The organism is Micromonospora sp. NBRC 110009, assembly GCF_030518795.1.
In the GTDB taxonomy this organism is placed as follows: Bacteria; Actinomycetota; Actinomycetes; order Mycobacteriales; family Micromonosporaceae; genus Micromonospora.
Map to the genome: position 1 here is coordinate 4223448 of NZ_CP130427.1, position 230686 is coordinate 4454133.

Sequence of the window (230686 nt, forward strand, 5' to 3'; positions counted from 1 at the left end):
GCTACCTGCGGGCCGCGGCGGCCGAGCTGACCGGGCTGGCCGCGCCGGCCGGCCCGGGGCCGGGCGACTACGCCCTGGTCTCCTTCGCCGCGTACCTGACGCCCGCGCAGGCGGCGACCGCGCTGGGTGCCACACCCGCCTCGGCGGTGGTCGCCCGGGTGCCGCTGCCCGGCCGGCAGACCGAGATCGTCCGGATCGCCGTGATGCGGGTCCCCGACGACGTGATCGCCGGCATGGCCGAGGTGGCCGCGCGCAAGGACCGGGAGGCCGCCGACTACCGGACCCGGGCCGCCGCCCCGGCGGCCTCCGCCGATCCCGAGCTGCGCCGGGTGTACGCCACCGGCGCGGCCGTCTCGGCCCGGGAGGCGGCCGCCTACCGGGCTGCCTGCGCCTGCGTGTACGCCGCGGTGGTCCGGGACGCCCCGGCGGCGCTGCGCGCCCTGGCCGGCCGCCCCGGCGTCCGCGTGGTCGACCCGGCACCGGAGGTGACGCGGCTGGACCGCACCGTGTTCACCCCGCCGCTGCCGGAGCAGCGGGAGGTGGCCCGACCGCCGGCCGACAGCGCGCTGGCCGAGCCCGCCGGCGGCCCCGGGATGGGCGATTCGTCGGAAGCCGCACCGACGGTGAGCGGATCCTCACCGGCCGCGGGCGCGGCCCCGGCCGCCCCCGGATCGCCGAATCCGGCTCCCACCTCCTGAGACATTCCGTCGGCGGGCCGCTGCCCGAATCGACCGTGAGGAGAGCCACCGGGGGGATGTGCGGATAGGGGTGTGGTCCGAATAGGGTTTCGTTCGTAGCCTGTCAGGCGGAGATCGATGGGCTGGGGAGGACGAAGCCTTGGACGGCAGCGAGACCGGCTGGAGTCGGCAGGCTGAGCCGGCACCGCGGTGGCGGGCGCTGCTCGACCGGGCCCGGCTCAGCGGCCGTGGCGCGGAGCAGACCGAGGCGGAGCGCCACGCCGACGAGCCGCCGCCCGTCGTGCCGCTGCCCCGGCGCGGCGCCGGCACCGGCTGGACTGGCCGGGCGTCGGCCCCCGACCCGCCGGGCGACCGGTCCTACGGCGCGGAGCCGGCCTACCGGGTCGAGGCGAGCTACCGGGTGGAGCCGGCCTACCGGGCCGAACCGGGCTACGGCGGCGAGCCGGCCTACCGGGCGGAGCCCGCCTACCGCGGCGAGCCGGACCACCGTGCCGAGCCGTCCTGGCGGGCCGAGCCGACCTACCGGAGCGAGCCGGAGCAGCCGCAGCCGGAGCCGCGCGGCCGGGGCACCGCCTCCGTCGAGTCCCGCTACGCGCTGCTCGACAACGGCGGCTACCGGCCCGAGCCGCCCCCGGCGGAGTCCCGCTACGCACTGCTGGAGCGGGGCCGCTACCAGCCGGACTCCCTCGCGCCGGCCGAGCCGGCCTACCCGGAGCCGGCCGCGCCGGTCCCGGCCTATTCGCCGGCCCGCGTCGAGTGGCGCGCCCCGGAGCCGGACAATGAGCTGGAGCGGGCCGCCGGCGTCCTCCGCCGCGAGCTGGGCGGCCCCCGGGTGCTCGCCTTCGCCAACCCCAAGGGCGGCGTGCACAAGACCACCGCCACCGTGCTCGGCGCGGCCACCGTCGGCAGCGTCCGCGGGCGCGGCGTGCTCGCCTGGGACGACAACGAGCTGCGCGGCACCCTCGGCCTGCGCGCCGGCAGCGCCCGGCACGCCCGCACCATCCGGCACCTGGTCCAGGACCTCGCGCAGATCGAGATCCTGGAGGGCAACACCCTGCTCGAGCACCTCGACGACTACCTGCGGCACGCCTCCGACGGCTCGTACGACGTGCTCGCCGGCGAGGAGAGCCCGCGGTTCGCCCAGCGGCTGGACCAGTTCACCGTCAAGCGGGTGCTGGAGCTGCTGCGCCGCACCCACGAGGTGGTCTGCGTGGACACCGGCAACAACGTGGAGAGCCCGAACTGGCGCACCGTCATGCAGGCCGCCGACCAGCTGGTGGTCACCACCGTGCCGCGGGAGGACGCCGCGTTCAGCGCGGACTGGATGCTCGACCTGCTGCACGAGGTGGGGATGGGCGAGCTGGCCGACAACGCGGTGACCCTGATCTCCTGCCCGACGCCGGGGCGCAGCCCGCTCCAGGACGACCTGGAGCGGCACTTCGCCACCCGGACCCGGGCGGTCGCGGTGGTGCCCTACGACCCCGCGCTGGAGACCGGCTCCTCGATCGAATACCACCAGCTCCAGGCCGAGACCCGACAGGCGTGGCTCAGGGCCGCCGCGGTGATGCTGGAACCGTTCACCCGCTGACCGCCACCGCCGCCCCGCGGCCGCCCGCCGCCTGAGAGGATCACCGGGTGAGTCCGGACACCCCTGATCCCGAACGGGCCGCCGACCGTCCCGGCGAGCCCGGTGCCGCCGACCGCCCGTCCGGCGGCCCGGAGCCGTCCCCGAGTCCCGCCCCGGAGGCCGGCCCACCCGCGCCGGCCGGCACCGGGCGTCCGGCCGGCTCCGACCCGGCCGGGCCGGATCTGCCCGACTGGCCGGCGGGTCTGCCGGTGCCGGCCGGCACCCCGGTCACCGCGCCGGGCGCGGACCCGCTCGCGGGGTACCCGGGGGTCGCCGGCCCGGCGACCGTCCCGGTTCGTCGCCGGGGCCGGGCGCGGGCGGTCGGGACCACCCTCGTCGTCGCGCTGCTGCTCAGCGCGCTCGGTGCGCCGCTGGGGCTGCTCTGGGCCGGCGTGGCGCCGGACACCCCGGTGCAGAAGACCGCCGAGGGGGCGATCTACGCCACCACCCAGCCGGAGCAGCCGATCGCCGCCGACGGCTGGTTCAGCCTGCTCGGGCTCGGCTTCGGGGTGCTCGCCGCGATCGCGCTCTGGTTCGTGCTGCGCCGCCGCCGCGGCCCGCTCGGCCTGCTCGCCGGGGTGCTCGGCGGCCTCGGTGCGGCGGTGGTGGCCTGGCAGGTCGGCCGCCGCATCGGGCTCGGCACCTACCACCGGCTGCTGGACACCGCGCCGGACGACACGCTCTTCGGCAAGCCGGCCGACCTGCGCGCGGGCGGGGTGGACTGGTTTCTCGGCGTGCTCCCCGTGCCGCACGGCGACCTGCTGCTGCCCGCGTTCGGCGTGGCCGTGACGTACACCCTGCTGGCCGGCTGGTCGCGGTGGCCGTCGCTGCGCCCGGAGCCGGAGCCCGACGGCCCGTGGCCGCCGGCCGGTCCGGGGTTCGGTGGCGGCTGGCCGCCGGCCGGCCCGGGGATCAGTTCGGCACCGGGGGACCGGCCAGCTCGCTGAGCGGCACCGGGACGGCCCGGACCTGGCGCAGCAGGGCGGTCTCCCGGTTGAGCAGGCGCAGCTCGGCCCGGAGTCGGGCGGCGGTGTCGTCGATGGCGAGCAGCCGCTGCCGGTCGGCGACGGTGAGCGCGGCGGTCGCGGCGACCAGGTGCGACAGCACGGTGGGATCCTCCGGCAGCTGCTCGGAGATCTCCTGCGGGTCGGGCCGGACCAGGCCGAGGTACTGGCGGAACACCGAGATCACCCGGGCGGCCAGCAGCTCGGCCACCTCGTCGGTGCCGGCCGGCTCCGGCAGCCACTCCACCGCCGCGGTCAGGTACGGCGCGGCGCTCTCCTCGACCTCGGCGATCCGGAACCGCCGCCGCCCCACGGTGACGATGTCGAACCCGCCGTCGGCCAGTTCGGTGACCTGCCGCAGCTCGGCGGTGCAGCCCACCTCGTGCAGCGTGACCTCCCCGCCGCCGAGGGCCGGCCGGCCCGGCGGCCCGGCCGGGGCGACCTCCCAGCCGGCTTGGATCGCCACCACGCCGAACTCCCGGGGCGCCCCCTCGGGCAGCCCGACCAGGTGGCGCACCAGCGCCCGGTAGCGCTCCTCGAAGATGTGCAGCGGGAGGACCAGCCCGGGGAAGAGGACCGTCCCGAGCGGGAACACCGGCAGCCGTGCGGTCACGGGTCCGAGGGTATCCCGACCGTGCCCGCGCGGCGTGTCCCGGCTCACCGTCCCGGCCTACGGGCGGCGCGGGCCTGCTCCGGGGCGGGCGGCCTAGACTCGCAAGGGTGCTGAATCGGATCGACCTGCGCGGCGGGGTGCCTGACCCGCGCCGCCTGCTGCCCCGTGCCCAGCTCGACGTCTCCGTGGCCGTCGAGAGGATCCGCCCCCTCGTGGAGGCGGTCCGGGAGCATGGGTACCCGGCGATCCGGGAGGCGAGCGAGCGGTTCGACGGCGTCTCGCCGGAGCACCTGCGGGTGCCGGTGGAGACCATCCGGGCCGCCGAGGGCAGCCTCGACCCGCAGGTCCGGGCCGCGCTGCTCGAGTCGATCAACCGGGCCCGCAAGGTGCACGCCGACCAGCGCCGCACCGACCACACGACCAAGGTGGTGCCGGGCGGCACGGTGACCGAGCGCTGGGTGCCGGTCGACCGGGTCGGCCTCTACGTCCCCGGCGGCCTGGCCATGTATCCGTCGACCGTGGTGATGAACGTGGTCCCGGCCCAGGCGGCCGGGGTGCGCTCGCTGGTGGTGGCCAGCCCGCCGCAGCAGGACAACGGCGGCCTGCCGGACGAGCGGGTCCTGGCCGCCTGCGCGTTGCTCGGCGTCGACGAGGTCTACGCGGTCGGCGGCGCCCAGGCGGTGGCCATGCTGGCCTTCGGCGCGACGGTCGGCCCGGCCGGCGCCGAGCGCTGCGAGCCGGTCGACATGATCACCGGCCCGGGCAACATCTGGGTCACCGCCGCCAAGCGCCTGCTGCGCGGGGTGGTCGGCATCGATGCCGAGGCCGGACCCACCGAGATCGCCATCCTCGCCGACGACACCGCCGACCCGGCGCACGTCGCCGCCGACCTGATCAGCCAGGCCGAGCACGACCCCCTCGCGGCCAGCGTGCTGGTCACCCCGTCGCCGGCGCTCGCCGAGGCGGTCGACGCGGAGCTGGTCCGGCAGGTGCCGGCGGCCAAGCACAGCGAGCGGATCGCCACCGCGCTCGGCGGTGAGCAGAGCGGCGTCGTCCTGGTCGACGACCTCGAGGCGGGGCTGCGGGTGGTCGACGCGTACGCGGCCGAGCACCTGGAGATCCAGACCGCGGACGCCCGGGAGTGGGCGCTGCGGGTGCGCAGCGCCGGGGCGATCTTCGTCGGCGCCTGGTCGCCGGTGTCGCTCGGCGACTACTGCGCCGGCTCCAACCACGTGCTGCCCACCGGCGGCTGCGCGCGGCACTCCTCCGGGCTGTCCGTGCAGTCGTTCCTGCGCGGCATCCACCTCGTGGAATACAGCCGGGACGCGCTGCGCGAGGTGGCCCCGCACGTGGTCACCCTGTCCGGCGTGGAGGACCTGCCGGCCCACGGCCAGGCGGTCAGCGTGCGCTTCCCGGGGGAGCAGCCGTGACCACGCTGGACGACCTTCCGCTCCGCGACGACCTGCGGGGCCTGCAGCCGTACGGGGCGCCGCAGCTCGACGTGCCGGTCCGGCTGAACACCAACGAGAACTCCTACCCGGTGCCCGAGCCGGTGGTGGACGCGCTCGCCAAGGCCCTCGCGGCCGAGCTGCGCGACCTCAACCGCTACCCGGACCGGGACGCCGTGGCGCTCCGCGCCGACCTGGCCGGCTACCTCGGCCACGGGCTCACCGTCGACCAGGTCTGGGCGGCCAACGGCTCCAACGAGATCCAGCAGCAGCTGCTCCAGGCGTTCGGCGGCCCCGGGCGGACGGCGCTGGGCTTCACCCCGGCCTACTCGATGCACCCGCTGCTGGCGCTCGGCACCGGCACCGGCTGGATCCCCGCCACCCGCGGCGCCGACTTCGGACTCACCGCCGCCGACGCGGTCGCCCAGGTCCGTGCGCACCGGCCCGACGTGGTGTTCCTCTGCTCGCCGAACAACCCGACCGGGACCTCGCTCGACCCGGCCGTGGTCGCCGCCGTGCTGGACGAGGCGCCCGGCATGGTGATCGTCGACGAGGCGTACGCCGAGTTCGCCCGGCCGGGCACGGTCAGCGCGCTCGCCGTGCTGCCCGACCACCCCCGGCTGGTGGTCACCCGCACCATGAGCAAGGCGTTCGGCTTCGCCGGCGGGCGGCTCGGCTACCTGGCCGCCGACCCGGCGGTGGTGCAGGCGGTGCAGCTCGTCCGGCTGCCGTACCACCTCTCCGCGCTCACCCAGGCCGCCGCCCGTGCGGCGCTGGCCCACCGGGACGCCCTGCTCGGCACGGTCGCCGCGATCAAGGAGCAGCGGGACCGGATCGTGGCCGAGCTGCGGGCCCGGGGGCGCCGGGTCGCCGACAGCGACGCCAATTTCGTGCTGTTCGAGGTCGGTGGCGACCAGTCCGCCGCGTGGCGCACGCTGCTCGACGCCGGCGTGCTGGTCCGCGACGTCGGCCTGCCCGGCTGGCTCCGGGTCACCGCCGGCACCCCCGCCGAGACCGACGCCTTCCTGTCCGCCCTGGAGAAGCTTTCATCATGAGTCGCACCGCCCGCGTGGAGCGGATCACCAAGGAGACCAAGGTCCTCGTCGAGATCGACCTCGACGGCACCGGCAAGGCCGACATCGAGACCGGCGTCGGCTTCTACGACCACATGCTCAACCAGATCGCCCGGCACGGTGGCTTCGACCTGACCGTGCACACCATGGGCGACCTGGAGATCGACGCCCACCACACGATGGAGGACACCGCGCTCGCCCTGGGCGCCGCGTTCGACCAGGCGCTGGGGGACAAGGCCGGCATCCGGCGGTACGGCTCGGCCACCGTCCCGATGGACGAGGTCCTGGTCCGGGCCGCGGTCGACCTCTCCGGCCGGCCGTACGTGGTGCACGACGAGCCGGTGCTCGCGCCGTACATCGGGCCGGTCTACCCGACCAGCATGACCCGGCACATCTGGGAGTCGTTCGGCCAGGCGGCCCGGATCACCCTGCACGTGGACGTGCTTCGGGCGGCCCGTCCCGGCGGCCACCCGGACGCGCACCACGTGGTCGAGGCGCAGTTCAAGGCGGTCTCCCGGGCGCTGCGCGAGGCCAGCGGGCTCGACCCGCGCAACGCGGGCGTGGTCCCCAGCACCAAGGGCGCGCTCTGATGGGGGCGGCACTGCCGACGCTGCTGCTGATTCTGGCCGGTGTGCTGGTCGGCGGGACGTGGTCGTTGTACAAGCAGGGCGCCCCGCGTGCGGCGGTGGTGATCACCGGCCTGCTGGCCGCGCTGGCCACCGTCGGCGGGCTGCTCCGGCTGCTCCCCGGGGAGGGCGCATGAGCAAGCGCGTCGTCGTGATCGACTACGGATCGGGCAATCTGCGGTCGGCCGAGCGGGCCCTGGAGCGGGCCGGCGCCGACGTCACCGTGACCGACGACCTGGCCGCCGCCGCCGAGGCGGAGGGCCTGGTGGTGCCGGGCGTGGGCGCGTTCGCCGCCTGCATGGCCGGGATCGAGGCGCTGGGCGCCGGCCCGGTCATCGCCGAGCGGGTCGCCGCCAACCGGCCGGTGCTCGGCATCTGCGTGGGCATGCAGGTGCTCTTCGAGCACGGCGACGAGCACGGCGTGGTGACCAAGGGGCTCGGGCTGCTGCCCGGCGGGGTGACGAAGCTGCCCGCCGAGCGGCTGCCGCACATGGGCTGGAACACCGTCGACGCCGCGGCGGGCTCGGTGCTCTTCGCGGGCCTTCCCGCCGACGCCCGGTTCTACTTCGTCCACTCGTACGCGGTGACCGACGTGGCCGGGCTGGCCGCCGGCGGTGCCGCGGTCACCACGGCCCGGCACGGCGCCGACTTCGTCGCCGGGGTGGAGCGGGGGGCGCTCTCGGCGGCGCAGTTCCACCCGGAGAAGTCGGCCGACACGGGTGCGGTGCTGCTGCGCAACTGGCTCAGCACGCTGTGAGCGGGGCGCGCGTGCGGGGGGCGCGGTGAGCAAGGAGCGGGCCCGCCGGCGGGAGGCCCGCCAGGCCCAGGTGGCCGCCGAGCGGGCGGCGCGGGCGCGCCGGGTGGCCCGCCGGGAGCGGCGCCGGGCCGTGCTGCGCCGGCTGACGCCGACGCTGCGCCGCGGCCGGACCGGCCGGCTGCACCGGCACAGCCGGGGCGAGCGGGCGGCGATCGTGCTGCTCACCGGGGCGGCGCTGGCCGGCATCTGGAGTTTCGTCGACGACCTGGCGCTGCGGCTGGCGCTGGTCGTGCTGTTGCTGCTGGTCCTGCCGGCGATCGTGGTGATCGCCCTGGACCGTCGTACCTGAACCGAGGAGAAGAGCGTTGAGCCTCACCCTGTTGCCCGCCGTGGACGTCGCCGACGGCCAGGCCGTCCGGCTCGTGCAGGGCGCCGCCGGTAGCGAGACCGCGTACGGCGACCCGCTGGAGGCGGCCCTCGCCTGGCAGTCCGACGGCGCGGAGTGGATCCACCTGGTCGACCTGGACGCCGCCTTCGGCCGGGGCTCCAACGCCCACCTGCTGGCCGAGGTGGTCCGGCAGCTCGACGTGAAGGTCGAACTCTCCGGCGGGATTCGCGACGACGAGTCGTTGCAGGCCGCGCTGGGCACCGGGGCGGCCCGGGTCAACATCGGCACCGCCGCGCTGGAGGACCCGCAGTGGTGCGACCGGATCTGCGGCGAGTACGGCGACCGGGTGGCGATCGGGCTGGACGTGCGCGGCCGTACCCTCGCGGCGCGCGGCTGGACCCGCGACGGTGGCGACCTGTACGAGGTGCTGGCGCGGCTGGACAAGGCCGGCGCCGCGCGGTACGTGGTCACCGACATCACCAAGGACGGCACCATGCGCGGGCCGAACCTGGACCTGCTCCGCGAGGTCTGCGCGCGCACCGACGCGCCGGTGATCGCCTCGGGCGGCGTCTCCACCCTGGACGACCTGCGGGCCCTGGCCACCCTCGAACCGGTCGGCGTGGAGGGTGTGATCGCCGGCAAGGCGCTGTACGCGGGCGCGTTCACCGTCGCCGAGGCGCTGGCGACGCTGCGGGCCGCGGCGTGACCGCCGTCGCCGGCGACGGCTCCGGGCCGATGCCGGGTGGCGGCCCGATCGTCACCCGGCTCGGCTCGGGCGGGCCCTGGGAGGCCCGGTTCGGCTACTCGCGGGTGGTCCGGGTGGGGCCGCTGGCGCTCACCGCCGGCTGCACCTCGACGGTGGACGGCCGGGTGGCGCACGTGGGGGACGCCGCGGCGCAGACCGCCCAGGCGTTGCGGATCGGCCTGGCCGCGCTCGCCGAGGTGGGCGCCGAGCCGGCCGACGTGATCCGGACCCGGATGTACGTGACCGACCGGAGCTACGCCGACGAGGTGGGCCGGGCCCACAACGCGGTGTTCGGGGCGGTCCGGCCGGCGGCGACGATGGTGGTGGTGGCCGGGCTGATCGACCCGGAGCACCTGGTCGAGGTCGAGTTGGAGGCGTACGTCGGCGAGCGGTGACCCGGCCGCTCCCGGTGTGGGCGCGGCCACCCCGCGGCCGATTAGATTGTGCACAACTCAATTGGGCGCTACTGTTCGGGGGTGACCGATGACCTGGTACTGCGCCGGCAGGTGTGCTTCGCCCTCTACGCGGCGTCGCGCGCCCTCACCGACGTCTACCGGCCCATCCTCGACGAGCACGGCCTGACCTACCCGCAGTACCTGGTGCTGCTGGTGCTCTGGGAGCGCGGCGACGACGCGCCCACGGTCTCCGAGCTGGGCAACCGGCTCCGACTGGACTCCGGCACCCTCTCCCCGCTGCTGAAGCGGCTGGAGTCCGCCGGCCTGGTGGTGCGAACCCGCTCCCCGCGGGACGAGCGCCGGGTCGAGGTGGGCCTCACCGCGCCGGGCCGGGCCCTGCGGGAGCGGATGGACGAGGTGCCGCGACGGGTGGCCCGCGCCACCGGCCTCACCGAGGCCGAGCTGGTCGGCCTGCGCGACACCCTCACCCGGGTCACCGAGACGATCCACCGACAGAAGGAGCAGTGACCACCATGCAGGTGCTCTACACCGCGTCCGCGCGGGCGACCGGGGACGGCCGGGACGGCCGGGTCCGCACCTCCGACGGCACCCTGGAGCTGGACCTGGCGATCCCGAAGGAGATGGGCGGCGCCGGTGGCGCGGCCAACCCCGAGCAGCTCTTCGCCGCCGGCTACGCGGCCTGCTTCCACTCGGCGCTGCGACTCGTCGCCCGCAAGGCCAGGGCGGACGTCTCCGGCTCCGTCGTCGAGGCCGAGGTGGGCATCGGCCCGAACGGCAGCGGTGGCTTCGGCCTGACCGTCACCCTCGTGGTGGACCTGCCCGCCGTCGAGCGGACCGCCGCCGAGCAGCTCGTCGCGCAGGCCCACCAGGTCTGCCCGTACTCGAACGCGACCCGGGGCAACATCGAGGTCGCCCTCACCGTCCGGGAGTCGCGGTGACCACCAACCGGGAGATCCACCTGGCCTCGCGCCCGCAGGGCTGGCCGACCGGGGACAACTTCCGCCTCGTCAACGCCGAGGTGCCGACGCCGGGCCCGGGCCAGCTCCTGGTCCGCAACCAGTTCATGTCGGTCGACCCGTACATGCGCGGCCGGATGAACGACGTGAAGTCCTACGTGCCGCCGTTCCAGCTCGACGCCCCGCTCGACGGCGGCGCGGTCGGCGAGGTGGTGGCCAGCGAGGCCGACGGGTTCCGGCCCGGCGACACCGTGCTGCACGGTCTGGGCTGGCGCGAGTACGCGCTGCTCGACGCCAAGGCGGCGCGCAAGGTCGACCCGACCCTCGCCCCGGTCACCGCCTACCTCGGGGTGCTCGGCATGACCGGGCTCACCGCGTACGCGGGCCTGCTCGACGTGGCCGCCATGCAGCCGGGCGAGACCGTCTTCGTCTCCGGCGCGGCCGGCGCGGTGGGCAGCATGGTCGGCCAGATCGCCAAGCTGCGCGGCGCGGCCCGGGTGGTCGGTAGCGCCGGCTCGCCGGCCAAGGTCGAGCGGCTCCGGGCGCTCGGCTTCGACGCCGCCTTCGACTACCACGACGGCCCCGTCAGGGACCAGCTCAAGGCCGCCGCCCCGGACGGGATCGACGTGTACTTCGACAACGTCGGCGGCGAGCACCTGGAGGCCGCCATCGGGGCGATGAACCTGCACGGCCGGGCCGCCATCTGCGGCATGATCGCGCAGTACAACGCCACCGAGCCGCCGGCCGCCCCGCGCAACCTGGCGCTGCTGATCGGCAAGCGGCTCACCCTGCGCGGCTTCCTCGTCGGCGACCACGGTCACCTGCGCGAGCAGTTCGTCCATGAGACGGCCGGCTGGCTGCGCGACGGGAAGATCTCGTACGACGAGACGGTGATCGACGGCATCGAGAACGCCCCGGAGGCGTTCCTCGGCCTGCTGCGCGGGGAGAACCTGGGCAAGATGCTCGTCCGGGTGTGACCCCGGACTCGTTCGCGGCGGTCGGCCCGCTCGGGTCGGCCGCCGTGCCGCGCCCGTTGGATAGGCTCGCGACATGACGGTGGCGGTACGGGTGATCCCCTGTCTGGACGTGGACGCCGGGCGGGTGGTCAAGGGGGTCAACTTCCTCGACCTGCGCGACGCCGGCGACCCGGTCGAGCTGGCCGCGGCCTACGACCGGGCCGGCGCGGACGAGCTGACCTTCCTCGACGTCACCGCCTCCGCCAGCGACCGGGGGACCATGCTCGACGTGGTCCGGCGCACCGCCGAGTCGGTCTTCATCCCGCTCACCGTCGGCGGCGGCATCCGCCGGGTCGCCGACGTCGACACCCTGCTGCGGGCCGGCGCGGACAAGGTCGGGGTGAACACCGCCGCGATCGCCCGGCCGGAGCTGATCGCCGAGATCGCCGACCGGTTCGGCCGGCAGGTGCTGGTGCTCTCCCTCGACGTGCGGCGCGCCCCGGCGGGCACCACGCCGAGCGGCTTCGAGGTGACCACCCACGGCGGCCGCCGGGGCACCGGCCTCGACGCGGTGGAGTGGGCCCGGCGCGGCGCCGAGCTGGGCGCGGGGGAGATCCTGCTCAACTCGATGGACGCCGACGGCACCAAGACCGGCTTCGACCTGCCGCTGATCCAGGCCGTCCGGGAGGTCGTCGACGTGCCGGTGATCGCCAGCGGCGGCGCCGGCGCGGTGGCGCACTTCCCGCCGGCCGTCGGCGCGGGCGCCGACGCGGTGCTCGCGGCCAGCGTCTTCCACTTCGGCGAGCTGACCGTCGGCGAGGTCAAGGACGCCCTGCGCGGCGCCGGCCACCCGGTCCGCTGACCGGCCCGCCCGGCACCGACCGGGCCGGGTGCAGGATCGCCCCGGACGGCACGACGCGCGACCCGGTCAGGGCCGGCCGGAGTTGCCCTCCGGGGAGCGACGCGGCATCGGGATCGAGCGAACCACGTACTCCTGCACGGCGGCGGCGTGGTCGTCCTCGTCCAGGCTCCAGTCGGCCTCACCCGGCGTGTGCCGCCGGATCAGCGCGCCCTGCACGGTGTCCACCATGGTCCCCACCCCGGCGCTCGGCCGGGTGCGCCAGAGCTGCTCGCCGTCGGGGGTGATCCGGAACCAGCCGTCGGAGACGGTGACCAGGCCGGCCCCGACGAGCCGCCGGACCGCGGTCTCCACCTCGTGCCGGTCGGGGATGGCCCGATTGAGGTGATCGGCGGTGGACAGCACGTCAGCCAGGCGGACCCCCTCGGGCCGCCGGGTCGCGGCCGACCGGCGGTGCCGGCCGGCGCCGCTCGCGATCACCAGTGAGACGAAGATCCAGGCGTCGGTCCAGCGCCATCCGTTCTCCCCCATGAACGAATGATGCCCGGCGTCGACGGCGGAGAAAACACCCGCTTTCGCCCTGGCACGTCAGCGCAGCTCAGCGCGGTGCCGGCCGTCCCATCCCGTGGCCGTCGGCCCGCCCGCGGTGACGCTGGGTGCTCGGCGCCGGGTCCGGGCGCGCCGGGCGCCGACCGGCTCGGCCGGGCCGGTGCGCCCGGACCGGGTCAGGCCGCCTCGCCGGCGGGCCGGGCGGCGCACCCCACCGCCGGCTCCGCGGCGGCCGGCTCCGCGGGCACCGCGAAGAGGGGGATGAACAGCTGGGCGAGCGGCCCGATGGCCAGCGCGTACGCGACGGTGCCGAGGCCGACCGTGCCGCCGAGCAGCCAGCCGAGCGCCAGCACGGTGACCTCGATGACGGTCCGGACCAGCCGGATCGAGCGGCCGGGGCGGCGGGCGACGTACCCGGTCATCAGGCCGTCACGCGGGCCGGGGCCGAGGGCCGCGCCCAGGTAGAGCCCGGTGGCCGCGCCGTTGGCGACGATCCCGACGACCAGCAGGCCGATCCGGACCGGCATCCCGTTGCCCTCCGGCAGCAGGGCCAGGGTGGCGTCCACCACCAGGCCGATCACCACGACGTTGCTGACCGTGCCGAGTCCGGGGCGTTGCCGCAGCGGGATCCAGAGCAACAGTACGAGGGCGCCGACCGCGATGGTCACCGTGCCGATGGAGAACCCGGTCTGCCGGGCCAGCCCCTGGTGGAACACGTCCCACGGATCGAGGCCGAGCCCGGACCGGACCATCAGCGCCATGCTGACGCCGTAGAGGACGAGCCCGGCGTAGAGCTGGATGAGCCGCCGGGTCGGCCGGTACCGGAGATTGCCAATCGCTGCCATGCATGCCACCCTAGGGGCCAATCGGGGCCGTAACAGAGCCAATTTCGGAGGGGTGGCCATGACGAGTCAGGTGCGTGGCGTCCAATTGGCGCGTCTCCTCGGTCAGTGGCACGCGCTTCCCGGCCGCCGGCGCAGTCCCGACTACGCCGCGCTCGCCGCCGCCGTCCGCGGCCTGCTCGCCGACGGCCGGCTCCCCCTCGGGGTGCGCCTGCCGGCCGAGCGGGAGCTGGCCGAGGCGCTGCGGATCAGCCGGACCACCGTCACCGCCGCCTACCGCGAGCTGCGCGAGAGCGGGCACCTGGCCAGCCGGCGGGGCGCCGGGAGCTGGACCATGCTCCCCGGCACGCACCGGGTGGCCAGCACCGGGCTCTGGACCCCGCTGGACGACCGGGACATGATCGACCTGGGGGTGGCCGCGCTCTCCGCCCCGCCCCAGCTGGCGACCGCGGCCCGGGCGGCCGCCGAGGACCTGCCCCGCTACCTGGGCGGGGCCGGCTACCACCCGACCGGCATCATCGAGCTGCGCGAGGCGGTGGCCCGCTCGTACACCGAGCGGGGGCTGCCGACCAGCCCGGAACAGATCATGGTCACCAGCGGCACCCAGCACGCGCTCGACCTGGTGCTGCGGCTCGCCCTGTCGCCCGGCGGCGGGGTGCTGGTGGAGTCCCCCACCTACCCCAACGCGCTCGCCGCGCTCTCCGCCCGGCGGGCCCGGATCACCACCCACGGCCTCGCCGCCGACGGTGACGGCTGGGACGCCGACCTGCTGCTGGGCAGCATCCGGCAGAGCCGGCCGAAGCTCGCGTACCTGATCCCGGAGTTCCAGAACCCCACCGGCCACCTGATGGCGGCCGACCTGCGCGAGCGGCTGGTCGGCGCCGCCCACGCGGCCGGGACCGACCTGGTCGTCGACGAGTCCTTCGTGGATCTGCCGCTGGACGGCACCGAGCTGCCCCCGCCGGTCGCCACCTTCGACCGGCACAGCCGGGTGATCAGCATCGGCGGGATGAGCAAGCCCTACTGGGGCGGGCTGCGGATCGGCTGGGTCCGCGCGTCCGCGCCCCAGGTGCAGCGGCTGGCCGCCGCCCGGGTGGGCGTCGACATGGCCAGCCCGGTGCTCGACCAGCTCGTCGCGGTGCACCTGCTCGCCGACGCGCCGGCCATCGTGGCCGCCCGGCGGACCCAGCTCGCCGCCCAGCGGGACGCCCTCGTCGGGGCGCTCGCCGAGCGGCTGCCCGACTGGCGGGTGGCCGCGCCGCGCGGCGGCGTCACGCTCTGGGTCGAGCTGGACGGCCCGATCTCCAGCGCCCTGGCCCGGGCGGCCGAGGAGGTCGGCGTACGCCTGGCGCCCGGACCACGGTTCGGTCTGGACGGCACCCTCGAGCGGTTCCTGCGGCTGCCCTTCACCCTGCCCGCCGCGGACCTGGTCGAGGCCGTCGGCCGGCTCGCCGCGGTGCGTTACGACCTGGACCGGACGGGCCGTCCGCAGTGGCGGGAGCCCTCGGTCATCGCCTGACCGCCGCGGGCCCCGATCCGGTACGGTTCCGTGGGTTCGGCGCCGGTCCGGTCGCCGTTCCCCACAGACTGCCCGGGTGGGGAACGGCGGCGGTACCCGGTGGTCGCGGGCGGTCCGGCCCGGCGCACCGGGGTCCCGGACCACCCGGCTGGAGCTCTTCTACGACCTGGTGTTCGTCCTGGCGTTCCTCAGCGACACCAGCCTGACCGCCACCCACCCCAGTCCGGCCAACCTCTACCGCTTCCTGCTGGTGCTGGCGCTGCTCTGGTGGTGCTGGACCGGCTTCGCCGGGCTGGGCAATGTGGTCCGGGCCGACCAGGGCGTGCTGCCACTGGTCGGCTTCGTCACGATCGCCGCCACCTTCCTGCTGGTGCTGAGCACGCCGGGAGCGTTCGCCGACATCCCGGGCGGACTGCACGGGCCGGTGGTGTTCGCCCTCTGCTACTTCGTGATCCGCGCCGCGCAGCTCGTGGTGTTCGGTTGGGTGGCCCGCGACGATCCGGACCGCCGCCGGCGACTGCTGTGGCTCGCGCTCCTGCCGGTGGTGGCCACCGCGCTCCTGATCACCGCCGGGACGGTGCCGCCGCGGATGGCCGACCGACCCACGGCGATCGCACTTCAGCTCGCGCTCTGGACCGTGGCGTTGCTGATCGAGTACGTGGGCGGGGTGATCCTGGCCCGGCCGTGGTGGGTGGTGCTCTCCGCCGGGCACTGGGCGGAACGGCACGCCCTCATGGTGCTGATCGCCCTCGGCGAGTCGATCATCGCGCTGGGTCTCGGGCCGAAGTTCCTCAGCGGCCTGCCGCTCACCGTGCCGGTGGTGATCGGTGCCGTGCTCGGCATCGCGATCGTGGCGGTGCTCTGGTGGGCGTACTTCGACACCCTGGCGTTCGCCCTCGAGCAGAAGCTGCACCAGACGCGGGATCCGGACGCCCGGGTCCGGGTGGCCCGGGACGTCTACACGTACCTGCACCTGCCGCTGATTGCCGGGATCATCATCTTTGCCCTCGGCCTCAAGGACCTGCTCGGCGAGGCGGCCCAGCCGGATTCGCCGGCGTGGGGTCTGCCGCTGGGCGGCTTCTGGATCAGCGTGCTCTACGGCGGGGTCGCGCTCTACCTGCTCAGCCTCGCCGCTTGCGCGCTGGTGGGGCTGCACACCGTGCGCTGGCCGGTGCTGGTGGCGGTGGTGGCGATTGTCGCGGTGGCCCCGCTGGCCGCCCTGCTGCCCGAGCTGATCGCCCTCGTCGTGCTGGCGGTGCTCACCGTGACCGCCGTGGTGGTGGAGACGCGGAGCGAGGACGGCCGGCGGCGGCAGATCCGGCAGCTCGCCCTGGAGGAGCAGCTCGCCGCCGAGGAGGAACAGAGCCGGTGGCGCCAACGCCACCTGTGACCCGGCCGCCGTCCGGCGGCCGGAAACGCGCCGACGGCCGTGCCCCGGGACGGTGGGGCACGGCCGTCGGGCGCTAGGGGACTTACAGCTCGGCGAGGGTGCCCGCGTACATCTTCTCGATCTCGGTAGCGAAGTTGCTCTCGACGCTGCGGCGCTTGATCTTCAGCGACGGGGTGACCTCACCGTCCTCGATGGTGAGGTCGCGGGGGAGGATGGTCACCTTCTTGATCGTCTCCCAGCGGTTGAGCTTGGCGTTCAGCTCGGCCACGTGGCCCTCGACCATCGCCTGCGCCTCCGGCGAGGTGACGATGTCGGCGTAGTCGCGCCCCTCCAGCGGGCCGCCGGCCGCCCACCCCTTGATCGCGTCCGGGTCGAGCGTGATCAGCATGGTGCAGTAGTTGCGGGCCTGCCCGATCACCACCGCCTGCGAGGTGTACGGGCAGATGGCCTTGAACATGCCCTCGATGTGCGACGGCGCGATGTACTTCCCGCCGGAGGTCTTGACCAGGTCCTTCTTCCGGTCGGTGATGCGCAGGTAGCCGTCGTCGTCCAGGCTGCCGATGTCCCCGGTGCGGAAGAAGCCGTCCTCGGTGAAGGCGGCGGCGGTCTCCTCGGGCAGGTTGTGGTAGCCCCGCATCACCGGCCGGCCGCGGACCAGGATCTCGCCGTCGGTGTCGATCCGGCACTCCAGGTCACCCATGGCCCTGCCGACGGTGCCGATGCGCAGCCCGTTCGGCGGGTTCACGAAGTTCCCGGCGCTGGTCTCGGTGAGCCCGTACCCCTCGGAGATGGGCAGGTTGGCGGCGGCGAAAAAGGTGCCGATCTCCTCGCTCAGCGGGGCCGCGCCGGAGACGAGCACCCGGATCCGGCCGCCGAGCCGGGCCTGGAGCTTGCTGAAGACCAGCTTCTCGGCCACCGCGTACTTGAGCCGCAGGCCGGCCGGCACCGGCTTGCCGGCCTGCTCCAGCGCCACCTTCTCCTTGCCCACCGCGACGCCCCACGCGAAGATCTTCGCCTTCGCGCCGCCGGCGCCCTGGGCGGTGGTGACCACCTTGTTGTAGACCTTCTCGAAGATCCGGGGCGCGCCGCACATCAGCGTCGGCCGGACCACCGCGAGCTGTTCGACCAGCTTGTCCACCCGGCCGTCCACGTAGGTGGGCAGGCCGACGTGGGTGGCGCCGCAGAGCAGCGTCTTGCCGAAGGAGTGGGACAGCGGCAGCCAGAGGTACTGGAGGTCGTCGGCGTGCAGCAGCCCCAGCTCCGCCTGCGCCACCCCCTCCCAGCACCAGCCGCCGTGCAGCAGCTCGACGCCCTTGGGCCGCCCGGTGGTGCCGGAGGTGTAGATCAGCGTGGCCAGGTGGTCCGGGCCGATGCCGGCGACCAGCATGTCGATCAGGTCGGGCTCGTTCGCCAGGGCCTGCGTCCCCCGCTCCTCCAACTCGGCCAGGCTGAGCTGCGGGACGGCGGCGGCCGGGTCCGGCTCGCCGTCGAAGAGCACCACGTGGGTCAGCGCCGGCAGCGTCGCACCGGCGAGCTTGGCCGCCTGGGCCGGGTTCTCGGCGAAGAGCACCCGGGACCCGGAGTCCGCCACGATGTACGCCGCGTCCTCCGGTTCGGTGGTCGGGTAGACGGTCGTCGTGGCCCCGCCGGCGCACATGATCGCGAAGTCGGCGAGCACCCACTCCAGCCGGGTGTTCGCCAGGATCGCCACCGGATCCTCCAGGCCGACACCGAGCCCGTGCAGCCCGGCCGCCACCGCCTTGGCGCGCCGCCCGACCTGCGCCCAGCTCAGCCAGACCGGCCCGGAGTCGTCCGCGGCCGGGTGGGCGAACGCCGGCCGGTCGGGGGTCGCCGCGACACGCTTGAGGAACATGTCGGGGATGGAACGGTACGGTACATCGAGAGCCATCGCTGTAGCCGCCTTCGGGGGATGGAGGGACGTGACGGGGGTCACGCCATTCTGCGGTTACCGAAGAGTATTGCCTGCACCGGGGCAGGGGCTAGCCCTCCCGGGCCGAGCCGACCGGTGTCCCGGAGACTGGAACGTCCGGATCAGGCGTACCGGGAGGCGGCGAGGGACCAGTCGTAGGTGGCCCGGATCCAGTTGCGGCGGGTCACCAGGAAGGCGTGGACCCCCTCGTCGCCCGCCGCGTCCAGCGCGGCGTCCCGCTCCGCGTACGCGGCCAGGCCCGCGTTGAACCGGGCGGCCGCCGCGCGCAGCGCGTCCCGCTCGTCCTGCCCGCTCTCCCCGATGATCGTGGTGACCAGGTTGTGCCCGTCCGGGGAGCCGGTGCGCTCCTTGCCGTACGAGAAGACGTCGTTGCACCAGCAGACCAGGTCGGCGGCGAGCGCGTCCAGGGCGGCCAGGGCCGGGTCCGCCCGCCGGCCCGCCCCCGGCAGCGTGCCGTGCGCCAGGTCGGTGACGGTGAAGCTGGGTCGTGCCCCGCCGGTGTGCCGGCGCATCTGCACGTACTCGGCCACCCCGGGCACCCGCCGGTGCTCCCGGTTGGCCGCCTCCCACAGCAGCGCCAGCAGATAGTCGCGCAGCTGGCCGACCAGGCGCAGCAGCAGCGCCGGCCGCTGCCGGGCGCGGACCCGCCGGCACAGGTCGTCCAGCGCGACGCCGAGCGGCCCGGCACCGGCCGGCTGCGGCGCGTCCGGGTCGCCGTGCCGGTCCAGCACCGTCAGCAGCTCCGCCACCGTGGGCGCGAGCCGGCTCGGGCTGCCGCCCAGGCCGTCCTCGTCGCAGGCGTCGTCCATCACGAACAGCCAGGAGATCAGGTCGGTGAGCAGTCGCAGCCGGTCCACCGGCCCGTCCGGGCAGGCCCGGCCGGCCAGCTCCGCCGCGCTGGCCCCGCCCAGCCGCCGTAGTCCGGCGGGGGTGCCGATCAGACCCAGGTCGCGGACCCAGCCGAGGCTCTCCGCGGCGACCAGCTCGACGGCGGCATGCCGGTGCGCCGGGAAGGGGGGTTCGCGCAGGGCCGAGACCGCGAAGCTCCGCATCGTCTCCCTCGTCCCACCGCCGGGGTGAGGCGGCGGGCAGGAGCGTACGGCACCGAGGTGCGGCCGGGCCGACGGGGGAAGCCCGGTCCCGGGCCGGTTCGTGACCGGTTCCGCACCCCCCCGGTCAGAAGCCCAGGTTGGCCGCCCGTAACCGCTCGGCCGGCGCGGCCGGGCCGGCCACCTGCACCCGGGCGGCCCGCTGTCGGCCGGAGAGGAAGAGCACCAGCTCGCCCGGGGCGCCCACCAGCCGCAGCCGCTCGCCGCCCCGGCCCACCGTGCGCTCGCCGAACCCGGGCGCCTGGACCAGCAGGTCGGCCGGGAAGCGGCGCAACGCCGCGCGGGCCAGCAGCGCGCCCCGCCGCCAGAGCGCGGCCTGCAGCCCCGCCGGCAGGTCGCGGGGCAGCCAGCCCGGCTGCGCCCGGCGCACGTCCTCGTGATGGATGAAGAACTCGAGGGTGTTGGCCAACTCGTCGGTGAGCCGGTTGCTCACCGGGCTCCACACCGGCGGCCGGCGGAGCCGGGCGACCAGGTCGGCGTACGGGCCGGCGGCCACCCGGCGGCGGACCGCCTCGCCGTGCCCGCGCAGCGGCGGGAGCAGGATGCCCCCCGCGGCGTCCGGCCGGCGTTCCCGCACCAGCAGGTGCGCCGCCAGGTCGCGGGTGCTCCAGCCCTCGTTGAGCGTCGGCGCGTCCGGTCCCAGGTCCAGCAGCAGATCGGCGAGCGCCTCGCGCTCCGATCGGGCGTACCGCGGCATCCACCGATGGTAGGCCCGGCGCGGTTCCCGCGCGGGGTGGGCGCGGCGCGGCCGCGTGCCGGGGGTGGCGCGGCCGGCCCGGCGCGCGGCCAACGGTGCTGGTCGGCACCGTCCGGGCCGGAACGTGATGGTGGACATATGCCGGCCGGGTCGGCGGAGGTGGCGTCGACCGGTAAGGATGAGGGAGAAAATTGCGGCTTACGGCGGGGGAGAGCGTTGGCGAGCGGGACAAGTCGGGACGTCCTCGGCAAGGGGCTGCGGGTGCTCGGCCGGGCCATCCGGGAACAACCGCGTATCTTCGCGGTCGCGGTGGCCGGCAGCGTGCTGTTCGGGCTCATGGTCATCGCCAGCGCGTACGTGGTCGGCGGGGTGGTCGGCAAGGTCGTCGTCCCCGCCATCGCCCGCGGGTCGGTGGCCGGCGGCGCGCTCGCGCTGGCGGCGACCGCGCTGTTCGGGATCAGTGTGCTGCGGGTGGTCGGCATCTTCGGCCGCCGGCTCGGCGCGGGCTACATGCAGTACCGGCTCCAGGCCGCCTACCGCCGCCGGGTCACCCGCCGCTACCTCGACCTGCCGCTGGCCTGGCACCACCGCAACGCCACCGGCACCCTGCTCTCCAACGCCAACTCGGACGTGGAGGCCGCCTGGTACCCGATCGCGCCGCTGCCCTTCGCGGTCGGCACCCTGGTGATGCTGGTCGGCGCGGTGGTCTCGCTCTTCCTCACCGACTGGGCGCTCGCCCTGGTCGGCCTCGCGGTCTTCCCGGCGCTGTTCGCGCTCAACGTGGTTTACTCCCGCCAGATGGCGCCCCGCCAGGCCCGCGCCCAGCGGCTGCGCGCCGAGGTCAGCGGCATCGCCCACGAGAGCTTCGACGGCGCCCTGGTGGTCAAGACGATGGGCCGGGAGGCGCAGGAGACCGACCGGTTCGCCGCCCGCGCCGGCGAGCTGCGCGACGCGCTGATCGCCGTCGGCAAGCTGCGCGGCGTCTTCGACCCGATGCTGGAGACCCTGCCCAGCCTGGGCACCCTCGCCGTGCTGGTGGTCGGCGCGGTGCGGCTGCGGCAGGGCGCGATCAGCGTGACCGAGCTGGTCAGCGTCGCCTTCCTCTTCACCGTCCTGGCCTTCCCGGTGCGCGCCATCGGCTGGGTGCTGGCCGAGCTGCCGCGCAGCGTCGCCGGCTGGGACCGGTTGCGCCGGGTCCTCGACGCCACCGGCGAGATGCCGTACGGCGCGGTGACCCTCGACCCGGCCACCCCGACCCCGGCCACCCTCGCCTTCCACGACGTCCACTTCGGCTACGAGCCGGCCGAGGCCCACCTGCCCGGCACGGAGGTGCTCGGCGAGGTGACCTTCACCGTGCCGGCCGGGAAGACGGTCGCCCTGGTCGGGCCGACCGGGGCCGGCAAGTCCACCATCACCTCCCTGGCCGTACGCCTGGTCGACCCGCGCACCGGCACCGTCACCCTCGACGGCGTCGACGTCCGCGACCTCACCGCCGCCTCGCTCGCCTCGACCGTGGCCCTGGTCGCCCAGGTGCCGTTCGTCTTCGACGACACCGTCCGGGCCAACATCGCCCTGGACCGCCCCGGCATCGGTGACGAGGAGGTCTGGGCCGCCCTGCGGCTGGCCGAGGCGGACGGCTTCGTGGCCGCCCTCCCCGACGGGCTGGACACCATGGTCGGCGAGCGCGGCACCTCCCTCTCCGGCGGGCAGCGGCAGCGGCTCACCCTGGCCCGGGCGCTCGCCGGCCGGCCCCGGCTGCTGGTGCTCGACGACGCCACCAGCGCCGTCGACCCGCGGGTCGAGGCCGCCATCCTGGCCGGGCTGCGCGCCCCCGAGGGGGGCGGCGCGCCCGCGTCGATCCTGGTGGTCGCCTACCGGCGGGCCACCATCGCCCTCGCCGACGAGGTGATCTACGTGGAGCACGGGCGGGTGGTCGCCCGCGGCACGCACAACGAGCTGCTCGCCACCGTGTCCGGCTACGCCGACCTGGTCACCGCGTACGAGCAGGCCGAGCACGAACGCGAGCAGTCCCGCCCGTACGACGAGGTCACCCCGCTGACCTCCGGCCTGGAAGTCGAGGTTGACCGGTGAGCGCGAGCACGACGACGGCCGAGGCGACCGAGTCGACCTGGCGGACGCTGCGGCGCGGCCTTGCGCTCTCCCCGGAGCTGAGGACCGGGCTGGCCGGCACGGTCGGGCTGGCGCTGATCTACATGATCGGTCGGGTGGCCGTCCCGGTGGCCGTGCAGCGCGGCATCGACCACGGCATCGTCGGCGGGCTCGACCTGGACGTGGTCACGCTGACGGTGGTCGTCACCGCCGCCGTGCTGACGGTCACCACCTGCTGCGGCTACCTGATGATGCGCCGGCTCTTCACGGTCAGCGAGACCGCGCTCGCCGGGGTGCGCACCCGGGCGTTCCGGCACGTGCACGACCTGTCCATGCTGCACCAGCAGTCGGAACGGCGCGGCTCGCTGGTCTCCCGGGTCACCAGCGACGTCGACCAGATCACCCAGTTCCTCCAGTGGGGCGGCGTGATCCTCATCGTCAACCTCGGCCAGCTGGTGGTCACCACCGCGGTGATGCTGGCGTACTCCTGGCAGCTGACCCTGGTGGTGCTCGTCGCGTTCGCCCCGGCGGTGCTGGTCATCCGGCTGCTCCAGCGCCGGCTCGGCGGTGCGTACGGGCTGGTCCGCCAGCGGATGGGCACGCTGCTCGGCACCATCGGCGAGAGCGTGGTCGGCGCACCGGTGATCCGGGCGTACGGGATCGCGGGGCGGACCGCCCGGCGGCTGGACGCGGCGATCGAGGGGCAGCGGCAGGCCCAGCAGAAGGCCATCCGGATCAGCATCCTGGGCAGCTCGGTCGGCGAGCTGGCCGCCGGCCTGGCGCTGGCCGGCGTGGTGGTGGTCGGGGTGAACCTGGGCGTGGACCGCACCCTCTCCATCGGCCAGCTCACCGCGTTCCTGTTCCTGGTGACGCTCTTCATCCAGCCGGTCCAGATCGCCACCGAGGTGCTCAACGAGGCGCAGAACGCGATCGCCGGCTGGCGCCGGGTGCTGGACGTGCTGGACGTCGCGCCCGACGTGGCCGACCCGGGGGAGCAGGGGCGGGAGCTGCCGCCCGGCCCGCTGGACATCCGGTTCGCCGGGGTGAGCTTCGCCTACCCGGGCGGGCCGCCGGTGCTGCACGACGTGACCCTGGAGATCCCGGCGAAGAGCCGGGTGGCCGTGGTGGGCGAGACCGGCAGCGGCAAGACCACCTTCGCCAAGCTGCTCACCCGGCTGATGGACCCGACCGAGGGCGAGGTGCTGCTCTCCGGCGTGGCGCTGCGCCAGGTGCGGTTCGACTCGCTGCGCTCCCGGGTGGTGATGGTGCCGCAGGACGGCTTCCTCTTCGACACCACCGTGGGGGAGAACGTCCGCTTCGCCCGGCCCGAGCTGACCGACGCGCAGCTCACCGCGGCCTTCACCGAGCTGGGCCTGGCCGACTGGCTGGACGGGCTGCCGGCCGGGCTGGACACCCCGGTGGGGGAGCGCGGCGAGGCGCTCAGCGTCGGCGAGCGGCAGCTGGTCGCGCTGGCCCGCGCGTACGTCGCCGACCCCGACCTGCTGGTGCTGGACGAGGCGACCAGCGCCGTCGACCCGGCCACCGAGGTACGCCTGCAGCGCACCCTGGACGCGGTCACCCGGGGCCGGACCACGCTCGCCATCGCGCACCGGCTCTCCACCGCCCAGGCGGCCGACGAGGTGATCGTGGTGGACCGGGGCCGCATCGTGCAGCGCGGTCCCCACGACGAGCTGCTGAAGGACCCGGACTCGGTCTACGCCCTGCTCTACGCCTCCTGGCTGGAACAGACCCGCTGACCTCTGCTCGTGCCGGGTCAGCGCGGCAGGTCGCCGGTGATGTAGCGCTGGACGGTCGGGCCGATCGTCGTCACCAGCGTCTCCGTGGGCGCGGACGCGACCGGCTCCAGCTTGATGACGTACCGCGTCATGGCCAGCCCCATCAGTTGACTGGCCACCAGTGAGCCGCGCAGCGGCAGTTCGGCCGGGTCGACGTCGAGGTGGTCGAGGACCCGGCGCAGCACCTGGGTGGTCAGGAATTCCCGGAGCAGCCGGGCGCCCCACTCGTTGCCGACCGCCGAGCGCAGCAGCGCCACCCCGGCGGTGCCCGCCGGCGAGTCCCACACCGCGAGGAACATCCGGACCAGCCGCTCACCGATCCCCTCACGGCCACCGGCGATCACCTTCGGCAGCAGTTCCCGAGGATCGGCCGGGAAGTTCATGGCCGCCAGGAAGAGCTGGTCCTTGCTGCCGAAGTAGTGGTGCACCAGCGCCGGGTCCACCTGTGCGGCGGCGGCGATGGCCCGGATGGACGCGCCGTCGAAGCCGCGCTCGGCGAACGCGGCCCGGGCCGCGTCGAGGATCGCCTCCCGGGTGCCCGGGTTGCCCGGTCGCCGTCCGGTACGCCGCGCCATCGCCGCCCTTCGCTCGTTCCGTCAGTCCGCCCGTGGCCCGGTCCCGGCGGGACCGGGCCACCGCCAGCGTCAGCCGCTGCGTCGACGCAGCGTGGCTGCGGCGAGCACCAGCGCCAGCAGCGCCGCCCCGGCGACGATCGCCACGTCCCGCCACATCGTCCCGGTCGGCTCGGCATGCGCGCCGACCTCCTGCAACGCCTCGACGGCGTACGACAGGGGCAGCACGTCGCTGATCGCCTGGAGCCAGCCGGCCATCTGGTCCCGGGGCACGAAGAGCCCGCAGAGCAGCAGCTGGGGGGCGACCACCACCGGCATGAACTGTACGGCTTGGAACTCGGTGCGGGCGAAGGCGCTGCAGAACAGCCCGAGGGCGACCGCGAGCACCGCGTTGATCGCGGCGATCATGATGACGAGCCCGATGCTGCCGGCGGTGGTCAGGTCGAACACCCAGTACGCCACGGCCGAGGCGATGGTGGCCTGGACGACGCCGGCCAGGCCGAACGCCACGCCGTAGCCGAAGAGCAGGTCGAGCTTGCCCAGCGGGGTGGTGAGCAGCCGCTCCAGGGTGCCGGTGGTGCGCTCCCGCAGCATGGCGATGCTGGTGACCAGGAACATGATGATGAACGGGAAGAAGCCCAGCATGATCAGCGCCACCCGATCGAAGACGGTGGGCCGGCCCGGCGGACTGGGCTGGTCGACGTACATGAAGTAGACCAGGGTGAGCAGCACGATGGGGACCACCACCAGCAGTGCGACGGTGCGCCTGTCGTGCCGCAGTTGGCGCAGGATGCGCCCGATGGTCGCGCCCAGGATCCGCGCACTCACGACCGGCCCTCCTCGCTCGCTCTGATCAGCCGGAGGAACGCCTCCTCCAGGTCGTGCACGCCGGTGGCGGCGCGAACCGCGTCCGGGGTGTCGTCGGCGATCAGCCTGCCGTCCCGGATCAGCAGCAGCCGGTCGCAGCGCGCCGCCTCGTCCATCACGTGGCTGGACACCAGCAGCGTCGTTCCGGCGGCGGCCATGGCGTGGAACCGGGCCCACAGGTCGGCCCGGAGCACCGGGTCCTGGCCGACGGTGGGCTCGTCCAGGATGACCAGCTCCGGGTCGCCGACCAGGGCGCAGGCCAGCGAGGCCCGGCTGCGCTGGCCGCCGGAGAGGGTGGCGACCAGCTGGTCGGCGGCCTCGGACAGCCCCACGTCGGCCACCGCGCCGTCCGCGTCGGCCCGCCCGCGCCCGTGCAGGGCGGCGAAGTAGCGCGCGTTCTCCCGGACGGTCAGGTCGGCGTAGACGCTGGGCGCCTGGGTGAGGTAGCCGACCCGGCGGCGCAGTTCCGCCGTGCCGGCCGGGCGGCCGAGCACGGTGACGCTGCCCGAACCGACCGTCTGCACCCCGACGATCGCGCGCATCAGGGTGGTCTTGCCGCTGCCGCTGGGCCCGAGCAACCCGGTGACCGCGCCGCGGGGGACCGTGCAGGAGATGCCCTTGAGCACCCGCCGGCCGCCCCGGTCGACCACCAGGTCACGGACCACGACCGCGTCGTCCATGCCCGCCTCCAAAACTCATCATGCGTTGAACTCAACGCTAGTTGAGTTGAGCGCCTCGGCGCAAGGTTGACTTCGAGTGCCCTCGAACTGGAAGCCTGGGGTGCGTGGACATCAGCACGCGGGAGATGAGCCTCACCGTCGGTGAGGCGGCGGAACGGGTCGGCCTGACCACCTACACCCTGCGCTGGTACGAGCAGGAGGGCCTGGTCGCCCCGGTCGGGCGGGACTCCTCCGGCCGCCGGCGCTACACCGAGTCCGACATCAACTGGCTGTTCCTGCTCACCCGGCTGCGTCGGACCGGGATGCCGGTGCGGGACATGCGCCGCTACGCCGAGCTGGCGCGCCAGGGCGACCGGACGCTCGGCGCCCGGCGAGCGCTCTTCGAGGCGCACCGGGCCCGGGTGCTGGCCCGGATGGCCGAACTGAAGGAGGACCTCAAGGTGCTCGACTACAAGATCGACGCGTACCGCAGGGCGGAGGAGGAACTGGCATGATCCGGCGACGAGTGGGTGCGACCGGTCCGGAGGTCTCGGCGATCGGCCTCGGCTGCATGGGCATGAGCTTCGCGTACGGCGGGGCCGACGACGCCGAGTCGACGCGGACCCTGCACCGGGCGCTCGACCTCGGGGTCAACCACCTCGACACCGCCGACATGTACGGCTTCGGGGCGAACGAGCGGCTGCTCGCCCCGGTGCTGCGGGCGCGGCGGGACGAGGTCTTCCTCGCCACCAAGTTCGGCAACCGCACCAGCGGCGACAGCTTCGGCGGCACCGGCACCCCCGGCGCGTACGTGGACAGCAGCGCCGCCTGGGCCCGGCAGGCCTGCGACGCCTCGCTGGGCCGGCTCGGGGTGGAGACCATCGACCTGTACTACCTGCACCGGCGCAACCCGGAGACGCTGATCGAGGAGACCGTCGGCGCGCTGGCCGGCCTCGTCGAGGCCGGCAAGGTGCGGCTGATCGGCCTCTCCGAGGTCAACCCGGCGACGCTGCGCGCGGCGCACGCCGTGCATCCGATCTCGGCGGTGCAGATGGAGTACTCGCTGTTCACCCGGGACGTCGAGGGGGAGATGCTGGCCACCTGCCGGGAGCTGGGGGTGTCCCTGGTGGCGTACTCGCCGGTCGGGCGGGGGCTGCTCACCGGGGCGATCACCAGCCGCGAGCAGCTCGCCGAGGACGACTGGCGGCGGAACGTGCCCCGCTTCGCCGACGGCAACTTCGACGCCAACCTGAAGCTGGCCGAGGCGGTGCGCGAGGTGGCGGCCGAGATCGGCTGCACGCCGGCCCAGGCCGCGCTGGCCTGGCTGCTCGCCCAGGGCGAGGACATCCTGCCCATCCCGGGCACCAAGCGGGTCCGCTACCTGGAGGAGAACGCGGCGGCGGCCGACCTGCGGCTGACCCCGGAGCAGCAGGCCCGGCTCGGCGCGGCGGTGCCGGCCGGGGCGGTGGCCGGGGAAAGGTATACCGCGGCAGGAATGCGAACGGTCGGGCACTAGCCCCTCGCCTCGGACAGCGGTCAGCCACCCCCGGATCCGGGGGTGGCTGGCCGCGCCGCTGGACCGGCCGGCGCCCGCCTCGCGGGACACGTCGGCGGCGCCCGGGCCGCGTGCGGGAGAATGGCTGACTGTGCCCGCCTCTGACGCGCCGGTGACCGGCGCCTCCGCCAGTTCCGGCGGCGCCGTGGCCGCCGGCCCGGCCCGCCCCTCCCGGCTCGACCCGGCCATCGCCGCCCGGCTCCGCCGCACCCCGGACGGCCTGGTGGCCGCCGTGGTGCGCGAGCACGACTCGGGCGAGGTGCTGATGGTCGCCTGGATGGACGACGAGGCGCTGCACCGCACCCTGACCACCGGCCGGGCCACCTACTGGTCGCGCAGCAGGCAGGAGTACTGGGTGAAGGGCGCCACCTCCGGCCACCACCAGTACGTCCGCTTGGTGGCCCTGGACTGCGACGGGGACGCCCTGCTGGTCAGCGTCGACCAGGTCGGCGCGGCCTGCCACACCGGGCACCGCACCTGCTTCTTCACCGAGCTACCGGTCAGTTCCCCGGAGGCGGCCTCATGACGGACGGCACGGTCAGCCCCGACCTGGCCACCTTCGCCGACCTGGCGGCCCGCTGGCGGGTCGTGCCGGTCACCCGCCGGCTGCTCGCCGACGCCGAGACCCCGGTCGGCGTCTACCGCAAGCTGGCCGGCGGTCCGGGCACCTTCCTGCTGGAATCCGCCGAGCAGGGCGTCGGCTCCGCCGGCATGGCCTGGTCGCGCTATTCGTTCATCGGCGTGCGCAGCGCCGCCACGCTCACCGAGCGGGACGGCACGGCGGTCTGGGCCGGCGCGCCGCCGGTCGGCGTACCGGCCTCCGGCGACCCGGTGGCGGTGCTCCGGGAGACGGTCGCGGCCCTGGCCGGCCCGGCCTGGGACCCGGCCAGCGGCATGCCGCCGCTGACCGGCGGCATGGTCGGCTACCTCGGCTACGACCTGGTCCGCCGCTTCGAGCGGCTGCCCGAGCTGACCGAGGACGAGCTCGGCGTGCCCGAGCTCGGCATGATGCTCGCCACCGACCTGGTGGTGCTCGACCACTACGACGGCTCGGCGATCCTGGTCGCCAACGCGGTGCTGCCGCCGCTCGACGCCCCCGACCGGGCGGCCCTCGTCGCGGCGGCCTACCACCACGCGGTCGGGCGGCTGGACGCGATGACCACCGCCCTGTCCCGACCGATTCCGCCCATGATCTCGACAGTCGCCCGGCCCGCGGTCGGCGACGTGGTCAGCCGGACGCCGGACGGCGGCTATCCGAAGGCGGTGGAGGCGGCCAAGGAGGCGATCCGGGCCGGCGAGTGCTTCCAGATCGTGCTCAGCCAGCGCTTCGAGCGGCCGACCCACGCCGACCCGCTCGACGTCTACCGGGTGCTGCGCACCACCAACCCGAGCCCGTACATGTACCTGCTGCGCTTCGACGGCTTCGACATCGTCGGCTCCTCGCCGGAGGCGCACCTCAAGGTGAGCACCGGCGCGGACGGGCGGCGGCGGGCGCTGCTGCACCCGATCGCCGGCACCCGGCCGCGCGGCGGTTCACCGGAGGCCGACGCCCGGCTCGCCGCCGAGCTGCTCGCCGACCCGAAGGAGCGCGCCGAGCACGTCATGCTGGTCGACCTGGGCCGCAACGACCTGGGCCGGGTCTGCCGGCCGGGCACGGTCGAGGTGCCGGAGTTCGCCACCATCGAGCGCTACAGCCACGTCATGCACATCGTCTCGACGGTCGTCGGGGAGCTGCGCGAGGACCGCACCGCGTTCGACGCGCTCGCCGCGACGTTCCCGGCCGGCACCCTCTCCGGCGCGCCGAAGGTGCGGGCCATGGAGATCATCGAGGAGCTGGAGCCGGCCCGGCGCGGTCTCTACGGCGGCACCGTCGGCTACTTCGGCTTCGGCGGCGACCTGGACATGGCGATCGCCATCCGGACCGCGCTGATCCGGGACGGCCGGGCCTACGTCCAGGCCGGGGCGGGGGTGGTGGCCGATTCCGATCCCGCCGCCGAGGACCAGGAGACCCGCAACAAGGCGGCCGCGGTGCTCGCCGCGATCGCCGCCGCCGAGACGCTGAGGCCGGCGCGATGAGCGAGCCCACGGTCGCGGCCACCGCGCCGTCGCCGGCCGCCCGGGGCCGGCGCGAGCTGACGTACGCGGTGTTGCTCTGCCTGGCCGGCGCGGGCCTGGCCCTCTGGGCGGTGACCCGGACCTGGTCGGTCGAGCTGACCGCCCGGGGGTCACTGCCGCCGGCGCGGCACGCCCGCACGGGCGTGGACCTGCTGCCCTGGGTCTCCGCGCTGGCCCTGGTCGGGCTGGCCGGTGGGGGCGCGGTGCTGGCCACCCGGGGGCGGGTCCGCCGCCTGCTGGGCGGCCTGCTGGCCCTGGTGGGGCTGGCCGTGGCGGCCGGCGGCGGCTACGGCCTGACCGGCTCCTTCGAGGGCGGGGTGAGCCGGCAGTGGCCGGCGCTGGTGCTGGCCGGCGGCCTGGTCGCGGCGGTCGGCGGGGCGCTCACCGCGGTGCGCGGCGCCGGCTGGCCGGCGATGGGTGCCCGGTACGAGCGACCGGCCCGATCGGCGGCCCCGCCGGGTGCGGACCGGCCGGCGGTCGAGCGGGGCACCCGGGACGCCTGGGAGGCGCTCGACCGGGGCGAGGACCCGACGGTCAGCTGACCGCGCGTCCCGCGCCTCGGGGCGTTCCCGGGTTGGTCAGCTGACCGGCGTGGCGTCGCGCGCGTCGCGGCGCTCGCGGACCGCGGCCCCGGCTGCGGCCCGGGCGGCGGCCAGCTCGGCCACCAGGCGGTCCAGTTCGCGGCGCTGCGCGGCCCGGGCCCGGTCGGCGCAGACCGCCTCCCAGGCGTTGCCGCGGGCGGTCCGCATCCGGCCGTCGCCGGCCATGGCGCGTTCGAGGGTGTGCACCACGCCGACGGCGAGCGACGCGACGCTCCGGGAGATCGTGGTGAAGTCGATGGTCTGGTTCGGCCCGCTGGTGCTCATGGTCACCCCGCACGAGATCGTTGGCGACGATTGGCAGCCGCCTCGTCGAGTCTGCCCGAGCCCGATGCTGCCGGGCTCACGTTTCGCCGCCATGAAGCGCAGGTCAACTCTCCGTCAGCCCCGGCGACCTGGGCAGGGCCGTTCGTCCTTGAGCTTGGTCACAGCATCGAGGGACGTCACCGTCCTGCGCGGCCGGGACGGGCGTGGTGAGATAGGTCATGGGCCACTGTCGATGCCATGGCCGCGGGTGCGGGGCGTGCCCGGGCGGCGGCCGATCGACACGGTGGCGCTGCGTGACACCGTGTTCACCGGAAGTCGGTCATCATGCCACAGCCCATTTCGTGAGGAGCGCCATACCCCCGGGACTTGTCGCCAGGTGGCGCCACCTAGCATCGGCCCATGACACCCGGAGAGGGGAGTCCGTTGGTGACTGCTGAGCATGCGCACGCGGAGGGGGACGACGCCGGTTCGGCGGCGTCCGCAAGCGTGCTCGACGAGATCCTGGCCGGCGTCCGCGAGGACGTGGCCCGGCGACAGGCGCAGGTTCCGCTGGAGCGGATCCGGGAGCTGGCCGCCGCCGCACCGCCGCCGCTGGACGCGTACGCCGCCCTGCGCCGGCCCGGCGTGGCCGTGATCGCCGAGGTCAAGCGTTCGTCGCCGTCCAAGGGCCGGATCGCCGAGATCGCCGACCCGGCCGACCTGGCCGGCGAGTACGCGGCCGGCGGCGCGCGGGCGATCAGCGTGCTGACCGAGGGGCGCTGGTTCGGCGGGTCGCTGGACGACCTGGCCGCCGTGCGCGCCGCGGTGCAGGTGCCGGTGCTCCGCAAGGACTTCGTGATCTCCAGCTACCAGGTGCACGAGGCGCGGGCCCACGGCGCCGACCTGGTGCTGCTGATCGTCGCCGCGCTGGAGCAGAACGCGCTGGTCGGGCTCCTGGAGCGGATCGAGTCGCTCGGCATGACCGCGCTGGTCGAGGTGCACACCGAGGAGGAGGCCGACCGGGCCCTGGAGGCCGGCGCGCAGGTGATCGGGGTCAACGCCCGTGACCTGCGTACCCTTGAGGTCGACCGCTCGGTGTTCGAGCGGATCGCGCCCGGCCTGCCGAGCAGCGTCGTCAAGATCGCCGAGTCCGGCGTGCGCGGCCCGCACGACCTCATCCGGTACGCCTCGGCGGGCGCCGACGCGGTCCTGGTCGGCGAGGGCCTGGTCACCCAGAAGAGCCCCCGCGAGGCGGTCGCCGAGCTGGTCAACGCCGGCAACCACCCGGCCACGCCCCGCCCGGTGCGCTGACCCGCGCCGGGTCCCGACACCTGAGGAGAGGACACCGCGATGAGCGTCGACGCCTCGACCGGGGCCGGCCAGGTCCCCGACGCCGCCGGCCACTTCGGCCGGTTCGGCGGTCGGTTCGTCCCGGAGGCGCTGGTCGCCGCGCTGGACGAGCTGGACGCGGCGTACCGCAAGGCGATGACCGACGAGGCCTTCCTCGCCGAGTTCGACGCCCTGCTGCGCGACTACGCCGGGACCCCGTCCATGCTCTACGAGGCCCGGCGGTTCTCCGCGAAGGCGGGAGCGCGGGTCCTGCTCAAGCGGGAGGACCTCAACCACACCGGCGCGCACAAGGTGCGCAACGTGCTCGGCCAGGCACTGCTCACCAAGCGGATGGGCAAGTCCCGGGTGATCGCCGAGACCGGCGCCGGCCAGCACGGCGTGGCCACCGCCACCGCCGCCGCCCTGTTCGACCTCGAGTGCGTGGTCTACATGGGCGAGGTGGACACCGAGCGGCAGGCGCTCAACGTGGCTCGGATGCGGATGCTCGGCGCCACCGTCGTCCCGGTCACCACCGGCTCGCGGACCCTCAAGGACGCGATGAACGAGGCGATGCGGGACTGGGTCGCCAACGTCGACGACACCCACTACCTGATCGGCACCGCCGCCGGCCCGCACCCGTTCCCCGAGATGGTCCGGGACTTCGTGCGCGGCATCGGCGAGGAGGCCCGCCGGCAGTGCCTCGACCTGACCGGCGCGCTGCCGGACGCGGTCGCGGCCTGCGTGGGCGGCGGCTCCAACGCGCTCGGCATCTTCCACGCCTTCGTCCCCGACACCGGGGTGCGGCTGTACGGCTTCGAGGCCGGCGGCGAGGGCGTCGAGACGGGCCGGCACGCCGCCAGCATCACCGGCGGCTCCTCCGGCGTGCTGCACGGCACCCGGACCTACGTGCTGCAGAACGAGGACGGCCAGACGATCGAGTCGCACTCGATCTCGGCCGGCCTGGACTACCCCGGGGTCGGGCCGGAGCACGCCTGGCTGCACGACAGCGGCCGGGCGACGTACCTGCCGGTCAACGACGACGAGGCGATGGCCGCGTTCGAGCTGCTCTGCCGCACCGAGGGGATCATCCCGGCGATCGAGAGCTCGCACGCGCTCGCCGGCGCCCTGAAGATCGCCCCGCAGCTCGCCGCCGAGCTGGGCCGGGAGCCGGTCATCGTGGTCAACCTCTCCGGCCGGGGCGACAAGGACGTGCACACCGCCGGTGGCTACTTCGGCATCCTCGACAAGGAGCAGTGAGATCGTGAGCCGGATCGGGGTCGCCTTCGACAAGGCCCGCGCCGACGGACGGGCCGTCCTGGTCGGCTGCATGCCGGCCGGGTTCCCGACCGTCGAGGGCAGCATCGCCGCGATGAAGGCGATGGTCGAGGCGGGCGTGGACGTCATCGAGGTGGAGATTCCCTACTCCGACCCGGTGATGGACGGCCCGGTCATCCAGAAGGCCAGCGACATCGCCCTCGCCGGCGGCGTACGCACCGCCGACGCCCTGCGCGTCATCGAGGCGGTCGCGGCGACCGGCGCGCCGGTGGTCACCATGACCTACTGGAATCCGATCGAGCAGTACGGCGTGGACGCGTTCGCCCGCGACCTCGCCGCCGCCGGGGGCACCGGCCTGATCACCCCGGATCTGATCCCGGACGAGGCGGGCGAGTGGCTGGCCGCCTCCGACGCGTACGGCCTGGACCGGACGTTCCTGGTCTCCCCGTCGTCCACCGACGCCCGGCTGAAGATGACCGTCGAGCACTGCCGCGGCTTCGTCTACGCCACCGCGATCATGGGGGTCACCGGCGCCCGGGCGCAGACGTCCCAGGCGGCCCCGATCCTCGTCTCCCGGCTGCGCGAGGTCACCGACCTGCCGCTCGGCGTCGGGCTGGGCGTGGGCACCGGCGCGCAGGCCGGCACCGTCGCCGGGTACGCCGACGGCGTCATCGTCGGCAGCGCGCTGGTCCGCTGCGTGCTGGACGCCCCGGACCAGGCCGCCGGTCTGGCCGCCCTGCGGACGCTGAGCGCCGAACTCGCCGAGGGCGTCCGCAACCCGGTCCGCTGACGCTCCGGCACGGCGCCCCCGGTCGTTTCGCTGTGGTGGTGACGCTCCGGGCCTGACCGGCGGGAGCGCGGCCGCCGGATCAGGCGGTTCGGGCCGGGCGTGACGGGTCGACGAGCGGCCCCGGCGGCTCAGCCCGGGGCCCGGGGGCGACCGGCTCCGCCCGCGCCTCACCCAGCACGCCGGACCGGCCGGCGAGGGCGTCGGCGAGGGCGGCCCGGGTGGTCGGGGTCAGCACGTCGGGGAGCGCGTCCGGCGGGTGCCAGGCGAGGTGGCAGCCGTCCGTCGGTGCGGCGGCCGGACGGCCGGCGCGGACCCGGGCCCGGAACACGTGGACCAGCACGTCCGGCGGGGTGCCGCAGCGCCCGGCCGGGGGTGGGGGAGCGTCGGGGACGCCGAGCCGGTAGAGGCCGACCAGGTCGAGGAGGTCGACCTCCCAGCCGGTCTCCGCGCGGATCTCGCGGATGGCGGCGGCGAGCGGGCTCTCGTCGTGGCGCGGTCGCCCGCCGGGCAGCGCCCAGCGCCGGCCGGCGCCGGCCTGCCGGCAGAGCAGCACCCGACCGGCCTGGTCGACGACGACCGCGGCGACCGCCCAGCGCAGCCCGCTCATGGACAAAGAGCCTACGACGGTGCATACCCCAAGTCATGCGGCTCGCGAAGGCGACCGGACCGGGTGCCGCGAGCACCCTCGGCAGCGGTAGCGTGTTCACCCGTGACCCTCGCCCCGATGACCCCACTGGCGGCCCTGCCCAGCCCCAGCACCGCCGTCTGGCAGCTCGGACCCGTTCCGGTCCGGGCGTACGCACTCTGCATCATCGTCGGCATCGTGGTGGCCTGCGTGGTCACCGAGCGCCGGCTCCGCCAGCGCGGCGTCGCGCCGGGCGCGGTGCTCGACATCGCGGTCTGGGCGGTGCCGACCGGCATCGTCGGCGCGCGGATCTACCACGTGATCACCTCACCCGAGAAGTACTTCGGCGAGCACGGCCAGCCGCTCAAGGCGTTCGCCATCTGGGAGGGCGGCCTCGGCATCTGGGGTGCCGTCGCCGGCGGGGCGATCGGTGCCTGGATCGCCGCCCGGCAGCTCGGCATCCCGCTCGGCGTGGTGGCCGACGCGCTGGCCCCGGGCCTGCCGCTGGCCCAGGCGGTCGGCCGCTTCGGGAACTGGTTCAACAACGAGCTCTACGGCGGCCGTACCGGCCTGCCCTGGGGGCTCGAGGTGCACGTGATGGACCCGGACAATCCCGGCCACGCGCTGCGCGACGACGCCGGCAACCCGGTCCTGCAGCCCGGGCTCTACCACCCGACCTTCCTCTACGAGGCGCTCTGGAACGTGGGCGTCGCCGCCCTGGTCCTCGTCCTCGACCGGAAGCTGCGGCTCGGCCGGGGCCGGGCGTTCGCGCTCTACGTGATGGGCTACACCGCGGGCCGGTTCTGGATCGAGCTGATGCGCACCGACGAGGCCAACCACGTCCTCGGCCTGCGGCTCAACGTGTGGACCGCGGCGCTGGTCTTCCTCGGCGCCCTGGCCTACTTCCTGCGGGTCCGGGGTCCCCGCGAGTACCTGGTCCCGGTCGGCGTCCCCGCCGCCCCGGTGCCGCCCGCCGGTGGCGACGTGTCGCAGGTCGACCTCGCCGCCCGCGAGGCCGGCGCGCGCCCGGTCGCGCCGGAGGGCTACCGGGTGGTGAACGAGGAGCAGTTCCGCGCGTACCGGGACACCGGTGTGCTCCCCGACGAGGAGCCGGTGGCGGACGGCGCGGACGCCGAGGCCCGCTCGCCGGCCGGCGACCGGGACGCCGACGCCCCGGCTGCAGCCGGGGACCCGGCGGCGCCCACCGGGGACGACCGGGCCGGCGCCACCGGCTCCCGCCCCGTCGACCGGGACAGCTGAGCGGGGGAGTCATGCGTACCGCGGTGGTGGTCGGCGCCGGCCTCGGCGGGCTGGCGGTGGCCGGCGTGCTGGCCCGCTCCGGCTGGCGGGTCACCCTCCTCGAACGGGCCGACCGGGTCCGTCCGGAGCCGACCGCCGTCGTGCTCTGGCCCAACGGGGTACGCGCGCTGCGCGCCCTCGGGCTCGGCGCCGGGCTGGACGCGATCGCCACCCCGCTCCCCGACGGCGGCGTACGCCGCCCCGACGGGCACTGGCTGGTCCAGCCCCGCCCCGCGCCGGCCGAGCGGATGCCGGTCGTGGTGCACCGGGAGGACCTCCACGACGCGCTGATCGCCGGGCTGGGCGACCAGGTCGAGCTGCGTACCGGGGTGACGGTGCGGACGGTGCGCGCGGTCTCCGGGGAGCGCCCGGCGGTCGGCGACGGCCGGCACACCGTCGAGGCGGACCTGGTGGTCGCCGCCGACGGCACCGACAGCGAGATCCGTCGCCAGCTCGCGCCCGAGGCGGCCGTGGTCAGCTCCGGCTGCGCCGCCTGGCGGGCGGTGATTCCCTGGTACCGGGTGCCCCGGCTCGCCGCCGAGCAGCAGGTGGGCGGGGAGGTGCTCGGCGCGGGCTACCGCTTCGTGGCCGCCTCGCTCGGGGACCGCGGCGGGGCCGGCGGGTCGAGCCGGGGCGGCGTCTACTGGGTGGCCACGGCCGCCGGGGCGCCCCGACCGGAGCCGCCGGAGACCCAGCTGGCCCTGCTCAAACGCTGGTACGCCGGCTGGCCCGCCCCGATCGCCGAGCTGCTCGACGCCACCGACCCGGCGGACCTGGTGCAGCAGGAGATCCGCGAGCTGCGGCCGCTGCCCCGGGCCTACGGGTTCCCGGCCGGCCCGGGCGGGGTGGTGCTGCTCGGCGACGCCGCGCACGCCATGCCGCCGCACCTCGGGCAGGGCGCCTGCCTCGCCTTCGAGGACGCGGCCACCCTCGCCGCGCTGCTGCGCGAGTCCCGGCTTCCCGACGCGGTGGCCGCGTACGACCGGGTGCGCCGGCCCCGCGCGGCGACCATGGTGCGGCAGACCCGCCGGATGTCGGCGGTGCTGCAGACCCGGGGCCGGCTGGCGCTGCGCGCCCGCGACGCCGCCCTCGGCACGATCAGCCCCCGGCTGCGCAGCACCGCGGCCGCGGCGGCCGCCGCCTGGCATCCGCCGGCCTGACCGGCCGGCGGGCGCCGCTCAGCCGAGCAGGGCGGCCGGCTCCGCGATGCAGGCGGTGCCGACCCGGCGGAAGCCGACCCGCAGGTAGACCCGGGCGATCTCCTCGCTGCCGGCGGAGAGGAAGACCAGGTCGGTGCCGGCCGCGAGCAGTTCCCGGGCCAGGGTGGCGGTGACCGCCGCGCCGAGACCGCGCCGGCGGGCCACCGGCAGGGTGGCCACCCCGGCGATCTCCGCCACGTCGTCGACCCGCATCGCCATCCCGCTGGCCAGCGCCCCCTGGTTGGGGGTGTCGGCGAGCACCGAGATCCGCCGGCCGTCGGCGATCCGCACCGCCTCCTCCTCCAGCGCGGCCACGTCCAGGCGGGCGACCGCCGCGTCCCGCTCGGCCGGGCCGGCCCCGCCGCGCGCGGTGCCGCCGTTGGAGAAGCCGACCGCCGCGACGGCCCGGCGCACCGCCACGTCGGCCGCGAAGCCGGGCTCCGCCGGGTCGAGGACCCGCACCGGTACGTCGCTGAGCGTCGCCGGGTCGGGCAGGCGGGCGGGGTCGAGCACCATCAGCGGCGCCTCCAGCACGGACAGCCCCGCCGAGCGGGCCACGGCGAGCAGGTCCGGGGTGACCTCGTGCACCCACTCGAACGCCTCCGGCAGGCCCAGCTCCCGCTGCCGGGCGCGGACCGCCGTCACGTCGGCCAGCGAGGGCGGCCCGCTCGCGTCGAGCCGGGGTCGCGCGTAGAACGGCCAACCGGCGCCGTCCCGGACGAAGAGCACCAGCGGTCCGTATTCCTCCGCACGGGCTGCATCCCGGGGCACCGCGTCGTAGAACCGCTCCAACCGGTCGAGCACGTCAGTGCGTACGACATCCACCGCGCGAGACTACACGTCCCACGATCTGGAAGTGTGATCAATCTGAACTGGCCTTGCGCCGGACGCCCTAACGTAGACTCAATAAAACCCACGTAGGGCCGACGTCGTCCCGACCATGATCCAACCTGAGTGACGACAGGAGGCCCGGTGGCCTTTCCGTACCCTCTCAGCCCCCAGCCGGCCCCCCAGGCGGGGCTGTACGACCCCGCCCACGAGCACGACGCCTGCGGTGTGGCCTTCGTGGCCGACCTGCACGGTCGCCGGTCGCATGAGGTCGTCGCGAACGGCCTCGGGGCGCTCTGCCGGCTGGACCACCGGGGTGCCCGGGGCGCGGAGCACAACACCGGTGACGGCGCCGGAATCATGATCCAGGTGCCGGACGCGTTCCTCCGCGCGGTCGTCGACTTCCCGCTGCCGCGCGCCGGTCAGTACGCCACCGGCCTGGTCTTCCTCCCCGACGACGACGCCGCCGAGGCGCGCGCCCGTCAGGTGGTGGAGAAGTACGCGCTGGTCGAGGGGGCCGACGTTCTCGGCTGGCGGGAGGTCCCCACCGACCCGGCCGGCCTCGGCGAGACCGCCCTGGCGGCGATGCCCCGGGTCCGGCAGCTCTTCCTCGCCGCGCACCGGCTCACCGACTCGCCCGCCGGCCCGGCCGGCTCCCCGCTCGGCGGGCTGGAGCTGGACCGGGTGGCCTTCTGCGTACGCAAGCAGACGGAGCGGGAGACCGCCGAGCGGGGCGTGCCGGCGTACTTCCCGTCGCTCTCCGGCCGGACCATGGTGTGGAAGGGCATGCTCACCCCGGACCAGCTGCCGGCGTTCTACCCCGAGCTGACCGACGAGCGGGTGGTCAGCGCGATCGCCCTGGTGCACTCGCGGTTCTCCACCAACACCTTCCCGTCCTGGCCGCTGGCCCACCCGTACCGGTTCATCGCGCACAACGGCGAGATCAACACGATCCGCGGCAACCGCAACTGGATGCAGGCCCGGGAGGCGCTGCTCCGCTCCCCGGACCTGCCCGGCAACATCCGTCGGGTCTTCCCGGTCTGCACCCCCGGCGCCTCCGACTCGGCCAACTTCGACGAGGTTCTGGAGCTGCTGCACCTGGCCGGGCGGAGCCTGCCGCACGCGGTGCTGATGATGATCCCCGAGGCGTGGGAGAACGACCCGGACATGCGCGCGGACAAGCGCGCCTTCTACCGCTTCCACGCCAGCCTGATGGAGCCGTGGGACGGCCCCGCCTCGGTCGCCTTCACCGACGGCGAGATCGTCGGCGCGGTGCTCGACCGCAACGGGCTGCGCCCCGGCCGCTGGTGGCGGACCGCCGACGGCCTGGTGGTGCTGGGCAGCGAGGCGGGCGTGCTCGACCTCGACCCGGCCACCGTGGTGGCCAAGGGCCGCCTCCAGCCGGGGAAGATGTTCCTGGTCGACACGGTCAACGGCCGGATCGTCTCCGACGACGAGATCAAGACCGAGCTGGCCGCCGCCCAGCCGTACGACGAGTGGCTGCACGCCGGCCTGATCGAGCTGGACGAGCTGCCGCCGCGCGAGCACATCGTCTACACCCACGACTCGGTACGCCGCCGGCAGCAGACCTTCGGCTACACCGAGGAGGAGCTGAAGATCCTGCTCGCCCCGATGGCCCGCAACGGCGCGGAGCCGATCGGCTCGATGGGCACGGACACTCCGATCGCCCCGCTCTCGACCCGGCCGCGGCTGCTCTACGACTACTTCCACCAGCTCTTCGCCCAGGTCACCAACCCACCGCTGGACGCCATCCGGGAGGAGCTGGTGACCAGCCTGGCGTGCACCATCGGGCCGGAGGGCAACCTGCTCGACCCGGGCCCGGCGAGCTGCCGGCAGATCGTGCTGCCCTACCCGGTGATCGACAACGACGAGCTGGCCAAGATCCTCTCCATCGACGAGGACGGCGACCTGCCCGGCTTCAAGGCGGTCCGGGTCTCCGGGCTCTACCGGGTCCGCGACGGCGGGGCCGGCATCAAGGCCCGGCTCACCGAGATCTGCCGGCACGTCTCCGAGGCGATCGAGGACGGCGTGCGGATCCTGGTGCTCTCCGACCGGGACTCCAACGCCGACCTGGCCCCGATCCCGTCGCTGCTGCTCACCGCCGCGGTGCACCAGCACCTGGTGCGCGAGCAGACGCGGACCCAGGTGGCGCTGATCGTCGAGTCCGGCGACTGCCGCGAGGTGCACCACGCGGCCGTGCTGATCGGCTACGGCGCGGCGGCGGTCAACCCGTACCTGGCCTTCGAGTCGGTGGAGGACATGATCTCCACCGAGGCGCTGGTCGGCGTCGACCCGGAGAAGGCGGTCCGCAACTACGTCAAGGCGCTCGGCAAGGGCGTCCTGAAGATCATGTCCAAGATGGGCATCTCGACGGTCTCGTCGTACTGCGGGGCGCAGGTCTTCGAGGCGGTCGGCCTGGACACCCGGCTGGTCGAGCGCTACTTCCGGGGCACCCCGAGCACGATCAGCGGCATCGGGCTGAACGAGATCCACGCCGAGGTGGCCGCGCGGCACGGCCTCGCCTGGCCGGCCCCCGGCGCGCAGCCCTCGGACCGGTTGGAGGTCGGCGGCGAGTACCAGTGGCGCCGCGAGGGTGAGCTGCATCTGTTCAACCCGGAGACGGTCTTCCTGCTCCAGCACGCCACCCGCAGCCGCCAGTACGACGTCTTCCGGCAGTACACCGCCAAGGTCGACGAGCTGGCCGCCCGGGCCGGCTCGCTGCGCGGCCTGTTCACCCTGCGCGCCGGCGTCCGCCCGCCGGTGCCGCTGGCGGAGGTGGAGCCGGCCGGCGAGATCGTCAAGCGGTTCGCCACCGGCGCCATGTCGTACGGGTCGATCTCGGCGGAGGCGCACGAGACCCTGGCCATCGCGATGAACCGCCTCGGCGGCAAGTCCAACACCGGCGAGGGCGGCGAGGACGTCGCGCGGCTGCACGACCCCGAGCGCCGCTCGGCGGTCAAGCAGATCGCCAGCGGCCGGTTCGGGGTGACCAGCGAATACCTGGTCAACGCCGACGACCTGCAGATCAAGATGGCCCAGGGCGCCAAGCCCGGCGAGGGCGGCCAGCTCCCCGGCAACAAGGTCTGGCCGTGGATCGCCCGGACCCGGCACGCCACCCCCGGCGTCGGCCTGATCTCCCCGCCGCCGCACCACGACATCTACTCCATCGAGGACCTGGCCCAGCTCGTCCACGACCTGAAGTGCGTCAACCCGGCCGCCCGGGTGCACGTCAAGCTGGTCAGCGAGGTCGGGGTGGGCACCGTCGCGGCCGGCGTGGCCAAGCTCAAGGCCGACGTCATCCTGATCTCCGGCCACGACGGCGGCACCGGTGCGTCCCCGCTCAACTCGCTCAAGCACGCCGGCACCCCGTGGGAGCTGGGCCTGGCCGAGGCGCAGCAGACGCTGCTGCTCAACAAGCTCCGCGACCGGGTCACCGTGCAGGTCGACGGCCAGCTCAAGACGGGCCGGGACGTGCTGGTCGCGGCGCTGCTCGGCGCGGAGGAGTTCGGCTTCGCCACCGCCCCGCTGATCGTCGAGGGCTGCGTGATGATGCGGGTCTGCCACCTGGACACCTGTCCGGTCGGCATCGCCACCCAGAACCCGGTGCTGCGCGAGCGCTTCACCGGCCGGCCGGAGTTCGTGGAGAACTTCTTCCTCTTCCTCGCCGAGGAGGTCCGGGGCTACCTGGCCGAGCTGGGCTTCCGCAGCATCGAGGAGGCCATCGGGCACACCGAGCTGCTCGACCTCACCCCGGCCATCGACCACTGGAAGGGGCACGGGCTCGACCTCGGCCGGGTCCTGCACCTGCCGGAACTGCCCGAGGGCGCGGCCCGGCGCGGGATCCGGGCCCAGGACCACGGCCTGGAGGCGGCGCTGGACAACGAGCTCATCGCGCTGGCCGAGCCGGCGCTGCGGGACGGCACCCCGGTCCGGGTCGAGGTGGCGGTCCGCAACGAGCACCGCAGCGTCGGCGCGATGCTCGGCGGCGAGGTGACCCGCCGCTTCGGTGGCGCCGGCCTGCCCGCCGACACCATCGAGTTCCTGCTGCACGGCACCGCCGGCCAGTCGTTCGGCGCGTTCCTGCCGCGCGGGGTGACCCTGCGCCTGCACGGCGACGCCAACGACTACGTCGCCAAGGGCCTCTCCGGCGGCCGGATCGTCATCCGCCCGGACGCCGCCGCGCCGTTCGTGGCCGGCGCGGCCGACCCGGGGCAGCGGGCCGAGGACCAGATCATCGCCGGCAACACCATCCTGTACGGCGCGACCGGCGGCGAGGTGTTCCTGCGCGGCCGGGTCGGCGAGCGGTTCGCGGTGCGCAACTCCGGTGCGGTGGCCGTCGTCGAGGGCGTCGGCGACCACGGCTGCGAGTACATGACCGGCGGCACGGTGGTGGTGCTCGGCGGGACCGGGCGCAACTTCGCCGCCGGCATGTCCGGGGGCACCGCGTACGTGTGGCAGCTGGACCGGCGGCTGGTCAACACCGAGCTGGTCGACCTGTCGCCGCTGCGCGACGAGGAGCGGGACCGGCTGCACGAGCTGGTCCAGCGGCACTTCGCCGAGACCGACTCCGCGGTCGCTGAGGAGCTGCTCAAGCGCTGGCCGGAGGCGGTCGAGGAGTTCACCGCCGTGGTGCCCCGGGACTACCGCCGGGTGCTGGAGATCATGCGGGCCGCCGAAGCCGCCGGCCACGACGTCGACGACGCGGTGATGAGTGCCCTCGCCGCGCCGGTGCCGCCCGCCCCGCGGGCGGTCGCCCAGGAGGTGGCTCGTGCCTGACCCGAACGGTTTCCTGCGCTACGACCGGCGGCTGCCCGCGCGCCGGCCGGTGCCGGTGCGGATCCTGGACTGGCGGGAGGTGTACCCGCCGGCCGGCGAGGAACTGATCCGCGAGCAGGCCACCCGGTGCATGGACTGCGGCATCCCGTTCTGCCACGACGGCTGCCCGCTGGGCAACCGCATCCCGGACTGGAACGACCTGGTCCGCACCGGCAACTGGGACGCCGCGGTGGAGTCGCTGCACGCCACCAACAACTTCCCCGAGTTCACCGGGCGGCTCTGCCCGGCGCCCTGTGAGGCGGCGTGCGTGCTCGGCCTCGGCGGGCAGCAGCCGGTCACCATCAAGCAGGTCGAGGTGGAGATCGCCGACGCGGCGGTGGCCCGCGGCGGGCTGCGCCCCCGCCCGCTGCCCGCCCCGACCGGCAGGTCGGTCGCCGTGGTCGGCTCCGGCCCCGCCGGCCTGGCCGCCGCGCAGCAGCTCGCCCGCGCCGGGCACACCGTCACCGTGTACGAGCGGGACGACGCGCTCGGCGGTCTGCTCCGGTACGGCATCCCCGACTTCAAGCTGGAGAAGCAGCACATCGACCGGCGGCTGGCGCAGCTCTCCGCCGAGGGGGTGCGCTTCCGGACCGGGGTGAACGTCGGTGTCGACGTGACCGCGGCGGAGCTGCGCGCCGAGCACGACGCGGTGCTGCTCGCCTGCGGCGCGCTGCAGGGCCGGGACACGCCGGAGACGCCGGGCCGGGCGCTGCGCGGCGTACACCAGGCGATGGCGCACCTGGTGGCGGCCAACCGGGTGGTGGCGGCGGCGGGCGAGGGCCGGCCGGCGCTGGCCACCCTGCCGGACGGCACCCCGATCGACGCGGCCGGCAAGCACGTGGTGATCATCGGCGGTGGCGACACCGCCGCCGACTGTCTCGGGGTGGCCCACCGGCAGGGCGCCGCCGGCGTGCACCAGCTCGACCTCTACCCGGAGCCGCCGGCCGGCCGGGACGCCGGCCGGGACCCGTGGCCGACCTGGCCGTGGATCCTGCGCAACTACCCGGCCCACGAGGAGGGCGGGGAGCGGGTCTTCGCGGTGGCGGTGCAGGAGTTCGTCGACGACGGCACCGGCCAGGTCAGGGCGGTCCGCATCGCCGAGGTGACCGTGGAGAAGCGGGACGGCCGGCGGATCGTCAGCGTGCTGCCCGGCTCCGAACGGGAGCTCCCGGCCGACCTGGTGCTGCTGGCCATCGGCTTCGAGGGCACCGAGGAGCAGCCGCTGCTCGCCCAGCTCGGGGTGGCTCGCAACACCCGCGGCGCGGTCGACGCCCGCCCCGACTGGCAGACCGACGTCGACGGGGTCTTCGTCGCCGGCGACATGCACCGGGGCGCGTCGCTGATCGTCTGGGCGATCGCCGAGGGGCGGGCCGCCGCCGCGGCCATCCACGCCCACCTGGGCGGGGTGGGTGAGCTACCCGCGCCGGTGGACCCGGCCCGGGAGCCGCTCGCGGCCCGCTGACCCGCACGCCCACCGACACCCCGGTCCCGGGCGGGCCCGGGGTGTCGCGGCGTCCGGGTCCGGTTCGTGCCCGGGCCGCCCCGGACGCCCGACCCCGCCGGTGAACCCGCTCACCAATTGTCGCCAGAAGGTTTAACCGCCGCCAGACTTGTCCGCTGGCCGGACCCGCGCGGGTCCGGCTTCGTCGTGTCACCGTCTGGACGGGGAAACGCTCATGGCCCTCGGCGCCACGTTCGCCGCGCTGCGCCACCGCAACTACCGGATCTGGGCCGGCGCGGGGTTCGTGTCGGTCATCGGGACCTGGATGCAGGTTCTCGGGGTCAACTGGTACGTGCTGGCGAAGACCGGATCCGCCACCACCATGGGGCTCACCGTCCTGCTCCAGGCGCTGCCCACGCTGGTCCTGAGCGTGTGGGGCGGCGCGTTGGCCGACCGGCTGCCGGCCAAGCCGCTGCTGATCGTCGCCCAGGCGGCGCACGCGGCCCTCGCCGCCGGGCTGGCCGTGGTCGCCGTCACCGGCACCGGTGGGCTCCCGGCGATCTACGCGATCTCGCTGGTCACCGGGGCGGTGTCGGCGATCGAGGGCCCGGTGATGGGCCGCTGGGCGTCGACCCTGGTGGACCGGGAGAGCCTCGGCAACGCCCTGGCGCTCGGTTCCCTCACCAACTCGGCGGGCCGCATCCTCGGCATGAGCCTGGGCGCCGTCGTGGTCGCCGCGGTCGGCCCCGCGCTGCTCTTCGCCGTCAACGCCGCCAGCTTCGTCGCGGTCGTCGTCGCCCTGTTCGCCGTACGCGACGGGGAGCGGCACACCGTCGAGGCGGCGGCCGCCGACGCGGCCCTGACGGACGGCGGCATCCGGGCCGGCTTCCGCTACCTGCTGCGCCAGCCCGTGGTGCTGGTCGCCCTGGCGCTGTCGTTCGTGCTCGGCAGCCTGGGCCGCAACTACCAGGTGACCATGGCGGCGATGAGCGACGGGCCGCTGCGCGGCGGCGCGTCCGGGTACGGCTTCCTCTCCACCGTCTTCGCCGTCGGCACGGTGCTCGGCGCGCTCGTCGCGGCCCGCCGCCGGGAGCTGGGCTACGGCGTGCTGGTCGGGGCCGGCCTGCTCGGCAGCAGCCTGCAGATCGTCGCCGGGCTGGCCCCGGGCACGCTGAGCTTCGCCGCGGTGATCCTGCCCGTGGCGGCCGCCGCGGTGGTCATCGACACCACCGTCGGCGCCCGCGCCCAGCTCGACACGGACTACGTCATGCGCGGCCGGGTGCTGGCCGCCCTGGCGGTCACCGGTTCGGTCTCCGCCGCCGTCGGCGCGCCGCTGCTCGGCTGGCTCGCCGAGCACGTCGGACCCCGGCAGACCCTGGTGCTGGCCGGCACGATCACCGCCGTCGCCACCGTCGCGGCCGGCGTGGCCCTGGACCGGCTGCGCGAGCGTCGGCTGCGCCGGCGGTTCGCCCTGGTCCTCGACGGCGTCCGCCCGGCGCGCGGGGTCGCCGCCGGGGCCGCCCGGGTGGTCCGCCCGGCCGGCGTGCGGCTCCGTGCCGCCCGCCAGGCGGCGCTGCCCCGGCCGGCCGGGCTGGCCGGCGTGTCCCAGGGGGCCCGCACCGGCGCCTTCCCCGGGGCGTCCCGCCCGGGCCCGGGCCGGCTCCGGTCGAGCCGGGCCGCCCGCGCGGCCCAGGACTGCGCCGCCTGCGCACCCCACCGGGCGGCGCGGCGCTCCCGGCTGATCGGCGCCCGGGCGGTCGCGCACCGCGACGGCTGCCCGCGCGCCTGACGCCCGCGCCCGCCCGGCGCGGCCGCGCATGGGTGAGCGAGGTCATGGCCCCGGCGGGCCGTCCGGGACCCCGGCGAGACGAAGATCGTCACTACGCTGCCGGTATGGACGTCGAGGTACGCCTGCGGCGGATCCGCCGGTGGCTGTGGGTCGTGGTGGTGGGGCTGTTCCTCAGCGGGGTGACCGCGTTCCCGCTGGAGATCGAGGTGCGGTGGCTGCTGCGGGCGCTCGACCCGCTCGCCGACCAGCTCCCGGCGCTGGTGCGCTGGATCGGGCGGGTCCACACCGGACTGGTCGAGACCGGCGAGCGCTACCCGTTCATGCGCTACGGCACCGACTGGCTGGCCTTCGCCCACCTGGTCCTCGCGGTGGCCTTCTGGGGGCCGCTGCGCGACCCGGTGCGCAACGTCTGGGTGGTCCAGCTCGGCCTGATCGCCTGTGCCGGGATCGTGCCGCTGGCGCTGATCTGCGGGCCGGTCCGGGACATCCCCTGGTTCTGGACGCTGGTCGACCTCTCCTTCGCCGTCGGCGCGTTCCCGCCGCTGTGGTTCGCGTACCGGCACATCCGGGCGATCGAGGCGGCCGGCCCGGCGGTCGCGGCACCGGTGCCGGTCACCAGCTGATCCGGCCCGCGGCCCGGGGTCCACTCCGTGCCGAGGTATATCGACGCTTGTGCACAGGTCCGCCCCCGTTGCGGGGCGCTGACCTCTTCAATTCGTGGAAACGTTTCGATACCATTACCGACTAGTAACAAGCCACCCACCCCCGGCCACGCGCGCGGCCCACGGGCTCCACCACCCCTGCCTCGTGGAGGTCCTGTCATGTCCCGTCGCGTCCGCGCCGCGCTGGCCGCGCTGCTCGCGGCCGCCCTCGGCGCCGTCGTCGTCCCCGGCGTCGCCCAGGCGGCCACCGTCAACTACGTCGCCCTCGGTGACTCGTACTCCTCCGGGGTCGGCGCCGGGCCCTACGACCTCTCCACCTGCCTGCGCAGCGAGAAGTCGTACGCCCCGCTCTGGGCCGCGGCCCACCAGGTCACCAGCTTCCGCTTCCCCGCCTGTGGCGGGGCGGTCACCGCGGACGTCATCAACAGCCAGGTGGGCGCGCTGAGCAGCGGCACCACCCTGGTCACCATCACCATCGGCGGCAACGACGCCGGCTTCGCCGACGTGATGACCAGCTGCCGGTTCGGCAGCACCTCCACCTGCGAGAACGCGGTGAACGGCGCCAAGGCGTTCGCCACCACGACGCTGCCCGGCCGGCTCGACGCCACCTATGCCGCCATCCGGAACCGGGCCCCCAGCGCCCGGCTCGTGGTGCTCGGCTACCCGCGGCTGTTCGAGACGACCTGGTGCGGGCTGCTGGCCATGAGCACCTACAAGCGGACCATCCTCAATCAGGCCGCCGACGTGCTGAACGGGGTCATCGCCGGCCGGGCCGGCGTGGCGGGGGCCACCTTCGTCGACGCCCGGCCCGCCTTCGCGGGCCACGGGGTCTGCGCCGCCGACCCGTGGATCCACGACGTCAGCGGGGTGATCGAGGCGTACCACCCGGACGCCGACGGCTACCGCTACGGCTACCTGCCCGCGTTGACCTCGGCCATCGGCTGACCGGCGCGGACGGCCGGCGGTCCACTGCGGACCGCCGGCCGTCGCGGTGCTGCCGCTGGCCGCCGGTTGCCCGGCCGGCCCGCGGCTGCGGCGGGTCAGCTTCCCGCCGTCGCCAGTTCGCCGGTCAGCTCCGGCTCGGTGCGCCGCGGCGACGGTTCCGCGCGGTCCTGCCGCACCGCCCGCCGGCCGGAGGGAACGGCCAGGGCGGCCAGCGCGGCGGCCAGCGAGATGCCGGTGAGCAGCAGGAAGCCCGTGGTGAAGCCGGCCTCCCGGGGCAGCCCGCTCGCCTGCGGGTGGGCGGTGATCACGCTGCTGGCCACCGCGGCGCCGATCGCGCCGCCGATGGTGCGGATGTTGGCGTTCATGCCGGTCGCCGCGCCGGTCTGCCGGAGCGGCACGTTGGCCACGATCAGGTTGGCCATCGAGGCGAACGCCAGCCCGATGCCCAGACCGACCAGGGCGCCGGCGGCACCGACCTCCCAGCGGGTGTCGTGCGCGACGGTCAGCATCGCCGCGGCGAGCACGTTGAACACGGCGCCCGTGGTCAGCTGTGCCTTGGCGCTGAACCGGGCCGCCAGCCGGCCGGCGACGAGGCCGGCGACGAACATGCCGACGAGCATCGGCAGCATCAGCAGCCCGGCCTGGGTGACGCTCGCGCCGAAGCCGTATCCGGCGCTGGTCGGGATCTGCACGAACTGCGGCAGGAAGGCGTAGACGGAGAACATCGAGGCGCCGTAGAGCAGGGCGACCAGGTTGGTCGTCCAGACGGCGGGCAGCCGCATCATCCGCATGTCGATCAGCGGGTTCGCCGAGCGGGCCTCGGCCACCAGCCAACCGACCAGCAGGGCGCCGGCGAGCACCAGCAGGCCGGTCACCCGGCCGGACGTCCAGCCCCAGGTGGCGCCCTTGCTGACCGGCAGCAGCAGCGCCACCAGCCAGCCGGAGAGCAGCAGGGTGGCGGCCCAGTTGATCCGCCCCGGCGTACGGACCGGCGACTCCGGCACGAACCGGTGCGCGGCGAGCGCGGTGAGGCCGACGACGATCATCGGGATCCAGAACAGCCAGCGGTATCCCAGGGTGGCGACGATCGGTCCGGCCAGGACGACGCCGAGCCCGCCGCCGGCGGCGACGATCGCCGAGATCGCCGCGACGGCCGAGCTCACCCGCGCGGCGGGGAACTCGTCGCGGATGATCCCGAACGACAGCGGGAAGACGGCGCCGCCGATGCCCTGGACGACCCGGGCGGCGATGAGCACGCCGATGTTCGGCGCGATGGCCGCCAGCAGGCAGCCCAGCGCGAGGGCGGCGAGGGAGACGACCAGGGTCCGCTCCTTGCCGACCATGTCGCCGATCCGGCCGAGGACCGGGGTGAAGATCGACGCGGAGAGCAGGTAGGCGGTCAGGACCCAGGTCACGGTGTTCTGCGAGGTGTGCAGGTCGTGCTGGATGGTCGGCAGCACCGGGGTGATCAGCGATTGCAGCATCGCGAAGAAGCCGGCGCCGGCCGAGAGGACGAGGAAGGTCAACCGACGCGAGTCGCGTCGGGCGGTGTCAATCACGGAGTGGGCTCCCGTTCGCGTACGAAAGACAGGTCTGTCGGGGGCGACGGTCGGTCGTCCGAGGGATGCGGTCGTCGGGACCGCGGGGGGCCGCCCGGGGCGGATCGGGCGACGGCTCGCGCCGGGCGCGGCCGGTGATCCGCCGGTGGCGGCCGGAGCTGCCGGGATTCAGCGGGTTGCGGGCATGCGGGGGACCTCCTGGGTCCGATGTCTGGTTCGCCGATCGCGCCGGGTGGAATCGGCCGGAAATCCCGGAGTAAGCTATCCGGAGGCATGGCTCCGGTCAGTTCCGGAGGGGTGCCTCCACTAACGTAGCGGAGGGATGCCTCCGGTTGCAAGGCGAGAGAGGTGACGCCCGTCATGGCCAGCGCCGATCCGCTGGAAGAGATCTTTGCGCGGCGCCCGAAGCGGGCCGATGCCCGGCGGAACTACGACGCGCTGATCGCGGCCGCCCGCGAGGTGTTCGGCGAGTGCGGTGCGGGCGCGTCGCTGGAGGAGATCGCCCGCCGGGCCGGCGTCGGCATCGGCACGCTCTACCGGAACTTCCCCAGCCGACGGGACCTGTTCGAGGCGGTCTACGTCGAGGAGGTGCGGGCGCTCAGCCGGTCCGCCGCCGACCTGGCGGACCTTGCCCCGTGGGACGCCCTGGTCGCCTGGCTGAACCGGTTCGTCGCCTACGTCGGCACCAAGCGGGCCCTCGCCGAGGAGCTGGTCCACGACTCCGACGTGTTCCGCAGCTGCCGCACCGAGATCTACGCCGCGGGCGAACCGCTGCTGCGCCGCGCGCAGGCGGCCGGGGCGGCCCGGCCGGACGCCAGCTTCGACGACGTGGTGCGGCTCATCGGCGGCATCATGGCGTACCAGTTCCCCGAGCCCGCTCAGCGCGACCGGGTGCTGGCCATCGCCCTGGACGGCCTGCGCTTCCCCGCCGCCCACCGCTGACGCCCCGCAGCGACGCCGACGGCCGGCGGTCCACCTGGACCGCCGGCCGTCAGGATTCCACTCAGGACGCGTCGACGTCCGCGTTGCTCGGCCGGCGCCACGGGCCGGTGATCGCGAAGACGTAACCCGGGGACTGGATGTTGGCGAACAGGATGCTGCCGTCCGCGCTGAACGTCGGGCCGGTGAACTCGCTGTCGTTCAGCTCGTTGCGGGCCAGCGGGTACGCCTTGCCCTGCTCGGTCACCCCGACCAGGTGCGAAACGCCCTCGCCGTCCTCGGCCAGGATCACCCCGCCGTACGGCGACACGGTGATGTTGTCCGGGCCGTCGAAGTTGCCCTGGTCCGCCTCCGGGTCGGTGTTCACCCCGAAGATGGTCTTCAGCGTCACCGTCTCGGTCCGCGGGTCGTAGAACCAGACCTGGCCGTCGTGCTCGTTGACGCTGCCGTCGGCGTGCCGGGCGAAGCTGGCCACGAAGTAGGCGCCGCCGTCGGCCCACCAGGCGCCCTCCAGCTTGCGGCTGCGGGTCACCTGCTCGTCGGTGAACTGCTTGCGCACCGAGACGGTCTTCGCGTCCCGGTCCGGCACGTCCACCCACTCCACCTTGTAGCGGGTGCCCGGGGTGGTGGCCTCCGACAGGTCGGCGACGTGCTGGCTGCCCCGCCAGCAGTTCAGCGCCTGGAGGCTGCCCGCGGTGTCCCCGTCGGGGCGCTGGGCGAGGGCCCGCAGCGCGCCCTTGCCGCCGGGGAAGCCGGCCGGCGGGGTCCACCGGAAGTAGAGGCCGTTCGGGCCGCCCGCGTCCTCGGTCAGGTAGATCGAGTGGGTGTACGGGTCCACCGCCACGGCCTCGTGCGAGTAGCGGCCGAGGAACTTCAGCGGCACCGGGTTCTGGTTGGCGGCCCGGTCGTGCGGGTCCACCTCGAAGACGTACCCGTGGTCCTTCAGGTACTTCCCGCCGGCCCGCTGCTCGGTCTCCTCGCAGGTCAGCCAGGTGCCCCACGGGGTGATGCCACCGGCGCAGTTGTTGTGCGTGCCGGCCACGCTGACGTACTCGCGCAGCCGCCGGCCCTGCCCGTCCACCTCGATGGTGGTGGTGCCGCCCTGGGCGCCCGCGTCGTAGGTCAGCCCGGCCAGCGCCGGCACCGGGTGCGGCTCGCCGCCGCCGATCTCGTGGTTGTTCACCAGCACCGAGCCGTTCGGGCCCCGGAAGCAGCCGGTGCCGTCGGCGTCGCTCGGGGTCGGCTGCCCCGACTCGAGCAGGGTCACGCCCGCCTGGGCGACGATGGTGTACGAGAAGCCGGGCGGCAGGGCCAGCAGGCCAGCCGGGTCCGGAACGAGTTCGCCGTAGCCGACCGCCGGGCGGACCGCGGCCCGGGCGGCCGCCGGACCGGCGATCGCTTCCAGGCTGCCGGCCACCACGATGCCGAGGCCGCCGGCCGCGCCGCCGCGCAGGACCGCACGCCGGGAGATGGGGGAGGAGGTCACGTCGTCGCCTTCCTGTTCACTTGCCACTGCTGAGCAGGCAAGTCGGGCCGGGGGAACAGCGGCCGGTGGGAACGGCTTCCGTCGGGTGAACAGTGGACCAACCCTGGGTGCGGGCCGCGTACCGTGCCGGCTCGGCGCGCGTCCGTTAGGGTTCCCTCGATCGGGACCGCGACGGCGTCGGAGGGCGGACGGTGGGCAGGCTCGCGACGGCGTACGGGCAGGCGCTCGCCCTGCACCGGCAGGCCCTGCGGCGCTGGACGGCCGCGCGGCGGACGCTCGCCGCGGCCGGGCCGGTGGCCCCCGGCAGCCCCGAGCTGGTGGCCCGGCTGGCCCGGCTCGGCGCCGCGCTGGCCGCCCCCGCGCCCGGCACCGCCCGGCCCGCCACCACCCCGGTCCCGGTCCGCGTCGGCGAGGCGACCACCTTCGACGGCGGGTTCCCGGTGCTGGTCCCGCTGGCCGGTGGCCGGCACCTCGCCATCGACACCGACGCCCGCGACCCCCGGGTCGGTGAGCTGCTGCGGGCGGTGGTGACCCAGCTGCTCGCCGCGGCCCCGGCCGGCACGGTCCGGGTCGCCGGCATCGACCCGGCCGCCTTCGGCGCCGCGTTCCTGCCGCTGCGCCCGCTGCTCGACGCCGGCGTGCTCGCCCCCGCCGCCACCACCGCCGCCGAGATCGCCGCGCTGCTCGACGAGGCGGACCGGCACGCCCGGGCCGCCCAGCACGCCGCCCGCGACGACCAGGACCTGCTGCTGCTGGTCGCCGCCTCGGCGCCACCGCCGCGCGAGCTGGCCCGGCTCGCCGCGCTCACCCACGCCGGCCCCGCCGCCGCCGTCTGCGTGCTGCTCGCCGGCCATCCCGCCGCCGGCCCCGGCGACGCGCCGCCGCCGCTCGGCGCCACCACCCAGCTCCGGCTGGGCGAGCGGTACGCGCTGGTCGGCGACCCGCCCGGGCAGCCGTTCAGCCCCGACGGCAGCGGCCTGGCCGCCCCGGTCGTGCTCGACGGCGACCCGTCGCACGCCACCGTCACCGGGCTGGCCGAGCAGCTCGCCGCGGCCACCCGCCGGGCCGCGGCGGTCACCTTCGCCGACCTGCTCCCGGCCCGGCGCTGGGCCGAGTCCTCCGGCGCCGGGCTGCGTACCGTGCTCGGCCGGGCCGTGCGACAACACCAGCTCGGCGCGTCTGACGCCGCGCCACGACCGGAAGCTGTCGGCCGGGAGCTGGTCACCGTGGCCTTCGACGACGCCACCCCGCACTGGCTGGTCGGCGGCCGCACCGGCGCGGGCAAGACCGTCCTCCTGCTCGACGTGCTCTACGGGCTGGCCACCCGCTACCCGCCGGCCGAGCTGCAACTGCTCCTGCTCGACTTCAAGGAGGGGGTCAGTTTCACCGAGTTCGTCCCCACCGAGCGGGATCCGTCCTGGCTGCCGCACGCCCGCGCGGTCGGCATCGAGTCCGACCGCGAGTACGGCGTCGCCGTGCTGCGCGAGCTGCGCGCGGAGCTGACCCGTCGGGCCGATCTGCTCAAGAAGCACGGCGTCACCGCGCTCCGCGACCTGCCGGCGTCCGCCCGGCCACCCCGCATCGTCACCGTGGTGGACGAGTTCCAGGTGCTGCTGGCCGGCCACGACGCGCTCGCCCGCCAGGCCGTCGACCTGCTGGAGGAGGTGGCCCGCAAGGGCCGCTCGTACGGCCTGCACCTGGTGCTGGCCAGCCAGAGCACCAGTGGCATCGAGGCCCTCTACGGCCGGGCCGAGGCGATCTTCGGCCAGTTCCCGTTGCGGGTGGCGCTGCCCGGCGGGGGCGGCGTGCTCGACCCGCTCAACGACGCCGCCAAGGCCATCGGGGTCGGCACCGCCGTGGTCAACACCGCCGGGGGCGCGGCCGGCGCGAACATCGAGGTCCGCTTCCCCGACGCGCATGCCGCCGCGGCCGAGCTGGCCGCCCTGCGGCACGAGCTGTTCCAGGCCCGCCCGGCCGGATCGCCGCCGCCGACGGTCTTCCGCGGCTACGAGACGCCCCGGCTGGCCGGCGACCCCACCTGGGCCGCGCTGCGGCCGGTGGCCGAACCGCCGCTCGCCCTGGTCGGCCGGACCGTCGACGTGGCGGGCAGCCCCGCCGGGTTCCGCCTCGACGCCACCCCCGGCCGGCACCTGGCCGTGGTCGGCACCGCCACCGTGGGGGCGGACGTGCTCCGGTCGGCCGCCCTGAGCCTGGCCCGGCAGCACCCCCCCGGCTCCGTCCGCTTCCTGCTCGCGCCGCTGGCGCCCGGCACCACCGGGCTCGCCGACGACCTGGCGATGTCCCTGGCCGCCGCCGGTCACCCGGTCCGCCGCCTGGACACCGCGCAGCTGCGCGCCCACCTCGCCGAGCTGGCCGCCCCGGCGGAAGCGGCGCGGCCGGCGGCGACCCCCCGGACCTACCTGGTGGTGTTCGGGATGGACGCCGCGGCCGGCGCGCTCGCCGCGGCCGACCCGGCCACGTTCCGCTCCGGCCACGACGACCTGCGTGACCTGCTGCGCCAGGGGCCCGCGTACGGGGTGCACCTGCTCGGCTGGTGGCGCGGGCTGCGCCGGCTCGGCGAGGACCTCGGCGGCAGCCAGCACCGCGACGACGTGTCCTGCCTGGTCGCGTTGAACGTGCCCGGCGCCGACCTCGGCCTGCACCTCGGCGCGCACGACCTCAGCTACACCCCGCGGGGCGGGCGGGCCCTGCTGGTGGACCGGCACGACCAGCGCACCGCCCTGATCGTGCCCTTCGTCGGCGACGGAGACGACCGGTGAGCTTCGAGGAGTACGCGGCCCTGGCCCGCGAGCTCTCCGCGCGGCAGCGCGGCGGGGAGCAGGCCGTCGCCGCCGAGCGGGAACGCCGGCGCACCCTGGAGGCGGCGGTCGACCAGCTCGGCCAGCGGCTCGCCGCGCAGGGGCAGCGCCTCGACCAGCTCGGCCGCGCCATCGGCGTACCCGCATCCCCGGCGGACACCCCCGTGCCGGTCGGATCGGCCACCTCGGTCGGGGCGAGCGGCGCGCCCGCACCGGCCGGGCTGCCCGGCACGCCGCCCGGAGCCGGGGCGGGGGCGACCGGCGGCGGCGCCGCCGCGCCGGGGCGGCCGGGGGTCGGGGCGTATCCGGAAGGGACGGTGCCCGCGCCCCGGGCGGGTGACCCGGCGGCGGAGCTGGCGGCGGCCCGGCAGCTCGTCGACGAGGCCGACCGGTACGGGCAGCAGGCGGAGGCGATCGCGCACCGGCCCGTGCTGCTGCCCACCTGGTCGCCGCTGGCCCGGGCGGTCGGGGTCTACGCGGCGTGCGCGCTGGCCGGCTCGGTGGTCATGCTCGCCACGCTGGTCGGCTCGCCCATCCCGGTCACCGGGCTCGACCTGGTGGCCGCCGGCGCGTGTGCGGGCGTCCCGCTGCTGTCCTTCGTGGCCGGACAGCTCGTGCTCGCCCGCTGGGGTCGGCCGGTGATCGGGGGCGGCCCGCCGCCGTCGCGGTACGTCCCGCTCGGCTTCGTGCTCTGCGCGTTGCTCTCCTCCGGCCTGTTCTGCCTCTACCTGGTGGCCTTCCGGCTGCTGCGCTGATCCGGCCACCTGGTGCGCCGTCCGGTCCGATCCGATCGCGTAGGGTGCCGGGCAGGCGAGCAGGGGAGGGCGCGTGAGCGCGGCGCAGATCATCGCGAGGCTGGCGGCGGCCGCCCAGAAGCTGGACGAGGCGAAGGCCAAGGCCGTTGCCGCGGCGCAGGACGCCGCCGAGGCGCGGGCGCTGGTCGCCGGCGCGCTGGAAGGGGTGGCCGCCGGGCCGCTGATCGGCGTCATCGACGCCTACCGGCAGGCGCTCACGCAGGCGGTGCAGGGTGGCGAGCCGGCGCGCCAGCACGTCCAGGAGACCATCGCCAAGGTCCAGGCCCTCGGCAGCTGACGGCGGATCCGCGCCGTCCGACCCACCACGGCCGGAAGCCGAGCCGATTCGCCGGTTTGTGCCTCAGCTGCGACAACGGGTTACCGGCGCGTAACTTTTCATTGACGTGTGTGAAATCGGACACGCATCATCGTTCCCACGATCGATCGGACCCACCACCCGTCTCCTCCCGGCAACCCCGGGTGCCTCCCCTCGGAGGTGCAGCCATGCTGCTCCGAACGATCCTCGCCGCAACCACCGCCGTCACCGCCCTGCTCGTCCCGGCCGCCGCCCAGGCCGCGCCGCACCGCGCCACCACCACCGCCGGCGTCGCCGACGAGCCGACCACCACCACCGCCGGCGTCGCCGACGAGCCGACCACCACCACCGGGACGCTCGCCGCCGCCGCCAATCCGGTCGTCGTGGTCGGCGGCCTGATCGGAATCTCCATCGCCTACGAGCCGATCGCCGCCCGGCTGCGCGCCGACGGCTACCGCGTCTCGATCTTCCAGCTGCCGAACCTCGGCTTCGGCGACATCCGCGAGTCCGCCCGTGCCCTGTCCGCCTATGTGGACCAGGTCCGTGCCGCCACCGGCGCGGCCAGGGTGGACCTGGTCACCCACTCCGAAGGCGGCCTGGTCGGCCGCTGGTACGTGAAGTTCCTCGGCGGCGCCGACAAGGTCGACCGCTACCTCAGCCTCGGCACCCCGCAGTACGGCACCTACGTCGCCGACCTCATCAACTTCCTCGGCCTGGGCAGCTGCGCCGGCATCGTCGCCTGCCAGCAGATGACCACCGGGTCGAGCTTCCTCGCCGACCTCAACGGCGGCGACGACACCCCCGGCCCGGTCCGCTGGACCACCGTCCGGACCTGGCAGGACGAGCTGGTCCGCCCGGTCGACAACGCGTCCCTCGCCGACGGCGCCACCAACGTCCTGGTGCAGGCGTGGTGTCCGCTGCGGGTCGTCGGCCACCTCGGCCTCGTCCTCGACGGCACCACCTACACGGTGGTCCGGCAGGCCCTCGCCGACGCGGCCATACGGCCCAACTGCTTCGCCCTCTGATCCACCCCGCCGACGGGCGGCCCGGTGCCGCCCGTCGGTCACGCCGCGGTGCCGAGGATCAGGTCGGCGGCCCGCCAGGCCAACGCGGTCACCGGCGCGCTGGTCCAGCCCGAGACCATCGCCGGCAGCACCGAGGCGTCGACCACCCGCAGCCCGGTCACCCCGCGTACCCGCAGCCGGGGATCGACGACGTGCTCCTCGTCCGGGCCCATCGCGCAGGTGGCGATGGCGTGGTAGCCGCAGTAGCCGTGGACCCGGGCCGCCTCGACGATCTCCTCGTCCGTCCGGATCGCCGGCCCGGGCAGGGTCTCCACGGTGATCCGTTTCGCGATCGGCCCGGTGGCGAAGAGCTCCCGCATCCGGCGGAAGGCGTCCACCGCGACCCGCCGGTCGTGCGGGGTGGCGAAGTAGTTCGCCACGATCGCGGGCGGCGTCCGCGGGTCCGGCCCGGTGATGGCGAGGCTGCCCTCGCTGTCCGGGCGGGTCACCGTGCCGAGGCACATCAGGCCGGGTTCCCGCTCCAGCTCCAGGGCCCGGCCGGGGCGGGGCGGCGCCGCCGAGAAGGGCGCCATCAGCAGGTGGGCGTCCGGGCGGTCCAGGTCGGCACGGGATTTGAGCTGGGCCGCGACGTCCAACACCGGCAGGGCGAGCGGGCCACCCCGGGTGAGCAGGTACCGCAGCGCGGCCCGGGCCTGGCCGAGGGGATTGCCGAGCTGTCCGTTGTAGCCGCCCGGCTCGACGAGCCGGTACTGCACGGGGATCGACCGGTGCTCCCGCAGGCCCGCGCCCACCCGGGGCCGGTCGAGCAGCACCGGCACGCCCGCGGAGCGCAGGACGTCGGCCGGGCCGATGCCGGAGACCTGGAGCAACTGCGGGGTGGCGAGCGCGCCCGCGGCCAGGATCACCTCCGCGGCCGCCAGGTGGTCCACCTCCCGGCCGCGGTGGGCGGCGCGGACGCCGACCGCCCGGCCGTCCCGGAACAGCACGCGCAGCGCGACGGTGTCGACCGCCACGGTCAGATTCGGTCGGCTCCGTACCGGGTGCAGGAAGGCGTCGGCGGCGCTGACCCGGCGTCCGTCCCGGATGGTCGCGGTGGCGTAGCCGATCCGCTCGCCGTCGTCGGCGTCGAGGTCGTCGACCCGGCGCCAGCCCAGCTCCACCCCGGACTCGATCATCTCCTCGCAGAGCTCGTCGGTCCCCGTGGCGATGGAGAGCCGCAGCGGCCCGCCGGCGCCCCGGTGCGGTGCGGCGCCCAGCGGGTGGTCCTCCAGCCGCCGAAAGATCGGCCGCATGGTGGACCAGCCCCAGCCGGGGTTGCCCAGGCGTTCCAGCGCGTCGTAGTCCGGCCCGCCGCCCCGGTTCCAGATCATGCCGTTGATCGAGGTCGAGCCGCCGATCAGCCGGCCCCGCTGCCAGGTCTCCCGCTGCCCCGGCCCGATCGTCGCCGGGTAGTGCCAGGCGGTGCGCCGGCCGTCCATCAGCCGGGAGAACGCCTTGGGGATGCGGACGAACGGGCTGCGGTCCCAGCCGCCCGCCTCGATCAGCAGCACCCGGGTGCCGGGGTCTGCGGTGAGCCGGTTGGCCAGCACGCACCCGGCCGCGCCCGCCCCGACGATGACATAGTCGTACTCGTCCACTTCGGACCCCCACCTCGTCCCAGGCGCGAGAATCCTTCTGACGGTAGCGGTCCGCTCACGGAACGGAAAGGGTCGGCCGCCGCCCCGGCGGGGACGGCGGCCGGTCGGGCGGCTCAGGTGGCCTTCGCGAGGGCCTCGAACTCGTCGTCGGTGAGCCGCACCTCGGCGGCCGCGACGTTCTCCTCCAGGTGCGCCACGGAGGACGTACCCGGGATCGGCAGCATGACCGGCGACCGGCGCAACAGCCAGGCGAGGGCGAGCTGGGCGGGCGTCGCGCCGTGCTCGGTGGAGATCGCGTCCAGCGGGCCCCCGGGCCGGGCCAGGTTGCCGGTGGCGATCGGGAACCAGGGGATGAAGGCCAGGTCGTTGTGCTCGCAGTGCGCCAGCACGTCCTCCGCGCTGCGGTCGGCCAGGTTGTAGAGGTTCTGCACGGAGACGATCGGGGTGATCTTCCGGGCCGCCTCGATCTGCGCCACGGTCACCTCGGAGAGCCCGACGTGCCGGACCTTGCCCTCCTGCTTGAGCAGGGCCAGCTCGCCGAGCTGGTCCTCCAGCGGCACCTTTGCGTCGATCCGGTGGAGCTGGTAGAGCGGGATGCAGTCCAGGCCCAGGTGGCGCAGGCTCAGCTCGCACTGCTGGCGCAGGTACTCCGGGCGGCCCACCGGGCGCCAGTCGCCCGGGCCGGAGCGGGTCAGCCCGGCCTTCGTCGCGATGACCAGGTCCTCGGGGTACGGGTGCAGCGCCTCCTTGATCAGCAGCTCGGAGACGAACGGCCCGTACGAGTCGGCGGTGTCGATGAAGGTCACGCCCAGCTCGTACGCCCGGCGCAGCACCCGCACCGCCTCGGCCGGGTCCTTCGGGTCGCCCCAGACCCCCGGCCCGGTGATCTGCATCGCCCCGTAGCCGAGCCGGTCGACCTGGAGCTCACCACCGATCCGGTAGGTCCCCGAGGCCTTCGCGGGCTGCGTGCTGGCACTGGTTGCCATGCCGGTCCCTCCTGTACGTCGTCGTCGGCGGCGTTCCCCGCCACCGACCGGGAAGCTTTCCCGCGAATCGCGGGCTTCAACGTCGCCCCGCCGGCCGCGCGCCGGGGCGCCTCAACCGGCGTGCCGGAGCACCACCAGCGCGCGGTCGTCCTCGCCCCCGGGCAGGTCCCGCAGCAGCGCGTCCGCGATCGCCTCCGCCGGCTCGTCCCGGACCGCGACCAGCGCCCGGTGCAGCGCCGCCACCCCCTCGTCGTACGCCTGGCCGCGCCGCTCCACCAGCCCGTCCGTGTAGGCGACCAGCAGGTCGCCCGGGCGGAACGGCACGGTGGTCAGGGTCATCGGCGCGTCGACCATGCCCAGCGGCAGCGCGTTGACGGTGGGGACGCTCTCCGGATCCCCGCCGGCGGGCAGCAGCACCGGGTGGGGATGCCCGGCCCGGGCCACCTGCGCCCGGCCGGCCGCCGGGTCGACGACCACGACGAGGCAGGTGCCCAGGAAGCCGACGCCGAGCAGTTCGGTCAGCCGGAGGAACACCTCCTCCAGCGGGACACCCAGCCGGATCAGGGTGTTGAGCATGGTGCGGAGCTGGGCCATGTCGGCCGCCGCCTCCACCCGGTGCCCGACCACGTCGCCGACCACCACGGCGAGCCGGTCGTCGTCCTGCCGGACCAGGTCGTACCAGTCGCCGCCGAGGTGCAGGCCGGTCATCGCCGGCTGGTAGCGGGTGGCGATCTCCAGCCCGTCCGGGGTGGTCAGCGCGGAGCTGCGCAGCCGTCCGGCCAGCCGGGTCACCAGGTTGTGTTCGGCGGCGGCGAGGCGGACCCGTTCCAGAGTCTGCTCGCACAGGTCGGCGATGGTGTCCAGCAGCGCCAGGTCGCTGTCCCGCAGCGGCCGCTCCCGGAACCACCCGAAGGCCAGCGAGGCGAACGGCTGGCGCTGCGCGTCGAACAGCGGCAGCGCGACCGTGGTGACCACGCCGTGCGCGCCGACCGGGTCCGGCAGGCCCGGGAAGCGGGCGGCGAATTGGGCCCGGTCCCGCAGGATGACCCGTTCCCCGGTGCGCAGCGCGCGGACGATCGGCCGCGGGTCGTTGACGGTCAGGTCGTGGAAGGTGGCGGACAGCGTCGCGGGCACGTCGTGGTACCAGAGCCGGACCTTCTGCCCCTCGTCCCGCATGGCCAGCCCGGGCAGCACCGCCCCGAGCGCCACCGGCGCCGCGGTGAGGATCACGTCGATCGCCTCGGTGGTGGAGCGGGCCACGCTCAGCCGGGCGGCGAAGTCGGCCATCGCCTGCGCCGAGCCGGTCAGCTCGGCGCGCTGCAACGCCTGGCTGCACAGGCCGGCGACCGCGTGCAGCAGGTTGCGGAGTGCCTCGTCGTCGGCGACCGGCCCGGTCCAGCGCACCTCCAGCGCGCCCAGGGCGGCGCCGTCGCCGTATCGCAACGGCAGGCAGACGCCCGTCGTCCGGTCGCCCGCGGGGGCCGGCTCCAGAACCACGTTGTCGCGGACGGCCCGGGCCAGCGGGTCGTCGGCGTCGACCGGCAACTGCCGGGGCGGGGCGTCCCCGCCGGCCACGTCGAGCAGGGTGGCGCCCGGACGAGCGATGGCGACCCGCAGCCCGGTCGCCTCCACCACCGCCGGGGCGACCGTGGTCACCACGTCCACGATGGCCGCCCGGCCCTGGGCCGAGCTGAGCGCGCCGGCCAGCCGGGCCAGGGCCTCCGCCTGCCGCAACGTCCGCTGCCGGTCGGTGACGTCCCGGGCCACGGTGGCCACGAAGGCGGTGGTGTCCTGCCCGTCGCCGGTGGTCACCGTGAACGTCTGGTGGTCGACGTCGACCGGCTCGCCGGTGTCCCGGCGGACCAGCCGGCTCTCCGCGTGGTGGTGGCCCGTCCGCAACGCGGCCGGGATCAGCTCGGTCCGCCACAGCTCGCGGGCGTGCGGCGCGGCGAAGTCGACCAGCGTCAGCCCGTCGACCCGCTCACCCTCGGTGAGCCCGACCAGCGCCCGGCCGGCCGGGTTCACGTAGACGGCCCGGCCGTCCGGGTCGGCCACCGCGATGAAGTCGCCGGAGCGTTCCACCAGCGCCTGGAACAGCCGCAGCTCGGCCCGGGCGGCGCGCTCCGTGCTGAGGTCCAGGGCGTCGACGCGCCCCTGGTCGGCCAGCGCCTCGGCCCGCCGGTGCTCCGCCTGGTAGGTCCGGGCTGCGGCGAGGGCGGCGCCGACGTGCCCGGACAGCAGCCGTAGGAACGAGAGGTAGTCGGCGTCGGCCGGGCGGCGGGGATTGAGCCCGATCACCAGCACCGCCGTCGGCGTGGACCCGCCGGGTTCGGACACCGGCACCACGGCGAGCTTCGGGGCGCCCGGCCGGTCCGGGGCGTCGGCCGGGTCGACCGGAAGCAGGCGCAGCTCCCCGTCCGCCAGCACCTCGGCCAGCGGCCACGACTCCGCCGCGCCGGGCGGCGCCCCGGCGTCGTCGGCGGCGACGAGCCGCGGGCCGTCCGCGCCGGCCAGGTAGAGCCGGGCGAACGGCGTCGAGGCGGAGCCGGCCAGGGCCTTGACCGTACGCCGGCCCACCTCCTCCGGGTCGGTCACGTCGACCAGCGCCGCCCCGAGGGTGCTGAGCAGCCGCAGCCGGCGCTCGCCGAGCACCCGGTCGGTGGTCTCGGTGACCGCGGTGAACACCCCGCCCGGGGTGCCGGACTCGTCGAGGATCGGGCTGTACGAGAAGGTGAACCAGCACTCCTCGACGAACCCGAAGCGGTCGAGCAGGAGCAGCTGGTCCTCGCTCCAGGTGGCGCCCCGGCCGGCCATCACGTCGCCGAGCATCGGGCCGATGACCTCCCAGATCTCCGGCCACACCGCCGCGCCCGGCCGGCCCAGCGCGCCGCGCTTGGACGCTCCCAGCATCGGCACGTACGCGTCGTTGTAGAGCATCACCAGCTCGTCGCCCCACCAGAGCAGGATCGGGAAGCGGGAGTGCAGGCAGATGCTCACCGCGGTGCGCAGGCTCTGCGGCCAGGAGTCGATCGGGCCGAGCGGGGTGGCGGTCCAGTCGCGCCCGGCGATCGCCGCGCCCATCTCCCCGCCGGTCGCGAAGAGGTCCTGCCACCGGGAGCTGCTGTCCGACGGGGAGTGGTTCACCCGGGACCTCCGCTCGGCGTCGGGGCGGATCGGCGACACTCGGAAAAGTACCAGCGCGCGGCGGGCTTCGCCCTTTTCGATCTTGCAAGGGGCGGGTCGGCGGGACGAACGACCCAACGGGTCGGCAACCCGGCCGCCGCCGGTGCAGTTGGGGCGAGCGACCGCGAGGGCGGTCCGCGCCGTGCGACGCTGTGCCGGAGGCGGGACGTACGTCTGGAGGTGCGCCATGGCCGCGACGCCGCGGGTCGACTTCGCCCTCGACACCTACGAGTGCATCGTGATCTACCCGGGGCCGTCCGGCCGGGCCCTGCCCGAGGAGACGGTGCAGCGGCTGCAGTCCGAGCACCTCCAGCACATGCAGGCGCTGCAGCGGCGCGGCATCATCCTGGTCGACGGCTCGGTGGACGGCCCGGCCCGGGAGCCGGACCCGCCGATCGGCTTCGGCCTGGCCTGCACCGGGTCGGTGGACGACGTCCGCAGCGTGATGGAGGCCGACCCGGCGGTGCAGGCCGGGCTCTACCGGGTGGACGTGTTGACCTTCCTCTGCCCGGCCGGGTCGCTGGAGTTCCCGCTGGCCAAGGCGCAGCGCTGAGGGAACGCTCAGCCTCGGCTGGCGTCGACCACGCAGAACCGGTTGCCCTCGGTGTCGGCCAGCACCACGAAGTCCGGCGACTCCGGGTACAGCGGCCAGTCGACCCGCTCGGCGCCCAGCCCGACCAGCCGCCGCACCTCGGCGGCCTGCTCGGCCGCGCTGTCGACCAGCAGGTCCAGGTGCACCCGGGGGATTTCCTGCACCGGCACGGCGCTGACGTCCAGCGCCACCGCGGTGCCGCCGCCCGGCGGGTCCAGCACCACCCACTCGTCGTCCGGGCCGGGCTCACCGTCCCGGAACCGCAGCCCCAACGCCGCCGACCAGAACCGGGCCGCCCGGTGCAGGTCCTGCACCCCGAGAACGACCGTGCCGATGCGCAACATCCGCCGATCCTAGGCCGGCGCGGGGGTCGGCGATCGACGCCCCTCGTGGTGGTCCCGGCCGGCCCCGGCGGCCCGGCCCGGGGGTCCCGGGAGCGCGCCCGGTGGGCGAGGCGAGCGGGCGGTACGATTTCCGCCGCGCGGTCGCCGATGCCCGCCGCACACGACGTTCTGGTGTCCCACCGCCCGCCGCACGGGGATCGCGCGTCGTCGGACAACTGTTCCGCAGTCCGAAAGGGGTCGGCCGGCGGGTCGACCCGAAGGAGAGACTAGCCTGATGGGCGTGACACGCCGCGCGAAGATCGTCTGCACCCTCGGCCCCGCCACCTCGTCCCCGGAGCGCATCCGGGGCCTGGTCGAAGCGGGCATGAACGTGGCGAGGCTCAACTTCAGCCACGGCAGTCACGCCGACCACGAGGCGGTGTGCCGGCTGGTCCGCGAGGCGGCGGAGGCCGCCGGGCGGCCGGTGGCGGTGCTCGCCGACCTCCAGGGCCCGAAGATCCGCCTCGGCCGGTTCGCCGACGGCCCGCACGAGTGGCGCACCGGCGACTCGGTGGTGATCACCGGGGACGACATCGTCGGCACCAAGGAGCGGGTCTCCTGCACCTACCGGAAGCTGCCGCAGGAGGTGAAGCCGGGTGACCGGCTGCTGATCGATGACGGCCGGGTGGCGGTCGAGGTCAGCGACGTGACCGGCAACGACATCCGCGCCCTGGTCACCGAGGGCGGCCCGGTCTCCAACAACAAGGGCGTCTCGCTGCCGAACGTGGCGGTCAGCGTCCCTGCGCTGTCCGAGAAGGACGCCGCGGACCTGCGCTTCGCCCTGGGCCTGGGCGTGGACCTGATCGCCCTGTCCTTCGTCCGCTCGCCCGAGGACATCAAGCTGGTGCACTCGATCATGGCGGAGGAGGGCGTCCAGCGGCCGGTGCTGGCCAAGGTCGAGAAGCCGGAGGCGGTCGACCACCTGGAGGCGATCGTGCTCGCCTTCGACGGCGTCATGGTCGCCCGCGGCGACCTCGGCGTCGAGCTCCCGCTGGACCAGGTGCCGCTGGTGCAGAAGCGCGCCGTGCAGCTCTGCCGGGAGAACGCCAAGCCGGTCATCGTGGCCACCCAGATGCTCGACTCCATGATCGAGAACTCCCGGCCCACCCGCGCCGAGGCCTCCGACGTGGCCAACGCGGTGCTCGACGGCGCGGACGCGGTGATGCTCTCCGGCGAGACCAGCGTCGGCAAGTACCCGGTGCTCACGGTCAGCACCATGGCGAAGATCATCCAGACCACCGAGTCCGGCTCGATCGGCGTGCCGCGCCTCCAGCACGACCCGCGTACGCACGGCGGCGCGCTGACCGTCGCCGCCTCCTCGATCGCCCGGGCCATCGGCGCCAAGGCCATGGTCGCCTTCTCGCAGACCGGCGACACCGTCAAGCGGCTCGCCCGGCTGCACTGCGACCTGCCGCTGCTGGCCTTCACCCCGGTCCCCGAGGTGCGTAACCAGCTCGCCCTCTCCTGGGGCGTCGAGACGTTCCTGATGCCGTTCGTCGAGCACACCGACGACATGTTCCGCCAGGTCGACCAGGCGCTGCTCGGCCTCAACCGGGCCAACCCCGGCGACTACGTGGTGATCGTGGCGGGCAGCCCGCCCGGCACCCCCGGCTCCACCAACACCCTGCGCGTGCACCAGCTCGGCTCGCTGGTGGACGCCGCCTCCGCCCGGGCGCTGCAGTGAGCGACAGCCCGGCGGCGGCGACCGGCCAGGCCGCGGTCGACCAGCTCCTGGAGGTGCTGGACCTCGACCACACCGGCGAGATGACCTTCCGGGGGATCAGCCCCCCGGTCGGTCCGCAGCGGGTGTACGGCGGTCAGGTCGCCGGCCAGGCCCTGGTCGCCGCCGGGCGCACGGTCGATTCGGAGCGCTTCGTGCACTCCCTGCACGGCTACTTCGTCCGCCCCGGCGACCCGGCCGAGCCGATCGAGTACCAGGTGGAGAACGTCCGGGACGGCCGCTCCTTCTCGGTGCGCCGCTCGGTCGCGCTGCAGCACGACAAGCCGATCTTCTTCATGTCGGCGTCCTTCCAGCGGCACGAGGAGGGGCTCGACCACCACGCGCCGGCCCCCCTCGACGTGCCCGGGCCGGACCAGGTCCCGACCATGGCCGACCGGCTCTCCCGCTACCCGGAGCGGCTCGGCATCTGGGGCCAGATCCCCCGCCCGATCGACGTCCGCTACGTCGGCGAGCCCGGCTGGGTCCGCCCCGGCGACCGGCCCGCCGAGCCGCACCAGCGGGTCTGGATGCGCCTCGACGGCAAGCTCCCCGACGACCCGCTGCTGCACGCCTGCGCCCTGACGTACGCCTCCGACCTCACCCTGCTCGACTCGGTGCTGTCGGTGCACGGCGAGGTCTGGGGCCCCGGCGGGGTGGTGGGCGCGAGCCTGGACCACGCGCTCTGGTTCCACCGCTCGTTCCGCGCCGACGAGTGGTTCCTCTACGACTGCTGGAGCCCGTCCGCCTCCGGTGCCCGCGGGCTGGCCACCGGCCGGATGTTCACCACCGACGGCCGGCACATCGCGAGCGCCGTGCAGGAGGGGCTGCTGCGCCGGGTGGGCGCCTGAGCGCCGCCGGCGCCGTGGCCGATCGGTCGAGGGTCGGAGCGCCGGCCGGCCGAGCTGCCGACTAACCTGTCCGGCATGCGTCTCTCCGCCCGGGTCGACTACGCCCTCCGCGCGGCCGCCGAGCTGGCCCTGGTGGCCGACGGGGCGGCGGGCGGACGGAGCCGGCCGGTCACCGCCGAGCAGATCGCCCGCGCCCAGGAGATCCCGCCGAAGTTCCTGGAGAGCATCCTGCTCCAGCTGCGCCGGGCCGGGATCGTGCACGCCCAGCGGGGCCCGGAGGGCGGCTACTGGCTGGCCCGGCCGGCGTCGGAGATCTCCCTCGCCGAGGTGATCCGGGTGATCGACGGTCCGCTCGCCCACATCCGTGGCCAGCGGCCGGAGCAGCTCGGCTACCAGGGGGCCGCCCGCGCCCTGCAGGACGTGTGGATCGCGCTGCGCGCCAGCGAGCGGCAGATCCTGGAGCTGGTCACGCTCGCCGACGTGGCCGGCGCGACGCTGCCCGATCGGGTCACCGAGCTCGCCGCCGACCCCAGCGCCTGGAGCTGACCGGCCGGCCGCGCCGCCGCCCGTTCTCGTCGTCCCACCTGTCGGATACGGGGCTTGACCGGAGCCCGGCCGTGCCGCATTGTCGACCAAGTCGATAGGAGATGCCGAAAAGCCGGAGGGCGTCGATGCGCAAGCTGCTGGTCCTCGCCCTGGTCGGACTCGCCGCCCAACTGGTCGACGGCGCGCTCGGCATGGCGTACGGGCTGACCTCCTCGACGCTGCTGCTCTTCGCCGGGGTGGCCCCGGCCGCCGCGTCCGCCTCCGTGCACCTCGCGGAGGTCGGCACCACCCTTGCCGCGGGCGTGTCGCACTGGCGGTTCGGCAACGTCGACTGGCGGGTGGTCAGCCGGATCGCGCTCCCCGGGGCCGTCGGCGCGTTCGCCGGCGCCACCTTCCTCAGCTCCATCTCCACCGAGGCCGCCGCCCCCTGGATGGCCGCCATCCTGTGCGCCCTCGGCGCCTACCTGCTGGTCCGCTTCTCCCGGCCGCTGCGGGCGAACCGCGCGGCCGGCCGCCTGCGCGGCCGCTTCCTCGCCCCGCTCGGACTGGTCGCCGGCTTCGTCGACGCCACCGGCGGCGGGGGCTGGGGCCCGGTCGCCACCCCGGCGCTGCTGGTCTCCGGGCGGCTGGCGCCGCGCAAGGTGATCGGCTCGGTCGACACCGCCGAGGTGGTGGTCGCCGGTGCCGCCAGCGTCGGGTTCCTGATCGGCCTCGGCGCCGAGGGCTTCCTGCTGCCCACCGTGGCCGCGCTGCTGCTCGGCGGCCTGGTCGCGGCGCCGATCGCCGCCTGGCTGGTCCGGATCGTCCCCGCCCAACTGCTCGGCGCCGCCATCGGCGGGGTGATCGTGCTGACCAACGCCCGGATCCTGCTGCGCGCCGGCGAGCTCGGCGGGCCGGTGCCGTCGCTCGTCTATACGGTGCTCGGCGCCGGCTGGCTGGTCGCGCTCGGGCTGGCCGGGCGGGCGCTGCGGCGTACCCGCCGGGCCGCCGCCCTCGCCGCCCAGGCGGCACCCGCCGGGCGGGAGGAGCGCCAGCCGCTCGCCGCCGCCGTCGAGGTCTGATCCGGCAGGCACCGGGTCGCCGGCCGCGGAATCCGCTCAACCGGCGACCCGGTGCACCACACCGCGGCATTCCCGACCCGTCCCGACCGGGAATGCCGTACCACCACCGGGAACAAAGCTATGCGGGCTGCGCGACGGTGGGGTGACGTGGCTATGAAGAGCGTGTTTCAGCCCTGCCGGCGCAGGCCGCCGGCCACCTTCTCGGCGATCAGCTCGAACGAGCGGACCCGGTCGGCCACGTCGTACACCATCGTGGTCAGCATCAGCTCGTCCGCGCCCGTGCGCGCCAGCAGCGCGCCGAGCTGGCGGGCCACCGTCTCCGGCGAGCCGGTCGCCTGCCCGTCCCGGCGCTGGGCCACGAACTCCCGCTCCACCTCGCTGTACGGGTAGGCCGCCGCCTCCTCCGGCGTGACCAGCGGCTCCGGCCGCCCCGAGCGCAGCTTGAGGAAGGACAACCCGGCCGGACCGGCCAGCCACTCCGCCCGCTTGTCGGTCTCCGCGCAGACCGCGTTCACCGCGACCATCGCGTACGGCTTCTCCAGCCACTGCGACGGCCGGAAGCTCTGCCGGTAGAGCTGGAGCGCCGGCAGGGTGTTCTGCGCGCTGAAGTGGTGCGCGAACGAGAACGGCAGGCCGAGCAGCCCGGCGAGCTGGGCGCTGAACCCGCTTGACCCGAGCAGCCAGACCGCCGGCGACTGCCCCTTGCCGGGGGTGGCGGTGATCGGGCCCGGCTCGGCGCCGCTGAAGTAGTTCATCAGGTCGGCCAGCTCGCGGGGGAAGTGCTCCGCGGACAGCCCCTCCATGCTGCGGCGCAGCGCCAGCGCGGTCACCTGGTCGGTGCCCGGCGCCCGGCCGATGCCCAGGTCGATCCGGCCCGGGTGCAGCGCCTCCAGGGTGCCGAACTGCTCCGCCACCACCAGCGGCGCGTGGTTGGGCAGCATCACCCCGCCCGAGCCCAGCCGGATCGTCGAGGTGTTGGCCGCCAGGTGGGCGAGCAGCACCGCCGGCGCGGAGCTGGCGATCGAGGGCATGTTGTGGTGCTCGGCCACCCAGAACCGGCGGTAGCCCAGCTCCTCGGTGCGGCGGGCCAGCTCGGTGGTGTGCCGCAGCGCCTCGCCGGCGTTGCCGGTGGCGGCCACCGGGGCAAGATCAAGAACAGACAAGGGTACGTCGATCACGCCCAACACCAACCCGCCGCGCGCCGGAATTGTTCCCTCCGGTGCGCTAGCCCATACCGCGCGCCTGCTCGAAGATCAGGCTCGTCTGGGTGTGCTGCACCGCCGGATCCACCGCCAGATGGTCCAGCACGAAGTCCCGCAGCGCGTCCCCGGACGCCGCCCGCACGTGCAGCACGTAGTCTTCCGCGCCGGCCACGTGGAACACCGACACCACCCCGGGCAGCCGCACCGACCGGGCCCGGAACGCGTCCACCGCCGCCCGCTCGTGCGCCGCCAGCCGCACCGACACCAGCGCCTGCAACGGCAAACCCACCGCCGCCGGGTCCACCTCGGCGTGGAACCCCCGGATCGCCCCGCACTCGCGCAGCGCCCGGGTCCGCGTCAGACACGTCGAGGGGGCCACCCCCACCCGCTCGGCCAGGGCGTTGTTCGGCAGCCGGCCGTCGGCGGCCAACTCGGTCAGGATCGCGCGGTCGACGTCGTCGAGCGCCGCGAACGGCCGTACATCATTCGGTGCGACGGGCATGCGAGCATCATCCACCGAACTTACCGATGTTGAAAGGCCTTGTTGCAGAATCTTGTTCGTCTCTCTTGCCCGGGACCGGTCTGATGTTCGACGCTTCCGCCATGACCGCCGTGGACACCACAGCCGTGCACGCCGGGCGCGACGACCTCGCCGGTCTCGGCGTCCACGTACCGCCGATCGACCTCTCCACCACCAACCCGCTCCCGTCCGTCACCGACGGCGGCGACGCGTACGAGACCCTCGCCACCGGCGGCACCCTCCCGGCCGGTGCCAGCGCCGTCTACCAGCGGCTCTGGAACCCCACCGTGGCCCGCTTCGAGACCGCCCTCGCCACCCTCGAAGGCACCCCCGAAGCCGTCGCCTTCGCCAGCGGCATGGCCGCCCTCACCGCCACCCTGCTCGCCGCCACCCGCGACGGGAAACGCCACGTCGTCGCCGTCCGCCCCCTCTACGGCGGCACCGACCACGTGCTCGCCACCGGCCTGCTCGGCACCGAGGTCACCTGGGCCCGACCCGACCAGGTCGCCGCCGCGATCCGCCCCGACACCGCGCTCGTCGTGGTCGAGACCCCGGCCAACCCCACCCTCGACCTCGTCGACATCGCCGCCCTCGCCACCGCCGCCGGCGACGTCCCGCTGCTCGTCGACAACACCGTCGCCACCCCGGTGCTCCAGCAGCCCGCCCGGCACGGCGCCGCGCTCGTGCTGCACAGCGCCACCAAGAGCATCGGCGGCCACGGCGACGTCCTCGCCGGCGTCGTCGCCTGCGACCCCGGCTGGGCCACCCGGCTGCGCCAGGTCCGCGCCGTCACCGGCGCGATCCTGCACCCGCTCGGCGCGTACCTGCTGCACCGCGGCCTGCAGACCCTGCCCCTGCGGGTCCGCGCCCAGCAGGCCGGCGCCGAGAAGCTCGCCGGCTGGCTCGCCGGCCACCCCGCCGTCGAACGGGTCCACCACCCCTCGCTGCACGACCCCGCCGGGCTCGTCGGCCGCCAGCTGTCCGGCACCGGCAGCCTGCTCGCCTTCGAGGTACGCGGCGGCGCCCCCGCCGCGGCCGCCGTCGCCGGGGCCTGCCAGCTGATCACCCACGCCGTGTCGCTCGGCGGGGTCGACACCCTGATCCAGCACCCGGCCTCGCTCACCCACCGGCCGGTGGAGGGCGACGCCAAACCGTGCGGCGGGCTGCTGCGGGTCTCGGTGGGGCTGGAGGACCCGGAGGACCTGCGGGCCGACCTGGAGCAGGCCCTCGCCCGGATCGCCTGACCGTCAGCTCAGGTCGCGGCCGGCAAGAACCCGGCGCGGCGAGCCCTCCCGGGCCACCCGCAGCATCGCCCGGCCCAGCCGGTCAGTGGTGGTCACCTGGTTCGGGAACAGCCGCCGCAGCAGCGGGAAGAGCGGGCGCGTGACCGCATACCCCAGCCGGTACCAGCGCGTCTTCGACACCACCCCGTGCGTCGGCTGGATGAAACCGGGCCGCGCCGCGTAGCCGTGGGGCAGCAGCTCGAGCACCGCGTTCTCGGCGCGTCCCTTCACCCGCGCCCACATCACCCGGCCCTCGCCGGTGGAGTCGGTGCCGACGCCGGAGACGTACACGAACGTGGCGGACGGACTGACCTCGGCGAGCAGCCGGGCGGCGGCCACCGGGAAGTCGTAGCTGATCCGGGTGTACGCCGCCTCGTCCAGCCCCAGCGAGGAGACCCCGAGGCAGTAGAAGCACGCGTCGACGCGGGCCAGCTCGTCGCGGAGCGCGCTCAGGTCGGTGAAGTCCTCGTGCCGGATCTCCCGCAGCTTCGGGTGCCGCCGACCCGTCGGCGTCCGCCCGACCACCAGCACGCTGTCGACGTCGTCGGCGAGCAGGCACTCGCGGAGCACACCCTGCCCGACCATGCCGGTCGCGCCGAAGACGACCACCCTCACCGGTCCGCCCCCGTCCGGCCGGCCGATTCCTGCGACCCGGCCGCCGCGCCGCGTCCGGTCGGGTGGTCGTCGCCGGCCGGCGGGCGGTTCCCGTCGTGCGTGACCAGCCGGGCCACCGCGTCGGTCACCATGTGCCGCCGCCGCGCGAGCGCCTCCGGGCCGTCGACCGGCGCCAGCTCGGCCGAACCGAGCAGCGAGAGGCCGACCACCAGCAGCAGCAGTTCGTCCGCCGAGTAGCGGCCGGGGAGCTGGCCGGACCGCTGGGCAGCCGCGATCGCCGCCGCCTTGTCCGCGTTCGACGCCGTGACCGCCTGCGGCAGCGCCGCCATCCCGCCGCGCTCGAGCGAGTGCCACAGCAGCAGGCGCAGCGCCTGCGGGTGGGTCTGGTTGCGGTCGAAGAGCCGGCCGGCGTACCCGGGTAGGTCGTCGGCGTCGATCGGTACCTCCGCGACGGTGCTCACCACCAGCGCGTCGAAGACCGCGTCGAAGAGCTGATCCTTGTTGCCGAAGTAGGCGTAGATCAACGCCTTGTTCGCGCCCGCCGCCGCGGCGATCCGGTCCACTCTTGCGCCGGCGATACCCCGCTGGGCGAACTCGTCGGCGGCGGCGGCCAGCAGCCGGCGCCGGGTGTCCTCCGCGTCCCGTGCCATGACGGCCAGTCTAGCTGACTAACCGGTTAGTTGTTATCCGCCGCCGCCGTGCTTTACTCGGGAAGTAACCAACCAGTCAGTTATCTGATCTCGAGGGGGAACCATGACCGGCTTCACCGTCCCCGACCAGTCCGGACGACTCACGGTGGTCACCGGGGCGAACAGCGGCATCGGGCTGGAGACCGCTCGCCGCCTCGCCGCAGCCGGCGCCGAGGTGATCCTCGCCGTCCGCAACACCGGCAAGGGCGACATTGCCGCCGCCGGCATCCGCGCCGGCGCCCCCGGCGTCCGGCTCCGGGTCGAGGAACTGGATCTGTCCCGCCTCGCCTCGGTAGCCGACTTCGCCCGCCGGCTCAGCACACCCGGCCGGCCGGTCGACCTGCTGGTCAACAACGCCGGCGTGATGGCCGTACCCACCCGGCACACCACCGCGGACGGATTCGAGCTCCAGTTCGGCACCAACCACCTGGGCCACTTCGCGCTCACCGGCCGGCTGCTCCCGCTGCTGGTCGCCGCCAAGCGGCCCCGCGTCGTCACCCTCAGCAGCGGCACCCACCACTTCGGCCGGATCGACCTCGACGACCTGCAGGGCGAGCGCCGGTACCGCGCCCAGCGCGCGTACGCCCAGTCGAAGCTGGCCACGCTGATGTTCGCCGACGAACTCCAGCGGCGCAGCGACCGCCACGGCTGGGGGCTGCTCAGCAACGCCGCGCACCCCGGCGCAACCCGGACCAACCTGCAGTCCGCCGGCCCCAGCCTCGGCCGTGGCCGGACCGAGACCCCGTTCTCCACCCGGCTCACCATGCGGATCCCCGGGTTCTGGCAGGACGTCGACCAGGGCGCGCTGCCCACCCTCTACGCCGCCACCAGCCCCGGCGCGATCGGCGGTGAGTACTACGGCCCGGACGGCCCGTTCGGCCTGACCGGCCAGCCCGCCGTGGCCCGCAAGTCCCGACGGGCCCGCGACGCCTCGGTCGCCGAGCGGCTGTGGCGCGAATCCGAGCGGCTCACCGGCGTGACCTACCCGCGCTCGACGGTCGGGGCGGGCCGGTAGGGCCAACTGACGGCGCCGGCTCGCCGCCCCGCCGGCTCACGCCGTGCGGCGGCGGTACGGGGGCCGGTCAGGACTTCGGGCCGACGTGACGGTCGAGGGCGGCGACCGCCTCGCGTCGAGCGACCGACAGGCAGTTGCGCCGGTTCATCCGCCACGCGATGCCGAGCAGGTCGAGGGCCCACTGGCACAGGCCCATGATGTCGGTCGACTCGTTGACGAACATGTAGCGCGGATAGACGTACCGCTTGCCGCGGACGGTGACCCGATTGCTCACGCGGCAGCCGTCGGAGTGGAAGAGGCCGCGCAGGAAGTCGCCCGGGTAAGCCTCGACGATCTCCCGCTGCCAGTCGGTCAGGACGATCGGGCGCTCGTGCTTCTTGCCACGGCCGTGCTGCGGGAACAGGCACGGCCAGTGCTTGCCATAACTCTGGACTGCGACGCAGCCCTGTTTCTGCACCCGCTGCACCGAGGTGGCCAGAACGTTCCGCATCGCGTTCTCACAGGCCACGATCAAGTCCGGCCAGGCGTCGGCACAGAAGATGCGGAGCACCGGAACTCGGGCGATGACCAGGTGCCCATCGCCGAGGTAGAGACCGAGCAGGTACGCATACTGCCCGGGGCTTGTTGGGCTTCCGACGCCGTCTCGGCAGCGGAAGCAGCGGAGCGCCGTGCTCTGTTGTTTCGGCTCTGGTCGATCCTTGCACCAGTGGCGAACGGTGGGATAGGAGAGTCCCACGGCCCGGGCCGCCTCGGCGACGGTCGCACCGGCGAGGTAGAGGCCGCGTGCTCGGGCGCGAATCTCGGGTGGATGCACCGGGACATCCTCGAACGCCTGTATGACAAATTGTGCCCCCGGTGGGATTCGAACCCACACTGTCGATCTTTTGAGAATCGCGCCTCTGCCGGTTGGGCTACAGGGGCTTCTGCAGTTCGGCTCCATTAGGTTACCCACTACGCTAGGGGCGGCGACACCCGGCAGGGCGGGTGTCGGGCTCGAACTGGTGGGAGTGGCTCGTGGCCGAGACGCAGACGGAGACCGAGCGCAGGCGCGTACTGATTGCCGAGGACGAGGCGCTCATCCGGCTGGACCTGGCCGAGATGCTGGTCGAAGAGGGCTACGAGGTGGTCGGCGAGGCCGGTGACGGCGAGACCGCCGTGAAGCTCGCCGAGGAGCTGAAGCCCGACCTGGTCATCCTCGACATCAAGATGCCGATCATGGACGGCCTGGCCGCCGCCGAGCGGATCGCCGGCTCGCGGATCGCTCCGGTGATCATCCTGACCGCGTTCAGCCAGCGGGACCTGGTGGAGCGGGCCCGGGCGGCCGGCGCGATGGCCTACCTGGTCAAGCCGTTCCAGAAGAGCGACCTGGTGCCGGCGGTGGAGATCGCGCTGTCGCGCTACTCGGAGATCGCCGCGCTGGAGGCGGAGGTCGCCGGCCTGACCGATCGGCTGGAGATCCGTAAGACCGTCGAGCGGGCCAAGGGCGCGCTGATGACCACCTACGGGATGACCGAGCCGCAGGCCTTCAAGTGGATCCAGCGCACGGCGATGGACCACCGGATGACCATGAAGGAGGTCGCCGAGCGGATCCTCGCGGAGACCGCCGGCGGCGAGGTGGCCCAGCCCGCCTCCTGACCTCCACCGGACCGCGCGGCCGGGTTGCCGCGCCGGGTCGCCCTGCCCGGATGCGCCGCCCCGGAACCCGGCGGACCGGCGGTGAACCGGCTTCCCCGTGTCGTCGCCGGTCGATACGATCGCCGGCATGCGGCGTCCCCTGGCGGTGCTCGGCGTGCTCGTCGTGCTGCTGGCCGGGTGCCGTTCGGCCGGGCGCGCCGAGCCGGCCCCGGAGCCGGTCCGGCCGGCGTGGCAGCCGGTCACCCTGCCTGTCCCGCCCGGCCCGCCCGGGCGGCTGGCGCTGCGCGACGCCACGGCCTGCGGTGGCCGCTGGTTCGTGGTGGGCGCGGTGATCGACCTGACGGGTGGCACCCGCCCGGCCGCCTGGCGCAGTGCCGACGCGGTCACCTGGACGCCGCTGCGCCCGGTGCCGCGCAGCGCGTACGGCGAGGAGAACCTGCTGACCGCGGCGGGCTGCCGGGACGGTCGGCTGGCCGCGGTGGGCGGCAAGACCGGCGGGGTGCACGGCAATCCCCGGATCAGCACCTGGCGTGAGGTCGCCGACGGTTCGCTGGTGGAGGTGCCGGCCGAGTTCGAGGTGTTCGGCGGGCCGGACGCGGTGAACGTGGGGCGGATCGCGGGTGGGCCGCGGGGGTGGCTGATCTCGGGCAACCGGGCCACCGGGGCGGCGGCCTGGGTGTCCCCGGACGGGGCGGACTTCCAGCTGGTGAGCGCGGTGCCGGGGTTGGCCGCGGACGAGGCCGGGCGGCCCTGGGCGGCGGACGGCATCGCCACCCCGTCGGGTTGGCTGCTGGTGGGCTCGCTGCTGCCGCGCGCGCGTACCGGATCGGATCCGGTGGTGTGGACCTCGGCGGACGGGCGGAGCTGGCGACGGGCGGTGCTCCCCGGCGGGGACGGCGCCGGCGACCTCCAGCGGGTGGTCGGGGTGGGGGAGCGGACGGTGGCGGTGGGTCGCCGGGGCGACCGGCTGGGCGCCTGGGTGGACGAGGGCGGGCGCTGGCGGGCCGGCGGCGCGTTCGGCGCGGCGTCCGGGGCCGTCTCGGGGCTGGCGGCGGTGTCCGGTGGGGTACTGGTGCTGCCCGCCGCCGGCGCGACCGGATGGGTCTCGCGGGACGGTGACTCTTGGTCACCGGTCGCCCTGCCGATGGCCGTGCCGGCGGGCAGCGAGCGGGCGGTGGCGGTGGCGGGATCGGGGGACGTCGCGCTGATCGCGGTGGACGATGGCGCGCGGGTCCGGATCTGGTCGGGGCATGGGCCGTGGCGCCCAAGATAGTTGTCTGCCGACAAGTGCAGGCCAGGGGGCAAGTGTCCGTTTTTTCCTGTGACCTGCCGGCGTGTGTTACAGCACATCCATGAAATTGGCCACTCAACGTAACGGTTAGGTCAACCCCTCTTCCTACCTATTCCGGCGTGCCCTGACAGTGGGATAACGTCCCGCCCCAGACCGGGATCGCGGTCGGTCCGGCCAGCGTCGCAAGGTCCAATCCGCGGCGGGTGGTCCGGGCCATCGGACGGAGGAGGGTACGAGCCGTGAGGCAGAAGCTCGCTCGGGTGCTCGGTGGCGTGGCCATCGGCGCGCTCGTTTTCAGTGGCGCGGCCTGCAAGGCCGACAGCGGCAGTGAGGCGGGTGGCGGGAAGGCCGCCTGCGACCTGAAGATCGGCTTCTTCGGCGCGCTCACGGGTGACGCTGCGGGTCTCGGTATCCACATGCGCAACGGCACCCAGCTGGCCATCGAGCAGTACAACAAGGACAACAAGGACTGCCAGGTCAAGCTGGAGCAGTACGACTCCCAGGGCGACCCGGCCAAGGCCCCGGCGCTGGCCCAGCAGGCGGTCGGTGACAGCAAGGTCGTCGGCATCATCGGCCCCGGCTTCTCCGGTGAGTCCGAGGTGGCGGACCCGATCTTCGACGCGGCCGGCCTGCCGACCATCACCCCGTCGGCGACCCGCCCGAGCCTGAGCACCAAGAACTGGAAGGTCTTCCACCGGGGCGTCGGTAACGACACCTCGCAGGGCCCGGCCGCCGGTCGCTACATCAAGAACGTGCTGAAGGCCGAGAAGGTCTACGTCGTCGACGACCAGTCGGCGTACGGCGCCGGCCTGGCCGACGAGGTCAAGAAGGTCATCGGCGCCCCGGCCGGCTACGACAAGATCCAGGTCAAGCAGACCAACTTCTCCGCCGTGGTCACCAAGATCCAGAGCAGCGGCGCGAACGTCCTGTTCTTCGGTGGCTACTACACCGAGGCCGGCCTGCTGCTCAAGCAGCTCAAGGGCGCGGGCTGGAACGGCACGATGGTCGCCGGTGACGGTGTCAACGACGCCAACTTCATCAAGGTCGCCGGCCAGCAGGTCGCCGAGGGCACCATCCTGACCTGCCCGTGCGCCCCGGCCACCAAGGCCAAGGGCAGCTTCGTCACCGACTACAAGACGGCGTTCAACGTCGACCCGGGCACCTACGCCGACGTGTCCTTCGACATCACCCGGATCATGCTCGAGGGCATCAAGGCCGGTAAGTCGAGCCGTGCCGACCTGAACTCCTTCATCAGCGGCTACAGCGGCACCGGCGCCGCCACCGGCGTGAACTACAAGTTCGAGTCCAACGGTGAGCTGGACCCGGCCCAGGTGATCGTCTGGGCGTTCAAGGTGAACGCGGGCCAGGTCGTCCCCGACATCGAGATCCCCAAGGCCTGACCGGTCCGTCCGGTCCCGCCACGGGACACCAGGCGTGCGGCCGGGAGTGATTTCCTCCCGGCCGCACCGCTTGGCCGCACAGTTGGAGCCCCCACTTGAACTTCGATGAGCTGTTCGGGAACTTCCCGGCCCTGACCATCACCGGGCTGGAACAGGGCGCGATCTACGCGCTCGTGGCCCTCGGTTACACCCTGGTGTACGGCGTCCTGCGCCTGATCAACTTCGCCCACTCCGAGGTCTTCATGGTCGGTACCTTCACCGCCCTGTGGACCTGGGAGGCCCTCGGCTACAACCAGAACACCGCGGCTCCGGCCTTCGGCCCGCTGATCGTGGCGCTCCTCGCCGGCCTGGCGGTGGCCATGGTCGCTTCGGCCGCCACGGCGATCACCGTCGAACTGGTCGCCTACCGGCCGCTGCGGCGCCGCAATGCCCCGCCGCTGGCCTTCCTGATCACCGCGATCGGCGCCTCGTTCGTGCTCTCCGAGTCGTTCGGCATCGGCACCGAGCGGGCCCCGTTCGGCATGCCGGACATGATCCCGCAGAAGACGGTCTTCACCCTGTTCGGCACGGGGGTCACCAACCTGCAGCTGCTGATCCTGGGCGTGACGCTGATCATGATGATCGGCCTCGACCAGTTCGTGAACCGCAGCCGGCTCGGTCGCGGCATCCGGGCCGTCGCCCAGGATCCGGACACCGCCGCCCTGATGGGCGTCAACAAGAACCGGGTCATCCTGCTGGTGTTCGTGCTCGGCGGCCTGATGGCCGGCGTGGCCGCCCTGCTGTGGGACGTCCGGTTCGGCTTCACCAAGTTCAACGTCGGCTTCCTGATCGGGCTCAAGGCCTTCTCGGCCGCGGTGCTCGGCGGCATCGGCAACCTGCGCGGCGCGCTGCTCGGTGGTCTGCTCCTCGGTGTGGTGGAGAACTACGCCGCCGGTCTCTTCGGTGGAGACTGGAAGGACTTCACCGGTTTCGTGCTGCTGATCGTGCTGCTGATGTTCCGGCCGACCGGCCTGCTCGGCGAATCTCTCGGGAGGGCGCGCGCATGACCGCCAACTCGGACAAGACGAGCCGCATGGCGGCGTTCCGCACGCGCTGGGACGCGATGCCGAAGCAGATCCGCTGGGCCGGCCTCGCCGCGCTGGTGATCTTCCTCTACATCCTGCCCAACAAGTGGTTCTACGAGTACCTCGGCTTCCCGATCGGCAGCGACTACTTCGCCTTCTACACCACCCGCTCGGACTTCGCGACGGTGCTCTTCGACACCGCGATCTTCGTGCTACTCGCGGTGGGCCTGAACGTCGTGGTCGGCTTCGCCGGCCTGCTCGACCTGGGCTACTTCGGTTTCTACGCGGTCGGCGCGTACACGGTGGCGCTGCTGACCTCGCCGGAGAGCCGGTTCGGGACGAACTGGCCGTGGCTGGCAGCGGTGCCTATCGCGATCCTGGTGGCGATGGTCTCCGGCGTGATCCTCGGCGGCCCGACGCTGCGGCTGCGTGGCGACTACCTGGCGATCGTCACCCTCGGCTTCGCCGAGATGATCCGCCTGTACGCGGCCCGCAACGAGGGCATCGCCCAGGGTCAGCGGGGTATCCCGCAGATCCCGCACCCGCCGGGCACCGGGGCGGACGGCAAGGCGCTGTTCAGCGTGGAGAGCTCGAAGCCCTACTACTGGCTGATCCTCACGGTGATCATCGTGATCATCTTCGCGATGCGGAACCTGGCGAACAGCCGGGTCGGCCGCGCCTGGGTGGCGATCCGCGAGGACGAGGACGCCGCCGAGATCATGGGTGTGCCGACGTTCAAGTACAAGCTGTGGGCGTTCGCCATCGGCGCGGCGGTCGGCGGCCTGTCGGGCGCGATATTCGCCGGTAAGCAGACGTTCATCAACTCGGACAGCTTCCTGCTGGAGAACTCGATCCTGGTGCTCGCCGCGGTCATCCTCGGCGGCGCGGGCAACATCAAGGGCGCGATCGTCGGTGGCGCGCTCACCTGGTACCTGCCGGAGTGGCTGCGCGGTATCGGCGGGCTGATCGGCGTCAACTTCGACGCGGCCGAGTACCGGATCCTGGTCTTCGGCCTGGTGGTCATCGTGATGATGATCTTCCGGCCGCAGGGCCTGGTGCCCAACCGGCGCCGGGCGGCCGAGTTCGCCGACCGCCGCAAGGAAGCGGTTCCCCAGGAGACGGTGCCCAATGAGTGAGCCGCAGATGCACAGCGAGCGGGACGAGACCAGCGAGCGGGACATCGCCGACGACGGTCGTAGCACCGTCGGCACCCCGCCGGAGCAGGGCGCGGACAAGCCGGTGGAGCCCACCCCCGGCGCGACCGCGCCGGCCGGGCGGGAGCCACTGCTGGAGGTCGACCACGTCACCCTCCGCTTCGGCGGTGTGGTGGCGCTGAACGACGTCGCGTTCACCCTCTACAAGGGGGAGATCCTCGGTCTGATCGGCCCGAACGGCGCCGGCAAGACCACCTGCTTCAACGCGATGACCGGGGTCTACCGGCCCACCGAGGGCGAGATCCGGTTCAAGGGGCAGCGGACCAACGGCAAGCGCCGGTCCTGGATCACCAAGGCGGGCATCGCCCGGACGTTCCAGAACATCCGGCTCTTCCCGGAGATGACCGCGCTGGAGAACGTGATGGTGGGCGCGGACGCCCACCACAAGACCAGCGTGATCTCCGCGATGCTGCGGCTGCCCCGGCACTGGCGGGAGGAGCGGCAGGGCCGCGAGAAGGCGTACGAGCTGTTGCGCTTCGTCGGCATCGAGCGTCGCGCCGGGGACCTGGCCCGCAACCTCTCGTACGGCGAGCAGCGCCGGCTGGAGATCGCCCGGGCCATGGCCACCGATCCGACCCTGCTCTGCCTGGACGAGCCGGCCGCCGGCTTCACCCCGGCGGAGAAGGAGGAACTGCTCGGTCTGATCCGCAAGATCCGGGACAACGGGACTACCGTACTGCTCATCGAGCACGACATGCGGCTGGTCATGGGCGTCACCGACCGGATCGTCGTGCTGGAGTTCGGCAAGAAGATCGCCGAGGGCCTGCCGGCCGAGGTCCGGGACGACCCGAAGGTGATCGCCGCGTACCTGGGGGTGCCGACCGATGCTGCTTGAGATCAAGGACCTGACCCTGCTGTACGGCCGGATCCAGGCGCTGCACGGGATCAGCCTGCACGTCAACGAGGGCGAGGTGGTGGCGCTGATCGGCGCGAACGGCGCCGGCAAGACCACCACCATGCGGGCGATCTCCGGGCTGCGCCCGGCGGCGACCGGTTCGATCGTCTTCGACGGCACGGACGTCACCCGGATGCGGGCCGACCTGCGGGTGGTCCGGGGCATCGGGCAGGCGCCCGAGGGTCGGGGCGTCTTCCCCGGCATGACCGTCCTGGAGAACCTGGAGATGGGGGCGTACACCCGCCGGGACCGGTCGGGCATCGCCGAGGACATGAAGATGGTCATGGACCTCTTCCCCCGGCTCGCCGAGCGGCGCAAGCAGCCCGGCGGCACGCTCTCCGGCGGTGAGCAGCAGATGCTGGCGGTGGGTCGGGCGCTGATGGCCCGCCCGCGGCTGCTGCTGCTCGACGAGCCCTCGATGGGTCTCGCGCCGATGCTGATCCAGCAGATCTTCGAGATCATCACCCGGATCAACGAGCAGGGCACCACCATCCTGCTGGTGGAGCAGAACGCCCAGCAGGCGCTCTCCCGCGCCCACCGGGGCTACGTGCTGGAGACCGGCCGGATCGTCAAGGAGGGCACCGGCCGGGACCTGCTGCACGACCCGGCGGTCAAGGAGGCCTACCTCGGCGTGGCCTGAGTCGTACCGCCGGCGGCCGGTCGTCCCTCGCGGGGCGGCCGGCCGCCGGCTTTTGCGGTGTCGCCGTCCCCGGGTTGTCGGGCGTACGGACTAGAGTCGCTGCCGTGACAGCTACGACGCCGCGCCTGCTCCTCGTCGACGGACATTCCCTGGCATACCGGGCGTTCTTCGCCCTGCCGGTGGAGAACTTCTCCACCACCACGGGGCAGCCGACCAACGCCGTCTACGGCTTCACCTCGATGCTGATCAACGTGCTCCGCGACGAGCAGCCCACCCACATCGTGGTCGCCTTCGACGTCTCCCGGCGGTCCTTCCGCACCGAGAAGTACGCCGAGTACAAGGCCGGCCGCAGCGAGACCCCGACCGACTTCAAGGGCCAGGTCAGCCTGGTCAAGGAGGTCCTCGCGGCGCTGCGCGTCCCGGTGGTGGAGAAGGAGGGCTACGAGGCCGACGACGTCATCGCCACCCTCGCCTGCCAGGCCCGCGACCAGGGCATGGAGGTGCTGATCACCACCGGCGACCGGGACGCCTTCCAGCTCGTCGGCGACCGGGTCACCGTGCTCTACCCGCGCAAGGGCGTCTCCGACCTGGCCCGGATGGACCCCGCCGCGGTCGAGGCGAAGTACGGCGTCGGCCCGGACCGCTATCGCGACCTGGCCGCCCTGGTCGGCGAGACCAGCGACAACCTCCCCGGCGTCCCCGGCGTCGGCCCGAAGACCGCGGCCAAGTGGATCAACCTGTACGGCGGGGTGGACGGCGTCATCGCCCGCGCCGACGAGATCAAGGGCAAGGCCGGTGACAGCCTGCGCGAGCGGCTCGCCGACGTGATCCGCAACTACGAGATCAACTGCCTGGTCGCCGACCTGGAGCTGCCGGTGCGTCCCGAGGACAGCCGCTGGCAGGGCTGGGACCGGGAGGCCGTGCACCAGGTCTTCGACACCCTCCAGTTCCGCATCCTGCGCGACCGGCTCTACCAGTACCTCGAGGCGGTCGAGCCGGAGGCCGAGGCGGGCTTCGAGCTGGCCGGGCAGCGGCTCACCGAGCCCGGCGCGGTCGCCGGGTGGCTGGCGACCCACGTGCCGGCCGGCACCCCGGTCGGAATGGCGGTGAAGCTCGACACGGGCCCCAACCGGCGGCACACCGCCACGGTGACCGGGCTGGCCCTGGCCACCGCCGGGGGCGCGGCGGCCTGGTTCGACCCGGCCGCCCTGGACCCCGAGGACGACGCGGCCCTGGCCGGCTGGCTGGCCGACGACACCCGCCCCAAGGTGCTGCACGACAGCAAGCCGGCGGTGCTGGCCTTCGCCGCGCACGGCTGGGACCTGCAGGGCATCGTCCGCGACACCCAGATCGCCGCCTACCTGGCCCGCCCCGACCAGCGCTCCTACGACCTGACCGACCTGGCGCTGCGCTACCTGCACCGGGAGCTGCGGGTCGACGCCCCGGAGACCGGCCAGCTCACCCTCGACGGGCTGGGCAACGACGGCGAGGCCGAGCAGAACCTGATGCTCCAGGCCCGGGCCACCCTCGACCTGGCCGACGCGATCGACGCCGAGCTGTCCCGCGACGGCGAGCAGTCGGCCCGGCTGATGGCCGGCGTCGAGCTGCCGCTGATGCGGGTGCTGGCCACCATGGAGCGCACCGGCATCGCCGCGGACACCGAATACCTCTCCGAGCTGGAGGCGCACTTCGCCGCCGAGGTGAAGGCCGCCGCCCAGGGCGCGTACGCGGCGGTCGGCCGGGAGTTCAACCTCGGCTCGCCCAAGCAGCTCCAGGAGATTCTCTTCGGCGAGCTGGGCCTGCCCAAGACCAAGAAGATCAAGACCGGCTACACCACCGACGCCGACGCCCTCCAGTGGCTCTACGCCCAGCAGCCGCACCAGGTGCTGGAGTTCCTGCTGCGCCACCGGGACGTGGCCAAGCTGAAGTCGACCGTCGACGGGCTGCTCAAGTCGGTCTCCGACGACGGCCGCATCCACACCACGTTCAACCAGACGGTGGCGGCCACCGGCCGGCTCTCCTCGACCGAGCCCAACCTGCAGAACATCCCGATCCGCACCGAGGAGGGGCGGCGGATCCGGCGCGCCTTCGTGGTCGGCGCGGGCTACGACGGCCTGCTCACCGCCGACTACAGCCAGATCGAGATGCGGATCATGGCGCACCTGTCGTCGGACGACGCGCTGATCGAGGCGTTCAACTCCGGGCGCGACTTCCACGCCGCCACCGCCTCCTCGGTCTTCGCCGTGCCGGTCGAGCAGGTCACCGCCGACCAGCGGCGCAAGATCAAGGCGATGAACTACGGCCTGGCCTACGGGCTGAGCGCGTTCGGCCTGTCCCAGCAGCTCGGGATCAGCACCGAGGAGGCGCGCGGGCTGATGGAGAACTACTTCGCCGGCTTCGGCGGGGTCCGCGACTACCTGCAGGAGGTGGTGGCCCGGGCCCGGCAGGACGGCTACACCTCCACCATCCTGGGCCGCCGCCGCTACCTGCCCGACCTGGTCAGCGACAACCGGCAGCGCCGGGAGATCGCCGAGCGGATGGCGCTCAACGCCCCGATCCAGGGTTCGGCGGCCGACATCATCAAGGTCGCCATGCTGCACGTCGACACGGCGCTGCGCGACGCCGGGCTGCGCTCCCGGATGCTCCTCCAGGTGCACGACGAGCTGGTCTTCGAGGTCGCCCCGGGTGAGCGGCAGGCCCTGGAGGCCCTGGTCCGCAAGGAGATGGGGGAGGCGTACCCGCTGTCGGTGCCGCTGGAGGTCTCCGTGGGCGAGGGCCGCGACTGGAACAGCGCCGACCACTGACGGCGGTGCGGGCGGGCGTCAGGCCCGCCGAGCCGGGTCGTGGCCCGGGTCGTGGCCCGGGTCAGCGTCCCGGGCCGCGGCGTTCCTTCGGCGGGGCGCCGTGCCGCTGCAGGGCCTTCCGGGACGGGCCGCCGGGTGGCGGGAGGGGCGCCCTGACCGGGTCGTGACCCCAGTTCATCAGGGAATACCGCCACCGGGTCCGGCGGACGTCGCCGCTCGGGCGCTGGGCCATGTGCCGCCGGACGTACCCGACGACCTTGCGCATGTGCTGGTAGTCGGCCTCGGAGAGCTGGTCCCGCTTGCGGCGCAGCAGCTCGATGATCTTCCGGCCGGACTCGTGGCCGACCGACTCGCCGCCCCCGGTGCCCTTCTTCCGCCAGCCGACGTGCTTCGACTCGTCGGTCTCCAGCCACCGCTGGAGCTCGCCCGGCTTCATGTTCACCGCCTCGGCGAACTCCTGGTAGGTGTCCCGACCGCCGTCACTTCGGCTCACGGCGCAGCGCCTCCGGTCGGTGGGCGACCTCCCGGCCCGAGTGGTCGTTGCGGATCCGGTACTGCGGGTCCTCCGCTGAGGCGTTCACCGCGTGCCCGCGTACGTGGGTGCGGTCGACCAGCTTCTCCTTGACCACGCCGTGCCCCCGGCCGCTGTGGCTGGCCCAGGAGACGTGGTCGCCGTTGCGGAATTCCTCCTTCTCAGCCATGCCCTCCGGGTACCCGGGGCCGCCGGGCGGAAACGACGGCTACCCGGCGGCGGGCTTCTCCGCCACGAAGATGGCGGTGCCGGGGAAGAGCCGGCCGCGCAGCGGGCTCCACTGCCCCCAGATCCCCTCGTGCCCCGCCGGCCACTCCGGTTCCACCAGGTCCAGCAGCCGGAACCCGGCGCCGACCAGCTCCCGGATCCGGTCGCCGAGGGTGCGGTGCTGCTCGACGTAGGTGGCGACCCCGTGTTGGTCCTGCTCGACGTAGGGGGAGCGGTCGAAGTACGAGTGCACCGCGGTGAGCCCGCCCTCGCCCGGGCCGTCGAGGAAGATCCAGCGCATCGGGTGGGTGACGGAGAAGACCCAGCGGCCGCCGGGGCGCAGCACCCGGGCCACCTCGCGCATCACCGCCGCCGAGTCGTCCACGAACGGGATCGCGCCGAACGCGGTGCAGACGCTGTCGAACGCGGCGTCGGCGAAGGGTAGGGCGAGGGCGTCGGCCTGCACCAGCGGCACGCGTACGCCGGTGCGGACGGCGGCCTGCGCGGCGTGCCGCAGCATGCCGGCGGAGAGGTCCAGGGCGACCGGGCGGGCGCCCTGGGTGGCCAGCCAGCGGGCGGCGGCGGCCGCGCCGCAGCCGAGTTCGAGGATCCGGCGGCCGGCGACGTCGCCGAGCAGCCGGGCGTCGGCCTCGCGCAGTCCCTCCGGGCACCAGACGAAGTCCACGTCGCCCAGGAACGTGCCGTGTTCGGCCTGGTAGTCGTCGGCGTCGCCGTCCCACCAGCCGCGGTTGGCCCGGCGGATCTCGGTGGCGTCCACCCGGCGCCGGGTCACTCTGTCGTCGTCCACCCGCTCACGCTAGGGCCCCGTCCGGGTGAACCGTCGCCGGCCCACCCTTCTCCGCTGCGGCGGGTGGGACTGATGTGACGGACGAGACAGGTGTGGCCCCTTACCGCGCGAAATCTCCGCTTTCGCAACTGACGAGGTCGCGGAGACCTGGGAGGGCTTGCACGCTGTGGTAATGCAGCGGGTAGGCTAGACGATGCGCTCGCGGATCGTGTGCCTCGGCAGGGAGCAGGTGTGCGGTCACCGGAGCCACTAATGATCTTCTCATGGCGATCGTTCGGTGTGCCCGGCGACGGATCCGCTGGCGCGGACTGAGTCACCGCGACGCCCACGCCTGCTGTGACACCCATCCGACCGGAGCAACCGCCCACATGACGAGCAGCATCGAGGCCACCTCGAGCGCCAACAAGGTCACCGTCGACGACCTCGGCTCTGAGGAAGCTTTCCTCGCCGCGATCGACGAGACCATCAAGTACTTCAACGACGGCGACATTGTCGAAGGCACCGTCGTCAAGGTCGATCGGGACGAGGTCCTGCTCGACATCGGCTACAAGACCGAGGGCGTGATCCCCTCTCGGGAGCTGTCGATCAAGCACGACGTGGACCCGGCCGAGGTGGTTTCGGTCGGTGACCACATCGAGGCCCTCGTCCTCCAGAAGGAGGACAAGGAGGGTCGCCTGATCCTCTCCAAGAAGCGGGCGCAGTACGAGCGGGCCTGGGGCACGATCGAGAAGATCAAGGACGAGGACGGCGTCGTCCGCGGCTCGGTCATCGAGGTCGTCAAGGGCGGTCTCATCCTCGACATCGGCCTGCGCGGCTTCCTGCCCGCCTCGCTCGTGGAGATGCGGCGGGTGCGCGACCTGCAGCCGTACGTCGGCCGCGAGCTCGAGGCCAAGATCATCGAGCTGGACAAGAACCGCAACAACGTGGTCCTGTCCCGCCGGGCCTGGCTGGAGCAGACGCAGTCCGAGGTGCGCACCGAGTTCCTCAACAAGCTGCAGAAGGGCCAGGTCCGCAAGGGCGTCGTATCCTCGATCGTCAACTTCGGCGCGTTCGTCGACCTGGGCGGCGTGGACGGCCTGGTGCACGTCTCCGAGCTCTCCTGGAAGCACATCGACCACCCGTCCGAGGTCGTCGAGGTCGGCCAGGAGGTCGAGGTCGAGGTCCTGGACGTCGACCTGGACCGCGAGCGGGTCTCGCTGTCGCTGAAGGCGACCCAGGAGGACCCGTGGCGTCAGTTCGCCCGCACCCACGCGATCCAGCAGATCGTGCCGGGTAAGGTCACCAAGCTCGTGCCGTTCGGCGCCTTCGTCCGGGTGGACGACGGGATCGAGGGCCTGGTCCACATCTCCGAGCTGGCCGAGCGCCACGTGGAGATCCCGGAGCAGGTCGTCCAGGTCGGCTCCGAGGTCATGGTCAAGGTCATCGACATCGACCTGGAGCGGCGCCGGATCTCGCTGTCGCTCAAGCAGGCCAACGAGGGCTTCGTCGAGGGCGAGGAGCACTTCGACCCGACCCTCTACGGCATGGCCGCGACCTACGACGAGCAGGGCAACTACATCTACCCGGAGGGCTTCGACCCGGAGACGGGCGAGTGGCTCGAGGGTTACGACAAGCAGCGCGAGACCTGGGAGAACCAGTACGCCGAGGCGCGTCAGCGCTGGGAGGCCCACACCAAGCAGGTGCAGTCCTCCCGGGCCGCCGACGCCGAGGCCGCTGCCAACCCGGCTCCGGCCGTGTCCGGCACGACCACCACGACCACGGCGCCGAGCCGTCAGGCCGAGGAGCCGGCCGGCACCCTGGCCACCGACGAGGCGCTCGCCGCGCTGCGGGAGAAGCTCGCCGGCGGCAAGTGACCCTGCGGCAGGCTCGCTGACGACGACGGGCCCCGCCCCCACGATCCGGTTCCACCGGGTCGCCGGGGGCGGGGCCCGCGCCGTTTTCCGGGTCCCGTCGCACGCCCCCGGGGCGAATTTGGCCCCGGCAGGGTGATCGGGTTGACTGGTCCGATGCTGAAGGTGGGGCTGACCGGCGGTATCGGATCCGGCAAGAGCGCGGTGGCGAACCGGCTCGCCGGGCTCGGCGCGGTGATCATCGACTCGGACCGGATCGCCCGCGAGGTGGTCGCCCCGGGCACCGACGGGCTGGCCGAGATCGTCGCCGCCTTCTCCGAGCGGGTCCTCGACCCGCAGGGCGGGCTGGACCGGGCGGCGCTGGGCGCGCTGGTCTTCGGTGACGAGGCCGCCCGCCGCCGGCTGGAGGCGATCACCCATCCCCGGGTCCGGGCGCGCAGCGCCGAGCTGGCCGTCGCGGCGCCCCCCGACGCCGTCGTGGTGAACGACGTGCCGCTGCTGGTGGAGGTGGGGCTCGCGCCGACGTACCACCTGGTGGTCGTGGTGCAGACGGCGGTGAGCACCCGGCTGGAGCGGCTGGCGCGGGCCCGGGGCATGGACCGCGCGGAGGTCGAACGGCGGATCGCCGCGCAGGCCGACGACGCCCGGCGGCAGGCGGCGGCCGACGTGGTCCTCAGCAACGACGGCAGCCTCGACGACCTGGACGCGGCGGTGGACGCGCTCTGGCGCGACCGGCTGGTGCCCTACGAGCGCAACGTCCGCGAGCGGCGCGCGGTGCGACCGGAGCGGGTGGCCCTCCGCGAACCCGACCCGACCTGGCCCCAGCAGTACGCCCGGCTCGCCGCGCGGATCCGCCACGCGGTCGGGGCCGACCTGCGCGTGGACCACATCGGCTCCACCGCGGTGCCCGGGCTGGCCGCGAAGGACGTCATCGACATCCAGCTCGCCGTGCCGTCGCTGGCGGAGGCGGACGGGCCGCTCGCCGAGCGGCTGGCCGACGCGGGGTTCCCCCGGCTGCCCGGCGACTGGTGGGACAACCCGCGCCCGCCCGGCAGTGCCCACTGGGAGAAGCGGCTGCACGGCAGCGCCGACCCCGGCCGGCCGGTCCACCTGCACCTGCGCGTCGCCGGCTCACCCGGCTGGCGGTACGCGCTGATGATGCGCGACCACCTGCGCGCCGACCCGGCGCAGCGGGCCGCGTACCTGGGGGTCAAGCGGGAACTGGCGGCCACCGCCCCGGACAGCGCCACGTACGGGACGCTGAAGGACCCCTGGTTCGACGAGGAGCACCTGCGCGCCGAGGAGTGGGCCGCCCAGACCGGCTGGCGGCCCTGAGCCCGGTCAGCGGCGCTTCGGCGGGGCCTTGGCCGGTGCTGCGGCGCCCGGCAGCGCCGGCACCCGGCCGGGACTGAGGTCGAGCTGGGCCCAGAGGCCCCGCCCGGTCCGCAGCTCCAGCCGGCGCAGCAGGCCGTCCCGGTCCACCCAGTAGCGCAGCGCCGTCGGGCCGGTGCCCACCTCGATGACGTCCACGGTGCGGTCGGCCAACCGGTCGCCGCGCAGCCGGATCCCCGACCGGCCCGGCGCCGGCCCGGCGCCGGCCCGTAGCGCGGCGTCCAGCAGCCGGTCCAGCTCGTCGCCCGGGGGCCGCGCGGCCGACCAGGCGAGCCCGGCCGGCGGCGGCAGCGGCGGCGCGGCCGGCGGCTCCGCCGCCGGGCCGGGCACCGGGACCTCCGCGCGGGCCACCCGCCCGCCCCGCCACCGCAGCAGCGTCCTGGGCCCGGCCGCGTCGGCCTCCGCCACCGCCAGGTACGCGCCGGACTCCGCCCAGCTCAGCCAGCCGGCGCCGCGCAGGTTGGCGGTGGGGCCGAGCGGGGCGGTCAGGGTCAGCGTGGCGCCCCCGGCCGCGCGCAGCCGGGCGGGCAGCCGGGCCAGCCGGTCGGCCTCCCCGTCGGCGAGCGGGCGGGGCAGGCCGGGGCGGCCGCCCAGCGCGTCCACCGGCCGGAGCGTGGGCCGGTCGCTGCGTTCCAGCCGCACGGTGACCGGCCGGCCGTCCGGCAGCCGCCCCTCCAGCCGGTGCAGCCGGGCGTCCCGGTCGAGCCAGAGGCGGGGTTGCCGGGCGGGGTCGGCGCCCCGGCCGGACGGGTCCGCCGGCAGCGGGGCCCGGAGGATGGCGACCGGCATGCCGTCCGTGGTGTTCCCACCCAACCAGCGCGCCTCGGCCGACGGCGGGTCGGCCTGCGCCGCGCCGAGGCCGAGCAGCAGGTCACGTACGGCGGTCACGGCGCCGCCCGGCGACGGGTCGCGCAGCCGCCAGCGGTCGGCCGGCGGCACCAGCGGCGGGCCGGCAGTGGACGTCGCCGCCGGGTCGGGGCGCAGCACCACCGCCGACGCGGTGGCCTGGACCAGACCCCGCTCGGCGCCCGCACCCGGGCCGCCGACCTCCAGGTAGACCAGCGGCCGCGCCCAGTCGACCCAGCCGACCAGTTCCGTGCGGGCGCCGCCGGTACCGACCGAGGCGCGCACCCCCGCCCGGACGTCCCGCAGGTTGGTGACCCGCATCGCCGCGAGCCGCTCGGACTCCGCCGGGCTGAGCGGGCGCGCCGGGTCGGCCGGTTCGGGCGACCAGCTCAGCAGCCCGGCGACCAGCGCCGCCGCCGAGGCCACCGCGGTCACCCCGAGGGCGACCAGGAGCGCTCGGCGCCGGGTCGGCGGCTCCGGCGGGTCGCCCGTGCCGTCCAGCTCGGGCTCGGCCGGCGGCATCGAGTTGGTGCGCGCCGCCGGCCGGCTACGCCGGTGATGGCCCCGGCCGGGTCCGCGCGGCCCGGCGGCGGGCTCGGCACCGGGCACGGCACCACGGCGGACCCGTCCGACGCGGCCGCCGGTGGTCCCGCCTCCGGCCGGCACCGCCGACGGCTCGCCGCCGGGCCGTCCTCCCGTCGGCTCGCCGGGCACTCGGCCGGTGGCCGGGCCACCGGCTGCCGCGGCGGGCGTCGCCCCGGCGGGGCCGGCTGTCGGCGTGGCGGATGCCCGGCCGGTGGGCCGGCCGGGCGTCGGCTCGGCGGCCCGGCCGGGTGTCCGCTCGGCCGCGGGTTCGGTGGGCCGGCCGGGTGTCGGCTCGGCCGCGTGGTCGGCGGCCCGGCCGGTGGGCCGGCCGGGTGTCGGCTCGGTGGCGGGGGCGGCGCGGCCTCGGCCGGTGGCGGGGGGCTGCGGCCCGGCCGGGTCGGTCCCGGCGGCGTGGCGGTCGCCGCTGGTCGGGCTGTCCGGCGGGAGCGGAGCGGCGGGGCTGTCCGGCGGGACCGGCTCGGCGGGGCTGTCCGGCGGGGCGGGGTCAGCCGTGCCCGCCTCGGCGGGCGCGTCGGAGGTGGGGCGCGGAGCGGCGTCGCGGGACGGGGTGCGCCGGGAAGGGCGTCCGGGGGAGGTCTCCACGAGTGGAGAACGCGGCGGCCGGGGCTCGGGTGACGAGTAGGGGCGCTCGCGGCGGCCGGTCTGCGCCTCCAGCGCGACCACCTCGGGTGCGCACGCCGGTCGTCCCGGGTGCTGCGACCCCGGTGCCGGGGGCGGCCGGGCCCCGGAGGGGCGGCCACCGGCCCGGTCGGCCGCCGCGAGCGGCCTACGGTAGGAGCCTAGCCGGGTGAGATCGGCCACACAATGGGAATATCGAGGCCGATCACGGAGCGTCCGTGGTCGGCCGGGAAGTGTCGGACCTCGGGCGTACCGTTGACGGCATGGCGCTCGACATTCCCCGGCTCGACGGCCGCTTCCAGGTCGTCAGCGAGTTCCAGCCGGCTGGCGACCAGCCGGCTGCCATCGACGAGCTTGAGCGTCGCGTGCGGCGCGGCGACCGTAACACGGTGCTGCTCGGCGCGACCGGCACCGGCAAGAGCGCCACCACGGCGTGGCTGGTCGAGCGGCTGCAGCGGCCCACCCTGGTGCTCGCGCCCAACAAGACCCTCGCCGCCCAGCTCGCCAAGGAGTTCAGCGAGCTGCTCCCGCACAACGCGGTGGAATACTTCGTCTCCTACTACGACTACTACCAGCCCGAGGCGTACATCCCGCAGACCGACACCTACATCGAGAAGGACTCCTCGATCAACGAGGAGGTCGAGCGGCTGCGGCACTCGGCGACCATGTCGCTGCTCACCCGCCGCGACGTGATCGTGGTGGCGACGGTCTCCGCGATCTACGGCCTGGGCACCCCGGAGGAATACCTGGACCGCGCGGTCCGGGTCGCCGTCGGGCAGGAGCTCGACCGCGACCAGCTGCTCCGCCGCCTGGTCGACATCCAGTACACGCGCAACGACATGGCCTTCCAGCGCGGCACGTTCCGGGTCCGCGGCGACACGCTGGAGATCATCCCGGCGTACGAGGAGCTGGCCGTCCGGATCGAGCTGTTCGGCGACGAGATCGAGAAGCTCTACTACCTCAACCCGCTGACGGGCGACGTGGTCCGCGAGGTCAACCAGCTGATGATCTTCCCGGCCACGCACTACGCGGCCGGTCCGGAGCGGATGGAGCGGGCCATCCGCGACATCGAGACCGAGCTGGGCGAGCGGCTGGCCGAGCTGGAGCGGCAGGGCAAGCTGCTGGAGGCGCAGCGGCTGCGGATGCGCACCACCTACGACATCGAGATGATGCGCCAGGTCGGGTTCTGCTCCGGCATCGAGAACTACTCGATGCACATCGACGGCCGGCTGCCCGGCAGCCCGCCGCACTGCCTCCTCGACTACTTCCCCGACGACTTCCTCACCGTGGTCGACGAGTCGCACGTGACGATCCCGCAGATCGGCGGCATGTACGAGGGCGACGCGTCCCGGAAGCGGATGCTGATCGACCACGGCTTCCGGCTGCCCAGCGCCGCCGACAACCGGCCGCTGCGCTTCGACGAGTTCCTGGAGCGGGTCGGGCAGATGGTCTTCCTCTCCGCCACCCCCGGCCCGTGGGAGCAGGAGCAGGCCCAGGGCGAGTTCGTCGAGCAGGTGATCCGCCCCACCGGCCTGATCGACCCGGAGGTCGTCGTCAAGCCCACCAAGGGCCAGATCGACGACCTGATGCACGAGATCAAGCTGCGCACCGAGCGGGACGAGCGGGTGCTGGTCACCACGCTGACCAAGAAGATGGCCGAGGACCTCTCCGACTACCTCCTGGAGAACGGCATCCGGGTGCGCTACCTGCACTCCGAGGTCGACACGCTGCGCCGGGTGGAGCTGCTGCGCGAGCTGCGCAAGGGCGACTACGACGTGCTGGTCGGCATCAACCTGCTCCGCGAGGGTCTCGACCTGCCCGAGGTCTCCCTGGTGGCGATCCTCGACGCCGACAAGGAGGGCTTCCTGCGCAGCGGCCGGTCGCTGATCCAGACCATCGGTCGGGCCGCCCGTAACGTCTCCGGCCAGGTCCACATGTACGCCGACAAGATCACCCCGTCGATGGCGGACGCGATCGAGGAGACCAACCGGCGCCGGGCGAAGCAGATCGCGCACAACGAGGCGCACGGGATCAGCCCGGAGCCGCTGCGCAAGAAGATCCACGACATCCTCGACGACATCTATCGCGAGGCGGAGGACACCGAGAACAGCCGGGTCGGCGGGGCCGTCCGGCAGCTGTCCCGGGGCAAGGCGCCGGTCAAGGAGACCCGCAGTCGCGGTCGGGGCGGCGCGGCCACCCCGTCCCGGGAGGGGATGGCCCGGGCCGACCTGGCCAACCTCATCCAGGAGCTCAACGACCAGATGCTCGCCGCCGCGCGGGAGCTGCAGTTCGAGCTGGCCGCCCGGATCCGGGACGAGGTCGCCGACCTCAAGAAGGAACTGCGCGGGATGGACGCCGCCGGCGTGAAGTGACGGCTCGGGGAGCGGGGTGGACGGCGTGCTGACCGAGGCGGTCGTCGGCCTCCCCGATCCCCGGCTGCGCCCGTACGTGGACCGCTACCTCGGCTACCGGGAGTACGCGGCCCGTCCCCTGGTCCGCCGCGAGGTGGCCGGCGCCTTCGTGGTGCTGATCCTCGGCTGGGGAGCCCCGCTCGACGTCACCGACCCGCGGGCCGCCGGGCGGGGCGCGTACGGGGTGAACGCGTTCGTGGCCGGCCCGTTCGACGGGTACTGCGCGACGCGGACGGTGGGTGCGGGCGCCGGGGTGCAGGTGCTGCTGACGCCGCCGGCCGCCCGCCGGCTGCTCGGGCTGCCGCTGGGTGAGCTGGCCAACCGCGCCGTGCCGGTGGACCGGCTGGGCCGCTGGCTGGAGCGGCTCCGCGACGAGTTGGCCGGCCTGGCCGACTGGCCGGGGCGGTTCGCCCGGCTCGACGCCGCCCTCGCCGGCCGGCTGGCCCTCGCCGGGCCGGTCGACCGGCGCCTGCTGCGCGCCTGGCGGCTGCTCGACGGCAGCGGCGGCGGGGTCGGTGTCGCCGCGCTGGCCGACGAGACCGGCTGGAGCCGGCGGCACTTCGCGGTGGTGTTCCGGCGCGAGTTCGGTCTGCTCCCGAAGACCGTGGCGCGGCTGCTGCGCTTCCAGCGGGCGTACGCGACGCTGGGCCGGGAGCTGATCACGGCGCCGGCCGGCGGGGCGGGGCAGCTCGGGGCCGCCCGGGCGGGCTGGGCCGAGCTGGCGGCCCGCTGCGGGTACTACGACCAGTCGCACCTGATCCGGGAGTTCCGGGAGTTCGCCGGCGCCACCCCGGCGGCCATGGCCCAGGGGTCACATTCGTCCAATCCCCGCTGACGGCACCGGCGGCAGACTCGGGGCATGGGAAACCTCTACCCGGTCCTCCGGTACCCCGACGCCCACGCCGCCATCGACTTCCTCCGGTCCGCGTTCAGCCTGACCGTGCACGAGGTGCACGAGGGGCCGGACGGCGTGGTGCGGCACGCGCAGCTCGGCTACGGCGACGGCCTCGTCATCCTCGGCACCGGGCCCGCCCCCGCCTCCCGCCCGGCCGACGACGCCGCGTCTACGTGGTGGTGGACGACGTCGACCGGCACCACGAGCGGGCCCGGGCGGCCGGCGCGGAGATCGTCCGGCCGCCCTTTGACACCGACTACGGCTCCCGCGACTACGTGGCCCGGGACCTGTCCGGGCTGGTCTGGTCGTTCGGCACGTACCGGCCCTGACGCGGTGCCCGGCGCCCGTCGAGGCGCGATTCCCGCCTCGATCGCACTGAGCGAGCGAGGTATTGCCCTCCGTGACGGTCGTGCGTACTCTCCGTCGGTGGGAGGCGCGCATGCCGTTGTCAGCAAGTCCTGTGGTCCGCCGGGCGCGGCTCGGCGCGGAGCTGCGCCGGCTGCGCCACCGGGAGTCGCTCACCCTCGAGCAGGTCTGCGACCGGCTCGGCTGGGCGTCCACGTCCAAGCTGTCCCGCATCGAGCTGGGTCAGAGCCGGCCCGACCTGGCCGACGTGCTCGACCTGCTCGACGTCTACCAGGTGCCGCCCGGCCAGCGGGACGGGCTGATCGTCATCGCCCGCGACGCCGCCACGGGGCGCGGCTGGTCCAAGGCGCTGGGCGAGATGGGGGAGCGGCAGCGGGCGTACGCCGAGCTGGAGGCGGGCGCCGCCCGCATCGTCGAGTACCAAGCCGCCGTGGTGCCGGGGCTGCTCCAGACCCCGGAATACGCCCGGCTGCGGGTGGCCGCCGGGGCGCTGCTCTGCGACGGGGTGGACGTGGAGGCCGACGTGCGGGCCCGCGCGGTGCGTCAGGAACTGTTCGGGCGGCCGGATCCACCCCACTACACCGCCCTGCTCGACGAGCGGGTCTGCGACCCGGGCGGCACCCCGGCCGACGTCTGGCACGACCAGCTGCGGCACCTGGTCGCCCTCGCCGAGCGGCCGCAGGTCACCGTCCGGCTGCTGCCTCGCGACGCGGCTCCGCACGGCGGGGTCCACCCGCTGACGGCCTTCTCCTACTACGCGTACCCGGATCCGGCGGACCCGCGGACCGTGCTGGTGGAGACCCTCACCACCGATCTGCGGCTGGCCGGCCCGGCGGACATCGACCGGTATGAGCGGTTGATCGACTGGCTGCTGGCGGCGGCGCTGCCGGCGGACGCGTCGGCCGAACTGCTGGCCGGTCTCATCGGGCCGGCGGCCGTGCCCCGGCCGCGCGAGCCCCGGGACGCCCCGCTTCCCGCGGCGCACTGACCGCGGCCGGGTCAGGCCGCGCGCCATGAGACGCGCCGCCGCCGGGCCCGGCGCCCCCGATGACCGTCGGGACCGGCGACCGGCGCGTCGGGACCTACGCTATGTCCCCGGTACGACAGTTCAGGCGGGCACGTCCACGAAATGCTCGACCAGCGGCGGGCCGGCGAAGTGCGGGCCGATCAGCGCCCGCCACTGGGGGAAGCGCTCGCTCTGCCGGAAGTTGACGTCGTGCGCCTCCACCGAGTCCCACTCCACCAGCAGCACGAACCGGGACGGTGACTCCACGCCCCGGGTCATCCGCACCGAGCGGCACCCCTCCGTGCCGGCGAGGATCGGGCGCGCCTGCGCGTAGGCGGCGGCGAAGTCGTCCTCGTGTCCGGGCGTCACGTCGATCAGCGCGACCTCAAGAACCATGCCCCGAAGCCTCGCACGCGGGTCCCGGCCGCACGGTTCCGGGGGCTGTTCCGTCCCGCCGTCCGGCCTCTAGGGTGGGCGCGGGTAAACGGGGGAGGAACTCATGCTCGACTGGCTCACCGGCACGGCGTTCACCGTCGCGGGGACCGGCACCACCTGGGCCGAGCTGCTCGGCTTCGCCACCGGCGTGGTCAACGTCTGGCTGGTGGCGCGCCAGCACATCGCCAACTGGCCGATCGGCATCGCCAACGTGCTGCTGCTCATGCTGCTGTTCTGGACCGCCGGCCTGTACGCGGACGCCGGTCTCCAGATCGTCTACGTCGTCCTCGGCCTCTACGGGTGGTGGGCCTGGCGCTACGGCGGGGAGCGGCGCAGCCGGCTGACCGTGGCGCGTACCGGTCGGCGGGAGTGGTGGGCGCTCGGCGCGGCCGGCGTGCTGCTCACCGCCGGGCTGTGGGCGCTGCTGGACCGGGCCACCGACTCCACCGTGCCGCTCGCCGACGCGGTCACCACCGCGCTGTCCCTGCTGGCCACCTACGGCCAGACCCGCAAGCTGGTGGAGAGCTGGTGGCTCTGGATCGCCGCCGACCTGATCTACATCCCGCTCTACGCGTACAAGGGACTGTGGCTGACCGGCGGCCTCTACCTGATCTTCCTGGCGCTCTGCGTGCTCGGCCTGCGGGAGTGGCGGGCGGACCTGCGCCGACGGTCGGCGGCCACGCCGGTGCCGCCCGGCCCTGCCCCGGTGGCGGCGTGACCGGCGCGGCGGTGACGGCGGCCGGGCAGCCGGGCGGGCGTCGGCCGGAGTTCCGGCACGGGCTGGTGGTCGGGAAGTTCTATCCGCCGCACGCCGGGCACCACGCGCTGATCGAGGCCGCCGCGACCCGCTGCGCGGCGGTCACCGTGGTGGTCGCCCCGTCGCGCCGCGAGTCGATCCCGCTGGCCGATCGGGTGGACTGGCTGCGCGAGGCGCATGCGGCCACCCCGTGGGTCCGGGTCGTCGGCCGGTACGACGACCACCCGGTGGACTACGCCGACCCGGCGGTCTGGGACCTGCACTGCGGGGTGTTCCGGGACGCGCTCGGCGGGGAGCCGGTGGACGCCGTCTTCTCGTCGGAGGCGTACGGCGCGGAACTGGCCCGCCGCTTCGACGCGGTGCCGGTCTGCGTGGACCTGGACCGGCGGGCGGTCCCGGTCTCCGGCACGGCGGTGCGGGCCGACCCGGTGGCGCACTGGCACCGGCTGAGCCCGCCGGTGCGCGCCTGGCTGGTCCGCCGGGTCGTGGTGGTGGGGGCGGAGTCCACCGGCACCACCACGATGGCGGAGGCGCTCGCCGCCCACTACCGCACCGCCTACGTGCCGGAGTACGGCCGCGAGCTGACCGCGCGCAAGCTGGCCGAGCTGCGGCGCCGGCGGCCGGCGGCGACCGTCTTCGACGTCACCTGGGACCGGGCGGACTTCGCCGAGGTGGTGCGCGAGCAGCAGGCGGCCGAGGACGCGGCGGCCCGGGTGAGCGGCCCGTTGCTGTTCTGCGACACCGACGCGCGGGCCACCGCGGTCTGGGAGGAGCGCTATCTCGGCTCGTCCTCCGCGTCGGTGCGGGCGGCCGCCCGCCGGCCGGCGCTGTACCTGCTGACCGACCACGAGAGGGTGCCCTTCGCGGACGACGGGCTGCGGGACGGGGAGCACCTGCGGGCGTGGATGACCGGGCGGTTCCGTATGGAGCTGGCCGGTTGCGGGGTGCCGGTGGTGGAGCTGCGCGGCCCGCACGCGGCGCGGCTGGCGACCGCCGTGGCCGCCTGCGACGCCCTGCTGGCCGCCGGCTGGCAGTTCGCCGATCCGCTGTTGCCCGCCTGAGGCCGGTGCCCCACAACCGTTCACCTAGCCTCCTAGGACGTCGTAGGCAGGGTGAGCCCAGGCTTCGGGGAAAGTGATCCCGCCGTCAATACCGACCCCTGGAGATGCGCCGGGCGGGTCGGATGGTGAACAATGGCGGCCGAGGAGGGGAGTATTCCCCCGCGACGGAGTCGTCAGCACGGAAGAGCGCCGGCCCCCCGGTGGCACGACCCGGCCCCGTCGGTCAGCGGCCCAGCCCTGGGCCGGTGGCGGAAGAGACCTCCGACAGTCACCAGAGTCAGCGTCGACGCACCCCGGCCGCTCACCCGGCGTACGGTGTGCCCGACGCTGTGTGTCTGCCGGAGGATGAATTGAACGTGTCCGGACTGGCGTGGGCCGGGACCCTCGTCGCGCTGACGGCGATCCTGCTCATCGACCTGCTCATCATCGGTCGTCGCCCACACGAGCCGAGCGTCCGTGAGTCGAGCCTCTGGGTCGGCTTCTACGTCGGGCTGGCGCTGCTCTTCGGCGCCGGGCTCTGGCTCACCTCCGGGCCGAGCGCGGCGGGCCAGTTCTACACCGGGTGGCTCACCGAGTACAGCCTCTCGGTGGACAACCTCTTCGTCTTCGTGATCATCATGGCCCGCTTCGGGGTGCCCCGGAAATACCAGCAGAAGGTGCTGCTCATCGGCATCCTGCTGGCGCTGGTGATGCGGGGTGGCTTCATCGCCGCGGGCGCCGCGCTGATCTCCCAGTTCTCCTGGGTCTTCTACATCTTCGGCGCGTTCCTGATCTACACGGCGATCAACCTGGCCCGGCAGGGCGAGCCGGACGAGGACGAGTTCAGCGAGAACCTGCTCATCCGGTGGAGCCGCAAGGCGCTGCCGCTGTCCCGGGACTTCGACGGGGCGCGGATGACCACCCACGAGAACGGCCGCCGGCTGTTCACCCCGATGCTGATCGTGATGATCGCGATCGGCACCACCGACCTGATCTTCGCGCTCGACTCGATCCCGGCGATCTTCGGCATCACCCAGGAGCCCTACCTGGTCTTCACCGCGAACGTGTTCGCGCTGATGGGCCTCCGGCAGCTCTACTTCCTGCTCGGCGGGCTGCTGGACCGGCTGATCTACCTCAGCTACGGCCTGGCCGTGGTGCTCGGCTTCATCGGGGTGAAGCTGGTCCTGGAGGCGCTCGCCGACAACAATCTGCCGTTCGTCAACGGGGGCGAGCACGTCGCGTGGGCCCCGCACATCCCGATCTGGCTGTCCCTGGTCGTCATCCTGGGCACCCTGGCGGTCGCCACCGCGGCCAGCCTGTTCAAGTCGTCGCGCGACCGGCGCCGCGAGCTGGCCGACGCCCGGCGCTGACCGGACCAACCGGAAAAGGGGCGCTCCCGAGGTCGGGAGCGCCCCTTTCGGCGTACGGGGTCAGACGCGGCGCGCGCCGACCAGGGTGGCCTCGCGATCCGGGGGAAGCCGCTCCTCCAGCACCCGGCGCTTGACGTAGTCGGCGTGCAACATCCGCCGGACGTCGCCGTGCGGTTCGGTGCTGACGATGCCGACGTGGTGGATCGGGCGGCCGGGCCGGGCGAAGAAGTAGAGGTCGCCGGGGAGTTCCTCGCCCAGCGCCACCTCGCTGCCCACCTCGGCCTGGTCGGCGGCGTCCCGGGGCAGCGTCACCCCGTACCGGCGCCAGGCCGTGCGCACCAGGCCGGAGCAGTCGATGCCGTGGCTGGAGTGCCCGCCCCAGACGTAGACCAGGTCGTGCAGCCGCTCGGCCACGGCCAGCACCTCCTTGGCGTCCGGCCGCTCGGTGGGCAGCGGGACGAGGTCGCCCTCGGGCGCCCAGAGCGGGTCGGCCCGGCCCGGCACCCGCACCGGCCGCCAGCCGTCCACCGGCCGGCCCGCCGGCGCGAGGCGGGTGCTGAGGACCACGCCGGGCAGCGCCACCGGACCGTCCGGGGCGGTGCGCAGCGCGGTGAGCGTGGCGTCCACCACCAGTGGGGCGGCGGACTGGTCCGCCTCCGCCGGGGCGGTCAGCTGGGCGGCGGGCAGCCAGCCGGGGTAGCCCCGGGGGTCCAGCTCGGCGGCGGGCTGTTCGACGGCGACCACCTGCGCCCAGCCGTCCGGGCGCAGCTCGGTGACGAGCACCCGCTCACCGAGCAGCAGCTGGCTGAGCACGCATTCGCCGACCTGCTGGTCCCGGTCCATGCCGGCGACCCAGGCGGCGACGTCGGGCGTATCGGTCAGCGCGGGGCGGTCGATCGGTCGGACCGCCTCGGGTGCGGTCCAGAGGGTCGCGACCGGGACCCGGACGAGGGCCTCGTGGCCCGGTTGCAGCTCCACGTCCACCCCCAGCTCGCGCTTCTCCGGATCGACCCTATGAAAAAAACCAACGGCACTCAACTGCGGGTCTGAACCTTTGCTTCACCCAGGCTCGCGATGCCGAGTCCCGGCTCGTCCGGGAGCAGCACGTGCGCACCGTCGTACCGGATGCCGCCGGTGACCGGCGACCAGGCGAGCCACCAGGCCGCGTCGAGGTCCGAGACGGCGCTGGTGCCGTACGCGGCGACCAGGCTGGCCGCGGCGCCCACGCCCACCGGGCTCTCCATCATCGAGCCGACGATGGTGCCCATCCCGTGGGCGGCGGCCAGGTCGAGCAGCGCCCGGGCGGTGTGCAGGCCGCCGCTCTTGGCCAGCTTGACGTTCACCATGTCGGCGGCCCGGCGGCGGATCACCTCCACCAGGTCGCGCAGGTCGAAGACCGACTCGTCGGCGAGGATCGGCAGGTCGACCCGGTCGCTGACCCAGGCCAGCCCGTCCAGGTCCCGGCGGTGGACCGGCTGCTCGACCAGCTCGACGTCGAGCCCGGCGTCCTCGATGCCGCGGATCACCCGGACCGCCTCGCGCGGCGTCCAGCCCTGGTTGGCGTCGAGCCGGATGCGCACGTCCGGACCGACCGCGGCGCGGACCGCCCGGACCCGGTCCAGGTCGCCCCGGGCGTCCGTGCCGACCTTCAGCTTGAGCACGGTGAAGCCCTCCGCCCGGCGCTGCTTCGCCGCGGCGGCCAGGTCGACCGCGTCGCCGGCGGCCAGGGTGACGTCCGTCGGGACGCGCAGCGCGGTCCCGCCGAGCAGCCGCACCAGGGGTACGCCGAGCCGCCGCGCGGCCAGGTCGTGCAGGGCGACGTCCACCGCGGCCTTGGCGGACTCGTTGCCGGCCACCGCGCGGCGCACCTCGGCGCAGCGGGCCTGCAGGTCGTCGGCGTCCCGCCCGGTCAGCACGGGGGCGAGCAGGTCCCGGACGCACGCCTCGGCGCCGGCGGTCGACGCGCCGGTCACCTGCCACACCTGCGGGGCCTCGCCGAAACCGGACCGCCCGTCACGGTCCACCACCTCGACGACCAGGGTGTCCACCGTGGTGGTGCGGCGCAGCGCGGTGACGAACGGGGTGTGTAAGGGGGCGGAGAGCCGGTGGGTGCGTACCGCGGCGATGGTCATGTCCGGCACCCTATACGCAGGTGACCGGCGACAGGGGAGGGCCGATGGCGGGACGAGGCTGGGAGCTGGTGGGCGCGCCGAACGCCCGTGACCTGGGCGGGCTGCCCGCGGCGGACGGGCGGCGGGTACGCGCCGGCCGGCTGATCCGCACCGCCGCGCTGGGCCGGCTCACCGACGAGGACCTGCCGGTGCTGGCCGAGCTGGCGCCCGCCTGCGTGGTGGACCTGCGGCACGCCACCGAGCAGGACGTCGCCCCGCCGGACCGCCTGGTCGGCGGGCCCCGGGTGGTGCACCTGCCGGTGTACGACCCGGCCCACCCGGTGTTCACCTACGTCTCGGCGGTGCTGCTCGGCCACGACCTGGCCGCCTACGAGGAGCTGGCTCGGCAGGGCATGCCGGGGGCGATGTGCGCGATCTACCGGTGGTTCGTCACCGGGGAGTCGGCGCGGGCCGGTTTCGGGGCGGCGGTCCGGCTGGCCGCCGAGGCGGGGAACCTGCCGCTGCTGTTCCACTGCTCGGCCGGCAAGGACCGCACCGGCTGGCTGTCGGTCGTGCTGCTCACCGCGCTCGGCGTGGACGAGGCCGCGATCCGGGCCGACTACCTGCGGCACAACGAGCTGACCGAGAGCCTGCGCGAGGTGCTGCTCGCCGCGATGACCCGCCAGCGGCCGGACCTGGACCCGGCGGTGGCGCGCCCGCTGCTGGAGGTGCGGCCGGACTACCTGGACGCCGCCTACGACGAGGTGCGGCGGGTGCACGGGTCGTTCGGGGCGTACCTGCGCGACGGGTTGGGGGTGACGGAGGAGACGGTCGCCGCGCTGCGGGCGCGCCTGCTGGAGTGAGCCGCCGGCGGGCGGGTCAGCCGGCCAGGGTGTGCCGGGACGCCCAGACCCGGGCGGAGACCTCGGCGATCAGGCGGCAGGCGTCGTCGACCTCCTCGCCGGTCGGGCCGCCGTCGGCCAGGTCGGTGGTGGTGCAGACGACGATCGCGTACGGCGGGGCGTCGTCCGGGAAGACGACCCCGGCCCCGTGCCGGATGCCGCGTACCCAGCCGTTCTTGTGTGCGATCCGGGTGCCCTCGGGCAGGCCGGCGGCGAGGTCCTCGCGGTGCTCCTGGGCGAAGAGGACGTCCAGCATGGACGCGCAGCCGGCCGGGGAGGCGAGCGGCCCGGGTTCGCGGGCGCCGCGGGCCAGCCCGCCGAGCAGGGCGGCCAGGTCGGCGGCGGTGACCAGGTTGTCGATGCCGGCGTCCCGGGCGGCGAAGTCCTCGATGCCCCGGCCGGTGACGCTGTGCCGCGCCCCGGCGTGCGCCCAGGCCTCGGCCACGGCCGGCAGCCCGACCTGGCCGATGAGAACGTTGGTGGCCAGGTTGCTGGACCGGATGATCATCCGCTCGGCGAGCCAGCGCGGCGGCGCGGTGCCGCCGACCCGGGCCCAGACCGCGTCGTCGTTGTCGTAGTGCTGGGCGTTGGCGAACCGGGGCGCGCCGGGCAGCGCGGAGTCGAACGCGTTGCGCACCGGGATCGGCCGGTCCAGGTCGAGGCGGCCGGCCTCGGCGGCGCGGTGCAGCGCCACCAGCACGCCCACCTTCATGGTGCTCGCCGCGTAGTGGGTGGCGTCGGGCAGCCGGGTCCAGGTGGGCGGGGCGCCCAGCCGCCCCACGTACGCGGAGACGGTGCCGGGCACCTTGTCGAGGTGCGCGTCGAGATCCTCCCAGGTCATGCCGGTGACCGTAGCGGATCACCGGGCGGGGCTGCGGCCCGGCCGGTGGCCGGTCTAGCGTGCGCAGATGACGACCGCCGCGTACGACGCCATCGCCGACTGGTACGAGGACTACGTCACGAACAGCGCCGGCGACTACAGCCGCCGGGTGCGGGACGTGCTGGCCGGGTTGCTCGGCACCGGCCCGGGGCGCTGCCTCGACCTGTGCTGCGGCACCGGTGCGCACGCCGCCGAGCTGCGCCGGTTGGGTTGGGACCCGGTGGGCATCGACCTGTCGGCCGGGCAGCTGCGGCACGCCCGAGGCCGGCTGCCGGTGGCCCGGGCCGACGCGACCGCGCTGCCGTTGCCCGACGCGGCGGTGCCGGCCGCGGTCTGCGTGCTCGCCCACACCGACATGCCGGACTACCCGGCGACGATCGCCGAGGCGGCCCGGGTGCTGACGCCCGGCGGTCGGCTGGTGCACGTGGGCGTGCACCCCTGCTTCTGCGGGGCGTTCGCCGATCGGTCCGATCCGGAGCGGATCGTGATCGACGGCGGCTACGCCGAGCGGGCGCGCACCTTCCGGAGCTGGAACTCGACCGGGGTGCGGGCCCGGGTGGGCGCCTGGCACGTCCCCCTCGGCGAGCTGCTCACCGCGGTCGCCCGCGCCGGCCTGGTGCTGACCCGGATCGAGGAGTCGGGCTCCGGCCCCGTCCCCGACATCCTCGCCTTCCAGGCCACCAAACCCACCCCCTGACCCCGCGGGCGGGGGCGGGGGGCGGAGATGGGGGAGCCCGGGCCGCCGAGGGCGGTCCGGGCTCCGGTGCGGGCTGGGGAAGGCTCAGCCGGCGTGCTTGCGGCGGGCCGCCATCCGGCCGCGCTGGGTCTGGTCCAGCACCACCTTGCGGATCCGGACCGCGGCCGGGGTCACCTCGACGCACTCGTCCTCGCGGCAGAACTCGAGGGCCTGCTCCAGCGACAGCTTGCGCGGCGGGATCAGCTTCTCGGTCTCGTCCGCGGTCGACGACCGCATGTTGGTGAGCTTCTTCTCCTTGGTGATGTTGACGTCCATGTCGTCGGAGCGCGAGTTCTCGCCGACGATCATGCCCTCGTACACCTCGGTGCCCGGCTCGACGAAGAGCTGGCCGCGCTCCTGGAGGTTGGTCATCGCGAACGCGGTGACGGCGCCCGACCGGTCGGCCACCAGCGACCCGTTGTTGCGGGTCCGCAGCTCGCCGAACCACGGCTCGTACGACTCGAAGACGTGGTGCAGGATGCCGGTGCCGCGGGTCTCGGTGAGGAACTCGGTGCGGAAGCCGATCAGGCCGCGCGCCGGGACCAGCCACTCCATCCGGATCCAGCCGGTGCCGTGGTTGACCAGCTGCTCCATCCGGCCCTTGCGGGTGGCCAGGAGCTGGGTGATCGCGCCCAGGTACTCCTCCGGCGCGTCGATGGTCAGCCGCTCGACCGGCTCGCAGGTCTTCCCGTCGATCTCCTTGGTGACCACCTGCGGCTTGCCGACGGTCAGCTCGAACTGCTCGCGGCGCATCTGCTCGACCAGGATGGCCAGCGCCAGCTCACCGCGGCCCTGCACCTCCCAGGCGTCCGGACGCTCGGTGGGCAGCACCCGCAGCGACACGTTGCCGACCAGCTCCTTGTCGAGCCGGTCCTTGACCATGCGGGCGGTGACCTTGGCGCCCTTGACCCGGCCGACCAGCGGCGAGTTGTTCGTGCCGATGGTCATCGAGATGGCCGGCTCGTCGACGGTGATCAGCGGCAGCGGGACCGAGTTCTCCGCGTCGGCCAGGGTTTCCCCGATCATGATCTCGGGGATGCCGGCGACGGCGATGATGTCGCCCGGGCCGGCCGACTCGGCCGGCTTGCGCTCCAGGCCCTCGGTCATCAGCAGCTCGGAGATGCGCACCCGCTGGGTGCTGCCGTCGGTGCGGCACCAGGCCACGGTCTGGCCCTTGCTGATGGTGCCCTGCCGCACCCGGCACAGCGCGAGCCGGCCGAGGAACGGCGAGGCGTCGAGGTTGGTGACGTGCGCCTGCAGCGGCGCGTCCGCCTCGTACGCGGGCGCCGGGATGGTGTCCAGCAGGGTGCGGAACAGCGGCTCCAGGTTGTGGCTGTCGCTGGGCACCGCGCCGTCGGCCGGCTGGGTCAGCGAGGCGATGCCGTCGCGGGCGCAGGCGTAGACGATCGGGAAGTCGATCTGCTCCTCGTCGGCGTCCAGGTCGAGGAAGAGCTCGTAGGTGTCGTCCACGACCTCCTTGATCCGGGCGTCGGGGCGGTCCACCTTGTTGATCACCAGGATGATCGGCAGCCGGGCCTTGAGGGCCTTGCGGAGCACGAACCGGGTCTGCGGCAGCGGTCCCTCGCTGGCGTCGACCAGCAGCACCACCCCGTCGACCATCGTCAGGCCCCGCTCGACCTCGCCGCCGAAGTCGGCGTGGCCCGGGGTGTCGATGATGTTGATGGTGACCGGGTCGGAGCCGTCCGCCGGCAGGTAGTGCACGCCGGTGTTCTTGGCCAGGATGGTGATGCCCTTTTCCCGCTCGAGGTCCATCGAGTCCATGACCCGCTCGGTGACCTCACCGCGGGCGCCGTAGGCGCCGGCCTGCCGCAACATGGCGTCGACCAGGGTCGTCTTGCCGTGGTCGACGTGGGCGATGATGGCGACGTTGCGGAGGTCGGTGCGAAGCTGCATACCCTCCATACTCCTGTCTGCGGTTGCCGGGGAAGGCCTCGGGGTGACCCCGAATTCGCCCGGATCTCTGCCGAAACTGCTGTCCCGACCGTTCTGTCGGTTGGCATGCTGACCCCGTGCATGGGGGACCGGATGCCTGACCTGCTGACGTGGCTGCAGGGCCAACCGTCCCTGCTGATCTACCTGGTCGCCGCGATGATCGTCGCGGGCGAGACCGCGGTGATCTTCGGACTGCTGGTGCCGGGTGAGGCGACCCTGCTGCTGGTCGGCTTCTTAGCCTACGCGGGGACCCTGCGGATTATTCCGGCGCTGCTGGCCATGACGGCGGCCGCCGTGATCGGAGACACACTCGCCTTCCGGGCCGGCCGCCGGTACGGGCCGCGGCTGCGCGCCTCCGGGCTCGGCGCCCGGATCGGCGCCGAGCGGTGGCGACGGGCCGACTCGCTGCTCGACCGGCTCGGCGGCCGGGGCGTGCTGGCCGCCCGCTGGGTGGCCTTCGCCCGGACGCTGGCGCCCCGGCTGGCCGGGGCGGCCGGGCTGCCGTACCGGCGGTTCGCGCCGTGGAACCTGGCCGGGGTGGTCAGCTGGGTCGGCGCCTCCGTGCTGGTCGGGTACGTCGCCGGCGAGTCGTACGAGCGGGTCTCCCGGCTGCTCGGCCGGGCCACCGGCGCGGTGCTGGTGCTGCTGCTCTGCCTGACCGGCGTGGTGCTGGCCGGCCGCTGGCTCGGCCGCAACCCCGACCCGGCGCGGGCGCTGGCCGCCCGGGCGGCCGCCCTGCCCCCGCTGCGCTGGCTGCGCGCCCGGTACGGGGTGCTGCTCTTCCTGGTCGCCATGCGGTTCGGGCCGGCCTGGACGCTGCTGTTCAGTCTCGCCGCCGGCCTGCTGCTGCTGTTCACCGCCGGGCTGGCCGTCGCCGCGGTGCTGGAGGCGGTGGTCCGGCACAGCGGGCTCGGGGTGCTCGACGGCCTGGTCGCCGACTGGTTCGCCGCCCGGCGTACCCCCGGGGTGGCCGACGCGGCGCTGGCCGTGGTCTCGGTGCTGCGCGGGTCTTTCCTGATCGCCGCGGTGGCCGTCGTCGCGGCGGTGCTGGCCTGGCGGCACCGGCCCTGGCGGGCCGACCCGCTCAGCGTGGTCGGCACGGCCGGGGCGTTCGTGCCGCTGGTCGTGCTGGCCGTGGTCGCCGACCTGACCGGGCCGGGTGGCCCGGCGGTGTCCACGGAGCTGTTGCCCACCCAGAACGCGGTGGTGACGGCGAGCTTCGGCACGTTGGCCTGGCTGCTGTCCCGGGGTGCGCGCTGGCCGGTGGCGGTGACGGTGTGGACGGGTGCCCTGGCGGGCGTGGTCGCCGTCGGCGGCGCCCGGCTCTACCTGGGGTGGAGCACGGCCAGCGGCACCGCCACCTCCGTCCTGCTCGGGGCGGCCTGGGTCACGGTGTTCGTGGTCGCCTGGGCCACCCGGGACCGGGCGGCGGGCGGGGCGGCCGAATCGTCCACAGGGGAAGCGGGGCCGGCCGGCCGGCGCCGCCCGCTGCGGCCGCGCCGGTTCCGGACCGCCTCCCGGGTTCCCCGGGAACCCGTTGATCCCTGCTAGGGTGCGCCCGGACGACCACGGGGGAGGTCCGATGCAGCGAAGGGTTGGCCGGTGGGCCACGGCGGCGGTCGCCGGGCTGGTGCTGGCGGGGGTCGTCGCGGGCTGCGGCGGCGCGGAGCGGCCGGCCCGCGAGGTGGCGGTCGAGCTGCCGACGGAGGTGCCGGCCCAGGCGCCGGCCGACGAGCCGAGCGAGGAGCCGCCGGCGGTCGAGGCGATGGGTGTCGCGCCCAGCGCCACGCCCAGCCCGAGCGCCAGGCCGACGACGAAGCCGAAGCCGAAGCCGCGCCGGACGTCCGCCGGCCCGCTGGCCACGCCGAAGCCGCCGACCGAGACCCGGGTGCCGCCGCCCCCGCCGAAGCCCGCGCCGAGCGGTTGTCAGCCCAGCTACCGGGGCACCCAGGCCACCCGCAGCGAGGTGAAGTCGGCGCTGTCCGACGCGGCCGCGAAGACCTACTGGCCGACCTCGGCGCCGGACATCAAAATTCCGCTGAACCTGGTCAAGGCCACCGCCTGGCAGGAGAGCGGCTGGCAGTCCAACATCGTGGCCTGCGACGGCGGCATCGGGCTGATGCAGGTCATGCCGGCCACCGCCGACTGGATGAACCAGCGCTTCGGCGAGTCGTACGACATCGACGACTACCGGGACAACGCCTATCTGGGCGCCAACTACCTGGCCTGGCTCACCAAGTACATCGGTGACATGTACTTCGAGGCGGACTACCGGCTGGACGCCTCGCTGTGCACCAGCGAGCTGAACTCGTGCCTGCTCAATGCGGTGATCGCGGCCTACAACTACGGCCACAACGCGGTGGCCCAGGAGGGTGAGCCGCTGGCCATCCCCAACCCGCAGTACGTGCGCAACGTGCGGGCGCTGATGACCGAGTGCGTCTGCCTGGATTACTGAGCTGACGGACGTCGAAGCGGGCGGCGGAGACCGTCACTCCCGAACGTTCCGTGGACTGATCGTGGACCGGCTGGTGACCCGGGTCGCCCGCGCGGCGCTGCGGCTGCCCGCCGCGCGTACCCGGCGGGTCGCGGTGACCCGGGGCATCCCCGTGCGGGTGCGTGACGGCGTCGCCCTCCGTACCGACCACTACGCCCCGGACCTGCCGGACGCGCCCACCGTGCTCGTCCGGACGCCGTACGGGCGGGGCGGCCCGATGCGGCTGCTCGGGCGGCTCACCGCCGAACGCGGCTTCCACGTGGTGATCCAGTCCTGCCGGGGCACGTACGGCTCCGGCGGTGAGTTCGCCCCGCTGGTGCACGAGCGCGACGACGGCCTGGACACCCTGGACTGGTTGCGCCGGCAGCGCTGGTGGACCGGGGCGTTCGGCATGTTCGGCGCCAGCTACCAGGGCTTCGTGCAGTGGGCGCTCGCCGCCGAGGCGGCCGACGAGCTGCGCGCGATGGTCGCGGTGGTCACCGCCTCGGCGACCCGGGACTCCACCTACGCCGGCGAGTCGTTCGCTCTGGACACCGTGCTGACCTGGGCCGAGCTGCTGCAGGCGCAGACCGTGCCGTGGCTGGCCCGGCAGTGGGAGCTGAAACGGGGCCAGCCCCGGTTGATCCGGGCGCTGGCGCACCTGCCGCTGGTCGAGGCGGACCGGGTGGCCACCGGGGTGACCGTGCCGTTCTTCCAGGAGTGGCTGCGCCATCACACGCCCGACGCCGACTACTGGCGGCCCCGGGTCTTCGGCGACCGGATCACCGAGGTGCGCGCCCCGGTGGCGATGGTCAGCGGCTGGCAGGACATCTTCCTCCCCGCCCAACTCGACGACTACGCCCGGCTGCGCGCCGTCGGCGCCGGGCCGCGGCTGATCGTCGGCCCGTGGACCCACGGCAGCCCGGGGCTCTTCGTGGCCGCCCTCCGGGAGGGCCTCGACTGGCTCGACGAGCACCTGGCCGGCCGTCCTGCCCCGCGCCGCGCTCCGGTCCGCGTGCACGTCGGCGGCGCCGGGGGCGGCTGGCGGGACCTGCCCGACTGGCCGCCGCCGGCCGTGCCGACCCGCTGGCACCTGCACGCCGGGGGGTCCCTCGCGTGCGCCCCGCCGACCGCCTCCCCGCCCGACCGGATCTGGTACGACCCGGCCGACCCGACCCCGTCGCTCGGCGGCCCGCTGCTGGTCGCCCAGCGGGCCGGCGCGGTGGACAACCGGCCGGTGGAGGCCCGACCGGACGTGCTGACCTGGACCAGCGGGCCGTTGGACGGGCCGGTCGAGGTGGTCGGCCCGGTGCACGCCGAGATTCACGTCCGCAGCGAGCTGTCCTACCTGGACGTCTTCGTCCGGCTCTGCGACGTGGACCGCCGGGGCCGGTCGTGGAACGTCTGCGACGGTCTGGTCCGGGTGGCCCCCGGCCGCTTTCCCACCGACCCCTCCGGAGTGGTCACCGTCCCGGTCACCCTCTGGCCGGCGGCCCACAGTTTCGCATCCGGGCACCGGTTGCGCGTGCAGGTCTCCGGCGGCGCCCACCCGCGCTACGCGCGGAACCCGGGCACGGGCGAGCCGCTCGGCACGGCCGTCACTCTGCGTGCGGGGTGGCGGGAGATCCTGCATGATCCCGGGCACCCGTCGGCCATCGTGCTGCCGATCTCCCCGGCACCGTCCACCGCGACCCCCTAGGCTCGGGCGGGGGCGAATCGGCAACAGGCATTGCGCAATAGCTCTTGCATATGTCAGGGTCTCTGCATGGAGAACCCCGGCGTCCGGCAGGTCACGGACTCACGCGTCCTCGCGGCACTCGCCCACCCGCTGCGCCGTCGACTGATGGACGTGCTCAAGGTGCACGGGTCGTCGACCGTCGGCCAACTCGCCGAGCGGACCGAACAGGCGCCGGCGAACGTCAGTCACCACCTCAAGGTGCTCGCCGCCGCCGACCTGGTCGCGGAGGCGCCGGAGCTGGCCCGGGATCGCCGGGAGCGGTGGTGGCGGCTGCGCGACCGGGCGGTGCGCTGGTCCAGCGCCGACTTCGACGCCGACCCCGCCGCCCGGGCCGTGGCCGACGCCGCCAACTCGCTGAACCTGGACCGGCACGTCGCCCTGGTCCGGGCCTGGAACGCCGCCCCCGAGGCGGACCACGCGGCCTGGGGCGAGGGGCCGTTCAGCACCGACCGATGGCTGCACCTCACCCCCGAGGAGCTGGCCCAGCTCGGGCGCGAGGTGACCGAACTGTTCGCCCGCTGGGCCGACCGACCGGCCCCGGACGACGGACGGTCCCGCGAACCCGTCTTCCTGTTCGCCCACGGCGTGCCGGCCCAGCCGTGACCGCCGCGACCCGTAAGCCGGTCCGGGAGCCCGCGCCCCGGCGACCCGGCGGCCTGCTCCGGCACCGCGACTTCCGGCTGCTCTGGGCGGGGCAGGCGGTCAGCGCCGTCGGCAGCAACGTGACCGCCGTGGCCCTGCCCCTGGTCGCGGTCGCCGTGCTGGACGCGACCACCTTCCAGGTCGCGGTGCTCACCGCCGCCGCCTGGCTGCCGTGGCTGCTGGCCGGCCTGCCCGCCGGTGCCTGGGTGGACCGGGTCCGCCGCCGCCCGGTCATGATCGCCTGTGACCTGGCCTCGGCGGCGCTCTTCCTGAGCGTCCCGGCGGCCGCCCTGCTCGACCTGCTCACCGTCGGCCAGCTCCTGGTCGTGGCGCTGGGCGCCGGCCTGGCCCGGGTCTTCTTCGAGACCGCCGACCAGGTCTACCTGCCCACCCTGCTCCGGCCCGAGGAGGTGCCGGAGGGGAACGCGAAGCTGCACGCCACGCAGACCGCCAGCTACCTCGTCGGACCCGGGCTGGCCGGCCTGATCGCTCAGCTCGCCGGCGCGGTGACCGCGGTGCTGCTCGACGCGGTGAGCTTCCTGGTCTCCGCCCTGTGCCTGCGGAGCATCCGGGCGGTCGAGCCCCGACCGGAACGCCCCGACGGGCCGTCCTCCCTGGGGCGCGAGGTGGCCGACGGGCTGCGGTTCGTCGTCCGCGACCCGCACCTGCGGGTGATGACGCTGTTCGGCGCGGCCAGCAACATCGGGCTCACCGGCTACCAGGCCGTGCTGGTCGTCTTCCTGGTCCGCTCCGCCGGGCTGCCCCCGAGGCTGGTCGGCCTGCTGATCGGACTGGCCAGTGTGGGCGGGATCGTGGGCGCGAGCCTCGCCACCCCGCTCGCCCGCCGGCTCGGCTCCGCCCGCGCGATGCTGCTCGCCGCCGCGCTGGCCGGGCCGCCGGCGCTGCTCATCCCGCTGGCCGGCCCCGGCGCCCGGGTGGTCTGGCTCGTCCTCGGCGGCGCGCTGGTCAGCCTGGGCGTCGCCGTGGGCAACGTGGTCAAGGGCAGCTTCCGGCAGACGTACACCCCGCACCGGCTGCTCGGTCGGGTGACCGTCAGCATGCAGCTGCTGAACTACGGGACGATCCCGCTGGCAGCGGTGTTCGCCGGGGCGGTCGGCGCAGCGTGGGGCCCGGCCGGGGCGATCCGGCTGATGACCGCCTGGCTGGCGCTGACCCCGCTGCTCCTGCTCCTCGGCCCGCTCCGGCGCCGCCGTGACCTGCCGGCAAGGGCGGGCTGAGAATGCGCTGCGGCGACGGTCGGCCCCCGACCGCCGCCGCCGGCACGGGTACTACATCGGGCGGACGTTGTCCGCCTGCGGACCCTTCTGCCCCTGGGTCACCTCGAACTCGACCTTCTGGCCCTCCTGCAGCTCCCGGTAGCCGCCCGACTGGATGGCCGAGTAGTGGACGAACACGTCCGGACCCCCGCCGTCCTGCTCGATGAAGCCGAAGCCCTTTTCCGAGTTGAACCACTTGACCGTGCCGGTTGCCATGCGTCTCTCCCTGTTCAAAGCGGGTGAGCACCGGCCGCCGCGGCCGATGATCGCCCTGTACCTTCACGACAGTAACCGCCCGAGGCGGAATCTGCTGGCGGAAGCGCCGAGCATGCCCCAGCGAAAACGCCCCGAGCGGGAAAATCCCCCCGGGACGGACCGCCGCGCGGCATGCTTGCCCCGGTGAGGGCACAGACGGCGCTGGCCAACCTGGAGCGGGAGATCGCCGCCCCCGGCGCCGGCCTGGACCGGCTCCGGCTGGTCGCCCCGCCGTTCGTGCCGGAGGTACGGCTGCACCTCGCCGAGGACGCGATCCTCTGGTGGGCCCGGATGGAGGCGGCGGCCGGCCGGTCCCTGCCGCCGCCGTACTGGGCGTCGGTCTGGGCCGGCGGGCAGGCGCTCGCCCGTTACCTGCTCGACCACCCCGAGCTGGCCGCCGGACGGCGGGTGCTCGACCTGGCCACCGGGTCCGGGCTGGTGGCCATCGCCGCCGCGCTGGCCGGCGCCGCCCGGGTGGCGGCCAACGACGTCGACCCGTACGCGGTCGCCGCCGTCACGGTCAACGCGCGGGCCAACCGGGTGGTCGTGGCGGCGACCGGCGACGACCTGCTGGACGACACGGTGAGCGTCGACCTGCTGCTGGCCGGGGACGTGCTCTACGACGCCGCGCTGGCCGAGCGGGTGCTGCCGTTCCTGCGCCGAGCCGCCGCGCGGGGCGCCGAGGTGCTGGTCGGCGACCCGGACCGGGGGCACCTGCCACCCGACCGGCTGGAGGTGGTGGCCAGCTACCCGGTGCCCACCACCGAGCCCTCGGTGGACTCGCCCGTGCGTCGGGTGCAGGTGCTGCGACCGTGCTGAGTGGACGCCGGTTCGGGGTCGACCCCGAGGGCGGATTCAGGGTCGGGTGGGGGACCGGGCCGGATGTGCCGGGGCGGCGACGGCCATAGCGTACGACCCGTGACGGAGATGCTGGCCCAGGTCGGAGACCTGCCCATCGAATGGCTCATGGCGGCGCTCGGCCTGGTCATGCTCGCCGACGCCGTACCCCTGGTCGGGGTGCTGGTGCCCGGCGACGCCGCGGTCCTCGCGGCGGTCGGCACGGGCCGGCCCGCGGCCGGGGCCGCCACCGTGGCGGCGGTGGTGGCCGGCTGCCTGGCCGGCTGGTCGCTGAGCTTCCTGGCCGGGCGGCGCTGGGGGGCGTCGCTGCGGGGCAGCCGGCTCGGCGGCTGGATCGGCGAGTCGCGGTGGGCGGCGGCGGAGGCGGTGCTGCGTCGCGGCGGCGGGCGGATGGTGCTGGTCGCGCCCTTCCTGCCGGTGCTCAACGCCCTGCTGCCGCTGGCCGCGGGCGGGCTGCGGATGTCGTACCCGAGGTTCCTGGCCGCGGCGGCCCCCGGCGCGGCCCTCTGGGCCGGCCTCTACGTGGCCCTCGGCACCGCGGCCCGGGCGGTGTCGGCGCTGTTGCCCGGCGCGCCCAGCCCGGCGCTGGTCACCATGCTGGTCGGGCTGCTGATCGCCGGGGCGTTGCTGTTCGGCGCGCGGCGCCCGCTGCGCGCGTTGACCGGGGTGGGAGCGGCGGCCTGACCGCCGTGGGGGAACGGGGGCGCCGGCGCGGGTCCGCAGCCCCGCGCCGGCGGGCGGCTCACCAGCCGCGGGCCCGCCACTGCGGCAGCGCGGGGCGCTCGGCGCCGAGCGTGCTGTCCTTGCCGTGGCCCGGGTAGAACCAGGTCTCGTCGGGCAGTTGGTCGAAGATCTTCTGCTCGACGTCGTCGATGAGCTGCCCGAATCGCTCCGGGTCCTGCTCGGTGTTGCCCACCCCGCCGGGGAAGAGCGAGTCGCCGGTGAACAGGTGCGGGACGCCCGACGGGTCGCGGTAGAGCAGGGCGACCGAGCCCGGCGTGTGCCCCCGGAGGTGGATCACCTCCAGGGCGCAGTCCCCGACCGGGACGGTGTCGCCCTCGCGCAGCGGCTCGGCGTCGATCGGCAGCCCCTCGGCGTCCTCGGCGCCCACCAGCGGGCGGGCGCCGGTCTTGGCGACCACCTCCTCCAGCGCCACCCAGTGGTCCATGTGCTGGTGGGTGGTGACCACCGCGGCCAGCCCGCCCTCGCCGACCAGCTCGAGCAGTCGGGGCGCCTCGTTCGCGGCGTCGATCAGCACCTGCTCGCCGCTGTCCCGGCAGCGCAGCAGGTAGGCGTTGTTGTCCATCGGCCCCACCGACACCTTGGTGATGGTGAGCCGGTCGAGGTCGCGGACGGCCGGCTCGCCGCCGGGCGTGACGTCTCCGGTGTAGGTCATGACGACTTCTATATCCATTCCGGTGGGGTCGGCAGGGGACCGTCGGGCGTGACGGTGAGCACCTCGCCCGCGCTGCGGCCGATCAGCCAGGCGGCGAGTTCCGGCGCGGGGCCGGCGATCCGGGGCGCTCCGTCGGGCTCGCCGATGCCCAGCTCGTGGCAGCCGCTGCCGGCGAAGCGCAGCAGCATCGCCGGCGCGGCGGGGCGGTCGGCCAGATCGGCGGCGGCCTCGTGCAGCAGCCGGTGGCTGAACGCCTCCGGCCAGTCCGCCGGCCGGTAGCCGGCCGCCAGGTCCACGTGGTGCACCTCGACCTCCCGCAGCCGGCCCCACACCAGCAGGGCAGCCACCCGGGGGCCGCGCGGCGTCTGCACCGTCGCGGTCCACGCCTCGACCGGCATGGCGGCGACGGCCGCGGCGAACCGGCCCGCGGACCGACGCAGGTCGTCCAGGTGGGCCGCCGGCGGCCGGGCGGCGCCGGCCTCGATGTCGGCGGCCCGGGCCGCCGGGCTGGCGTACATCGGGACGGGGTCGCCGGTGCGGGCGGCGGTGAGCAGGTTGACGAAGCCGTCGGCGTTGCGGGCCAGGTGGGTCAGCACGTGCCCGCGGGTCCAGCCCGGCAGCAGGGACGCGGCGGCGACGTCCGCGGCGTCGAAGGCGGCCGCGGTACGCAGCAGCCGTTCCGTCGCGTCGTCCAGTTCGCCGGTCAGCAACAGCGGATCGCTGGTCACGCACCGACCCTAGCGGTACCGCGTCGCCACGTCGCCGGGGAAATCGCTTTCGGTTTGTCGGCGTGCCCCCTACCGTCGGCCCGACGGCTTCGGGTAGCGGCGTCAGACGCGCCGGGCTGAAGTCGTCGTATACGCGGCACCGGGAGTCGGAGGGAGGTGGTGAGCATGCCGGTCGTAGCACGCGTGTTCCGCCATGAACCCCCTCGACACCGATGAGGACACCATGACACTCGATCTGACCGCCCTCGGCTGGGACGCCGACTGGGCGACCCACGTACGACGGCGCACCGACCACCGACCGGGCCGGGTGGCCCGCGTCGACCGCGGGATCTGCACCGTGCTCTGTCCGGAGGGGCCGGTGCGGGCCAGCCTGGGCGGGGCCGTGCTGGCCGCGGCCGCCCGCGACCTGACCGCGCTGCCCTGCGCCGGTGACTGGGTGCTGCTCGCCACCTGGCCGGACGGGCCGGTGACCGTGGAGACGGTGCTGCCCCGGCGCACCGCGCTGGTCCGCCGCACCGCCGGCAAGGACGCCAGCGGGCAGGTGCTCGCCGCCAACCTCGACGCCGCCGCGGTGGTCGAACCGGTGCACCCGGAGCCCGACGCCGCGCGGATCGAACGACTGCTCTCCCTGGCGCACGAGTCCGGCGCCGAGCCGCTGGTCGTGCTCACCAAGGCGGACCTGGCCGCCGACCCGGCGGCGGTCGCCCGGCAACTCGCCGCCCTCGCCCCCGGGGTGCCGGTGCTGCCGGTCAGCGCCGAGCGCGGCGTCGGGCTGGAACCGCTGCGCCGGTACGTCGCGCCGGGGCGCACCCTCGGGCTGCTCGGGCCCTCCGGCGCCGGCAAGTCGAGCCTGGTCAACGCGCTGGCCGGGGCGGAGGTGATGCGTACCCAGGCGATCCGGCGGGTGGACGGCAAGGGCCGGCACACCACCACCTGGCGGGCGCTGGTGCCGGTGCCGGACGGGGGCGCGGTGCTGGACACCCCCGGCGTCCGGGCGGTCGGCCTGCTGGACGGCACGGTAGGCCTGGACCGGGCCTTCACGGACATCGCCGAGCTGGCCACCGGCTGCCGGTATGCCGACTGCGCGCACGAGGCCGAGCCGGCCTGCGCGGTGCGGGCGGCGCTGGACAGCGGGGAGCTGCCGGTCCGGCGCTGGGAGAGCTGGCGCCGGCTGCAGCGGGAGGTGGCGTACGAGAGCCGCCGCCGGGAGGCCCGGGTGGCCGCCGAGCGGCGGGGGAGCTGGCGGGGTGGCCGGCGGCGGACGGCGCGTCCGACGCCGCCGCCCGGCCCCGGTGGATTCTGACCACGGCGATCCGGTCGGGCGGGCTGCGTTGCGTCCCGCCCGACCGCGCTGAGCTGGGGGAATGTGCGCGCGGCGAAAGTTGTCGTACCTCGGGGCTAGAGTTGCCCAGGCGTCTTTTCTGCGCCTCGACAACCCTCGAAACCGCTCAGACCACGTGCTGAGCGGACAGATCCGCCTCACATTCTTTCTCCGGGAGCACACGCACCGTGGCCGACCGACTGATCATCCGTGGCGCGCGCGAGCACAACCTGCGTGACGTCAGTCTCGACCTGCCCCGGGACGCCCTGATCGTCTTCACCGGGCTCTCCGGGTCGGGCAAGTCGAGCCTGGCGTTCGACACCATCTTCGCCGAGGGCCAGCGGCGCTACGTCGAGTCGCTGTCGTCGTACGCCCGCCAGTTCCTCGGCCAGATGGACAAGCCCGACGTCGACTTCATCGAGGGCCTCAGCCCCGCGGTCTCCATCGACCAGAAGTCCACCTCGCGCAACCCGCGCTCCACCGTCGGCACCATCACCGAGGTCTACGACTACCTCCGCCTGCTCTTCGCCCGGATCGGCGAGCCGCACTGCCCGATCTGCGGCGAGCGGATCTCCAGGCAGAGCCCGCAGCAGATCGTCGACCGGGTGCTCGCCATGGCCGAGGGCACCCGGTTCATGGTGCTCGCCCCGGTGGTGCGCGGTCGCAAGGGCGAATACGTCGACCTCTTCGCCGAGCTCCAGGCGAAGGGCTACGCCCGGGCCCGGGTCGACGGCGTGGTGCACCCGCTGACCGAGCCGCCGAAGCTCAAGAAGCAGGAGAAGCACACAATCGAGGTGGTCATCGACCGGCTCAGCGTCAAGCCCAGCGCCAAGCAGCGGCTGACCGACTCGGTCGAGGCGGCCCTCGGCCTCTCCAGCGGCATCGTCCTGCTCGACTTCGTCGACCTGCCGGAGGACGACCCGGACCGGGAGCGCCGCTACTCCGAGCACCTGGCCTGCCCCAACGACCACCCCCTCGCCATCGAGGACCTGGAGCCCCGGGTCTTCTCCTTCAACGCCCCCTACGGCGCCTGCCCGGAGTGCACCGGCCTGGGCACCAAGAAGGAGGTCGACCCGGAGCTGGTCATCCCGGATCCGGAGCGCACCCTGCGCGAGGGCGCCATCCAGCCCTGGGCGACCGGGCACAACCTGGAATACTTCCTGCGCCTGCTGGAGGCGCTCGGCGAGGCCGAGCACTTCGACGTCGACACCCCGTGGCGCAAGCTGCCGTCCCGGGCGCAGAAGACGATCCTGCACGGCTCCGACGACCAGGTGCACGTCCGCTACCGCAACAAGTACGGCCGCGAGCGCTCCTACTACACCGGCTTCGAGGGCGTGGTGCAGTGGATCGAGCGCCGCCACTCGGACACCGAGTCGGAATGGTCGCGGGACAAGTACGAGGGCTACATGCGGGACGTGCCCTGCGCGGCCTGCGGCGGCACCCGACTCAAGCCGGAGGTGCTCGCGGTCACCCTGGCCGGCAAGAGCATCGCCGAGGTCTGCAACCTCTCCGTCGGCGAGGCGGCGGAGCTGCTCGCCGGCATCGAGCTCACCGACCGGCAGAGGATGATCGCCGAGCGGGTGCTCAAGGAGATCAACGCCCGGCTGAAGTTCCTCCTCGACGTCGGGCTGGACTACCTCTCCCTGGACCGGCCGGCGGGCACCCTCTCCGGCGGCGAGGCGCAGCGCATCCGGCTCGCCACCCAGATCGGCTCCGGCCTGGTCGGCGTCCTCTACGTGCTCGACGAGCCGTCCATCGGCCTGCACCAGCGGGACAATCACCGGCTGATCGAGACCCTGCTGCGGCTGCGTGGGCTGGGCAACACGCTGATCGTGGTGGAGCACGACGAGGACACCATCCGGGTGGCCGACTGGATCGTCGACATCGGCCCCGGCGCGGGCGAGCACGGCGGCAAGATCGTGCACAGCGGCTCGGTGCCGGCCCTGCTGGAGAACGACGAGTCGGTCACCGGGGCGTACCTGTCGGGGCGGAAGACCATCCCGACGCCGGTCATGCGCCGCCCGCAGACCCCTGGCCGCGAGCTGGTGGTGCACGGGGCGCGCGAGCACAACCTGCGCAACCTCACCGTGAACTTTCCGCTCGGCCAGCTCATCGCGGTCACCGGGGTCAGCGGCTCCGGCAAGTCGACGCTGGTCAACGACATCCTCTACGCGGTCCTGGCCAACCAGATCAACGGCGCCCGGCTGGTGCCCGGCCGGCACACCCGGATCACCGGGTTGGAGCACGTGGACAAGGTCGTCGGTGTCGACCAGTCGCCGATCGGGCGGACCCCGCGGTCGAACCCGGCCACCTACACCGGCGTCTGGGACCACATCCGCAAGCTCTTCGCCGAGACCACCGAGGCCAAGGTCCGGGGGTACGGCCCGGGCCGGTTCTCGTTCAACGTCAAGGGCGGGCGCTGCGAGGCGTGCTCCGGCGACGGCACCATCAAGATCGAGATGAACTTCCTCCCGGACGTCTACGTTCCCTGTGAGGTGTGCAAGGGCGCCCGGTACAACCGGGAGACCCTGGAGGTGCACTACAAGGGCAAGACGGTGGCCGAGGTGCTGGACATGCCGATCGAGGAGGCGGCCGACTTCTTCTCCGCCATTCCCGCCATCCACCGGCACCTCAGGACGCTGGTCGACGTGGGTCTCGGGTACGTCCGGCTGGGCCAGCCCGCCCCGACGCTCTCCGGCGGCGAGGCGCAGCGCGTCAAGCTCGCCTCCGAGCTGCAGAAGCGCTCCACCGGGCGGACGGTCTACGTGCTCGACGAGCCCACCACCGGCCTGCACTTCGAGGACATCCGCAAGCTGCTGATGGTGCTCGAGGGCCTGGTGGACAAGGGCAACACCGTGATCACCATCGAGCACAACCTCGACGTGATCAAGACGGCGGACTGGATCATCGACATGGGCCCGGAGGGCGGCCACCGGGGCGGCACGGTGCTGGCCACCGGCACCCCGGAGGAGGTCGCCGAGGTGCCGGAGAGCCACACTGGCCAGTTCCTGCGCCCGATGCTCAAGCTGGACGGCGCGGCGAAGGGCGCCAAGGCGGCCACCACGCGGGCGGCCAAGGCGAACGGCGGCGCGGCGAAGTCGCGTACCCGCAAGGTGCCGGCCGGGGCGCGCTGAGCGACGGGTACGACGGGCGGGCCGGGGACGGCCCGCCCGTTTCCGATATCTGCTCAGATATCCGATTGGTGGCGCGTCGGTATGAACCATGCGCGACCCTGGTCCGTGTTCCAGAGTGTGGCCACGGATCATGACGGGTGGCGGCAGTCGAGAGAAAGGCCGGACATGAGTGACGACCAGGTGCTGACCGGACCGGGTACGCAGACGCGGCGTGCCCTGCTCGCGGGGGCCGGCGCGGTCGGGGCGGCGGTGGTCCTCGCCGCTTGCGGCAGCGACGACGACTCGGGCCCGGGCGGCTCCGCGCCGACCAGCGGCGGCCCGGGCGCGACCGGCGCCGGGGGCGCCGAGGGCGGCGACCGGGACAGCACCGGTCCGCTGGCCCGCACCACCGACATCCCGGTCGGTGGCGGGGCGGTGTTCGCCGCCAGGGGCGTGGTGATCACTCAGCCGGCGGCGGGGGAGTTCAAGGCCTTCGACCCGATCTGCACCCACCAGGGCTGCCCGGTGTCCAACGTCGACGGCGGCACCATCAACTGCACCTGCCACGGCAGCCGCTTCTCGATCAGCGACGGCTCGGTGAAGCATGGCCCGGCCACCCGACCGCTGGCTGCGAAGAACATCAAGGTCACCGGCGAGCAGATCACCCTGGCCTGACCTGACCGGCCCGCCCGGCGCCTGGTCGATCATGAGGTCGGCGGCGATGTCGATCACCTTCGCCGCCGCCAACCTCATGATCCATGCGCGGCCGGCCGGGCGGGCGTGTGGCGGGGTGGGTGTCGGAGGTGCGGACTAGGCTTGCTGCGTGGCTGACCCCTCGACCTACCGTCCCGCGCCCGGCACCATCCCGGAGTCGCCAGGGGTCTACCGCTTCCGCGACGGCACCGGCCGGGTGATCTACGTCGGCAAGGCGCGCAACCTGCGCAGCCGGCTCAACTCCTACTTCGCCGACCCGGTCAACCTGCACCAGCGCACCCGGCAGATGGTCTTCACCGCCGAGTCGGTCGACTGGATCACCGTGGCCACCGAGGTCGAGGCGCTCCAGCAGGAATACACCTGGATCAAGCAGTACGACCCGAAGTTCAACGTCCGCTACCGCGACGACAAGTCGTACCCGTACCTCGCGGTCACGGTGGACGAGGAGTACCCACGGCTGCAGGTGATGCGCGGCGCCAAGCGCAAGGGGGTGCGCTACTTCGGGCCGTACTCGCACGCCTGGGCGATCCGCGAGACGCTGGACCTGCTGCTCCGCGTCTTCCCGGCGCGGACCTGCTCCTCGGGAGTGTTCAAGCGGGCCGGTCAGGTGGGCCGGCCCTGCCTGCTGGGTTACATCGGCAAGTGCTCGGCGCCCTGCGTCGGCAGCGTCACCGCCGAGCGGCACCGGGAGATCGTCAACGGCTTTTGCGACTTCATGGGTGGCCGCACCGACACCATGGTGCGGCGGCTGGAACGGGAGATGCTGGAGGCCAGCGAGCAGCTGGAGTTCGAGCGGGCCGCCCGGCTGCGCGACGACCTCGCGGCGCTGCGGCGGGCCATGGAGAAGCAGACGGTGGTGCTCGGCGACGGCACCGACGCCGATGTGGTGGCCTTCGCCGACGACCCACTGGAGGCCGCGGTCCAGGTCTTCCACGTCCGCGACGGGCGGGTCCGGGGCCAGCGCGGCTGGGTGGTGGAGAAGACCGAGGACGTGACGATGGGCGACCTGGTGCACCACTTCTGCACCCAGGTCTACGGCGGCGAGCAGGGCGAGGCCGACGTCCCCCGGGAGCTGCTGGTCCCCGCGCTGCCGGCCGATGTCGACGCGCTCGCCGACTGGCTCTCCGCCCACCGGGGCAGCCGGGTGTCGCTGCGGGTGCCGCAGCGCGGCGACAAGCGGTCGCTGCTGGAAACCGTGGAGCGCAACGCCAAGGATGCGCTCGCCCGGCACAAGCTCAAGCGGGCCGGCGACCTGACCACCCGCAGCAAGGCCCTCGACGAGATCGCCGACTCGCTCGGCATGCGCACCTCGCCGCTGCGCATCGAGTGCTTCGACGTGTCCCAGATCCAGGGCACCGACGTGGTCGCCAGCATGGTCGTCTTCGAGGACGGGCTGCCCCGCAAGAGCGAGTACCGGCGGTTCATCGTCCGCGGCGCCACCGACGACCTCTCCGCCATGTCCGAGGTGTTGCGCCGGCGCTTCGCCCGCTACCTCGACGCTCGAGCCGAGACCGGGGAGATCGGCGAGGAGACCGCCAGCGACCCGGACCGGCCCGGCATCGACCCGACCACCGGGCGGCCGCGCAAGTTCGCGTACCCGCCGCAGCTGGTCGTCGTCGACGGTGGCGCACCGCAGGTGGCGGCGGCCGCGCAGGCCCTCGCCGAGCTCGGCATCGACGACGTGGCGCTCTGCGGCCTGGCCAAGCGGCTGGAGGAGGTCTGGCTGCCCGACGACGAGTTCCCGGTCATCCTGCCGCGCACCTCGGAGGCGCTCTACCTGCTGCAACGCGTCCGCGACGAGGCGCACCGCTTCGCCATCACCTTCCACCGGCAGCGGCGCTCGAAGCGGATGACCGAGTCGGCGCTGGACAACGTCCCCGGCCTCGGCGAGGTACGCCGCAAGGCGCTCCTGCGGCACTTCGGCTCGCTCAAGCGGCTCTCCACCGCCACCGTGGAGGAGATCACCGAGGTGCCCGGCGTCGGCCGGCGTACCGCAGAGGCGATCCTGTCCGCCCTCGACCAGGACAGCAGGACGTCCACCACCTCCTGACCCCGCTGCGGCGTCCCACCCAAGGCATGGAAGGGAGCGAAAGGGTTCGCCCGTCGCCTCCGACCTGGATGTCGGGTCCGTTGCCGGATGTGCCCGTGCTGAGGCGCGGAGGCAGTGGCACCAACCGTGGTGGCTTGTCGCCGTCCGCGTCGGTCGTCCGCCCAGCCCGAGCCGGCCGGGCCGCCTGGCCAGTCCGGTGCAGCGCGGTGGCGCGTCAGGGTGGCACAAGCCTTGAGAGCGATATGCCTCAGAGGCATAAATATGGGTCTTGTGGCGCATCTGTGGGTGGTGCGGTGCGTCGTTGATGGCGCACGCCGTTGTCCTGCCTAGGTTCTGGCTTGTCGAAGGTCAGAACTGGATGGGTGGGAGAACGGCGTGCGTTCTGCCAGGGTATGGGCTGGGCTGCTTGGGGTCGAGCAGGCGGTGGTGGAGGACGTCGAGTTCGACCCGGCCGAGTCGGTGTTGGTGGCTCGGGTGCGGGTGCGTAAGGCTGCTCGGCAGCGGTGTCCGCATTGCGGGCGGCGGTGTGCGCGGTATGACGCTGGTGTTCGTCGTCGGTGGCGGGCGTTGGATCTGGGCGTGGTGCGGGCGGTGATCGAGGCGGACGCGCCTCGGGTGTCGTGTCCGGTGCATGGGGTGGTGGTCGCGGCGGTCCCGTGGGCTCGTCATGGGGCGGGGCATACTCGGGCGTTCGACGCGACGGTGGCGTGGTTGGCGGTGCACACCACGAAGTCGGCGGTGTCGCGGTTGATGCGGATCAGTTGGCGCACCGTGGGGTCGATCGTGGCGCGGGTGTGGGCAGACACCGGTGGTCTGCAGGACCGGTATGACGGGTTGCGTCGTATCGGTATTGACGAGGTCAGCTACAAGAAGGGCCACCGGTATCTGAGCGTCGTGGTGGATCACGACACCGGTCGGCTGGTGTGGGCTGCGCCGGGCAAGAGCGCGGCGACGCTGAACGCGTTCTTCGACCTGCTCGGCCCGCAGCGCACGGCCGCGATCACCCACGTGTCCGCCGACGGCGCCGATTGGATCACCACGGTCATCCGTCGTCGCTGCCCGAACGCCGTCCGCTGCGCCGACCCGTTCCACGTCGTCGCTTGGGCCACCGACGCCGTCGACCGAGTTCGCCGGCAGGTGTGGAACGAGGCCACCGGCCGTGGGGCCGGCCGTCGTGGCGTCGCTATCGGTGAGGCCCGGATGTTGAAGAACACCCGCTGGGCGTTGTGGAAGAACCCGGAGAACCTGACCGAGGGTCAACGGGCCAAGCTCGACTGGATCGCCAAGACCCACCCCCGCCTGCACCGGGCATGGGCGCTCAAGGAAGGCCTGCGCTGCATTTTCAGCCTGGCCAAGACCAGCCCGACCGCCGCGGTCGAAGCCCTCGACAGGTGGATCGGCTGGGCCCGCCGCAGCCGCATCGACATCTTCATCGACCTGCAACGACGCGTCACCCGCCACCGCGACGCGATCATCGCCGCCATCGAACACGGCATGTCCAACGGCCGGATCGAGTCCGTCAACGCCAAGATCCGCCTACTCACCCGCATGGCCTTCGGCTTCCACTCCCCCGACGCCCTCATCGCCCTGGCCATGCTCAGCCTCGGCGGCCACCGGCCCCAACTCCCCGGCCGCTGACCCACACATCCGACACAAGACCCATAAATATGCCTCTGAGGCATATCGCTGCGAGCCGACCATTGGGCGTTGCGGGGCCGTGGCTGGTGCCACCGGTGCACGATGTCCGGTTCGTGTCCGACCGAGCGGTGGGTGGTGTCACCTCTATGCCTGATGTCTGGTTCGCACAGTTTTGCGCCAGGGGGTGGGGCGGCCGGACCCGGAATGATGCCGGGGCCGGGGTCGTTGTACATGGCTGACCGCGCGGCAACCAGTCCGGCCCTCGGGTCGGGCGGAATGACCGGCCGCCGGTCGTGGTTACCTCCCCGGGCCGCGAAGGCCCGCCCCGGGCAGCCGGTGGGAATGACCTCCCGGCCCCCGTCGTTACATCCCCCCGGACCGCGCAGCACCTGGTCCGCGCCGGACGAGCCGAGGGAATCACTCCCCGCCACCGGTCGTTACATCCCCGGGCCGCCCGAGCAGGTCACCCCCTGATCGCCGGGCGAACCCCGAAAGACTTCTTGTTCGCGGCCACCCGCACACCCCCCCTTTGTGCGATGGCCGCAATACCCCCAACCGGAAGGCGTGACTTCATCATGCGTACCGACATTCTGCGTAAGACCGTCCTGACCGCTGCGGGTGTCGCCGCCACCGCCGGTGGCATCGCCGGCCCCGCCATCGCCGCCCACGCCGCCCCCGCCGACAAGGCCGCCCAGGTGAGCACCGACCGCAAGGGCCACGGCGAGCGGGAACTCAACGTCCGCTACGAGGCCCAGCCGAACTTCTACTACTGCGGCCCCGCCGCCACCCGCAACGCCCTGTCCGTGCAGGGCAAGAACATCAACGTCGACGCCATGGCCAAGGAAATGGGCACCACCGAGAACGGCACCAACAGCATCAACGACATCACCCCGGTCCTGAACAAGGAAACCGGCAAGACCAACGCCTACCACTCGGTGGAAATCCGCACCCCCAAGGCCGACGACAAGCAGACCGACACCCTGCGCGCCGACATCGTCCGCACCATCGACGACGGCCGGGCCGTGGTCGCCAACATCGCCGGCACCACCACCGACACCGACGGCAACACCCACTCCTTCGAAGGCGGCCACTACATCAGCGTCGTCGGCTACCGCGACAACGGCCACACCGTGACCATCGCCGACTCCGCCGACCCGAACATGGCCTCCTACCGCATCACCGTCGACAACCTCGCCGACTGGATCGCCACCCGCGGCTACAGCGCCTCCTGACCGGCAACCGCTGACAGGAGCGAACACGAAGGGCCGACCCCCACAAGGGGTCGGCCCTTCGTCGTCTCTGCGACCGGTCAGCCCTCGGCGAGGACGGCGAGGATCGCCTCGCCGTACTTCGCGAGCTTGTTCTCGCCGACGCCGCTGATCCGCGACAGCTCGGCCAGCGAGGCGGGCGGCTCGTTGGCGATCTGCCGCAGCGTGGCGTCGTGGAAGATGACGTACGCCGGGACGCCCTGCTCCTTCGCGGTGGCCGCTCGCCAGGCGCGCAGCCGTTCGAAGACCGAGGTGGCGGCCGGGCCGAGGTCGGCGACCACGGTGGCCGCGCCCCGGGGCTTGGCCGACCGGCTGGACGCCGACCGTTCCGGCTCCCGCCGCATGGTGACCGTACGCCGGCGGCCCAGCACCTCGCCGCTGACCGCGGTCAGCGCCAGGGTGCCGTAGTCACCCTCGACGGCGAGCAGGCCCTCGGCGAGCAGCTGCCGCACCACCCCCCGCCACTCCGTCTCGCGCAGCTCGGCGCCGACGCCGAACGTGCTCAGCGAGTCGTGGCCGTACTGGTCGATCTTGTCGGTGTGCTTGCCGAGCAGGATGTCGACGCAGTGCCCGGCGCCGAACCGCTGGTTGCGTTCCCGGTCGAGCCGGTAGACGGTGGAGAGCAGCTTCTGCGCGGCGACCGTGCCGTCCCACGACTCGGGCGGCTCGAGGCAGGTGTCGCAGTTGCCGCAGCCGCCGGGCGTGGTCTCGCCGAAGTATTCGAGGAGCTGCGCGCGGCGGCAGCGGACCGTCTCGCAGAGGGCCAGCATCGCGTCCAGGTGGGTGGCGAGGTTGCGCCGGTGCGCCAGGTCGCCCTCGGAGGTCTCGATCATCTTGCGCTGCTGCACCACGTCCTGCAGCCCGTAGGCCAGCCAGGCGGTGGACGGCAGCCCGTCGCGCCCGGCGCGGCCCGTCTCCTGGTAGTAGCCCTCGACCGACTTGGGCAGGTCGAGGTGGGCGACGAAGCGGACGTCGGGCTTGTCGATGCCCATGCCGAAGGCGATGGTGGCGACCATGACGAGCCCGTCCTCGCGCAGGAAACGCTGCTGGTTGGCCGCCCGGGTCGCCGCGTCCAGCCCGGCGTGGTAGGGCAGCGCCGGGATGCCGTTCTGCACCAGGAACTCGGCGGTCTTCTCGACCGAGGCGCGGGAGAGGCAGTAGACGATGCCGGCGTCGCCGGGGTGCTCGTCGCGCAGCAGGCCGAGCAGCTGCTTGCGCGGTTCCCGCTTCGGCACGATCCGGTACTGGATGTTGGGCCGGTCGAAGCTGGCCACGAAGTGCCGGGCGTCGGTGAGCTTGAGCCGGGTGGCGATCTCGGTCCGGGTGGCCCGGGTGGCCGTCGCGGTCAGCGCGATGCGCGGCACCTCCGGCCACCGCTCGTGCAGCATCGACAGGTTGAGGTAGTCGGGGCGGAAGTCGTGCCCCCACTGCGACACGCAGTGCGCCTCGTCGATGGCGAAGAGCGCGATGCGCCCCCGCTCCAGCAGGGCGACGGTGGAGCGGACCGCGAGGGCCTCCGGGGCGAGGTAGAGCAGGTCCAGCTCGCCGGCGAGGAAGGCGGCTTCGACGCGGCGCCGCTCGGCGAGGTCCTGCGTCGAGTTGAGGAAGCCGGCCCGGACGCCGACGGCGGTGAGCGCGTCTACCTGGTCCTGCATGAGCGCGATCAGCGGCGAGACGACCACCGCGACGCCCGCTCGGACCAGCGCCGGAATCTGGTAGCAGAGGGACTTGCCGCCACCGGTCGGCATCAGCACCAACGCGTCGCCGCCGTCCACCACGTGCTCGACCACCTGCTGCTGGAAGCCGCGGAAGGTGTCGTAGCCGAACACCCGGTTGAGCACCCGCAGCGCGTCCTCGGTCCGCGGACCGGTGGGGGAGACCATTGGCGCAGTCTACGAGCGACCGCCGACACCGCCCGGCAGCGCGCGGCGCCGCCGGCCCGGGTCGGCCGGCCGGGCTGTCGAGGGTACGACAGGTTCGGCCGGACAACCCGACAAACCGGGCAGCATGGTGTTCCGGCCGTCACCCCGTGGAATCCCGGACGGGGTGGCAGCCGTTAGAGTCGCTGACTGACCATGCGCGGCCGACCGGCCGCGGCGCCACGGCTTGGGGGTAGCGGGTGAGCGAGGCGCGGACGGGAGACCTGGTGCCGACCGGCACGGAGACGGCCCTCGGCCGTCCGGCGCCGGCCGAGGCCGAGACCACCCTGGTGGTCGTCACCGGCCTCTCCGGTGGCGGCCGGAGCACCGTGGCCCGGGCGTTGGAGAACGTCGGCTACTACGTGGTCGACAACCTGCCCCAGGCGCTCATGCTGGACATGGCCGAGCTGGCCTTCAAGGCCGGCGGCGCGGCCCGGCGTACGGCCATGGTGCTGGACGTCCGCTCCCGCGCCTTCTCCACCGACCTCGCCGGCGCGATCCGGGAGCTTCGGGAGCGCGGCTTCCAGCCCCGGGTGGTCTTCGTCGACGCCGACGACGAGGTGCTGATCCGCCGCTTCGAGAGCGTCCGCCGCTCCCACCCGTTGCAGGGCGAGGGGCGGCTGGCCGACGGCATCGCCGTCGAGCGGGCGCTGCTGGAGGAGGCCCGGGACCAGGCCGACGTGATCATCGACACCAGCCACCTCAACGTGAACCAGCTCCGCCGCCGGGTCGAGGAGCTGTTCGGCGGGGAGGATTCCCGCCGGCTGCGGATCACCGTGCTCTCCTTCGGCTTCAAGTACGGCCTCCCCCCGGACGCTGACTTCGTGATGGACGCCCGCTTCCTGCCCAACCCGTACTGGGTGCCCGAGCTGCGCGAGCACACCGGGCGGGAGGAGGCGGTGAGCGCGTACGTGCTGGGCCAGGAGGGCGCGGACGCCTTCGTGGCCGGGTACGCCGACCTGGTCAACGCCACCACCGCCGGGTTCGAGCGGGAGGGCAAGCGCTACCTGACCGTCGCCGTCGGCTGCACCGGCGGCAAGCACCGCAGCGTCGCGATCGCCGAGGAGCTGGCCGCCCGGCTGCGCCGCTCCGGCATCGCCGCCAACGCCCAGCACCGGGACCTGGGGCGGGAATGACCCCGACCAGGGTGGTCGCCTTCGGCGGCGGGCACGGGCTGTCGGCGTCCCTGCGGGCGCTGCGGCACTGCGTACCCGAACTCGACCTGGACATCACGGCGGTGGTCACCGTCGGCGACGACGGCGGCTCCAGCGGCCGGCTGCGCGCCGAGCGCGGCGGGCTGCCCCCGGGTGACCTGCGGCAGGCGCTGGTGGCACTGGCCGGCGACCACCCGGCCACCCGGCGCAGCGCGGCGCTCTTCCAGCACCGCTTCACCGCCGGCGACGGCGATGGAACGGCCGACTCCCTGGCCGGGCACGCGGTCGGAAATCTGCTGCTCAACGGGCTGACGGAGCTGCTCGGCGACCCGGTGGCCGCGCTCGACCACGCCGGCGCGATGCTCGGCGCGGTCGGCCGGGTGCTGCCGATGTCCTGCGAGCCGGTGGACATCGAGGCCCGGGTGCGCGGCGCCGACCCGGACCGCCCCGACGAGGTACGCACGGTGCGCGGCCAGCACCAGGTGGCGGTCACCTCCGGGCGGGTCGAGTCGCTGCGGCTCACCCCGGCCGCGCCGGCCGCCTGCGCGGAGGCGGTGGCCGCGGTCCGCGCCGCCGACTGGCTGATCTTCGGGCCGGGCAGCTGGTACACGAGTGTGCTGCCCCATCTGCTGGTGCCGGGGCTGGCCGACGCGGTCGTCTCCAGCCCGGCGCGACGGCTGGTGACGCTCAACCTGGTGGCGGAGAAGGAGACGCTCGGGCTCTCCCTGCCCGACCATCTGGACACCCTCGGGCGCTATCTGCCTGAGCTGAAGGTGGACATGGTGCTGGCCGACTCGACGGCGGTGGGTGACCCCGAAGCGGTCGAGCGTGCGGCAGAATCGCTGGGTGCCCGGCTGGTCCTCGCTCCCGTCGCCGTCACCGACGGCACGCCCCGTCATGATCCAGCCGCCCTGGGCGCCGCACTGGTGCCTGTCCTGGGTGCCGATCGTTAGACACGTACGTAATCACCGGCGACACGCCGGAACCGGTCCGTGAGGGGGCGCAGTATGGCGATGACCGCGGCGGTCAAGGACGAGCTGAGTCGGGTCGACGTGCCCAAGCCCTGCTGCCGGCGGGCGGAGATGGCCGCGCTGCTGCGCTTCGCGGGCGGGTTGCACATCGTCTCCGGCCGCGTGGTGGTCGAGGCGGAGTTGGATACCGGCGCGGTCGCCCGGCGGCTGCGCCGGGAGATCGCCGAGGTCTACGGCTACCCGAGCGAGATCCACGTGCTCGCCTCCGGCGGGCTGCGCAAGGGCAGCCATTTCATCGTCCGGGTGGTGAAGGACGGCGAGGCGCTGGCCCGGCAGACCGGCCTGCTGGACGTCCGCGGGCGCCCGGTGCGTGGGCTGCCGCCGCACGTGGTGGCCGCGAACGTCTGCTGCGCGGTCTCCGCCTGGCGGGGCGCGTTCATGGCGCACGGCTCGCTCACCGAGCCCGGCCGCTCCAGCGCGCTGGAGATCACCTGCCCCGGCCCGGAGTCGGCCCTGGCGCTGGTCGGCGCGGCCCGCCGGATCGGCATCACCGCCAAGAACCGCGAGGTGCGCGGGGTGGACCGGGTGGTGGTCAAGGACGGCGACGCGATCGCCGCCCTGCTCACCCGCATCGGCGCCCACTCCAGCGTGCTGGCCTGGGAGGAGCGCCGGGTGCGCCGGGAGGTCCGGGCGACCGCCAACCGGCTGGCCAACTTCGACGACGCCAACCTGCGCCGCTCGGCCCGCGCCGCGGTGGCCGCCGCCGCTCGGGTCACCCGGGCACTGGAGATCCTCGCCGACGACGCCCCGCACCACCTCACCTCGGCCGGGCAGCTGCGCCTGGAGCACCGGCAGGCCTCGCTGGAGGAGTTGGGCGCGCTCGCCGAGCCGCCGCTGACCAAGGACGCCATCGCCGGCCGCATCCGCCGGCTGCTCGCGCTGGCCGACAAGCGGGCCCGCGACCTGGGCATCCCGGATACGGAAGCAGCCGTCACGCCGGACATGCTCGTGGTCTGATAGGACGGTGAGGCGTCACTCCGCGAGCGAGCGTAGCGAGCGAGCCAGCACCTACCGCGCGTTACCGCTCGCGTCGTCGGGGACCGCGGCGAGTCGACGATGCGACGGGATCACCACCCGCCGCAGCGGAGCGGCGCGCGCTCGGATATGGTCGCTGCGTACGGCAAGGGGGCCGGCACAGGCACTCCTCGTCGTGCTCACCGCCTCGGGCGGTCAGGTCCCCAGGACCGCGGCGGGGTGGCCGAGATGAATCGTCAACGGCCGGCTCCAACGGTCGGCGCACACACCTCCGCCGGCCGTGGTCTGACGCCGGCGGACCAGAACGCGAGGAGATGGGACCTGTGACCATCCGGGTTGGCATCAACGGCTTCGGCCGGATCGGCCGCAACTTCTTCCGGGCAGTGCTGGCGTCCGGCGCTGACATCGAGGTCGTGGCGGTCAACGACCTGACCGACAACGCGACGCTCGCCCACCTTGTCAAGTACGACAGCATCCTGGGCCGCCTCCCGCACGAGGTGAAGGCCACCGCCGACGAGATCACCGTCGGTGGCAAGACCATCAAGGCGTACGCCGAGAAGGACCCGGCCAAGCTGCCGTGGGGCGAGGTCGGCGCCGACGTCGTCATCGAGTCCACCGGTTTCTTCACCGACGCCACCAAGGCGAAGGCGCACATCGACGGCGGGGCCAAGAAGGTCATCATCTCCGCGCCGGCGAAGAACGAGGACGTCACCGTGGTCATGGGCGTCAACCAGGACCAGTACGACCCGGCCAAGCACACCATCATCTCGAACGCATCCTGCACCACCAACTGCCTCGCCCCGATGGCCAAGGTGCTGCACGACACGTTCGGCATCGAGCGCGGTCTGATGACCACCATCCACGCGTACACCCAGGACCAGAACCTGCAGGACGCCCCGCACAAGGACCTGCGCCGGGCCCGGGCCGCCGCGCTCAACATCGTGCCGACCTCGACCGGTGCCGCCAAGGCGATCGGCCTGGTCCTGCCGGACCTGAAGGGCAAGCTGGACGGTTACGCGCTGCGGGTGCCGATCCCGACCGGCTCCACCACCGACCTGACCGTCACGGTCGGCCGGGAGACCACGGTGGACGAGGTCAACGCCGCGCTCAAGGCGGCCGCGGACGGCCCGCTGAAGGGCATCCTGGTCTACAACGAGGACCCGATCGTCTCCTCGGACATCGTCACCGACCCGGCGTCCTGCATCTTCGACGCGCCGCTGACCAAGGTGATCGGCAACCAGGTCAAGGTCGTCGGCTGGTACGACAACGAGTGGGGCTACTCGAACCGCCTGGTCGACCTGGCCAAGCTGGTGGGTTCGTCGCTGTGAGCATCCGCAACCTCGACGACCTGCTCGGCGAGGGGGTGTCGGGTCGGCGCGTGCTGGTGCGCGCCGACCTGAACGTCCCGCTCGACAAGCAGACCGGTGAGATCACCGACGACGGGCGGATCCGGGCCGTGCTGCCGACCCTGAGCGCGCTGGTGCAGGCCGGCGCCAAGGTGGTCGTCTGCTCGCACCTCGGCCGGCCGAAGGGCACGCCGGACCCGCAGTTCAGCCTCCGCGCGGTCGCCGGGCGGCTGGGTGAGCTGCTCGGCGCGCCGGTCCACTTCGCCGAGGACACCGTCGGCGACTCCGCCCGGGCCACCGTGGAGGGCCTGGCCGACGGCCAGGTCGCCCTGCTGGAGAACCTCCGCTTCAACAAGGGCGAGACCAGCAAGGACGACGCCGAGCGGGCCGCGTTCGCCGACCAGCTCGCCGCCTTCGGTGAGGCGTACGTCGACGACGCCTTCGGCGCCGTGCACCGCAAGCACGCCAGCGTCTACGACGTGCCGGCCCGGCTGCCGCACTTCGCCGGCCGGCTGGTGCTGCGTGAGGTGGAGGTGCTCAGCAAGCTGACCGGCGAGCCGGAGCGGCCGTACGTGGTGGTGCTGGGCGGCTCGAAGGTCTCCGACAAGCTGGCCGTGATCGAGGCCCTGCTGCCCAAGGTCGACCGGCTGCTCATCGGCGGCGGGATGTGCTTCACCTTCCTCAAGGCCCAGGGCCACGAGGTGGGCAGCTCGCTGCTCGAGGAGGAGATGGTCGAGACCTGCCGCAACCTGATGGAGCGCGAGCCGGGCAAGATCATGCTCCCGGTCGACGTGGTGGCGGCGGTCGCCTTCGCCCCGGACGCCGAGCACCACACGGTCCCGGCGGACGGCATCCCCAACAAGCGGGTCGGGCTGGACATCGGCCCGGAGACGGTGGCCGGGTTCGCCGCCGCCCTCCAGCAGGCGCGGACGGTCTTCTGGAACGGCCCGATGGGCGTGTTCGAGATGGCGGCGTTCGCCAACGGCACCCGCGGGGTCGCCGAGGCCATCGCCAAGTCCGGCGCGTTCAGCGTGGTGGGCGGGGGTGACTCCGCGGCCGCGGTGCGGACGCTCGGGCTGGACGAGTCCGCGTTCGATCACATCTCCACCGGCGGCGGCGCCTCCCTGGAGTACCTGGAGGGCAAGACCCTCCCCGGCATCGCGGCCCTGGAGAACTGAATGGCGAGCACCATCCGCCGGCCGCTGATGGCCGGCAACTGGAAGATGAACCTGAACCACCTCGAGGCCAACCTGCTGGTGCAGAAGCTGGCCGCGAGCCTCACCGAGAAGCAGCTCACCGACGTCGAGACGGTCGTGCTGCCGCCCTTCACCGACCTGCGGACCGTGCAGACCGCGGTGGACGGCGACAAGCTGCTGATCGGCTACGGCGCGCAGGACCTGTCGCCGTACCAGTCGGGCGCGTACACCGGGGACATCTCCGGGCCGATGCTGGCCAAGTTGGGCTGCACCTACGTGGTGGTAGGCCACTCCGAGCGGCGGCAGTACCACTACGAGGATGACGCGATCGTCAACGCGAAGGTGGCGGCGGCGCTGGCGAACGGCCTCACCCCGATTCTGTGCATCGGCGAGGGCCTGGAGGTCCGGGAGCAGCTGCGGCACGTCGTGCACTGCTGCGACCAGCTCGACGGCGCGCTGAAGGGGCTCACCCCGGAGCAGGTCACCAAGGTCGTCGTCGCGTACGAGCCGGTCTGGGCGATCGGCACGGGCAAGACGGCGACCCCGGAGGACGCCCAGGAGGTCTGCGGCGAGGTGCGCAAGCGGCTCGTCGAGACCTTCGACGCGGGCACCGCCGCGCAGGTCCGGATCCTCTACGGCGGGTCGGTCAAGGCGTCGAACGTCGCCTCGATCATGGCCCAGCCGGACGTGGACGGGGCCCTCGTCGGGGGCGCCAGCCTGGACGCCGAGGAATTCGCGCAGATCTGCCGGTTCCCGGAGCACATCGCCCGCTGATCGCTCGCTATCCTTGACGCTGCCCGCCCACCGGTCGGTGCCACCGTCCCCGAACGGGCAGTGATCGCAACGAGAGGACTGACCCCCGCCATGCCGATCTGGTTCGCCTACACGATGATCGTGTTGCTGGTCATCACGAGCATCCTGCTCACCCTGCTGATCCTCCTGCACCGCGGCAAGGGTGGCGGTCTGTCGAGCATGTTCGGCGGCGGCGTCAGCTCCAGCCTGGCCGGCTCCTCGGTCGCCGAGAAGAACCTCGACCGCTACACCGTTCTGGTGGGGATTGTCTGGTTCGCCTGCGTCGTCGGGATCGGGCTCTGGCTCCGACTCCAGCTCAGCAGCGGCGCCTGAGTCAGCGCGTCGAGTCGTACAATCTGCGCGCGGTCCGTCACGGACCGCGCGCAGTTTTGTTTTCCGCTGCACCGCGTCGCCCGCCGCCCACCCCCGAGCGGCGGTCCCCTCCGACGACAGGAGCGAGCAGCCGTGCCGAGTGGCAACATCATTCGGGGCGCCCGGATCGGGTCCGCCCCCGAACGCTTCGACGAGCGCACCGCGCCGGCCCCGCGTCGGCCCGTCACCTACTGGTGCCGCAACTCCCACCAGGTCCGATTCCTGATCGCCGCGGAGGCGGAGACCCCCGCGACGTGGGACTGCCCACGCTGCGGCGAGCCGGCCGGCCCCGACCCGGAGAACCCGCCGGGCGAGGTCCGCGCCGAGCCCTACAAGACCCACCTGGCGTACGTGCAGGAGCGGCGTACCCCCGAGGAGGCGGAGGCGCTCCTCGCCGAGGCCCTCGACGCGCTCCGCCGTCGCCGCGGACGTGCCTGACCGGGTCTGGCGCGTCGCCGTGGTGGCGCTGCGCTCCGCCGTCGCCGCGGACGTGCCTGACCGGGTCTGGCGCGTCGCCGTGGTGGCGCTGCGCTCCGCCGCCGCCGCAGCGGCGCCTGACGGGTGTTAAGAGGGGGCCCCTGCGCTACGCCAGGCGTTAAGAAGGGGCCCTTCCTTGCCGGTCAGCGCAGGCTGCGGAGGCGGGGTGGCACGTCGGCCGCCGCCGCCCGGTCCAGCAGCCAGAGGGTACGGGCGACCCCGTGCACCCCGGCCGCCGGAAGCTGCACCGGCCCGGCCCCGGCGAGGGCCATGCCCACCGCCCGGGCCTTGTCGCTGCCGGCCGCCACCAGCCAGACCTCCTCGGCCGTGTTGATCGCCGGGAGGGTCAGCGTGGTCCGCACCGGCGGCGGCTTCGGGCTGCCCCGTACCGCGCTGACCGGGCGGTTGTCGTGGTGCACCGGGTGCTCCGGGAAGACCGACGCCACGTGCCCGTCCTCGCCGACGCCGAGCAGGAGCACGTCGAAGTGGGGGAGCGCGGCGTGGCCCGGACGGGCCGCCCGGGCCAGCTCCTCCGCGTAGCCGGCGGCGGCCGTCTCCGGGTCGTTGCCCGCCGGCCCGTCCGAGGCCGGCATCGGGTGCACCCGCGCCGGGTCCAGCGGCACCGCGTCCAGCAGCGCCGCCCGGGCCTGCGTCTCGTTGCGCTCCGGGGCACCGGCCGGCAGGAACCGCTCGTCGCCCCACCACACGTCGACCCGGGACCAGTCGACGGCGTCCCGGGCCGGCAGCGCCGCCACCGCCCGGTAGACCGCCGCGGCGATCCGCCCGCCGGTCAGCACCACCGACGCCTGGCCTCGGTCCGCCTGCGCGTCGAGCAGCTTCACCACCAACCGCGCCGCCACGGCCTGCGCCAGCAGGTCCGGGTCGGCGTGTACGGCGACACTCGCCTCACTCATCCATCGTGCCTTCGTGCTCTTGCCGCCCCACGGCGGTCACCTGTGCTGTCCGAGCGCGAGCGGTCCGTGTGGCCCGCCCGCGCTCACGGGTTGGCGGTCGCGCCGGCGTGGGCGCTGACCCCGGCCTCGGCCCGCTGGGCGGTCGCCGGATCCTTCCACACGTGCACCCGCTGGGCGGGACGCTGATCGAGTCCGGAGAGGCCGGCGGCCGCGCCGAGCGCCTCGGCGTACACCTGGTCGGCGTCGAGGCGGCGCAGCTCCTCGGCCAGCTCGTCGCCGAGCGGGCGGCGGACCAGCGGCAGCGTCCGGTCCTCCTGGCCGCTGCGCCGGAACCGGGCCACGCTGTCGTCCCGGGTGAGGGCCAGCTCGTCGCCGTTGCTGCAGCGCAGCATCACCTCGCGCATCCGCGGGAACTCGTCGGTGGACTCCCAGACCGGGTCGATGCCGAGCCGGGCGGCCAGCCAGCCGCGCATCAGCGCCGCCGTCGGGTCGGTCTTCGGGGCGACCACGCTCGCCTCGGTGACCTTCGCCTGCGCCGTGTCGAACGCTCCGGCGACCAGGGTGCGCCACGGGGTGATCCGGGTCCAGGCGAGGTCCGTGTCGCCCGGGGCGTAGTCGGCCGCCCGCTGCCGCAGCGCGGCGATCGGGTCGGCGGCCTGCGCCGCGTCGGTGATCCGCCGGTCGGCCACCACGCCGAGGAAGTCGGTCGCGATCTCCTCCGGCGGCTCGCCGTGCCACCAGGTCACCACCGGCACGTCCGGCACCAGCAGCGGCAGCACCACCGACTCGGCGTGCAGCGCCAGCCGGCCGTACATCCGCATCACCACCGCCTCGCACGGGCCGAGCCGGCCCCCGACGACGATCTCCGCGTCCAGCCGGTTGCGGTCCCGCTCGATGTCGGAGCGGACCACCACGAGCAGCCGGCACGGGTGCGCGGCGGCCGCGATGGTCGCCGCCGCCTCCGCCTCCCGGACCCGCTTCTCGTCCACCACGACGATCAGGGAGAGCGCCATTCCGCTGGCCACCCCGCCCGCGCTGCGCCGCTCGGCGGCGAGCGCCTTGACCACCTCGTTGCCGGTGGTGTCCCACAGCCCGATCACGGGAGCCTCCTGGTTCGTTCGCAGTGCTCGCTCACGCTCTACGCCAAGCCCGGCCCTCGCGGGCCAGCATCTCGTCGGCGGCCCGGGGGCCCCACTCGCCGGCCCGGTACGGCTCCGGCTTGGTGCCGATCCAGGCGTGCTCCAGCGGGTCCACCACCTGCCAGCTCTGCTCGACCTCGGCGGCGTCCGGGAACAGCGTCCGGTCGCCGATCAGCACGTCCAGCACCAGCCGCTCGTACGCTTCCGGGCTGGACTCGGTGAACGCCTCGCCGTACTGGAAGTCCATCGCGATGTCGCGGACCTCCATGGTGGTGCCCGGCACCTTGGAGCCGAACTTCAGCACCACACCCTCGTCCGGCTGGACCCGGATGACGAGCTGGTTGGGGCCGAGCGCCTCCATGTCGGCCGGGTCGAACGGCAGGTGGGGCGCCTTCTTGAACATGATGGCGACCTCGGTGACCCGCCGGGGCAGCCGCTTGCCGGCCCGGATGTAGAACGGCACGCCCGCCCAGCGCCGGTTCTGGATGCCGAGCTTGACCGCCACATACGTCTCGGTGGTGGAGTCCTGCGGGACGCCCTCCTCCTCCAGGTAGCCGACCGCGCGCTCGCCGCCCACCCAGCCGGGCAGGTACTGGCCGCGCACGGTGTCCGCGGCGATGTCCTGCGGCAGCGTGATGGCCTTGAGCACCTTCAGCTTCTCGGTGCGGATCTCGTCGGCGTCGAAACTCGTCGGCTCCTCCATCGCGACCAGCGCGAGGAGTTGGAGAAGGTGGTTCTGGAGCACGTCGCGGGCGGTGCCCACCGAGTCGTAGAAGGCGGCCCGGGTGCCGATGCCCACGTCCTCGGCCATGGTGATCTGCACCGAGTCGACGTACTTGGAGTTCCACAGCGGCTCGAAGAGGTTGTTGGCGAACCGCAGGGCCAGGATGTTCTGGACCGTCTCCTTGCCGAGGTAGTGGTCGATCCGGAAGACGTCCTGGCGGGTGAAGACGTCGTCGACCAGGTCGTTGAGCGCCTTCGCCGAGGGCAGGTCGTTGCCGAACGGCTTCTCCACCACCACCCGGCGCCAGCCGCCGGACTTGGCGTTGTCCGCCATGCCGGTGCGGGCGAGCTGCTTGAGGACGACCGGGAAGGCGGCCGGGGGGATGGAGAAGTAGAAGGCGGCGTTGCCGGCGATGCCGTGCGAGTCGCGCAGCTCGTCCAGGGTGGCGGCGAGGTGGTCGAACGCGGCGTCGTCGTCGAACGAGCCGCCGACGAACTTGATGTTGCCGGCCAGCCGCGCCCAGACCTCCTCCCGCCAGGGGGTGCGGGCGTGCTTCTTCGCCGCCTCGTAGGTCAGCGACTCGAAGTCGCCGTCGCCCCAGTCACGCCGGGCGAAGCCCAGGACCACGAACCCGGGCGGCAGCAGCCCCCGGTTGGCCAGGTCGTAGACCGCCGGCAACAGCTTCTTGCGGGCCAGGTCGCCGGTCACCCCGAAGATCACCAGGGCGCACGGCTCCGGGATCCGTGGCAGCCGCCGGTCCTGAGGATCGCGCAGCGGATTCACCCGGGGTACCTCACTCACGTCTCTCATCGTCACGTCCGTGTCCCTTTGGCCGCATCCAGCAGCTGGGCGGCGCCCGCCGCCCGCTCGGTCAGGTGCAGGCGCAGCACCGGTCGCCCGCGATCGGCGAGGGCCTGCCGGTCGCCGGCGGCCTGAGCCGCCTGAAGCTCTGCGAAGGTGTACGGGCGGCCGGGCACCGGCAGGTCGTCGGTGACCGCGCCGGTCACCTGAAGGTAGCTGCCGACCGGCGGGCCGCCCTTGTGGTACTGCCCGGTGGAGTGCAGGAACCGCGGCCCCCACCCGAAGGTCACCGGGCGTCCGGCCGCCCGCGCCAGCAGCGGCCGCAGCCCGGCCACCGCCGCGTCGGCCCGCCGGTCGAGGTACGCCGTCACCGCCAGGTACCCGTCGTCGCCCAGCCCGTCGAGCAGCCACCGCAGCACGCCGGCCAGGTCGGCGGGGGCACCGGCCGGGGCGTACCCCTCGACCGCGCCCTCGGTGAACGTGGGCGCCTCCGCCGGTGCCCCGGCGGCGAGGATGCGGGCGGTGTTCTCCTTGCTCTCGGCGACGTTCGGCTGGTCGAACGGGTTGACGCCGAGCGCCGCCCCGGCGATCGCGGTGGCGTACTCCCAGGTCAGGAAGTGGGCGCCGAGAGAGCCGTTGACCGCCACGTCGGCCTCGACGCCGGGCAGCTGGCCGGGGCCGAGTGCGCCGCCGTAGCTCACGGTGAGCACGTCGGGGCCGGTGGCGCCGGGGGCGTCCGGGGACTCCACCACCACCGGCAGGATCCCCGCGCCGGCCTTGCCGGTGGACTCGGCGAGCAGCTGCTCCGCCCAGTCGCCCAGCCCGTCGACGCCGGTGCCGTCGGACACCAGGGCGACGGTGGCCCGGCCGGTGGTGGCCGCCGCGCCCAGCGCCGCGCCCAGGGCCAGGCCGGGGTTGTCCCGGTCCTGCGCCAGCGACCCGGCGAGGGCGTCCGCGTCGTCGAGCAGGTCGGTCACCGCGACCCCGGCGAGAGCCGCGGGGACCAGGCCGAAGGCGGTGAGCGCCGAGTACCGGCCGCCCACCTCCGGGTCGGCCAGGATGGTGACCACCCCCATCTCGGCGGCGGTCGCCTCCAGCGGGGAGCCGGGGTCGGTGACCACCACGAGGTGCCGGGCCGCCTCGGCCTCGGTCATCCCCGCGTCCAGGAACGCCTGCCAGTACGCCCGCCGGTGGCTGTCGGTCTCCACCGTCGAGCCGGACTTGCTGGAGATCACCACCACGGTCCGGTCGAGGCGGTCGGTGAGGGCCGCCCGGACCTGACCGGGGTCGGTGGTGTCGAGCACGGTCAGCGGCCGGCCGAGGGTACGGGCGATCACCTCCGGGGCGAGCGACGAGCCGCCCATCCCGGCGAGCACCACGTGGTCCAGGTCGGCCAGTTCCTCGACCAGTTCGGCGAGCTGGGGGAGGAGCTCCCGGCTGCGCTCGTGGGTGTCCACCCAGCCGAGCCGGACCTGCGCCTCGGCCGCCGCGTCCGGGCCCCACAGGGTGGGGTCCTTGGCGGCGAGCCGGGCGGGCACCTCTCGGGCGACCAGTTGCTCGCGCACCGGCGCGGCGGCGGACCGGTCGACCGTGTCCGCGCCGTGCACGGCCAGCCCGCCGGCGAGCTCCGCCGGACCGGCCAGCAGGTCGCTCACCTCGTCACCCCGCTCCGGGCGGTGCGGACGGCGTGCGGCGTCCCGGGGCGGTGCCCCGGGACGCGTCCGGCGCCGTCGGTCACGCGTTACCCCCGGCCTGCTCGGCGGCCTGCGCGTTGCCCTTCGCGGCCCGGCCCGGCTGCCCGGCGCCCTTGGCCGCCTCGGTGAGCGACCGCTTCACCCCGTCGAGCAGTTCCAGCCAGCTCGCCTCGAACTTCTCCACGCCCTCCCGCTCGAGGACGGCGACCACGTCGGCCATGTCCACGCCGACGGCCTCCAGCCCGGCGAAGACCTTTCGGGCGTCGTCGTAGCAGCCGGTGACGGTGTCGCCGCCGTCCACCTCGCCGTGGTCGGCGAAGGCGTGGATGACCGACTCCGGCATGGTGTTGACCGTGCCGGGGGCGATCAGCTCCTCGACGTAGATGACGTCCCGGTAGTCCGGGTTCTTCGTCGAGGTGGAGGCCCAGAGCGGGCGCTGCGGGTGCGCGCCGGCGTCGGCCAGGGCCTGCCAGCGGTCCGAGCCGAAGACCTCGCAGTAGCGCTCGTACGCCAGCCGGGCGTTGGCGACGGCCGCCTTGCCGCGCAGCGCCTTGGCCTGGTCGTTGCCGATCTTCTCCAGCCGCTTGTCCACCTCGGTGTCGACCCGGGAGACGAAGAACGACGCCACCGAGCCGATCTTGGACAGGTCGTGCCCGTTCGCCTTCGCCTGCTCCAGGCCGGCGAGGAACGCCTCCATCACCTGCGAGTAGCGGTCCAGGCCGAAGATCAGCGTGACGTTGACGCTGATCCCCTGGGCCAGCGTCGCGGTGATCGCCGGCAGCCCCGCCTCGGTCGCCGGGATCTTGATGAAGAGGTTGGGCCGGTCGATCAGCCACCACAGCGCGCCGGCCTCGGCGACCGTCTTCTCCGTCTCGTGGGCCAGCCGCGGGTCCACCTCGATGGAGACCCGGCCGTCCACCCCCGCGCTCGCGTCGTACGCCGGGCGCATCACGTCGCAGGCCCACCGCACGTCGTACGTGGTGAGCAGGCGGACCGCCTCCTCGACGTCCACGCCCCGGATGGCCAGGTCCTTCAGCTGCCAGTTGTACTCGTCCGCGTCGGACAGGGCCTTCGCGAAGATGGTCGGGTTGGAGGTCACCCCGACCAGGTGCTTCTCCCGGCGGAGCTGGTCGAGCCCGCCGGAACTCAGTCGGGTCCTGGAAAGATCGTCGAGCCAGATCGCCACACCCGCGGCGCTCAGCTCACCAAGCCTGTCGGTCATGCCGTCCACGCTCCCCTCAGTTGCCGGTTGGGTTACCAGTGATGTCGCCCACCCGGGTCAGTGCCGCGTGCGCGGCGGCCACGATCCGGTCGGGGGTGAACCCGAACTGCTCGAACAGCACGGTGTGCGGGGCGCTCGCCCCGTAGTGCTCCAGGCTCACGCTCTCGCCGCAGTCGCCGACGATCCCGCGCCAGGACATGGCGATACCCGCCTCCACGCTCACCCGTGCCTTTACCCCGCGCGGGAGGACCGACTCCCGGTAGGCCTCGTCCTGGTCGAAGAACCACTCCTGGCACGGCATGGAGACCACCCGGGTGGGGGTGCCGTCGGCCTCCAGCCGCTCCCGGGCGGTGAGGCAGAGCTGCACCTCGGAGCCGGTGCCGACGAGGATCACCTGCGGCTTGCCGCTGGACGCCTCGGCCAGCACGTAGCCGCCCTTGGCGGTGCCCTCGGCGCCGGCCAGCTCGGCCCGGTCCACGGTCGGCAGCGGCTGGCGGCTGAGCGCCAGGGCGGTCGGCCGGTCGGTGTGCTCCAGGGCCTGCCGCCACGCCCACGCGGTCTCGTTGGCGTCGGCCGGGCGGACCACGTCCAGGCCGGGGATGGCGCGCAGCGCCGTGAGGTGCTCCACCGGCTGGTGGGTCGGGCCGTCCTCGCCCAGGCCGATCGAGTCGTGCGTCCAGACGTAGACCACCGGCAGCTTCATCAGCGCGGCGAGCCGGACGGAGGGGCGCATGTAGTCGCTGAACACCAGGAACGTGCCGCCGTACGGGCGGGTGCCGCCGTGCAGGGCGATGCCGTTGAGGATCGCCCCCATGCCGTGCTCACGGATGCCGAAGTGCAGGGTGCGGCCGTACTCGTCGCCGGGGAAGTCCTTGGTGGCGTGCACCGCAGGGATGAAGGACGGCTCGCCCTTCATGGTGGTGTTGTTGCTCTCCGCGAGGTCGGCCGAGCCGCCCCAGAGCTCGGGCAGCACCGGGGCGAGGGCCTCCAGCACCTTGCCGGAGGCGGCCCGGGTGGCGACGCCCTTCGCGTCGGCCGGGAAGGTCGGCAGGGCGTCGGCCCAGCCCTGCGGGAGGGTACGGGTCGACATCCGGTCCCAGAGCGCCTTGCGCTCCGGATTGGCCTGCGCCCACGCGTCGAACGCGGTGGTCCACGCCGCCTGGGCCTCGGCGCCCCGGTCCATCACCTGGCGGGCGTGCTTGAGGACCTCCTCGTCGACCTCGAAGGTGCGCTGCGGGTCGAAGCCGAGGATCTCCTTGGTGGCCTTCACCTCGTCCGCGCCGAGCGCCGAGCCGTGGATCTTGCCGGTGTTCTTCTTGTTCGGCGCGGGCCAGCCGATGATGGTGCGCAGCGCGATGAAGGAGGGCCGGCCGGTCTCCGCCTTCGCGGCCAGCAGCGCCTGGTGGAGCGCCTCGACGTCCTCGTGGTAGTCGCCCTGGTCGGCGTCGCCACGGCGCCAGTCGACCGTCTGCACGTGCCAGCCGTACGCCTCGTAGCGGGCCGCCACGTCCTCGCTCTTGGCGATGCGGGTGTCGTCCTCGATCGAGATCTCGTTGTCGTCGTAGATCACGCAGAGGTTGCCGAGCTGCTGGTGGCCGGCGAGGGCGCTGACCTCGTGGCTGATGCCCTCCTCGATGTCGCCGTCCGAGGCGATGCACCAGATGTCGTGGTCGAAGGGGGAGTCGCCCCGGTCCGCCTCAGGGTCGAACAGGCCCCGCTCCCGGCGCGCCGCCATCGCCATGCCGACGGCGTTGCCGAGGCCCTGGCCCAGCGGGCCGGTGGTGGTCTCCACACCGGGCGTGTGCCCGTGCTCCGGGTGGCCGGGGGTGAGCGAGCCCCACTGGCGCAGCGCCTGGAGGTCCTCCAGGCTCAGCGGGTAGCCGGAGAGGAAGAGCTGGATGTAGAGGGTCAGGCTGGAGTGCCCGGCGGAGAGCACGAACCGGTCCCGGCCGGGCCAGTTCGGGTCGGCCGGGTTGTGCCGCATCACCCGGTTGAAGAGCAGGTACGCCGCCGGGGCCAGGCTCATCGCCGTGCCCGGGTGGCCGTTGCCGGATTTCTCCACGGCGTCCATGGCCAGCACGCGGACCGTGTCGACGGCCCTGCGGTCGAGGTCGGACCAGTTGAGAGCGGGAAGCTCGGGTCGGTTTGCAGCCACGATGGTTGTGCTCCTCGGCAGATGGGCGGAACCCTCACTGATGACCCTATCGAGCGTGGCTAAACGTCCGCCCGGGGATCTGTGCATGGTGTTCTGTAGGTGTCCGACCGGATCCGTCGGTCAACTCCCACTGTGACGGCCCGCACCGTTGTCGGGTCTCCGGGGCAGCGAAAACGACGACGCGTAGTCTGTGGGGCGGTGTGTGGACCCGGACGGGTCCGGGCCGACCCCGACCTCCCCTGCCGACGCCGGAAGGTGGCAATCCGTGAGCATGATCACCGAGCGCCCCGTCAGCAACTCTGCCGGGCAGCCGCCGGTGCACACGGTTGCGGAGGCGTCGGCGACCGGCCGGCGGGACGTGCGGGCCGTGCTGGCCGCGTACGTGGCGCTCACCAAGCCGCGGATCGTCGAGCTGCTGCTGGTCACCACCGTGCCGGCGATGATGCTCGCCGACGGCGGGATGCCGTCGCTCTGGCTGGTGGCCGTGGTGCTGGTCGGCGGATCGCTCGCCGCCGGCGCGGCCAGCGTGCTCAACTGCTACATCGACCGGGACATCGACCAGCTGATGCGGCGCACCAAGCGCCGGCCGCTGCCCGCGCACACCGTGTCGCCGCGCAACGCGCTGGTCTTCGGGCTGGTGCTCGCGGTGATCTCGGTGGCGCTGATGGCCGCGTTCACCAACTGGCTGGCGGCCGGGCTCACGCTCGCCGCGATCGCCTACTACGACCTGGTCTACACGCTCTGGCTCAAGCGGACCACGGCGGCCAACACCTTCTGGGGCGGTGCCTGCGGCGCGGCGCCTGTGCTGATCGGCTGGGCCGCGGTCACCGGGTCGCTCGCCCCGGCCGCGTGGGGCCTGTTCGCGGTGGTCTTCTTCTGGCAGATGCCGCACTTCTACGCGCTGGCCATCAAGTACAAGGCCGACTACGCCCGGGCCGGCATCCCGATGCTGCCGGTGGTGGCCTCGGTCCGCCGGGTGAACGCCGAGATCCTCGCCTTCTCCTGGCTGACCCTGCTCTCCTCGCTGGCCGTCTGGCCGCTCGGGATGAGCCCGATCTACGGGGTGACCGCGCTGGTGGTCGGCGGTGTCTTCGTCGTCGAGGCGCACAAGCTGTGCCGGCGCGCGGCGCGGGGCGAGGCGGTCAAGCCGATGCGGCTGTTCCACTGGTCCACCACCTACCTCACCATCCTCTTCGCGGCCGTCGCGCTCGACGCCCTGCTGTAGGGCGGCCGCGCACCGGCCGGTGGTGGTGGAGTTCCCGCCGGTGAGGAAGTTCTCCAGAATTTTTTTTCGGGTAACGCTCTAGCGCACCAACCCGGACAGATAGTGACGATCTCGCCTGTCCGCTTCGCCCCGACGTATGCGACATGTACGGGCGAATCACCTGTGGTCTTCCTTAAACCCGTAGGTAATTGGCATCACAATTAGTTCATCGTTCTCGCACATGTGGGTGGAACTCTGCTTAGGCTTCGCGTCATGGCAGATGGTTCCGATACGACGCTGACGGCCGAGCAGACCGTTGCCGAGCAGGCCCCCAACGGCCTGGTCGCGGGCATCAAGTCGTTTGCCGCCGGACACGGCGGCGCGAAGGCGGTCATCGAGTACGTCGGCAAGCGCGGTGCCCGCATCGTCCTCGTGGGTGAGGACGGGGAGTGGGCCGACCAGTTCGCGGACGGCACCGACGTCGCGCGGCAGGCCTGCGCCACGGCGGGGGTCGCCGTCGAGAACGCCTGGGAGCGTGAACTGATGGACCAGATGCGTCCGAGCAACGACCTCTGGCGATCGATGGCCCGGCGCACGATGGCCCGTTGACATAAATTGACCACCCACCACCAGCCGACCCGGGGGAAGCCCCGGGTCGCCCTCGTCACCTGCACCGCCCTGCCCGACCTCGACCCGGACGACCGGCTCGTGCTCGCCCCGCTCGCCACCCGCGGCGTCGCCGCCGAGGCGTTGATCTGGGACGACCCGGCTGTGGACTGGTCCGGCTACGACCTGGTAGTGCTCCGCTCGCCCTGGGACTACGCGCTGCGGCGCGACGAGTTCGTGGCCTGGGCGCAGAGCGTCCCGCGCCTGGTCAACCCCGCCGACGTGGTCACCTGGAACACCGACAAGCGCTACCTGGCCGAGCTCTCGGCCGCGGGTGTGCCCACGGTGCCGACGGCCTGGGTCGAGCCGGGGCAGAGCTGGACCCCACCCGCCGACTCCGGGGAGTACGTGATCAAGCCGGCGGTCAGCGCGGGCAGCCAGGACACCGGCCGGTACGACCTGGCCGACCCGGAGCACCGGGAGTTGGCCGTGGCGCACGTGCGGCGGCTCGCCGAGGCCGGCCGGGTCAGCATGGTCCAGCCGTACCTGAGCGCGGTGGACACCGCCGGGGAGACCGCGCTGCTTTTCCTGGCCGGGCCCGACGGCCTGGCCTTCAGCCACGCCATCCGCAAGGGGCCCATGCTGACCGGTCCCGACCTGGGCGTGGCCGCGCTCTACAAGGAGGAGCGGATCGACGCTCGGACGGCCACGCCCGAGCAGCTGGACACGGCGGAGAAGACGCTGGCCGTCGTCCCCGGCGGCACGGACCGGCTGCTCTACGCCCGGGTGGACCTGATCCCCGGCCCTGGCGGCGCGCCCGTCGTGGTCGAGCTGGAGCTGACCGAGCCCAGCCTCTTCGTCGGGTACGCCGACGGCGCCCCCGACCGCCTCGCCGAGGCGATCACCACCCAGCTGCGCATCCACGCCTGACCGGGCACGGGCGCGTCCGTCGTCGCTCCGGCGGCGCCGGACGCGCCCGTGCCCGTCCCGGCTCAGCCCTCCTGGTGGTTGCGCTGCCAGTACCCGCCCACCGGTGGGGTGTCCAGGCGGACCGCGCCCGCCGCGTTGCCGACGAAGTCGTTCTCCTCCACCCGGCAGGAGAGGCAGCTGCCCCGCTCGGTGAGCCACAACCCGTAGGTCTGCGTCGGGGTGTCCCGGTGATCCCAGATCCGGTTGGCCCGCACGGTGGCGGCGTCGAACGGGGCGTTCACCGTGATCCCGGCGCGGACCGGGGGCGCGTCCGGCAGCTCGTAGCGGGCGCCGGGCGGCGGCGTGTCCTCGTTCCACCCGGTGACCGCGTCCGGCCGCACCTCGGCCAGGGTCAGCTCGGTGCCGGTGTTCGCGACGACCACCGCGGTCCGCGTGCCGACCCGCACGGTCTTCCCCCGGTGCCCGTCGGGCGGCCAGCCGGCCCGGTTGTCGACCATGTTCCGCCGGCCGTAGCGCACCGACTCCCCGGACCCGCCGGTCGCGGGCGCGCAGCGGCGGCCGTTGTTGCGGATCCGGTTGTTGACCACGGTGGCGTCGGTCATCGGCCGGTCGATCCGGATGCCGTCCAGGCCGTTCTCCCAGATCTCGTTCCCGTCGAGGACCACGTCGGCGGACGGCCCGGTGAAGCCGTGCCCCAGGTCGTGCTCGTGGTACCCGTGGCCGCCGTTGCGGCTGATCCGGTTGCCCCGGACCGTGTACGGTCCGGGCGAGTTGCCCATGCTGATCCCGTCGGCGACGTTGCGGTCGATCACGCAGTCGGCGAGCAGCCCGCCGCGCCCGGCCACCCCCGCGGTGCCGTTGGCCGAGACGTCGAAGCCGGCCTCCAGGTTGTCGGTGAGGGTGCAGGCGGACACGATCAGCCCGTCGGTGCCCCAGTCCGAGATGCCGAACCGGTTGGCCTGGCTGTGGCAGCCGACGATGCGGTAGCCGCGGGGCGGCGTCCAATAGTCCTTCTGTAGCTCCAGGAAGATGCCGTTGGTGCCGTTGCCGATCGTCGTGCAGTTGGCGATGGTCAGCCGCTCGATCTCGCCCCAGCCGCCGACGCCGATGCCGATGCCCGCCCCGCCCATCTCCTCGCCGTTGTCCAGCCGGCCGCACCCCACCACGACCACCCCGTCGATCAGGCTGTCCTGGAGGAAGTCGCAGCCCAGCCCGGTGGCGCCGGTGTGGTGGATGTACAGGTTGCGGAAGACGCCGCGCACCACGTACTGCAGGCCGAGGCCCTTGGCCAGGTAGCAGTACTCGGGCTGGGCCACCTCGGAGCCGTCGATCTCGAAGTCGGCGAAGGTGCACTCGGCGATGTGCCGCTCCCGGCTGGCGCCGTGCTGCACCACGGTCCAGTAGGCCAGCGGCACCGGGTCGGCCCGGTTGCCCTCGTTGCTGAGCAGGAATCGGGTCGCCGCCGGGCCGGCGCCGATCAGCGACACCCCGCTGCGCCAGACCGTGCCGGCGTCGCGGATCGAGTAGATCCCCGGCGGGCAGTAGATCACCCGGGCCCGGCCGTCCGCCGCGTACCCGTCGCCCAGCCGGTCCACCAGCGCCGAGAGCGCCGGCTGGTCGTTGGTCATCCCGTCGCCCTTGAGCCCGAACTCCCGCGCGTCGCACCACAGCGGCGCGCCGGCCACCGCGGTGGGGCGCCGCGGCGCGGTGGTGGCCAGCCCCTTGCGTGACACGGGCGCTCCCCTCGGCGTACGGCTGTCTCCGCCGCCGGGTTCCCGTCCGGCCCGGGGGTTAACGCCGGGCGTCGTGCCTGGTATGGGGTCAGACGGCCGCGGTGACCGGTTCGGCGGTCGGAGCCAGTTGCGTGGACGCCGCGAGCGGGCGGCGCTCCCGGGTCGACCAGAGCACCGCCAGGGAGGCCAGCAGCACCAGGCAGGAGCCGAGCATGTGCGCGGCGACCAGCACCGCCGGCAGGTGGGTGAAGTACTGCACGAAGCCGATCAGGCCCTGGCCCAGCTCGACCGCGACCAGCACCCCGGCGGCCCGGGCCGCCGGCGCCGCGCCGACCGCGCGGAACGCGAAGAGCAGCGCCACCGAGAGGCCGATGAGCAGGAACACCCCGTCGGCGTGCACCTGGGAGATCGCCTGCGGGTCCAGGCCGTTGCGGGCCGCGCCCTGGTCGCCCGCGTGCGGGCCGCTGCCGGTCACCCAGGTGCCCACCACCAGCACGGCCGCGCTGACCACCGTGGTGAGCAGGGCGAGGGCGCGCAGCGGCGCCGGCACGGTCGGGGTCACCGGCCCGTCCGGCTCGCCGGTGCGCCGCCAGAGCGCGTACGCGGCGGCGATCACCACCATCGAGGCGAGGAAGTGCAGCCCGACCACCCACGGGTTGAGGTTGGTGAGCACGGTGATGCCGCCGATGACCGCCTGGGCCGGGATGCCGAACAGCACGCCGATGGAGAGCGGCAGCAGCCCGCGGGGGCGGGTCCGCTGGGCCAGCACGGCGAGCACCACGGCGAGCGCGATGACCCCCACCGCGAAGGTGAGCAGCCGGTTACCGAACTCGATCACCCCGTGCACGCCCATCTCGGCCGTGGCGTGGTACGACTCGTCGGTGCACCGGGGCCAGGTGGGGCAGCCGAGACCGGACGCGGTGAGCCGGACCGCCCCGCCGGTGACCACGATCGCCACGTTCGCGATGATCGAGGTGTACGCGAGGCGACGCAGTAGCGTCGGGGAGACCGGGAACCGGACGGAAGCCTTCACGGAGCGAATCCTACGCACCGTAGTGGATCCCGATCGGGTGACTCCGCCGCACCGGTGGTCGGGATCACCGGACCCCGGGTTTGCGGGCCCTCCGCGAATTACGTAACGTTGCTGTTGTGAAAAACGCGGCGGCGCTCTCCGGGCAGCTGCCGGCGACCGGTCCGGTCGCCGGCGACGGCCCCGCGTCCGCCGATCTTTCCACCCGGGACCGCGTCACCCAGCTGCTGCTGGAGCGGGGGGCGACCACCGCCGCCCAGCTCGGCTCGGCGCTCGGGCTCAGCCCGGCCGCGATCCGCCGCCACCTCGACGCGATGCTGGCCGACGGCCACGTGGTCGCCCGCGAGCAGGTCGTGCGGGGCAGCCGGGGCCGGGGCCGACCGGCGAAGGTCTTCGTGCTGACCGAGGCGGGCCGGGTCCGCTGCGGCACCCACCACTACGACAACATGGCCACCGCGGCGCTGCGCTGGATCGCGCACAACGGCGGTGCCGAGGCCGTGGCGGCGTTCGCCGCCGACCAGGTCGCCGCCCTGGAGGCGCGCTGCCGCGCCGCCATGGAGGACGCCGGCGACGACCCGCTCGCCCGCGCGGAGGCGCTCGCCACCGCGCTGACCGCCGAGGGCTACGCTGCCAACGCGTCCACGATCGCCTCCGGCGGCCAGCTCTGTCAGCACCACTGCCCGGTGGCGCACGTGGCCGCCGAGTTTCCCCAGCTGTGCGAGGCCGAGACGGCGGTCATCTCCCGTCTGGTCGGCACCCACGTGCAGCGCCTGGCCACCATCGCGCACGGCGACGGGGTGTGCACCACGCACATCCCCACCCAGCCGCGTGCCCAGTCCGGTAACACCGTCACCACTGTGAGGACAGATAGATGACCGAGCAGATCGTCCAGCCCCTGACCCAGGAGGAGCAGCTTGCCGCCCTGGGCCGCTACGAGTACGGCTGGGCCGACCCTGACGTCGCCGGGGCGTCCGCCCAGCGCGGCCTCAACGAGGCGGTGGTGCGGGACATCTCGGCCAAGAAGAACGAGCCGGCCTGGATGCTCGACCTGCGCCTGAAGGGCCTGCGGCTGTTCGGCCGCAAGCCGATGCCGGCCTGGGGCGCCGACCTGACCGGGATCGACTTCGACAACATCAAGTACTTCGTGCGGTCCACCGAGAAGCAGGCCACCAGCTGGGAGGACCTGCCCGAGGACATCAAGAACACCTACGACCGGCTGGGCATCCCCGAGGCGGAGAAGCAGCGGCTGGTCGCCGGTGTCGCGGCGCAGTACGAGTCCGAGGTCGTCTACCACAAGATCCGTGAGGACCTCGAGGAGCAGGGTGTCATCTTCCTGGACACCGACACCGCGCTGCGCGAGCACGAGGACATCTTCAAGGAGTACTTCGGCACGGTGATCCCGGTCGGCGACAACAAGTTCGCCGCGCTGAACACCTCCGTCTGGTCCGGTGGCTCGTTCATCTACGTGCCGAAGGGCGTGCACGTGGAGATCCCGCTGCAGGCCTACTTCCGGATCAACACGGAGAACATGGGCCAGTTCGAGCGGACGCTGATCATCGTCGACGAGGGCGCGTACGTGCACTACGTCGAGGGCTGCACCGCGCCGCTCTACTCCTCGGACTCGCTGCACAGCGCGGTCGTGGAGATCATCGTCAAGAAGAACGCCCGGTGCCGCTACACGACCATCCAGAACTGGTCGAACAACGTCTACAACCTGGTCACCAAGCGCGCCGTCTGCCACGAGGGCGCGACCATGGAGTGGGTCGACGGCAACATCGGCTCCAAGGTCACCATGAAGTACCCGGCGGTCTACATGACCGGCGAGCACGCCAAGGGCGAGGTGCTCTCGGTGGCCATGGCCGGCGAGGGCCAGCACCAGGACGCGGGCGCCAAGATGGTGCACGCCGCGCCGCACACCTCCTCGACCATCGTGTCGAAGTCGATCGCCCGGGGCGGCGGCCGCACCTCCTACCGGGGCCTGGTGCAGGTGCTGGAGGGCTCGCACAGCAGCCGGAGCACGGTCAAGTGCGACGCGCTGCTGGTCGACACCATCTCCCGCTCCGACACCTACCCCTACGTCGACATCCGTGAGGACGACGTGTCGATGGGGCACGAGGCGACCGTCTCCAAGATCAGCGACGACCAGCTCTTCTACCTGATGAGCCGGGGCCTGAGCGAGGACGAGGCGATGGCCATGATCGTGCGGGGCTTCATCGAGCCGATCGCCAAGGAGCTTCCGATGGAGTACGCCCTGGAGCTCAACCGCCTGATCGAGCTCCAGATGGAGGGCGCGGTCGGCTGACCCCGGCCGCGAGCCCCGATCCGTCGGGCCGGGCTCCGCGAGCCCGGACCCGTCGGGCCGGGCCGCACGGGCCCCGACCGACCCTCCGACTAATCGCAGAACAGACCAAGGAAGAGATGACTACCCAGGCTTCCGCGCCGCCCGCGACCAAGTCGCAGGCGCTCCGCTCGTACGACGTCGCCGACTTCCCGGCCCTCACCGGCCTGGAGGAGGAGTGGCGCTTCACCCCGCTCAAGCGCCTGCGCGGCCTGGCGGGGGGAGCACCGGCCGCGACCGGCACGGTCCGCCACGAGTACGCCGACCTGCCCGAGGGCGTCACCGTCGGCCGGGTCGGCAAGGACGACCCGCGGGTGGGCAGCGTGCTCACCCCGTTCGACCGGATCAGCGCGCTGGCGTACGGCGGGGTGGACGAGGCGCTGCTGGTGCAGGTCGCCCGGGATGCCGTGGTCGAGACGCCGGTGAGCCTGCGGGTGGTCGGCGAGGGCGCCGACGCGCTCGCCTTGGGCCACACCTTCGTCGAGGTGGGCCGGTTCGCCGAGGTGACCTTGGTGCTGGAGCACGCCGGCTCCGCCACCCTCGCCGACAACGTCGAGGTGGCCGTGGCCGACGGGGCGAAGCTGACCCTGGTCACCGTCGCCGACTGGGCCGACGACGCGGTGCAGGCGCAGCACCTCAAGGTGAAGCTGGGCCGCGACGCCAAGGTGATCCACGTGCAGGTGAGCCTCGGCGGCGACCTGGTCCGGCAGTACACCTCGGTCGAGTACGGCGACCGCGGCGGCGAGGCCGAGCTGTACGGCCTCTACTTCGCCGACTCGGGCCAGCACCTGGAGCACCGGCAGCTGGTCGACCACACCGTGCCGGACTGCCGCAGCTATGTCGGCTACCGGGGCGCCCTGCAGGGCGACAGCGCGCACACCGTCTGGGTCGGTGACGTGCTGATCCGGGCCGAGGCGACCGGCACCGACACGTACGAGATCAACCGGAACCTGCTGCTCACCGACGGCGCGCGGGCGGACTCCGTACCCAACCTGGAGATCGAGACCGGCGAGATCGCCGGCGCCGGGCACGCGAGCGCGACCGGCCGCTTCGACGACGAGCAGCTCTTCTACCTGATGGCCCGGGGCATCCCGGAGGCCGAGGCCCGCCGCCTGGTGGTCCGCGGCTTCTTCGCCGAGCTGATCAACAAGATCCCGGTCGAGGAGCTGCGCGAGCGGCTCGGCGATGCGATCGAGGCCCGCCTGACGAAGGCCGGCGCCTGATGATCAGGATCTGCGCGGTCGAGGACGTGCCGAAGGGCACCGCGATCAGCGCCGACGTCGACGGCACCCGGCTCGCGATCGTGCACGGCGACGACGACAACTTCTACGCCGTCTACGACGAGTGCTCGCACGCCGCCGTGGCGCTCTCCGAGGGCGAGGTCGAGGGCTGCACGCTGGAATGCTGGCTGCACGGATCCCGTTTCGACCTGCGTAGCGGTGAGCCCACCGGGCTGCCCGCGACCGAACCCGTTCCCGTCTACCCCGTCGAAGTCCGCGACGGCGACATCTACGTCAGCCTGACGCCGAGCAATGGAGTGACCCGATAATGAGCACCCTGGAGATCCGCGACCTGAAGGTGTCGGTCAAGCTGCCCGAGGGTGAGCTCAAGCCGATCCTGCACGGTGTCGACCTGACCGTGAAGTCGGGCGAGACCCACGCGATCATGGGCCCGAACGGCTCCGGCAAGTCGACTCTGGCGTACTCGATCGCCGGCCACCCCAAATACCAGATCACCGGCGGCTCGGTGACCCTCGACGGCGAGGACGTGCTGGCCATGTCCGTCGACGAGCGGGCCCGCGCCGGCCTCTTCCTGGCCATGCAGTACCCGGTCGAGGTGCCCGGCGTCTCCGTCGCCAACTTCCTGCGTACCGCCAAGACCGCCATCGACGGCGAGGCGCCGAAGCTGCGCACCTGGGCCGGCGAGCTGCGCGGCGCCATGGAGAAGCTCCAGATGGACCCGGCGTTCGCCCAGCGCAACGTCAACGAGGGCTTCTCCGGCGGCGAGAAGAAGCGGCACGAGATCGTGCAGCTGGAGCTGCTCAAGCCGAAGATGGCCATCCTCGACGAGACCGACTCCGGCCTCGACGTGGACGCGCTGCGCGTGGTCAGCGAGGGCGTCAACCGGGTCCGGGACACCGGCGACACCGGTCTGCTGCTGATCACCCACTACACCCGCATCCTGCGCTACATCAAGCCGGACTTCGTGCACGTCTTCGTCGCCGGGCGCATCGTCGAGCAGGGCGGCCCGGAGCTGGCCGACAAGCTCGAGGAAGAGGGCTACGAGCGGTACGTCGCCGGGGCCGGCTCGGCGCGGGCCTGACCGTAGGACAAGGGGCCGCGGAGATGACCACCATCGCCATTCCTGGGGGAATGCCGCAGTACGACGACGTGCCGCGTTTCGACGTGGCCACGGTGCGCGCCGACTTCCCGATCCTGGACCGGGAGATCAACGGGCACCGGCTGGTCTATCTCGACAGCGCCAACACCTCGCACAAGCCGCGGCAGGTGCTCGACGTGCTCGCCGAGCACTACGCCCGGCACAACGCCAACGTGTCCCGCTCGGTGCACACGCTCGGCACCGAGGCGACCGAGGCGTACGAGGGGGCCCGGGCGAAGATCGCCGCGTTCATCAACGCGCCGAGCGCCGACGAGGTGGTGTTCACCAAGAACTCCACCGAGGCGATCAACCTGGTGGCGTACGCGTTCTCCAACGCCTCGCTGCGGCCGGACGCCGACCCCCGGTTCCGGCTCGGCCCCGGCGACGAGATCGTGATCTCCGAGATGGAGCACCACTCGAACATCGTCCCGTGGCAGCTCCTCGCCGAGCGGACCGGCGCGACCCTGCGCTGGTTCCCGGTCACCGAGCACGGCCGGCTGGACGAGTCCGGGCTGGACGACCTGGTCAACGAGCGGACGAAGATCGTCTCGCTGGTGCACATGTCCAACATCCTCGGCACGGTCAACGCCACCTCCCGGATCACCCAGCGGGTCCGCGAGGTGGGCGCGCTGCTGCTGCTCGACTGCTCGCAGTCGGTGCCGCACCTGCCGATGGACGTGGTCGACTACGACGCCGACTTCATCGTCTTCACCGGGCACAAGATGTGCGGCCCGACCGGCATCGGCGTGCTGTGGGGCCGGGGTGAGCTGCTGGCGGCGATGCCGCCGGTGTTCGGCGGCGGCTCGATGATCGAGACCGTGACGATGGCACGGTCGACGTTCGCCGCGCCGCCGGCCCGGTTCGAGGCGGGCACCCCGCCGATCGCCGAGGCCGTGGCGCTCGGCGCGGCGGTGGACTACCTCACCGGGATCGGGATGCGCGCCATCCAGTGGCACGAGAAGGAGCTGACGGCGTACGCGCTGGACGCCCTCGCCACCGTGCCGGAGCTGCGCGTGTTCGGCCCGAACGTGCCGGTCGGCCGGGGCGGGACGATCTCGTTCGCGCTGGGCGACGTGCACCCGCACGACGTCGGGCAGGTGCTCGACTCGCTGGGTGTGCAGGTCCGGGTGGGGCACCACTGCGCGAAGCCGGTGTGCAGCCGGTTCGGCGTGCCGGCCATGACGCGGGCGTCGTTCTACCTGTACACCACCACGGAGGAGATCGACGCGCTGGTGGCCGGTCTCGAGCAGGTGCGGAAGGTGTTCGGCTGATGCAGCTCGACCAGCTCTACCAGGAGATCATCCTGGACCACTACAAGCACCCGCACGGCCGTGGGCTGCGGGACGCTGCGGACCCGGACGCCCGGGTCGGCGAGGCGCATCACGTCAACCCGACCTGCGGCGACGAGATCACCGTGCGGGTGGCCACCGACGGCAAGGTGTTCACGGACATCTCGTACGACGGGATGGGCTGCTCGATCAGCCAGGCGTCGGCGAGCATTCTGCACGAGCTGCTGCGCGGCCGGCTGGCGGACGACGCCGCCGTGGTGCACGAGGCGTTCGTGGCGTTGATGTCCGGGCGTGGCCAGGTCACGCCCGACGAGGAAGTGCTCGGAGACGGGGTGGCGTTCGCGGGTGTCGCGCGCTACCCGGCCCGGGTGAAGTGCGCGTTGCTGTCGTGGATGGCGTTCAAGGACGCCGCGGCACGCGCCGGGGTGGGCGTGAGCCCGACGGAGGTGAAGGCATGAGCAGCGAGGAGACCGCCACCGCGGCGACGCCGGCGACCGGCGGCGGCAAGGCCGCCATCGCCGACATCGAGGAGGCGATGAAGGACGTCGTCGACCCGGAGCTGGGCATCAACGTGGTCGACCTGGGCCTGGTGTACGGCATCCACGTCGACGACCAGAACGTGGCCACCCTGGACATGACGCTGACCTCGGCGGCCTGCCCGCTGACCGACGTCATCGAGGACCAGGCCCGGCAGGCGCTGACCACCGGCCCGGGCGGCGGGCTGGTCGGCGACATCCGGATCAACTGGGTCTGGCTGCCGCCGTGGGGCCCCGACAAGATCACCGACGAGGGGCGCGACCAGCTCCGCTCCCTCGGCTTCAACGTCTGAGCGTTAGCGTCTCGGCTGCGGCCGGCCCGGCGAAAGCTGTGGCCGGCCGCAGTGATTTCCGGGCGCGGCGTGTGCTCGTGACCGTTCGTCGCCCGGTCGTCGCCACAGGTGGGCCTGCCGCCACCGATCGGAGTCGGGGCGGCAGCGGAACGGCCCGACGGTGCGCTGAAAGTTGACATCGCGGATGGCCCAGCCCGGCCCCGTCGTAACTTCATGGCACATGCGCAGCCGTGCGGAGCGCCCAGACGCCGCCGGACAGGGATGATCTCCCGGGCTGGCAGGCGGGCCGCCGATCGGCCACGCCGACTCCCAGCCCGAAGGAGACCACATGCTCAGACGGACTTTGGCCATCGCGCTGGCCGTGCCGGTCGCCGCTGTTCTCGCCCCCGGGTCGCCGGCGAACGCGGCGACCCCGCTCTCCGGCGCGATCTTCACGACCGACGCCAGCGGCGTACCGGTCAACCTCAACATCTACGCCGCCAAGGAGGACGTGTACCTCAACGGCGGCCCGGGCATCAACGCGCCGGACGAGGCGGCGGGGCTGCCCGCCGGCACCTACTCGTTCCAGGTCACCGACCCGTCCGGCAAGACGCTGCTCTCCACGGACCCGGTGACGTGCCGGCAGTTCACCGTCGACGACTCGGGCGTGATCCGGAGCGTCGCCGCCGGCGGGGCGTGCGCCCACGCGACCGGAACCGACGGGGAGGACGCCGGGCTGACCGTGCAGCTCTTCCCGTATGCCGACACGCCGAACAACGGTGGCGTGTACAAGGTCTGGGTGAGCCCGACCGAACTGCTGGACTGCACCGCTGTGGGCAACAAGAACTGCTTCGTCCCGCGCTACAGCAAGACCGACAACTTCAAGGTCCGCAACAACCGGATCGTGGAGATCGACACCCGGTTCGTGAAGCCGGGCGTGGCCGAGCCGGTCGACGGGCTCGCGGCGACGTGGATCGACACGAACGGCGCGTCCAACGTCAAGTACTCGGAGTACAACCCGGGCATGCTGGCGTTCCACGAGGCCCACGTCGAGGCGGCCGAGCAGGGCCAGCACCAGATCGTCGTCAGCGACCAGCCGGGTTGCACGGTGGCTTCGGCGCACGCGGACGGGCGGACGTACCTCCCCGTGGGTGGTTCGGTGACCGTGCCGGTGTCGGTGAGGAACCACCTGTCGGCCGACTACACCTACTTCGTCGACGTGCACTGCGCCGACTGACGCAATCCCTCGGCACGGTGGGGCCGCGGCGACGCCCCGGCCCCACCACACCGCCCGGCTCGTCGTCGGGCCCGTTATTCGCTCGCGCCGGCCGGGTTCGAGGCGGCAGAATCTCGCCGTGATCGCACGGACCCGTACCCATGTCTCTGTCCCGGCGGCCATGCCTCGCCGGCGACAGCAGGCGGCGCGCCGGTCCGTCGCGGTCTCCGGCCCGCCGGCATGACCGCCGCGTTCGTGGCCGGCCTGGTGGCCGGCTACGGCGTAGCCATCCCCGTCGGCGCGATCGCCATCCTCATCCTCGGGCTCAGCGCGCGCACCTCGTTCCGGGTCGGCGCGGCCGGGGCGCTCGGCGTCGCCACCGCGGACGGCCTCTACGCGGCCGTGGCGGCGCTCGGCGGCGCGGCGGTGGCCGGTCGGCTCACACCGGTCGCCGGTCCGCTGCGCTGGGTGGCCGCCGGGGTGCTGCTCGCCCTCGCCGCGCACGGGGCCTGGCGGGCGCTGCGCCCACCCGCGCCGGCCGGCCCGTCGCCGGTGCGTGGCGGCCTCGACACCCCGACCCGGGCGTTCGGGGCGATCCTCGCCCTGACCCTGCTCAACCCGGCGACCGTCGTCTACTTCACGGCCCTCGTCCTGGGCCGGGGCGACGCGGCCGGGTCCGGTACCCGGGCGGCCCTGCTCTTCACCCTCGGGGCCTTCCTCGCCTCGGCCAGTTGGCAGTTGGTGATCGCCGGCGGCGGCACGCTGATCGGTCGGGCCCTCACCGGCCGGCGCGGCCGCCGGGTCACCGCCCTGCTGTCCACCGCCATCATCGCGGCACTCGCCGTCGCCACCCTGCTGGGCGGCTGATCGACCACCGAGCGTCCAGCCTGGACGATGGCCGGCCGAACCGACGGATCGGTGGTCGAACGCCCGGTGGCGGTTCGCATCTCCGACCGGCGGGTGCGCGGCCATCGGGCCGGCGGGTCGCCCTTGGGCCACTGTGGCCGCCGGGCGGGGGCGGCCGACGTCCTGTCAGGAGCACCTCGACCGTCCGGCTGATGTCCCGGCTCCGTCGTCCGCCTAGGGTCCTGACCATCTGTGGATCACTCCCGTACGCCCCGCTACCGCCGGGCGCGCGGGCGCCCGCAGCACTCGGCACCGAGCAGGGGGAGACGACGTGAGGAAAATCCTGGTACGTCCACCGGACCGCCGTTCACGAGCTGACCGGGCACGGCGCGGCCGGTTCGCCGCCGTCCTGGTCGCCGCGCTGGTGGCGACGGTGCTGCCGGTGCTGGCGTCCCCCGCCCCGGCCGGCGCGGCCCCGCCCGCCGACAGCGGGTGGCGGAAGGTGGACGGCAAGCCCGCGCCGACCAGGGCCGGTCGCAAGGCGACCGTGCAGGCCAAGCGGCTGACCGCGTACACCCTGGACCGGAACAGCATGAAGGGCCTGCTCGACAAGGCACCGGCGGAGCGGACCCGCGGCCTCCGCCCGTCGGCGCAGGTCGTGACGCTGCCCGCGCCCGACGGGACGTACCAGCGGTTCGCGCTGGTGGACTCGCCGGCGATGGAAGCCGGCCTGGCCGCGGCGCACCCGGAGATCAGCACGTACGCCGGCCGGGGCCTGGACGACCCGACCGCGACCGTCCGCGCGGACCTGACCCCGCTGGGCTTCCACGCCTCGGTCCGCTCGGCGTCCGGCAACTGGTACGTCGATCCCTACTACCACCTGGACCAGAGCCTCTACGCCAGCTACTTCGCCCGCGACCTGGAGAACCCGCACGGGGACCTGGTCGAGCGGGAGGACGTGATGGAGGCGGCCCGCGACCTGGCGGACGAGGTGGGCGTGGCGCCCGCCGAGGTCCCCGCCGGGCCGCAGGTGAAGCTGCGCACCTACCGGGTGGCGCTGGTGACCGACCCCTCCTACGCCACCTTCTTCGGCGCCGAGAACGTCACGGCGGCCAAGGTCACCCTGATGAACCGGGTCACCCAGATCTACGAGGACGAGACGGCGATCCGGCTCGTGCTGATCAACGACACCGACAAGACCAACCTGAACACCCCCGCCCTGGCCACCGAGCCCAACGGCCCGTGCGGCGCCGCGGCCTGCTTCACCCCGGCGCAGCTCAGCTCGTGCGGCGGCGGCACGCTCAGCCGCAACCGGATCGTGCTCGGCCAGCTCGTCGGCGCCGGCAACTACGACGTGGGCCACATCGGCCTCGGCGTGAACGGCGGCGGCGTGGCCAGCCTCGGCGTGATTGGCGGCAACGGCAAGGCCCAGGGCTGCACCGGCCTGCCCACCCCGATCGGCGACTTCTACGCGGTGGACTACGTGGCGCACGAGATGGGCCACCAGTTCGCCGGCAACCACACCTTCAACGGCACCCAGTACAACTGCTCGGGCGGCAACCGGAGCGCGGCCAACTCGTACGAGCCGGGCAGCGGGTCGTCCATCATGGCGTACGCCGGGATCTGCCAGCAGGACAACCTCCAGCCGCACAGCGACCCGTACTGGTCGCACCGCAGCTACACCGAGATCACCAACTACATCACCTCCACCCGCCCGGCGATCAACGAGGTGCAGACCGTCTCGCTGCGCGACTTCGCCACCGACGGCGACTCGTTCACGGTCTCCTGGAACGGCGTCGAGTCCGTGCCGATCGTGCGGGGAGCCAACTACACCACGGCCGGCATCAAGGCCGCCATCGAGGCGATCGCCGGCTGGCCGGCCGGCGCGACCGTCACCGTCGCCGCCTTCGGCGGCAGCGGCGTCCTCAACGACACCGGCTTCCAGGTCACCTTCGGCGGCACGCTGGCTGCCACCAACGTCGCCCCGCTCGCCCTCGCGAGCCTCACCGACGCGTCCGGGTTCGTCGGCGAGACCGCCAAGGGTGGCGCGATCGACAACGGCGGATTCCTGGTCGAGGAGAACGGCAACCACGCGCCGGTGGTCACCGTGCCGGAGACGGTCGCCATCCCGGTGCGTACGCCGTTCGCGCTGACCGGCAGCGCCACCGACTCGGACGGCGACCCGCTCACCTACCTGTGGGAGCAGAACGACCGGGGCGGCGCGACCGGCACCGCGCTGGTGAACAACACCAAGGTGAACGGTCCGCTGTTCCGGGTCTTCGGCACGGCCGCGTACGTCTCGCCGAGCGACACCCTCAAGTACCACTCGCCGGGCCTGAACGCGGTGACCACCGACCCGACCCGGGTGTTCCCGGACATGGCGCAGATCCTGGCCGGCAACACGAACGCCCGGGCGGGCGCCTGCCCGGCCGCGCCGGCGCCGCCGCCCACGGGCGGCGCCTCCAACGTGCCGGCGGACCTGGTCGACTGCTACTCCGAGTTCCTGCCCACCCGGGACTGGGTCGGCTTCACCAACGACCGGACCATGCACTTCAAGCTCACCGCCCGGGACGGCCGGCCGGGTGGCGGCGGCGTCGGCAGCGCCGACGTGGCCGTGGTGCTGGCGCCGGACGCCGGGCCGTTCCTGGTCACCTCGCAGGGCTCCGCCGCCGTCCTGGACGGCGGTTCCATGCAGACGGTGACCTGGGACGTGGCCGGCACCGACGGGGCACCGGTGAACGCCACCCAGGTGCGGATCACGCTCTCCGCCGACGGGGGAAAGACCTTCCCGTACGTGCTGGCCGAGCAGACGCCGAACTCGGGCAGCGCCACGGTGGCCCTGCCGAACGTGGCGACGAAGCAGGCGCGGATCCGGATCGAGGCGGTCGGCAACGTCTTCTTCGACCTCAACGACGCCGACCTCACCATCCGGGCCGTGCCCGTGGTGTCGAACGACGCCCCGGCGGGCGGGGCCGCGGTCCAGTACAGCGACGCGCTGGCGCCGACGGTCACCGTCACCGCGACCGACGCGGACACCGTGGGGGCGGAGCTCACCGCCGCCGCGGCCGGCCTGCCCGCCGGCCTGTCGCTGGCCGTGTCGGCCACCTCCGGCGCCGACACCCCGGGGACCCGGAGCTGGACGGTCACCGGGACCGCCGGCGCGGTGCCGGGGGACTACCCGGTCACAGTGACGGTCGCCGACGGCACCGGCCTGGCGGCCACCACCTCGTTCACGATCCGGGTCACCGCCGAGGACGCGGCGGCGAGCTGGGCCGGTGACACCTGGGTGACCACCGCCGGCGCCTCCGGCACGGCCCTGCTGCGGGCCGTCGTCCGGGACGGCTCGGTGCTGCCCGGCGCGACGGACACCACCGCGGGGGACATCCGGACCGGCACGGTCACCTTCGCCGAGGGCGGCGTGCCGCTCTGCACCGGCGTGCTGGACCTGCTCGGGTCGGACACCACCACCGGGTCCGCGTCGTGCGAGGCCACCCTGGCGGCGGGCAGCCACACGGTCACCGCGACGGTCGGCGGCCACTACACGGGCGGCACCAGCGCCCAGGTGACGGTCGCGGCCTCCGACGGGTCGTTCCTCACCGGTGACGGGGTGCTGGCCGCGGGCCGGTCCGCCGGCCGGTACCCGGCGGCCGCCGGGTCGCCGGTGACCGTGGACCTGGTCGGCAAGCCGGCTCAGGTCGGCAAGATCACGACCGGTTCCGCGACCGTCGGGTTCCGGTCCGGCGGCCGGAACTACCAGATCCGGGGTACGGCCGTCGACGGCCTCGGCCTGAGCCGGACCGGCGGGGTGGCGCAGGTGCGCTACCGGGCCGACCTGGTCGACAGCACCGGCACGGTGGTGGCCGGCGGGTTGACCCTGGCCGTGACGGTGACCGACGAGGGTGCGCCCGGCCGGAACGACACCGTCGGGGTCACCCTGTGGAACGGCGGGGCGCTGCTCTTCTCGTCCGACTGGACGGGAGGCGGCACCGCGGAGGTGAAGCTGACCAGCGGCAACCTCAGCCTGCACTGATCGACCGGTGGCGCGGGAGGACGCCGTTCACGGGTGTCCTCCCGCGTTCCCGATCCCACCGTGCCGTACCGTCGTGCCATGAGCAGCCGACCCGCGGCCGGGGGCGGCCGGTGGGTCGAGGTCGACCCGACCCGCGTCACCCGCTGGGTCGAGGGCTTCGCCGACCGGCACGGTCCGCCCACCACCGCCGTAGAGGGGTACGGCCTGCTGCTCGCCGCCCCGGACGGCGCCACCGCCGAGCTGCACACCCCGCCTGGCGCCCCGGCCAGCGCCGACGTGACCGGGTTCGGGGCCGCCGCCGGCGCGGCCCGCCGGCTCGGCCTGCTGCTGGCCCGCAAGGGCGCGGTGGCGGTCGGCGTTGCCGACGGCCCCGACCTCGTCGTCTCCAAGGTTGACACTCGCTACGTGCAGGGGCGCACCGCCGCGGGTGGCTGGTCGCAGCAGCGGTTCGCCCGGCGGCGGGACAACCAGGCGAAGGCGGCCCTGGGCGACGCGGCGGAGCTGGCCGTACGGCTGCTGTTGCCGGAGGCCGCGACACTGGCCGCCCTGGTCTGCGGGGGTGACCGGCGGGCGGTGGACACCGTGCTGGCCGACCGGCGGCTGGCCCCGCTCGCCGCGCTGCGCGCGGACCGGCTGCTCGACGTGCCGGAACCCCGGCACGCGGTGCTGGTCGGCGCGGTCGCCGCCGCCCGCGCGGTGCGGATCCGGGTCTGCGACCCGGCACCCGAGCGCGCCGCCTGATCTCAGCGACAACACCGTGAGGGGCGGTCTCCCCGCGAACACGCGACGACGCGCGCCGGACGAACGGAGGATGAGCTGTGGAGTTTTTCGTGGACCTGGTGACCACGGTGCCGGGCGGCACGGCGGAGGAGCCGCTGCGCGCGTGGCGGCGCGAAGCCGTGACTCCGCTGTCGCCGCATCCGAACGACCCGGGCCGGCCGGCCCGGTGACCCCGAACGCCATGACCGGCGCCGAGGCAGAGATTCTGCGGACCGTCCTCGACGGGTGGCGGTCCGCCGTCGACGCCCACGAGCCCGAGCGCGTCGCGTCGTACTTCACCGAGGACGCGATCTTTCAGGGCCTGCGCCCGTACACCGTCGGCCGTGACGCCGTCGCCGACTACTACGCCTCGCAACCGATCGGCCTGACCGCCGCGTACGACATCCGCGAGAGCCGGCGTCTCGCCGACGACCTCGTCCTCGGCTACCTGAGCGTCGAGTTCGCCTTCACCGACCGGCCGACCCTGGCCGTCCACCTCGGGGTGATCGTGCGCCGGGTCGGTGCCACCTGGTTGATCAGCCACTACCAGGTGTCCCGGCTCGGCTGACCGCCGGAAAGGCGGGACCCCGGCGCCGGATGTCCGGCGGCCGGGGTCCTGGTGGCCTCGGGGAGAGGTCAGAGGCTGCCGCCGAAGGTGTCGCAGGCCTTCGGGTCGCCCGTGGACCAGCCCTTGGTGAACCACTGCTGGCGCTGCTCCGAGGTGCCGTGGGTGAACTCGTCCGGGTTCACCGGCCGGCCGGCGCGCTTCTGGATCGCGTCGTCGCCGATCTTCTCGGCGGTGTCGATCGCCTGCTGGATGTCCTGCTCGGTGATGCTCGTGAAGATCTTCTGGCCCTGCTCGTCGGCGGTCCCGGTGGCGTTCTTGGCCCAGGCACCGGCGTAGCAGTCGGCCTGCAGCTCCAGCTTCACCGAGAGCGCGTTGGCGTTGTTCGGGTCGCGCTGCTGCTGGCGGCGCATCTGCGCCTCGGTGCCGAGCAGGTCCTGCACGTGGTGGCCGTACTCGTGGGCCAGGACGTACGGCTGGGCGAACTCGCCCGCCGCGCCGAGCTGGTCGGCGAGCAGCCGGTAGAAGGTGAGGTCGATGTAGACCAGGTCGTCGGCCGGGCAGTAGAACGGGCCGACGCCGGAGTCGGCCGCGCCACAGCCGGTGTTCACGTTCTGGCTGAAGAAGACGGTCTTGGCCGGCTGGTACTGCTGGCCGAAAACCTCCGGCATGGCGGTGCGCCAGTACGCCTGGATCGAGTTGACGTAGAGCGTGTTGCGGCAGTCGAGCTGCTTGAGCGCGTCCTGCGCCGAGCACTTCTGCTCCAGGGAGGTGTTGTCGCCCTGGTCGGAGCCGCCGCCCCCGCCCATCGCGTTCAGCCCGAAGCCGCCGCCGATCAGGGCGACGAGCACGGCGATGACGAGGCCGATGATCCCGCCACGCCCGCCGCCGATCGGGATCGGGATGCCCATCCCGCCGCCTCCGCCGGACCCTCGCCGGTCCTCCACCTGGCTGGTGTCGATCCGCGCGTTCTCGTTCAGCTCCATGTTGACCCCGATCACCGATTTGTCCGTATGTGGTGGTTGCGGTACCGGACCGGGTCCGGACGGGGTTTTCGGTACCCGATGATCTTGCCCGGTAATCCGGCGGGCCGGGCGCGGCCGGCCCGGTACACTTGCCACCGTGCTGCGCTGCGAAGGCTGAACGGCCCCGCGCCGGACGGGAACTGATGACCCGCCGGCGCTTTCGCGTGCCCTGAGTCAGCCCTTCCGGACCCCGAGAGCGAGTACCTCACCATGATCACTGCCACCGGCCTCGAACTGCGCGCCGGTTCCCGGATCCTGCTGTCCGACACCACCCTCCGGGTGCAGCCGGGCGACCGGATCGGCCTGGTCGGCCGCAACGGCGCCGGCAAGACCACCACGCTCAAGGTGCTGGCGGGGGAGGGGCAGCCGTACGCCGGCCAGCTCGACCGGCGCAGCGCGATCGGCTACCTGCCCCAGGACCCGCGCACCGGCGACCTGGACGTCACCGGGCGGGACCGGGTGCTCTCCGCCCGCGGCCTGGACGTGCTGATGGCCCAGATGAAGGAGCTGGAGGCCAAGCTCGCCGAGGGCGCCGACGACGAGCGCCTGGTTCGCCGCTACGGCGCGCTGGAGGACCAGTTCGCCTCCCTCGGCGGGTACGCGGCCGAGGCCGAGGCGGCCCGGATCTGCGCCAACCTGGGCCTGCCCGACCGGGCCCTGGCGCAGACCATCGGCACCCTCTCCGGCGGCCAACGGCGCCGCATCGAGCTGGCCCGGATCCTGTTCCGCGACGCCGGCGAGAACGGCGGCGGCATCCTGCTGCTCGACGAGCCCACCAACCACCTCGACGCCGACTCGATCACCTGGCTGCGCGGCTTCCTCGCCAACCACAAGGGCGGCCTGATCGTGATCTCCCACGACGCGTCGCTGCTGGAGGCGGTGGTCAACAAGGTCTGGTTCCTCGACGCCACCCGCTCCGTGGTCGACGTCTACAACCTGGGCTGGAAGGCGTACCTGGCGGCGCGGGAGACCGACGAGCGGCGCCGCCGCCGGGAGCGGGCCAACGCCGAGAAGAAGGCCGGCGCGCTGATGGCCCAGGCGGACAAGATGCGGGCCAAGGCCACCAAGACCGTCGCCGCGCAGAACATGGCCCGCCGCGCCGAGAAGATGCTGGCCGGCCTGGACGAGGTCCGCGTCGCCGACAAGGTGGCGAAGGTCCGCTTCCCCACCCCGGCGGCGTGCGGCAAGACCCCGCTCACCGCGGGCGGCCTGTCCAAGTCGTACGGGTCGCTGGAGATCTTCACCGACGTCAACGTGGCGGTGGACCGCGGCTCCCGGGTGGCCATCCTCGGCCTCAACGGTGCCGGCAAGACCACCCTGCTGCGGATGCTCGGCGGCCTGCTCGAGCCCGACACCGGCGAGGTGCGCCCCGGCCACGGCCTGCGGCTCGGCTACTACGCCCAGGAGCACGAGACCCTGGACGTGGACCGGACGATCCTGGAGCACATGCGCAGCGCGGCGCCGGAGCAGACGGACACCGACCTGCGCAAGATCCTCGGCGCGTTCCTCTTCTCCGGGGAGGACGTGGACAAGCCAGCCGGGGTGCTCTCCGGTGGTGAGAAGACCCGGCTGGCCCTGGCCACCCTGGTCTGCTCGGGCGCGAACGTGCTGCTGCTGGACGAGCCGACGAACAACCTCGACCCGGTCAGCCGGGAGCAGGTGCTCGACGCGATCGCCCGCTACCCCGGCGCCATCGTCCTGGTCACCCACGACCCCGGCGCGGTGCTGGCCCTCAAGCCCGACCGCGCCATCCTCCTCCCCGACGGCGACGAGGACGCCTGGTCCGACGACCTTCTCGAACTCGTCGAACTCGCCTGACCCCGGGCCCCCGGCCCGCCGGCCCCCGCCTGGTCCGGGGCCGGGCGGGCGTCAGGTGAGGAGGCGGGCCAGGTGGGGCAGGACGCCGGAGGTGACCAGGATGGTCGCGCCGATGGCGATGAACACGGCAGGGACCAGCCAGTGCCCGGCGCGGCCGACCAGGCCCACCACCCGGGGGTGGCCGCCGAGCAGGGCGGCGACCGCGCACCAGACCGCGACCAGCGCGGCGAAGACCAGCAGCCAGACCAGGCCGGTGGCCGGGTCGAGGGAGCGGAACACCGGCACGTACACCGCGATGTTGTCGGCGCCGTTTGCGATGGTCACCCCGGCCACGCCGAGCAGGCTCCCGACCACGGCCGGCGGCTCGTCGTCGGCGGAGCGGGTCAGCAGCGCGCGCACGCCCAGCACGACGGGCAGCAGCCCGAGCAGGCCGGTCCACGGGTCGGGCACGACCAGCAGCCCGGCGGCCGCCACCACCGCGACGGCGACCAGCGCGCCGATGCCCAGGTACTGGCCGGCGACGATGTCCCGGGGGCGGGGTCGGCCGGTGCCCCGTGCCGCCACGAAGAACACCGTGAGCACGACGATGTCGTCGAGGTTGGTGGCGGCGAAGACCAGGGCGGCGCCGGCCGCCGCGGCGAGCAGGTCGATCACCCGAGGCAGCGTACGGGGCGGCCGGCCGGTCGGCCCGGCATGATCCACCCGGGTGGACCCGACTGACCGGTCAGGAGGATCACTCTATCGGGAAGCTGACATTGCATAGCGTGTCGGTTGGCGAAGAGTTGATATCTGGCGCATGATCGTTCGAGACGGTCTAATAGGTGGGACCGTATCCGAACCGCACAGTCTGGGACGTGAGGAATCAGCATGGCAGCCACTGGCACAGCCACCAGCACTGAGAAGGGTCGCCGGATCGTCGGAGCCGAGCGTCAGACGCTCGCCAAGGACCTGGTAAAGCGGTACACCGCCGGTGAGAGCATCCGTTCACTCGCGGCCTCGACCGGCCGTTCCTACGGGTTCATCCACCGGGTGCTCACCGAGTCCGGCGTGCAGCTGCGGCAGCGTGGCGGCGCCCGGCGCCGCAAGAAGGCGTGACCCGCCCCCCAACGTCGTCCATCAGCCCCGAGCCACGGGCGGTCCGGTGACCGCCGAGACGACCGGGGTGCGACTCGACTGCGACGGGCCGGTCGCGACGGTCACGTTGTGCCGGCCCGACGTGCTCAATGCCCAGACCCCGGCGATGTGGCGCGCGATGAGCGACTTCTCCCGGGAGCTGCCCGGTGACGTCCGGGTCGTGGTGGTACGCGGTGCGGGGCGGTCCTTCTCCGCGGGTCTGGACCTGTCGGTGGCCGGTGCCTCCGGCCCGGGCTCCTTCGCCGAGCTCGCCACCCTGCCGGAGCAGGAGTGCGCCGACCGGATCGCCGAGTTCCAGGCCAGCTTCACCTGGCTGCACCGGCCGGACGTGATCTCGATCGCGGCCGTGCAGGGCCACGCCATCGGGGCGGGCTTCCAGCTCGCCCTCGCCTGCGACCTGCGGGTGCTCGCCGAGGACGCCAAGCTCTCCATGGCGGAGGTGACCCTCGGCCTGGTCCCCGACCTGGCCGGCACCAAGCGGCTCGTCGAGCTGGTCGGCTACTCCCGCGCCCTGGAGATCTGCGCCACCGGCCGCCGGATGGACGCCGCGGAGGCGGACCGGATCGGCCTGGCCACCCTCGTCGTGCCGAACGCCGAGCTGGACGCCGCGGTGCGGGACCTGACCGCCGGTCTGCTGGCCAACAACCGGGACGCGATCGTGGAGATCAAGGCGCTGCTCACCGGCGCCGCCGGACGTACCCACGCCGAGCAGCAGCGGGTGGAGCGGGAGGCGCAGACCCGCCGGCTGCGCGACCTCGCCGGGCGGGCAGAATAGGTAAGGACCGTTCGGGAAGATCCGGGTTACTCGCGAGGTTGTCGTAGTCGTCGGGAGAATTGAACCGACGGTCCAGCGCTGCCCGACGACCCGGAGGTGACGAGTGTCCAACCACATGGCCGGTGGCGGCATGGCCGGCTGGAGCATGCTCCGGTCGATGCGCCACCGGGACGAGGTCTCCACCCACCAGCTCAAGCGCGGCACCGCCAAGCGGATCGTCGCGTTCGCCCAGCCCTACCGGCGCGACATCGTGATCTTCCTGATCACCGTGGTGATCGCCGCGGTGGTCGGGGTGGCCACCCCGCTGCTCGCGGGTGACGTCATCGACGCGATCGCCGGCGCCGGCTCCGACGCGGGCGCCACCGTAGTCCGGCTCGCCCTGATCATCGCCGTGCTGGCCGTCGCCGACGCGCTCTTCTCCCTGGCCCAGCGCTGGTATTCGGCCCGGATCGGGGAGGGCATCATCCTCGACCTGCGGACCCGGGTCTACGACCACGTCCAGCGGATGCCGCTGCAGTTCTTCACCCGGACCCAGACCGGTGCGCTGGTCAGCCGGCTCAACAACGACGTGCTCGGCGCCCAGCGGGCGTTCACCTCCACCCTGTCCGGGGTGGTCAGCAACGTCATCCAGTTGGTGCTCACCGCCGGTGCGATGCTCATCCTCTCCTGGCAGATCACCCTGCTGGCGCTGGTGCTGCTGCCGATCTTCATCATCCCCGCCCGCCGGGTCGGCCGGCGGCTCGCCGAGATCACCCGGGAGTCGTACAACCTCGACGCGAAGATGAACGCGACGATGACCGAGCGGTTCGGCGTGGCCGGCGCGCTGCTGGTCAAGCTCTTCGGCTCGCCCGAGGTGGAGGCGGCCCGGTTCGCCGGCCGTGCCGAGCGGGTCCGCGACATCGGCATCCAGTCGGCCATGTACTCGCGAACCTTCTTCGTGGCCATGCTGCTGGTCGCCTCCCTCGCCCAGGCGCTGACCTACGGCCTGGGCGGCTGGCTCGCGGTCACCGGCGCGGTCAGCGCCGGCACCGTGGTCAAGCTCGCGCTGCTGCTCACCCGGCTCTACGGGCCGCTCACCGCGCTCTCCAACGTCCGGGTCGACGTGATGAGCGCGCTGGTCTCCTTCGACCGGGTCTTCGAGGTGCTCGACCTGCGCCCCGGCATCGAGGAGAAGCCCGCCGCGGTGCCGGTGCCCCGGGGCAGCGGCCGGGTCGAGTTCCGCGACGTGCGGTTCCGCTACCCGAGCGCCGCCGAGGTGTCGCTGGCCTCCCTGGAAGAGGTCGCCACGCTGGACCGCACGGTCAACGAGCCGGTGCTCAAGGGCGTCTCGTTCGCCGTCGAGCCGGGGCAGATGGTCGCCCTGGTCGGTCCCTCCGGCGCCGGCAAGTCGACGCTGTCCATGCTGATCTCCCGGATCTACGACGTCACCGACGGCCAGGTGCTGGTCGGCGGCGTGGACGTCCGGGACGCCACCCTCGCCTCGCTGCGCGACGAGATCGGCGTGGTCACCCAGGACTCCCACCTGTTCCACGAGACCATCCGGGAGAACCTGCGCTACGCCAAGCCGGACGCCACCGACGACGAGATCTGGGCCGCGCTGGCCGGGGCGCAGGTCGCCGACCTGGTCCGCTCCCTGCCCGACGGGCTGGACACCACGGTCGGCGAGCGGGGCTACCGCTTCTCGGGCGGCGAGAAGCAGCGCATCGCCATCGCCCGGCTGCTGCTCAAGGCCCCGTCGATCGTCATCCTCGACGAGGCCACCGCACACCTCGACTCGGAGAGCGAGGCGGCGGTGCAGCGGGCGCTCTCCGTGGCGCTGACCGGGCGTACCGCGCTGGTGATCGCGCACCGGCTCTCCACCGTCCGCGACGCCGACCAGATCCTCGTCCTCGACGAGGGGCGGATCGTCGAGCGCGGCCGGCACGAGGAGCTGGTCGCGGTCGGCGGCCTCTACGCCGAGCTCTACCGCACCCAGTTCGCGGTGACCGACTCGCCGGCCCCCTACGCCGAGGCCGACCAGGCGGAGCCGGTGGTCACCACCGTGCCGCTCGGCACCTACGTGGCGCAGGAGGCGCTGCCGCCGGCGGCCGCCAACTAGGCGGTCGCCGCCGCGCGCAGCTCGCCGAAGGCGGCGCCGAGCGTCTCCGGGGTGAAGTGGGCGTTCAACCCGCTCGGGTTGGGCAGCACCCAGAGCCGGGCCGGTCCCAGCGGCTCCGGCTGCGGGCCGAAGCCGGCCCTGGGCCGGGCGAAGCCGATCCGGTAGGCGGTCACCCCGACCACCGCCACCCAGCGGGGCCGGTACCGCTCGACCTTGCCGGCCAGCAGCTCGGCGCCCGCGACCAGTTCCGCGGCGGTCAGCTCGTCCGCCCGGGCGGTGGCGCGGGCCACCAGGTTGGTGATGCCGAGGCCGAGGCGGGGCAGTTCGTCCTGCTCGCTGGGGTGCAGGCGGCGCTGGGTGAAGCCGCCCCGGTGCAGGGCCGGCCAGAACCGGTTGCCCGGCCGGGCGAAGTGCCAGCCGGTCGCCGCCGACCACAGCCCCGGGTTGATCCCGACGAAGAGCACGTCCAGCCCGGGCGCGATCACGTCCGGCAGGAGTTGGTCGACCGCCGCCGCCAACTGCTCCTTCGTCGGCCGGGGATACCGCCGGGCAGCCGCCTCGTCGGGGGTCACAGGCCGCGCAGCGCGCCGCCGTCGACCGGCACGGTCACCCCGGTGACGTAGCCGGCGGCGGGGGAGAGCAGGAACGCGGCCACCCGCCCGAACTCGGCCGGGTCGCCGATCCGGCGCAGCGGGATGGCCGCCTCCGCCGCGGCCCGGGCCCGTTCCGGATCACCGGCGGCGGCGAACAGCTCCCGGTTCCGGTCGGTCATGATCCGCCCGGGCAGCAGGCCGAACACGCGGACCCCGCGCGGGCCGTACTCGTCGGCGACGTCCTTGGCCACCCCGGCCAGGCCGGGGCGCAGGCCGTTGGAGATGCCGAGGCCGGGCAGCGGCTCCCGCGCCGACGTGGACAGGACCAGCCCGATCGCGCCGCCGTCCGGGAGCGCGAGGGCCAGCGTCCGCACGGTGCGGACGCTGCCCAGGAAGACCGTCTCGAAGGACTCCCGCCACTGCTCGTCGGTGATCTGGGCGGCGGTGCCCTTGGGCGGCCCGCCCACCGAGATGAGCGCCCCGTCGAGCCGGCCGAACTGCTCGCGGGCCGCGATCACCAGCCGCTCCGGGGTGCCCGGGTCGGTCAGGTCGGCGGTCAGCCCGATCGCCCGCTCCGCCCCGCCGAGCGCCTCGACCGCCGCGGCCACCTGCTCCGGTACGCGCGCCGAGAGCACCACCCGGGCGCCGTCGGCGACGAGCTGTTGGGCGGTGGCGAAGCCGAGGCCGCGGGAGGCGCCGGTCAGCACGTACACCCGGTCGGCGAGTCCGAGATCCATGAGGCTGATCCTGCCGTACGCCGGGACGCCGTGCCAGCGAGGGTCAGCGGCGGGCCGGACGGAGCAGGCGTACCCGACCGGCGACCTGCACCGCCACGGCGTCGCCGGCCCGGGCGACGGCCGGCAGCCGGCGGGGCCGGGGCGCGGTGCGGCCGTCGTAGCGGGCGGTGGCCTCCCGGGTGGCCAGTTCCTCGGCGCCCAGCGGCGGCAGCGAGCCGCGGTCCCGCAGCTCCCGGGCCAGATCCCAGCCGTCGCGCAGCGACCCGTTGGTGGGGCGTCCCGCCGCCCACCCGGTGAAGGTGGCCGGCCAGCCGACGCCGAGTCCGGCGGCGAGCAGCGGCCAGTGCCGCGCCACGTCGCCGGCCCGCTTGCGCAGCAGCGCGCGGCGCGCCGCCGCCACCGGCGCCGGGGCGAAGCCGGGCGGCAGCGGACCCCCGGCGACCAGTGCGGCGACCAGCGCCGCCTGCCGGGCGGCCAGGTCGCCGCCGGGCGCCGGCAGCTCGCCGCCGGTCACGTGACCACCGGGAAGCCGGACGCGGCCGCCAGCGCGTCCAGTTCCCCGCGCAGCTCGGCGGCGGGCGGGTAGTGACCGTCGCGCTCCAGCAGCAGCGCCGGGGGCCGCTGCCGGGCGCACAGCGCACGGACCAGGTCGAGCACCTCGGCGGGGACCGGATCGGTGTGCGTGTCGTGGTAGAAGCCGCCCTGCTCGGCGCCGCCGGCGACGTGCACGTAGGCGATCCGGTCCAGGGGCAGCCGGTCCAGCAGCGCGTGCGGGTCGCCGCCCCGGTTGCGGGCGTTGGCGTGCACGTTGGCGACGTCGAGCAGCAGCAGCGCCCCGGTGGCGTCGAGGATCTCGGTGAGGAAGTCGGCCTCGTCCAGCTCGTCGTCCGGCCAGTCGAAGAGCGCGGCGATCGGTTCCAGCGCGAGCGGCACCGGCAGCTCGGCCTGGGCCCGCCGGACGTTGGCCGCCACCGCGGCGACCGCCGCCCGGCTGCGCGGCAGCGGCAGCAGATGGCCCGCCTCCACGCCGCCGGCCCGGACGAACGCGATGTGCTCGCTGACCAGCGGCGCCCCCAGCGCCGCGGCCACCCCCGCCAGGTGCGCCACCCGGGCCGGGTCGACGGGTTCCGCGCCGCCGAGGGAGAGCTTCACCCCGTGCGGTACGACGGTGACGCCGCGCCCGCGCAGCTCGGCGAGCCCGTCCGGGAGCGGCCCGGCCGGGGCGACCGTCTCGGCCACCACCTCGACGAAGCGCAGCCCGGGCAGGCCGGCCACGAAGCCGGCGATCTCCGGCCGCCAGCCGATGCCGACCCCGACCGGCCCCGCCGGGGTCGCCGCGAGGCCGGTCGGGGCCGGCGCGGGGTCGCTCATCCGCCGCACCCGCCACCGCCGCAGCCGCCGCCCCCGCAGGAGCTGCCGCCGCCGCACGAACTGCCGCCGCCGCAGGAGCTGCCCGAGCTGCCCGAGCTGGCGCCGCTCGCACCGATCGCCTGGCGCTGGATCTCGGCCTGGTCGGCGAAGCCCGGGTCCATGGCCCAGATGGTGGCGGTGCCGAACAGCGCCACTCCCATCGCTGCGTCGGACGGGCCGTAGGTGGCGTACGCCGGGGCGGCGGAGGGGCGCAGCCAGCCGTGCTGGCGGCGCAGCTCGCGCAGCGCCCGGTCCGCCGTCCGGGTCCGCCACGGCACCCGGTTGAGCAGCAGGAACGCGATGAAGAGCGGGACCATGGCGAGCATCAGGTAGCCGGCGGGGCGGCTGTTCGACAGGCCGACGAAGGCCCGGAGCACGCCGAGCGCCAGGAGGGCGCCGAGCAGCGTCGGCCCGCGCCGCAGGGCCGCCCGCCGGGCCTTGCCGAGCGCCAGGCCACGCGCTTCGAGGCCGTCGCGGAGCTGGTCGAGGGCACGGGCCACCCACTCGTCCCGGCGCAGCTCGCGGGAGTGCACGCCGCGCGCGGCGGCGTGGTGGATCGCCTGGTCGAGCGGGGTGGCCCCGGCGGGCATCGCGCCGCCGGTGGTGAGCTGCCGGTCGGGCCGTACGCCCAGCGCACCGGCCCGGCGCAGCCCGCCGAGCGCCGTCCAGACGGCGAGCTGGCCACCGCCGTTGAGGTACGCGACCTGCTGCGGCCCGAGCTGCCCGGCGCCGGTCACCGGCGTGCCGGCCAGGGCGCGGACCCGGTGCACCAGGGTGCCGACGACCAGCACGGCCGCGGCGACCAGGTACCAGCGCAGGAAGACGGGGCCGGGGATGCCCCAGGTGTCGCCCGGTGCGGCGAGAAGGGCCATGTCTGCTCCTGTGGCGAGGGGGTCGCGGCCCATTGTGGAGCAGCCCCGCCAGGGGTCACCCGGCCCGCCGGGCGAGTTACCGGACCGAGACCGGCCGGGGGAGTACGTCGCCCGGTCAGTGCCGCCGGACGGCCTCCTCGACCAGGTCGAGCACCCGGCCCAGATCGCCCGCGGGGCGGCCCATCGCCAGGTGCAGCACCAGGCCGTCGTACGCCAGCTCCAGGAACTGGGCCAGCACGTCGATCGGCACGTCGTCGCGGAGCACCCCGGCCTCCCGCTGGCGGAGCAGCCGCTCGCGGGTGGCCTCGGCGATCGCGGCCGAGCGTTCCGCCCAGCGCCGGGCGAACGCCGGGTCGGTGCGCAGCCGGCGGGAGACCTCCAGCTGGCTGCCGAGCCAGCCGGTGGTGTCCGGCGAGACGGCCCGGGCGAGCAGGTCCCGCATCACCTGGACCAGGCCGTTGCGGGCGACGGTCTCCACCATCACGGCGGCGTCGTCCTCGGCCACCGCGAGGAAGAGCGAGTCCTTGTCGCGGAAGTGGTGGAAGATGGCGCCACGGGACAGTCCGGTGGCCTCCTCCAGGCGGCGGACGGTGGCGCCCTCGTAGCCGTGCCGGGCGAAACACGCCCGCGCGGCGGCGAGGATCTCCTGCCGGCGCGCGTCGAGCTGGTCCTGACTTACTCTGGGCACGTACCGATCGTCCCAGGTGCCCCGGGCCGACGCAAACCGTACGTACGGCTTGAGATGCGGCTTTGCATGATCCAGTCGAGCGGGCGATGCGGTTAGGATCGCCGGGTGACCGAGGCCGCACCCCTTCCCGCCCGTCCGTTGACCGTGGCCGCCGTGCAGGCCACGCCGGTCCCCGGCGACGTCGCCGGCAACGCCGGCGCGGCCGCGCGGCTCGTCGGCCGGGCCGGCGACGCCCGGGTCGTGCTGCTGCCGGAGCTGTACCTGCCGGCGTACCACCCGCCGACCCTGGCCGCCGACCCGACCGGCACCGACGTGGCCGCGGATCCGGACGGCCGGGTCGACGACCCGCGGCTGGACCCGCTGCGGGTGGCCGCCCGGGACGGCGGAACGACCGTGGTGGTCGGGGCCGCCGTCCGGCACCCGGACGGGCGGCGGACCATCTCCGCGCTGGTGGTCGACCCGACCGGCGGCGTGCGCGCCGCGTACGACAAGCAGCAGCTCTGGAGCGGGGAGCGCGAGCTGTTCGACGCGGGCCGGCGCGGGGCCACCCTGCTGGTCGACGACTGGCGGCTCGGCCTCGGCATCTGCTACGACGGCTGCTTCCCGGAGCACGGCCGGGCGGCCGCCGACGACGGCGCGCACGGCTACCTCTGCCCGAGCGGCTACCTGGCCGGCTCGGCGCACCGGCGCGACCTGTACTACGCCGCGCGCGCCCTGGACAACACCATGTACGTCGTCTTCGCCAACGCCGTCGACGGCGCCGACCCGTGGCGGTTCAACGGCGGCGCCGCCGTGTACGACCCGGAGGGACGCCCGCTGGCCCGCGGCGCGGACACCGGGGAGGACGTGCTGGTGGCGACGCTCGACCCGGCCGCCCTGGCGGCCACCCGCGCCGCGCACACCATGCTCGGCGACCGCCTGCCCGACCAGGGGCTCCCCCGAACGACGCTGCGCGGCTGACGGACGGGGCGGGGGGATCGGCCCTGTCGGTCGTGCACCTCGGTCCCGTAAGGTTCCCGCGTGCCGTTGCTCCTGCTCGACCTGGACAACACCCTGCTCGACCGCGCCGGGCCGTTCCGTGCCTGGGGAGAGCGCTTCCTGGAGAGCGTCGGCGCGCCCCGCACCGACATCGAATGGTTGCTCTCCATCGACGCGGACGGGCTGACCGACCGGTGGGACGTCGCGGACGCCATCCGGGACCGGTACGGGCTGAAGATTCCCTCGATCGACCTGGTCGAGGAGCTGCACGACGGGGTGGTGGCGAACACCCGGCTGGACCCGCTGGTCGCCTGCGCACTGCGGATCGCAGAGGACGCCGGCTGGGTGCCGGTGGTGGTCACCAACGGGGTGGTCCGCCAGCAGGAGGCGAAGATCCGCCGCACCGGCCTGGACCGGTACGTGGCCGACTGGGTGATCTCCGAGGAGGCCGGCGTCAGCAAGCCCAACCCGCGGATCTTCGCGTTCGCCGCCCAGCGGGTCCGGATGCCGCTGCGCGGCGCCTGGGTGATCGGGGACAGCCCGGAGGCGGACATCGGCGGGGCCACCGCCGTCGGCCTGCCCAGCGTCTGGCTGCACCGGGGGCGCCGCTGGTCGGACGACCGCTTCGCGCCCACCCGCACGGTGGACGGGCTGATCGCGGCCGTGGCCACCGTGCTGGCCGGCTGACCGCCGGCACCCCGCCGCCGGCGCCGGCCGGCGGGGTAATTCGGTTGACCCGTCCGCGCCGCCCGGCGAGCATGGGGCCGCGCGAGGGCGCAGCCGGGCGGGGCCCGGTCGAGGAGAGGAGGTCGGTCATGGCCGTCTTTGCAGGGTCGTTCCACCTGCCTCCACCAGCCTCGATCGAAGGATCAACCCACCCGTGCGTGAACACGACTTCCCGGCGCCGCAGCGCCGTGGCCGCGGCAAGAGCCGCTTTGACGACGACGAACCGTACTTCCTGAAGCGGGGCCGGCACGCCGAGCCGGTCCTCGCCGAGCCCGACGCCGAGCCCGATCCCGAGGACCGCTGGTCCTCCTGGGACGAGGCCGTGCACGGGCCCGAACCCCATCCCGAGTGGCTGGTCACCGAGCTGGCCGCGAAGGACAGCGAACTCGGCGTGCTGAAGACCGGCAAGGAGGCGGACGTCCACCTGGTCCGCCGGGCCGTGCCCGGCTCCGACCGCTCCTGCCTGCTGGCGGCGAAGCGCTACCGGGACGCCGAGCACCGGCTCTTCCACCGGGACGCCGGCTACCTGGAGGGGCGCCGGGTCCGCCGGTCCCGGGAGATGCGGGCGATGGCCGGGCGCACCGCGTTCGGCCGGCAGATGATCGCCGGGCAGTGGGCGGCGGCCGAGTTCGGCGCCCTGGCCCGGCTCTGGGAGATCGGCGCCGCCTCCGGGCGGATCGCCGTGCCGTACCCGGTGCAGCTGCTCGGCACCGAGCTGATGCTGGAGTTCGTCGGGGACGCCGAGGAGGGGCAGGCCGCGCCGCGGCTGGCCCAGCTCCGTCCCGACGCCGCCGAGCTCCGCGACCTGTGGGAGCAACTGGTCGACGCGCTGGTCGTGCTGGCCCGGGCCGGCTACGCGCACGGCGACCTGTCGCCGTACAACCTGCTGGTGCACCGGGGGCGGCTGGTCATGATCGACCTGCCGCAGGTGGTCGACGTGGTGGCCAACCCGCAGGGGCCGGAGTTCCTCACCCGGGACGTCCGGGTGGTCGCCACCTGGTTCGCCGCCCGGGGGCTGCCCGCCGCGGTCACCGACCAGGGCGAGCTGGCCGGGCTGCTGCTGCGGGAGGCGGGGCTCCGCTGAGCGCGGCGCGTCCCGGGCGGGTGTGCTTCCGCCCGGGACGCGACCGCGTGGGTCCGGTGGTCCGCGCCCGGAGGCGGGCGCGGACCGTCACTGGAGGTAGCGCTCGACCTCCGGGAGCGGGCGTTCACCCTGGGCGTCCGGGTCGCCGTGCGCCTGGCGGGCCGCCCGCCGGCGGCGCAGCAGGTCCCAGCACTGGTCGAGGGACTCTTCGAGCGCCCGTAGCCGCTCGCGCGCCTCGTCGTCGGTGCCGGCCTCGTTCTCCTGCGCGGCCGCGCGCAGCCGGTGCTCCTCGTCGACGAGTTCGGAGATCCGGTTCAGGATGGTCTTGTCGTCCATGCCCGAAGCTTGGCACAGGGGGCGGTGCCGCGCCCGGGTTCTCCCCGCGCCCGCCGGGCGTGCCGCGCCGGTGGGTCGCCCCGGCGGCCGGGCCCGGCTAGGTTCCCCGCCATGCCGCTCACCGTCCGTCCCTTCCGGCCCGCCGACGCCCCCGCCGTCGCCGAGGTGCTCCGCGCCGCCGCGCCGCACCACCTGGTCACCCCGGAGCTGATCGCCTGGCAGGCGGTCGCCGCCCCGGCCGCCGAGCGGCACGCGCTGCTGGTCGCGGACGACAGCACCGGGTCGCGGCGCGGTGGCGAGCTGTGCGGCGTCGCCCGCACCGGGCTGCTGTACGAGAGCGCGGAGCCCGGGCTGGGCTTCGCCAACGTCAGCGTGCACCCGGGGCGGCGCGGCCGGGGCGTGGGGACCGCGCTGCTGACCGCCGCCGAGCGCCGGCTCGTCGGGTTGGGCGTGGTCACCGCGTACGCGAAGGTGGCCGACGACCCGGTCGCGGTGGGCTTCGCCGAGCGGCGGGGTTACCGGCGCGGCCGGCGGGCCGTGCAACTGCGTCTGGAGCTGGCCACGGCGACGCTGCCCGACCTACCGGCGGTGCCCGGCGTGGAGCTGATCACGGCGGGGAAGCTGACCGACCCGCACCCGGTGTACGAGGCGGACCTGGCCGCCGCCGCGGACGAGCCGGGCGACGTGCCGATGGACCACATCAGCTATCCCGACTGGTTGGCCGCCTACTGGGACCGCCCGGACCTGGACCGGGAGCTGACCTCGCTGGCCATGGTGGACGGTGACGTGGTGGCGTTCAGCGTCGCCCTGACCGACGGCCGCGACGGCTACGAGTCCGGGATGACCGGCACCCGGCCCGGCCACCGCCGCGCCGGCCTGGCCGGGTTGGTCAAACTCGCCTCGCTGCACCGGGCGCGACGGGCCGGTCACCGGTACGCGCTCACCACCAACGACGCCGCCAACGACGCGATGCTGGCCATCAACCGCCGCCTGGGCTACCGGACGGTGGGTGCCGAGTGGCGCTACCTGCGGAGCCTTTCCGGCGAGGACTTCCCGGCCGGATCCATTGTCGACTGTGGGAATGTTCACTAGTGAAATATTTTCCCGTCCTGTCTTTTACTCTTTCCTCCCGACTGGCATGCTCGGCGGGCGACATCACCCATCATCACTGCGTCGCGACACTGAGTTGACCTGGAGGGGAGCTGTTCACGTGGACCAGCCACATCCGGTGCCCGGGCCCACGGGACAGCTCCAAACCGTCCCGCTGCGCCGGCTCCTGCCCGGCATGCTCCGCGATCCCGCCCGGGCGCTGATCGACGTCGGCAACCGCACCGGGGGTGCCGTGGTCCGGCTCAACCTGGGATCGTTCCGCCCCTACCTGGTCACCCACCCCCGGCACGTCCAGCACGTGCTCCGCGATCGGGCCGACAACTACGAGCGGGCGGGCGACGGGCTGTTCTGGCGGCCGGTCAAGCGGCTGTTCGGCGAGGGGATCCTCGGCGAGGGTCAGATCTGGTCGGCCAGCCGCCGGATGCTCCAGCCGATGTTCACCGCGAGGCGGGTGGAGGCCCTGGTCGACGGGATGGCGGACGCCGTCCGCGACGCCGTCGACGAGCTGGACGAGCCGTCCCGCGCCGGCCGCGCCGTCGACATCGGCGTCGAGCAGGCGCGGATCGTCTGCCGCGCGATCATGCGGGTGCTCTTCGCCGACAAGATCTCGGTGCCGGACGCGATGCGGGTGATCGACGCGCAGGACGTCATCGCCACCGCGGTCATCCCCCGGATCGTCGTGCCCTTCGCCCCGCTGTCCCTGCCGATGCCGGGTGACCGCCCGTTCCGCCGGGCCAAGCGCATCGTCGACGACGTGCTGGTGCCCATCGTCCGGCAGACCCGGGCGGTGGCCGACGAGGGCGACGACGTGATCTCCACGCTCTGGCGGGCCCGCACCGAGGACGGTCGGCAGCTCGACGAGGGGCAGGTCCGCAACGACACGGTGGCGATGTTCGCCGCGACCACCGAGACCACGATCAACGTGCTCACCTGGCTCTGGCCCCACCTGGCCGAGCGGCCCGACGTCGCCGACCGGCTCTACGCCGAGATCGACGAGGTGGTGGGCGGCGAACCGGTCCGCCGCGAGCATCTGCGGGACCTGACCTACACCAGGATGGTGCTGGACGAGCTGCTCCGGCTCTATCCCATCGGCTGGATCATCCCGCGCCGCGCGGTTGCCGCCGACGTGATCGACGGCGTGCCGATCGAGGCCGGCGCCACCATGGTGGCGAGCCCGCTGATCACTCAGCGGATGGCGCAGTTCTGGGAGCGGCCCGACGAGTTCGACCCCGAACGGTTCCGGCCGGAGCGGGTCCGGGGTCGCCACCGGTACGCGCACTTCCCGTTCGGCGGCGGCCCGCACCAGTGCCTCGGGATGTACCTGTTCTACCTGGAGGCGCAGCTCATCCTCGCCACGATGCTCAGCCGCTACCGGTTCCGGCTGCGCCGCGCCGGCGTACCGGGACTGCGGCTGGCCGCGGCGCTGCGGCCGCGCGAGCGGGTCGAGCTGACGCTGTCGGCGTCCCGGAGCCTGGCGGGGCCGGCATGACCACCGTGGACGCGCCGGTCGACCAGCTCGATGCGGCCGCGGAGCAGGGTCGGGTCTGCGCGCTCGCCGCCCGGGGGCAGCGCGGGTTGCAGCGGCGGGCCGCCGCCCATCCCGAGCTCTTCCCCGAGCGTCCCTTCGACGCGGCCCTCTTCGGCAGCGTCGCGCTGGCCATGGCGTTCAGCGCGCCGCGGTGCACGGTCGAGGAGCTGGACCTCACCGGCCGCGCGGTGCTGTGGGGCTTCGCGGTCGACTGGCAGGTCGACCACCTGGCGACCTCCCGGGCGGAGATCGACCGGATCACCGAGACCTGCCTCGCGGTCGCCGACGGCGCCGCGCCCGGAGACCCGCTGGGGCGGTTCCTCGCCGAGCTGCGCGACGACCTCGCCGCCACCCCGGCCTTCAGCGAGCTGCGGGGGCTGTGGCGGGAGGAGATCGCCCGCACCCTGCGCGCCATGGCTCGCGAGTGGGAGTGGAAGACCGCGATGGCAGGTGGCAGCGGCGCCCCGCCCACCCTGGCCGACTACCTCGCCAACGCCGAGAACCTCGCCGCCACGGTGGTCAACGTCGCCCACTGGATCCACACCGGATCCGCCGGCACGCACCGGGAGCTGTCCCGGCTCGTCGCGGTCAGCGACGAGGTGCAGCGGGCCCTGCGCCTGGTCAACGACCTCGGCACCTACCAGCGGGACCGCGAGTGGGGAGACCTCAACGCCCTCATGCTGGTGGCCGATCGCGCCGAGGTCGAGCGGCGGACGGCGGCGCAGGTCGACCACTGCCGGCGGCTGCTGGCCGAGCTGGCGGTCGACCGCCCCCGGGAGGCGGACTACCTGACCCGGCAGCTTGGCTTCACCAGCGGCTTCTACCGCCTCACCGACTTCTGGGGCGTCCGGTGACCGTCGTCGCCGCCGACGCCCGCCGGGAAGCCGAGGGGGAGTCGCCGGGCGGCGAACCGGGGCCGGCCGGCCAGGTCCGGGAGCTGGTCGCGGCGCTGGTGCGGCACCCGTCCGGGCAGACCTCGGCGTCGGCCTACGAGACGGCCCGCCTGGTCGCCCTGGCGCCCTGGCTGCCCGGTCACCACGCGCGGATCCGGTGGCTGCTCGACGGGCAGCGGCCCGACGGCGGTTGGGGCGGCCCGGACGGGTACGCCCTGGTGCCGACCCTGAGCGCCGTCGACGCCCTGCTCACCGCGGACGGCCGGGAAGACCCCGGCGCGCTGGCCGACGCCGCGGAGCGCGGGCTGCGCTTCCTGGCGGGCCGGCTCGGCGACCGGGCCGCGCCGGCGCTGCCCGACCTGCCGGCCACCGACCTGATCGTGCCGGCGCTGCTGGAGTCGATCGACCGGCGGCTGAACGACCCGCAGGGAGCCCCGCCGGGGCTGGCGGCGTGGCGCGACCGGCCCCGGCCGGCCCTCCCGGCGGGGGTGGACCGCGGCCGGCTGGACCGGGTACGCGGCCTGCTGCGCGCCGGCCGGCCGGTCCCCGAGAAGCTGGCGCACGCCCTCGAGGTCGGCGGTGAGCTGGCCCGCGGGGCGGCCGGCGTCGCACCGGCCGGCCCGGGCACGGTCGGGGCCTCGCCCGCGGCGACCGCCGCCTGGCTCGGGGACCCCGACGGCCCGCGACCCGCCGCGGACTACCTGCGCCGGTTCGCCCGGGTCGGGCCGGTGCCCTGCGCCAGCCCGGTGGCCGTCTTCGAGCGGGCCTGGGTGCTCGCCATCCTCGCCCGGGCCGGTGTGCCGCTGACGGTGCCCGCCACGCTGGTGGCGGAGCTGCGGGCCGCCCTCGGCCCGGCCGGGGCCGCCACCGGCCCGGGACTGCCGACCGACGCGGACACCACGTCGGTGGCCCTGTACGCGCTCGCCCGGCTGGGCGTGCCGGTGGACCCGGCCACCCTCCTCGGGTACGACACGGGCGACCATTTCTGCACCTGGCAGGGGGAGGACGGGGCGTCGGTCACCACGAACGCGCACGTGCTCGACGCGCTCGACCGCCACCTCGCCGAGGCTGGTCCGGCGGCGGCGCCCCGCGTCGCGGCGGTCGCGGACCGGGTGGCCGCCTGGCTGGTCGCCCGGCAGGAGGTCGACGGCCGGTGGTCCGACCGGTGGCACGCGTCCGCCTACTACGCCACGTACTGCGCGGTGCTCGCCCTCGTCGACCATGGCGGCGCTGCCGGTCGGGAGGCCGTGGCCCGGGCCACCGGATGGCTGCTGGACAGCCAGCGGGCGGACGGCTCGTGGGGACGGTGGGCCGGCACGGCGGAGGAGACCGCGTACGCGGTGCTGGCGCTGTCGGGCGCCGGCTCGTCGGACGCGAGGGTCGTCGACGCGCTCGCCCGCGGCCGGCGCCGACTGTCCGCCGGGGACGGTGAGGGTGACGGGCCGGCGCTGTGGCACGACAAGGATCTCTACCGTCCGACGCTGATCGTCCGGTCAGCGGTGCTCGCCGCGCGGTGGGGCGGCGGCGGGACACCCACCATGATCAGGATCGCTTGAGTCAAGTTCCCGACGCTGCTAGCGTGCGCCGGGATCGATCCTCGACGAATCGGTCTCCGGCACGTGACCGAATACCCGGCCAGGACGGTGTGATGGGCTCCCGCAGTACGAACCTCCGGACCAAGATCATCGCCCTGCTCGTGTCCCTGGCGGCGCTGTGGGCCTTCGCGGCGTGGGTGACCGTCCGGGACGGCTTCAACCTGCTGGGCGTGCAGACGCTCAACGCCCAGGTGTTCGAGCCCAGCGACCCGCTGCTGCTGCAGTTGCAGAACGAGCGGCGACTGTCCCTGGCGTACCTGGGACAGTCCGACCCGGACCAGCTCCAGGAGTTGGACACCCAACGGCAGCGGACCGACGAGGCCGCCGCGACGCTCTGGAGGTCCGCGCAGGACTGGCGGACCACGCTCGCCGGGAGCGCCGAGCTCGAGCAGCGCCTCGCCGACCTCCGGACCGAGATCGGCCAGCTCGCCGACGTCCGGGCCGAGGTGGGGCGCAAGACCATCGACCGGGCCGCGACGCAGACCGCCTACAACGAGGCGATCGACGCGATCTTCGGGGTCTTCGACGCCCTCGGCGGCCTGGACGACCAGGAGATCGCCCGCGACACCGCCGCGCTGATCGACCTGAACCGCGCCCGCGAGCTGCTGTCGCAGCAGGACGCGCTGCTGACCGGCGTGCTGGCGGCCAACCGGATGACCGCGACCGAACAGGCCGCGTTCGCCCGGCTGGTGGGCGCGCAGTGGTACCTCGCCGACCGGACCGCCCGGGACCTCGCCCCGACGGACCAGGCCCGCTATCAGCAGATGATCGACGGCGACGCGTTCCGGCAGCTGCGCGGCCTGCAGGAGCGGGTCCTGGCGGCCCGGGACAGCGACGTCCGGCCGCCCGTCTCGGCGTCCGCCTGGCAGGCCGCCGCCCCGCCGGCGATGGACGCCCTGCGCGGCGTCATCCTCGCCGGCGGTGAGGACATCGTGTCCCGGGCGACCCCGGTCGCCATCGGCGTCATCGTCCGGCTGGTGCTGGCGGCAGGCCTCGGCCTGCTCGCCGTCATCGCGTCCATCGTGGTCTCGGTCTCCACCGCCCGGGCGCTGCTGCGGCAGCTCGAACGCCTCCGCGACGCCGCGTTCCGGCTGGCGGAGGAGCGGCTGCCGGGCGTGGTGGAGCGGCTCGGCCACGGCGAGGAGGTCGATGTTGCCCGGGAGGCGCCCCCGCTCGAGGTCGGCGACGACGAGATCGGGCAGGTGGGCAGGGCGTTCAACGCCGTGCAGGAGACCGCCATCCGGACCGCCGTCGAGCAGGCCGAGCTGCGCCGCAGCGTCCGGGAGATCTTCCTCAGCCTGGCCCGGCGCACCCAGGCGCTGGTCCACCGCCAGCTCACCCTGCTCGACGCGATGGAGCGCCGGGAGCACGACGCCGAGGAACTGGAGGACCTGTTCCGCGTCGACCACCTGGCGACCCGGATGCGGCGCAACGCGGAGAACCTGATCGTCCTCTCCGGCTCCACGCCGGGCCGGGCCTGGCGGCGGAACGTGCCGATGGTGGACGTGGTCCGTGGCGCGGTGGCCGAGGTCGAGGACTACACCCGGGTCAACGTGCGGCCGCTCGGCCCGGTCTCGCTGACCGGCCGGGCCGTCGGTGACGTCATCCACCTGCTGGCCGAGCTGGTCGAGAACGGGCTGTCCTTCTCGCCCCCGCACACCACGGTCGAGGTACGCGGCCAGATGGTCGCCAATGGCTTCGCCCTCGAGATCGAGGACCGGGGTCTCGGCATGAGCGAGGACGAGCTGACGGCGGCGAACGACCGCATCGTGGACAAGTCCGAGCTGAACCTGGCCAACGCCTCCCGGCTCGGCCTGTACGTGGTCAGCCGGCTGACCGAGCGGCACGGCGTGAAGGTGCAGCTCAGGGAGTCCGCGTACGGCGGCACCACGGCCGTGGTGCTGATCCCGGCGGACCTGGTCACCGAGGACGGGCCGGACCCGTACACCTCCGGCGGCTTCCGGGTGGGTGCCGGCAGCTCGTCCCCGGTGGACGTTCCGGTGGCGCCCGGCACGCCGGAGGAGGCCGGACCCGGGTCGGCCGCCGAGTTGGTGGCGACCGCGACGGTGACCACGCCGGACGCCCGGGAGGAGTCCGACCCCGCGCCCGAGCCGGCGGAGACCGTGACCGAAGCGCCGCCGCTCACGCCGTCCGGGCTGCCGGCGCGTGCCCGGAAGCGGCAGCCGGTGGCGGCGGAGCTGGCGGGCGGCACGAGCGCCGCACCGCCCGCGGTGGCTCCCGCCGAGGCGGACGGTGGCGCCGCGGCGAAGACGGAATCCGGCCTGCCGGTCCGGGTCCGCCAGGCGAGTCTCGTCCCCGAGCTGCACAGCGATCCCTCCATCATGGACGATGACCAGGACGACGACGCGGTACGCCAGCCCGAGCAGGTGCGCCGGATGATGAGCTCCTACCAGAGCGGCACCCGACGCGGGCGGACCGACGCGGCGCGGCTGCTCGGCGGGGCACACGGGGCCGGCGGCGGGCCGGACCCGGGGGACGAGCAGGCGACCTGAGGGGGACGCCGTGGCGGCGGATCCCAGGAAGAGCACGGCGAAACCAGCCGGGGAGAAGAGGACGACGAGTGGCGCAGAAGACGGCTTCGAGCGCAGACCTGACGTGGCTGCTGGACGACCTGGTCAGCCGGGTCAAGCAGGCGGAACACGCCGTGGCGCTCTCCACCGACGGCCTGCTGATGGCTTCGTCACGGGGCCTGAGCCGGGACGACGGTGAGCACCTGGCCGCCATGGCGGCCGGCATCCAGAGCCTGGCCCGGGGCGCCGGCAAGCGCTTCGGCGGGGGTCAGGTGCAGCAGACCATCATCGAGATGCAGTCGTCGTTCCTCTTCGTCACCGCGGCCGGGCGCAACGCCTGCCTGGCCGTGCTGGCCTCCGAGGACGCCGACGTCGGCCTGATCGCCTACGAGATGGCGATGCTGGTCACCCGGGTGGGCCGGTTCGTGGCCTCCCCGACCCGCGACGCGTCCGCCGGCGAGAATCCGGCGCGATGACCGGCCAGGGGGCGCCTGCGGAGCAGGAGTGGGTGGACGACCATGCGGGTCCGGTGGTCCGCCCGTACGCGGTGACCGGCGGCCGGGCCCGCCCGGTGACCGGCACGTTCGACCTGATCTCCCTGGTCACGGCGACCCGGGCGGACGTGGGAACGGAGTCCGGGCTGGGCCCGGAGCACGTGGCGATCGTCGGCCTCTGCCAGCGGATGCAGTCCGTGGCCGAGATCGCCGCCCTTCTCGACCTGCCGGTGGGCACCGTCCGAGTCCTCCTCGGTGACCTGGTTGCCCGCAGCCTAGTGCAGGTCCGTGAGCCGCGCGCCACCCCCGCCGGCCTTCCCGATGACAGTGTTTTCGAGGCGGTAATCAATGGACTACGGGCGCTCTGAGCGGCCGGCGGGTGCGGCACCGCTGCCCACCGCGATCAAGATCCTGGTCGCCGGCGGCTTCGGCGCCGGCAAGACCACCCTGGTCGGCGCGGTCAGCGAGACCCGCCCGCTGCGGACCGAGGAGGTGCTGACCGAGACCAGCGTCGGCATCGACGACCTCTCCGGGGTGGAGGAGAAGACCACCACCACCGTGGCGATGGACTTCGGCCGGATCACCATCAGCGACGACCTGGTGCTCTACCTGTTCGGCACCCCCGGCCAGGACCGCTTCTGGTTCGTCTGGGACGAGCTGGCGTTGGGCGCGATCGGCGCGGTGGTGCTCGCCGACACCCGGCGGCTGGCCGACTGCTTCCCGTCGATCGACTACTTCGAGGGGCGGGGCACCCCGTTCGTGGTCGCGGTGAACTGCTTCGAGGGCGCGAGACGCTTCCGGCTGGACGAGGTGCAGGCGGCGCTCAACCTGGACCCGGGCGTACCGGTGGTGCTCTGCGACGCCCGGCAGCGGGAGTCGGCCAAGGAGGTGCTGATCACGCTGCTTGAGCACGCCATGAAGCTGCGGGAGGAGCGCCGCCAGGCCGCCGCCGACTGACCGCGGACCGGGCGATGTGCCGCCGCGGACTCAGCGGCGCAGGGCGGTCTCCCGCTCCATGTGCGACAGCTTGTCGGGATTGCGCACGGCGTAGAGCCCCGTGATGAGGCCGCCGTCGACGTGTATCGCGACGACGGTGTCGACCTCGCCACCCTGCCGGAGAATCAGCGCCGGGTAACCATTGACCTGTGCCGGCTGCAGCGACATCTCGGCGGCGACCCGGCCCAGCCCGACAGCCAGCAGGTGGCCCACCTTGGCGGCCCCCACGACAGGCCGCAGGACGGCCTGCTTGACTCCGCCACCGTCGCCCAGGAAGACGACGTCCGGTGCGAGGATGTCGAGCAGGCGCTGCAGATCGCCCGTTTCGACCGCCCGCTGGAACGCCTCGAGCGCGCCTCGGGTCTGGGCCGCGGAGACGGCCCCGCGTGGCCGGCGCGCCGCGACGTGGGCCCGTGCCCGGTGCGCGATCTGACGGACCGCGGCCGAGCTCTTGTCGACGGCTTCCGCGATCTCGTCATACTCCAGATCGAACACCTCACGGAGCACGAACACCGCCCGCTCGGTCGGCGTGAGCGTCTCCAGCACCAGCAGCATCGCCATCGAGACGCTGTCGGCCAACTCGACGTCCTCGGCCACGTCGGGCGCGGTCAGCAGCGGCTCGGGCAGCCAGGGGCCGACGTAGGACTCCTTGCGGCGGCGGAGCGTCCGCAGCCGGACGAGCGCCTGGCGGGTGGTGATCCGGACCAGGTATGCACGCTGATCCCGCACGGTGTCGAGGTCGACGCCGACCCATCGCAGCCAGGTCTCCTGCAGGGCGTCTTCGGCGTCGGCGGCCGAGCCGAGCATCTCGTAGGCGACGGTGAACAGCAGATTGCGGTGGGCGAGGAACGCCTCGGTGGCGGGGTCCGGGCGGTCGTCGCGGCCGCTCTCCCTGCCCCGATCGTCGGCTGCGGTCCGCGACATGCCGGCCATGGGTGGCTCCTGTTCGCTCTCGACGGTGTCACCCATCAGATGCCGGGACCCGCCGTGGTGTGACACCCGGCCGCTCCTCTCCCCTGTGGGGTGCGTCACGTGGTCACGCTGTCACAGGGGCCGGGGTCGCCGGCATCTCGTGGTCGTCCAGTGCAACACCACGAGAGGAACGACACGATGGACGCCCGATTCAACCTGTTCGACAACGAGATCGCCGCCAAGTTCGCCAAGCGGTTCGCCAACACCAGCCTGGTGATCGAGCAGTCGCCGCTGCCGAAGCCCACGCAGGAACTGGTGTCGCTGCGCGCCAGCCAGATCAACGGCTGCGGTTGGTGCATCGACTTCCACACCAAGGAGGCCGCGGCCGCCGGTGAGACCGCGCTCCGGCTCAACCTGGTCGCCGCCTGGCGCGAGTCCACCGTGTTCACCGAGGCCGAGCAGGCCGCGCTGGCGCTCGCCGAGGAGGGCACCCGGCTCGCCGACGCCCACCAGGGCGTGTCCGACGAGACCTGGGCCCAGGTGCGCAAGCACTACGACGACGACCAGATCGGCGCGCTGGTCTGCCTGGTCGCCATGATCAACGCGGCCAACCGGCTCGCCGTGATCGTGCACCAGAAGGGGGGTTCGTACGAGCCCGGCATGTTCGCCAGCATGTCGAGCTGAGCGGCCGGCGAATCCCGGCCCGGCCCAGGATCATCCGATCCGGGCCGGCCCCGCGAAAACGCCGAAGGGCCCCTCCCCGCGAGCGCGGGAAGGGGCCCTTCGCGGTGTAGGACGTCAGCTGGCGATCATGCGACGCAGCACGTACTGCAGGATGCCGCCGTGCCGGTAGTAGTCGGCCTCACCGGGGGTGTCGATCCGGACCACCGCGTCGAACTCCACGCCGGTGTCGGTGGTGACCTTGACCGTCCGCGGGGTCTCCCCGTCGTTGAGCGCGGTGACGCCGCTGATGGAGAAGGTCTCCGTGCCGGTCAGGCCCAGCGACTCGGCGGTGGTGTCGACCGGGAACTGCAGCGGCAGGACGCCCATGCCGATCAGGTTCGACCGGTGGATCCGCTCGTACGACTCGGCGATGACCGCCTTGACGCCGAGCAGCATGGTGCCCTTGGCCGCCCAGTCACGGGACGAGCCGGAGCCGTACTCCTTGCCGGCCAGGATGACCAGCGGGACGTCCGCCTCCTGGTACGCCATCGAGGCGTCGTAGATCGAGGTCTGCTCGCCGGTCATGTGGTTGACCGTGAAGCCGCCCTCGACGCCCGGCACCAGCTGGTTGCGCAGCCGGATGTTGGCGAAGGTGCCCCGGATCATGACCTCGTGGTTGCCTCGGCGCGAGCCGTACGAGTTGAACTCGTGCCGGGCCACGCCGTGCTCCGCGAGGTACTTACCGGCGGGGGAGTCCGCCTTGATCGAGCCGGCCGGGGAGATGTGGTCGGTGGTCACCGAGTCGCCCAGCTTGGCCAGCACCCGAGCCGCACTGATGTCGGAAACAGGCGCCGGCAGGCGCTCCATGCCCTCGAAGTACGGGGGCTTGCGGACGTAGGTCGACTCGCCGTCCCAGGCGAAGGTGTCCCCGGTCGGGGTCGGCAGCGACTGCCAGCGCTCGTCACCGGCGAAGACGTCGGCGTAGGCGGAGCTGAAGCCGGTGGCGCCGATCGCCGAGGCGATGACGTCCTGGATCTCGGCGGTGTTCGGCCAGATGTCCCGCAGGAACACAGGGTTGCCCTGGCTGTCCTCGCCGATCGGCTCGTTGGCCAGGTCGATGTCCATGGTGCCGGCGAGCGCGTACGCGACCACCAGCGGCGGGGACGCCAGGTAGTTCATCTTGACGTCCGGGTTGATCCGGCCCTCGAAGTTCCGGTTGCCGGAGAGCACCGAGACGACCGCCAGGTCGCCCTCGTTGACCGCGGCGGAAACCTCCTCCGGCAGCGGGCCGGAGTTGCCGATGCAGGTGGTGCAGCCGTAGCCGACCAGGTTGAAGCCGAGCTTCTCCAGGTACGGCGTGAGGCCGGCGCGGTCGTAGTAGTCCATGACGACCTTGGAGCCGGGGGCCAGCGTGGTCTTCACCCACGGCTTGCGGGCCAGGCCCTTCTCCACCGCGTTCCGGGCCAGCAGCGCGGCACCGATCATGACCTGCGGGTTCGAGGTGTTGGTGCAGGAGGTGATCGCGGCGATCACCACGGCGCCGTGGTCCAGCTCGTACTCGACGCCGTCGGCGCCGGTCACCCGGATCGGGTTGCTGGCCCGCCCGCCGGAGCCCTTGGCGGCGTTCACCAGGTCACGCGGCTCGTCGGCCGGGTCGACGACGATGCCGGTGGCCGGGGAGTCGCTGGCCGGGAAGGACTCGGCGCTCGCCTCGTCGGCCCGGCCCTGCACGCCGTACGGCGGGTTGGTCCGCACGCCACCGCGAGCGTCGGCGTCGCTGCCGGTCTGGTCGTCGGCGACGTAGTCGGTCAGCGTCGAGCGGAACAGCGTCTTGGCGTTGCCCAGCGGCACCCGGTCCTGCGGGCGCTTCGGACCGGCCAGCGACGGCTCGATCGTGCTCAGGTCGAGCTCGAGGTGCTCCGAGTACGCCGGCTCGCGGTCCGGGTCGTGCCAGAGGCCCTGCTCCTTGGCGTACGTCTCGACCAGCGCGACCTGCTGCGCGTCGCGGCCGGTGAGCTCCAGGTAGCGGATGGTCTCGGCGTCGATCGGGAAGATCGCGACGGTGGAGCCGTACTCCGGGGACATGTTGCCGATGGTGGCCCGGTTGGCCAGCGGCACCGCGCTCACGCCCGGGCCGTAGAACTCGACGAACTTGCCGACGACGCCGTGCTTGCGCAGCATCTCGGTGATGGTGAGCACCAGGTCGGTGGCGGTGGTGCCGGCCGGCATCTCGCCGGAGAGCTTGAAGCCGACGACCCGCGGGATCAGCATGCTGACCGGCTGGCCGAGCATGGCGGCCTCGGCCTCGATGCCGCCGACGCCCCAGCCGAGCACGCCCAGGCCGTTGACCATCGTGGTGTGCGAGTCGGTGCCGACCACCGTGTCCGGGTAGGCCTGGCCGTTGCGCTCCATGACCGTGCGGGCCAGGTACTCGATGTTGACCTGGTGCACGATGCCGGTGCCCGGCGGGACGACCTTGAACTCGTTGAACGCGGTCTGGCCCCAGCGCAGGAACTGGTAGCGCTCCTTGTTGCGCTGGTACTCGAGCTCGACGTTGCGCTGGAAGGCGTCCTCGCGGCCGAACAGGTCAGCGATGACGGAGTGGTCGATGACCAGCTCGGCGGGGGCGAGCGGGTTCACCTTGGTGGCGTCGCCGCCGAGGTCGCGGACGGCCTCCCGCATGGTGGCCAGGTCCACGACGCAGGGCACGCCGGTGAAGTCCTGCATCAGCACCCGGGCCGGGGTGAACTGGATCTCCACGCTCGGGTCGGCGGTGGGGTCCCACGCGCCGAGCTGCTGGATGTGGTCGGCGGTGATGTTCGCGCCGTCCTCGGTCCGCAGCAGGTTCTCCAGCAGGATCTTCAAGCTGTAGGGCAGTCGGTCGTGGCCCTCCACCTTGTCGATCTTGAAAATCTCGTAGCTCGCGTCTCCGACGCGCAGCTGGGTCTTCGCACCGAAGGTGTCGAGGCTCGCCACGTCGTACTCCTTCACACCAGCGACCGTGAGTAGTCCTGAGCAGTCTGTCGCACCGGCCGGGGTGTTGCCGTGGTTAGGCAACACTTACCCGTGTCCGACGCTCAACAAAACCGTACGTCCGTCTTGCTATTCGCGCAACCTCGTGCCAGGGTTCGGGACGAGGAGGTGCCCACCATGATCCATCACGTCCTGGCCGCCTGGTTATGCGGCTCCGCGGATCGCTCCCGGGCCCGATACCTCAACCGGCGGGAGTTCCCCGCCCCCGTCGCCTGAGCGGAGGCCCCACCGTCCGTCCGCGGGTAGGGTTCGGGGTCGGGACGGGAAGGGGTTGCGGTGGTCGACGTACAGCACTGGCTCTCCGCGCTTCCCCCGGGCGTGGTCTACCTGATCGTCGCCGGGGTGATCGGCGTGGAGAGCATGGGTGTCCCGCTGCCCGGCGAGATCGTGCTGGTCAGCTCCGCTCTGCTCGCCGCCACCGGCGTGGTCGAGCCCGAGTGGGTGGCCACCGCCGCCGCGGCCGGCGCCATCGTCGGCGACTCCATCGGGTACGCCATCGGCCGGCGCGGTGGGCGTCCGCTGCTGGAACGGCTCGGCCGGCGCTTCCCGAAGCACCTCGGCCCGGCCCACCTGGCGCGCGCCGAGCAGAGCTTCGCCCGGCACGGTGTCTGGGCGGTCTTCTTCGGCCGGTTCGTGGCCCTGCTCCGGATCCTGGCCGGGCCCCTCGCCGGTGCGCTGCGCGTGCCGTACCGCCGATTCCTGCTGGCCAACGCCGCCGGCGGCCTGGTCTGGGCGTTCGGCACGACCTACCTGCTCTTCACGGTGGGGCGGGCGGCCGAGCACTGGCTCAAGGACATCTCCTGGGCCGGCCTGGCCGTCGCCGTGCTGGCCGGCCTGGCCAGCACCTGGTGGCTGCGCCGGCGCGCCCGCCGGCTGGCGGCGGCGGAGCCGACCGAGGCGCGCCGGCCGGTACCCGCCGGCGACCGCTGACCGGACCCGGAGACGCGGAAGGGCCCGACCCCTGGTGGGGTCGGGCCCTTCCGTGTTGTTGCCGGTCGGATCGTCAGGAGGTGCTGTAGCCGCGGGTGGCGATCCAGTCGGCGAGGTTGTCGACGGTGATGCGGTAGGAGGCCATGTTCGGGTCGGCGGAGTCGGCGATGGTCACGGTGTGGCCGTTGTCGCGGTAGCCGACGACGCTGATGTAGTGGCCGCCTTCGAAGGAGTGGGTGTTGCCGTCGGTGTCGGTGGTGGTGCCGGCGATGTTGGCGACCACGGCCCGGCCGTCGTCGATGGTGCGGACGATGTCGGCGCGCAGGGTGTCGGTCTGCTTGTCGTCGGCCTTGGGGGTGCGGATTTCCACCGAGTGGTAGGCGTTGGTCTTGCCGGTTTCCTTGTTCAGGACCGGGGTGATGTCGTTGATGCTGTTGGTGCCGTTCTCGGTGGTGCCCATTTCCTTGGCCATGGCGTCGACGTTGATGTTCTTGCCCTGCACGGACAGGGCGTTGCGGGTGGCGGCGGGGCCGCAGTAGTAGAAGTTCGGCTGGGCCTCGTAGCGGACGTTGAGTTCCCGCTCGCCGTGGCCCTTGCGGTCGGTGCTCACCTGGGCGGCCTTGTCGGCGGGGGCGGCGTGGGCGGCGATGGCGGGGCCGGCGATGCCACCGGCGGTGGCGGCGACACCCGCAGCGGTCAGGACGGTCTTACGCAGAATGTCGGTACGCATGATGAAGTCACGCCTTCCGGTTGGGGGTATTGCGGCCATCGCACAAAGGGGGGGTGTGCGGGTGGCCGCGAACAAGAAGTCTTTCGGGGTTCGCCCGGCGATCAGGGGGTGACCTGCTCGGGCGGCCCGGGGATGTAACCGCCGGTGGCGGGGAGTGATTCCCTCGGCTCATCCGGCACGGACCAGGTGCGGCGCGGTCCGGGGATGTAACGACGGGGGCCGGGAGGTCATTCCCACCGGCTCACCCGGGGCGGGCCTTCGCGGCCCGGGGGATGTAACCACGACCGGCGGCCAGTCATTCCGCCCGACCCGAGGGCCGTGCTGGTTGCCGCGCGGTCAGCCATGTACAACGACCCCCGCCCCGGCATCATTCCGCGGCACGGGTGGCACCGACCACACCACAACCCGCCACGAACCGGACATAGGCGGCACGGACGACATGGGGTGATCGGCCAGCGCCGGGTGGACGGCCATGCAGGCCTCCAGGCTGGCGAGACCCGCATGCCGTTCCACCCGGGACGTCCTGCCTCGCCGGTATGTCCGGCTCGCTGGCCGGCGGCCGGGCGGGTGAGGGGTCAGGGGGCGTTGAGGAGGCGGAGCACCTCGTCGCGCGCGGTGCGTACGGCAGCGCGTGACTGGTCGGTGTGGTCCAGGGCGTCGAAGCCGTGCCGGCCGTCCGGTACGTCCACCACCCGCACCCGCGTCCCCCGCCGCGCGGCTTCCGCCAGGAACGCCTCGGTCCCCGCCGCGACCTCCGGGCGTTCCTGACCGGCCCTGGTCAGGACGAGGGGCGGCGCGGCGCCGGCCTCGGCGAGCACGTCGAGCGGTCGGAAGCGCGGCTCGACCGCCCAGCCGGGCAGCGGGGCGAACAGCGGGTAGGTGGCGGCCAGGGCGCGCAGCCACCTCGGCGGGTCCCGCAGCCAGTCGCCGAGCAGCAGGCCGCTGCCGGAGAAGAACCAGAGCGCCAGCCGCTCCGGATCCACCCGGGGGTCGGCGCGGACCAGGTCCACCGCCGCCACCAGTTGCGCGGCCGCCGCCGCGAGATCCGCGGGAGTGTGCAGCAGCGGGAGCCTCGGGGTCGCCGCCACCACTCCCTGCTCGGCGAGGAGCGCGCCGTAACCCCGGTAGAGCAGCCACTCCCGTGGGTCGGGGGCGCCCGGCGGGAGCGGCACGCCGTGCACGAGGAGGACGGCGGGGCGCCGGCCGTCACCCGACGGCAGGTGCAGGTCGACCTGGTCGTGCCGTTCGATCGCGGCCGCCGGCGGCGAGAGAACAAACTGTGTCTCCCAGAAACTGTTTCCCATGGCAGCAATAATAGCGACCGAGACGGAATCGCACACCATCCACAATCGACGGATGAGCGATCTGCCACCATGTCCCGCATGGAGATCTGGCACAACCCGTCATGCTCGAAGTGCGCCACCGCCCGGGCGACCCTGGACGAGGCGCGGGTGCCCTACCGGCTGCGGGCGTACCTGACCGAGCCGCCGACCGCGGCGGAGTTGACCGAGGTGCTGCGCCGGCTCGAGGCCCGGGCCTGGGACATCTGCCGCACCGGCGAGCCGGCCGCGGTCACCCTCGGCATGGCCGACTGGCCCCGCGACGACGACACCGAACCCCGCTGGATCGCGGCGATGGTCGCGCACCCGGAGCTGATCCAGCGCCCGATCCTGCTGCTCGACGACGGCAGCGCGCTGGTCGGTCGTACCCCCGAGGCCCTGGACGAGGCGGTGCGCCGTACCGACGGGTGACGCGGACCGGACGGGGTCGGGACAGGCGGGCCGTCAGCGGCCGTTGTCGGCCGCGGCGGCACCGCCGCCGGCCCGCGCGTGCCGCTCGCGCAACCGGTCCCGGATCTCCTCCGGGGTGTACGCCCGGCGCCGCCGCTCCGCCCGGGCCACGACCACGCCGGTCGCCGCCACGCCGGCGAGCCCGGCCAGCCCGAGCACCTTCCACCACCGCATCCGTTGCCGCTTCGGCATAGGGTAGACCTCCATGAGCATCAGCCTGGACGAGGCGGTGGAGCTGACCCGGACCGGCGACCTGTGGGTGTTCCGCGGGCGCAGCGTGCCGGACCGGGCCATCCAGCTCACCACCAACAGCCCAGTCAACCATGTGGGCATGGCGGTGGTGCTCGACGACATGCCGCCGCTGATGTGGCACGCCGAGTTGGGCCGCTCGCTGCGGGACATGTGGACCGGCAGCCACCAGCGCGGTGTGCAGCTGCACAACCTGCGGGACGCGGTCTGCGTCTGGGCCAACCGGTACGGGCAGCGGGCCTGGCTGCGCCAGCTCGAACCGCCGGCCGACACCGCGATGGAGGAGGCGGTGCTGCGGACCGTGGCGCGCCTCGACGGCACCCCGTTCCCGTCCACCGCCCAGCTTGCCTGGCGGTGGGCCCGGGGCCGGGTGCCCGACCTGCGCCGCCACCGGCGGTCCACCCCTGACACCGGCGCGGTGCCGGTACGCGACCGGGCGTTGGAGACGGCCTACTGCGCCGAGGTGGTGGCGGTGACCTACGAGGCGATGGGGCTGCTGCCCGCCGGCCGCCGGCCCAACTGGTACGACCCGGGCCGGTTCTGGAGCGGCGACGACCTCGATCTGAGTGGGGGCGCCCAGCTCGGCGCGGAGATCGAGGTGCGTATCCCGCCGCGCTGACCAGGTTTGCCGAGCGGTCCGCGCGGCAATGGAGACTGCCGTGACGGCTTCCACCGATCTCGACGCGCTGACCGACTTCTTCGACCGGTACGGCGTGGCGCTGACCACCGGCGACCTGCCCGCCATCGCCGGCTGCTACGCCCTGCCCGGGCTGGTGGTGGCCGACACCTACAGCTTTTCGTTCACCTCGCCGGCGGCGGTGGCGCTCAGCTTCGTCGGGGCGGCCCCCGACTACCAGGAGCGGGAGCTGATCGCGGCCAACGCGCAGATCGACGACGTGCAGCAGGTCTCCGCGCTGCTCACCGAGGTGGCGGTGCGCTGGGAGTTCCTGGACAGCCGGGGCCGGGCGGTGCCCGGCGAACGCTACCGCTACCTGCTGCGGCTCACCGACGACGGCCCGGCCATCTGCACCGTCATCCGTACCGCCTGACCCGGGCGGCCGGCGGGGCACCTGCCGTGCGTGGGGTCAGCGCGGGCACGGTGCCGAGTGAAGCACGTCGGCCGGCGTCGTGGGGGCCACCTCGGCCGTCGGCCGGGTCGTCCGGCGGGCCGGGGCGCGCCGCTTCCGCTGCCGGGGGCGCGGGTCCACCGCGTCGGCCAGGTCGGCGACGAACTCGTCGATGACCTCTTTGCTCACCCCGGGCATGCAGATCAGGTGGCTGCGGCCGGCGCTGCTGGCCAGCACCCACTTGGCGGTGACCGCCGCCGGCGGGGTGGGGAAGACCACCGTGAACGCGTGGTCGTGCCGCCAGGCCGGCCAGCCCGCCTCGTTGAGCCGGTCGACGGCGTACGCGGCCAGCTCCCGGGCCCGGTCGGCCCGCTCCCGCAGGCCGCGCCGGCCCAGGCTGCGGATCGCGTACCAGAGCAGCACCGCGGGGTGGCCACTGCGCGAGCCGCTGATGGTGGTGTCCACGGTGGCGGTGTAGTTGGCGGCCTGGCCGAGCTGCTGCTGGAGGGTGCGACGGGTGAGCACCACCCCGCACGGCACCGGGGTGCCGAGGAACTTGTAGCCGGAGATGGAGACGCTGTCGGCGGTCGAGTTCAGGCGCAGCGACGTCCGGCCGTCCGCGAGGGCCAGCGGTACGCCGGCCAGGGCCCCGTCGACGTGCAGGTGGTGCCGGATCGCCGCTCGGGTGAGGAGGCGCCGGATCCGCGGCACGTCGTCGGCGGCCTCGGTCATCGTCGTGCCGCAGGTCGCCACGACGATCGCCGGCCGGTCCCGGTGCTGGTCGAGCACCCCGGCGAGGTCGTCATAGTCGATTTCGCCGCGCTCGTCGGTGCGGACCACCACGGAGTCCATGCCGAGGAGGTCCAGGCACTTGGGCAGCGAGTAGTGCGCGTCGGCGGAGTGGTAGACCAGGCCCTTCGGGAAGCGGGCGCGGGCCAGGCGGAGGGCGTAGAGGTTGCCCTCGGTGCCGCCGGAGGTGAGGTAGCCCCACCGGTCGTCGACCGGCGCCTGGAACAGGTCCGCGAACCAGCCGAGCACCTCCCGCTCGTAGCGCTTGGTGTGGTTGGCGCCGGCCGGGTCGGTCCAGGGGTCGCCGATGTTGTTCAGCAGGGAGCCGAAGAGCGGTGCGAGGGGGCTGTAGTCGATGTCGGTGGCCACCGGGAAGCCGACGTGGGTCTGCCGGCCGGCCGCCACGGCCGAGCGTAGCGTGGCGAGTTCGGCGAGGAGCTCTTCCGGATCGGTGACGGGATCGTCGCGGCTCGGGTCGGCTGGCAACAGGTGGCTCCTCATGACGCGGGCACGGCGCAAAGAGTGGACCATGAGTCACGGAGAGCAGGCAAGCGTTACCAATTCGGCCACCAACTGTCCACGATCGACCGCTGGGAGCCCCTTCGACCGAAGGTCTCCTGGTGTCGGGCCACAATCGACAGTGCCGGGTGCCGGACCGGTCACCGAGCTCGCGTTGTGTGCGCACGGTTGATAACCCGTGCACTCAGTGAAATCATCGGCCGGGCGAATTCCAGCTAGCCAGGAGCTGCCACGTGTCGCAGGATCACCGGTCGCCGTTGTCCCGTCCGTCCTATGAGGATCCTCGTGACCGCGGCGCGGCTCACCGGCCGGCGTACCCCCCGACGACACCGCCGGTCGGACCACCGGCGGGTTGGCGCGGGGACGGCGGCCACCCCTTCCCGGCGGCCGGCCCGCCGGACGCCGGCTACGGCGCCGGCCCGTCGCCGACCGGCCCCGGCTACGGGTCGACCGCACCCGGCTACCCGGCTCCGGGCTACCCGGGTGCGGCCGGCCCCGGGTACGCGGCGCCGGCGGGGTACGTCGGCCCGGAAACCCCCGCCCACCGGGGCGCGGAGGCGCCGCGCTTCGGGATGCCGGACACCAGACGCCGGCCCGCCCCCGAGGCGTCCCCCTACGACGCGCCGCCGACGGCCGGCCACGGCGCCCCTGCGGCGTGGGCGTCGACCGCGCCGGCGAGTGGGCATCCGATCCCGGGCGGGTCCGGGCCGACCGCCGACGGCTATTCCGGCCAGGCCGTCCAGAACCAGATCCGGCAGGCGGTGGTGCACCGGGTGCAGTACGCCAATGCGCTGCACGCCTCGCACTACTGGGACCTGCGCCGGACCAAGCCGGTGGGGCCGCACGCCCTGGTCTTCCTCTACGCCGGCCTCGACCCGCGGTTCTCCGACCCGCGCCGCCCCTACTACGAGATCAAGGCGGCGTCCCGGCTGTTCCGGGACGGCGCCGACGTGCAGGACCTGCCGGCGCTGCTGCAGGAGCTCACCGAGATCGCCAAGGGCTACCTCGCCGACGGCCGGGTCTTCGACCCGGCGGCCCAGATGACCCAGGCGGCCGAGCCGATGCCCGCCGACGCCACGTACGTCGGAGTCGCCGTCTCCACCCTGCTCGGCTCCGGGGAGGAGGTCGTCGACGAGCCGTTGGCGGCCGTCGGCGGGATGGGCATTCCCGGCCGGAGCAGGGTGGTCCTGGCGGACAACAACCTGCTGGTGGTCGAGCGGCCGGCACGCGCCCATGAACAGGTGGAGGTGTACGCCACCTTCCCGTACTTCACCAGCGGTGGCGTGGAGTACCGCAGCTGGCGGCCGTTCAGCTCGGAGCAGCAGGCGGAGCCGTCCTGGCGCTGGTTGCAGCACCTCAACCAGTTGGTGCTGGCCGGCCAGGAGCGCAAGGCCATGGCAGCCGCGGTCGCCACGGGCGGCGGCCGGCGCTGGCGCTGAGCACGGACGACGGCCCCGCCCCGGGGTCGGGGGCGGGGCCGTCGGATGCCGGGCGGCCTAGAGGGAGCGCCCGATCAGGTCCTGCTCGATCACCGCGAGGGGGCGGGGCTGGCCCTGGCCGACGTTCTCCAGCACCTCTGGCCGGCGGCTCCGCAGGACCGTCGCCCAACCCAGGCCGATCACCGCCGCGGCGGCCACCGCGCCGGGGACCAGCCACTTCGTGGTCGAGCCCTCGGGCGCGCCGAGGACGGCGGAGAGGTTGACCAGGGTGGTCAGCAGGGCCGCCCCGACGAGCACCGCGCCGATCAGCGGGGCGACCGTACGCTGCCAGGCGGTCTCGGTGGTGCCGCCGCCCTTGCGGAAGAACGCGACCGCGGCGAGCGAGGTGACCGCCATCATCAGCAGCACCGCGATGGCCGCGACGCCGGAGAGCCAGCTGAACATGATGGCCACCGGGTCCGCCCCGGTCAGCGCGAAGATCAGGATCGCCGGCAGGGCGATCGCCGACTGGAGTGCCGAGCCGGCGACCGGGGCCCCACCCCGGCCGATCCGCTCGAACACCGCCGGCAGCACCCGCTCCCGCCCGAGGCTGAAGGTGTAGCGGGCGATCGAGTTGTGGAAGCTGACCATCGCGGCGAAGACGCTGGTCACCACGAGGGCGGTCGCCACGCTGCCGAGCAGCGGGCTGGCGTGCGTCTCCAGGATCGAGAACGGCAGCCCGGACGACGGATCGCGGGACTGGTCCACCACCCGGTCCGGCCCCACCGCGACGGCCAGCGCCCAGGCGGCGAGGGCGTAGAGGACGCCGAGCAGGATCAGGGCTGAGTAGGCGGCCCGGGACACCGCCTGCGGGGAGCGCGACTCCTCCGAGTAGACCGCGGCGGACTCGTAGCCGACGAACGACGCCGCGCAGAAGGCGACCACCCCACCGATGCCGGGCACCAGCAGGTTGCCCGGGTCCAGCGGCGCGAAGCTCACCGTGCCGCCGGCCGGATGGGCGAACGAGGTGTAGATGAAGAGCAGGATCAGCGCGACCTCGACGGCCAGCACCGCGCCGAGCAGGCCGACGCTGATCCGGGACTTCAGCACGCCGACGAGGGCGACCCCGGCCCAGGCGAGCAGGGCCCAGACCCACCAGGAGCCGCCGAGGCTGCTGCTGACGACGGAGCCGAGCAACCCGTACAGGCAGATCTGGATGGCGTTGTAGCCGAGCAGCACGACGGGGGCCGCGACCACGCCCCAGAAGCGCCCGAAGCCGGCCGCGAGCGCCGCGTAGAAGACGCCCGCGCTGGACACGTAGCGGGCCATGGCCAGGTAACCCACGGAGAAGAAGAGCAACGCGGCCGCGATCACGAGGAAGCCGAGCGGCGTGCCGGTGACGCCGGTCGAGGCGTACGTGGCGACGATGGCACCGGCGAGCACGGCCATCGGGGAGGAGGCGGTCGCGCTGAACACCAACAGGGCGCCGGTCCCGAGGGAGTTGCGGACGAGCCCGGTTGGCGCGCTGGCAATCTGCATGGAAGGTGCTCCGAGTCGGGGTGAGGGGCTGGTTGTCGGGGCGGGACGGCGGAACCGGCGCGCTGGCGCGGTCCCGGTGCTCGGGTGTCGCGGTGGTGGTTGCTGCCCGGCGACCGGTCATCCACAATGGATGGCTTCAACGATCTTGAGCGATATTGCCCAGTTCTGAGCCATTTAGGAACTCCAATCGATGAGCTCGGACAGCGTAGCCGACGACGCGCTGCGGTCTGCCGACGACGCGCTGCGGTCTGCCGAGTGCGCGCCGTGGCGGAGTGTCGGCGCCGGAGGGCGTCATCCGGTGGGCGATCGGGCCGCCGCGGCCACACCCGGAGCCGGGGCGACGGGGCCGAAGCGGGCGACACCGATCATCCGTTCCGCGCGTCGCCTCGACCGGACGGTCGGATGGTGGCGCCCGTGCTGAGAACCGTCGACCACCCTGGCTAGGCTGGCGAGTCGGCTGCGGTGAGGGGGAGCAGGATGAGCGCCGGGCAGGATCAGACGTCCGAGGCGCCGGCGGCGTCGCGGGTGTTGACGTCGGCGCCGTGGATGGTGGTGCTGCTCGGTGTGGGGCTGCTGACCACGCTGCTGCTGGTCGCCCTCTTCTCCCTGCGGGCGGAGGAGCATCACGCCCTTCCCACGAGCGCCGACCCGCCGATCTACCTGCCGACCGCCGAGGCGCAGACCACGTCGGCCGCACCGAGCGATGCGCCGCCGGTCGGGGTGGACGGCAGTCCCTCGCCGACCCCGTCGCGCAGCGTCCGGCCCTCGGCGCAGGCCACCCCGGACCGGCCCTCGACGTCGCCGAGACCGGCCACCCTGACCGCGCCGTCGGCCGGCGACCTCACCGCCACGTACGAGGCCACCGGCAGTGGTCGGGACTGGTTCGAGGCCCGGCTGACCGTCACCAACGGCTCCGGCCGGAGCCAGAGCTGGCAGGTCGAGCTGCTCTTCGCGGGCAACGTGAAGAGCGTCGAGGCCTCCTCGACCGCCGGGGTGTCGGTCAGCACCCAGGGCAGCGGGGTGTTCGTGCTGCGCGGCACCGGCGCGCTGCCGTCCGGGAAGGCGGCCGTGGTGAAGCTGCACTTCCGCCGTACGGGCACCGGTGACCGCCCCGGCCAGTGCACGGTCAACGACACCGACTGCGTCATCGGCTGAGCGCGAGATCCGTCGACGCGCCCGGGTAACGGGTGGCGCACTTTCCGACATTGCCCCCGATGACTACGCTCACCGGACGGTATCGACTGGGGAGGGTCATGTCCGGCACGCGTCGCACCCGCCTCTCGCCCGCCGCGGCCATCGCCTCCTCGCCCTGGGTCCTGGTCGCGATCGGGGCGATCGTCATGGTGGTGCTGCTGGTCGTGGCGCTGGGTGCGACCCGGGACCGGCGCACCTACGCCGACCTCCCGCCACCGGCCGCGCCGGTGTCGCTGCCGGACCTGCCCGCCGTCACGGCATCGCGCGCGCCGACGTCCGCCGACGTCCCGGTGCTGCCCGGGCTGTCGCCCCGGTCGACCGTGCTGTCCGGCGCGCCGGCGCCGAGCCCGCCGGTCACCGCGGGCGCCCGCAGCGGCCGGCCGGCCCCGCCGCCGCCGGCGCCGGCCGCACCGCCCCCGGCGTCGGTGACCGGACGCTACGCGGTGGTGACCCGCTTCCAGACCGGCTTCGTCGGCGAGGTGCTGATCGTCAATGCGGACTCGACCGTCCGGGGCTGGACCGTGCGACTGACCTTCTCCGGTGGGCAGGTGGCCGACACCTGGGTGGTCGATGCCGAGCAGGGGCGGGCCAGCGGGTCCGGCGGCGACCTGACGTACCGGAGCGGCGTGGACCTGGCGCCCGGTGCCTCGGCGCGGCTGCGGTTCCGCGTCGAGCCGGCCGCCACGACCACCCCGGACGCCTGCACCGTCAACGGCGCGCGCTGCGCCGGTTTCTGACCCCGACCCGGCACGACGCCGTCCACCGTGGCGGCGTTCCGGCTGCCGCCCGGGGGCGTCCGGGCGGGCCACGTTTTGCAAGGCAGCTGCTTTGTTACGACTTGGTTTGCAAGGTATTGCAGAATGTTTCGGCAAGGGCTAGCGTGCGGGCGAATCAGCGACCAGAGAAAGGCCGTCGATGAAACCCCCGCCGATATCCCGCAAGGCCCTGCTCGCCCTGGTTTCCTCCCTGGTGCTCACCCTCGTCGGGGTGCCGGTGGCCATCCGCCAGCTGGGCGCCGACGGCAGCGACCGCCCGGCCACCCCCGACGTCCTCGCCGCCGCCGGCGCACCACAGTGGCGTACCGAGCCGTCCGCCGAGGCGCTGCTCAAGGCCGGCAGCGACAGCGCCCGGGCCGAGCAGTTCTACTTCGTGCTGCCGGACCGCTTCGCCAACGGCGACAAGCGCAACGACAGCGGCGGCCTGACCGGCGACCGGCTCAGCACCGGCCTGGATCCCACGGACAAGGGCTTCTACCACGGCGGTGACCTCAAGGGCGTCATCGACAAGCTGGACTACATCGAGGGCCTCGGCACCACGGCCATCTGGCTCGCCCCGATCTTCAAGAACCGTCCCGTGCAGGGCACCGGCGCCGACGTCTCCGCCGGCTACCACGGCTACTGGATCACCGACTTCACGCAGGTCGACCCGCACTTCGGCACCAACCAGGAGCTGACGAAGCTGGTCGACCTCGCCCACCAGCGGGGCATCAAGGTCTACCTCGACATCATCGTCAACCACACCGCCGACGTGATCCGGTACGCGGAGAACAAGTACGGCTACGTCGACAAGAAGACCGCGCCCTACCGGGACGCGCAGGGGCGGGCCTTCGAGGATCGCAACTACGCCGACGGCACCCGCGCGTTCCCGCAGGTCAACGAGAAGTCGTTCCCGTACACCCCGACCTTCGCCAGCGCGGCCGACGCGACCGTGAAGGTCCCGGCGTGGCTGAACGACCCGACCATGTACCACAACCGGGGAGACTCCACGTTCGCCGGCGAGAACAGCGAGTACGGCGACTTCTTCGGCCTCGACGACCTCTGGACCGAGCGTCCCGAGGTGGTCCGCGGCATGACCGACATCTACGGGCAGTGGATCGGCAAGGCCGGCGTCGACGGCTTCCGCCTCGACACCGTCAAGCACGCCAACCTCGACTTCTGGCCGCAGTTCACCCGGGGCATCAACGCGGCCGCCGCCAAGGCCGGCAAGCCGGACTTCTTCATGTTCGGCGAGGTCTACAGCGCCGACCAGCAGATCGAGTCGACGTACGTGCGGCAGGGCGGCCTGCCGGCCACCCTCGACTTCTCCTTCCAGGAGGCCGCGCGCGGCTACACCGCCGCCGGCGGCTCCGCCAAGACGCTCGCCGACGTGTACGCCAAGGACGACCTGTACGCGGCCCGGAATACCGACGCCAACCGGCTGACCACCTTCCTCGGCAACCACGACATGGGCCGGATCGGCTCGTTCGTCGCGGCGGCCGGTGGCGACGACGCCAGCCAGCTGCGCCGCGACGAGCTCGCCCACCAGCTGATGTTCCTCACCCGTGGCCAGCCCGTCGTCTACTCCGGCGACGAGCAGGGCTTCACCGGCCCCGGCGGGGACAAGGACGCCCGGCAGGACATGTTCGCCTCGAAGACGGCGGACTACCTGGACGACGACCTGATCGGCACCACGCGTACCCACGCCAGCGACCAGTACGACACCGCCCACCCGCTGTACCGGACCATTTCCGAGCTGGGCAAGCTCCGGCAGGCGCACCCGGCGCTGCGGGACGGCATCCAGGTCACCCGGTACGCGACCGACGGCCCGGGCGTCTTCGGCTTCTCCCGGATCCTGCCCACCGATCGCACCGAGTACGTCGTCGCGGTGAACAACGCGGCGACCGCGCAGACTGTCAGCGTGGACACCTGGTCGGCTGGCGCCACCTTCACCGGCATCTACGGCGGTTCCGCCACCGCCACGGCGGGCGCCGACGGCAAGCTGACCGTGGCCGTGCCGGCCATGTCCGCCGTGGTCCTCCAGGCCGACCGGGCGATCCCGCAGGCCGACGCCGCACCGCAGGTCACCGTCACCGAGCCGGGCGACGCCCCGGTCGCCACCACGGCCGCCGTCACCGCGCAGGTCACCGGCGACCCCCTCGCGACCGTCACCTTCGCCGCCCGGGTGGCCGGCGGCAAGTGGACCCTGCTGGGCAGTGCGCACCACACCCCGTACACCGTCCACCACGACCTGACCGGCCTGGCCGGCGGGACGAAGATCGAGTACAAGGCCGTCGTCCGGGACGGCAAGGGCCGCATCGCCAGCGCCCGGACCACCGGCGTGGTGGGCACCCCGGCGCAGAGCGCGTCCCGGGACTGGGCGATCGTGCACTACCAGCGCCCGGCCGGCGGGTACGCCGACTGGGGCCTCTACACCTGGGGCGACATCGACCCGGCCTACCAGACCGACTGGCCCGCGGGGCAGCCGTTCGCGGGTGAGGACTCCTTCGGCCGGTTCGCCTGGGTCAAGCTGAAGCCGGCCGCGAAGTCGGTGGGCTTCCTGGTGGTCGACCGGAACGGCACCAAGGACGTCGACCAGGACCGCACCATCGACGTGACGCAGACCGGCGAGGTCTGGGTCAAGCAGGGCGATCCCACGCTCTACCCGACCCGGCAGGCCGCCACCGGCGAGCCCGACCCGCCGGTCGACCAGAGCACCGCGGTCATCCACTGGCGTAAGGCGGACGGCGACTACGACGGCTGGGGCCTGCACCTCTGGGACGGCGCGGCCAACCCGACCGACTGGGGCAGCCCGCTCAAGCCGGAGCGGGTCGACTCGTTCGGCGCGGTGTTCCGGGTGCCCCTGGCCGCCGGCGCCACCGGCCTGAGCTACATCGTGCACAAGGGCGACGAGAAGGATCAGCCCGACGACCAGCGGCTGGACTTCGCCGCCGCCGGGCACGAGATCTGGCTGCTGGCCGGGGTCAAGGGCCGGCTGCTGCCGGCGACCACCTCGGGGGTGGCGAAGGACCTCGACATCACCAAGCAGAAGGCGCAGTGGATCGACCGGTCCACCGTCGCCTGGCAGACCGGGCCGACCGACGGCAAGCGGTACGCCCTGGTCGCCGCACCGGCCGGCGGGCTGACCGTCACCGACGGCGAGCTGGCCGGGACGTACACCACCCTGCCGCTGTGGGCGGAGCGCAACGGGTTGACCGAGGCGCAGCGGCAGGCCTTCCCGCAGCTCTGGGCCTACCACGCCTTCACCCTCGACCCGGCCGACCTGGCCAAGGTGCCGGCGGCGCTGCGCGGGCAGCTCGTGGTGACCGAACGGGACGCCGAGGGGCAACTGCTCGGCGCGACCGGCGTGCAGATCCCCGGCGTGCTCGACGACGTCTACCAGGCCGCCACCCAGGCGAAGCTCGGCCCCACGTTCGCCGGCAAGGTGCCCACCCTGGCCGTCTGGGCACCGACCGCCCGCACGGTGTCGCTCCAGCTCTTCGACTCGCCGGCGGCCGCGCCGAAGACCGTGTCGATGAGCCGCGACGACCGCACCGGCGTCTGGTCGGTGCGCGGCACGAAGGCGTGGACCGGCAAGTACTACCGCTACCAGGTCGAGGCCTGGCAGCCGGCGGCGCAGAAGATGGTCACCGCCTCGGTGACCGACCCCTACTCGGTGGCGCTGGCGCCCGACTCGACGCACAGCCAGATCGTCGACCTGAGCGAGCCGGCGCTCGCCCCGGCCGGCTGGACGAACCTGCGCAAGCCGGCGGCGGTGCCGTCGTCGAAGGCGCAGATCCAGGAGCTGTCGGTCCGGGACTTCTCCGTCGCCGACACCACCGTGCCGGCCGAGCGGCGGGGCACCTATCTCGCCTTCGCCGACCCGGGCACCGCCGGGATGAAGCACCTGAAGGCGCTCGGCGACGCGGGGGTCAACTACCTGCACCTGCTGCCGGCGTTCGACTTCGCCACCATCCCCGAGAAGCGGGCCGATCAGGCGCAGCCGGCCTGCGACCTGGCCGCCCTGCCCCCGGACTCCGACCAGCAGCAGAAGTGCGTCACCGCCGTGGCCGACAAGGACGGCTACAACTGGGGGTACGACCCGCTGCACTACACCGTGCCGGAGGGCGGTTACGCCGTCGACCCGGCCGGGGCGCAGCGGACCACCGAGTTCCGGCAGATGGTCGCCGGCATCAACCAGGCCGGCCTGCGGGTGGTCATGGACGTGGTCTACAACCACACCTCGGCCGCGGGCGTCGACCCGAAGTCGGTGCTCGACCAGGTTGTGCCGGGCTACTACCAGCGGCTGTTGGAGGACGGCACCGTCGCCAACTCGACCTGCTGCGCCAACACCGCCCCGGAGCACGCCATGATGGGCAAGCTCGTGGTGGACTCCCTGGTCACCTGGGCCCGGCAGTACAAGGTGGACGGCTTCCGGTTCGACCTGATGGGGCACCACCCGAAGGCGAACATCCTGGCCGTCCGCGCCGCGCTCGACCGGCTCACCGTCGCGACGGACGGCGTGGACGGGAAGAAGATCCTGCTCTACGGGGAGGGCTGGAACTTCGGCGAGGTCGCCAACGACGCCCGGTTCGTGCAGGCCACCCAGGCCAACATGGCGGGCACCGGGATCGGCACCTTCAACGACCGGCTCCGCGACGCGGTGCGCGGCGGAGGTCCGTTCGACGGCAACCCGCGGCTCCAGGGCTTCGCGTCCGGCCTCTTCACCGACCCGAACGGGGACGACGTCAACGGCTCGGCGGCGGAGCAGAAGGCCCGGCTGCTGCACCAGCAGGACCTGATCAAGGTGGGCCTGACCGGCAACCTCCGCGGCTACCGGTTCACCGACTCGTCCGGCCGGCAGGTCACCGGCGCGCAGGTCGACTACAACGGCTCGCCCGGCGGCTACACGGCCGCGCCGGGGGAGGCGGTCACCTACGTCGACGCGCACGACAACGAGATCCTGTACGACGCGCTGGCGTACAAGCTGCCGCAGGGCACCTCGGCCCAGGACCGGGCCCGGATGCAGGTGATCGCCCTGAGCACGGTGGTGATGGGGCAGGGGACCGGGTTCGTGACGGCCGGCTCGGAGCGGCTGCGCTCCAAGTCGCTGGACCGCAACTCGTTCAACTCCGGGGACTGGTTCAACCAGATCCGGTGGGACTGCACCCAGGGCAACGGCTTCGGCGCCGGTCTCCCGCCGGCGGCGGACAACGAGAGCAAGTGGTCGTACGCCAAGCCGCTGCTGGCCGACCCGAAGCTGGTGCCGGACTGCGCGGCGATCGACCTGGCCGACGCCCGCTACGCGGAACTGCTGGAGATCCGCCGGTCCTCGCCGGTCTTCGGGCTGACCACCGCCGACCAGGTGCAGCAGCGGGTCGCCTTCCCGCTCTCGGGTGAGCAGGAGACGCCGGGCGTGGTCACCATGACCCTCGACGCCCGCCGCCTGGGCGGGACGTGGAAGTCGATCACGGTGGTCTTCAACGCCACTCCGGAGGCGGCGAAGCAGACGGTGGCCGGGCTGCGCGGGGCGAACGTGGCGCTGCACCCGGTGCTGCGGAACTCGGCCGATCCGGCGCTCCGCACGGCCTCGTTCGACCAGGCCGGCGGCACCTTCACCGTGCCGGCCCGCAGCGTGGCGGTCTTCGTGCAGAGCTGATCCGACGACGATCCGGCCCCCTGCCACCGAGGTGGCAGGGGGCCGGATGCTCTGCGTCGATCCGTACGCTGACCGTCGGTCAGTTGAAGCAGTCCGGGACGGTGCCGGCGCAGTTGGTGGGGTCGTTGTTGGTGACGGTGGATTCGTCGTCGAGCTTGACGGTGCCTTCGTTGTTGAGGATGCCGCCGGCGACGCGGTGCTTCTTGGACGAGTCGGTGGCGGTGTTCTTGGTGACCCGGGTGTTGTCCAGGGTGACCTTGCCCTTGTTGTTGAAGATGCCGCCGCCGTTGAGGGCGGTGTTGCCCTTGATCTCGGTGTCGCGCAGGGTGAGGGTGGCGTTGTCGTCCTCGCCGTCCTTCTTGTCCTGGTAGCCGTCCTCGATCTTGACGTTGGTGTCGCCGTTGAAGATGCCGCCGCCGAAGCGTCCGGCGGTGTTGTCGAGGATGTCGCTGTCGGAGATGGTGGCGGTGGCCTCCGTCTTCTCCTTCTTGTCCTGGTCCTTCTTGTCGCTGCCGTTGGAGGACCAGTCCTTCTTCTTGTCCTCGCCGCCGGTGTTGACGATGCCGCCGCCGTCCTTCTCGGCGTGGTTCTTGGCGACGACGACCTTGTGGAGCTTGAGGTCGGTGTTGAGGGCGTAGATGCCGCCGCCGCTGTCGCAGGCGGTGTTGCCCTTGATCACGGTGAGGGTGATCGTGACGGTGCCGTCGTTGCTGAACAGGCCACCGCCGTTCTTGCCGGCCCGGTTGTCCTCGATGACGCTCTTGGACTCTTCCTTGCCGTGGTCGGAGCCGACGATCTCGACGGTGCCGCCCTTGTTGCGGTCCTTGTCGTGGTCCTTGCGGTCCTTGTCGTGGCCGTCCTTGTCCCAGCTGCTGTTGCCGTAGCTGTTCTTGTCGTGGCCGTCCTTCTTGTTGTCGTGGTCCTTGTCCTCGCCGTTGGCGATGCCGCCGCCGCTGCGGCCGGCGGTGTTGTCGCTGATCTTGGTGTCCTTGACCTTGAGGGTGCCCTCGTTGAAGATGCCGCCGCCGTCCTTGCCGGCGTGGTTGTTCTCGATCTTGCTGTCCTCGACCTCGACCCGGCCGAAGTTGGCGATCGCGCCGCCGTTGTTCTCGGCGTTGTTGCCGGTCAGCTTCACGTCCTTGAGGTGGGCGCTGCCGCCGCGCTCGACCAGCAGCGCGCCGCCGTCGCCCTCGCCGTCGTCCTTCTTGTCCTTGTCCTTGTCCTTGTCCTTGTCGCCGGACCACGAACCCGAACCCGAGCCCGAGGCCTGCGAGCCCGGTCCGGTCTGCGCGCCCGGCGCGGCCAGGGCCACCGGCGCGGCCGGCGCGGCCAGGGCCACCGGCGCGGCCTGCACCGCGGCCGGCGCGGCGGCCGGCGCGGTCTGCGGGCCCTGGGCGCCCGGGGCAGCCATGCCGCCGGGTGCACCGGGGCCCTGCCAGCCCGAGCCCTGCCAGCTGGGGCCCTGCGAGCCGGAGCCCTGCGAGTCGGAGCTCGGCGCCGACCCGTACTTGAACTCGGCGGCGTTGCCGTCCTTGACGGTGAGGTCCTTCAGCTTCAGGTCACCACCGTCGGCGACCCGGAAGATCCGGAAGGCGTCCTCGGAGTCCCGCTTGATCGTCGAGTCGTTGCCCTTGATCGTGATGTCTTCCTTGATCGTCGGCAGACCCGTGCCGGACTTCTTGTCGGCGAAGCTCAGCTCGTAGGTGCAGTGCTCGGCCAGCTTCAACGTGCCGCCATTGTCCCGGTTCGCCAGATCGATCGCCTCGATCAGCTCCTCCTCGTCACAGGGCACCTCCCGCACCCGCCCGTGGTCGTCAAAGTCATCACGACGATCCTCATCGTCGCGACCCTTGTCGTCCCGGTCGTCGTCCTTCTTGGCGCCGTCCTTGGTGAGGTGCTGGGCGGTCGACCACTTCACGTCGCCGAGCCGGTGGGGGCCGGTGGCCCCGGTGGTCGCGTACGCCACGCCGGCGAGGCTGACCGCTCCCGTCAGGCCCACGACGCCGGTGGCGAGCCAGATCCGGCGGCGCCGAATCGGGGAGATCGTCTCACGGGTGGCGTCATCGTTATTGCGAAGGTAGTTGGACATCGGAGCTCTCTGCCCTCTCCTTGTACCCGACAAGGTCGCTTCGCCACGGCGAGGCGGCCTTCGCTACAAATCGGTTGTAGCTGCTGAAGACCACCGTATGAGAACCTTCTTCACCTCGTGCCCATATACGAAAAAAACCCGCATAAGGGGCGGGTGAGGTCGCCGGCCGCACGGAGGACCGCAGCACAGCAGCGGTGTCACGGTTGGCGAAGGGTGTCGCGGAGGGCGGAAGCCGCCGGTCGCTTCCAGACGGCCGTAGTGGTCGAGGACCACGACGAACCCCCCGGCGGTGACGTGGGGGGCAGGGGGTCCCTTTCCGCCATGGCGTGGCGGAAAGGGACCCCCTCGGTTATGTGGTGGTTCAGTTGAAGCAGTCCGGGACGGTGCCGGCGCAGTTGGTGGGGTCGTTGTTGGTGACGGTGGATTCGTCGTCGAGCTTGACGGTGCCTTCGTTGTTGAGGATGCCGCCGGCGACGCGGTGCTTCTTGGACGAGTCGGTGGCGGTGTTCTTGGTGACCCGGGTGTTGTCCAGGGTGACCTTGCCCTTGTTGTTGAAGATGCCGCCGCCGTTGAGGGCGGTGTTGCCCTTGATCTCGGTGTCGCGCAGGGTGAGGGTGGCGTTGTCGTCCTCGCCGTCCTTCTTGTCCTGGTAGCCGTCCTCGATCTTGACGTTGGTGTCGCCGTTGAAGATGCCGCCGCCGAAGCGTCCGGCGGTGTTGTCGAGGATGTCGCTGTCGGAGATGGTGGCGGTGGCCTCCGTCTTCTCCTTCTTGTCCTGGTCCTTCTTGTCGCTGCCGTTGGAGGACCAGTCCTTCTTCTTGTCCTCGCCGCCGGTGTTGACGATGCCGCCGCCGTCCTTCTCGGCGTGGTTCTTGGCGACGACGACCTTGTGGAGCTTGAGGTCGGTGTTGAGGGCGTAGATGCCGCCGCCGCTGTCGCAGGCGGTGTTGCCCTTGATCACGGTGAGGGTGATCGTGACGGTGCCGTCGTTGCTGAACAGGCCACCGCCGTTCTTGCCGGCCCGGTTGTCCTCGATGACGCTCTTGGACTCTTCCTTGCCGTGGTCGGAGCCGACGATCTCGACGGTGCCGCCCTTGTTGCGGTCCTTGTCGTGGTCCTTGCGGTCCTTGTCGTGGCCGTCCTTGTCCCAGCTGCTGTTGCCGTAGCTGTTCTTGTCGTGGCCGTCCTTCTTGTTGTCGTGGTCCTTGTCCTCGCCGTTGGCGATGCCGCCGCCGCTGCGGCCGGCGGTGTTGTCGCTGATCTTGGTGTCCTTGACCTTGAGGGTGCCCTCGTTGAAGATGCCGCCGCCGTCCTTGCCGGCGTGGTTGTTCTCGATCTTGCTGTCCTCGACCTCGACCCGGCCGAAGTTGGCGATCGCGCCGCCGTTGTTCTCGGCGTTGTTGCCGGTCAGCTTCACGTCCTTGAGGTGGGCGCTGCCGCCGCGCTCGACCAGCAGCGCGCCGCCGTCGCCCTCGCCGTCGTCCTTCTTGTCCTTGTCCTTGTCCTTGTCCTTGTCGCCGGACCACGAACCCGAACCCGAGCCCGAGGCCTGCGAGCCCGGTCCGGTCTGCGCGCCCGGCGCGGCCAGGGCCACCGGCGCGGCCGGCGCGGCCAGGGCCACCGGCGCGGCCTGCACCGCGGCCGGCGCGGCGGCCGGCGCGGTCTGCGGGCCCTGGGCGCCCGGGGCAGCCATGCCGCCGGGTGCACCGGGGCCCTGCCAGCCCGAGCCCTGCCAGCTGGGGCCCTGCGAGCCGGAGCCCTGCGAGTCGGAGCTCGGCGCCGACCCGTACTTGAACTCGGCGGCGTTGCCGTCCTTGACGGTGAGGTCCTTCAGCTTCAGGTCACCACCGTCGGCGACCCGGAAGATCCGGAAGGCGTCCTCGGAGTCCCGCTTGATCGTCGAGTCGTTGCCCTTGATCGTGATGTCTTCCTTGATCGTCGGCAGACCCGTGCCGGACTTCTTGTCGGCGAAGCTCAGCTCGTAGGTGCAGTGCTCGGCCAGCTTCAACGTGCCGCCATTGTCCCGGTTCGCCAGATCGATCGCCTCGATCAGCTCCTCCTCGTCACAGGGCACCTCCCGCACCCGCCCGTGGTCGTCAAAGTCATCACGACGATCCTCATCGTCGCGACCCTTGTCGTCCCGGTCGTCGTCCTTCTTGGCGTCATCGCGTTTGCCGTCGCTGGCGTTCTGCGGCACGGCCGCGTGGTTCTCCGCGACGCGCTTCGGGTCGTCGGACTTGTTGTCCCGAGCAGCGAGGCCACCGAGCGCCGCCAGCCCGACGACGCCGGTCAGCCCGGCCACGCCGGTGGCGACCCAGAGCGCTCGCCGCCTGCTCGTCGGCGGGGTCATCGGCGCCCCGCCGTCGGAAGTCGTTACGTCGTTGGACATCAGAGCTTCCGCCCTTTCGGTGTCTACCAAAGGGGTCGCACCACCACGGGCGGGGCGACCAGCTACAAACCGGTTGTAGCCTCTGATCGACACCGTATGAGAAGGATCCTCACGACGCGGACGAATCCGAAAAAATCGCGCATTGCACCCAGACACGATCGGGTGGCGCGTCCCGGGGCAGGACGGCCCGCAACGGCACCGGGCAGCGCAAACGGCGACGGGCCCGCCACCGGCGTCGAACGACGACAAAGGTCGCAGACGCCGGCGGGCGGGCCCGTCGTGGGTCGTACCCCCCGATCAGCCCGGGAGGCGGGGGCCGGCCTCGCGCTGCTCGGCCAGCCAGGTCTCCACCTCGTCCGAGCGGCGCGGCAGCCCGGCGGAGAGGTTCACCGCGCCGTCGGCGGTGACCAGGATGTCGTCCTCGATCCGCACGCCGATGCCGCGCAGCTCCTCGGGGACCAGTTCGTCCTCCGGCTGGAAGTAGAGCCCCGGCTCGACGGTGAGCACGTAGCCCTCGCCGAGCGGCCCGTCCCGGTAGGTCTCCTTGCGGGCGTTGGCGCAGTCGTGCACGTCGATGCCGAGCATGTGGCTGGTGCCGTGCAGGGTCCAGCGGCGGTAGACCGTCGACGCCGGGTCCATCGCCTCGTCGACGCTCACCGGCAGCAGGCCGAGGTCCTTCAGCGCCTCGGCGAGCACCCGCATGGCGGTCAGGTGCACCTCGCGGAACGCCACGCCCGGCTTGATCACGTCGATGCCGGCCTGCTGGGCGGCGTAGACGGCGTCGTAGACCTGGCGCTGGAGCGGGGTGAACCGGCCGTCGACCGGGAGCACCCGGGTGACATCGGCCGTGTAGAGGTTGCGGTTCTCCACGCCCATGTCCATCAGCAGCAGCTCGCCCGGGCGGGTCGCGCCGTGGTTGTGCACCCAGTGCAGGATCGTGGCGTGCTCGCCGGCGCCGACGATCGAGCCGTAGCCGACGTCGTTGCCGTCGTGCCGGGCGCGCAGCGCGAAGACCCCCTCCAGCAGCCGCTCGGAGACCGCCCGGTCGGCCGGGAGCGCCCGGGCCACGTCCTCGAAGCCGCGGACGGTGGCGTCGCACGCCTCCTGGAGCTGGGCGATCTCCCACTCGTCCTTGACCAGCTTCAGCTCGGAGATCGCGATGGCCAGCTCCCGGTCGCGGCCCGGCTGCCCCTCGGCCCGTGCCCCGTCGTACGGGCGCACCGCGGCGTCCACCCGGGCGTCGAAGCCGCGCAGCACCCGGGTCCGCCCCGGGGCAAGCTCGGCCAGCGCCGCGTCCAGCTCGGTCAGGTCGGCGGTGGGCAGGCCCAGCTCGGTCGACTTCTCCTTCAGCGTCGGCCGCCGGCCCACCCACAGCTCGCCGTTCCGGCTGCGGAAGAACTCGTCGGTCACCCGGGACGACCGGGGCCGCATGAACAGCGTGGCCTCGCCGCCCGGCCGGAGCACGAGCACGCTGTCCGGCTCCAGGTCGCCGGTCAGGTACGCGAAGTCGCTGCCCGGCCGGAACCGGTGGTCAGTGTCGTTGGCGCGTACCTTCTCGGTGCCGGTCGGGATGACCAGCGTCTCTCCCGGGAATGCCTCGGCCAGCGCGGCCCGCCGCTTGGCGTGGTTGGGCACCTCCGGTCGGGGACCGACCGGCAGCTCCGTGTCCCGCCAGCCCTGCCGCATGAACGCCAGGAACGCCTCCGGGAAGTCCGGGTCGTGCGACTCGGTGCCGTCCGCCGGCTTGCCCTGCTGCGTCCGCTCCTCGGCCATGATCCGTCCTCCTCGAGCCTCATCGCTGGTCCAGACGGTATCGCGCGCGCGGCGGCGGCGAGAGCCTGCGGTGCCGCGACGCCCGCTCCGGCAGCGTGGAAAGATGGCCACCATGTGCGGACTCCTGGCCTTCTTCAGCGCGCGCGGTGACGCCGCCGCCCACCGCGACCACATCGCCGGCGCACTGGAGTGCCTGCACCACCGCGGCCCGGACGAGACCGGGGTCGAGGTGGTCGGCGACGCCTCCGGCCGGTACGCGGACGGCGTGTTCGCGCACAAGCGCCTGGCGATCATCGACGTCGCGCTCAGCCACGAGCCGTTGCCCTACGCGAACGGCCGCTACCTGCTCACCTTCAACGGTGAGATCTACAACTACATCGAGCTGCGCGACGAGCTGATCCGGGACTTCGGCGCCCAGTTCGCCACGAACGGGGACGGCGAGGTGATCGTCGCCGGCTACCACTACTGGGGTGAGCAGGTCCTCACCAAGCTGCGCGGCATGTTCGCCTTCGTGATCTGGGACCGGCAGGAGCGCCGCGCCTTCGGCGCGCGGGACTACTTCGGCATCAAGCCGCTGCACTACCTGGAGACCCAGGACGGCCTCTACCTCGCCTCGGAGAAGAAGGCGCTGCTGCCCTTCGCCCACTCGGCCTACCAGGGCGACGCCGGGATCGACACCGCCAACCTGAGCCACTACCTGACCCTGCAGTACGTCCCGGAGCCGGGCACCCTGCACAAGGGCATCAACCGGATCGGGTCGGGGGAGTACCTGACCTGGAGCCCGGGCGGCCGGATCGAGGTGCGCCGGTGGTACCGGCCGGTGTTCCGGCCCGCGCCGGTCTCCGACGAGCAGAAGCTCTACCAGGAGATCCGGGAGACGCTGCGGGAGAGCGTCCGGATGCACATGCGGTCGGACGTGCCGGTCGGCTCGTTCCTCTCCAGCGGCATCGACTCCACCGCGGTGGTCGCCCTGGCCCGGGAGTTCAACCCGAACATCCTCACCTTCACCGTCGGGTACGACGTGCCCGGCTACTCCGAGATCGACGTGGCCCAGGACTCGGCCCGGCACCTCGACGTGACCACGATCCCGACGAAGATCGGGCCGCAGGACATGATGGAGGCGCTGCCGAAGATCGTCTGGCACCTGGACGACCCGGTGGCCGACCCGGCGCTGGTGCCGCTCTACTTCGTGGCGAAGAAGGCCGCCGAGCACGTCACCGTGGTGCTCTCCGGCGAGGGCGCGGACGAGTTCTTCGGCGGCTACACGATCTACCGGGAGCCGCTCTCGCTCAGCACGGTCAACGGGCTCCCGGGCGGGATGCAGAAGGGCCTGCGCGCGGTCTCCAAGGCCATCCCGCAGGGCGTGAAGGGCAAGAGCTTCCTGGAGCGCGGCACCACCCCGATCGAGCAGCGCTACTACGGCAACGCGCGGATGTTCACCGAGGAGGAGAAGCAGCACCTGCTGCGCCGCTACGACCCCTCGGTCCGCTACACCGACGTCACCGCGCCGATCTACGCCGAGTGCACCGAGCTGGACGACGTCACCAAGATGCAGTACGTCGACCTCTACACCTGGCTGCGCGGCGACATCCTGGTCAAGGCCGACCGGATCTCGATGGCGCACTCGCTGGAGGTGCGGGTGCCCTTCCTGGACCGCGAGGTGTTCAACGTGGCCGCCGGCATCCCGGTCGACCTGAAGCTGCCGCCCCGCTCCGAGGCCACCAAGTACGCCATGCGCCAGGCGTTGCAGGGGGTCGTCCCGCCGGCCATCGTCAACCGTAAGAAGCTGGGCTTCCCGACCCCGACCCGGGTCTGGCTGCGCGGCGAGATGTACGAGTGGGCCCGGCACGTGCTGGCCACCTCGGGCGCCGGCGACCTGATCGACCTGTCGTACGCGATGCGGCTGCTGGACGAGCACAAGCGGGAGGAGGCGGACCACTCGCGCAAGGTGTGGACCGTGCTGATCTTCTGCATCTGGCACGCCATCTTCGTCGCGAAGACCCTCGACCCGGGCATCCAGCGCAACCAGTCCGCCCTGCTCACCAAGCCGGTGGTCGGGAGCATGGTCCGCTGAGCGGTAAGGAGGCGCGGGAGCCCCCGCGCCTCCGGCAGGCGCCGGCCCACCACGTCCGCGCACCCAGGGCGCAATAGCCGTCGATCGATGCAGGCGTCTCGTCGCGCCGGCCACCCGACATGCGCCAGGATCTGAGGTGGGACGGAGGAGAGGAGGCGGCATGGGGTACGCGGTGGTGCTCGGCGAGGCGCTGGTCGACCTGCTCGACGCCGAGTGCGAGGGGCAGCCCGTCTACCGGCAGGCGATCGGTGGCGGGCCGCTCAACGTGGCCGTCGCGGTCGCCCGGCTCGGCGGCGACGTCCAGTTCGTCGGGTCGCTCGGCGACGACGCGCTGGCGGAACGGATCCGGGCCTTCCTCACCGCCGCCGGCGTCGGGCTCGCCGGAGCGGTCACCGTACCCGCCCCGACGGCCCTGGCGGTGGCCACCTTCGCGGGCCCGGAACCGGACTTCCGCTTCTACGGCGAGCCCCGCTCGTACGCCCTGCTCACCCCCGACGACCTGGACGTGGCCCTGGTCGAGGGCGCCGATGTGCTCTACTGCGGCTCGATCGTGCTGCTCGACCCGCCGGTGCTGGCCGCCGCCCGGCGGGCCTGGGCGATCGCCGGGGCGCTGCGGGTCTTCGACCCGAACGTGCGGCCCAGCCTGCTCGGCGGCCCGGACGCGCTGGCCGCGCTGCGCGAGGTGGTCGCCGAGTTCGCCGCGAGCGCCCACCTGGTGAAGCTGAGCAGCGCCGACGCCCGGTTTCTCTATCCGGGCGAGCCGGTGGAGGGGGTCGCCGCGTACCTGCGCGAGTTGGGCGCGGGGACCGTGGTGGTCACCCTCGGCCCGGACGGCGCCCTGGTCGCCGCCGCCGAGGACGTGGTCCGCATCCCCGCGCCGAAGGTCGACGCGGTGGACGCCACCGGCGCGGGCGACTCGGTGATGGGGGCGCTGATCGCCGAGCTGCTCGTCGCGGGCGAGCCGGCGGAGCCGACCGGGTGGCGGGAGCGGGTGGCCTTCGCCCTGCGGGTGGCCGGCCTGGTCTGCGAGTCGCCCGGCGGCGCGGTCGCCATGCCGGCCCGGGCAGCCGTGCTCGCCCGGTTCTCCGCCTGACCTCGTCGGGTCAGCGGTGGCGGGTGAGGGTCCGGACGGCGACCAGGGAGAACGTGGCGGTGGCGACCAGGACGGCGGCCATCGGGACCGCGCTGCCCTCGCCGCCCAGCCCGACCAGGGGCGCGGCGAGCGCGCCCAGCACCGACTGGACCCCGCCGAGCAGGGCGGCGGCGGTGCCGGCGTGCCGGGGGTGCGCCTCCAGGGCCAGGGCGGTGCTGTTCGGGGTGACCATGCCGAGCGCGCCGACGAAGACGACGAGGGACACCGCGACCAGGGCCAGGCTCCCGGCGAACGCCCCGGCCAGTACGCCGACGGCGGCCACCGCGTTGACCAGCAGGGTGGTGACCAGCAGCCGGCGCGGGCTGAACCGGTCGAGCAGCCGGGCGTTGGCCTGCCCGTTGGCGACCAGCGCGAGCGCGTTGAGCCCGAAGCACAGGCTGAACGTCGCGCCCGAGACGCCGAAGACGTCCTGGAACACGAACGACGACCCGGAGATGTACGCGAAGAGCCCGGCGAAGGTGAAGGCCTGGGTCAGCGCGTACCCCAGGTAGACCCGGTCGGCGACCAGCGAGCGCATGGTGCGTACGGTGGCGGCCAGGCCACCGGTGCTGCGCCGTTCGGCGGGCAGGGTTTCCGGTAGCCACCGGGCGACCGCGACGGCGAGCAGCAGCCCGATCGCCGCCAGCGTGAGGAAGACGGCCCGCCAGGACCCGAACCGCAGCACCAGGCTGCCCACGCTGGGCGCGGCCACCGGCGCCACCCCGAAGATCAGGGTGAGCCGGGAGAAGTACCTGGCCGCGTCCCGCCCGGAGTAGAGGTCGCGCACCACTGCCCGGGCCACCACCACTCCCATGCCGCCGGCCAGGCCCTGGGCGAAGCGCGCGGCGGCCAGCGTGGGAGCGTTGGGCGCCACCGCGCAGACCAGCCCCAGCAGGGCGTACGCGGCGACGCCCACCAGCACCGGACGCCGCCGCCCCCAGCGGTCGCTGAGCGGGCCGGTGACGAGCTGGCCGAGCGCGAGGCCGACCAGGCAGGTGGTCAGCGAGAGCTGGATCTGCGCCTGGTCCGCGCCGAGGTCGCGGGTCATCGCCGGGAACGCCGGCAGGTACATGTCCAGCGAGAGTGGGCTGATCGCCGTGAGGGTGCCGAGCAGCACGAGCAGGGTGCGCCGGCCGCCGGGTCGGCCTGGCGCGTCGACGGACGGGCGCGCGATCGTCGGCGCGGTCTGGCTCACGGCAGGTCCCCCCAGGTGGATGATCTCGGGCTAACCTTAGCTCTGTAGGCAGAACTATTGCGATGTGAAGTAGGTGACCCAGGTGTCGAACGAGGAGGCCGTCGGCCGGCTCGGCGCCCTGGTGGGCGAGCTGCACCGGCTGCTGCGCCGCAGCGCCGCCGGCCGGGCCAACCGGCACGTCCTGCCCGAGGCCCAGGTGGAGCTGCTGCTACTGGTCCGCGCCGAGCCGGGCATCAGCGGCAAGGAGGCGGCCCGACGACTGGGCACCGCCCCGAACACGGTGAGCACCCTGGTCCACGACCTCACCGAAGCCGGGCTGCTGGACCGGGATCGCGACCCGGCGGACCGCCGGGTGGTGCGGCTGCACCTCACCGACGCCGCCCGGGCCCGACTCGCCGATCACGCGGCGCACCGCGCCGCCCTGCTCACTGAGGCCCTGGCCCGGCTGGACCCCGCCGCCCGCGACGCGGTCCTGGACGCCGTTCCCGCCCTCGACGCCCTCCTCGCGGCGCTGCGGACGCAGTCTTAGCCCTCCCGTCCCACCGACCTCCCGCGATCTTGCCGGTTGTGCCCGCCGCCGCGGGGTGAATCCGCGGCGGGACGGGCAAGATCGCCGTGCGGGGTGGGGGAGAAGGTCAGGCGGTGCCGTCGAGTTCGGCGTAGCCGCGGCGGGCGGCGATCAGGCCGGGGCGGGCGCCGAACGGGGACTCGGCGGCCACCCGCTCGGGCGGGGCGCTGCCGGTGTGGCCGGCCCGGATCTGCCAGGCCTGCTGCACGAGCTGGGCGTGCTGGGTCCGGACGAACTCCGCGTCGACCGGCTCGCCGTGCCCCGGCACCACCACCGTGCAGGGCGTGGTGAGCCGCAGCAGGTCGGCCACGGCGTCCGGCCACTGCAGCGGGTACGACTCCTCGAACGCCGGCGGGCCGCTCTGCTCCACCAGGTCCCCGGCGACCAGCACGTCCGCCTCCGGCACGTGCACCACCAGGTCGGCGTCGGTGTGCCCGTGCCCCGGGTGGCGGACCACCACCCGCCGGCCGCCGACGTCCAGCACGGCCTCGGTGCGCACCCCGTGCGTCGGGGCGAGCAGCTCGGTCCGGGCCAGCTCGGCGGCGAGCGCCGGCTGCTCGTCGCGCATCTCCTCGCACGCCGCCCGGCGCAGCTCGTCGGGGCGGTCCCGCAGCGCCGTGAGCGCCAGCTCGTGCGCGTACACCGGGCGGGGCGGGTCCGCGGCCAGGGTGGCGTTGCCGAAGCAGTGGTCGAAGTGGTGATGGGTGTTGACGATCGTCCACGGGTGCGGGGTGACCGCCCGCGCCGCCTCGGCCAGCTCCCGGGCCTGCCCGGCGGTGGAGAGGGTGTCCACCAGCAGCGCCGCGCCGTCGCCGACCACCAGCGTCACGTTGACCCGCAGCAGCGGGTCGCGCAGCACGTGCACCCGGTCGGCGACCTCGACGAACCGGCCGGTCATGACGCCCGCGCGGCGCGCTCGACGAAGCGCTGCCGGTCGACCAGCACCCGCTCGACCCGCCCCTCGGCGACGGTCTCGTCGCCGTCCGCGACGGTCACCTCGAACAGCAGCCGCCGCCCGTCGACCTTGGCCAGCCGGGCCCGGGCCAGCACGGTGCGCCCGACCGGGGTGGCCGCGCGGTGCTCCAGCTCGATCCGGGTGCCGACGGTCGTCGACCCGGTCGGCATCCGGGTGGCGACGGCCGCCACGGTCGCCGCCTCGGCGAGGGCGAGCACCCGGGGCGTGCCGAGCACCGGCACGTCGCCCGAGCCCACCGCCTGCGCGGTGTCGGCGTCGGTGACGGTCAGCTCGACCCGGGCGGTCAGCCCCGGCGCGAACGGCGACTCCGGCTGCTCCTGCATGCGTCGAGCCTAGACGAGCCGGGGCCGGCACGCCCCCTCTCCGGAGCGCGGGCGGACCGGCTCGGCGGTGGTCGCCGTCGGTCGATCCGCCGCCCGCCGTTAACCTTGACCGCGATGGCCGTCGTGACAGACCCCCAGCCCCCCGCCCGTACCGGTGCCACCGCCTCGCCCGACGGCGGGCGTCGCCGCGTGATCGCGATGGTGATCTGGGGGGTCGCCTTCGTGGCCGCCTGGCTCGCCATCGGCCTGCCCACCGACCCCGCCTACGCGTTCGTCTGGATCTGGGCCGGCACGATCGCCTGGAACTCCGCCCGGCCCTGGCGCAGCCACCTGCGGTTCGCCCGGGACTGGATCCCGGTGGTCCTGCTGCTGGCCGGGTACAACCTCTCCCGGGGGTTCGCCGACAACGGCGCGACGCCGCACGCCATGGAGCTGATCGTCGCCGACCGGTTCCTGCTGGGCTGGGCCACCGGCGGCGAGGTGCCCACCGTCTGGCTCCAGCAGCACCTCTACCGCCCCGAGGTGCACTGGTGGGACGTGCTGGTCAGCTGGATCTACTTCTCGCACTTCGTGGCGACGCTGGCCGCCGCGGCGGTGCTCTGGATGCGCAACCGCGAGCGCTGGGCGGCGTACATGCGGCGCTGGGGTTTCCTCTGCGCCGCCGGCCTGGCCACCTACTTCCTCTACCCGGCCGCCCCGCCCTGGTGGGCCGCCCAGAACGGGCTGCTCACCGAGGTCGCCCGGATCTCCACCCGGGGGTGGAAGGAGATCGGCATGCACGGCGCCGGCAACGTGCTCAACGCCGGCCAGGTCGCCGCCAACCCGGTGGCGGCGATGCCGTCGCTGCACACCGCGTTCGCCCTCTTCGTGGTCCTCTTCTTCCTGCCCGCCACCCGCCGGCGGTGGTGGCCGCTGCTGCTCGCCTACCCGCTCGCGATGACCTTCACCCTGGTCTACAGCGGCGAGCACTACGTGATCGACGTGCTGGTCGGCTGGGCGTACGTGGGGCTCACCTTCCTGGTGATCGGCCTCGCCGAGCGCGGGTGGGCCGCCCACCGCGCCCGGCGCGCCACGACGGTCACCGCCGCGGAGCCGCAGCCGACCGGGGCCGCCTCCGCCCGCCCGGACCCTGGGGACGGAGTCGCCGCCCGCCCGGCCACCGGCGACACGCTCGCGGCGCCGCGCGGCACGGACCCGGCCGCCGCCGACCCCGACGCGGTGCCGGCCGAGCGCTGACCCCGGGTCAGCCCCGGCGACCGCGGGCCGCGTGTGCGCGCGCGGTCAGCTCGGCCGCCAGCTCCCAGGCCTCGGCCAGGTCCCGGTCGGGCGCCGCCGCGCCCGACCCGCCGGCGGTGTCCGCGTGCACGGTGGCCAGCCGCAGCCGCCGCTGCGCCGGGCCCTGGGTCACCCGCACGCTCTGGATCCGGGCGTACGGCACCAGCGTCAGGTGGCGGGTGAGCAGCCCGGAGCGGGCGACGAAGACCTCCGCCTCGAGGCCGGCACCCACCGCCGCCCGGCTCAGCGGGCGCAGCCAGCGGGCCCGCCGGGGCGGCGGCGTCGACGGCAGCGCGTCCAGCCGTACGCCGGGCAGCACCGCCGCGACGACCAGCGCGCCGGTGGCGGCGTCGCCGACCGGCAGCAGCCGGTCCGGCCGGTTCCGGTCGTCCGGCTCGGCGGCCGAGTAGCCGGCCACCTCCAGCCGCAACCGCAGCCAGCCCTTCATCCGCCAGAGCAGCGGCCAGGTCGCCCGGACCGTCTGCACCCGGTGCAGCGGCACGGTCTGCACCCGGGTCTCCAGCAGGCCGTTGCGGACCCGCAGCGTGCCGTCGTCCCGGTCCAGCCGGAAGGCCCAGTCGTCGAGCACCCGGCGGACCGGTTGCAGCAGCACCCCGGCCATCGCGGTCAGCGTGCTGGCCACCGCGATGAACGACCACGAGCCCTCGGAGAGGAACTGCGCCACCACGAAGGCCAGACCGAACGGCAGCAGGAACGCCTGCGGGGTGAGCAGTTGGCTGACCAGCAGATCCTGGTTGCGTACGGTGTGCAGCCGGCGTCCGGTCGGCGCCGCGGCGGGCGCCGCGTCGGTCGGCGGCGGCAGGGTCTGCGGGGCGCGGCCGGCGACGGCGAGCAGCCGTTGCCGCAGCGCGGTCGCCTCGGCCACGCCCAGGTAGGCCAGCGGCGCCTCGGTCCTGCCCCCGCCGACCACCTCCAGCCGCAGCTCGGCCAGCCCGGTGAGCTGCGCCAGCAGCGGCCGGACCACCTCCACGGCCTGCAACCGTTCCAGCGGGATCGCCCGGGTACGCCGCCAGATCAGCCCCTCGTGCACCCGCAGCTCCCGGCCCACCAGGTGGTAGCCGGTGTTCCACCAGCTGACCACCGACAGTACGGTGGCACCGAGCGCGAAGACGGTGACCAGCACCGCGAACCAGCCGAAGCCGACCCGGGACAGCGTCGACCAGGAGAGTCCGGCGATCACCACGACCAGGGACTTCGCGCCGTGCAGCACCGGGCTCAGCGGGTGCAGCCGCTGCCGGGGTTCCCCGCCGGCCGGTGGGGGCGGGACCGGGTGCGGCCAGCCGGGGCCGGGCGTCGGCCAGCCGCCGGGTGCGCCGTACGCCGGTGGTGCGGGATGGCCGGCGCCCGGCTGGGCGGGCCCGAGCCCTGGATGACCGGCTGGGGACGGTCCGGGACGCCCGTAGCCGGGCGGGTGCGGCGGCGGACCGCCGGGCTCGGCGTCGGCCGGGCCGTGGCTCACAGCCCCTCCGCCCGGTCCTCGCCCAGCGCGGTGAGCCGGTCGCGCAGCCGCGACGCCTCCGCTGGCCGCAGGCCGGGCACCCGGGCGTCGCTCGCCGCCGCGGCCGTGTGCAACTGCACGGTGGCCAGGTCGAAGGCCCGCTCCAACGGACCCGCCGTGACGTCCACGAACTGCATGCGGGCGTACGGGACGATGGAGAGCCGCCGGACCAGCAGCCCGTGCCGGACCAGCAGGTCGTGCTCCCGTTCGGCGTAGCCCCAGGCGTGCACGGCCCGGACGATGGTGACCGTCCGCCAGGCGGCCAGCACCAGCACCACGCCGAGCGCGACGGCGGGCAGCCAGTGGCCGGTGGCCGCCCAGGTCACGCCGAGCGCCACCAGCGCCACGGCGAGCAGGATGCCGAGCCGGATCAGCTCCACCCAGATCAGGTCGCGGGAGATCGGCTGCCACCGGACGGTCGCCGGCCAGGGCTCCAGCGGGCCGGGCGGGGCCGGCGGCCGGCCGGCCGGGTCGTCACCGTTCACCGGCGTGATCCGCTGCGCTCGCTCACGATTCGAGGGTAGGCGATCCGGGCACCCCGACCACCTCGCGCAGGAAGCCGCGCGCGTCGAGGAAGTCGCCGAGCGACTCCCGGTGCTCGGCGCAGGCCAGCCAGGTCTTGCGCCGATCGGGCTGGTGCAGGCGGGGATTGTTCCAGCGCAGCTCCCAGACGGCGGGGGCGCGGCACCCCCGCGCCGAGCAGATCAGCGCCTCGTCGGCGGGAGTGGGAGTGGTCATCGGGGCGAGTCTAGGCCCGCACGCCGGAAGCTTTAGCGCCGGGCGGCCACGGGGGGAGCCGCCCGGCGACGGGGTGAATCGTACACACGCGGGACCCCTTGTTGTCCACCCGTGTTCAGGGTTTTCCAAGCCGAGGGAGGCCGCGGCGAAAATCGTCCCTCTCCCGCCCTCGGCTCTCAGCCGGACATGACAGTCTTGATACGCACCACGCTCGCGACGACGACCAAGCTGTGGAGGACCGGTGGCCCAGCCGACCACGCCCGACGCCCCGACCCCGACCGAGGCCGTGCCGGACGCGCCGCCCCCGGCCGTGACCACCCCGGCCCAGGACGCCACCCTGCTGGAGCGGGCGCTCTTCGAGATCAAGCGGGTGATCGTCGGCCAGGACCGGATGGTCGAGCGGATGTTCGTCGCTCTCCTGGCCCGGGGCCACTGCCTGCTGGAGGGGGTGCCCGGCGTCGCCAAGACCCTCGCCGTGGAGACGCTGGCCAAGGTGGTCGGCGGCTCGTTCGCCCGGATCCAGTTCACCCCGGACCTGGTGCCGGCGGACATCATGGGCACCCGGATCTACCGGCAGTCCAGCGAGAAGTTCGACGTCGAGCTGGGGCCGGTCTTCGTCAACTTCCTGCTCGCCGACGAAATCAACCGGGCGCCGGCCAAGGTGCAGTCGGCGCTGCTGGAGGTGATGAGCGAGCGCCAGGTGTCGATCGGCGGGGAGACCCACCGGGTGCCGGACCCGTTCCTGGTGATGGCGACGCAGAACCCGATCGAGCAGGAGGGCGTCTACCCGCTGCCGGAGGCGCAGCGGGACCGCTTCCTGATGAAGATCATGGTCGGCTACCCGACCGACGCCGAGGAGCGGGAGATCGTCTACCGCATGGGGGTGGCCCCGCCGGAGCCGGTCCGCGTCTTCGACACCCCGGACCTCGTCGCCCTGCAGCACAAGGCCGACCAGGTCTTCGTGCACAACGCGCTGGTCGACTACGCGGTCCGGTTGGTGCTCGCCACCCGGGCCCCCGCCGAGCACGGCATGCCCGACGTGGCCCAGCTCATCCAGTACGGCGCCAGCCCCCGCGCCTCGCTCGGCCTGGTCCGGGCCACCCGGGCGCTGGCCCTGCTGCGCGGCCGGGACTACGCGCTGCCGCAGGACGTGCAGGACATCGCTCCGGACATCCTGCGCCACCGGCTGGTGCTCAGCTACGACGCGCTCGCCGACGACGTCCCGGCCGACCACATCGTGCACCGGGTGCTGTCGACCATCCCGCTGCCAGCGGTCGCGCCCCGGCAGCAGGCCTCGCCGCCGCCCCCGGCCGTCCCGGCCGGCGCCGGTTGGCCCGGGCAGCGGCCGTGACCCCACCCGGCCGGCTGCCGGCCACCGGCGACCGCTCCGGCGCCGTGCTCGCCCGATTGCAGCTCATGGTCACCCGCAAGCTCGACGGGCTGCTCCAGGGCGACTACGCGGGATTGCTGCCCGGGCCGGGCAGCGAGGCCGGGGAGTCCCGCGAGTACCGCCCCGGCGACGACGTGCGCCGGATGGACTGGCCGGTCACCGCGCGGACCACGATGCCGCACGTCCGGCGTACGGTGGCCGACCGGGAGCTGGAGACCTGGCTGGCGGTCGACCTCTCGGCGAGCCAGGACTTCGCCACGGCGGGGTCGCTCAAGCGGGACCTGGTGGTCGCCGCGGCGGCGGCCCTGGTCCACCTGACCGTGCGCGGCGGCAACCGGATCGGCGCGGTGGTCGGCACCGGCGCCGGGGTACCGGCGCGGACCGGCCGGTGGCGCGGCACGGCCCCGGTCACCGGCCCCGGGACCATGGTGCGGCTGCCCGCCCGGTCCGGCCGCCGCGAGGCGCAGGGCCTGCTCCGGGCCATCGCCGGCACCGAGATCCGCCCCGGCCGCCTCGACCTCGGCGCGCTGATCGACCTGCTCAACCGGCCGCCGCGCCGGCGCGGGGTGGCCGTGGTGATCTCCGACTTCCGCGCACCGCCCGAGCAGTGGGGCCGGCAGCTTCGTAAGCTGCGGGTCCGGCACGACGTGTTGGCCGTCGAGGTGGTCGACCCGCGCGAGCTGGAACTGCCCGACGTGGGGGTGCTGCCGGTGGTCGACCCGGAGACGGGGGAGGTGCACGAGGTGCAGACCGCCGACCCCCGCCTGCGCCACCGGTATGCCGAGGCGACGGCCGCCGAGCGCGCGGCGGTCGCCGCCGAGCTGCGCGCCGGCGGCGCGGCCCACCTGCGACTGCGTACCGACCGAGACTGGCTGCTGGACATGGTGCGGTTCGTGGCCGCGCAGCGGCACGCCCGTACCCGAGGGACGACCCGATGATCCGTTTTCTGCAACCGTGGTGGCTGCTGGCCGTGCTGCCGGTGCTCGCCCTGGCCGCCGCGTACGTCTGGCGGCAGTTGCACCGCCGGCAGTACGCGATGCGGTTCACCAACGTCGACCTGCTGCGCACCCTCGCGCCGAAGGGGTTGGGCTGGCGGCGGCACGCGGCGGCCACCGCGTTCCTGCTCTGCCTGCTGGTGCTGGCCACCGCGCTGGCCCGCCCGGCGGTGGACACCCGGGAGCCCCTGGAGCGGGCCACGGTGATGCTCGCCATCGACGTGTCGCTGTCCATGCAGGCCGACGACGTGAGCCCGAACCGGCTGGAGGCCGCCCAGGAGGCGGCCAAGCAGTTCGTCGGGGAGCTGCCGGAGAGCTACAACCTCGGCCTGGTCTCCTTCGCCAAGTCGGCCAACGTGCTGGTCCCGCCGACCAAGGACCGGGGGGCGGTGACCACCGCCATCGACGGGCTCGTGCTGGCCGAGGCGACGGCCACCGGGGAGGCAGTGTTCACCTGCCTGGAGGCGATCCGTTCGGTGCCGGCCGACGGCGCGGCGGGTATCCCGCCGGCCCGGATCGTGCTGCTCTCCGACGGGTACCGCACCGCGGGGCGGTCGGTCGAGGAGGCGGCCGCGGCGGCGCAGGCGGCGAACGTGCCGGTCTCCACGATCGCGTTCGGCACCGACTCGGGTCAGGTCGACATCGGCGGCCAGCTGCAGCGGGTGCCGGTGGACCGGATGGCGCTGTCGCAGCTCGCGGAGACCACCCAGGGCTACTTCTACGAGGCCGCCTCGGTGAGCGAGCTGAAGCGGGTCTACCAGGACATGGGCAGCTCGATCGGGTTCCGGACCGAGCCGCGGGAGATCACCCAGTGGTACGCGGGGATGGCACTCCTGTTCGCCCTCTGCGCGGGTGGGCTCAGCCTGCTCTGGTCGTCCCGCCTGATCTGAGGCGGGGCGGCCGGGGCCCGGCCGGTGCGGTCAGTGACCGCCGCCGGCCAGGACGAAGAGGACGGCCACCCAGACGGCGGCGAGGGTGAAGCCCAGCGGGGCAACGTAACGGCTCATGGGACAGCTCCGTGGCGACGGGACGGTCCGGGCGGCACGGGCCGGACCGTGGGGTGGATCAGGACGTACGCACACGAAGTCGTGACCGGGTGCTCCGCCGCGGGGCGGCCCGGGGGGCGGGCCGCGCAGCGCGGTCGCCCCGGCCGGGTGGCCGAGGAGACGCGCGGTGCGGTGGGGCGGGAAGCTGGGTCAGCTACGCCGACTGAGTCGCGGCTCAGCGGGGCTGACGGTCGGCCCGGCCACGACTGGGAGGATCGCTATCTCGCACAGCGATCACCTCCTGCGGTCGGCGGGGCCCGGTACGCGGGCGATCTCCGGCCCGCGCAAACGCGATCATCGTACACCCGTCGCGCGCGCGGCACGCACTCGGCCGACCGGTCCGCGCACCCTGTCCGGCCGGGCGGTGGCGGGGCCCCCACGGCGCCCCGCGTTAGCGCTTACCTACCGGTAACCCCTAGGCTCCGACCGACCGAGAGATCAGCTGAGCAGAGGGGGAACCGTGGCCCGTACCGTGCTGGTGACCGGCGGAAACCGGGGGATCGGCCTGGCCATCGCGCAGGCCTTCGCCAAGCAGGGCGACCGGGTGGCGGTGACCCACCGCAGCGGCGACGCGCCGGCGGGCCTGTTCGGCGTGAAGTGTGACGTGACCGACGCCGAGGCGGTGGACGCGGCCTTCGCCGCCGTCGAGGCCGAACTCGGTCTGGTCGAGGTGCTGGTGGCCAACGCCGGCATCACCGACGACACGCTGCTCCTGCGGATGTCCGAGGAGCAGTTCACCCGGGTGCTCGACACCAACCTCACCGGCGCCTTCCGCTGCGCCAAGCGGGCCTCGACCAAGATGCTCCGGGCCAAGTGGGGCCGGATGATCTTCATCTCCTCGGTGGTCGGCCTCGCCGGCGGCGCCGGCCAGGTCAACTACGCGGCCAGCAAGGCCGGCCTGGTCGGCGTGGCCCGCTCGATCACCCGCGAGCTGGGCAGCCGCAACATCACCGCGAACGTGGTGGCGCCCGGCTTCATCGACACCGACATGACGGCTGTGCTGCCCGAGGAGCGCAAGGCGGAGATCCGCAAGTCGATCCCGGCGGGCCGGATGGCCAGCCCGGACGAGGTCGCGGCCGCGGTCACCTGGCTCGCCTCGGACGCGGCCGCGTACATCTCCGGCGCCGTCATCCCGGTCGACGGCGGCCTGGGCATGGGTCACTGAGAAAGCACGGAGGAATTGCGTAATGTCCGGACTGCTGGCCGGTAAGCGGCTGCTCGTCACCGGCGTCATCACCGACGCGTCGATCGCCTTCTCCGTGGCGAAGCTCGCCCAGGAGAACGGCGCCCAGGTCGTGCTCACCGGCTACGGCCGGCTCTCGCTGGTCGAGCGGATCGCCAAGCGGCTGCCCGAGCCCGCCCCCGTGATCGAGCTGGACGTCACCAACGCCGAGCACCTCGCCGGCCTGGCCGACAAGGTGCGCGAGCACGTCGACGGACTGGACGGGGTGGTGCACTCGATCGGCTTCGCCCCGCAGAGCTGCCTCGGCGGCGGCTTCCTCGACGCGCCGTGGGAGGACGTGGCCACCGCGCTCCAGGTCTCCACCTACTCGTACAAGTCCCTGGCCATGGCGGCGCTGCCGCTGATGTCCGCGGGCGGCGCGGTGGTCGGCCTCACCTTCGACGCCACCAAGGCCTGGCCGGTCTACGACTGGATGGGGGTGGCCAAGGCCGGGCTGGAGTCCGCCTCCCGCTACCTCGCGCTGCACCTCGGCAAGCAGGGCATCCGCAGCAACCTGGTCGCGGCCGGGCCGTTGCGCACCATCGCCGCCAAGTCGATCCCCGGCTTCGAGCAGTTCGAGGACGCCTGGGCCGAGCGGGCCCCGCTCGGCTGGAACCTCACCGACCAGGAGCCGGCCGCCCGCGCCTGCCTGGCCCTGCTCTCCGACTGGTTCTCGGCCACCACCGGCGAGATCGTCCACGTCGACGGCGGCTACCACGCGATCGGCGCCTGAGAGGTAAGGAGGGGCCCCTGCTTAACGCCTCCGGCATAGCAGGGGCCCCCTTTTAACACCCGCACCCAGGGGGCGTCGCATCCCCGTCATGCTCGGCGGGGAAGAATGGAAGCCATGGCGTACGACGCGTTGGTGCTGGTCTCCTTCGGCGGGCCGGAGCGGCCCGAGGACGTGCTGCCCTTCCTGCAGAACGTGACCCGGGGCCGGGGCGTGCCGCCGGAGCGGCTCGCCGAGGTCGCCGAGCACTACCTGCGCTTCGGCGGGGTGTCCCCGATCAACGAGCAGTGCCGCGAGCTGCTCGCGGCGATCCGCGCGGACTTCGCCGCCAACGGCGTCGACCTGCCGGTCTACTGGGGCAACCGGAACTGGGACCCGATGCTCGCCGACACCGTGGCGCGGATGCGCGACGACGGGATCCAGCGGGCCCTCGCCTTCGTCACCAGCGCGTACGGCGGCTACTCCTCCTGCCGGCAGTACCAGGAGGACATCGCGGCGGCCCGGGCGGCGGTCGGCCCGGACGCCCCGCTGATCGAGAAGCTGCGCCAGTTCTGGGACCATCCCGGCTTCGTCGAGCCGCACGTCGACGCGGTGCGGACGGCGCTGGCGCAGCTCGACCCGGCCAAGCGGGACAGCACCCGGCTGGTGTTCACCGCGCACTCGATCCCGGTCTCCGCCGCCGCCACCGCCGGCCCGCACGGCGGCCGGTACACCGCGCAGCTCGAGGAGACCGCCCGGCTGGTGCACGCCGCGGCCGCCCCGGACCTCCCGTACGACCTGGTCTGGCAGAGCCGCTCCGGGCCGCCGCAGGTGCCGTGGCTGGAGCCGGACGTCAACGACCACCTGGCCGCCCTCGCCGAGCAGGGGGTGACCGCCGTGGTGGTCAGCCCGATCGGTTTCGTCTCCGACCACCTCGAGGTGGTCTGGGACCTGGACACCGAGGCGCTGGAGACGGCCAAGCAGCTCGGGCTGGACTTCGTCCGGGCCGGCACCCCGGGCACCGACCCGCGCTTCGTGGCGATGGTCCGGGAGCTGGTCCTGGAGCGCACCGCCCCGGACGCCGGGGGACTGCGCCGCCGTCTCGGCTCGCTGCCCACCTGGGACACCTGCCCGGCGCTGTGCTGCGTGCCCCCGGCCCGCCGGCCTTGATCATCCGACCTCCGACACCCCTGGGGACGAACATGCATGACCGCAAGCCGGTGCAGAGCTGGCTCACCGACATGGACGGCGTGCTGGTGCACGAGGGCCAGCCGGTGCCCGGCGCGCCCGAGTTCATCAAGAAGCTGCGGGCCTCCGGCAAGCCGTTCCTGGTGCTGACCAACAACTCCATCTACACCCCGCGCGACCTCCAGGCCCGGCTCGCCCGGATGGGGCTGGACGTGCCGGAGGAGTCGATCTGGTCGTCCGCCCTGGCCACCGCCAAGTTCCTCGACGACCAGCGCCCGGGCGGCACCGCGTACGTGATCGGCGAGGCCGGGCTGACCACGGCGCTGCACGCGGTGGGCTACGTGCTCAGCGACTTCGCCCCCGACTACGTGGTGCTGGGGGAGACCCGCACCTACAGCTTCGAGGCGATCACCAAGGCGATCCGGCTGATCAACGATGGCGCCCGGTTCATCTGCACCAACCCGGACGCGACCGGCCCGTCGGTGGAGGGCGCGCTGCCGGCCGCCGGCTCGGTGGCCGCGATGATCTCCAAGGCGACCGGGGTGGAGCCGTACTTCGTCGGCAAGCCCAACCCGATGATGATGCGCTCGGCGCTGAACACCATCGACGCGCACTCGGAGTCCACCGCGATGATCGGCGACCGGATGGACACCGACATCCT

General features: G+C 73.7%; 208 protein-coding genes and 1 tRNA gene (2 of these 209 only partly in view). 139 read left to right on the forward strand and 70 right to left on the reverse strand.

All coding sequences use genetic code 11. The features are described from left to right. From Q2K19_RS20260 to Q2K19_RS20270, 3 genes are all read left to right on the forward strand, one after another. Positions 1-698, forward strand: partial view of a hypothetical protein gene (locus tag Q2K19_RS20260; protein WP_302762927.1) — the 3' portion only. It extends 178 nt beyond the left edge of the window; the window shows 698 of its 876 coding nt (coding positions 179-876); its start codon lies off the left edge, out of view; its stop codon occupies positions 696-698. Positions 699-837: 139 nt separating this feature from the next. Beyond that, entirely contained in the window at positions 838-2286 is a 1449-nt protein-coding gene (locus tag Q2K19_RS20265) for an ATPase (RefSeq protein WP_302762929.1), read from the forward strand. Between the two features lie 47 nt (positions 2287-2333). Beyond that, positions 2334-3272 carry a DUF2567 domain-containing protein gene (locus tag Q2K19_RS20270; RefSeq protein ID WP_302762931.1) on the forward strand — a complete coding sequence of 313 codons (939 nt, stop codon included), beginning with the start codon at positions 2334-2336 and terminating at the stop codon, positions 3270-3272. Here the strand turns inward: Q2K19_RS20270 and Q2K19_RS20275 are convergent. Beyond that, positions 3238-3942, reverse strand: a complete 705-nt coding sequence (locus Q2K19_RS20275; RefSeq protein ID WP_302762932.1) for an LON peptidase substrate-binding domain-containing protein — start codon at positions 3940-3942, stop codon at positions 3238-3240. The genes Q2K19_RS20270 and Q2K19_RS20275 overlap by 35 nt on opposite strands. A gap of 107 nt (positions 3943-4049) precedes the next feature. On the opposite strand from Q2K19_RS20275, the gene hisD reads away from it, so the two are divergent. From hisD to hisF, 12 genes are all read left to right on the forward strand, one after another. Next, on the forward strand, positions 4050-5372 hold the full coding sequence (gene hisD / locus Q2K19_RS20280) for a histidinol dehydrogenase (RefSeq protein WP_302762934.1): 1323 nt from the start codon (positions 4050-4052) through the stop codon (positions 5370-5372). Beyond that, entirely contained in the window at positions 5369-6445 is a 1077-nt protein-coding gene (locus Q2K19_RS20285; RefSeq protein ID WP_302762936.1) for a histidinol-phosphate transaminase, read from the forward strand. Before hisD ends, Q2K19_RS20285 begins: the two co-directional genes overlap by 4 nt. Then, entirely contained in the window at positions 6442-7053 is a 612-nt protein-coding gene (gene hisB / locus Q2K19_RS20290; RefSeq protein WP_302762937.1) for an imidazoleglycerol-phosphate dehydratase HisB, read from the forward strand. The genes Q2K19_RS20285 and hisB overlap by 4 nt, the downstream gene beginning before the upstream one ends. Then, a complete protein-coding gene (locus Q2K19_RS20295; RefSeq protein ID WP_302762939.1) occupies positions 7053-7226 on the forward strand; it encodes a hypothetical protein in 174 nt (57 codons plus the stop codon). The genes hisB and Q2K19_RS20295 overlap by 1 nt, the downstream gene beginning before the upstream one ends. Beyond that, complete coding sequence (hisH, locus tag Q2K19_RS20300) at positions 7223-7846, forward strand: imidazole glycerol phosphate synthase subunit HisH (protein WP_302762941.1); 624 nt, start codon at positions 7223-7225, stop codon at positions 7844-7846. The genes Q2K19_RS20295 and hisH overlap by 4 nt, the downstream gene beginning before the upstream one ends. 25 nt (positions 7847-7871) lie before the next feature. Then, entirely contained in the window at positions 7872-8195 is a 324-nt protein-coding gene (locus Q2K19_RS20305; RefSeq protein WP_302762942.1) for a hypothetical protein, read from the forward strand. A gap of 16 nt (positions 8196-8211) precedes the next feature. Beyond that, the gene (gene priA, locus Q2K19_RS20310) at positions 8212-8940 is read left to right on the forward strand and encodes a bifunctional 1-(5-phosphoribosyl)-5-((5-phosphoribosylamino)methylideneamino)imidazole-4-carboxamide isomerase/phosphoribosylanthranilate isomerase PriA (RefSeq protein WP_302762943.1); all 729 of its coding nucleotides are present in this window, start codon (positions 8212-8214) and stop codon (positions 8938-8940) included. Continuing rightward, entirely contained in the window at positions 8937-9374 is a 438-nt protein-coding gene (locus tag Q2K19_RS20315; protein WP_302762944.1) for a RidA family protein, read from the forward strand. Before priA ends, Q2K19_RS20315 begins: the two co-directional genes overlap by 4 nt. An 81-nt stretch (positions 9375-9455) precedes the next feature. Continuing rightward, on the forward strand, positions 9456-9902 hold the full coding sequence (locus Q2K19_RS20320; RefSeq protein ID WP_302762945.1) for a MarR family winged helix-turn-helix transcriptional regulator: 447 nt from the start codon (positions 9456-9458) through the stop codon (positions 9900-9902). Between the two features lie 5 nt (positions 9903-9907). After that, positions 9908-10333, forward strand: coding sequence for an organic hydroperoxide resistance protein (locus tag Q2K19_RS20325; protein ID WP_302772664.1), 426 nt, complete (start codon positions 9908-9910; stop codon positions 10331-10333). Next, positions 10330-11328 (forward strand): NADP-dependent oxidoreductase, encoded by a 999-nt coding sequence (locus Q2K19_RS20330; RefSeq protein WP_302762947.1) that lies wholly within the window; start codon positions 10330-10332, stop codon positions 11326-11328. The genes Q2K19_RS20325 and Q2K19_RS20330 overlap by 4 nt, the downstream gene beginning before the upstream one ends. 73 nt (positions 11329-11401) lie before the next feature. After that, positions 11402-12169 carry an imidazole glycerol phosphate synthase subunit HisF gene (hisF, locus tag Q2K19_RS20335; protein ID WP_302762948.1) on the forward strand — a complete coding sequence of 256 codons (768 nt, stop codon included), beginning with the start codon at positions 11402-11404 and terminating at the stop codon, positions 12167-12169. Positions 12170-12235: 66 nt separating this feature from the next. Here hisF and Q2K19_RS20340 read toward each other — a convergent pair whose 3' ends face one another. Further along, positions 12236-12697, reverse strand: coding sequence for a hypothetical protein (locus tag Q2K19_RS20340; protein ID WP_302762949.1), 462 nt, complete (start codon positions 12695-12697; stop codon positions 12236-12238). A 194-nt stretch (positions 12698-12891) separates the two neighbouring features. Further along, positions 12892-13560 carry a membrane protein YczE gene (gene yczE, locus Q2K19_RS20345; protein WP_302762950.1) on the reverse strand — a complete coding sequence of 223 codons (669 nt, stop codon included), beginning with the start codon at positions 13558-13560 and terminating at the stop codon, positions 12892-12894. A 58-nt stretch (positions 13561-13618) separates the two neighbouring features. Here yczE and yczR point away from each other — a divergent pair, with 58 nt between their 5' ends. Together yczR and Q2K19_RS20355 are read left to right on the forward strand one after the other, a co-directional pair. Next, positions 13619-15076 (forward strand): MocR-like transcription factor YczR, encoded by a 1458-nt coding sequence (yczR, locus tag Q2K19_RS20350; RefSeq protein ID WP_302762951.1) that lies wholly within the window; start codon positions 13619-13621, stop codon positions 15074-15076. A gap of 76 nt (positions 15077-15152) precedes the next feature. Beyond that, positions 15153-16466, forward strand: coding sequence for a low temperature requirement protein A (locus Q2K19_RS20355; RefSeq protein ID WP_302762952.1), 1314 nt, complete (start codon positions 15153-15155; stop codon positions 16464-16466). Positions 16467-16548: 82 nt separating this feature from the next. Here the strand turns inward: Q2K19_RS20355 and Q2K19_RS20360 are convergent, their stop codons facing one another. The 3 genes from Q2K19_RS20360 to Q2K19_RS20370 form a co-directional block, all read right to left on the reverse strand. Next, positions 16549-18375, reverse strand: a complete 1827-nt coding sequence (locus tag Q2K19_RS20360; protein WP_302762954.1) for an AMP-dependent synthetase/ligase — start codon at positions 18373-18375, stop codon at positions 16549-16551. 143 nt (positions 18376-18518) lie between these two features. Continuing rightward, positions 18519-19469 carry a terpene synthase family protein gene (locus Q2K19_RS20365; RefSeq protein WP_302762956.1) on the reverse strand — a complete coding sequence of 317 codons (951 nt, stop codon included), beginning with the start codon at positions 19467-19469 and terminating at the stop codon, positions 18519-18521. Positions 19470-19593: 124 nt separating this feature from the next. Next, positions 19594-20223 (reverse strand): TIGR03085 family metal-binding protein, encoded by a 630-nt coding sequence (locus Q2K19_RS20370; protein WP_302762957.1) that lies wholly within the window; start codon positions 20221-20223, stop codon positions 19594-19596. 216 nt (positions 20224-20439) lie between these two features. Here Q2K19_RS20370 and Q2K19_RS20375 point away from each other — a divergent pair, with 216 nt between their 5' ends. Together Q2K19_RS20375 and Q2K19_RS20380 are read left to right on the forward strand one after the other, a co-directional pair. Next, the gene (locus Q2K19_RS20375) at positions 20440-22314 is read left to right on the forward strand and encodes an ABC transporter ATP-binding protein (RefSeq protein WP_302762959.1); all 1875 of its coding nucleotides are present in this window, start codon (positions 20440-20442) and stop codon (positions 22312-22314) included. Next, positions 22311-24089: an ABC transporter ATP-binding protein gene (locus Q2K19_RS20380; protein ID WP_302762960.1), complete on the forward strand. Its 1779-nt coding sequence runs from the start codon at positions 22311-22313 to the stop codon at positions 24087-24089. The genes Q2K19_RS20375 and Q2K19_RS20380 overlap by 4 nt, the downstream gene beginning before the upstream one ends. A 17-nt stretch (positions 24090-24106) precedes the next feature. On the opposite strand, the gene Q2K19_RS20385 is transcribed toward Q2K19_RS20380, so the two are convergent. From Q2K19_RS20385 to Q2K19_RS20395, 3 genes are all read right to left on the reverse strand, one after another. After that, the gene (locus tag Q2K19_RS20385; RefSeq protein WP_302762961.1) at positions 24107-24703 is read right to left on the reverse strand and encodes a TetR/AcrR family transcriptional regulator; all 597 of its coding nucleotides are present in this window, start codon (positions 24701-24703) and stop codon (positions 24107-24109) included. A 69-nt stretch (positions 24704-24772) separates the two neighbouring features. Then, positions 24773-25528: an ABC transporter permease gene (locus tag Q2K19_RS20390; RefSeq protein ID WP_302762962.1), complete on the reverse strand. Its 756-nt coding sequence runs from the start codon at positions 25526-25528 to the stop codon at positions 24773-24775. After that, positions 25525-26247, reverse strand: coding sequence for an ABC transporter ATP-binding protein (locus tag Q2K19_RS20395; protein WP_302762963.1), 723 nt, complete (start codon positions 26245-26247; stop codon positions 25525-25527). The genes Q2K19_RS20390 and Q2K19_RS20395 overlap by 4 nt, the downstream gene beginning before the upstream one ends. 104 nt (positions 26248-26351) lie before the next feature. On the opposite strand from Q2K19_RS20395, the gene Q2K19_RS20400 reads away from it, so the two are divergent. The 5 genes from Q2K19_RS20400 (at position 26352) to Q2K19_RS20420 (ending at position 30438) form a co-directional block, all read left to right on the forward strand. Further along, the gene (locus Q2K19_RS20400) at positions 26352-26741 is read left to right on the forward strand and encodes a MerR family transcriptional regulator (RefSeq protein ID WP_302762964.1); all 390 of its coding nucleotides are present in this window, start codon (positions 26352-26354) and stop codon (positions 26739-26741) included. Next, positions 26738-27742 carry an aldo/keto reductase gene (locus Q2K19_RS20405; protein ID WP_302762965.1) on the forward strand — a complete coding sequence of 335 codons (1005 nt, stop codon included), beginning with the start codon at positions 26738-26740 and terminating at the stop codon, positions 27740-27742. Before Q2K19_RS20400 ends, Q2K19_RS20405 begins: the two co-directional genes overlap by 4 nt. Before the next feature lie 130 nt (positions 27743-27872). Continuing rightward, positions 27873-28307 carry a phosphoribosyl-AMP cyclohydrolase gene (gene hisI / locus Q2K19_RS20410; protein WP_302762966.1) on the forward strand — a complete coding sequence of 145 codons (435 nt, stop codon included), beginning with the start codon at positions 27873-27875 and terminating at the stop codon, positions 28305-28307. After that, positions 28304-29857 carry an anthranilate synthase component I gene (locus Q2K19_RS20415; RefSeq protein ID WP_302762967.1) on the forward strand — a complete coding sequence of 518 codons (1554 nt, stop codon included), beginning with the start codon at positions 28304-28306 and terminating at the stop codon, positions 29855-29857. Before hisI ends, Q2K19_RS20415 begins: the two co-directional genes overlap by 4 nt. Continuing rightward, positions 29854-30438, forward strand: a complete 585-nt coding sequence (locus tag Q2K19_RS20420) for a Trp biosynthesis-associated membrane protein (protein ID WP_302762968.1) — start codon at positions 29854-29856, stop codon at positions 30436-30438. The genes Q2K19_RS20415 and Q2K19_RS20420 overlap by 4 nt, the downstream gene beginning before the upstream one ends. 36 nt (positions 30439-30474) lie before the next feature. On the opposite strand, the gene Q2K19_RS20425 is transcribed toward Q2K19_RS20420, so the two are convergent. Continuing rightward, positions 30475-30762 (reverse strand): hypothetical protein, encoded by a 288-nt coding sequence (locus tag Q2K19_RS20425; RefSeq protein WP_302762969.1) that lies wholly within the window; start codon positions 30760-30762, stop codon positions 30475-30477. 486 nt (positions 30763-31248) lie between these two features. On the opposite strand from Q2K19_RS20425, the gene trpC reads away from it, so the two are divergent. Genes trpC through trpA form a run of 3 tightly spaced genes read left to right on the forward strand, consistent with a single transcriptional unit; the run spans position 31249 to position 34135 of the window. After that, positions 31249-32052, forward strand: coding sequence for an indole-3-glycerol phosphate synthase TrpC (gene trpC / locus Q2K19_RS20430; RefSeq protein ID WP_302772666.1), 804 nt, complete (start codon positions 31249-31251; stop codon positions 32050-32052). A gap of 39 nt (positions 32053-32091) precedes the next feature. Beyond that, positions 32092-33327, forward strand: a complete 1236-nt coding sequence (gene trpB / locus Q2K19_RS20435; protein ID WP_302762970.1) for a tryptophan synthase subunit beta — start codon at positions 32092-32094, stop codon at positions 33325-33327. A gap of 4 nt (positions 33328-33331) precedes the next feature. Beyond that, entirely contained in the window at positions 33332-34135 is an 804-nt protein-coding gene (gene trpA / locus Q2K19_RS20440) for a tryptophan synthase subunit alpha (RefSeq protein ID WP_302762971.1), read from the forward strand. A 79-nt stretch (positions 34136-34214) separates the two neighbouring features. On the opposite strand, the gene Q2K19_RS20445 is transcribed toward trpA, so the two are convergent. Next, a complete protein-coding gene (locus Q2K19_RS20445) occupies positions 34215-34742 on the reverse strand; it encodes an NUDIX hydrolase (RefSeq protein ID WP_302762972.1) in 528 nt (175 codons plus the stop codon). A 102-nt stretch (positions 34743-34844) separates the two neighbouring features. Between Q2K19_RS20445 and lgt the strand changes: the two genes are divergently transcribed. Next, complete coding sequence (lgt, locus tag Q2K19_RS20450; RefSeq protein WP_302762973.1) at positions 34845-36020, forward strand: prolipoprotein diacylglyceryl transferase; 1176 nt, start codon at positions 34845-34847, stop codon at positions 36018-36020. 11 nt (positions 36021-36031) lie between these two features. Beyond that, positions 36032-37219: an FAD-dependent oxidoreductase gene (locus Q2K19_RS20455; RefSeq protein WP_302762974.1), complete on the forward strand. Its 1188-nt coding sequence runs from the start codon at positions 36032-36034 to the stop codon at positions 37217-37219. Positions 37220-37237: 18 nt separating this feature from the next. On the opposite strand, the gene Q2K19_RS20460 is transcribed toward Q2K19_RS20455, so the two are convergent. Further along, complete coding sequence (locus tag Q2K19_RS20460) at positions 37238-38083, reverse strand: GNAT family N-acetyltransferase (protein ID WP_302762975.1); 846 nt, start codon at positions 38081-38083, stop codon at positions 37238-37240. Between the two features lie 147 nt (positions 38084-38230). Here Q2K19_RS20460 and gltB point away from each other — a divergent pair, with 147 nt between their 5' ends. The 5 genes from gltB (at position 38231) to Q2K19_RS20485 (ending at position 47759) form a co-directional block, all read left to right on the forward strand. Beyond that, positions 38231-42883 carry a glutamate synthase large subunit gene (gltB, locus tag Q2K19_RS20465; protein WP_302762976.1) on the forward strand — a complete coding sequence of 1551 codons (4653 nt, stop codon included), beginning with the start codon at positions 38231-38233 and terminating at the stop codon, positions 42881-42883. Further along, positions 42876-44384, forward strand: a complete 1509-nt coding sequence (locus tag Q2K19_RS20470) for a glutamate synthase subunit beta (RefSeq protein ID WP_302762977.1) — start codon at positions 42876-42878, stop codon at positions 44382-44384. Before gltB ends, Q2K19_RS20470 begins: the two co-directional genes overlap by 8 nt. Positions 44385-44598: 214 nt before the next feature. Beyond that, entirely contained in the window at positions 44599-46152 is a 1554-nt protein-coding gene (locus Q2K19_RS20475) for an MFS transporter (RefSeq protein WP_302762979.1), read from the forward strand. Positions 46153-46256: 104 nt separating this feature from the next. After that, entirely contained in the window at positions 46257-46775 is a 519-nt protein-coding gene (locus Q2K19_RS20480; RefSeq protein WP_302762981.1) for a hypothetical protein, read from the forward strand. 198 nt (positions 46776-46973) lie between these two features. Next, positions 46974-47759, forward strand: coding sequence for an SGNH/GDSL hydrolase family protein (locus Q2K19_RS20485; RefSeq protein ID WP_302762983.1), 786 nt, complete (start codon positions 46974-46976; stop codon positions 47757-47759). A gap of 95 nt (positions 47760-47854) precedes the next feature. Here the strand turns inward: Q2K19_RS20485 and Q2K19_RS20490 are convergent, their stop codons facing one another. Then, entirely contained in the window at positions 47855-49318 is a 1464-nt protein-coding gene (locus Q2K19_RS20490) for an MFS transporter (RefSeq protein ID WP_302762985.1), read from the reverse strand. A gap of 348 nt (positions 49319-49666) precedes the next feature. Between Q2K19_RS20490 and Q2K19_RS20495 the strand changes: the two genes are divergently transcribed. Then, positions 49667-50260, forward strand: coding sequence for a TetR/AcrR family transcriptional regulator (locus Q2K19_RS20495; RefSeq protein ID WP_302762987.1), 594 nt, complete (start codon positions 49667-49669; stop codon positions 50258-50260). Between the two features lie 61 nt (positions 50261-50321). Here Q2K19_RS20495 and Q2K19_RS20500 read toward each other — a convergent pair whose 3' ends face one another. Next, positions 50322-51743: an alkaline phosphatase PhoX gene (locus Q2K19_RS20500; RefSeq protein WP_302762989.1), complete on the reverse strand. Its 1422-nt coding sequence runs from the start codon at positions 51741-51743 to the stop codon at positions 50322-50324. Positions 51744-51934: 191 nt separating this feature from the next. Here Q2K19_RS20500 and Q2K19_RS20505 point away from each other — a divergent pair, with 191 nt between their 5' ends. The 4 genes from Q2K19_RS20505 to Q2K19_RS20520 all read left to right on the forward strand — a co-directional run bounded on the left by Q2K19_RS20505 (position 51935) and on the right by Q2K19_RS20520 (position 56697). Continuing rightward, positions 51935-54523: an FtsK/SpoIIIE domain-containing protein gene (locus Q2K19_RS20505; RefSeq protein ID WP_302762990.1), complete on the forward strand. Its 2589-nt coding sequence runs from the start codon at positions 51935-51937 to the stop codon at positions 54521-54523. Next, positions 54520-55317 carry a hypothetical protein gene (locus Q2K19_RS20510; protein ID WP_302762991.1) on the forward strand — a complete coding sequence of 266 codons (798 nt, stop codon included), beginning with the start codon at positions 54520-54522 and terminating at the stop codon, positions 55315-55317. Before Q2K19_RS20505 ends, Q2K19_RS20510 begins: the two co-directional genes overlap by 4 nt. Positions 55318-55390: 73 nt before the next feature. Further along, positions 55391-55654, forward strand: coding sequence for a DUF6244 family protein (locus Q2K19_RS20515; RefSeq protein WP_302762992.1), 264 nt, complete (start codon positions 55391-55393; stop codon positions 55652-55654). 206 nt (positions 55655-55860) lie between these two features. After that, positions 55861-56697, forward strand: coding sequence for a lipase family alpha/beta hydrolase (locus Q2K19_RS20520; RefSeq protein WP_302762993.1), 837 nt, complete (start codon positions 55861-55863; stop codon positions 56695-56697). A 38-nt stretch (positions 56698-56735) separates the two neighbouring features. Here the strand turns inward: Q2K19_RS20520 and Q2K19_RS20525 are convergent, their stop codons facing one another. From Q2K19_RS20525 to Q2K19_RS20535, 3 genes are all read right to left on the reverse strand, one after another. Continuing rightward, positions 56736-58334, reverse strand: coding sequence for a GMC family oxidoreductase (locus tag Q2K19_RS20525; RefSeq protein WP_302762994.1), 1599 nt, complete (start codon positions 58332-58334; stop codon positions 56736-56738). Positions 58335-58447: 113 nt separating this feature from the next. Further along, complete coding sequence (locus tag Q2K19_RS20530) at positions 58448-59320, reverse strand: aldo/keto reductase (protein WP_302762995.1); 873 nt, start codon at positions 59318-59320, stop codon at positions 58448-58450. A 111-nt stretch (positions 59321-59431) separates the two neighbouring features. After that, on the reverse strand, positions 59432-62464 hold the full coding sequence (locus Q2K19_RS20535) for a SpoIIE family protein phosphatase (protein ID WP_302762996.1): 3033 nt from the start codon (positions 62462-62464) through the stop codon (positions 59432-59434). A gap of 226 nt (positions 62465-62690) precedes the next feature. Between Q2K19_RS20535 and Q2K19_RS20540 the strand changes: the two genes are divergently transcribed. Next, a complete protein-coding gene (locus tag Q2K19_RS20540; protein WP_302762997.1) occupies positions 62691-63056 on the forward strand; it encodes a YciI family protein in 366 nt (121 codons plus the stop codon). An 8-nt stretch (positions 63057-63064) separates the two neighbouring features. Here the strand turns inward: Q2K19_RS20540 and Q2K19_RS20545 are convergent, their stop codons facing one another. Beyond that, complete coding sequence (locus tag Q2K19_RS20545) at positions 63065-63439, reverse strand: VOC family protein (RefSeq protein WP_302762998.1); 375 nt, start codon at positions 63437-63439, stop codon at positions 63065-63067. Between the two features lie 274 nt (positions 63440-63713). Between Q2K19_RS20545 and pyk the strand changes: the two genes are divergently transcribed. From pyk to Q2K19_RS20565, 4 genes are all read left to right on the forward strand, one after another. Continuing rightward, entirely contained in the window at positions 63714-65162 is a 1449-nt protein-coding gene (gene pyk, locus Q2K19_RS20550) for a pyruvate kinase (RefSeq protein ID WP_302762999.1), read from the forward strand. After that, positions 65159-66046: an acyl-CoA thioesterase gene (locus Q2K19_RS20555; protein ID WP_302763000.1), complete on the forward strand. Its 888-nt coding sequence runs from the start codon at positions 65159-65161 to the stop codon at positions 66044-66046. Before pyk ends, Q2K19_RS20555 begins: the two co-directional genes overlap by 4 nt. Before the next feature lie 75 nt (positions 66047-66121). After that, positions 66122-66592, forward strand: coding sequence for an RrF2 family transcriptional regulator (locus tag Q2K19_RS20560; RefSeq protein ID WP_302763001.1), 471 nt, complete (start codon positions 66122-66124; stop codon positions 66590-66592). Between the two features lie 125 nt (positions 66593-66717). Further along, positions 66718-67653, forward strand: coding sequence for a sulfite exporter TauE/SafE family protein (locus tag Q2K19_RS20565; RefSeq protein WP_368046109.1), 936 nt, complete (start codon positions 66718-66720; stop codon positions 67651-67653). Between the two features lie 167 nt (positions 67654-67820). On the opposite strand, the gene Q2K19_RS20570 is transcribed toward Q2K19_RS20565, so the two are convergent. Together Q2K19_RS20570 and Q2K19_RS20575 are read right to left on the reverse strand one after the other, a co-directional pair. Further along, the gene (locus Q2K19_RS20570; protein ID WP_302763002.1) at positions 67821-68831 is read right to left on the reverse strand and encodes an LLM class flavin-dependent oxidoreductase; all 1011 of its coding nucleotides are present in this window, start codon (positions 68829-68831) and stop codon (positions 67821-67823) included. Between the two features lie 46 nt (positions 68832-68877). Next, the gene (locus Q2K19_RS20575; RefSeq protein WP_302763004.1) at positions 68878-69357 is read right to left on the reverse strand and encodes an Lrp/AsnC family transcriptional regulator; all 480 of its coding nucleotides are present in this window, start codon (positions 69355-69357) and stop codon (positions 68878-68880) included. An 83-nt stretch (positions 69358-69440) separates the two neighbouring features. Between Q2K19_RS20575 and Q2K19_RS20580 the strand changes: the two genes are divergently transcribed. After that, positions 69441-70619 carry a trans-sulfuration enzyme family protein gene (locus Q2K19_RS20580; RefSeq protein ID WP_302763005.1) on the forward strand — a complete coding sequence of 393 codons (1179 nt, stop codon included), beginning with the start codon at positions 69441-69443 and terminating at the stop codon, positions 70617-70619. A 3-nt stretch (positions 70620-70622) separates the two neighbouring features. Here Q2K19_RS20580 and Q2K19_RS20585 read toward each other — a convergent pair whose 3' ends face one another. Together Q2K19_RS20585 and Q2K19_RS20590 are read right to left on the reverse strand one after the other, a co-directional pair. Then, a complete protein-coding gene (locus Q2K19_RS20585; RefSeq protein WP_302763006.1) occupies positions 70623-71273 on the reverse strand; it encodes an NAD-dependent epimerase/dehydratase family protein in 651 nt (216 codons plus the stop codon). Further along, on the reverse strand, positions 71270-71923 hold the full coding sequence (locus tag Q2K19_RS20590; protein WP_302763007.1) for a TetR family transcriptional regulator: 654 nt from the start codon (positions 71921-71923) through the stop codon (positions 71270-71272). The genes Q2K19_RS20585 and Q2K19_RS20590 overlap by 4 nt, the downstream gene beginning before the upstream one ends. Positions 71924-72026: 103 nt before the next feature. Between Q2K19_RS20590 and Q2K19_RS20595 the strand changes: the two genes are divergently transcribed. Continuing rightward, the gene (locus Q2K19_RS20595) at positions 72027-72977 is read left to right on the forward strand and encodes an SDR family oxidoreductase (RefSeq protein WP_302763008.1); all 951 of its coding nucleotides are present in this window, start codon (positions 72027-72029) and stop codon (positions 72975-72977) included. Between the two features lie 67 nt (positions 72978-73044). On the opposite strand, the gene Q2K19_RS20600 is transcribed toward Q2K19_RS20595, so the two are convergent. Next, positions 73045-73791: a terminase gpP N-terminus-related DNA-binding protein gene (locus tag Q2K19_RS20600; protein WP_302763010.1), complete on the reverse strand. Its 747-nt coding sequence runs from the start codon at positions 73789-73791 to the stop codon at positions 73045-73047. Between the two features lie 33 nt (positions 73792-73824). Further along, positions 73825-73898, reverse strand: a tRNA-Leu gene (locus tag Q2K19_RS20605). A gap of 93 nt (positions 73899-73991) precedes the next feature. Between Q2K19_RS20605 and Q2K19_RS20610 the strand changes: the two genes are divergently transcribed. The 8 genes from Q2K19_RS20610 to polA all read left to right on the forward strand — a co-directional run bounded on the left by Q2K19_RS20610 (position 73992) and on the right by polA (position 83920). Continuing rightward, entirely contained in the window at positions 73992-74612 is a 621-nt protein-coding gene (locus Q2K19_RS20610; RefSeq protein WP_302763011.1) for an ANTAR domain-containing response regulator, read from the forward strand. 127 nt (positions 74613-74739) lie between these two features. Next, positions 74740-75885 (forward strand): hypothetical protein, encoded by a 1146-nt coding sequence (locus Q2K19_RS20615; protein WP_302763012.1) that lies wholly within the window; start codon positions 74740-74742, stop codon positions 75883-75885. A gap of 257 nt (positions 75886-76142) precedes the next feature. Beyond that, the gene (locus Q2K19_RS20620; RefSeq protein WP_302763014.1) at positions 76143-77303 is read left to right on the forward strand and encodes a branched-chain amino acid ABC transporter substrate-binding protein; all 1161 of its coding nucleotides are present in this window, start codon (positions 76143-76145) and stop codon (positions 77301-77303) included. Positions 77304-77398: 95 nt separating this feature from the next. Next, positions 77399-78349: a branched-chain amino acid ABC transporter permease gene (locus Q2K19_RS20625; RefSeq protein WP_302763016.1), complete on the forward strand. Its 951-nt coding sequence runs from the start codon at positions 77399-77401 to the stop codon at positions 78347-78349. Then, positions 78346-79503, forward strand: a complete 1158-nt coding sequence (locus Q2K19_RS20630) for a branched-chain amino acid ABC transporter permease (protein ID WP_446839626.1) — start codon at positions 78346-78348, stop codon at positions 79501-79503. The genes Q2K19_RS20625 and Q2K19_RS20630 overlap by 4 nt, the downstream gene beginning before the upstream one ends. Further along, complete coding sequence (locus Q2K19_RS20635; protein WP_302763017.1) at positions 79496-80416, forward strand: ABC transporter ATP-binding protein; 921 nt, start codon at positions 79496-79498, stop codon at positions 80414-80416. Before Q2K19_RS20630 ends, Q2K19_RS20635 begins: the two co-directional genes overlap by 8 nt. After that, positions 80406-81116, forward strand: coding sequence for an ABC transporter ATP-binding protein (locus Q2K19_RS20640; protein ID WP_302763019.1), 711 nt, complete (start codon positions 80406-80408; stop codon positions 81114-81116). Before Q2K19_RS20635 ends, Q2K19_RS20640 begins: the two co-directional genes overlap by 11 nt. Positions 81117-81220: 104 nt before the next feature. After that, positions 81221-83920 (forward strand): DNA polymerase I, encoded by a 2700-nt coding sequence (gene polA, locus Q2K19_RS20645; protein WP_302763021.1) that lies wholly within the window; start codon positions 81221-81223, stop codon positions 83918-83920. 61 nt (positions 83921-83981) lie between these two features. On the opposite strand, the gene Q2K19_RS20650 is transcribed toward polA, so the two are convergent. Genes Q2K19_RS20650 through Q2K19_RS20660 form a run of 3 tightly spaced genes read right to left on the reverse strand, consistent with a single transcriptional unit; the run spans position 83982 to position 85467 of the window. Continuing rightward, positions 83982-84356 (reverse strand): DUF3140 domain-containing protein, encoded by a 375-nt coding sequence (locus tag Q2K19_RS20650; RefSeq protein ID WP_446839797.1) that lies wholly within the window; start codon positions 84354-84356, stop codon positions 83982-83984. 43 nt (positions 84357-84399) lie between these two features. Continuing rightward, positions 84400-84621, reverse strand: coding sequence for a hypervirulence associated TUDOR domain-containing protein (locus Q2K19_RS20655; protein ID WP_302763023.1), 222 nt, complete (start codon positions 84619-84621; stop codon positions 84400-84402). A 39-nt stretch (positions 84622-84660) separates the two neighbouring features. Further along, positions 84661-85467, reverse strand: a complete 807-nt coding sequence (locus tag Q2K19_RS20660) for a class I SAM-dependent methyltransferase (RefSeq protein ID WP_302763024.1) — start codon at positions 85465-85467, stop codon at positions 84661-84663. 263 nt (positions 85468-85730) lie between these two features. On the opposite strand from Q2K19_RS20660, the gene rpsA reads away from it, so the two are divergent. Further along, positions 85731-87320, forward strand: a complete 1590-nt coding sequence (gene rpsA, locus Q2K19_RS20665) for a 30S ribosomal protein S1 (protein ID WP_302763025.1) — start codon at positions 85731-85733, stop codon at positions 87318-87320. A 153-nt stretch (positions 87321-87473) separates the two neighbouring features. Then, positions 87474-88652 (forward strand): dephospho-CoA kinase, encoded by a 1179-nt coding sequence (gene coaE / locus Q2K19_RS20670; RefSeq protein ID WP_302772671.1) that lies wholly within the window; start codon positions 87474-87476, stop codon positions 88650-88652. Positions 88653-88658: 6 nt separating this feature from the next. Here coaE and Q2K19_RS20675 read toward each other — a convergent pair whose 3' ends face one another. After that, positions 88659-90824 (reverse strand): hypothetical protein, encoded by a 2166-nt coding sequence (locus Q2K19_RS20675; protein ID WP_302763026.1) that lies wholly within the window; start codon positions 90822-90824, stop codon positions 88659-88661. A 218-nt stretch (positions 90825-91042) separates the two neighbouring features. On the opposite strand from Q2K19_RS20675, the gene uvrB reads away from it, so the two are divergent. The 4 genes from uvrB (at position 91043) to Q2K19_RS20695 (ending at position 95439) form a co-directional block, all read left to right on the forward strand. Then, positions 91043-93151: an excinuclease ABC subunit UvrB gene (uvrB, locus tag Q2K19_RS20680; protein WP_302763027.1), complete on the forward strand. Its 2109-nt coding sequence runs from the start codon at positions 91043-91045 to the stop codon at positions 93149-93151. 16 nt (positions 93152-93167) lie between these two features. Then, complete coding sequence (locus Q2K19_RS20685) at positions 93168-94025, forward strand: helix-turn-helix domain-containing protein (RefSeq protein WP_302763028.1); 858 nt, start codon at positions 93168-93170, stop codon at positions 94023-94025. Between the two features lie 236 nt (positions 94026-94261). After that, positions 94262-94414: a VOC family protein gene (locus Q2K19_RS20690; protein ID WP_302763029.1), complete on the forward strand. Its 153-nt coding sequence runs from the start codon at positions 94262-94264 to the stop codon at positions 94412-94414. 110 nt (positions 94415-94524) lie between these two features. After that, complete coding sequence (locus Q2K19_RS20695; RefSeq protein WP_302763030.1) at positions 94525-95439, forward strand: helix-turn-helix domain-containing protein; 915 nt, start codon at positions 94525-94527, stop codon at positions 95437-95439. Between the two features lie 120 nt (positions 95440-95559). Here Q2K19_RS20695 and Q2K19_RS20700 read toward each other — a convergent pair whose 3' ends face one another. After that, positions 95560-95853: an antibiotic biosynthesis monooxygenase family protein gene (locus Q2K19_RS20700; RefSeq protein WP_302763031.1), complete on the reverse strand. Its 294-nt coding sequence runs from the start codon at positions 95851-95853 to the stop codon at positions 95560-95562. A 103-nt stretch (positions 95854-95956) separates the two neighbouring features. On the opposite strand from Q2K19_RS20700, the gene pnuC reads away from it, so the two are divergent. The 3 genes from pnuC to Q2K19_RS20715 all read left to right on the forward strand — a co-directional run bounded on the left by pnuC (position 95957) and on the right by Q2K19_RS20715 (position 99059). After that, entirely contained in the window at positions 95957-96610 is a 654-nt protein-coding gene (gene pnuC / locus Q2K19_RS20705) for a nicotinamide riboside transporter PnuC (protein WP_302763032.1), read from the forward strand. Further along, positions 96607-97710: an AAA family ATPase gene (locus Q2K19_RS20710; protein WP_302763033.1), complete on the forward strand. Its 1104-nt coding sequence runs from the start codon at positions 96607-96609 to the stop codon at positions 97708-97710. Before pnuC ends, Q2K19_RS20710 begins: the two co-directional genes overlap by 4 nt. Positions 97711-98060: 350 nt before the next feature. Beyond that, entirely contained in the window at positions 98061-99059 is a 999-nt protein-coding gene (locus Q2K19_RS20715) for a TerC family protein (protein WP_302763035.1), read from the forward strand. Positions 99060-99119: 60 nt separating this feature from the next. Here the strand turns inward: Q2K19_RS20715 and Q2K19_RS20720 are convergent, their stop codons facing one another. Both Q2K19_RS20720 and Q2K19_RS20725 read right to left on the reverse strand, forming a co-directional pair. Continuing rightward, a complete protein-coding gene (locus Q2K19_RS20720) occupies positions 99120-100097 on the reverse strand; it encodes a C40 family peptidase (protein WP_302763037.1) in 978 nt (325 codons plus the stop codon). Continuing rightward, a complete protein-coding gene (locus Q2K19_RS20725) occupies positions 100094-101191 on the reverse strand; it encodes a mandelate racemase/muconate lactonizing enzyme family protein (protein WP_302763039.1) in 1098 nt (365 codons plus the stop codon). Before Q2K19_RS20725 ends, Q2K19_RS20720 begins: the two co-directional genes overlap by 4 nt. Before the next feature lie 44 nt (positions 101192-101235). Here Q2K19_RS20725 and Q2K19_RS20730 point away from each other — a divergent pair, with 44 nt between their 5' ends. Then, positions 101236-102033: a tyrosine-protein phosphatase gene (locus Q2K19_RS20730; RefSeq protein WP_302763040.1), complete on the forward strand. Its 798-nt coding sequence runs from the start codon at positions 101236-101238 to the stop codon at positions 102031-102033. Positions 102034-102049: 16 nt separating this feature from the next. Here Q2K19_RS20730 and Q2K19_RS20735 read toward each other — a convergent pair whose 3' ends face one another. Next, the gene (locus Q2K19_RS20735; protein ID WP_302763041.1) at positions 102050-102913 is read right to left on the reverse strand and encodes a serine hydrolase; all 864 of its coding nucleotides are present in this window, start codon (positions 102911-102913) and stop codon (positions 102050-102052) included. A gap of 67 nt (positions 102914-102980) precedes the next feature. Here Q2K19_RS20735 and Q2K19_RS20740 point away from each other — a divergent pair, with 67 nt between their 5' ends. Then, positions 102981-103649: a class I SAM-dependent methyltransferase gene (locus Q2K19_RS20740; RefSeq protein ID WP_302763043.1), complete on the forward strand. Its 669-nt coding sequence runs from the start codon at positions 102981-102983 to the stop codon at positions 103647-103649. An 84-nt stretch (positions 103650-103733) separates the two neighbouring features. On the opposite strand, the gene typA is transcribed toward Q2K19_RS20740, so the two are convergent. Continuing rightward, entirely contained in the window at positions 103734-105602 is a 1869-nt protein-coding gene (typA, locus tag Q2K19_RS20745; protein ID WP_302763045.1) for a translational GTPase TypA, read from the reverse strand. A gap of 132 nt (positions 105603-105734) precedes the next feature. Between typA and Q2K19_RS20750 the strand changes: the two genes are divergently transcribed. The 5 genes from Q2K19_RS20750 (at position 105735) to Q2K19_RS20770 (ending at position 111732) form a co-directional block, all read left to right on the forward strand. Continuing rightward, the gene (locus Q2K19_RS20750; RefSeq protein WP_302763046.1) at positions 105735-107192 is read left to right on the forward strand and encodes a DedA family protein; all 1458 of its coding nucleotides are present in this window, start codon (positions 105735-105737) and stop codon (positions 107190-107192) included. Positions 107193-107223: 31 nt separating this feature from the next. Then, a complete protein-coding gene (locus Q2K19_RS20755; protein ID WP_302763047.1) occupies positions 107224-108096 on the forward strand; it encodes a transglycosylase SLT domain-containing protein in 873 nt (290 codons plus the stop codon). Between the two features lie 58 nt (positions 108097-108154). Continuing rightward, positions 108155-109813, forward strand: a complete 1659-nt coding sequence (locus tag Q2K19_RS20760; protein ID WP_302772672.1) for a CocE/NonD family hydrolase — start codon at positions 108155-108157, stop codon at positions 109811-109813. A gap of 66 nt (positions 109814-109879) precedes the next feature. Further along, the gene (locus Q2K19_RS20765; RefSeq protein WP_302763048.1) at positions 109880-110455 is read left to right on the forward strand and encodes an ArsR/SmtB family transcription factor; all 576 of its coding nucleotides are present in this window, start codon (positions 109880-109882) and stop codon (positions 110453-110455) included. Next, entirely contained in the window at positions 110452-111732 is a 1281-nt protein-coding gene (locus Q2K19_RS20770; RefSeq protein ID WP_302763049.1) for an MFS transporter, read from the forward strand. Before Q2K19_RS20765 ends, Q2K19_RS20770 begins: the two co-directional genes overlap by 4 nt. 51 nt (positions 111733-111783) lie before the next feature. Here the strand turns inward: Q2K19_RS20770 and Q2K19_RS20775 are convergent, their stop codons facing one another. Beyond that, positions 111784-111987, reverse strand: coding sequence for a cold-shock protein (locus Q2K19_RS20775; RefSeq protein ID WP_302763050.1), 204 nt, complete (start codon positions 111985-111987; stop codon positions 111784-111786). 171 nt (positions 111988-112158) lie between these two features. On the opposite strand from Q2K19_RS20775, the gene Q2K19_RS20780 reads away from it, so the two are divergent. Together Q2K19_RS20780 and Q2K19_RS20785 are read left to right on the forward strand one after the other, a co-directional pair. Then, on the forward strand, positions 112159-112845 hold the full coding sequence (locus Q2K19_RS20780) for a class I SAM-dependent methyltransferase (protein WP_302763051.1): 687 nt from the start codon (positions 112159-112161) through the stop codon (positions 112843-112845). A 99-nt stretch (positions 112846-112944) separates the two neighbouring features. Next, the gene (locus tag Q2K19_RS20785; protein WP_302763052.1) at positions 112945-113568 is read left to right on the forward strand and encodes a DedA family protein; all 624 of its coding nucleotides are present in this window, start codon (positions 112945-112947) and stop codon (positions 113566-113568) included. Positions 113569-113626: 58 nt separating this feature from the next. Here the strand turns inward: Q2K19_RS20785 and Q2K19_RS20790 are convergent, their stop codons facing one another. Together Q2K19_RS20790 and Q2K19_RS20795 are read right to left on the reverse strand one after the other, a co-directional pair. Then, on the reverse strand, positions 113627-114280 hold the full coding sequence (locus Q2K19_RS20790) for an MBL fold metallo-hydrolase (protein WP_302763053.1): 654 nt from the start codon (positions 114278-114280) through the stop codon (positions 113627-113629). Positions 114281-114288: 8 nt separating this feature from the next. Continuing rightward, a complete protein-coding gene (locus Q2K19_RS20795; RefSeq protein ID WP_302763054.1) occupies positions 114289-115008 on the reverse strand; it encodes a maleylpyruvate isomerase family mycothiol-dependent enzyme in 720 nt (239 codons plus the stop codon). A 223-nt stretch (positions 115009-115231) separates the two neighbouring features. Between Q2K19_RS20795 and rsgA the strand changes: the two genes are divergently transcribed. From rsgA to Q2K19_RS20825, 6 genes are all read left to right on the forward strand, one after another. Then, on the forward strand, positions 115232-116311 hold the full coding sequence (gene rsgA, locus Q2K19_RS20800) for a ribosome small subunit-dependent GTPase A (protein WP_302763055.1): 1080 nt from the start codon (positions 115232-115234) through the stop codon (positions 116309-116311). A gap of 206 nt (positions 116312-116517) precedes the next feature. Then, positions 116518-119463, forward strand: coding sequence for an excinuclease ABC subunit UvrA (uvrA, locus tag Q2K19_RS20805; RefSeq protein ID WP_302763056.1), 2946 nt, complete (start codon positions 116518-116520; stop codon positions 119461-119463). 165 nt (positions 119464-119628) lie between these two features. Then, positions 119629-120117 carry a Rieske (2Fe-2S) protein gene (locus Q2K19_RS20810; protein WP_302763057.1) on the forward strand — a complete coding sequence of 163 codons (489 nt, stop codon included), beginning with the start codon at positions 119629-119631 and terminating at the stop codon, positions 120115-120117. 148 nt (positions 120118-120265) lie between these two features. Next, positions 120266-122206 carry an excinuclease ABC subunit UvrC gene (gene uvrC / locus Q2K19_RS20815; protein WP_302763058.1) on the forward strand — a complete coding sequence of 647 codons (1941 nt, stop codon included), beginning with the start codon at positions 120266-120268 and terminating at the stop codon, positions 122204-122206. A gap of 375 nt (positions 122207-122581) precedes the next feature. Beyond that, entirely contained in the window at positions 122582-123844 is a 1263-nt protein-coding gene (locus Q2K19_RS20820) for an ISL3 family transposase (RefSeq protein WP_302762472.1), read from the forward strand. A gap of 575 nt (positions 123845-124419) precedes the next feature. Continuing rightward, the gene (locus Q2K19_RS20825) at positions 124420-125076 is read left to right on the forward strand and encodes a C39 family peptidase (protein WP_302763059.1); all 657 of its coding nucleotides are present in this window, start codon (positions 124420-124422) and stop codon (positions 125074-125076) included. A 77-nt stretch (positions 125077-125153) separates the two neighbouring features. Here Q2K19_RS20825 and recQ read toward each other — a convergent pair whose 3' ends face one another. Next, a complete protein-coding gene (gene recQ, locus Q2K19_RS20830; protein WP_302763060.1) occupies positions 125154-126995 on the reverse strand; it encodes a DNA helicase RecQ in 1842 nt (613 codons plus the stop codon). A 263-nt stretch (positions 126996-127258) separates the two neighbouring features. Between recQ and rapZ the strand changes: the two genes are divergently transcribed. The 9 genes from rapZ (at position 127259) to Q2K19_RS20875 (ending at position 134465) form a co-directional block, all read left to right on the forward strand. After that, positions 127259-128167 (forward strand): RNase adapter RapZ, encoded by a 909-nt coding sequence (gene rapZ / locus Q2K19_RS20835; RefSeq protein WP_302772674.1) that lies wholly within the window; start codon positions 127259-127261, stop codon positions 128165-128167. Further along, complete coding sequence (locus Q2K19_RS20840) at positions 128164-129138, forward strand: gluconeogenesis factor YvcK family protein (protein ID WP_302763061.1); 975 nt, start codon at positions 128164-128166, stop codon at positions 129136-129138. The genes rapZ and Q2K19_RS20840 overlap by 4 nt, the downstream gene beginning before the upstream one ends. A 54-nt stretch (positions 129139-129192) precedes the next feature. After that, positions 129193-130173, forward strand: coding sequence for a DNA-binding protein WhiA (whiA, locus tag Q2K19_RS20845; RefSeq protein ID WP_302763062.1), 981 nt, complete (start codon positions 129193-129195; stop codon positions 130171-130173). A 341-nt stretch (positions 130174-130514) separates the two neighbouring features. Further along, the gene (gene gap / locus Q2K19_RS20850) at positions 130515-131519 is read left to right on the forward strand and encodes a type I glyceraldehyde-3-phosphate dehydrogenase (protein WP_302763063.1); all 1005 of its coding nucleotides are present in this window, start codon (positions 130515-130517) and stop codon (positions 131517-131519) included. Beyond that, entirely contained in the window at positions 131516-132715 is a 1200-nt protein-coding gene (locus Q2K19_RS20855; protein WP_302763064.1) for a phosphoglycerate kinase, read from the forward strand. The genes gap and Q2K19_RS20855 overlap by 4 nt, the downstream gene beginning before the upstream one ends. Next, positions 132716-133507, forward strand: coding sequence for a triose-phosphate isomerase (gene tpiA, locus Q2K19_RS20860; protein WP_302763066.1), 792 nt, complete (start codon positions 132716-132718; stop codon positions 133505-133507). 90 nt (positions 133508-133597) lie between these two features. Then, positions 133598-133858 (forward strand): preprotein translocase subunit SecG, encoded by a 261-nt coding sequence (secG, locus tag Q2K19_RS20865; RefSeq protein ID WP_302763068.1) that lies wholly within the window; start codon positions 133598-133600, stop codon positions 133856-133858. Positions 133859-133990: 132 nt separating this feature from the next. Beyond that, the gene (locus Q2K19_RS20870) at positions 133991-134335 is read left to right on the forward strand and encodes an RNA polymerase-binding protein RbpA (protein ID WP_302763069.1); all 345 of its coding nucleotides are present in this window, start codon (positions 133991-133993) and stop codon (positions 134333-134335) included. Beyond that, on the forward strand, positions 134328-134465 hold the full coding sequence (locus Q2K19_RS20875) for a hypothetical protein (RefSeq protein ID WP_302763070.1): 138 nt from the start codon (positions 134328-134330) through the stop codon (positions 134463-134465). Before Q2K19_RS20870 ends, Q2K19_RS20875 begins: the two co-directional genes overlap by 8 nt. 52 nt (positions 134466-134517) lie before the next feature. Here the strand turns inward: Q2K19_RS20875 and pgl are convergent, their stop codons facing one another. The 6 genes from pgl to tkt all read right to left on the reverse strand — a co-directional run bounded on the left by pgl (position 134518) and on the right by tkt (position 143023). After that, positions 134518-135288 (reverse strand): 6-phosphogluconolactonase, encoded by a 771-nt coding sequence (pgl, locus tag Q2K19_RS20880; protein ID WP_302763071.1) that lies wholly within the window; start codon positions 135286-135288, stop codon positions 134518-134520. Positions 135289-135371: 83 nt separating this feature from the next. Further along, positions 135372-136388, reverse strand: coding sequence for a glucose-6-phosphate dehydrogenase assembly protein OpcA (locus Q2K19_RS20885; RefSeq protein WP_302763072.1), 1017 nt, complete (start codon positions 136386-136388; stop codon positions 135372-135374). A gap of 31 nt (positions 136389-136419) precedes the next feature. Then, complete coding sequence (gene zwf, locus Q2K19_RS20890; protein WP_302772675.1) at positions 136420-137934, reverse strand: glucose-6-phosphate dehydrogenase; 1515 nt, start codon at positions 137932-137934, stop codon at positions 136420-136422. 29 nt (positions 137935-137963) lie between these two features. Then, a complete protein-coding gene (locus tag Q2K19_RS20895; protein ID WP_302763073.1) occupies positions 137964-139607 on the reverse strand; it encodes a glucose-6-phosphate isomerase in 1644 nt (547 codons plus the stop codon). 79 nt (positions 139608-139686) lie between these two features. Next, positions 139687-140868, reverse strand: coding sequence for a transaldolase (gene tal / locus Q2K19_RS20900; protein ID WP_302763074.1), 1182 nt, complete (start codon positions 140866-140868; stop codon positions 139687-139689). A gap of 16 nt (positions 140869-140884) precedes the next feature. Continuing rightward, positions 140885-143023 carry a transketolase gene (gene tkt, locus Q2K19_RS20905; RefSeq protein ID WP_302763076.1) on the reverse strand — a complete coding sequence of 713 codons (2139 nt, stop codon included), beginning with the start codon at positions 143021-143023 and terminating at the stop codon, positions 140885-140887. 265 nt (positions 143024-143288) lie between these two features. Between tkt and Q2K19_RS20910 the strand changes: the two genes are divergently transcribed. From Q2K19_RS20910 to Q2K19_RS20920, 3 genes are all read left to right on the forward strand, one after another. Then, positions 143289-144248: a heme o synthase gene (locus Q2K19_RS20910; RefSeq protein ID WP_302763077.1), complete on the forward strand. Its 960-nt coding sequence runs from the start codon at positions 143289-143291 to the stop codon at positions 144246-144248. A 252-nt stretch (positions 144249-144500) separates the two neighbouring features. Further along, positions 144501-144836, forward strand: a complete 336-nt coding sequence (locus Q2K19_RS20915; protein WP_302763078.1) for a hypothetical protein — start codon at positions 144501-144503, stop codon at positions 144834-144836. Between the two features lie 6 nt (positions 144837-144842). Beyond that, positions 144843-145763 carry an ATP-grasp domain-containing protein gene (locus Q2K19_RS20920; protein ID WP_302763079.1) on the forward strand — a complete coding sequence of 307 codons (921 nt, stop codon included), beginning with the start codon at positions 144843-144845 and terminating at the stop codon, positions 145761-145763. A gap of 62 nt (positions 145764-145825) precedes the next feature. Here the strand turns inward: Q2K19_RS20920 and Q2K19_RS20925 are convergent, their stop codons facing one another. Then, entirely contained in the window at positions 145826-147496 is a 1671-nt protein-coding gene (locus Q2K19_RS20925) for a right-handed parallel beta-helix repeat-containing protein (RefSeq protein ID WP_302763081.1), read from the reverse strand. An 88-nt stretch (positions 147497-147584) separates the two neighbouring features. Next, on the reverse strand, positions 147585-148547 hold the full coding sequence (locus tag Q2K19_RS20930; RefSeq protein WP_302763082.1) for a COX15/CtaA family protein: 963 nt from the start codon (positions 148545-148547) through the stop codon (positions 147585-147587). A 98-nt stretch (positions 148548-148645) separates the two neighbouring features. Here Q2K19_RS20930 and Q2K19_RS20935 point away from each other — a divergent pair, with 98 nt between their 5' ends. The 14 genes from Q2K19_RS20935 to Q2K19_RS21000 all read left to right on the forward strand — a co-directional run bounded on the left by Q2K19_RS20935 (position 148646) and on the right by Q2K19_RS21000 (position 162759). After that, a complete protein-coding gene (locus Q2K19_RS20935) occupies positions 148646-149401 on the forward strand; it encodes a helix-turn-helix transcriptional regulator (protein ID WP_302763083.1) in 756 nt (251 codons plus the stop codon). Next, positions 149398-150828 carry a Fe-S cluster assembly protein SufB gene (gene sufB / locus Q2K19_RS20940; protein ID WP_154227702.1) on the forward strand — a complete coding sequence of 477 codons (1431 nt, stop codon included), beginning with the start codon at positions 149398-149400 and terminating at the stop codon, positions 150826-150828. Before Q2K19_RS20935 ends, sufB begins: the two co-directional genes overlap by 4 nt. A gap of 116 nt (positions 150829-150944) precedes the next feature. Further along, complete coding sequence (gene sufD, locus Q2K19_RS20945; protein ID WP_302763084.1) at positions 150945-152087, forward strand: Fe-S cluster assembly protein SufD; 1143 nt, start codon at positions 150945-150947, stop codon at positions 152085-152087. After that, on the forward strand, positions 152087-152413 hold the full coding sequence (locus Q2K19_RS20950) for a non-heme iron oxygenase ferredoxin subunit (RefSeq protein ID WP_302763086.1): 327 nt from the start codon (positions 152087-152089) through the stop codon (positions 152411-152413). Before sufD ends, Q2K19_RS20950 begins: the two co-directional genes overlap by 1 nt. Beyond that, positions 152413-153186, forward strand: coding sequence for a Fe-S cluster assembly ATPase SufC (gene sufC, locus Q2K19_RS20955; protein WP_302763088.1), 774 nt, complete (start codon positions 152413-152415; stop codon positions 153184-153186). Before Q2K19_RS20950 ends, sufC begins: the two co-directional genes overlap by 1 nt. 23 nt (positions 153187-153209) lie before the next feature. Continuing rightward, a complete protein-coding gene (locus tag Q2K19_RS20960) occupies positions 153210-154514 on the forward strand; it encodes a cysteine desulfurase (protein WP_302763090.1) in 1305 nt (434 codons plus the stop codon). After that, positions 154514-154990, forward strand: coding sequence for a Fe-S cluster assembly sulfur transfer protein SufU (gene sufU, locus Q2K19_RS20965; RefSeq protein WP_302763091.1), 477 nt, complete (start codon positions 154514-154516; stop codon positions 154988-154990). The genes Q2K19_RS20960 and sufU overlap by 1 nt, the downstream gene beginning before the upstream one ends. Further along, on the forward strand, positions 154987-155361 hold the full coding sequence (locus Q2K19_RS20970) for a metal-sulfur cluster assembly factor (protein ID WP_302763092.1): 375 nt from the start codon (positions 154987-154989) through the stop codon (positions 155359-155361). Before sufU ends, Q2K19_RS20970 begins: the two co-directional genes overlap by 4 nt. 328 nt (positions 155362-155689) lie before the next feature. After that, entirely contained in the window at positions 155690-156577 is an 888-nt protein-coding gene (locus tag Q2K19_RS20975; RefSeq protein WP_302763093.1) for a hypothetical protein, read from the forward strand. A 219-nt stretch (positions 156578-156796) separates the two neighbouring features. Beyond that, entirely contained in the window at positions 156797-157423 is a 627-nt protein-coding gene (locus Q2K19_RS20980; RefSeq protein WP_302763094.1) for a LysE family transporter, read from the forward strand. Between the two features lie 310 nt (positions 157424-157733). After that, complete coding sequence (locus Q2K19_RS20985) at positions 157734-161432, forward strand: M12 family metallo-peptidase (RefSeq protein WP_302763096.1); 3699 nt, start codon at positions 157734-157736, stop codon at positions 161430-161432. 78 nt (positions 161433-161510) lie between these two features. Continuing rightward, a complete protein-coding gene (locus tag Q2K19_RS20990; RefSeq protein ID WP_302763097.1) occupies positions 161511-162173 on the forward strand; it encodes an acVLRF1 family peptidyl-tRNA hydrolase in 663 nt (220 codons plus the stop codon). A 77-nt stretch (positions 162174-162250) separates the two neighbouring features. Then, positions 162251-162382, forward strand: a complete 132-nt coding sequence (locus Q2K19_RS20995; protein WP_302763098.1) for a hypothetical protein — start codon at positions 162251-162253, stop codon at positions 162380-162382. Positions 162383-162393: 11 nt separating this feature from the next. After that, positions 162394-162759 (forward strand): YybH family protein, encoded by a 366-nt coding sequence (locus Q2K19_RS21000; protein ID WP_302763099.1) that lies wholly within the window; start codon positions 162394-162396, stop codon positions 162757-162759. Between the two features lie 68 nt (positions 162760-162827). On the opposite strand, the gene ypfJ is transcribed toward Q2K19_RS21000, so the two are convergent. Then, complete coding sequence (ypfJ, locus tag Q2K19_RS21005; RefSeq protein WP_302772676.1) at positions 162828-163742, reverse strand: KPN_02809 family neutral zinc metallopeptidase; 915 nt, start codon at positions 163740-163742, stop codon at positions 162828-162830. A 249-nt stretch (positions 163743-163991) separates the two neighbouring features. Here ypfJ and Q2K19_RS21010 point away from each other — a divergent pair, with 249 nt between their 5' ends. Beyond that, positions 163992-165599: an ABC-F family ATP-binding cassette domain-containing protein gene (locus Q2K19_RS21010; protein ID WP_302763100.1), complete on the forward strand. Its 1608-nt coding sequence runs from the start codon at positions 163992-163994 to the stop codon at positions 165597-165599. Positions 165600-165650: 51 nt separating this feature from the next. Here the strand turns inward: Q2K19_RS21010 and Q2K19_RS21015 are convergent, their stop codons facing one another. After that, a complete protein-coding gene (locus tag Q2K19_RS21015; RefSeq protein WP_302763102.1) occupies positions 165651-166253 on the reverse strand; it encodes a cadmium resistance transporter in 603 nt (200 codons plus the stop codon). A gap of 213 nt (positions 166254-166466) precedes the next feature. On the opposite strand from Q2K19_RS21015, the gene Q2K19_RS21020 reads away from it, so the two are divergent. The 3 genes from Q2K19_RS21020 (at position 166467) to Q2K19_RS21030 (ending at position 169606) form a co-directional block, all read left to right on the forward strand. Continuing rightward, a complete protein-coding gene (locus Q2K19_RS21020; RefSeq protein ID WP_302763103.1) occupies positions 166467-166694 on the forward strand; it encodes a helix-turn-helix domain-containing protein in 228 nt (75 codons plus the stop codon). Positions 166695-166740: 46 nt separating this feature from the next. Next, complete coding sequence (locus Q2K19_RS21025; protein WP_302763104.1) at positions 166741-167508, forward strand: enoyl-CoA hydratase/isomerase family protein; 768 nt, start codon at positions 166741-166743, stop codon at positions 167506-167508. Positions 167509-167623: 115 nt separating this feature from the next. Continuing rightward, complete coding sequence (locus Q2K19_RS21030; RefSeq protein WP_302772678.1) at positions 167624-169606, forward strand: ABC transporter ATP-binding protein; 1983 nt, start codon at positions 167624-167626, stop codon at positions 169604-169606. On the opposite strand, the gene mug is transcribed toward Q2K19_RS21030, so the two are convergent. The 6 genes from mug to Q2K19_RS21060 all read right to left on the reverse strand — a co-directional run bounded on the left by mug (position 169603) and on the right by Q2K19_RS21060 (position 173906). After that, positions 169603-170178, reverse strand: coding sequence for a G/U mismatch-specific DNA glycosylase (gene mug, locus Q2K19_RS21035; RefSeq protein ID WP_302763105.1), 576 nt, complete (start codon positions 170176-170178; stop codon positions 169603-169605). The genes Q2K19_RS21030 and mug overlap by 4 nt on opposite strands. Continuing rightward, positions 170175-170936, reverse strand: coding sequence for an SDR family oxidoreductase (locus tag Q2K19_RS21040; RefSeq protein WP_302763106.1), 762 nt, complete (start codon positions 170934-170936; stop codon positions 170175-170177). Before Q2K19_RS21040 ends, mug begins: the two co-directional genes overlap by 4 nt. A gap of 43 nt (positions 170937-170979) precedes the next feature. Further along, entirely contained in the window at positions 170980-171450 is a 471-nt protein-coding gene (locus Q2K19_RS21045) for a hypothetical protein (RefSeq protein WP_302763107.1), read from the reverse strand. Further along, entirely contained in the window at positions 171447-172307 is an 861-nt protein-coding gene (locus tag Q2K19_RS21050; RefSeq protein WP_302763108.1) for a DUF692 domain-containing protein, read from the reverse strand. Before Q2K19_RS21050 ends, Q2K19_RS21045 begins: the two co-directional genes overlap by 4 nt. Continuing rightward, entirely contained in the window at positions 172304-173218 is a 915-nt protein-coding gene (locus Q2K19_RS21055; protein WP_302763109.1) for a TIGR04222 domain-containing membrane protein, read from the reverse strand. The genes Q2K19_RS21050 and Q2K19_RS21055 overlap by 4 nt, the downstream gene beginning before the upstream one ends. 115 nt (positions 173219-173333) lie before the next feature. Further along, the gene (locus tag Q2K19_RS21060) at positions 173334-173906 is read right to left on the reverse strand and encodes a TetR/AcrR family transcriptional regulator (protein ID WP_302763110.1); all 573 of its coding nucleotides are present in this window, start codon (positions 173904-173906) and stop codon (positions 173334-173336) included. A 105-nt stretch (positions 173907-174011) separates the two neighbouring features. Here Q2K19_RS21060 and Q2K19_RS21065 point away from each other — a divergent pair, with 105 nt between their 5' ends. From Q2K19_RS21065 to Q2K19_RS21075, 3 genes are all read left to right on the forward strand, one after another. Further along, complete coding sequence (locus tag Q2K19_RS21065; RefSeq protein WP_302763112.1) at positions 174012-174866, forward strand: carbon-nitrogen hydrolase family protein; 855 nt, start codon at positions 174012-174014, stop codon at positions 174864-174866. A gap of 60 nt (positions 174867-174926) precedes the next feature. Further along, positions 174927-175571 carry an HAD family hydrolase gene (locus tag Q2K19_RS21070; protein ID WP_302763113.1) on the forward strand — a complete coding sequence of 215 codons (645 nt, stop codon included), beginning with the start codon at positions 174927-174929 and terminating at the stop codon, positions 175569-175571. A 193-nt stretch (positions 175572-175764) separates the two neighbouring features. Further along, positions 175765-176694 carry a serine protein kinase RIO gene (locus tag Q2K19_RS21075; protein WP_302763114.1) on the forward strand — a complete coding sequence of 310 codons (930 nt, stop codon included), beginning with the start codon at positions 175765-175767 and terminating at the stop codon, positions 176692-176694. Positions 176695-176781: 87 nt separating this feature from the next. Here the strand turns inward: Q2K19_RS21075 and Q2K19_RS21080 are convergent, their stop codons facing one another. Then, a complete protein-coding gene (locus Q2K19_RS21080; RefSeq protein ID WP_302763115.1) occupies positions 176782-177030 on the reverse strand; it encodes a DUF2630 family protein in 249 nt (82 codons plus the stop codon). A gap of 111 nt (positions 177031-177141) precedes the next feature. Here Q2K19_RS21080 and Q2K19_RS21085 point away from each other — a divergent pair, with 111 nt between their 5' ends. From Q2K19_RS21085 to Q2K19_RS21120, 8 genes are all read left to right on the forward strand, one after another. Then, on the forward strand, positions 177142-178122 hold the full coding sequence (locus Q2K19_RS21085; RefSeq protein WP_302763116.1) for a GNAT family N-acetyltransferase: 981 nt from the start codon (positions 177142-177144) through the stop codon (positions 178120-178122). 193 nt (positions 178123-178315) lie between these two features. After that, positions 178316-179629, forward strand: a complete 1314-nt coding sequence (locus Q2K19_RS21090; RefSeq protein ID WP_302772679.1) for a cytochrome P450 — start codon at positions 178316-178318, stop codon at positions 179627-179629. Beyond that, positions 179626-180522, forward strand: coding sequence for a terpene synthase family protein (locus Q2K19_RS21095; RefSeq protein WP_302763117.1), 897 nt, complete (start codon positions 179626-179628; stop codon positions 180520-180522). The genes Q2K19_RS21090 and Q2K19_RS21095 overlap by 4 nt, the downstream gene beginning before the upstream one ends. Beyond that, complete coding sequence (locus Q2K19_RS21100; RefSeq protein WP_302763119.1) at positions 180519-182117, forward strand: prenyltransferase/squalene oxidase repeat-containing protein; 1599 nt, start codon at positions 180519-180521, stop codon at positions 182115-182117. The genes Q2K19_RS21095 and Q2K19_RS21100 overlap by 4 nt, the downstream gene beginning before the upstream one ends. Before the next feature lie 92 nt (positions 182118-182209). Beyond that, positions 182210-184669 carry a sensor histidine kinase gene (locus Q2K19_RS21105; RefSeq protein WP_302763120.1) on the forward strand — a complete coding sequence of 820 codons (2460 nt, stop codon included), beginning with the start codon at positions 182210-182212 and terminating at the stop codon, positions 184667-184669. Positions 184670-184737: 68 nt separating this feature from the next. Next, positions 184738-185163 (forward strand): roadblock/LC7 domain-containing protein, encoded by a 426-nt coding sequence (locus Q2K19_RS21110; protein ID WP_302763122.1) that lies wholly within the window; start codon positions 184738-184740, stop codon positions 185161-185163. Beyond that, on the forward strand, positions 185160-185549 hold the full coding sequence (locus Q2K19_RS21115; RefSeq protein ID WP_302763123.1) for a DUF742 domain-containing protein: 390 nt from the start codon (positions 185160-185162) through the stop codon (positions 185547-185549). Before Q2K19_RS21110 ends, Q2K19_RS21115 begins: the two co-directional genes overlap by 4 nt. After that, positions 185530-186138, forward strand: coding sequence for a GTP-binding protein (locus tag Q2K19_RS21120; protein ID WP_302763124.1), 609 nt, complete (start codon positions 185530-185532; stop codon positions 186136-186138). The genes Q2K19_RS21115 and Q2K19_RS21120 overlap by 20 nt, the downstream gene beginning before the upstream one ends. A gap of 30 nt (positions 186139-186168) precedes the next feature. Here Q2K19_RS21120 and Q2K19_RS21125 read toward each other — a convergent pair whose 3' ends face one another. Next, positions 186169-187101 carry an RNA polymerase sigma-70 factor gene (locus Q2K19_RS21125; protein WP_446839796.1) on the reverse strand — a complete coding sequence of 311 codons (933 nt, stop codon included), beginning with the start codon at positions 187099-187101 and terminating at the stop codon, positions 186169-186171. 186 nt (positions 187102-187287) lie between these two features. On the opposite strand from Q2K19_RS21125, the gene Q2K19_RS21130 reads away from it, so the two are divergent. Next, positions 187288-187773, forward strand: coding sequence for a carboxymuconolactone decarboxylase family protein (locus Q2K19_RS21130; RefSeq protein WP_302763125.1), 486 nt, complete (start codon positions 187288-187290; stop codon positions 187771-187773). A 114-nt stretch (positions 187774-187887) separates the two neighbouring features. On the opposite strand, the gene Q2K19_RS21135 is transcribed toward Q2K19_RS21130, so the two are convergent. Next, positions 187888-190743 carry an aconitate hydratase gene (locus tag Q2K19_RS21135; protein WP_302763126.1) on the reverse strand — a complete coding sequence of 952 codons (2856 nt, stop codon included), beginning with the start codon at positions 190741-190743 and terminating at the stop codon, positions 187888-187890. Between the two features lie 318 nt (positions 190744-191061). Between Q2K19_RS21135 and Q2K19_RS21140 the strand changes: the two genes are divergently transcribed. Continuing rightward, positions 191062-191715, forward strand: coding sequence for a DedA family protein (locus Q2K19_RS21140; RefSeq protein ID WP_302763127.1), 654 nt, complete (start codon positions 191062-191064; stop codon positions 191713-191715). 73 nt (positions 191716-191788) lie between these two features. Here the strand turns inward: Q2K19_RS21140 and Q2K19_RS21145 are convergent, their stop codons facing one another. Next, on the reverse strand, positions 191789-192445 hold the full coding sequence (locus Q2K19_RS21145; RefSeq protein WP_302762507.1) for a C39 family peptidase: 657 nt from the start codon (positions 192443-192445) through the stop codon (positions 191789-191791). A 575-nt stretch (positions 192446-193020) separates the two neighbouring features. Continuing rightward, the gene (locus tag Q2K19_RS21150) at positions 193021-193749 is read right to left on the reverse strand and encodes a dienelactone hydrolase family protein (protein ID WP_302763128.1); all 729 of its coding nucleotides are present in this window, start codon (positions 193747-193749) and stop codon (positions 193021-193023) included. A 78-nt stretch (positions 193750-193827) separates the two neighbouring features. Between Q2K19_RS21150 and Q2K19_RS21155 the strand changes: the two genes are divergently transcribed. Then, complete coding sequence (locus Q2K19_RS21155; protein WP_302763129.1) at positions 193828-194196, forward strand: ArsC/Spx/MgsR family protein; 369 nt, start codon at positions 193828-193830, stop codon at positions 194194-194196. 33 nt (positions 194197-194229) lie between these two features. Here the strand turns inward: Q2K19_RS21155 and Q2K19_RS21160 are convergent, their stop codons facing one another. After that, positions 194230-194442, reverse strand: a complete 213-nt coding sequence (locus tag Q2K19_RS21160; protein ID WP_302763130.1) for a hypothetical protein — start codon at positions 194440-194442, stop codon at positions 194230-194232. Here Q2K19_RS21160 and Q2K19_RS21165 point away from each other — a divergent pair. Together Q2K19_RS21165 and Q2K19_RS21170 are read left to right on the forward strand one after the other, a co-directional pair. Next, the gene (locus Q2K19_RS21165; protein ID WP_302763131.1) at positions 194441-195103 is read left to right on the forward strand and encodes a hypothetical protein; all 663 of its coding nucleotides are present in this window, start codon (positions 194441-194443) and stop codon (positions 195101-195103) included. The two genes, Q2K19_RS21160 and Q2K19_RS21165, sit on opposite strands and share 2 nt — an antisense overlap. Positions 195104-195143: 40 nt before the next feature. Next, positions 195144-195533 (forward strand): hypothetical protein, encoded by a 390-nt coding sequence (locus Q2K19_RS21170; protein ID WP_302763132.1) that lies wholly within the window; start codon positions 195144-195146, stop codon positions 195531-195533. 36 nt (positions 195534-195569) lie between these two features. Here Q2K19_RS21170 and Q2K19_RS21175 read toward each other — a convergent pair whose 3' ends face one another. Continuing rightward, positions 195570-196826, reverse strand: coding sequence for a histidine decarboxylase (locus tag Q2K19_RS21175; RefSeq protein ID WP_302763133.1), 1257 nt, complete (start codon positions 196824-196826; stop codon positions 195570-195572). Between the two features lie 266 nt (positions 196827-197092). Here Q2K19_RS21175 and Q2K19_RS21180 point away from each other — a divergent pair, with 266 nt between their 5' ends. Continuing rightward, positions 197093-198298 (forward strand): hypothetical protein, encoded by a 1206-nt coding sequence (locus Q2K19_RS21180; RefSeq protein WP_302763135.1) that lies wholly within the window; start codon positions 197093-197095, stop codon positions 198296-198298. Between the two features lie 57 nt (positions 198299-198355). On the opposite strand, the gene Q2K19_RS21185 is transcribed toward Q2K19_RS21180, so the two are convergent. Beyond that, entirely contained in the window at positions 198356-199816 is a 1461-nt protein-coding gene (locus Q2K19_RS21185; protein WP_302763137.1) for an APC family permease, read from the reverse strand. A 477-nt stretch (positions 199817-200293) separates the two neighbouring features. Between Q2K19_RS21185 and Q2K19_RS21190 the strand changes: the two genes are divergently transcribed. The 3 genes from Q2K19_RS21190 (at position 200294) to pulA (ending at position 207424) form a co-directional block, all read left to right on the forward strand. Then, on the forward strand, positions 200294-200971 hold the full coding sequence (locus Q2K19_RS21190) for a hypothetical protein (RefSeq protein WP_302763138.1): 678 nt from the start codon (positions 200294-200296) through the stop codon (positions 200969-200971). 98 nt (positions 200972-201069) lie between these two features. Continuing rightward, positions 201070-201747 carry a cellulose binding domain-containing protein gene (locus tag Q2K19_RS21195; RefSeq protein WP_302763139.1) on the forward strand — a complete coding sequence of 226 codons (678 nt, stop codon included), beginning with the start codon at positions 201070-201072 and terminating at the stop codon, positions 201745-201747. A gap of 178 nt (positions 201748-201925) precedes the next feature. Further along, complete coding sequence (gene pulA / locus Q2K19_RS21200) at positions 201926-207424, forward strand: pullulanase-type alpha-1,6-glucosidase (RefSeq protein ID WP_302763141.1); 5499 nt, start codon at positions 201926-201928, stop codon at positions 207422-207424. A gap of 79 nt (positions 207425-207503) precedes the next feature. Here pulA and Q2K19_RS21205 read toward each other — a convergent pair whose 3' ends face one another. The 3 genes from Q2K19_RS21205 to Q2K19_RS21215 all read right to left on the reverse strand — a co-directional run bounded on the left by Q2K19_RS21205 (position 207504) and on the right by Q2K19_RS21215 (position 213675). Continuing rightward, a complete protein-coding gene (locus tag Q2K19_RS21205) occupies positions 207504-209513 on the reverse strand; it encodes a hypothetical protein (protein ID WP_302763142.1) in 2010 nt (669 codons plus the stop codon). A gap of 361 nt (positions 209514-209874) precedes the next feature. Next, a complete protein-coding gene (locus Q2K19_RS21210; RefSeq protein ID WP_302763143.1) occupies positions 209875-211902 on the reverse strand; it encodes a hypothetical protein in 2028 nt (675 codons plus the stop codon). Between the two features lie 297 nt (positions 211903-212199). After that, positions 212200-213675: an aminopeptidase P family protein gene (locus tag Q2K19_RS21215; RefSeq protein ID WP_302763144.1), complete on the reverse strand. Its 1476-nt coding sequence runs from the start codon at positions 213673-213675 to the stop codon at positions 212200-212202. 112 nt (positions 213676-213787) lie between these two features. On the opposite strand from Q2K19_RS21215, the gene asnB reads away from it, so the two are divergent. Beyond that, complete coding sequence (asnB, locus tag Q2K19_RS21220) at positions 213788-215749, forward strand: asparagine synthase (glutamine-hydrolyzing) (protein WP_302772682.1); 1962 nt, start codon at positions 213788-213790, stop codon at positions 215747-215749. Between the two features lie 160 nt (positions 215750-215909). Beyond that, the gene (locus Q2K19_RS21225; RefSeq protein ID WP_302763145.1) at positions 215910-216842 is read left to right on the forward strand and encodes a carbohydrate kinase family protein; all 933 of its coding nucleotides are present in this window, start codon (positions 215910-215912) and stop codon (positions 216840-216842) included. A gap of 10 nt (positions 216843-216852) precedes the next feature. Here the strand turns inward: Q2K19_RS21225 and Q2K19_RS21230 are convergent, their stop codons facing one another. After that, complete coding sequence (locus tag Q2K19_RS21230; protein ID WP_446839623.1) at positions 216853-218076, reverse strand: multidrug effflux MFS transporter; 1224 nt, start codon at positions 218074-218076, stop codon at positions 216853-216855. An 82-nt stretch (positions 218077-218158) separates the two neighbouring features. On the opposite strand from Q2K19_RS21230, the gene Q2K19_RS21235 reads away from it, so the two are divergent. After that, complete coding sequence (locus tag Q2K19_RS21235; protein ID WP_302763146.1) at positions 218159-218605, forward strand: MarR family winged helix-turn-helix transcriptional regulator; 447 nt, start codon at positions 218159-218161, stop codon at positions 218603-218605. A gap of 106 nt (positions 218606-218711) precedes the next feature. Here the strand turns inward: Q2K19_RS21235 and Q2K19_RS21240 are convergent, their stop codons facing one another. Together Q2K19_RS21240 and Q2K19_RS21245 are read right to left on the reverse strand one after the other, a co-directional pair. Continuing rightward, entirely contained in the window at positions 218712-219542 is an 831-nt protein-coding gene (locus Q2K19_RS21240) for an MBL fold metallo-hydrolase (protein ID WP_302763147.1), read from the reverse strand. Next, positions 219539-219943 carry a thioesterase family protein gene (locus tag Q2K19_RS21245; RefSeq protein WP_302763148.1) on the reverse strand — a complete coding sequence of 135 codons (405 nt, stop codon included), beginning with the start codon at positions 219941-219943 and terminating at the stop codon, positions 219539-219541. Before Q2K19_RS21245 ends, Q2K19_RS21240 begins: the two co-directional genes overlap by 4 nt. 114 nt (positions 219944-220057) lie before the next feature. Here Q2K19_RS21245 and Q2K19_RS21250 point away from each other — a divergent pair, with 114 nt between their 5' ends. Continuing rightward, positions 220058-221179, forward strand: a complete 1122-nt coding sequence (locus Q2K19_RS21250; RefSeq protein ID WP_302763149.1) for a phosphatase PAP2 family protein — start codon at positions 220058-220060, stop codon at positions 221177-221179. A 7-nt stretch (positions 221180-221186) separates the two neighbouring features. Here Q2K19_RS21250 and Q2K19_RS21255 read toward each other — a convergent pair whose 3' ends face one another. From Q2K19_RS21255 to Q2K19_RS21265, 3 genes are read right to left on the reverse strand one after another with little or no spacing between them, the layout of a single operon-like run. Continuing rightward, entirely contained in the window at positions 221187-222698 is a 1512-nt protein-coding gene (locus tag Q2K19_RS21255; protein WP_302763150.1) for a PH domain-containing protein, read from the reverse strand. Then, positions 222695-223222 (reverse strand): PH domain-containing protein, encoded by a 528-nt coding sequence (locus tag Q2K19_RS21260; RefSeq protein WP_302763151.1) that lies wholly within the window; start codon positions 223220-223222, stop codon positions 222695-222697. Before Q2K19_RS21260 ends, Q2K19_RS21255 begins: the two co-directional genes overlap by 4 nt. Before the next feature lie 22 nt (positions 223223-223244). Then, positions 223245-223475 carry a hypothetical protein gene (locus Q2K19_RS21265; RefSeq protein WP_302763152.1) on the reverse strand — a complete coding sequence of 77 codons (231 nt, stop codon included), beginning with the start codon at positions 223473-223475 and terminating at the stop codon, positions 223245-223247. Positions 223476-223716: 241 nt separating this feature from the next. Between Q2K19_RS21265 and Q2K19_RS21270 the strand changes: the two genes are divergently transcribed. The 7 genes from Q2K19_RS21270 to Q2K19_RS21300 all read left to right on the forward strand — a co-directional run. Further along, on the forward strand, positions 223717-224826 hold the full coding sequence (locus tag Q2K19_RS21270; RefSeq protein ID WP_302763154.1) for an AAA family ATPase: 1110 nt from the start codon (positions 223717-223719) through the stop codon (positions 224824-224826). Further along, positions 224805-225803 carry a DUF58 domain-containing protein gene (locus Q2K19_RS21275; RefSeq protein ID WP_302763156.1) on the forward strand — a complete coding sequence of 333 codons (999 nt, stop codon included), beginning with the start codon at positions 224805-224807 and terminating at the stop codon, positions 225801-225803. Before Q2K19_RS21270 ends, Q2K19_RS21275 begins: the two co-directional genes overlap by 22 nt. After that, complete coding sequence (locus Q2K19_RS21280) at positions 225800-226750, forward strand: VWA domain-containing protein (protein ID WP_302763157.1); 951 nt, start codon at positions 225800-225802, stop codon at positions 226748-226750. Before Q2K19_RS21275 ends, Q2K19_RS21280 begins: the two co-directional genes overlap by 4 nt. A 616-nt stretch (positions 226751-227366) precedes the next feature. After that, positions 227367-228071: a 3-oxoacyl-ACP reductase FabG gene (fabG, locus tag Q2K19_RS21285; RefSeq protein WP_302763158.1), complete on the forward strand. Its 705-nt coding sequence runs from the start codon at positions 227367-227369 to the stop codon at positions 228069-228071. A gap of 22 nt (positions 228072-228093) precedes the next feature. Beyond that, on the forward strand, positions 228094-228861 hold the full coding sequence (gene fabI / locus Q2K19_RS21290) for an enoyl-ACP reductase FabI (protein ID WP_302763160.1): 768 nt from the start codon (positions 228094-228096) through the stop codon (positions 228859-228861). A gap of 114 nt (positions 228862-228975) precedes the next feature. After that, entirely contained in the window at positions 228976-230007 is a 1032-nt protein-coding gene (locus Q2K19_RS21295) for a ferrochelatase (RefSeq protein ID WP_302763162.1), read from the forward strand. After that, positions 229956-230686: the 5' portion of an HAD-IIA family hydrolase gene (locus Q2K19_RS21300; RefSeq protein ID WP_446839795.1), read on the forward strand. Its footprint extends 133 nt past the window's final position; only the first 731 of its 864 coding nucleotides appear in the window; it begins with the start codon at positions 229956-229958; the stop codon falls past the right edge of the window. The genes Q2K19_RS21295 and Q2K19_RS21300 overlap by 52 nt, the downstream gene beginning before the upstream one ends.

Bases quoted from the DNA above. Each gene is read 5' to 3' on its own strand.
- hisB (WP_302762937.1), top strand. From the start codon at position 6,442: ATGAGTCGCACCGCCCGCGTGGAGCGGATCACCAAGGAGACCAAGGTC.
- Q2K19_RS20295 (WP_302762939.1), top strand. From the start codon at position 7,053: ATGGGGGCGGCACTGCCGACGCTGCTGCTGATTCTGGCCGGTGTGCTG.
- hisH (WP_302762941.1), top strand. From the start codon at position 7,223: ATGAGCAAGCGCGTCGTCGTGATCGACTACGGATCGGGCAATCTGCGG.
- Q2K19_RS20325 (WP_302772664.1), top strand. From the start codon at position 9,908: ATGCAGGTGCTCTACACCGCGTCCGCGCGGGCGACCGGGGACGGCCGG.
- hisF (WP_302762948.1), top strand. From the start codon at position 11,402: ATGACGGTGGCGGTACGGGTGATCCCCTGTCTGGACGTGGACGCCGGG.
- Q2K19_RS20340 (WP_302762949.1), bottom strand. From the start codon at position 12,697: ATGGGGGAGAACGGATGGCGCTGGACCGACGCCTGGATCTTCGTCTCA.
- yczE (WP_302762950.1), bottom strand. From the start codon at position 13,560: ATGGCAGCGATTGGCAATCTCCGGTACCGGCCGACCCGGCGGCTCATC.
- yczR (WP_302762951.1), top strand. From the start codon at position 13,619: ATGACGAGTCAGGTGCGTGGCGTCCAATTGGCGCGTCTCCTCGGTCAG.
- Q2K19_RS20360 (WP_302762954.1), bottom strand. From the start codon at position 18,375: ATGGCTCTCGATGTACCGTACCGTTCCATCCCCGACATGTTCCTCAAG.
- Q2K19_RS20365 (WP_302762956.1), bottom strand. From the start codon at position 19,469: ATGCGGAGCTTCGCGGTCTCGGCCCTGCGCGAACCCCCCTTCCCGGCG.
- Q2K19_RS20370 (WP_302762957.1), bottom strand. From the start codon at position 20,223: ATGCCGCGGTACGCCCGATCGGAGCGCGAGGCGCTCGCCGATCTGCTG.
- Q2K19_RS20385 (WP_302762961.1), bottom strand. From the start codon at position 24,703: ATGGCGCGGCGTACCGGACGGCGACCGGGCAACCCGGGCACCCGGGAG.
- Q2K19_RS20395 (WP_302762963.1), bottom strand. From the start codon at position 26,247: ATGGACGACGCGGTCGTGGTCCGTGACCTGGTGGTCGACCGGGGCGGC.
- Q2K19_RS20405 (WP_302762965.1), top strand. From the start codon at position 26,738: ATGATCCGGCGACGAGTGGGTGCGACCGGTCCGGAGGTCTCGGCGATC.
- Q2K19_RS20415 (WP_302762967.1), top strand. From the start codon at position 28,304: ATGACGGACGGCACGGTCAGCCCCGACCTGGCCACCTTCGCCGACCTG.
- Q2K19_RS20420 (WP_302762968.1), top strand. From the start codon at position 29,854: ATGAGCGAGCCCACGGTCGCGGCCACCGCGCCGTCGCCGGCCGCCCGG.
- Q2K19_RS20425 (WP_302762969.1), bottom strand. From the start codon at position 30,762: ATGAGCACCAGCGGGCCGAACCAGACCATCGACTTCACCACGATCTCC.
- trpB (WP_302762970.1), top strand. From the start codon at position 32,092: ATGAGCGTCGACGCCTCGACCGGGGCCGGCCAGGTCCCCGACGCCGCC.
- Q2K19_RS20445 (WP_302762972.1), bottom strand. From the start codon at position 34,742: ATGAGCGGGCTGCGCTGGGCGGTCGCCGCGGTCGTCGTCGACCAGGCC.
- Q2K19_RS20455 (WP_302762974.1), top strand. From the start codon at position 36,032: ATGCGTACCGCGGTGGTGGTCGGCGCCGGCCTCGGCGGGCTGGCGGTG.
- Q2K19_RS20475 (WP_302762979.1), top strand. From the start codon at position 44,599: ATGGCCCTCGGCGCCACGTTCGCCGCGCTGCGCCACCGCAACTACCGG.
- Q2K19_RS20480 (WP_302762981.1), top strand. From the start codon at position 46,257: ATGGACGTCGAGGTACGCCTGCGGCGGATCCGCCGGTGGCTGTGGGTC.
- Q2K19_RS20485 (WP_302762983.1), top strand. From the start codon at position 46,974: ATGTCCCGTCGCGTCCGCGCCGCGCTGGCCGCGCTGCTCGCGGCCGCC.
- Q2K19_RS20520 (WP_302762993.1), top strand. From the start codon at position 55,861: ATGCTGCTCCGAACGATCCTCGCCGCAACCACCGCCGTCACCGCCCTG.
- Q2K19_RS20530 (WP_302762995.1), bottom strand. From the start codon at position 59,320: ATGGCAACCAGTGCCAGCACGCAGCCCGCGAAGGCCTCGGGGACCTAC.
- Q2K19_RS20540 (WP_302762997.1), top strand. From the start codon at position 62,691: ATGGCCGCGACGCCGCGGGTCGACTTCGCCCTCGACACCTACGAGTGC.
- Q2K19_RS20545 (WP_302762998.1), bottom strand. From the start codon at position 63,439: ATGTTGCGCATCGGCACGGTCGTTCTCGGGGTGCAGGACCTGCACCGG.
- pyk (WP_302762999.1), top strand. From the start codon at position 63,714: ATGGGCGTGACACGCCGCGCGAAGATCGTCTGCACCCTCGGCCCCGCC.
- Q2K19_RS20560 (WP_302763001.1), top strand. From the start codon at position 66,122: ATGCGTCTCTCCGCCCGGGTCGACTACGCCCTCCGCGCGGCCGCCGAG.
- Q2K19_RS20565 (WP_368046109.1), top strand. From the start codon at position 66,718: ATGCGCAAGCTGCTGGTCCTCGCCCTGGTCGGACTCGCCGCCCAACTG.
- Q2K19_RS20575 (WP_302763004.1), bottom strand. From the start codon at position 69,357: ATGCCCGTCGCACCGAATGATGTACGGCCGTTCGCGGCGCTCGACGAC.
- Q2K19_RS20580 (WP_302763005.1), top strand. From the start codon at position 69,441: ATGTTCGACGCTTCCGCCATGACCGCCGTGGACACCACAGCCGTGCAC.
- Q2K19_RS20590 (WP_302763007.1), bottom strand. From the start codon at position 71,923: ATGGCACGGGACGCGGAGGACACCCGGCGCCGGCTGCTGGCCGCCGCC.
- Q2K19_RS20595 (WP_302763008.1), top strand. From the start codon at position 72,027: ATGACCGGCTTCACCGTCCCCGACCAGTCCGGACGACTCACGGTGGTC.
- Q2K19_RS20615 (WP_302763012.1), top strand. From the start codon at position 74,740: ATGCGGCGTCCCCTGGCGGTGCTCGGCGTGCTCGTCGTGCTGCTGGCC.
- Q2K19_RS20630 (WP_446839626.1), top strand. From the start codon at position 78,346: ATGACCGCCAACTCGGACAAGACGAGCCGCATGGCGGCGTTCCGCACG.
- Q2K19_RS20635 (WP_302763017.1), top strand. From the start codon at position 79,496: ATGAGTGAGCCGCAGATGCACAGCGAGCGGGACGAGACCAGCGAGCGG.
- Q2K19_RS20640 (WP_302763019.1), top strand. From the start codon at position 80,406: ATGCTGCTTGAGATCAAGGACCTGACCCTGCTGTACGGCCGGATCCAG.
- Q2K19_RS20650 (WP_446839797.1), bottom strand. From the start codon at position 84,356: ATGAAGCCGGGCGAGCTCCAGCGGTGGCTGGAGACCGACGAGTCGAAG.
- Q2K19_RS20655 (WP_302763023.1), bottom strand. From the start codon at position 84,621: ATGGCTGAGAAGGAGGAATTCCGCAACGGCGACCACGTCTCCTGGGCC.
- rpsA (WP_302763025.1), top strand. From the start codon at position 85,731: ATGGCGATCGTTCGGTGTGCCCGGCGACGGATCCGCTGGCGCGGACTG.
- coaE (WP_302772671.1), top strand. From the start codon at position 87,474: ATGCTGAAGGTGGGGCTGACCGGCGGTATCGGATCCGGCAAGAGCGCG.
- uvrB (WP_302763027.1), top strand. From the start codon at position 91,043: ATGGCGCTCGACATTCCCCGGCTCGACGGCCGCTTCCAGGTCGTCAGC.
- Q2K19_RS20695 (WP_302763030.1), top strand. From the start codon at position 94,525: ATGCCGTTGTCAGCAAGTCCTGTGGTCCGCCGGGCGCGGCTCGGCGCG.
- Q2K19_RS20700 (WP_302763031.1), bottom strand. From the start codon at position 95,853: ATGGTTCTTGAGGTCGCGCTGATCGACGTGACGCCCGGACACGAGGAC.
- pnuC (WP_302763032.1), top strand. From the start codon at position 95,957: ATGCTCGACTGGCTCACCGGCACGGCGTTCACCGTCGCGGGGACCGGC.
- Q2K19_RS20725 (WP_302763039.1), bottom strand. From the start codon at position 101,191: ATGACCATCGCCGCGGTACGCACCCACCGGCTCTCCGCCCCCTTACAC.
- Q2K19_RS20730 (WP_302763040.1), top strand. From the start codon at position 101,236: ATGGCGGGACGAGGCTGGGAGCTGGTGGGCGCGCCGAACGCCCGTGAC.
- Q2K19_RS20735 (WP_302763041.1), bottom strand. From the start codon at position 102,913: ATGACCTGGGAGGATCTCGACGCGCACCTCGACAAGGTGCCCGGCACC.
- Q2K19_RS20740 (WP_302763043.1), top strand. From the start codon at position 102,981: ATGACGACCGCCGCGTACGACGCCATCGCCGACTGGTACGAGGACTAC.
- typA (WP_302763045.1), bottom strand. From the start codon at position 105,602: ATGCAGCTTCGCACCGACCTCCGCAACGTCGCCATCATCGCCCACGTC.
- Q2K19_RS20750 (WP_302763046.1), top strand. From the start codon at position 105,735: ATGCCTGACCTGCTGACGTGGCTGCAGGGCCAACCGTCCCTGCTGATC.
- Q2K19_RS20755 (WP_302763047.1), top strand. From the start codon at position 107,224: ATGCAGCGAAGGGTTGGCCGGTGGGCCACGGCGGCGGTCGCCGGGCTG.
- Q2K19_RS20765 (WP_302763048.1), top strand. From the start codon at position 109,880: ATGGAGAACCCCGGCGTCCGGCAGGTCACGGACTCACGCGTCCTCGCG.
- Q2K19_RS20775 (WP_302763050.1), bottom strand. From the start codon at position 111,987: ATGGCAACCGGCACGGTCAAGTGGTTCAACTCGGAAAAGGGCTTCGGC.
- Q2K19_RS20780 (WP_302763051.1), top strand. From the start codon at position 112,159: ATGCTTGCCCCGGTGAGGGCACAGACGGCGCTGGCCAACCTGGAGCGG.
- Q2K19_RS20790 (WP_302763053.1), bottom strand. From the start codon at position 114,280: ATGACCTACACCGGAGACGTCACGCCCGGCGGCGAGCCGGCCGTCCGC.
- rsgA (WP_302763055.1), top strand. From the start codon at position 115,232: ATGACACTCGATCTGACCGCCCTCGGCTGGGACGCCGACTGGGCGACC.
- Q2K19_RS20810 (WP_302763057.1), top strand. From the start codon at position 119,629: ATGAGTGACGACCAGGTGCTGACCGGACCGGGTACGCAGACGCGGCGT.
- Q2K19_RS20825 (WP_302763059.1), top strand. From the start codon at position 124,420: ATGCGTACCGACATTCTGCGTAAGACCGTCCTGACCGCTGCGGGTGTC.
- recQ (WP_302763060.1), bottom strand. From the start codon at position 126,995: ATGGTCTCCCCCACCGGTCCGCGGACCGAGGACGCGCTGCGGGTGCTC.
- Q2K19_RS20840 (WP_302763061.1), top strand. From the start codon at position 128,164: ATGACCCCGACCAGGGTGGTCGCCTTCGGCGGCGGGCACGGGCTGTCG.
- whiA (WP_302763062.1), top strand. From the start codon at position 129,193: ATGGCGATGACCGCGGCGGTCAAGGACGAGCTGAGTCGGGTCGACGTG.
- tpiA (WP_302763066.1), top strand. From the start codon at position 132,716: ATGGCGAGCACCATCCGCCGGCCGCTGATGGCCGGCAACTGGAAGATG.
- secG (WP_302763068.1), top strand. From the start codon at position 133,598: ATGCCGATCTGGTTCGCCTACACGATGATCGTGTTGCTGGTCATCACG.
- pgl (WP_302763071.1), bottom strand. From the start codon at position 135,288: ATGAGTGAGGCGAGTGTCGCCGTACACGCCGACCCGGACCTGCTGGCG.
- tal (WP_302763074.1), bottom strand. From the start codon at position 140,868: ATGACCGACAGGCTTGGTGAGCTGAGCGCCGCGGGTGTGGCGATCTGG.
- Q2K19_RS20915 (WP_302763078.1), top strand. From the start codon at position 144,501: ATGGCAGATGGTTCCGATACGACGCTGACGGCCGAGCAGACCGTTGCC.
- sufB (WP_154227702.1), top strand. From the start codon at position 149,398: ATGACCGAGCAGATCGTCCAGCCCCTGACCCAGGAGGAGCAGCTTGCC.
- sufD (WP_302763084.1), top strand. From the start codon at position 150,945: ATGACTACCCAGGCTTCCGCGCCGCCCGCGACCAAGTCGCAGGCGCTC.
- Q2K19_RS20950 (WP_302763086.1), top strand. From the start codon at position 152,087: ATGATCAGGATCTGCGCGGTCGAGGACGTGCCGAAGGGCACCGCGATC.
- sufC (WP_302763088.1), top strand. From the start codon at position 152,413: ATGAGCACCCTGGAGATCCGCGACCTGAAGGTGTCGGTCAAGCTGCCC.
- Q2K19_RS20960 (WP_302763090.1), top strand. From the start codon at position 153,210: ATGACCACCATCGCCATTCCTGGGGGAATGCCGCAGTACGACGACGTG.
- sufU (WP_302763091.1), top strand. From the start codon at position 154,514: ATGCAGCTCGACCAGCTCTACCAGGAGATCATCCTGGACCACTACAAG.
- Q2K19_RS20970 (WP_302763092.1), top strand. From the start codon at position 154,987: ATGAGCAGCGAGGAGACCGCCACCGCGGCGACGCCGGCGACCGGCGGC.
- Q2K19_RS20975 (WP_302763093.1), top strand. From the start codon at position 155,690: ATGCTCAGACGGACTTTGGCCATCGCGCTGGCCGTGCCGGTCGCCGCT.
- Q2K19_RS20980 (WP_302763094.1), top strand. From the start codon at position 156,797: ATGACCGCCGCGTTCGTGGCCGGCCTGGTGGCCGGCTACGGCGTAGCC.
- Q2K19_RS20990 (WP_302763097.1), top strand. From the start codon at position 161,511: ATGAGCAGCCGACCCGCGGCCGGGGGCGGCCGGTGGGTCGAGGTCGAC.
- Q2K19_RS21000 (WP_302763099.1), top strand. From the start codon at position 162,394: ATGACCGGCGCCGAGGCAGAGATTCTGCGGACCGTCCTCGACGGGTGG.
- ypfJ (WP_302772676.1), bottom strand. From the start codon at position 163,742: ATGGAGCTGAACGAGAACGCGCGGATCGACACCAGCCAGGTGGAGGAC.
- Q2K19_RS21010 (WP_302763100.1), top strand. From the start codon at position 163,992: ATGATCACTGCCACCGGCCTCGAACTGCGCGCCGGTTCCCGGATCCTG.
- Q2K19_RS21020 (WP_302763103.1), top strand. From the start codon at position 166,467: ATGGCAGCCACTGGCACAGCCACCAGCACTGAGAAGGGTCGCCGGATC.
- Q2K19_RS21030 (WP_302772678.1), top strand. From the start codon at position 167,624: ATGGCCGGTGGCGGCATGGCCGGCTGGAGCATGCTCCGGTCGATGCGC.
- Q2K19_RS21040 (WP_302763106.1), bottom strand. From the start codon at position 170,936: ATGGATCTCGGACTCGCCGACCGGGTGTACGTGCTGACCGGCGCCTCC.
- Q2K19_RS21050 (WP_302763108.1), bottom strand. From the start codon at position 172,307: ATGAGCGACCCCGCGCCGGCCCCGACCGGCCTCGCGGCGACCCCGGCG.
- Q2K19_RS21055 (WP_302763109.1), bottom strand. From the start codon at position 173,218: ATGGCCCTTCTCGCCGCACCGGGCGACACCTGGGGCATCCCCGGCCCC.
- Q2K19_RS21080 (WP_302763115.1), bottom strand. From the start codon at position 177,030: ATGGACGACAAGACCATCCTGAACCGGATCTCCGAACTCGTCGACGAG.
- Q2K19_RS21085 (WP_302763116.1), top strand. From the start codon at position 177,142: ATGCCGCTCACCGTCCGTCCCTTCCGGCCCGCCGACGCCCCCGCCGTC.
- Q2K19_RS21090 (WP_302772679.1), top strand. From the start codon at position 178,316: ATGCTCCGCGATCCCGCCCGGGCGCTGATCGACGTCGGCAACCGCACC.
- Q2K19_RS21095 (WP_302763117.1), top strand. From the start codon at position 179,626: ATGACCACCGTGGACGCGCCGGTCGACCAGCTCGATGCGGCCGCGGAG.
- Q2K19_RS21105 (WP_302763120.1), top strand. From the start codon at position 182,210: ATGGGCTCCCGCAGTACGAACCTCCGGACCAAGATCATCGCCCTGCTC.
- Q2K19_RS21115 (WP_302763123.1), top strand. From the start codon at position 185,160: ATGACCGGCCAGGGGGCGCCTGCGGAGCAGGAGTGGGTGGACGACCAT.
- Q2K19_RS21120 (WP_302763124.1), top strand. From the start codon at position 185,530: ATGGACTACGGGCGCTCTGAGCGGCCGGCGGGTGCGGCACCGCTGCCC.
- Q2K19_RS21125 (WP_446839796.1), bottom strand. From the start codon at position 187,101: ATGTCGCGGACCGCAGCCGACGATCGGGGCAGGGAGAGCGGCCGCGAC.
- Q2K19_RS21130 (WP_302763125.1), top strand. From the start codon at position 187,288: ATGGACGCCCGATTCAACCTGTTCGACAACGAGATCGCCGCCAAGTTC.
- Q2K19_RS21145 (WP_302762507.1), bottom strand. From the start codon at position 192,445: ATGCGTACCGACATTCTGCGTAAGACCGTCCTGACCGCTGCGGGTGTC.
- Q2K19_RS21150 (WP_302763128.1), bottom strand. From the start codon at position 193,749: ATGGGAAACAGTTTCTGGGAGACACAGTTTGTTCTCTCGCCGCCGGCG.
- Q2K19_RS21155 (WP_302763129.1), top strand. From the start codon at position 193,828: ATGGAGATCTGGCACAACCCGTCATGCTCGAAGTGCGCCACCGCCCGG.
- Q2K19_RS21165 (WP_302763131.1), top strand. From the start codon at position 194,441: ATGAGCATCAGCCTGGACGAGGCGGTGGAGCTGACCCGGACCGGCGAC.
- Q2K19_RS21160 (WP_302763130.1), bottom strand. From the start codon at position 194,442: ATGGAGGTCTACCCTATGCCGAAGCGGCAACGGATGCGGTGGTGGAAG.
- Q2K19_RS21185 (WP_302763137.1), bottom strand. From the start codon at position 199,816: ATGCAGATTGCCAGCGCGCCAACCGGGCTCGTCCGCAACTCCCTCGGG.
- Q2K19_RS21190 (WP_302763138.1), top strand. From the start codon at position 200,294: ATGAGCGCCGGGCAGGATCAGACGTCCGAGGCGCCGGCGGCGTCGCGG.
- Q2K19_RS21195 (WP_302763139.1), top strand. From the start codon at position 201,070: ATGTCCGGCACGCGTCGCACCCGCCTCTCGCCCGCCGCGGCCATCGCC.
- pulA (WP_302763141.1), top strand. From the start codon at position 201,926: ATGAAACCCCCGCCGATATCCCGCAAGGCCCTGCTCGCCCTGGTTTCC.
- Q2K19_RS21205 (WP_302763142.1), bottom strand. From the start codon at position 209,513: ATGTCCAACTACCTTCGCAATAACGATGACGCCACCCGTGAGACGATC.
- Q2K19_RS21210 (WP_302763143.1), bottom strand. From the start codon at position 211,902: ATGTCCAACGACGTAACGACTTCCGACGGCGGGGCGCCGATGACCCCG.
- Q2K19_RS21215 (WP_302763144.1), bottom strand. From the start codon at position 213,675: ATGGCCGAGGAGCGGACGCAGCAGGGCAAGCCGGCGGACGGCACCGAG.
- asnB (WP_302772682.1), top strand. From the start codon at position 213,788: ATGTGCGGACTCCTGGCCTTCTTCAGCGCGCGCGGTGACGCCGCCGCC.
- Q2K19_RS21225 (WP_302763145.1), top strand. From the start codon at position 215,910: ATGGGGTACGCGGTGGTGCTCGGCGAGGCGCTGGTCGACCTGCTCGAC.
- Q2K19_RS21240 (WP_302763147.1), bottom strand. From the start codon at position 219,542: ATGACCGGCCGGTTCGTCGAGGTCGCCGACCGGGTGCACGTGCTGCGC.
- Q2K19_RS21245 (WP_302763148.1), bottom strand. From the start codon at position 219,943: ATGCAGGAGCAGCCGGAGTCGCCGTTCGCGCCGGGGCTGACCGCCCGG.
- Q2K19_RS21250 (WP_302763149.1), top strand. From the start codon at position 220,058: ATGGCCGTCGTGACAGACCCCCAGCCCCCCGCCCGTACCGGTGCCACC.
- Q2K19_RS21265 (WP_302763152.1), bottom strand. From the start codon at position 223,475: ATGACCACTCCCACTCCCGCCGACGAGGCGCTGATCTGCTCGGCGCGG.
- Q2K19_RS21280 (WP_302763157.1), top strand. From the start codon at position 225,800: ATGATCCGTTTTCTGCAACCGTGGTGGCTGCTGGCCGTGCTGCCGGTG.
- fabI (WP_302763160.1), top strand. From the start codon at position 228,094: ATGTCCGGACTGCTGGCCGGTAAGCGGCTGCTCGTCACCGGCGTCATC.
- Q2K19_RS21295 (WP_302763162.1), top strand. From the start codon at position 228,976: ATGGCGTACGACGCGTTGGTGCTGGTCTCCTTCGGCGGGCCGGAGCGG.